138 protein-coding genes, 1 tRNA gene, 1 rRNA gene and 1 pseudogene (1 of these 141 cut by a window edge) are annotated in these 178,152 nt (G+C 49.9%); 56 read left to right on the top strand and 85 right to left on the bottom strand.

Translation table 11 applies throughout. From position 1 onward, the window contains the following. Positions 1 to 99: ribosomal RNA gene (locus tag ACYU8Y_RS06900) — 16S ribosomal RNA — on the bottom strand; the annotation flags it as partial. A 335-nt stretch (positions 100 to 434) separates the two neighbouring features. Then, positions 435 to 2,069 (bottom strand): L-glutamate gamma-semialdehyde dehydrogenase, encoded by a 1,635-nt coding sequence (gene pruA / locus ACYU8Y_RS06895; RefSeq protein ID WP_460935548.1) that lies wholly within the window; start codon positions 2,067 to 2,069, stop codon positions 435 to 437. A gap of 139 nt (positions 2,070 to 2,208) precedes the next feature. On the opposite strand from pruA, the gene thrC reads away from it, so the two are divergent. Continuing rightward, entirely contained in the window at positions 2,209 to 3,516 is a 1,308-nt protein-coding gene (gene thrC, locus ACYU8Y_RS06890) for a threonine synthase (RefSeq protein ID WP_460935546.1), read from the top strand. Positions 3,517 to 3,602: 86 nt separating this feature from the next. Here thrC and ACYU8Y_RS06885 read toward each other — a convergent pair whose 3' ends face one another. From ACYU8Y_RS06885 to ACYU8Y_RS06865, 5 genes are all read right to left on the bottom strand, one after another. After that, positions 3,603 to 5,411 carry a tetratricopeptide repeat protein gene (locus tag ACYU8Y_RS06885; protein WP_460935556.1) on the bottom strand — a complete coding sequence of 603 codons (1,809 nt, stop codon included), beginning with the start codon at positions 5,409 to 5,411 and terminating at the stop codon, positions 3,603 to 3,605. A 487-nt stretch (positions 5,412 to 5,898) separates the two neighbouring features. After that, complete coding sequence (locus ACYU8Y_RS06880; RefSeq protein ID WP_460935544.1) at positions 5,899 to 6,780, bottom strand: class I SAM-dependent methyltransferase; 882 nt, start codon at positions 6,778 to 6,780, stop codon at positions 5,899 to 5,901. Between the two features lie 76 nt (positions 6,781 to 6,856). Next, a complete protein-coding gene (mnmG, locus tag ACYU8Y_RS06875) occupies positions 6,857 to 8,719 on the bottom strand; it encodes a tRNA uridine-5-carboxymethylaminomethyl(34) synthesis enzyme MnmG (RefSeq protein WP_460935542.1) in 1,863 nt (620 codons plus the stop codon). A gap of 154 nt (positions 8,720 to 8,873) precedes the next feature. Then, positions 8,874 to 12,176, bottom strand: a complete 3,303-nt coding sequence (locus ACYU8Y_RS06870) for a DUF4175 family protein (protein WP_460935540.1) — start codon at positions 12,174 to 12,176, stop codon at positions 8,874 to 8,876. 20 nt (positions 12,177 to 12,196) lie between these two features. Next, positions 12,197 to 12,550 (bottom strand): hypothetical protein, encoded by a 354-nt coding sequence (locus ACYU8Y_RS06865; protein WP_460935538.1) that lies wholly within the window; start codon positions 12,548 to 12,550, stop codon positions 12,197 to 12,199. Between the two features lie 47 nt (positions 12,551 to 12,597). On the opposite strand from ACYU8Y_RS06865, the gene ACYU8Y_RS06860 reads away from it, so the two are divergent. Beyond that, the gene (locus ACYU8Y_RS06860) at positions 12,598 to 13,317 is read left to right on the top strand and encodes a ComF family protein (RefSeq protein WP_460935536.1); all 720 of its coding nucleotides are present in this window, start codon (positions 12,598 to 12,600) and stop codon (positions 13,315 to 13,317) included. 126 nt (positions 13,318 to 13,443) lie between these two features. On the opposite strand, the gene ACYU8Y_RS06855 is transcribed toward ACYU8Y_RS06860, so the two are convergent. The 7 genes from ACYU8Y_RS06855 to pdhA all read right to left on the bottom strand — a co-directional run bounded on the left by ACYU8Y_RS06855 (position 13,444) and on the right by pdhA (position 22,036). After that, the gene (locus ACYU8Y_RS06855; protein ID WP_460935534.1) at positions 13,444 to 14,706 is read right to left on the bottom strand and encodes an SUMF1/EgtB/PvdO family nonheme iron enzyme; all 1,263 of its coding nucleotides are present in this window, start codon (positions 14,704 to 14,706) and stop codon (positions 13,444 to 13,446) included. 39 nt (positions 14,707 to 14,745) lie between these two features. After that, complete coding sequence (mfd, locus tag ACYU8Y_RS06850) at positions 14,746 to 18,099, bottom strand: transcription-repair coupling factor (RefSeq protein ID WP_460935532.1); 3,354 nt, start codon at positions 18,097 to 18,099, stop codon at positions 14,746 to 14,748. A 102-nt stretch (positions 18,100 to 18,201) separates the two neighbouring features. After that, complete coding sequence (locus ACYU8Y_RS06845; protein WP_460935529.1) at positions 18,202 to 18,648, bottom strand: barstar family protein; 447 nt, start codon at positions 18,646 to 18,648, stop codon at positions 18,202 to 18,204. Positions 18,649 to 18,840: 192 nt separating this feature from the next. Then, positions 18,841 to 19,137 (bottom strand): muconolactone Delta-isomerase family protein, encoded by a 297-nt coding sequence (locus tag ACYU8Y_RS06840; RefSeq protein ID WP_046578409.1) that lies wholly within the window; start codon positions 19,135 to 19,137, stop codon positions 18,841 to 18,843. Positions 19,138 to 19,166: 29 nt separating this feature from the next. Next, positions 19,167 to 19,799, bottom strand: a complete 633-nt coding sequence (locus tag ACYU8Y_RS06835; protein ID WP_460935527.1) for an alpha/beta hydrolase — start codon at positions 19,797 to 19,799, stop codon at positions 19,167 to 19,169. A 90-nt stretch (positions 19,800 to 19,889) separates the two neighbouring features. After that, entirely contained in the window at positions 19,890 to 20,828 is a 939-nt protein-coding gene (locus tag ACYU8Y_RS06830) for a ring-cleaving dioxygenase (protein WP_460935525.1), read from the bottom strand. A gap of 149 nt (positions 20,829 to 20,977) precedes the next feature. Beyond that, complete coding sequence (gene pdhA, locus ACYU8Y_RS06825; protein ID WP_460935523.1) at positions 20,978 to 22,036, bottom strand: pyruvate dehydrogenase (acetyl-transferring) E1 component subunit alpha; 1,059 nt, start codon at positions 22,034 to 22,036, stop codon at positions 20,978 to 20,980. Between the two features lie 203 nt (positions 22,037 to 22,239). On the opposite strand from pdhA, the gene recF reads away from it, so the two are divergent. The 9 genes from recF to ACYU8Y_RS06780 all read left to right on the top strand — a co-directional run bounded on the left by recF (position 22,240) and on the right by ACYU8Y_RS06780 (position 34,002). Beyond that, positions 22,240 to 23,361, top strand: coding sequence for a DNA replication/repair protein RecF (recF, locus tag ACYU8Y_RS06820; protein WP_460935521.1), 1,122 nt, complete (start codon positions 22,240 to 22,242; stop codon positions 23,359 to 23,361). A 256-nt stretch (positions 23,362 to 23,617) separates the two neighbouring features. Further along, positions 23,618 to 24,244 carry a TetR/AcrR family transcriptional regulator gene (locus ACYU8Y_RS06815; RefSeq protein ID WP_460935519.1) on the top strand — a complete coding sequence of 209 codons (627 nt, stop codon included), beginning with the start codon at positions 23,618 to 23,620 and terminating at the stop codon, positions 24,242 to 24,244. Next, a complete protein-coding gene (locus tag ACYU8Y_RS06810) occupies positions 24,231 to 25,892 on the top strand; it encodes a TolC family protein (protein ID WP_460935517.1) in 1,662 nt (553 codons plus the stop codon). Before ACYU8Y_RS06815 ends, ACYU8Y_RS06810 begins: the two co-directional genes overlap by 14 nt. A gap of 18 nt (positions 25,893 to 25,910) precedes the next feature. Continuing rightward, a complete protein-coding gene (locus ACYU8Y_RS06805) occupies positions 25,911 to 27,038 on the top strand; it encodes an efflux RND transporter periplasmic adaptor subunit (RefSeq protein ID WP_460935515.1) in 1,128 nt (375 codons plus the stop codon). A 29-nt stretch (positions 27,039 to 27,067) separates the two neighbouring features. Beyond that, a complete protein-coding gene (locus ACYU8Y_RS06800) occupies positions 27,068 to 30,502 on the top strand; it encodes an efflux RND transporter permease subunit (RefSeq protein WP_460935513.1) in 3,435 nt (1,144 codons plus the stop codon). 304 nt (positions 30,503 to 30,806) lie between these two features. Then, positions 30,807 to 32,087: a metallophosphoesterase gene (locus ACYU8Y_RS06795; RefSeq protein ID WP_460935511.1), complete on the top strand. Its 1,281-nt coding sequence runs from the start codon at positions 30,807 to 30,809 to the stop codon at positions 32,085 to 32,087. A gap of 59 nt (positions 32,088 to 32,146) precedes the next feature. Beyond that, complete coding sequence (locus ACYU8Y_RS06790; RefSeq protein ID WP_460935509.1) at positions 32,147 to 33,013, top strand: dienelactone hydrolase family protein; 867 nt, start codon at positions 32,147 to 32,149, stop codon at positions 33,011 to 33,013. A 193-nt stretch (positions 33,014 to 33,206) separates the two neighbouring features. Next, the gene (locus ACYU8Y_RS06785; RefSeq protein ID WP_460935507.1) at positions 33,207 to 33,629 is read left to right on the top strand and encodes a hypothetical protein; all 423 of its coding nucleotides are present in this window, start codon (positions 33,207 to 33,209) and stop codon (positions 33,627 to 33,629) included. 58 nt (positions 33,630 to 33,687) lie between these two features. After that, a complete protein-coding gene (locus ACYU8Y_RS06780) occupies positions 33,688 to 34,002 on the top strand; it encodes a hypothetical protein (protein WP_460935505.1) in 315 nt (104 codons plus the stop codon). 77 nt (positions 34,003 to 34,079) lie between these two features. Here the strand turns inward: ACYU8Y_RS06780 and ACYU8Y_RS06775 are convergent, their stop codons facing one another. Then, the gene (locus ACYU8Y_RS06775) at positions 34,080 to 34,511 is read right to left on the bottom strand and encodes a gamma-glutamylcyclotransferase family protein (RefSeq protein WP_460935503.1); all 432 of its coding nucleotides are present in this window, start codon (positions 34,509 to 34,511) and stop codon (positions 34,080 to 34,082) included. A gap of 68 nt (positions 34,512 to 34,579) precedes the next feature. Here ACYU8Y_RS06775 and ACYU8Y_RS06770 point away from each other — a divergent pair, with 68 nt between their 5' ends. Beyond that, positions 34,580 to 34,780: a hypothetical protein gene (locus tag ACYU8Y_RS06770; protein ID WP_460935501.1), complete on the top strand. Its 201-nt coding sequence runs from the start codon at positions 34,580 to 34,582 to the stop codon at positions 34,778 to 34,780. 262 nt (positions 34,781 to 35,042) lie between these two features. Then, the gene (typA, locus tag ACYU8Y_RS06765) at positions 35,043 to 36,857 is read left to right on the top strand and encodes a translational GTPase TypA (RefSeq protein WP_460935499.1); all 1,815 of its coding nucleotides are present in this window, start codon (positions 35,043 to 35,045) and stop codon (positions 36,855 to 36,857) included. Between the two features lie 94 nt (positions 36,858 to 36,951). On the opposite strand, the gene ACYU8Y_RS06760 is transcribed toward typA, so the two are convergent. The 8 genes from ACYU8Y_RS06760 to ACYU8Y_RS06725 all read right to left on the bottom strand — a co-directional run bounded on the left by ACYU8Y_RS06760 (position 36,952) and on the right by ACYU8Y_RS06725 (position 43,712). After that, complete coding sequence (locus ACYU8Y_RS06760) at positions 36,952 to 37,149, bottom strand: hypothetical protein (protein ID WP_460935497.1); 198 nt, start codon at positions 37,147 to 37,149, stop codon at positions 36,952 to 36,954. A 69-nt stretch (positions 37,150 to 37,218) separates the two neighbouring features. Then, positions 37,219 to 37,800 (bottom strand): hypothetical protein, encoded by a 582-nt coding sequence (locus ACYU8Y_RS06755; RefSeq protein ID WP_460935495.1) that lies wholly within the window; start codon positions 37,798 to 37,800, stop codon positions 37,219 to 37,221. An 8-nt stretch (positions 37,801 to 37,808) separates the two neighbouring features. Continuing rightward, positions 37,809 to 39,098: an LVIVD repeat-containing protein gene (locus ACYU8Y_RS06750; protein ID WP_460935493.1), complete on the bottom strand. Its 1,290-nt coding sequence runs from the start codon at positions 39,096 to 39,098 to the stop codon at positions 37,809 to 37,811. Between the two features lie 190 nt (positions 39,099 to 39,288). Continuing rightward, entirely contained in the window at positions 39,289 to 39,732 is a 444-nt protein-coding gene (locus ACYU8Y_RS06745) for an META domain-containing protein (RefSeq protein WP_460935491.1), read from the bottom strand. Next, positions 39,729 to 40,988 carry a serpin family protein gene (locus tag ACYU8Y_RS06740; protein ID WP_460935490.1) on the bottom strand — a complete coding sequence of 420 codons (1,260 nt, stop codon included), beginning with the start codon at positions 40,986 to 40,988 and terminating at the stop codon, positions 39,729 to 39,731. Before ACYU8Y_RS06740 ends, ACYU8Y_RS06745 begins: the two co-directional genes overlap by 4 nt. Positions 40,989 to 41,046: 58 nt before the next feature. Next, positions 41,047 to 41,520: a hypothetical protein gene (locus tag ACYU8Y_RS06735; protein WP_460935488.1), complete on the bottom strand. Its 474-nt coding sequence runs from the start codon at positions 41,518 to 41,520 to the stop codon at positions 41,047 to 41,049. Between the two features lie 12 nt (positions 41,521 to 41,532). Next, positions 41,533 to 43,128, bottom strand: coding sequence for a hypothetical protein (locus tag ACYU8Y_RS06730; protein ID WP_460935486.1), 1,596 nt, complete (start codon positions 43,126 to 43,128; stop codon positions 41,533 to 41,535). A 14-nt stretch (positions 43,129 to 43,142) separates the two neighbouring features. Then, positions 43,143 to 43,712, bottom strand: a complete 570-nt coding sequence (locus ACYU8Y_RS06725; RefSeq protein ID WP_460935484.1) for an RNA polymerase sigma factor — start codon at positions 43,710 to 43,712, stop codon at positions 43,143 to 43,145. 228 nt (positions 43,713 to 43,940) lie between these two features. Between ACYU8Y_RS06725 and ACYU8Y_RS06720 the strand changes: the two genes are divergently transcribed. Next, positions 43,941 to 44,108, top strand: a complete 168-nt coding sequence (locus ACYU8Y_RS06720) for a hypothetical protein (protein ID WP_460935482.1) — start codon at positions 43,941 to 43,943, stop codon at positions 44,106 to 44,108. A 170-nt stretch (positions 44,109 to 44,278) separates the two neighbouring features. Then, a complete protein-coding gene (locus tag ACYU8Y_RS06715) occupies positions 44,279 to 47,356 on the top strand; it encodes a PVC-type heme-binding CxxCH protein (protein WP_460935480.1) in 3,078 nt (1,025 codons plus the stop codon). A 67-nt stretch (positions 47,357 to 47,423) separates the two neighbouring features. Here ACYU8Y_RS06715 and ACYU8Y_RS06710 read toward each other — a convergent pair whose 3' ends face one another. Further along, positions 47,424 to 48,008: a peptidylprolyl isomerase gene (locus ACYU8Y_RS06710; protein ID WP_460935478.1), complete on the bottom strand. Its 585-nt coding sequence runs from the start codon at positions 48,006 to 48,008 to the stop codon at positions 47,424 to 47,426. 176 nt (positions 48,009 to 48,184) lie between these two features. Between ACYU8Y_RS06710 and ACYU8Y_RS06705 the strand changes: the two genes are divergently transcribed. After that, complete coding sequence (locus ACYU8Y_RS06705) at positions 48,185 to 54,652, top strand: alpha-2-macroglobulin family protein (RefSeq protein WP_460935476.1); 6,468 nt, start codon at positions 48,185 to 48,187, stop codon at positions 54,650 to 54,652. A 15-nt stretch (positions 54,653 to 54,667) separates the two neighbouring features. Here the strand turns inward: ACYU8Y_RS06705 and ACYU8Y_RS06700 are convergent, their stop codons facing one another. From ACYU8Y_RS06700 to ACYU8Y_RS06615, 18 genes and pseudogenes are all read right to left on the bottom strand, one after another. Then, positions 54,668 to 55,042 carry a RidA family protein gene (locus ACYU8Y_RS06700; RefSeq protein WP_460935474.1) on the bottom strand — a complete coding sequence of 125 codons (375 nt, stop codon included), beginning with the start codon at positions 55,040 to 55,042 and terminating at the stop codon, positions 54,668 to 54,670. An 85-nt stretch (positions 55,043 to 55,127) separates the two neighbouring features. Next, complete coding sequence (locus ACYU8Y_RS06695) at positions 55,128 to 55,463, bottom strand: phage holin family protein (RefSeq protein WP_460935472.1); 336 nt, start codon at positions 55,461 to 55,463, stop codon at positions 55,128 to 55,130. Positions 55,464 to 55,559: 96 nt separating this feature from the next. Further along, positions 55,560 to 56,168, bottom strand: a complete 609-nt coding sequence (gene hisIE / locus ACYU8Y_RS06690) for a bifunctional phosphoribosyl-AMP cyclohydrolase/phosphoribosyl-ATP diphosphatase HisIE (protein WP_460935470.1) — start codon at positions 56,166 to 56,168, stop codon at positions 55,560 to 55,562. A gap of 16 nt (positions 56,169 to 56,184) precedes the next feature. Beyond that, entirely contained in the window at positions 56,185 to 57,021 is an 837-nt protein-coding gene (gene trpA, locus ACYU8Y_RS06685; RefSeq protein WP_460935468.1) for a tryptophan synthase subunit alpha, read from the bottom strand. Positions 57,022 to 57,076: 55 nt separating this feature from the next. Continuing rightward, the gene (gene trpB / locus ACYU8Y_RS06680; RefSeq protein ID WP_460935466.1) at positions 57,077 to 58,276 is read right to left on the bottom strand and encodes a tryptophan synthase subunit beta; all 1,200 of its coding nucleotides are present in this window, start codon (positions 58,274 to 58,276) and stop codon (positions 57,077 to 57,079) included. 110 nt (positions 58,277 to 58,386) lie between these two features. After that, positions 58,387 to 58,689 (bottom strand): annotated as a pseudogene (locus tag ACYU8Y_RS06675) (PIN domain-containing protein); the annotation flags it as partial. Continuing rightward, a complete protein-coding gene (locus ACYU8Y_RS06670) occupies positions 58,686 to 58,901 on the bottom strand; it encodes a hypothetical protein (protein WP_460935464.1) in 216 nt (71 codons plus the stop codon). The gene ACYU8Y_RS06670 and the pseudogene ACYU8Y_RS06675, both read right to left, overlap by 4 nt. Before the next feature lie 44 nt (positions 58,902 to 58,945). Continuing rightward, a complete protein-coding gene (locus ACYU8Y_RS06665; RefSeq protein ID WP_460935462.1) occupies positions 58,946 to 59,590 on the bottom strand; it encodes a phosphoribosylanthranilate isomerase in 645 nt (214 codons plus the stop codon). Between the two features lie 11 nt (positions 59,591 to 59,601). Further along, entirely contained in the window at positions 59,602 to 60,411 is an 810-nt protein-coding gene (trpC, locus tag ACYU8Y_RS06660) for an indole-3-glycerol phosphate synthase TrpC (protein ID WP_460935460.1), read from the bottom strand. Further along, complete coding sequence (gene trpD, locus ACYU8Y_RS06655) at positions 60,408 to 61,394, bottom strand: anthranilate phosphoribosyltransferase (RefSeq protein ID WP_460935458.1); 987 nt, start codon at positions 61,392 to 61,394, stop codon at positions 60,408 to 60,410. Before trpD ends, trpC begins: the two co-directional genes overlap by 4 nt. A 101-nt stretch (positions 61,395 to 61,495) precedes the next feature. Then, a complete protein-coding gene (locus ACYU8Y_RS06650) occupies positions 61,496 to 62,062 on the bottom strand; it encodes an anthranilate synthase component II (RefSeq protein WP_460935456.1) in 567 nt (188 codons plus the stop codon). 75 nt (positions 62,063 to 62,137) lie between these two features. Then, positions 62,138 to 63,595: an anthranilate synthase component I family protein gene (locus ACYU8Y_RS06645; RefSeq protein ID WP_460935454.1), complete on the bottom strand. Its 1,458-nt coding sequence runs from the start codon at positions 63,593 to 63,595 to the stop codon at positions 62,138 to 62,140. A gap of 184 nt (positions 63,596 to 63,779) precedes the next feature. Continuing rightward, positions 63,780 to 63,853, bottom strand: a tRNA-Pro gene (locus tag ACYU8Y_RS06640). Further along, complete coding sequence (locus tag ACYU8Y_RS06635) at positions 63,844 to 64,665, bottom strand: alpha/beta fold hydrolase (RefSeq protein ID WP_460935452.1); 822 nt, start codon at positions 64,663 to 64,665, stop codon at positions 63,844 to 63,846. The genes ACYU8Y_RS06640 and ACYU8Y_RS06635 overlap by 10 nt, the downstream gene beginning before the upstream one ends. After that, positions 64,665 to 65,996 (bottom strand): family 1 glycosylhydrolase, encoded by a 1,332-nt coding sequence (locus ACYU8Y_RS06630; protein ID WP_460935450.1) that lies wholly within the window; start codon positions 65,994 to 65,996, stop codon positions 64,665 to 64,667. The genes ACYU8Y_RS06635 and ACYU8Y_RS06630 overlap by 1 nt, the downstream gene beginning before the upstream one ends. A gap of 32 nt (positions 65,997 to 66,028) precedes the next feature. Continuing rightward, positions 66,029 to 67,615 carry a GMC family oxidoreductase gene (locus ACYU8Y_RS06625; RefSeq protein WP_460935448.1) on the bottom strand — a complete coding sequence of 529 codons (1,587 nt, stop codon included), beginning with the start codon at positions 67,613 to 67,615 and terminating at the stop codon, positions 66,029 to 66,031. Positions 67,616 to 67,690: 75 nt separating this feature from the next. Then, complete coding sequence (locus ACYU8Y_RS06620; protein WP_460935446.1) at positions 67,691 to 68,287, bottom strand: gluconate 2-dehydrogenase subunit 3 family protein; 597 nt, start codon at positions 68,285 to 68,287, stop codon at positions 67,691 to 67,693. Between the two features lie 116 nt (positions 68,288 to 68,403). Further along, a complete protein-coding gene (locus ACYU8Y_RS06615) occupies positions 68,404 to 69,270 on the bottom strand; it encodes an SDR family oxidoreductase (protein WP_460935444.1) in 867 nt (288 codons plus the stop codon). Positions 69,271 to 69,541: 271 nt separating this feature from the next. Here ACYU8Y_RS06615 and ACYU8Y_RS06610 point away from each other — a divergent pair, with 271 nt between their 5' ends. Continuing rightward, the gene (locus ACYU8Y_RS06610; RefSeq protein ID WP_460935442.1) at positions 69,542 to 70,105 is read left to right on the top strand and encodes a transposase; all 564 of its coding nucleotides are present in this window, start codon (positions 69,542 to 69,544) and stop codon (positions 70,103 to 70,105) included. A gap of 105 nt (positions 70,106 to 70,210) precedes the next feature. Here the strand turns inward: ACYU8Y_RS06610 and ACYU8Y_RS06605 are convergent, their stop codons facing one another. Beyond that, positions 70,211 to 72,139 (bottom strand): RecQ family ATP-dependent DNA helicase, encoded by a 1,929-nt coding sequence (locus ACYU8Y_RS06605; RefSeq protein WP_460935440.1) that lies wholly within the window; start codon positions 72,137 to 72,139, stop codon positions 70,211 to 70,213. A gap of 241 nt (positions 72,140 to 72,380) precedes the next feature. On the opposite strand from ACYU8Y_RS06605, the gene msrB reads away from it, so the two are divergent. Next, entirely contained in the window at positions 72,381 to 72,788 is a 408-nt protein-coding gene (gene msrB, locus ACYU8Y_RS06600) for a peptide-methionine (R)-S-oxide reductase MsrB (RefSeq protein ID WP_460935438.1), read from the top strand. Between the two features lie 165 nt (positions 72,789 to 72,953). Then, on the top strand, positions 72,954 to 75,593 hold the full coding sequence (locus ACYU8Y_RS06595) for a T9SS type A sorting domain-containing protein (protein WP_460935436.1): 2,640 nt from the start codon (positions 72,954 to 72,956) through the stop codon (positions 75,591 to 75,593). Between the two features lie 7 nt (positions 75,594 to 75,600). On the opposite strand, the gene ACYU8Y_RS06590 is transcribed toward ACYU8Y_RS06595, so the two are convergent. Together ACYU8Y_RS06590 and ACYU8Y_RS06585 are read right to left on the bottom strand one after the other, a co-directional pair. Next, positions 75,601 to 77,895, bottom strand: coding sequence for an FAD-dependent oxidoreductase (locus ACYU8Y_RS06590; protein ID WP_460935434.1), 2,295 nt, complete (start codon positions 77,893 to 77,895; stop codon positions 75,601 to 75,603). Continuing rightward, positions 77,870 to 79,897, bottom strand: a complete 2,028-nt coding sequence (locus ACYU8Y_RS06585; RefSeq protein WP_460935432.1) for a glycoside hydrolase family 2 protein — start codon at positions 79,895 to 79,897, stop codon at positions 77,870 to 77,872. The genes ACYU8Y_RS06590 and ACYU8Y_RS06585 overlap by 26 nt, the downstream gene beginning before the upstream one ends. 104 nt (positions 79,898 to 80,001) lie before the next feature. Here ACYU8Y_RS06585 and ACYU8Y_RS06580 point away from each other — a divergent pair, with 104 nt between their 5' ends. Beyond that, positions 80,002 to 80,238 carry a hypothetical protein gene (locus tag ACYU8Y_RS06580; RefSeq protein WP_460935430.1) on the top strand — a complete coding sequence of 79 codons (237 nt, stop codon included), beginning with the start codon at positions 80,002 to 80,004 and terminating at the stop codon, positions 80,236 to 80,238. A gap of 101 nt (positions 80,239 to 80,339) precedes the next feature. Then, positions 80,340 to 80,642, top strand: coding sequence for a PIN domain-containing protein (locus ACYU8Y_RS06575; protein WP_460935554.1), 303 nt, complete (start codon positions 80,340 to 80,342; stop codon positions 80,640 to 80,642). Here ACYU8Y_RS06575 and ACYU8Y_RS06570 read toward each other — a convergent pair. The 4 genes from ACYU8Y_RS06570 to ACYU8Y_RS06555 form a co-directional block, all read right to left on the bottom strand. Next, positions 80,598 to 82,325 carry a sodium:solute symporter family protein gene (locus ACYU8Y_RS06570; protein WP_460935428.1) on the bottom strand — a complete coding sequence of 576 codons (1,728 nt, stop codon included), beginning with the start codon at positions 82,323 to 82,325 and terminating at the stop codon, positions 80,598 to 80,600. The genes ACYU8Y_RS06575 and ACYU8Y_RS06570 overlap by 45 nt on opposite strands. 61 nt (positions 82,326 to 82,386) lie before the next feature. Further along, complete coding sequence (locus tag ACYU8Y_RS06565; RefSeq protein ID WP_460935426.1) at positions 82,387 to 84,960, bottom strand: glycoside hydrolase family protein; 2,574 nt, start codon at positions 84,958 to 84,960, stop codon at positions 82,387 to 82,389. A gap of 111 nt (positions 84,961 to 85,071) precedes the next feature. Then, a complete protein-coding gene (locus tag ACYU8Y_RS06560; protein WP_460935424.1) occupies positions 85,072 to 86,550 on the bottom strand; it encodes a RagB/SusD family nutrient uptake outer membrane protein in 1,479 nt (492 codons plus the stop codon). A gap of 111 nt (positions 86,551 to 86,661) precedes the next feature. Then, a complete protein-coding gene (locus tag ACYU8Y_RS06555; protein ID WP_460935422.1) occupies positions 86,662 to 89,715 on the bottom strand; it encodes a SusC/RagA family TonB-linked outer membrane protein in 3,054 nt (1,017 codons plus the stop codon). A gap of 333 nt (positions 89,716 to 90,048) precedes the next feature. Between ACYU8Y_RS06555 and ACYU8Y_RS06550 the strand changes: the two genes are divergently transcribed. The 4 genes from ACYU8Y_RS06550 to ACYU8Y_RS06535 all read left to right on the top strand — a co-directional run bounded on the left by ACYU8Y_RS06550 (position 90,049) and on the right by ACYU8Y_RS06535 (position 96,386). Then, positions 90,049 to 91,074: a LacI family DNA-binding transcriptional regulator gene (locus ACYU8Y_RS06550; protein WP_460935420.1), complete on the top strand. Its 1,026-nt coding sequence runs from the start codon at positions 90,049 to 90,051 to the stop codon at positions 91,072 to 91,074. 172 nt (positions 91,075 to 91,246) lie between these two features. Beyond that, positions 91,247 to 93,586 (top strand): DUF7133 domain-containing protein, encoded by a 2,340-nt coding sequence (locus ACYU8Y_RS06545; protein WP_460935418.1) that lies wholly within the window; start codon positions 91,247 to 91,249, stop codon positions 93,584 to 93,586. Between the two features lie 138 nt (positions 93,587 to 93,724). Next, positions 93,725 to 94,906 (top strand): alpha/beta hydrolase family protein, encoded by a 1,182-nt coding sequence (locus ACYU8Y_RS06540; RefSeq protein WP_460935416.1) that lies wholly within the window; start codon positions 93,725 to 93,727, stop codon positions 94,904 to 94,906. Positions 94,907 to 95,009: 103 nt separating this feature from the next. Next, positions 95,010 to 96,386 (top strand): Gfo/Idh/MocA family protein, encoded by a 1,377-nt coding sequence (locus ACYU8Y_RS06535; protein WP_460935414.1) that lies wholly within the window; start codon positions 95,010 to 95,012, stop codon positions 96,384 to 96,386. Between the two features lie 127 nt (positions 96,387 to 96,513). Here ACYU8Y_RS06535 and ACYU8Y_RS06530 read toward each other — a convergent pair whose 3' ends face one another. Then, positions 96,514 to 100,077 (bottom strand): SNF2-related protein, encoded by a 3,564-nt coding sequence (locus ACYU8Y_RS06530; protein ID WP_460935412.1) that lies wholly within the window; start codon positions 100,075 to 100,077, stop codon positions 96,514 to 96,516. Between the two features lie 522 nt (positions 100,078 to 100,599). Here ACYU8Y_RS06530 and ACYU8Y_RS06525 point away from each other — a divergent pair. The 3 genes from ACYU8Y_RS06525 to ACYU8Y_RS06515 all read left to right on the top strand — a co-directional run bounded on the left by ACYU8Y_RS06525 (position 100,600) and on the right by ACYU8Y_RS06515 (position 103,771). Beyond that, positions 100,600 to 101,859, top strand: a complete 1,260-nt coding sequence (locus ACYU8Y_RS06525) for an anthranilate phosphoribosyltransferase (RefSeq protein ID WP_460935410.1) — start codon at positions 100,600 to 100,602, stop codon at positions 101,857 to 101,859. A 129-nt stretch (positions 101,860 to 101,988) separates the two neighbouring features. Further along, complete coding sequence (gene lhgO, locus ACYU8Y_RS06520; protein ID WP_460935408.1) at positions 101,989 to 103,185, top strand: L-2-hydroxyglutarate oxidase; 1,197 nt, start codon at positions 101,989 to 101,991, stop codon at positions 103,183 to 103,185. 79 nt (positions 103,186 to 103,264) lie between these two features. Then, a complete protein-coding gene (locus ACYU8Y_RS06515) occupies positions 103,265 to 103,771 on the top strand; it encodes a Dps family protein (RefSeq protein ID WP_460935406.1) in 507 nt (168 codons plus the stop codon). A gap of 154 nt (positions 103,772 to 103,925) precedes the next feature. Here the strand turns inward: ACYU8Y_RS06515 and serS are convergent, their stop codons facing one another. From serS to ACYU8Y_RS06480, 7 genes are all read right to left on the bottom strand, one after another. Continuing rightward, a complete protein-coding gene (serS, locus tag ACYU8Y_RS06510) occupies positions 103,926 to 105,197 on the bottom strand; it encodes a serine--tRNA ligase (protein WP_460935404.1) in 1,272 nt (423 codons plus the stop codon). A gap of 1 nt (position 105,198) precedes the next feature. Continuing rightward, positions 105,199 to 105,588 carry a HEPN domain-containing protein gene (locus ACYU8Y_RS06505; RefSeq protein WP_460935402.1) on the bottom strand — a complete coding sequence of 130 codons (390 nt, stop codon included), beginning with the start codon at positions 105,586 to 105,588 and terminating at the stop codon, positions 105,199 to 105,201. Next, positions 105,585 to 105,893, bottom strand: coding sequence for a nucleotidyltransferase domain-containing protein (locus tag ACYU8Y_RS06500; protein WP_460935400.1), 309 nt, complete (start codon positions 105,891 to 105,893; stop codon positions 105,585 to 105,587). The genes ACYU8Y_RS06505 and ACYU8Y_RS06500 overlap by 4 nt, the downstream gene beginning before the upstream one ends. A 46-nt stretch (positions 105,894 to 105,939) precedes the next feature. Next, complete coding sequence (locus ACYU8Y_RS06495) at positions 105,940 to 107,265, bottom strand: aspartate kinase (protein ID WP_460935398.1); 1,326 nt, start codon at positions 107,263 to 107,265, stop codon at positions 105,940 to 105,942. 91 nt (positions 107,266 to 107,356) lie between these two features. Next, positions 107,357 to 107,857, bottom strand: a complete 501-nt coding sequence (gene ribH, locus ACYU8Y_RS06490; protein ID WP_460935396.1) for a 6,7-dimethyl-8-ribityllumazine synthase — start codon at positions 107,855 to 107,857, stop codon at positions 107,357 to 107,359. 148 nt (positions 107,858 to 108,005) lie between these two features. Beyond that, positions 108,006 to 108,701, bottom strand: coding sequence for a tetratricopeptide repeat protein (locus tag ACYU8Y_RS06485; protein WP_460935394.1), 696 nt, complete (start codon positions 108,699 to 108,701; stop codon positions 108,006 to 108,008). Positions 108,702 to 108,780: 79 nt separating this feature from the next. Further along, entirely contained in the window at positions 108,781 to 109,011 is a 231-nt protein-coding gene (locus ACYU8Y_RS06480) for a DUF4926 domain-containing protein (protein ID WP_460935392.1), read from the bottom strand. Between the two features lie 253 nt (positions 109,012 to 109,264). Between ACYU8Y_RS06480 and ACYU8Y_RS06475 the strand changes: the two genes are divergently transcribed. Next, complete coding sequence (locus tag ACYU8Y_RS06475; protein ID WP_460935391.1) at positions 109,265 to 111,646, top strand: TonB-dependent receptor; 2,382 nt, start codon at positions 109,265 to 109,267, stop codon at positions 111,644 to 111,646. A 39-nt stretch (positions 111,647 to 111,685) separates the two neighbouring features. On the opposite strand, the gene ACYU8Y_RS06470 is transcribed toward ACYU8Y_RS06475, so the two are convergent. Then, a complete protein-coding gene (locus ACYU8Y_RS06470) occupies positions 111,686 to 112,825 on the bottom strand; it encodes a cystathionine gamma-synthase (RefSeq protein ID WP_460935389.1) in 1,140 nt (379 codons plus the stop codon). An 86-nt stretch (positions 112,826 to 112,911) separates the two neighbouring features. Here ACYU8Y_RS06470 and ACYU8Y_RS06465 point away from each other — a divergent pair, with 86 nt between their 5' ends. After that, a complete protein-coding gene (locus tag ACYU8Y_RS06465; protein ID WP_460935387.1) occupies positions 112,912 to 113,583 on the top strand; it encodes a TVP38/TMEM64 family protein in 672 nt (223 codons plus the stop codon). 33 nt (positions 113,584 to 113,616) lie between these two features. Here ACYU8Y_RS06465 and ACYU8Y_RS06460 read toward each other — a convergent pair whose 3' ends face one another. Next, on the bottom strand, positions 113,617 to 114,417 hold the full coding sequence (locus tag ACYU8Y_RS06460; RefSeq protein WP_460935385.1) for an alpha/beta hydrolase: 801 nt from the start codon (positions 114,415 to 114,417) through the stop codon (positions 113,617 to 113,619). Positions 114,418 to 114,492: 75 nt separating this feature from the next. Here ACYU8Y_RS06460 and ACYU8Y_RS06455 point away from each other — a divergent pair, with 75 nt between their 5' ends. From ACYU8Y_RS06455 to ACYU8Y_RS06445, 3 genes are all read left to right on the top strand, one after another. Beyond that, positions 114,493 to 114,948 carry a MaoC family dehydratase gene (locus ACYU8Y_RS06455; RefSeq protein ID WP_460935552.1) on the top strand — a complete coding sequence of 152 codons (456 nt, stop codon included), beginning with the start codon at positions 114,493 to 114,495 and terminating at the stop codon, positions 114,946 to 114,948. 176 nt (positions 114,949 to 115,124) lie between these two features. After that, positions 115,125 to 116,294: an acyl-CoA dehydrogenase gene (locus ACYU8Y_RS06450; RefSeq protein ID WP_460935383.1), complete on the top strand. Its 1,170-nt coding sequence runs from the start codon at positions 115,125 to 115,127 to the stop codon at positions 116,292 to 116,294. Between the two features lie 172 nt (positions 116,295 to 116,466). After that, on the top strand, positions 116,467 to 117,393 hold the full coding sequence (locus ACYU8Y_RS06445; RefSeq protein WP_460935381.1) for an AraC family transcriptional regulator: 927 nt from the start codon (positions 116,467 to 116,469) through the stop codon (positions 117,391 to 117,393). A gap of 74 nt (positions 117,394 to 117,467) precedes the next feature. On the opposite strand, the gene ACYU8Y_RS06440 is transcribed toward ACYU8Y_RS06445, so the two are convergent. From ACYU8Y_RS06440 to ACYU8Y_RS06420, 5 genes are all read right to left on the bottom strand, one after another. Continuing rightward, positions 117,468 to 117,905, bottom strand: a complete 438-nt coding sequence (locus tag ACYU8Y_RS06440; RefSeq protein WP_460935379.1) for a hypothetical protein — start codon at positions 117,903 to 117,905, stop codon at positions 117,468 to 117,470. 2 nt (positions 117,906 to 117,907) lie between these two features. Next, a complete protein-coding gene (locus tag ACYU8Y_RS06435) occupies positions 117,908 to 118,717 on the bottom strand; it encodes a phosphoglycerol geranylgeranyltransferase (protein ID WP_460935378.1) in 810 nt (269 codons plus the stop codon). Further along, positions 118,635 to 119,165: a hypothetical protein gene (locus ACYU8Y_RS06430; protein ID WP_460935375.1), complete on the bottom strand. Its 531-nt coding sequence runs from the start codon at positions 119,163 to 119,165 to the stop codon at positions 118,635 to 118,637. The genes ACYU8Y_RS06435 and ACYU8Y_RS06430 overlap by 83 nt, the downstream gene beginning before the upstream one ends. Before the next feature lie 78 nt (positions 119,166 to 119,243). Continuing rightward, positions 119,244 to 119,666: a phage holin family protein gene (locus ACYU8Y_RS06425; RefSeq protein ID WP_460935373.1), complete on the bottom strand. Its 423-nt coding sequence runs from the start codon at positions 119,664 to 119,666 to the stop codon at positions 119,244 to 119,246. Positions 119,667 to 119,839: 173 nt separating this feature from the next. After that, the gene (locus ACYU8Y_RS06420) at positions 119,840 to 120,226 is read right to left on the bottom strand and encodes a TraR/DksA family transcriptional regulator (protein ID WP_046578528.1); all 387 of its coding nucleotides are present in this window, start codon (positions 120,224 to 120,226) and stop codon (positions 119,840 to 119,842) included. 333 nt (positions 120,227 to 120,559) lie between these two features. Here ACYU8Y_RS06420 and ACYU8Y_RS06415 point away from each other — a divergent pair, with 333 nt between their 5' ends. After that, positions 120,560 to 121,834, top strand: coding sequence for a Glu/Leu/Phe/Val family dehydrogenase (locus tag ACYU8Y_RS06415; protein ID WP_460935371.1), 1,275 nt, complete (start codon positions 120,560 to 120,562; stop codon positions 121,832 to 121,834). 115 nt (positions 121,835 to 121,949) lie between these two features. After that, positions 121,950 to 122,615 (top strand): phosphatidylserine decarboxylase family protein, encoded by a 666-nt coding sequence (locus tag ACYU8Y_RS06410; protein WP_460935369.1) that lies wholly within the window; start codon positions 121,950 to 121,952, stop codon positions 122,613 to 122,615. 170 nt (positions 122,616 to 122,785) lie between these two features. Here the strand turns inward: ACYU8Y_RS06410 and ACYU8Y_RS06405 are convergent, their stop codons facing one another. From ACYU8Y_RS06405 to ACYU8Y_RS06395, 3 genes are read right to left on the bottom strand one after another with little or no spacing between them, the layout of a single operon-like run. Beyond that, complete coding sequence (locus ACYU8Y_RS06405) at positions 122,786 to 123,886, bottom strand: alginate O-acetyltransferase AlgX-related protein (RefSeq protein WP_460935367.1); 1,101 nt, start codon at positions 123,884 to 123,886, stop codon at positions 122,786 to 122,788. Positions 123,887 to 123,900: 14 nt separating this feature from the next. After that, positions 123,901 to 125,076, bottom strand: a complete 1,176-nt coding sequence (locus tag ACYU8Y_RS06400; protein WP_460935365.1) for an alginate O-acetyltransferase AlgX-related protein — start codon at positions 125,074 to 125,076, stop codon at positions 123,901 to 123,903. Between the two features lie 42 nt (positions 125,077 to 125,118). Continuing rightward, on the bottom strand, positions 125,119 to 126,558 hold the full coding sequence (locus ACYU8Y_RS06395) for an MBOAT family O-acyltransferase (protein ID WP_460935364.1): 1,440 nt from the start codon (positions 126,556 to 126,558) through the stop codon (positions 125,119 to 125,121). 257 nt (positions 126,559 to 126,815) lie between these two features. Between ACYU8Y_RS06395 and ACYU8Y_RS06390 the strand changes: the two genes are divergently transcribed. Then, positions 126,816 to 127,913, top strand: coding sequence for an SGNH/GDSL hydrolase family protein (locus tag ACYU8Y_RS06390; protein ID WP_460935362.1), 1,098 nt, complete (start codon positions 126,816 to 126,818; stop codon positions 127,911 to 127,913). Between the two features lie 71 nt (positions 127,914 to 127,984). On the opposite strand, the gene ACYU8Y_RS06385 is transcribed toward ACYU8Y_RS06390, so the two are convergent. Both ACYU8Y_RS06385 and ACYU8Y_RS06380 read right to left on the bottom strand, forming a co-directional pair. Then, positions 127,985 to 128,620 (bottom strand): hypothetical protein, encoded by a 636-nt coding sequence (locus tag ACYU8Y_RS06385; protein WP_460935360.1) that lies wholly within the window; start codon positions 128,618 to 128,620, stop codon positions 127,985 to 127,987. A 40-nt stretch (positions 128,621 to 128,660) separates the two neighbouring features. Further along, positions 128,661 to 129,290: an MgtC/SapB family protein gene (locus tag ACYU8Y_RS06380; RefSeq protein WP_460935358.1), complete on the bottom strand. Its 630-nt coding sequence runs from the start codon at positions 129,288 to 129,290 to the stop codon at positions 128,661 to 128,663. Positions 129,291 to 129,431: 141 nt separating this feature from the next. On the opposite strand from ACYU8Y_RS06380, the gene uvrA reads away from it, so the two are divergent. The 6 genes from uvrA to ACYU8Y_RS06350 all read left to right on the top strand — a co-directional run bounded on the left by uvrA (position 129,432) and on the right by ACYU8Y_RS06350 (position 140,488). Next, positions 129,432 to 132,359, top strand: coding sequence for an excinuclease ABC subunit UvrA (uvrA, locus tag ACYU8Y_RS06375; RefSeq protein WP_460935356.1), 2,928 nt, complete (start codon positions 129,432 to 129,434; stop codon positions 132,357 to 132,359). Between the two features lie 369 nt (positions 132,360 to 132,728). After that, complete coding sequence (locus ACYU8Y_RS06370) at positions 132,729 to 135,029, top strand: DUF11 domain-containing protein (protein WP_460935354.1); 2,301 nt, start codon at positions 132,729 to 132,731, stop codon at positions 135,027 to 135,029. A 127-nt stretch (positions 135,030 to 135,156) separates the two neighbouring features. Continuing rightward, a complete protein-coding gene (locus ACYU8Y_RS06365) occupies positions 135,157 to 137,943 on the top strand; it encodes a DUF1553 domain-containing protein (protein WP_460935352.1) in 2,787 nt (928 codons plus the stop codon). Between the two features lie 110 nt (positions 137,944 to 138,053). After that, entirely contained in the window at positions 138,054 to 138,416 is a 363-nt protein-coding gene (locus ACYU8Y_RS06360) for an endonuclease domain-containing protein (RefSeq protein WP_460935350.1), read from the top strand. Between the two features lie 72 nt (positions 138,417 to 138,488). Continuing rightward, positions 138,489 to 139,994 (top strand): DUF1501 domain-containing protein, encoded by a 1,506-nt coding sequence (locus tag ACYU8Y_RS06355; protein ID WP_460935348.1) that lies wholly within the window; start codon positions 138,489 to 138,491, stop codon positions 139,992 to 139,994. A gap of 101 nt (positions 139,995 to 140,095) precedes the next feature. Further along, positions 140,096 to 140,488 carry a DMT family transporter gene (locus ACYU8Y_RS06350; RefSeq protein WP_460935346.1) on the top strand — a complete coding sequence of 131 codons (393 nt, stop codon included), beginning with the start codon at positions 140,096 to 140,098 and terminating at the stop codon, positions 140,486 to 140,488. Between the two features lie 47 nt (positions 140,489 to 140,535). Here ACYU8Y_RS06350 and gatC read toward each other — a convergent pair whose 3' ends face one another. From gatC to purH, 3 genes are read right to left on the bottom strand one after another with little or no spacing between them, the layout of a single operon-like run. Next, positions 140,536 to 140,823 carry an Asp-tRNA(Asn)/Glu-tRNA(Gln) amidotransferase subunit GatC gene (gatC, locus tag ACYU8Y_RS06345; protein WP_460935344.1) on the bottom strand — a complete coding sequence of 96 codons (288 nt, stop codon included), beginning with the start codon at positions 140,821 to 140,823 and terminating at the stop codon, positions 140,536 to 140,538. 53 nt (positions 140,824 to 140,876) lie between these two features. After that, entirely contained in the window at positions 140,877 to 141,611 is a 735-nt protein-coding gene (locus ACYU8Y_RS06340; protein WP_460935342.1) for a lysophospholipid acyltransferase family protein, read from the bottom strand. Between the two features lie 48 nt (positions 141,612 to 141,659). After that, on the bottom strand, positions 141,660 to 143,219 hold the full coding sequence (gene purH, locus ACYU8Y_RS06335; protein ID WP_460935340.1) for a bifunctional phosphoribosylaminoimidazolecarboxamide formyltransferase/IMP cyclohydrolase: 1,560 nt from the start codon (positions 143,217 to 143,219) through the stop codon (positions 141,660 to 141,662). 164 nt (positions 143,220 to 143,383) lie between these two features. Here purH and ACYU8Y_RS06330 point away from each other — a divergent pair, with 164 nt between their 5' ends. Continuing rightward, positions 143,384 to 144,943, top strand: a complete 1,560-nt coding sequence (locus ACYU8Y_RS06330) for a polysaccharide biosynthesis protein (protein ID WP_460935338.1) — start codon at positions 143,384 to 143,386, stop codon at positions 144,941 to 144,943. Between the two features lie 98 nt (positions 144,944 to 145,041). Continuing rightward, positions 145,042 to 146,307 carry a D-alanyl-D-alanine carboxypeptidase gene (locus ACYU8Y_RS06325; protein ID WP_460935336.1) on the top strand — a complete coding sequence of 422 codons (1,266 nt, stop codon included), beginning with the start codon at positions 145,042 to 145,044 and terminating at the stop codon, positions 146,305 to 146,307. A 15-nt stretch (positions 146,308 to 146,322) separates the two neighbouring features. Here the strand turns inward: ACYU8Y_RS06325 and ACYU8Y_RS06320 are convergent, their stop codons facing one another. Next, on the bottom strand, positions 146,323 to 147,624 hold the full coding sequence (locus tag ACYU8Y_RS06320) for an APC family permease (protein ID WP_460935334.1): 1,302 nt from the start codon (positions 147,622 to 147,624) through the stop codon (positions 146,323 to 146,325). Positions 147,625 to 147,704: 80 nt separating this feature from the next. Between ACYU8Y_RS06320 and crcB the strand changes: the two genes are divergently transcribed. After that, a complete protein-coding gene (gene crcB, locus ACYU8Y_RS06315; protein WP_460935332.1) occupies positions 147,705 to 148,139 on the top strand; it encodes a fluoride efflux transporter CrcB in 435 nt (144 codons plus the stop codon). Next, the gene (locus tag ACYU8Y_RS06310) at positions 148,136 to 149,581 is read left to right on the top strand and encodes a M14 family zinc carboxypeptidase (protein WP_460935330.1); all 1,446 of its coding nucleotides are present in this window, start codon (positions 148,136 to 148,138) and stop codon (positions 149,579 to 149,581) included. Before crcB ends, ACYU8Y_RS06310 begins: the two co-directional genes overlap by 4 nt. A gap of 389 nt (positions 149,582 to 149,970) precedes the next feature. On the opposite strand, the gene ACYU8Y_RS06305 is transcribed toward ACYU8Y_RS06310, so the two are convergent. Then, positions 149,971 to 153,195, bottom strand: coding sequence for a TonB-dependent receptor (locus tag ACYU8Y_RS06305; protein WP_460935328.1), 3,225 nt, complete (start codon positions 153,193 to 153,195; stop codon positions 149,971 to 149,973). Between the two features lie 454 nt (positions 153,196 to 153,649). Between ACYU8Y_RS06305 and ACYU8Y_RS06300 the strand changes: the two genes are divergently transcribed. The 3 genes from ACYU8Y_RS06300 to ACYU8Y_RS06290 all read left to right on the top strand — a co-directional run bounded on the left by ACYU8Y_RS06300 (position 153,650) and on the right by ACYU8Y_RS06290 (position 159,258). After that, on the top strand, positions 153,650 to 156,529 hold the full coding sequence (locus tag ACYU8Y_RS06300; RefSeq protein ID WP_460935326.1) for a TonB-dependent receptor: 2,880 nt from the start codon (positions 153,650 to 153,652) through the stop codon (positions 156,527 to 156,529). A 51-nt stretch (positions 156,530 to 156,580) separates the two neighbouring features. Beyond that, the gene (locus ACYU8Y_RS06295; RefSeq protein WP_460935324.1) at positions 156,581 to 158,281 is read left to right on the top strand and encodes an IPT/TIG domain-containing protein; all 1,701 of its coding nucleotides are present in this window, start codon (positions 156,581 to 156,583) and stop codon (positions 158,279 to 158,281) included. A 482-nt stretch (positions 158,282 to 158,763) separates the two neighbouring features. Further along, positions 158,764 to 159,258 carry an RrF2 family transcriptional regulator gene (locus ACYU8Y_RS06290; protein WP_460935322.1) on the top strand — a complete coding sequence of 165 codons (495 nt, stop codon included), beginning with the start codon at positions 158,764 to 158,766 and terminating at the stop codon, positions 159,256 to 159,258. Between the two features lie 88 nt (positions 159,259 to 159,346). Here ACYU8Y_RS06290 and ACYU8Y_RS06285 read toward each other — a convergent pair whose 3' ends face one another. Continuing rightward, positions 159,347 to 160,867 (bottom strand): DUF4301 family protein, encoded by a 1,521-nt coding sequence (locus ACYU8Y_RS06285; protein WP_460935320.1) that lies wholly within the window; start codon positions 160,865 to 160,867, stop codon positions 159,347 to 159,349. A gap of 153 nt (positions 160,868 to 161,020) precedes the next feature. Between ACYU8Y_RS06285 and ACYU8Y_RS06280 the strand changes: the two genes are divergently transcribed. Then, on the top strand, positions 161,021 to 161,722 hold the full coding sequence (locus ACYU8Y_RS06280) for an HAD family hydrolase (RefSeq protein WP_460935318.1): 702 nt from the start codon (positions 161,021 to 161,023) through the stop codon (positions 161,720 to 161,722). A 97-nt stretch (positions 161,723 to 161,819) separates the two neighbouring features. Here the strand turns inward: ACYU8Y_RS06280 and ACYU8Y_RS06275 are convergent, their stop codons facing one another. From ACYU8Y_RS06275 to katG, 8 genes are all read right to left on the bottom strand, one after another. Then, positions 161,820 to 162,608: an amidohydrolase gene (locus tag ACYU8Y_RS06275; protein ID WP_460935316.1), complete on the bottom strand. Its 789-nt coding sequence runs from the start codon at positions 162,606 to 162,608 to the stop codon at positions 161,820 to 161,822. A gap of 2 nt (positions 162,609 to 162,610) precedes the next feature. Further along, complete coding sequence (gene def, locus ACYU8Y_RS06270; protein WP_460935314.1) at positions 162,611 to 163,183, bottom strand: peptide deformylase; 573 nt, start codon at positions 163,181 to 163,183, stop codon at positions 162,611 to 162,613. Positions 163,184 to 163,248: 65 nt separating this feature from the next. Next, positions 163,249 to 163,665: a Holliday junction resolvase RuvX gene (ruvX, locus tag ACYU8Y_RS06265; RefSeq protein WP_460935312.1), complete on the bottom strand. Its 417-nt coding sequence runs from the start codon at positions 163,663 to 163,665 to the stop codon at positions 163,249 to 163,251. Between the two features lie 87 nt (positions 163,666 to 163,752). Then, complete coding sequence (locus ACYU8Y_RS06260) at positions 163,753 to 164,358, bottom strand: nucleotidyltransferase family protein (RefSeq protein WP_460935310.1); 606 nt, start codon at positions 164,356 to 164,358, stop codon at positions 163,753 to 163,755. Positions 164,359 to 164,360: 2 nt separating this feature from the next. Further along, the gene (locus tag ACYU8Y_RS06255; protein ID WP_460935308.1) at positions 164,361 to 165,554 is read right to left on the bottom strand and encodes an XdhC family protein; all 1,194 of its coding nucleotides are present in this window, start codon (positions 165,552 to 165,554) and stop codon (positions 164,361 to 164,363) included. Between the two features lie 16 nt (positions 165,555 to 165,570). Continuing rightward, on the bottom strand, positions 165,571 to 167,766 hold the full coding sequence (locus ACYU8Y_RS06250) for a molybdopterin cofactor-binding domain-containing protein (RefSeq protein ID WP_460935306.1): 2,196 nt from the start codon (positions 167,764 to 167,766) through the stop codon (positions 165,571 to 165,573). Next, positions 167,763 to 168,269: a (2Fe-2S)-binding protein gene (locus tag ACYU8Y_RS06245; RefSeq protein WP_460935304.1), complete on the bottom strand. Its 507-nt coding sequence runs from the start codon at positions 168,267 to 168,269 to the stop codon at positions 167,763 to 167,765. Before ACYU8Y_RS06245 ends, ACYU8Y_RS06250 begins: the two co-directional genes overlap by 4 nt. Before the next feature lie 199 nt (positions 168,270 to 168,468). Further along, on the bottom strand, positions 168,469 to 170,745 hold the full coding sequence (gene katG / locus ACYU8Y_RS06240) for a catalase/peroxidase HPI (protein ID WP_460935302.1): 2,277 nt from the start codon (positions 170,743 to 170,745) through the stop codon (positions 168,469 to 168,471). A 346-nt stretch (positions 170,746 to 171,091) separates the two neighbouring features. Between katG and ACYU8Y_RS06235 the strand changes: the two genes are divergently transcribed. The 6 genes from ACYU8Y_RS06235 (at position 171,092) to ACYU8Y_RS06210 (ending at position 177,394) form a co-directional block, all read left to right on the top strand. Continuing rightward, on the top strand, positions 171,092 to 171,856 hold the full coding sequence (locus ACYU8Y_RS06235) for an NUDIX hydrolase (protein ID WP_460935300.1): 765 nt from the start codon (positions 171,092 to 171,094) through the stop codon (positions 171,854 to 171,856). Between the two features lie 121 nt (positions 171,857 to 171,977). Then, complete coding sequence (locus ACYU8Y_RS06230) at positions 171,978 to 172,385, top strand: ketosteroid isomerase-related protein (protein WP_460935298.1); 408 nt, start codon at positions 171,978 to 171,980, stop codon at positions 172,383 to 172,385. Positions 172,386 to 172,401: 16 nt separating this feature from the next. Further along, on the top strand, positions 172,402 to 172,995 hold the full coding sequence (locus ACYU8Y_RS06225) for a GNAT family N-acetyltransferase (protein ID WP_460935296.1): 594 nt from the start codon (positions 172,402 to 172,404) through the stop codon (positions 172,993 to 172,995). Between the two features lie 89 nt (positions 172,996 to 173,084). Next, positions 173,085 to 174,254: a Gfo/Idh/MocA family protein gene (locus ACYU8Y_RS06220; RefSeq protein ID WP_460935294.1), complete on the top strand. Its 1,170-nt coding sequence runs from the start codon at positions 173,085 to 173,087 to the stop codon at positions 174,252 to 174,254. A 117-nt stretch (positions 174,255 to 174,371) separates the two neighbouring features. After that, positions 174,372 to 176,345 carry a glucosamine-6-phosphate deaminase gene (nagB, locus tag ACYU8Y_RS06215; protein ID WP_460935292.1) on the top strand — a complete coding sequence of 658 codons (1,974 nt, stop codon included), beginning with the start codon at positions 174,372 to 174,374 and terminating at the stop codon, positions 176,343 to 176,345. 275 nt (positions 176,346 to 176,620) lie between these two features. Beyond that, positions 176,621 to 177,394 carry a hypothetical protein gene (locus tag ACYU8Y_RS06210; RefSeq protein WP_460935290.1) on the top strand — a complete coding sequence of 258 codons (774 nt, stop codon included), beginning with the start codon at positions 176,621 to 176,623 and terminating at the stop codon, positions 177,392 to 177,394. A gap of 37 nt (positions 177,395 to 177,431) precedes the next feature. Here the strand turns inward: ACYU8Y_RS06210 and ACYU8Y_RS06205 are convergent, their stop codons facing one another. Together ACYU8Y_RS06205 and ACYU8Y_RS06200 are read right to left on the bottom strand one after the other, a co-directional pair. Then, positions 177,432 to 178,109, bottom strand: coding sequence for a response regulator transcription factor (locus ACYU8Y_RS06205; RefSeq protein WP_460935288.1), 678 nt, complete (start codon positions 178,107 to 178,109; stop codon positions 177,432 to 177,434). A 2-nt stretch (positions 178,110 to 178,111) separates the two neighbouring features. Then, a protein-coding gene (locus tag ACYU8Y_RS06200; RefSeq protein ID WP_460935286.1) for an ATP-binding protein crosses the window boundary here: on the bottom strand, positions 178,112 to 178,152 show its end. It continues 1,444 nt past the right edge of the window; 41 of the gene's 1,485 nt are visible here — the last part of the coding sequence; its start codon lies beyond the right edge, outside the window — the gene reads right to left on this strand; its stop codon occupies positions 178,112 to 178,114.

Raw genomic sequence — 178,152 nt, 5'->3', positions numbered from 1 at the left:
TACGCACCCGTTTGCCACTGTCCTTGCGAACCGTTCGACTTGCATGTATTAGGCCTGCCGCTAGCGTTCATCCTGAGCCAGGATCAAACTCTCCATCGTAAATATAGTTGTGATCACGCTAAATGATCACGATGTTTATAGCCTTGAATAGTGCTATCCTATGATGTCAATACGTCAAAGAACTGTCTCTCTTTCGAGATTGAGGCCAACCGTTGTTGGCCTTCCTTATATTTGGGAGTGCAAAGGTACGACACTCATCTTTTCTTGTCAAGAAAAAGTTGAAATTTATTTTTCGTAACTTTTTCAAATCCCAATTGTAACTAGTTGGTAAAAAGGAAGTTAAGCGTGTCGGCTAATTCCTTTTTCCTTATTTGGGAGTGCAAAACTAGGCGTTTAAAAACATTTACGCAAGCAATCCATCAAACTTTTTCTAATTATTTTTCAGACTGCAAAAATGGATATTCGTACGATTTAGGTGGGTTAAACGTCTCTTTGATTGTACGAGCTGATACCCAACGATATAGGTTAAGTGCTGATCCTGCTTTATCATTGGTACCCGACGCTCTGGCTCCCCCAAAAGGTTGTTGCCCAACGACAGCTCCCGTGGGCTTATCATTAATATAAAAGTTACCAGCCGCATTTTGAAGTATATTAGAGGCTTGTTCAATGATATACCTGTCTTTCGCAAAAATGGATCCCGTTAGCGCATAAGGTGACGTTGTATTCACAACTTGAAGCATGTTGTGAAACTCTGCCGGCTCATAGATATAGACAGACAACACTGGTCCGAAGATCTCTTCACACATTGTACGGTATCCTGGATCTTTTACCAACAAGACCGTGGGTTCAACGAAATAGCCTTTTGAACTGTCGCTGTTTCCGCCTGCAATTATCTCCACAACGTCGCTCCTCCTGGCTTCTTCGATATATCCCGTAATTTTCTTGAATGATCGTTCGTCGATTACGGCATTGATAAAATTGGTGAAGTCTTCCGTTACGCCCATTTTCATTTCACTCAGGCACTGCTTCACTTTTCTTTCTACAGCAGGCCATAGGGTTGTTGGTATGTAGGCTCTGGAAGCAGCTGAGCATTTTTGTCCCTGGTATTCGAATGCTCCTCTCACCAAAGCAACGGCTACTTCTTCGGCATTGGCTGACTCATGGACCATGACGAAATCCTTTCCGCCCGTTTCTCCTACAATTCGTGGATATGTTTTGTACTTATGGATGTTTGCCCCAATGGTGCCCCAGATCTGCTGAAAAACGCTCGTACTGCCTGTAAAATGTATACCAGCAAAATCAGGATGATTGAAAATAATCTCTCCCGCAATGGGACCATCTACATAAATCAGATTAATCACCCCATCGGGTAAGCCTGCTTCTCGCAAAACTTCCATAATTACTTTGGCAGACAATACCTGTGTATAGGCTGGCTTCCAAACAACGGTGTTGCCCATTAAGGCAGCGGATGTGGGTAAATTGCCCGCAATAGCCGTGAAGTTGAATGGCGTTAACGCGAAGACAAACCCTTCCAGCGGACGATATTCCAATCTATTCCATACACCCGCTGATGAAGCCGGTTGCTGTCTGTATATTTCCGTTGCGTATTGCACATTGAATCTGAGGAAATCAATTAGCTCACACGCGGAGTCGATTTCTGCCTGATACGCATTTTTTGACTGGCCCAGCATGGTGGCTGCATTAATTCGAGCTCGGTAGGGGCCAGCGATCAAATCAGCTGCTTTAAGAAAAATACTGGCTCTATGCTCCCACGAGAGGGATGCCCAAGCGGCTTTTGCGCTTAAGGATGCCTGGATGGCCATTTCGACATGAGATGCATCGCCTTCGTAGAAATAACCCAACGTGTGCTGGTGGTCATGCGGGGGTGCAACACGTAATTTCCGATCCGTACGCACTTCCATTCCGCCTATATACATTGGAATATCGGTTTCCTGAGAACGAAATTCCGCTAGTGCTTTTTTGAGAGATTCCCGTTCTGGTGAGCCGGGACGATATTCTTTCACCGGCTCGTTGACCGGTAGGGGTACGTTGAATTGGCCTAATGACATAATGAAGTGTTCATTTTTTACAAATTTACGGATTGCTATACTTATCCACTAATTCACACTAGTTTTCCACATTTTAACGCTGGCATTCCATTCATTAAGCTGATTTACCGTACTTTGTTATCTTATCTAGACTTTGCTCATGCGTTTCTACAGCACAAATAGCCCTAAGGAAACTGTTTCTTCACAGCAAGCCCTGTTTCACAGCATGCCTGCTGACAAAGGGCTTTATATGCCAACTCCTTTACCTCACCTGGGAGCTGATTTTTTTACGGCCATCGCTAAGCATCCGTTGGCCGACATTGGTTTTGCAATTAGTCAGGCTTTGTTTGGTGATGAAATCAGTAAGGCCGATCTGGAAGAATTAACTCATCAGGCTTTTCCATTTGAGACACCTGTTATAGATCTGGATTCAGGTTCGACCAGTGTCCTAGAACTGTTTCATGGGCCTTCTTTAGCGTTTAAAGATGTTGGCGCTCGCTATATGGCAGCACTAATGTCTTATTTTTCCAAGCAGACAGATAAAGAGGTCAATATCTTAGTCGCTACCTCAGGCGACACGGGTGGCGCTGTTGCAATGGGCTTTCATAATGTTCCAGGCGTTCGAGTATCCATTTTATACCCAAGTGGCCGTGTTAGTGAACTGCAGGAAAAACAACTGACAACGTTAGGGGGGAACATTCAGGCATTTGAGGTCAATGGGTCTTTCGATGATTGTCAGGCGATTGTTAAGCAAGCCTTCACCGACGCGGAATTGAATGCAAACCTATCGTTGTCTTCCGCTAATTCAATCAATATTTTTCGGCTTATTCCTCAAGGTTTTTATTATGTAAGTGCGTACGGCCAGGTTGAGAAATACGGCAAGCCAGTCGTTTTCTCAACGCCAAGTGGCAACTTCGGTAACCTGAGTGCTGGCGCCATGGTGCAGAAAATGGGATTGCCTGTTGCCCATTTTATCGCGGCTACCAATTTGAATGATGTTGTTCCACGTTATTTAAAAAACGGGAGCTACGTTCCTAAGGCTTCTATAGCCACTATATCGAACGCTATGGATGTTGGGAGCCCAAGTAACTTTATTCGTCTAACTCATCTGTATGATGATCAATATGACAACGTTAAAGCGAATATTTCAGGGTACTTTTTCGACGATGCCGCAACGAGGGCAGGTATGGAGCGCATTTATCAACAATACGACTATGTCTCCTGCCCACACACTGCCATTGGTATTATGGGTTTACAGAATTATCTTCAGGATACACCACAAGAATACATTGGTGTAGCTTTGGCAACGGCTCATCCAGCTAAATTTAAACCCTTGGTGGAGGAGGTTCTTCAAGTATCTATTGACGTTCCTGAACGATTAGCTATTCTGGCTCAGCGTACCAAGCAGAGTATCCAGATTCCGGCCGAATATGAAGCCTTTAAAGAATCATTCTTACAGACGGTTTGATAAAAGTTATCCACAAAAAAAGCCCGAATTCCTGAATTCGGGCTTTTTTTGTGGATAACTTTTATTTTCAGCGTTGGCTAGCTTGTTCAGTTTACCGTATCTCCTCTCAATGCTCTAAATCGCTTACGAGCTTCAGCTCCGTAAATGCTTCCGGGATATTGGGTTAACACTTTTTGATAAGCGTCCATAGCGGCCTGTTTATCTTTTAACCGCTCCTCATACATTTTTCCCTGTGCAAACATGGCATCGTCCCCTAATATGTCTGTAGGATACGTAGCGGTGATCTTTTTCAAATCCTCCAGGGCTTCGGCATTTTTACCTTGTTTCATGTACGTGTTGGCTCTTAGCCAAAGGATTTCATCTGCCAGGCTATGCGTGGAATACTTCGCCAGCATCTGGTTTAGAGCCATTATTGCTTCATCGTTCTTGTTTTGAAAAAGCAATAAATCAATATCGGCGTATTCGTGCATGGCCGCTTCTGTGCTATCCATACCGGTGTTATCCACAATCAGTAAGCTCAACTGCTCAGCATCGTTAGCAATTTCCCTTGATGTGGCTAATTTCAAGACGTCTAGAAGATCTTTCGACACGGCAAAGTTGCCTCTGTAATAATGAAGCTTCGCATTTTTCAGCTTCGCTTCATACCCTAATAATTCTTCTTTCTGCGATTTCTCTACCTGTGAGTATAATAATGTCGACTCCCACGGCTCGCCTTTGAGCAAGTATATGTCTCCTTTATCGAGCTTACAACGGTCAACAAAATTTTTGTCTGCTTTTCCTAGATCAATGGCTAAATCCAGGACTGTAAGTGCCGTATCTTTACTATCCAGGTAGTTTCCATACAAGTTTGCAGTGCTTCGTAATGCTTCCAGTGTTTTAACATTCGTTCCAACTTCTTGGAGCATCTTCTGATAATCACCGATCAGCTTACGTATTTCAACTTTATCAACAGGATACGTATTCTTAACCTGTTCTTCACGTGCATTGATGACCAACCGTCGGGCAAATGGATACAGTTGACCCTGTGGATAAGTTGTGGATACATACTCGAATGCTTCTGCTGCGGTCTTGTACTCTTTGTTATTCATGGCCAGCATGCCTAGGTCATACACCCGGCTCCCATTCAGTTTGACCCGTTTATCGGTTGCTTTCTCCTGCAGCAAGGCTCGGCTAAACTTTTGCTTTTGGACAAAATACCAGATTAGTAGTTCATTGTACGCCAGCTCATTCGGTTCTTGCTGAATGCGTGTATACAGGGCTTTCTCCACAAGTGGCTCATCTTTGGTATTGATAAACCCCTGCAAAGCGGCTAAAACCGGTTCTTTCTTTTCGGCTTGCTTACTGGTTGTAATAATTTCGTCTATCGCTTTTTCTGTCTGGCCCGTTGCTCGATATAAGGCCATTAAATCCGCGCTGTAAGCCATTGGCTCCTTACTGACCTCACGGGCCGTTTCCAGCGCCCGGATCGCCCAGCGGCTCTCTCCGGCTTCATTAAAGGCCGCTGCAATTTTTTCCAGCTTCGCGATTGATGATTTGCTCGATTGTATGGCCGCGCTAAACTGGCTTTTCGCCTGCGTGCTATCGCCTTGCTGCGTGGCCAACTGACCGCTCAACAATTCGTAGTAGGCCCGATTAGGCTCGTCGCTGCGCTGTTGTTTGCGTAGGTACTTAACAGCTTCCTCCGCTTTGTTACTTTTTTGCAGACTATACACATAACGAGAAAGCTTTATCCACGTTACGTCTGTTTTTAACAGCTTGGCATACTCATTCGCAGCTTTTTCAAAATCGCCGGCTTTATAATATTCCTCGGCCAGCGTCGCTCCTCCTTGTCCCCAGGCTAGTCCTACAGACAACAGCCACAGTAATGCAATAATGACTTTTGACCTTATTAACATTTTATAGAAAAGCTTTTTTAAAGAAACGTTATTAATCCTATTAGCTATGTGGAAATGTGAATAAATAAGTTGTCCACTAATCAATATACTCAATGTGGATAAGACCTACAAGATATCCACTACTATAACTTTATTTATCCACTCCTAACTATCTTATTATTAAGTAAATAACATTTTATCCACAATTTGTGCGTTCAAGATTTGTGGATTAGTGTATAAACTTCATGCACATTTTTACCTGGGGAAAATTTGTGGAACGGATTGGTATATGTAGGACTTTCTCCACAGAAACTCATTTATTAAAAACCTTTGTGGATTACTTCTCTAGTCTTCCACATACCGATCCATTCTTGTGAACAAATTATCCACCATGCTGAAGTAGTTATGCACACGGTTATTCACATTAAAGTTTCACTTTTTTAATTTAGAATAGACCTTTACCTGACTTGACAAATTTGGCCTGTATACGTGCTGATCAGGGCAAATACTATGCCTTGTTGAAGAGGTAGATCAAGCTCGATGAATTACCGGTACGTTTGGCTTCGGCATTAGATGCCAAACCTACTTGTATACTTTTACTATAATTGGTTTTACCGGATCGATACCGGGTGCTTAGCATAGCAATGTAAAACGCATCGAATACCATTGGCTTCTGGTTAACCAGCGTAAAGCCATGTTTGTTAAAAAGGAGCTTTATTGTTGAGGGAGTGAAGTGATGCAGATGTCGCGGCACATCATAAGCAGCCCAATATTGTTTGAAATACTGAGCATCGTAAGAATCGGAGTTTGGTACAGCTATCAACAGTGTACCCTTCTTCGTCAGTAACTGGTAAAGCGCCTGAATGGTGTCGTTCAGATCAGGGATGTGCTCGAGCACGTGCCACAGAGAAATAATGTCGAATGGTTGGGATCCACTCAAGGCGCTTAGACTTGGTTTTATTTCTGCTTTTAGTTTTTCTACGGCTATAGCCCTTGCATCCGGGTCTGGTTCCATACCGGTCACTTGCCATCCGCCTGTCCGGCAAGTTTCAAGGAAGGCACCCGTTCCACAGCCTACATCCAGGATCTTCCCTGGTTTCCCATTGAGTTGATTGATGAGGTTTAATTTCGACTGTAATGTGTAGTTCCTTACTAAGCGATAAGCCGTATTGATCAGTCCACCGCTATTATCATTATGAGAAACGTACTGATCGGATTTGTAATAAGAGCCTATTGACTGCGCATCGGGGCGCGGGTTCGTTAAGCGAAAGCTACATTTCTGACATTCCTGAATGGAGAACTTTTGATGGCTGACGAGGTAATCTTCGCAAATTAGGTAAGGATTGAATGTGCTGTTGCCACAAACAGGGCATTGATGTACGGTTTCCAAGGCAGGGGGCAAAAATGAGTGAATTCAAAAAAGCTCTGATTGCTTATCCTAAAATAAACGATCAGAGCTTACAAAATTAGCGGCCCATATAGACCAGAAGTATCGATACGTCGGAAGGGCTTACCCCACTGATACGAGAGGCTTGACCAATTGTTGAAGGGCGTAAGCGTTTAAGTTTTTCTTTACCTTCAAACGAAAGTGCCTTTAGACGATCATAATCAAAGTTAGAATTGATTGACAAGCTCTCCCATTTGTCTAATTTTTCGGCGTTCTGTTTCTCCCGATTCAGGTAATCTTCGTACTTAATTTCGATGACTGTTTGCTCAATAATCTCCTCCCCTACCCCATCTGGTATTTCAGGTATTGATTTTAGGAGGTCTTTTACATCGGTCTGGTCAATTTCAGGGCGCTTCAAAAGTGTGTACAAACTTCCTTTCTCGCGTAGTCGAGCGCTTCCTTTTGACTCAAGAAAATCATTAACGGACTCAGGTTTGATTTTCGCTCCACGAATGGCTTCCGTTAATTGGGTAATTCCGTCGCGTTTTATAATCATGGAATCGTACCGCTCTTGAGAAGCTAAGCCAATGGCATAGCCTTTTTCGGTAAGTCTTAAGTCAGCATTATCCTGTCTGAGCAATGTTCTATATTCAGCTCTTGACGTAAACATCCGATAGGGTTCTTCTGTGCCTTTTGTGATCAGGTCGTCGATCAAAACTCCTATGTAGCCTTCAGAACGTTTAATCGTAAATTCGGCTTCTTCGTTCGAATTTCTGTGGGCATTGATGCCTGCCATAAGTCCCTGACAGGCCGCTTCCTCGTAGCCCGTAGTACCATTTATCTGCCCGGCAAAGAAAAGGTTATCTACTAATTGCGTTTCAAGTGTAGGCTTTAACTGCGTTGGTGGAAAGAAATCATATTCAACAGCGTATCCCGGCCGAAACATGCGTACGTTTTCAAAGCCCTGAATTTTACGCAGCGCATTGTACTGTACAGTCTCAGGCAATGAAGTTGAAAAGCCATTTACATACACTTCAACCGTATCCCAACCTTCAGGTTCTACAAAAATCTGGTGACGATCCTTATCGGCAAACCGGTTGATTTTGTCTTCCACCGATGGGCAATAACGTGGGCCAAGTCCTTTGATTCGGCCCGTAAACATGGGCGATTTATCAAATCCTGTCTTTAACTCATCGTGTACTGCCTGGTTGGTGTAAGTTATCCAACAGCTTCGTTGCTCTGTTAAAGCAGGTGTGTTTAGATACGAAAACTTACCTGGTTTTTCGTCGCCCAGTTGTTCTTCCATCAACGCATAATTAAGACTTCTCCCATCCACACGTGGAGGAGTTCCGGTCTTCATGCGCCCGGATTCGAATCCAAGCTGAACAAGTTGTTCTGTCAAGCCCGTTGATGAGCGCTCTGCAGTTCGGCCGCCACCGAAGACTTTTTCGCCTATAAACATCTGGCCATTTAGGAATGTCCCATTTGTTAAGACGACGGCTTTAGCGAAAAACTCGACACCCAATGTAGTTTTTACTCCCGTTACGCGGCCATCTCTAACGACTACTTCATTGACTGAATCCTGCCAAAAATCTACATTTTTATTTTCCTCCAGTGCTTTACGCCATTCTAAGGCAAATACATTTCGATCACTTTGGCACCGTGGACTCCACATAGCCGGGCCTTTAGACCGATTCAGCATTCTAAATTGTATCATGCTTTTGTCGCTGATGATACCCGAAAGGCCACCTAGTGCATCAATTTCTCGTACAATTTGCCCTTTAGCTACTCCGCCCATGGCTGGATTACAGGACATTTGCGCAATAGTTTGCATGTTCATTGTAATCAGTAGCACCTTGGAGCCCATGGTGGCAGCTGCATTAGCGGCTTCGCACCCGGCATGACCAGCTCCAACTACAATGACATCGTATGAAGAGTACATTTCTTATGGTTTTTGAAAAATGTTTCACGTGGAAACTTTTCACAAAATTGTTGAAAGTTGTTGAAAAGATAAAACGTGAAACGAGTTGACTATCAAACCAACAAAAAACCGCTGACCTTAGTGCAAAGTCAGCGGTTTAATGCAAAAATGAAATTTATTTACTTACCTTCTGTAAATACTGGTTTGCTTCTTTCTTGTAAAATAAGTTGTAATTGGGAGTAACTGAACGTAGCACTTCAACTTGTTTCGTTTTTTGTAGCAAATTGGTTGAATCGAAGAACGCTGGCGTACTGCGTTTTGTCGATTTTGCCGCTTCAGCTTGCCGCTTGGGATCCTCTTCTTGTTGCTTCAATGCTTTTTCAGATTCTAACAAACGGGTTAGTATTTCATTCTGCCGGTTAATAGTAGTTGGATTAACGCGCTTGTTTACCAAATCAGTCTCGGTCTCATCCATCTTTTCCATCAACTCTTTTACTTGCTTTTCCTGCTGTTTTCCAACTTCAGTGCCTTTCGCATTTTCTTCTAGCTTCTTTAACATTTGGCGAATCAGAGCTTGTTCGGCAGCCATTTGAGAAAGTTCCTCTGATAGGCCTTTCCCAGTTTTGCCTCCCTTCTGCATTTGTTGCATTTTGGCATTGAGTTGTTTCTGCATTTCGCCCATGCCGCTAGGATTTTGACCTTTCTTACTTCCTTTTCCCTTGCCGGGCATTGCCATCGCATTCATCTGTTGCTGCATGTTTTTAAGTACATCACTCAGCATAAGCGCTAAATTGTTGATGGAGGTCATGGCAAATTGTTGCTTAGAAGAAGCCATGCTTAAACGACGATCCCGTAATTGCTGTACGCTTTCATCCATATAAAACTTCATGTTCGTCAACTCGCGAGTAACAAAAGACTGGATTTGAACTACTCGGCTAGCCAGTGCATTCAAGCTATCCTCAATAATTTTAGCATCATCCTGTAGTTTAAGTTGCTCTTGCGAAAGCTTTGTCACACGGGGATCTTGCAGGCTCATCCCACGGAAATCCTTCATAACACGTTCCTGACCGAAAGACAAGGTAATCAGGTTGTCAAGAATGTTACGAAGATCATCCATATTCTCCTGCATCTCTTCCATTTCTGACGACTGCATGGATTCCTTCATCGCTTTACTCATCGCTTTCATAGATTTGGCTGACTTTTTTTGCTTCGCAGAGGCTTGTTTGCCCTGATTGCTCTTCATATTTTTAGTCGCTTCTTCCATGTCCTTTTCGATCTCCTGCTGCTCCTTTTCCGAAGGTTCCGGCTTGTTTAGGTCATCCTTCTCCGCTTGCTTTTCTATTTCCTTAAGCTGCTCTTTTGTATTCTTAAAATCTTCCTGAGACTTCTCCTGCTGCTTTTGCTGTTCTTCTGATGTCTCGTTTTTCTTTTCATTCTGTTCCGCTTGCTTCTCGAGTTGTTCCGCTTGCTTCTCCAGATTCTCCGCGATATTGTTAACCTTCTGTTCCAGCTGCATCTGCTTGAAAAGCTTGAGCGCACGATCTAAATCGCGTTCCATGTTCTTCTCCTTCCGCGTCAATCGATCAAGCATATCGGACGCTTTCTCGTCCTGTTTACGCTCCAAAAGCTGCTTTAATTGCTCATACAATTGCTTGGACTCCGGATCGAGCAGGTCTTTGAACAACTTCTGCAACTGCTCCATTTTGTCCTGCATCGCCTGATTTTTTTCGGCAAAGCGCTGTTGGGTGTCATTCGTCTTTTGCATCTGCTCCTGGAGTTTCTGAACTTCTTTCATCAACTCCTCACGTTTCTGCAGAATATCCTGAAGCTGTTTTTTGTCCTGAAAATCGGATGATTTTTTTGTTCTCATCCGATCTTCCATTGTTTGAAGCTCTTTTTTGATTGCCTGTGTCTTGCTGAGCGCATTGTCAATTTGCTCTTCTGTTTTCTCAGCTGATTTATCTACCTGCTTCTGTATTTCAGCATTGGAAGGAACCGCAAAATTCAGTTGGTTGGATCGGCTTGACTTCGCTCCGCTCACACCATCGTTGTCCCATACCTGAACGTAATACTCTACTTTATCTTCCTGGCCTAACTTCAAACTATCGAGCGACCAATTGTAGACAAAATTTTGAGAAGTTGTCGATTTGTTAATGGGAATGTCCTTGCTGTATAATGGCGATAATTTACCATTTCGATTGATTTTATAATTCAGCCGTAATTTGGAAAAGCCATAATCATCTGAGATAAGACCAGACAGCGCTATGTAGTTATACGTCACCGTATCCTGAATGCGATCAACCGAAATTTGCGGATACCGGTCTGGTATGACCTGCACGTTGTATTGAATAGTGGATGGCGAAGCAACCTGCCCATTTTTCAACGACACCGTATACCCCGCATTCTGCATGAGTCTGCGATTTAAAACAAACGTATTGTCATCCACCAATCGAGCTGCGGTCGGCTTTGTATCGGTATTGAATCGGAATAAAAGCGAATCAGTATGATCAGCGGCAAACTCCCAGTTTACGACCGTTCCCTGTGGCACAAGCAAGTTTCCAACGTTGGAAAGTTGTTCTGATGGTTTGTTTAAGTAACCAGGATAATCAAGCTTCACATTGAACGAAAGAACGGACGGACGGTCTAGTAAAGAGACCTTATAGACAGGAGAATTGTATCCGGAAGCCTCTAAATGAAAGTCTAGATCACGTTGAAGGTTGTCGAAATTATACGTGAATTGATTGCCCGATTGCTCCAGTTTGAAGCGTGTTCCATTAGCCACGACATACACCGCCTGGGGTATAGCATCACCCGCTAATTTCACCGATAAAGGGAAGTCCTCATTCCTGAAAGCCTTCATCGCTTTATTCTGGATGATGAATTGGAAAGGAGCTTCCTCAACAAATTCTTTATTATAATTGACCAGGCGAGTCGATGATTTCGCAAAAAAGGATGGGTTCATCACCAGAATCAATAGAATCAACGCCAGGGGTGGGATAGCATATTTCAGAAATTGACGGTTACGACTAATCTGAATGGCGTTGGCAAAACGATTGATCAATAGCTGTTGCGATCGTTGATCCAGACTAGCCTGTAACAAATCACTCTGGTCTGTGGAGATACGCTGAAGCTGAAGTGTGTTTAACAGCTTATCCCCTACTTCGGGAAAGAAAGTACCAATTTGACGGGCTGCTTCGTCATTTGACAACGGTTTACTCAATCCATATAAGTTTAGCAGAGGTCGAATAATGAGTAAATACAGGCCCACAAAAACCGTGAGCAGGAAGCCAAAAAACAGCGCCCCGCGCCCGACGGAGTTGAACCGTCCAATAAACTCAGCCGTATTGATAAATAAATAGCCACTACCCAATAAAGCAATGAAGAATAAACTACCCTTTACCAGTTGATTCTGAAAATAACGTTTTTTATACTCGTCGATGCGTTGAAGCAGCGTGGAATAAGAAGTTGATGATTGCATAAAAAATTCAGATTGAGTAGTTAAACTAGAAGAGACTCGAAATACTGAATGACATGTTTTTTTAAAAAATTTTCCTGCGTTAATAAGTCTCCATGCGGAATGGGTTTTGCCAATATCCACTGGGGCCATCCATCCTTGTCGAGCCCATCGAACGTGTAATATCCATCCAGACTTAGTACCCGGCAGACGGCAATGTGCATTAGATCTTGTTTGGCTTCCTTTGAAAACCGTTTAGGACCCGCCCCCAACTCCTGAACACCAATCAAAAACAGAACAGCATTTAAATCCGCTGGTCGTTTTCCAACGAGGACTTGCAACTGATCGAGTAGCTCCTCCCACGCTTTATCTATATAATTTTCGTTTACTACGCTCATAGATTTATTCTTCTCTCTAAATTACAACGTTTTATCTTACGTAACGAATGCGTTTCATGATTCGGTTTATTCGTACACTTCTGGATGATTTTGCAGATCTACTCTTTCCAACCCTATGCCTTGGGTGTACAAATTCACTGGGTGCGAATGAAAAGATCTTGTGTACGAAATGTCGAATAAGCTTACCCGAAACAAATCAGCACAGGGAGCCCTATGATCTAAATCTCCTCAATAAGTTTGCCGGAAAAGTACCGGTGCAATTTTTAGCGTCTTATCTGTTTTTTAGCAAAGGAGGAATTGTCCAAAAACTCATTCATGGTATCAAGTACAAGGGACAAAAAGATGTAGCTAAAGAGGTGGCGAGTTGGTATGGTTACCAGTTGCAATCGGAAACAGCACTGATAAACGACATAGACGTAATAATAGGCGTTCCGTTGCACAAGAGCCGTTTTCGGCAACGGGGGTATAATCAGGCTGATTGTATTGCGGAAGGGCTCTCTGAAGCTCTTAACATACCAATGCGAACAGATGTTCTATATCGCACCCATTTTAAAGAATCACAGACGCGCAAAAATCGGTTAGAACGGTGGCAAAATGTTAAAACGGTATTTTCTGTTCAAAATGAACAGGAGATCGAAAATAAACACGTAGTCATTGTTGATGATGTGTTGACAACCGGCGCTACTCTGGAAACCTGCGCTATTGAGCTTTTGCGAGCGGGTTGTAAATCAGTTAGTGTCTTGACGTTAGCTACTACGAGGAGATGAGGATTGGGGGATATTTATAGTATTAATGTATTGATAATCAGTATAATGTGCTTCTGGTATTGTCATAATAAATAAAGCGGTCACTCATTTCTGAATGACCGCTTTATTTATATCAATGGGATAACTCTATTTGTTCCGACCAACACCGATCATGGCGCAACGAAAACCGATCATAGCTGTTGCTGAATCCTGATCTAGGAACCGGCGTGTACCGGGCGATAACCAGTAAGCAACATCATTCCATGAACCGCCTTTATACACCCTGAGTTTATCGTCAATTAATGACTGTCTGTTCTTCGTATCGTAATTTTTAGATTCATCCAAATATCCGTTGCGACGAATCGGGTTTAGGTCGTTAACGTCCTGATAAGACAAAGGACGATAAACGTCATACACCCACTCATTTACGTTACCCGCCATGTTGTATAAACCAAAGTCGTTGGCTGGGTACGAGTAAATTTCAGCGGTGATGATAGCTCCGTCATTCGAACGGCCGGCGATACCGGCGTAGTCACCACGACCACGTTTGAAGTTAGCTAGCATTTGACCTTGTTTGCGGCCCTTCTTGGGGTTCCGGACAGATGAACCATCCCAAGGGTAAATCCGCTGATTTATTTGATTCTCGTCCATGTATTGCGTTCCTATGAGCGCTTTAGCGGCATATTCCCACTCCGCTTCGGTTGGCAGACGATAGTCGGGCAGAATCATGCCACTTTCCAGACTTGGTTTTGCTGGCGCTGTAGACGCTGTTGCCTCGGCCAACGCAGGCTCTTCGACCGTTTTCGATTTCCGCTTGAGCGAGAATCCGCCCCCTTTCTTCTTCGGAGCGCCCCCTTTGGCTAATTCATTGTTCACCGCGTTTGACCGCCAAACAGCATAGTCGCTGGCTTGTACCCAGGATACACCCACGACTGGGTAGTACCGGAAAGCAGGATAACGAAGGTATTGGGTTACGTACGAATCGTTGAATGAAAGTGGATTCGCCCAAACTGTTGTATCTGGTAAAGCCGCTTTAACAACTTCTTCCGACGAATCGCGCGTGATTGCATTCAGATATTCCAAATAGTGAACGTTTGCCATTTCGGTCTCGTCCATGTAAAACGACTGGATCGAGACGGTACGCTCGCGGTTGTCGCGGCTGTTCATGACATCCTCTTCGAGGGCACCCATTGTAAACCGACCACCTTCAATGAAAACAAGGTTTGGACCGGCTTTCTGTCCCGCAAATTTCTTTACCTGAAAACCATCTTTCTGGTTGTAAGCAATTCCCGTAGCCGTACTTTGCTTTCCAGGCTTCACGCTGGTTGGGTGCTTTGACTTACAAGATGCAAGGGCCGCCATTGCCAACAGAACGTAGGCCGCTCGTTGCAGGTGATACTTTTGAATCATTGCTCTATTTTGTGTAAAACGTAGGTACAAAAATCGTAATTAATTTGTCAATGCGCCCAGTATTTCATCCAGTTGCTCAACAGAAAATACGTCGGCATGCGTGATGATGGGTCGCCCTTTTGATTCCTTTACTGAACTCTTGGCCGGATTACGCTTTAAATACTCAATTACCTTGCCAAATTGGTCGGATTTAAAGAAGTCATCGTTCCCGTTAGAAACGAAGTATCCTTTCATGATATTATTCTTAAGCGTCAGTTTTTCAAGGTATAACTTCTCTGCTTTCCAACGGACGTTCACCATCTTTATAAGATTTTCGACTTCTTCGGGCATCGGGCCAAATCGATCGATTACTTCCTGACGGAAAGCCTGTACTTCTTCCACGTTTTGAAGGCTGTCCAGGCGAGTGTATAACGCTAATCGTTCAGAAATATTCGACACGTAACGTTCGGGAATAACAACCTGTAAATCAGTTTCAATAACCGTGTCCGGGAGGGCTAGTTTTAAGTCGCCGGGTTTTGTTTCGAACAGATCCTTGAATTCATTTTCGCGCAGTTCCTGAACGGCCTCGTCAAGTACTTTGTGGTACATCTCAAAACCAAGATCATTAACAAAACCACTCTGTTCGGCACCCAGCAAATTACCCGCCCCCCGGATGTCAAGGTCACGCATGGCAATTTTGAACCCCTCGCCCAAATCAGAAAAATCTTCGAGGGTTTGTAGACGCTTGCGGGCATCTGCTGTCAGAACAGAGGGCGGGGGCGTTAAAAGATAACAGAACGCTTTCCGGTTCGACCGCCCTACCCTACCGCGCATCTGGTGCAGATCTGACAGGCCAAAATAATGAGCATTGTTGATCAGAATTGTATTGGCATTGGAAATATCCAGCCCAGACTCGATGATGTTGGTTGAAATCAGCACATCAAATTCACCATCTATAAAACGAGTCATTATCCGCTCAAGCCGATCACCTTCCATTTGGCCATGGGCCACGCCAATACGTGCTTCCGGCACCAGTCGCATAATCAAATTACCGATGGATTCAATATCATTGACCCGGTTATGAACAAAAAAGACTTGCCCGCCCCGACGTACCTCGTAACTGATCGCATCTCGGATAGTGGCTTCGTTGAACGGATGAACTTCCGTTGTTACGGGCTGGCGGTTGGGTGGTGGAGTAGCAATGACCGATAAGTCGCGGGCACCCATCAGCGAAAAATGTAGCGTTCGTGGAATGGGCGTAGCGGTTAAGGTAAGCACATCAACTTCGACCCGCATTTCTTTCAGCCGATCTTTTGTTTTTACGCCAAATTTCTGCTCTTCGTCAATAACCAGCAGACCCAGATCCTTAAACTTTATGTCTTTGTTAACAATTCGGTGCGTGCCAATGAGTATGCCAATCTCGCCGGAGGCTACCCCTTTTAGAATTTCCTTTACCTGACCCGCTGTTCGAAACCGGTTGATATACTCAATTTTAACCGGGAAGTCAGCCATTCGTTCGGAAAAGGTCTTGTAGTGCTGCATGGCCAGAATCGTTGTCGGGACAAGCACAGCTACCTGTTTGTTATCCGTTACGGCTTTAAAGGCAGCTCGAATAGCTATTTCTGTTTTACCAAAACCAACATCGCCACACACCAATCGATCCATTGGGTGTGGTTGTTCCATGTCATCTTTTACGTCGTTTGTAGCCTTGGCTTGGTCGGGTGTGTCTTCGTAAATAAACGACGATTCGAGCTCCGCTTGTAGAAAGCTATCCCGGCTGTATGCGTAACCCGGTGCGGTTCGCCGTTTGGCGTAGAGCGCAATTAATTCGCGGGCAATGTCTTTTACCTGTTTGCGAATGCGCGATTTTTTCTGCTCCCATTCCTGCGAGCCCAGCTTGCTCATGGTTGGCGGTCCGCCCTCCCGACCGCTGTACTTCGCAATTTTGTGCAGACTATGAATACTGACCAGCAGAATGTCGTTATCGCGGTAGATGAGCCGGATAGCTTCCTGCTCGTTTCCGGCGTGATCTACTTTTTCAAGACCCGCAAACCGGCCAATTCCGTAATCGACATGAGTGACATAATCGCCCGGTTGAAGGGTTTTTAATTCACGTAATGTTAAGGCTTTCGATTTAGAGAATTTGTCCTGTACACGATACTTGTAATAACGGTCAAAAATCTGGTGATCCGTGAAACAGGCAATTTTCAGCGCATCGTCCATGAAGCCTTCCCGAAGCCCAATGTTCATGGGCTGAAACGTGACGAAGGGGTCCAGTTCTTCGAAAATTGTTCGCAAGCGGTCCAACTGTTTGTAAGACTCACCCGCAATAATGTTGGTATATCCTTTCGCCTGGTTATCGCCCAGCGTATCAATTAAGCGTTTGAAATCCTTATTAAACGATGGCTGCGGCTTGGAACTGTATTGCTGCCTGCCGTCCGTTTTGAAGTAAAATTTGCGACCAAACTCGACGGTACGAAACCGTTTCAATTCATTCAGGAATGACCGCCGGGTTTCCCACAAGGCATTTGGGTCCGAAACGACCTGAATGCCTCCGCTCGAAGCCACTACAGAAGTAAAGCTTTGTTCGGCCTTTTCGTAACACTTCTCGATGATTTCCAGTGTAAACTCGACATCCTTTGCCCATATAGTTGTGGCATCTGGTAGAAAGTCGAAGAACGCTTCCCGGGTTTCCTGGGTGAGTTTCGTCTGGATGTTCGGGATGATATTGATAAACTCAACGGGGTCAGTAGAAAGCTGCGATTCAGGGTTGAACTTGCGAATGCTTTCAACATCGTCACCAAATAAATCGATCCGAAATGGGAACTCACTGGCGAATGAAAAAACGTCGATGATTCCTCCGCGTACCGAAAACTGGCCAGCTTCGTACACAAAATCCGTCTTCTCGAATTCGTACGTCTGTAACAATTCCGACACGAAATGGGTATCCAACTTCTCCCCTACCCGAATTGTCAGCGTATTGGCTTGTAAGGAACGTTTGTTGATTACCTTTTCCGAAAGCGCTTCCGGATACGTTACCATCAGCAGACCATCTTTCGGTGCCGGATTGAGTCTGTTCAGGACTTCGGCACGCATCAGTACGTTCGCATTCTCGACCTCCTCGTACTGGTAGGGTTTCTTGTACGACATCGGGAACAGCAGTACCTCACGACCAAGCAGATTCTGCAGATCATTAAAGAAATAGGCGGCCTCGTCCCGATCCGTAAGAACGTACAAATGATTACCCCCTACAGACTTGAAGATTGCCGATGCCAGCACGGCATCCAGGCTACCAGCCAATCCTTTTATTTGTAAACGCTGAGTCTCGTTGGCAGGCTTTCGCGTAAACGGTTCTGTCAGCAGTTTTATGAAATTATCATCGGTATACAAGCCGATCAATTCTTCAGGTTTCAAGCGAAAGTCAGGTTGTATGTCAAGCACGAAAAGCCGCTGGAAGCGTATTCCGGCGGCACGTTAGGGTAACAGCAGGTTTCGGAAATTTGTTGCGTTGACGTACTATTTCAGCGTTGACATCAAGGCATAGTCAATGCTTTCTGTATCCAGCGCTTTTCGGATGCGTTGACTATCCTCGAACACGACTACGATCTCTTTTTTGTCGACGGATTCGTCTTCTTCTACCCATTTCCAATCTTCTGCCGTTGCATCCAGAATGTTTAACACGCTGGCTAATTTTGCCGGATCGCGCTCTTTACTGATCAATTCAGTGGTGTTAGTGAAGTACAAAACAACTCGTCTATCTTCCAGCCATTGCAGGTCATTCAGCGAATCATTCAGTGCTTCGAGCGTAAATGTAAAGTTTGGAATCTCAAGCAAATCGGCCATTTCTTCATAGAATTGGCGCAGTGTGAGCGCATGTTTTCCATCTACATTTACGATGAAATCATGGGCATAATGGGCTTCTAGTTCGCGCTCCGATTGGCAGACGAGGAAGTTTGGGTTCATGGGTTTTATGTAAATGAGTAGTCCTGCTGGGTAAAAAACTATGTTTTCACGTGGAACTGAAAATCAGACAGTTATAATCGTATGTAACCAGTTTAAACCTGGTTACTTAAGCGTTTTTGGGTAAACGGCACCTGCAAAAGTACAATTTGCACGTATAAAAAAAACCCTCTACATAGAGGGTTTTTAGTAAGATCAGTTCAGCGAAAAAAGAGGAATCCGGGCCGCCACCATATTGTGGAACATGAGTTCAGTAATCATGGGTGTCATGTATTTAATGAGCGGAAACTCCGAAATAGATTCCATCACCTCCAATTCTGAATCGGCTTTAAAAATGCACCAAAGTTTGTGGCGATCGACCGAAAGCGAATACGACAACAGAAATCCCTTCTCCATCAATTCCTCCACTTTGAGCCGTTGGGCAGGTATGCGATTTTCAAACCCTTCATCCAGCACGGTCGGAAGATCAAATTCAACCATATATTGGCTCATAGGCATTATTGTTAAGTAACAACCAGGTTCTATCGGTTCCCGGCTACTAGCAAATTAACGATGTTTAACTCATCTTCGTTAATCGAATGCGGAAAATTTGGGTACAATTTCGTTGTTACATCAGCGCCCATCTGCCGAAATACGGCCTCAGATTCCAGAACACGCTTTTTTGGTACGTGTGAATCGTGATCACTGCATCCTAAAAAAATAGGCGTGTTATAAAATGACCCTTCGTAAAGGCGGGGTGTGTCATCAGGACCGATCAATCCACCACTCAGACCAAATACACCGCCATATTCAGCGGCATGACGAGCCACGAATTCAAGCATGAGACAGGCTCCCTGCGAGAAGCCCAACCAATAAATCTGTGGCAATTTGAAATTAAAATCGGACTGTAACCGGGCACGTAGACTGGACATTACTTCTAAAGCTGACGACAGGTACGGCTCGTTTTCGGTCATAGGTCGCAGGAACGATTGCGGATACCAGGTGTTGCCCTGTGCTTCAGGAGCGATAAAGGCAAAATCTTTATCCTGAATATAGTTGGATAGAGACAGTATATCCCTGGCCGAACCACCTCGGCCATGAACCATAATCATGACTTTGGTTGCTTCCTCAAGTGGCTTTCCGGCCGTGTGAATATTGTTCGGATTGTGTATCATAAGAAGGAAATGGTTAGGAGAATTAGTAGATGGTCTTCATCAATCGCAAGTGCGCTTTTCTGGAAACCATCTACCATTTACAGCAAATCGTTATCTAACAGTGATAACAGGTAATTCAGCTTCAATTATCGCCCGTCGAGGCTCATATTGCGGTGGTAGTTTCAGGGCTGTTCCAAGTTCGGCAACTGGCTCATCCACGGCAAAGCCCGGTGGGTTAGTCGCTACTTCAAACAGAATACCGCCGGGCTCCCGGAAATAAATGCTGTTAAAGTAATTGCGATCCTGTACCGGTGTTACGTGATAACCAGCTTCGGCTAACTGCTCCTGAATGATCAATTGTGTTTCATCCGAATCGGTTGAGAACGCAACGTGGTGAACTGAACCCGCACCTTGTAGCGCATGCACATCTTTGGGCGAATGCAGTACATCGACAAAATTGCCGGGGCCACCCAATCCAGCTTTAAACCGGAATCGACCTTCCTCCTCTCCTACCAGTGTGTGCTGCATCGTTTCGGTCAGTAGTTTAATCGTCCGATCAGGATTTAGCTCATTTAATGTAACTGTATGGAAACCACGAACAGCATATTCCGCCGGAATTCGTCCATTGTCCCAACCCGGCCGTTGATCCTCATCCGTGAAGACAAGCTCGATACCCATGCCATCAAAATCTTCGAAGCGCACGTAGGTTTCTGAGAACCGTTTGTATGGACCTGCATACGGAATATTACGTTCGTGAAGCCGATCCATCCAGAAGCTGAGTGATGCCGTTGGTGCCGAGAAAGCGGTGTATGTCAATTGCCCAACGCCCTTCCGGCCACGCTGTAGTTTGCCGTATGGAAAAAAAGTCAGAATCGTGCCAGGTGAACCCGTTTCGTTTCCGTAATATAAATGGTAAACATCGGGAGCATCGAAGTTTACCGTTTTTTTGACCAGCCGGAGACCCAGAATATCTGTGTAATAATCAACATTCCGCTGCGTATCGCCTGCCAGCGTGGTCACATGGTGTAATCCGTTTATGAGCGTTTCCATAGAATTTATAAGCGTTTGGTGCTTGAAAAGGTTTTAGTGTTTGTGTATTTAATGTATATACATTTAATTTTCTTAAATCGTTCAAAAAAAAACGTCCGAACAATGAAGTCCGGACGTTTCCACATTAATTTATTGTCATGATGACTGGCCTACTCCATCAGGAACGGATAGTCTGCCTGCATATAAACATCCTTGAATGCTTCTTCAGGCGATGGATAGGGTGACTCTTCAGCAAACTTGACCGATTCGTCAACAATGCCTTTTATCTTCTGGTCAATGGCCGCTAAATCGTCCTCGGTAGCAAATCCCTTTTCCAGAATAGCAACTTTCACCTGTTCGATTGGGTCGCGTAGTTTATACTTCTCAACTTCATCTTTCGAACGGTATTTCTGCGGATCGGACATGGAGTGGCCCCGATACCGGTACGTACGGAACTCCAGAAACGTTGGGCCTTCACCAGCACGGGCCCGTTCGGCAGCCCGGCTTACGGCCTCATGAACAGCTTCGACACTCATCGCATCGACAGGTTCCGAGGGCATATCGTAAGCTTCGGCTAACGTATATAAATCGGTTACGTTTGAGGTACGTTCAACGGAAGTTCCCATGGCGTATCCGTTATTTTCAACAACGAAGATGACGGGTAGTTTCCAGAGCATCGCCATATTGAAAGCTTCGTGCAGAGCACCCTGCCGCACGGCACCATCGCCCATAAAGGTGATACACAAGTTGCCCGTCTTATTGTATTTCTCCGAAAAGGCGATGCCTGCTCCCATTGGGATTTGCGCACCAACGATGCCATGCCCACCAATGAAATTGACTGACTTGTCGAAGATGTGCATCGAGCCACCTTTTCCTTTCGACGAACCCGTTTGTTTGGCGAATAACTCAGCCATAATTGCTTTCGGGTCAGAACCCAGAGCAATCGGGATACCGTGATCCCGGTAAGCCGTAATCCACTTATCGTCTTTGGTCAGGGCGGTGAACGAACCTGATGAACAGGCTTCCTGACCAATATATAAATGGCAGAATCCACGGATTTTCTGTTGACCATAAAGTTGCCCGGCTTTCTCTTCAAACTTCCGTTGCAACTGCATGGATTCGTACCAATACATATACCGCTCTTTGGGATGCTGTACTTTCGTGGCAACGGCCGACTGGGCTTCCGAAGCCTTACCATTCTGTTTGGGTTTCTCTTTGACGCTTGCCATGAGGAATGTGTTCGATAAAATGAGCTATCGCTGGCGCTCTGCCGTTACGCTGGGCAACCGGTGCGGGACAACCGGTTTAGGTCTGTTTACCTAACAAACCGACCGTATCTTTGTTGCCAAGTTTGTTGACCACTCATTTATAATAACGAAGTGGGCAATAAACTCCCGCGAAATTAAGCATTATCGCGTTATACCCGACACCTATGCACCTCGAAAAGCTTAGCCTGACCAATTTTAAGAATTATGAGGATGCCCGGTATGTGTTTGGGCAGCAGGTGAATGTAATCGTAGGACCCAACGGCAGTGGTAAAACAAACCTTTTGGATGCGGTGTATTTTCTGTCGCTGAGCAAAAGTGCTTTCCAGACGCAGGACGCGCTGAGCATTTTGCACGATGCTGACTACTTTATTATTGATGGAATTTTTGAGGAGCACGACGACCGGAATGCCCATCCAGGCCGCGTACAAATCACGATCAGTTTGCAGCGCGGCCAGCGAAAAGTCCTGATGGCTGATAAAAAACCGTATGAGCGCATTAGTGAACATATTGGCCGATTCCCGGTGGTTTTAGTCGCACCTAATGATACGGACTTGGTTCGGGAGCATAGCGAGGAGCGCCGACACTTTTTCGATGGTGTTCTTTCCCAGCTTGATCCGAACTATTTGCGCGATTACCTGACGTACCAGCAAGTGCTTAAGCAACGAAATAGCCTGCTCAAACTGTTCGCCGAACGGAATCAGGTCGATAATGATTTGCTGGATACCTATGACGAGCCCCTGCTGGCACTGAGTCAGAAGATTTACGAGCGCCGGAAGCAATTTATCGAGGAGTTTCTGCCCAGCTTTCGCGTTCATTATGCGTTTTTAAGCGAGGAGCGTGAAGAGGTAAACATTGTCTATGAGTCAGAAGTAAGCAATCCCGACTTTGCCAGCGAGTTTCGGCACTTTCGTCGGCGTGACACCGTGCTACAACGCACCACTATGGGTATTCATAAAGATGACTATTCTTTCATGATTGGTGGGAGTAATGATCAGCCGCCTGTGCCACTGAAAAAATTTGGTTCGCAGGGGCAGCAAAAGACGTTCGTGATTGCACTCAAGCTGGCCCAGTTCGATCAGTTGCAAACAGAGAAAGGAATCAAACCCATTTTGTTGCTCGACGACATTTTCGACAAGCTGGATGACCGGCGCATCGGTAAGCTGATTCAGCAAATGGACGAAGGGGTGTTTGGTCAACTCTTCATTACTGACGCTCGTCCTGAACGTACCCGCGAATTGTTAAACAGCGTGAAAGCCGACGTTCGGTTCTTCGAGGTCGGTGATTGATTGGATACCAGACAAATCTTCCTGTTTGTAGTAGAGACTGGCTATGCTGTAGCCTGAAATCAATTACGATTAAGCAACAGGCCCCGTTTAGTACATCTACGCTCTCTGTGAAGCCCGACACCCTAATGGATTCGTCGGGCTTTTGCGTTGGTTCACTCCACGTTTTCCGCCGTTCATCACTAAATTAAAAATAGGCAGGAAACTGAGAACTATATTTGAGTTTCCGAAGTTCATCAAGCAAAAGTACTATTTGTTGATGAAGGAAAGGATTCTTGAGGAGGCCGAACGGCTATTTTGGAAGTATGGTATCCGCTCGGTAACGATGGAGGACATTGCTCGTAAACTTGGCATATCCAAGAAAACCATCTATCAGCATTTTTCGGATAAAGAACAGATTCTGTATCAGGTGATTGAAGGCAAAATCGGTAGAGATCAGTCTGCTATGGAGTGTATGGCCATTGATACGACTAATCCGGTAGAAGAGCTTCTGAGCATGCTGGATATGATGCAGAAAAATGCGGATCAGGTCAGCCCAAATCTGATCATCGATATAAAACGGTATTACCCGCAGGCGTTTGCCATTTTCAGGAAGTATAAGGAGGAACAAATTATGCTGTCTATTCTTGAAAATATCCAAAAAGGTATGGCTGAAGGACTATATCGGGCAGATATAAATCCAACTATTTTAGCCCGGCTTCGGGTCGAGCAAGTTGAGCTGGCATTTGATGATGACATCTTCCCTACGGACCAATATTCGATGCATACCATTCAATCCGAATTGACGCATCACTTCATACGCGGTATGCTTACCGAAACAGGATTCACCATTTACAATCAGTCTTTGAATAAAAGAGTACAACCAATTATTTATGAAAACAAATAGTATACTTTTTGTGGCAGCATTCTGGCTGCCTGCCGTCTGGCTGGGAACAGGAGCGTTTGCTCAGGTGCCTACCCAGCCTTCGGTTGGGCAGCAACCTACCGGAGCTGCGGTAAGCGGCCAACAACCCGGAGCACAGCAGGCAGCGGGTACGGGTGCTATTGTCGCGCAGCCGGGAACCACACCTGGTACGGGCTCATCTGTCCCTTCTCAACCGGGTATCAACACAACGGGAGGAACACCATCAATCAACCCATCGGAAGGACCGGTGAACCTACAACCCAATGTTATTACGAATTTCAACTCGGGTTTAGGATTATCGCCAACGGGATTAAAACCCTCGGGTCAATCAGGAAACGGACAAGCGTTCACACTACAGGAAGCCATTGACTTTGCGTTGCAAAAAAACGTCAATGTGCGTAATGGTCAACTGGATGCCGTAAGTGCTGAAGCGCGCATCCGGGAGGTTAAAGCGTCGGCTCTGCCTCAGGTAGCCGCTAGCGCATCACTGACCGACAACCTGATTATTCAGCGGGCTTTTTTACCAGCTGTCTTTTTCGATCCGAAGGCCTCTCCAGATGCGCCAGCGGTGCCGGTCCAGTTTGGGGTCGCCTACTCAAGCAACGCGTCTGTCAACCTGAATCAGGTTATTTACAGCGCCAGCCTGAACGTTGGTTTACGAGCTGCGGCTACCTATCGGGAACTGGCGCAACGCAATTTACAAGCAACGAAAGTGACGGTAGCGGAGCAGGTTGCCAAGGCCTATTACGGCGTACTGGTGGCGGTAGAACGGGCTAAATTGCTCGATTATAACATTGGTCGGCTCGATACGCTGTTCAATGAAACGGGCGCGCTGAATCGGCAGGGATTCGTTGAGAAACTTGATGTGCAACGGCTGGAGGTACAGGCAAACAATCTGCGCGCTGAACGTCAGAATGTGCAGAACCTGATTGAGCTGAGTTACACGCTATTGAAGTTTCAGATGGGATTGGGGGTCAACGACGAAATCACGCTGTCGGAACAGCTACAGGACCGAAGTGCAGATGATCTGCGGCCATTGATTTCACCGGATCCTACGTTTCAGTATCGCAGCCGGATCGAGTATTCAACCCTGGAAACGCAGATTAAACTGGCCGAACAGGATATTGAGTTAACCCAGAAAGGCTATTTACCATCGGCATCCGGGTTTGTCAACTATGGGTACAACAGTGGCCGGAACGCATTCAGCCAGCTTATAACAGATCCCTGGTTCAATTTCGCCACGATTGGCTTAAGCTTACAAGTACCCATATTCGACGGTTTTCTGAAGCGCAATCAAATCGCCCAGAAACGGATTACGCTGCAGAAGGCACAGAACAGTGGGGAATTGCTGCGTAACTCCATCGATCTGCAAATCCGTCAGTCAAGTATTACGTTGAAGAACAGTCTGCAAACGCTCCAGACCCAGCAGCGCAACCGCGATCTGGCCCAGGAGATTGTTCGGGTAACGCAGATCAAATACAAAGAAGGTGTTGGATCCAGTATTGAAGTGCTTAACGCCGAGGCTTCGTATCGGGAAGCGCAAACCAATTACTTCTCATCCTTATATGATTTTTTAATCACGAAAGTTGATCAGGACAGAGCGCTGGGTCGGCTCTACGTGGGAAACTAAAACTTTAAAATACGTAACATGAAACCATACTACGCAATTGCCCTGGTGAGCTTATTAACGGCTTGCTCCCAGGAGAAGAAGACAGATGTACAGAGCAAACGGGAAGAACTGACTGCGCTGAAGTCACAACAGACCGAGCTTACGACGAAGATCAAAACACTGGAAGCCGATCTGGCTAAACTTGAGCCAAAGAAGCAGGAAAACGAGCGCGTGAAGGACGTGTCGGTAGCGCCCTTGTCGGCCTCCACGTTCAAACACTTTGTGGAGTTGCAGGGCACGATCGACGCAAAAAATAACGTACAGGTATCGCCAAAGTCGGGCGGTGTTGTAACGTCGGTTTATGTAAAGGAGGGCGATCAGGTGCGGGCCGGGCAGGCGATCGCTAAAGTCGACGATCAGCTTTTACGGGAGTCGATGGCAGAACTGAAAACGCAACTGTCGCTCGTCAATACGATTTACGAAAAACAGGCGGCTTTGTGGAAGCAGCAAATCGGAACGGAGATTCAGTATTTACAAGCGAAAAATAACAAAGAGTCGCTCGAACGCCGGATGTCTACGCTCAATGCTCAGTTAGGTCAGTCGACGGTAACGGCACCAATTTCTGGCGTTGTCGATCAGGTAATGGTAAAAATTGGTCAATCAGCGGCACCAGGTATGGCGCTCGTTCGAATCGTCAATCTGTCGCAGCTTAAGGTAGTTGCCAAAGTGGCCGATACCTATTCGGGTAGTGTTCGGAAAGGGGATGCCGTATTGATCGAATTTCCCGATCTGAAGAAAACGCTGAACTCGCGTATTTCTTTTGTGGCAACAACGGTCGATCCGTTAAGTCGGACATTCAGCATCGAAGCTCCTCTCCCATCCGACAATGCGCTGAAGCCAAACATGCTGGCCCGCATCAAAATCAATGACGAAACGAAAGCCAATGCGATTGTGATCAACCAGAATTTAATTCAGAGCACGGAGAATGGGCAATTGGTTTATGTCGCCGTAGACGAAGGTGGCAAAAAGGTAGCTAAAGCACGAACCGTTAAAACGGGGCAGTCGTACGGGGGGCAAATCGCCGTTACGCAGGGATTACAGGCAGGTGACAAGATTGTTACGACTGGCTATCAGGATCTGGTTGATGGACAGGCAATTAGATTTTAGTTGAACGGTTTTCTACAAACTCCTTCTTTATGAAATTTGAACAGTATAAAACCCTCGGATTCACCAACTGGTGCGTTGAGAACCGAACGGCGATTTACATCTTCACCTTCCTGATCACACTGGGTGGGCTGTTCGTGTACAACAACCTGCCTAAAGAGCAGTTTCCGGACATTAAGGTGCCTCAGGTGTATATCAACACCGTCTATGTAGGAACTGCCCCGGCCGATATCGAAAATACGATCAACAAGCAGATCGAGAAGCAGCTGAAGTCCATTTCGGGTGTGAAGCGCATCAAATCGAATGCCTTGCAGGACGTATCGGTTATTCTGGTAGAGTTCAATCCCGATGTGCAGTCGTCGGATGCGTTACAGCGCGTTCGGGACGCCATCGATAAAGCGAAGCCAGACCTGCCTCAGGAGCTTGATTCAGGCCCAACGGCCCAGGATGTAGACTTCTCGGAAATGCCGATCATGAACGTGAACATGGCCGGTAATTTCTCGCTGAAACAATTGAAAGAATACGCCGAAGATCTGCAGGACGTGATTGAAGGAATGCCCGAAATTCGTCGGGTCGACATCATCGGTGCGCTGGAACGTGAAATTCAGATAAATGTCGATCTGCCTCGTATGCAATCGGCAGGTCTGGCTTTCTCGGATATTCAACAGGCCATTCAGGGCGAAAATATCAACGTATCGGGTGGTGAGCTGCCCATCGACGGTGTTCGCCGGACGGTGCGGGTAAAGGGAGAATTCACGGACGTTGCGCAGCTTCAGAACCTTCAGATTCGGACGGCTACGGGCGCAACCGTTAAACTTGGCGATATTGCCGAAGTGCGTGACAACTTTGAAGAACAACAGGATTTCGCCCGGCTGAACAACAAATCAGTTGTGACGCTGAACGTCATCAAACGGGCGGGTGCTAACCTGATTTCTGCCGCCGATCGCATTGAAAAAACCATCGAAGAGTATAAGGAAACCCGTTTTCCCGAAGGGTTGGATGTCAAAATTACGGCCGACCAATCGGAACGGACGCGTGAAAACGTCAATGACCTGATCAATACCGTTGTGCTGGGCTTCATTTTCGTGGTACTGGTGCTCATGTTCTTTATGGGTGTTCGCGACGCTATTTTCGTTGGTTTGTCGGTGCCCTTATCGGCCTTAGTTGCTTTTGTCCTGATGCCGGTTTTAGGACCGCTGGTTGGTGCGTCGTTTACCCTGAATACCATGGTGCTTTTTGCCTTCCTGCTCGGTCTGGGACTTGTAGTGGATGATGCTATCGTGGTAATCGAAAACTCCCACCGACTCTTCAACGAGAACAAAGACTGGGATATCAAGCAAGCGGTGAAAGCAGCTGCCGGCGAGGTATTCGTACCAGTGTTATCCGGAACGCTAACGACCATCGCGCCGTTCTTTCCGCTCCTGTTTTGGCCGGGTATTGTGGGTGAATTTATGAAATTTTTGCCCCTAACCCTCATCTTAACGCTGTTCGCTTCCTTGTTCGTGGCATATGTCATTAATCCGGTTTTTGCCGTCACGTTTATGAAGCGGCATGAAGATGATCACCACGAAGACAAACAGAGCTTCCAGGAAATCAAACGGCCGCTCATGATTATGACCGTGCTGGCGGGCGTTGGCTACGTGATCGACCGGGGCATTGGTAACCTGTTCGTTCTGTTTATTATCCTGTACGTGTTCAATCATTATGTGCTGACGCCAAGACTGATTGTGCCGTTTCAGGAGAGAATGCTACCCTCGCTTAAAAACGGTTATCGTCGGTTGATTTCGTGGATATTGACCGGATGGCGGCCTGTTTTGGCTATCGTTGGCGCTTTTGGCTTATTGATCTTAACATTCATTATTACCGGGATCGCCAAACCAAAAGTCCTCTTCTTCCCGAGCGGTGAGCCGGATTACATCTACGTTTACAATGTGATGCCCATTGGGACCGACGCCCGCGTAACCGATTCAGTAACCAGAGTTATCGAAAAGCGCGTGTTCAAGGTGTTGGCCGACAACAAAGCAACGGATATCGTGAACTCGGTTATCTCCAACGTTGGTAAGAACGCCGGTGATCCCATGAATCCCGATCGCTCGGCAACTCCGCAGAAATCGAAAGTCACGATTGCGTTTAAACCAAACGAAGAGCGGCACGGCATTTCAACGGATTCATTGCTGAGCAAAGTGCGGGTGGCGGTGAGCGGTTTACCGGGTAGCGAACTTTCGGTAGAACGGGAATCCAACGGACCCCCAACTGGCAAGCCAATTGCCATTGAAATTGCGGGTGAAGAGTTCGACGAGCTTAAAAAACTGGAAAAACAGGTTCGTCAGAAAATCTCCCAGGCTGGAATTCAGGGTATCGATCAGTTGAAGTCGGATCTGATTACCAACAAACCCGAAATCGTCATTGATATTGATCGGGAGAAAGCCGAGCGGGAAGGCATTTCGTCGGGTCAGGTGGCTATGGCCATTCGGACCGCGTTGTTTGGTACGGAAGTATCGAAATTCCGGGATGCAAAAGACGAATACCCGATCATGGTTCGACTGAAACCCGATGATCGGAGCCAGATCGACCGGCTGCTGAGCCTGAATGTGGTATACCGCGACATGGTTATGGGTGGCCAACTGCGGCAGGTTCCCATTACGTCGGTAACAAACATCAGCTACTCGACGACGTTCAGTCAGATCAACCGTAAAAATCAGGAACGGCTCGTTACGTTGAGTTCAGATGTGGTGCCAGGATTCAATGCCAATGAAATAGTGGCGCAAATTCAGGATGTTATCAAGGAAATCGACGTTCCGAACGGATACACGCTCAAGATGGGTGGCGAACAGGAAGATCAGCAGGAGTCGATGAACTTCCTGGTATCGGCCTTCGGTATTGCCATGCTGTTGATTTACCTGATCATGGCTACGCAGTTCAACTCAGTCGTAAAACCACTGATCATCTTCGTAACGATCCTGTTCTCGCTGATTGGCGTGCTGCTTGGGTTCGTTATTTTCAACAAAGATTTCTCCGTAATTATGTCGGGAGTCGGAATTATTGCGCTGGCCGGTATCGTGGTGAAAAACGGGATTCTGCTCATCGAATTCATTGAAGAACTACGCGGTCGGGGCGTTCCCTTACGCGAAGCTATCATCGAAGCGGGCGGTATCCGGTTAACCCCCGTGTTATTAACGGCCTCGGCTGCCGTGCTGGGCTTGATTCCCCTGGCGCTGGGTATTACCGTAGACTTTGTCGGGTTGTTTCGTGATTTTGATCCGCACGTAATCGTCGGTGGGGATAGCTCTGTATTCTGGAATATTCTAGCCTGGACGATCATTTTTGGACTAACGTTTTCGACTGTTTTAACACTCGTTATCGTGCCTTGTATGTACTGGATCAACGAGCGCATTCGGATGAAGTGGTTTGGTAAGAAAGACCCCGCTCTCGAACGGAAAGAAGAACTGGAAGAAGAATTGGTTTAGATAACAGCGTTAACTAAATGATGCCGACAGGTCCAAAACCGTCGGCATCATTTGTTTTCAGCGCATGTCACAAAAGTCTACCCAGCGAGTGTTTAGTCTATGGCAGGAGCGGTTCATAGCTCCACTTCATAACCAACGGCAGGTTTTCTACAGGTGCTATCCGTAAGTTGGAACACGTGTTATCATTGTTGGGTTATGCTCACGATAAGGCCACCAGACCAATATAAACAGGAGCCGTATTAATAGACGCAACTACATACCAAAATACATCCCCTTACTTCCGCAGAAATACGAACAAGAATCCATGAATCGGACCACTTTATTTTTCATACTCCCCGCTATTCTGCTCCTGATCGACTGGTATGTTTTTCAGGCTGTCAAAACGCTCAGCCGGTCGGCAACTGAAGGGACACAACGCATAATCGCTATCGCTTTCTGGGGCTTTACTGCCCTTTCGTTGCTGATGTACATCATTATGCAACTGCTGCCGCCCGATTCTATCAGCCGGAACACACGCACATTTCTATGGGCGTTTATTGCAATCCCCTATTTCTCAAAAATCTTCGCCGTACTGATTATTCTGATCGATGATATCGGCCGGTTTTTCCGGTGGGTTGTTTCGCTTTTCTATAAGCCCGAAGTCCGCGAAGCTGTTGAGGATACAACCCGAAAAACGATGCCCGCTACGGACACAATTACCCGCTCCGATTTTCTGATGAAAACGGCTTTAGTGGTCGGTGCTGTACCCCTGGTTGGGTTTAGCTGGGGCATTTTGTCTGGAGCACACGACTATCGCATCCGACGTGTCAAGTTACCGCTTAAAAACCTGCCCTCCGGTTTTAACGGCATGACCATCGCGCAGATTTCGGATATTCATTCAGGTAGCTTTTTTAATAAAACAGCGGTGAAAGGGGGTGTCGAAATGCTCCTTGGGCAGAAACCCGATATGGTGTTTTTTACCGGAGATCTGGTCAACAGCCACGCTGATGAAGTCAACAGTTATATCGATGTATTCAATAAAGTAAAAGCGCCTATGGGCGTTTACTCGACTCTGGGCAACCACGACTACGGCAAATATGTACAGTGGCCGAGCGCCCAGGCCGAACGTCAGAACGTACTGAACGTGATAGCTGCTCACAAGCAGATGGGCTGGAATATTATGCTGGACGAGAACAAGATTCTGGAACAGAACGGCGATAAAATTGCGCTCATTGGGGTTCAAAACCTTGGCTTTGGCCCAGCGGCATTGCGGGCCGGTAATCTCGCGAAAGCGTATGAAGGCACGCAAGATTATCCCGTTAAACTCCTGCTGTCCCATGATCCCACACACTGGGATGCCGAAGTTCGTCCTAAATACCCGGATATCGATGTTCAGTTTAGTGGTCATACCCATGGTGCTCAGTTTGGGGTTGACCTGGGTGATGTGAAATGGAGTCCGGCTCAGTATTTCTACAAACAGTGGGCCGGGTTATACCAGGATGGTGATCAGCGCCTGTATGTAAACCGGGGATATGGTTATATCGGCTATCCGGGCCGGGTCGGTATTTTGCCGGAGATCACTATTTTTGAGCTGGTTAAGGCTTAATAGCCTAACTAATCGACTACTCATTCAGTTACCCTACTCGATAAACCATCACATACATCATGAAAATTGTATTTATTACCGGACTCTCTTTTTTTATGTCGCTGTTTTCGTATCTGAAACCAGCACAGCCTCAGGAAACGGCTATTCCACTTTGCCACACAACCGATTCGCCGGGCAATGATATGTCGGCTATGGCGGCCGATCCGGCATTCCAACGCCTTCACGAAGCTCCCCTACCCTTTATCTACACGGGAGCGGGTGAGATGATTAAATTTTCGACGCCGGATGGCCAGTCAGCAAATGGATTTCTGCTAAAAGCTAAAAAGCCATCGAACAAATGGCTCCTGGTTTATCAGGAATGGTGGGGACTGAATGACAATATCAAACAACAGTCAGAAACGTTTTACAACGATCTCAAAGATGTGAATGTGCTGGCAGTTGATATGTATGATGGAAAAGTAGCTACTGAACCTGCTGAAGCAGGCAAACTAATGCAGGGAGCCAGCAAAGACCGGCTTATGAGCATCCAGAAAGGCGCCATTGCCTATGCAGGACCTAAAGCTGAATTTGCCAGTGTCGGCTGGTGTTTTGGCGGCATGTTATCCCTTCAATCAGCCATGCTGGAAGGCAAACAGGCCAAAGGATGTGTCATGTACTACGGTCGGCCGGAGCAGGATGTTGAAAAACTGAAAACACTTAATACAGATGTATTGGGCTTCTTCGGTAGTCAGGACAAGGGCATCTCACCAGAATCCGTCAAGACTTTCGAAGAGAACATGGCGAAAGCTGGTGAAAAAGTGACGGTGAAAATGTACGATGCTGGTCATGGTTTTGCTAATCCAAGCAACCCGGTTTATAACAAAGAAGCTGCGGCCGACGCGTACAAACTTGCGCTGGCTTATCTGAAAGACAAGCTGAAAGCGTAAGAAGGGAAGGTTAACGAAAATGGTGAGTAATGAAGTGGCTGGCAAATACATACTGTAGTTGCCAGCCACTTACCGTTATAGAGATGCCAGCCAGGCCTTTAATAAAACTTTAACTACTCTCTACTCGTTTTGATTAAACGCTGAAGCCTATAAACTGTCTAACCAACAAATCGGGTGAAAACCTGCTACAGCGATGAAAACGACGAAGTTGAGTGGACTTATAACCGGGCTGTTACTGGGTGTAGCGACGGTCAGTTTTGGCCAGGTCTACGGACCGGGGTACCCGAATGGAAACGGATACAACCAGAATTACCCAAATGGGAATGGGTACGGTCAAAATTATCCCAACCAGAATTACCCAAATGGATACAATAACGGGTACAACCAGGGCTATCCAAACGGATACGGTCAAGCTTATCCAAATGGATATGGGTCTTATAACCAATATGGTCAGCCCTACCCGTACCGTCAGCAGGTTGTCATTTTGCCACCCCGTGTCGTTGTTGTACCACCACCGGTTGTTGTAAGGCCTCCGATTTATGTCAGACCCTACCCCGGTTACGGCTATGGTTTTGGCCATGGCGGACACAGAGGTGGTTACGGCCGTCGCTGGTAAGCGAAAGTACAGGTGACAAGTAATGGTTTAAGGCATCAATAGTAAAAACGGAAAAATCATGAAAACGATAAAAGTTCTGCCTTTTTTGATCGCGGGTTTATTAGTTGTTTTAATGACTAGTTGCGGTCCTTCTTATGTAAGTACGGGTGTTGGTTACGGTCCTGGTTATTATGGTGCTCGTCCTTATTACGGCTATGGATACAGGCCCTATGGGTATTACAGCCCCCCGGTTGTTGTTCGCCCACCCGTTGTGGTTAGGCCTCGGTATTACTCCCCCGCCCCCCGTTATTATGGCGGTAGCCCTCGTGGTGGCTACAATGGCGGTAGAAGTGGCGGTTACAGCGGAGGTGGTCGTTCGCGCGGACCAAGATAATCCTGGTACTTTGTACTAATAAAATGGGTGCTACAGTCTGGACTGTAGCACCCATTTTATTAACGCCGATTGATACCTCAGGCAGGCCAGACAAAAGGCTTGCCAATGTGCACAGAATAATCGCCCGATTCAATCAGGGGCTTGTCATCCGTCTGTAAATTGTAGAGGTAAATCCAGCAGTCGGTCGTACCCCCGTTGAATTGAACGGGAATGATCGCTCTAACATATTCGGTCGGTTGCTCAAACTGGTCACCAACGCCTTCGTAATAGTCGAGATAAGTAAGTATCGCTTCTTTTTGATTCTTTATTTCGAAGACCGAACCATGCACATGCGTATTGCTATTTTCCTGATAAACAGCGCCTGGGTAACTTCCCATATCGAATGACTGACCTGAAAATGAGCCTTCGCCTACGTAGCGGCCCCGTTGGCGCAGATACTGGGAAAACGTGTTATCGAAAGGTGGGCGGAGGGTGCCGTAAACGATCAGGAAGTCAGGGTTGTAGGTCATTTAATAAAAAATGGATGGCCGTGCGACGAAAATAGGGTATTTGACGTTAGATAGAAAATGCACTGGTTATGAAAAAGACAAAAATCATTCTACTGATGGCGGCATCGCTCGTGCTGATCAACGTACCGCTGGAAACGATGGCGTCTAAAAATACAACTGAACAAACGGCTATCGGGCGTAAACGAAAAGGCTATAAACCCAAGCGCGGAGGGCTGTTTAACACAGGACTTTTTCGCAAGAAAAATGGCTGTGGCTGTCCGAATCATTAAGCAATTGTTAAGAAATTGTATTTATATCATAGCCAGGCCCATCCATGGGCCTTTTTTCGTTAAATTACTTGTAAAAATCTGTGTTTCAGCGTAAAATTTCGTACCTTTGCGGCTTGAAATACCTGAACCGCACCGGTAAACCGGTAAAAATTTATTTGATTTTTCATGATTCTCATGATTGCTCATAAACGGGTTCAGACAGATACAATCAAATCATGAAAGTCAAACGAATCAGGATACACCTGGTTCAGACAACACTTGTATGCAATCAATTCGCAATATAGCAATCATCGCTCACGTTGACCACGGCAAAACGACCCTGGTCGACAAGATTATTCACGCGTCCAAGCTCTTTCGGGATAACCAGGAATTTGGGGACCTGATTCTGGATAACAACGACCTCGAACGTGAACGGGGTATTACGATCGTTTCCAAAAACGTATCGGTACGGTACAAAGATGTTAAGATTAACATCATCGATACCCCAGGCCACAGTGACTTTGGCGGTGAAGTTGAGCGTGTTCTGAAAATGGCCGATGGTGTTTGTTTGCTGGTCGATGCTTTTGAAGGAGCCATGCCACAAACTCGTTTTGTACTGGGTAAAGCCCTGCAACTGGGCCTGAAGCCAATCGTTATTGTAAACAAGGTCGACAAAGAGAACTGCCGCCCTGAGGAAGTACACGAACAGGTTTTCGATTTGATGTTCAACCTGGGCGCTACCGAAGACCAATTGGATTTTCCGACCGTTTACGGGTCGTCGAAGCAGGGCTGGATGGGGCCAGATTGGAAAACACCAACCGACAACATCACCTATTTACTCGACACGATCGTTGAGAACATTCCGCCTGCGCCGATGAACGAAGGGTTGCCTCAGATGCAGATCACATCGCTGGATTATTCGGCTTTCGTAGGTCGGATCGCTATCGGACGGGTGCATCGTGGAACCTTGAAAGAAGGTGCTAACATGGCCCTTGTAAAATCAGACGGTTCAGTTAAGAAAGTAAAAATTAAAGAGTTACAGACTTTTGAAGGACTTGGTAAACTGAAAGTAGCCGAAGTTCAATGTGGCGACATATGTGCTGTTACGGGGCTTGAAGAGTTTGAGATTGGTGATACGCTGACCGACGCCGAAAAACCCGAAGCACTCGATCGTATTTCGGTAGATGAGCCAACCATGAACATGTTGTTCACGATCAACAACTCGCCTTTCTTCGGCAAAGAAGGTAAGTTCGTTACATCGCGTCACCTGCGTGATCGGCTCTACAAAGAAATCGAAAAGAACCTGGCCTTGCGCGTAGAAACAACCGACAGTGAAGACCGATTCCTGGTCTACGGTCGGGGTATTCTTCACTTGTCCGTTCTGATCGAAACCATGCGTCGTGAAGGATACGAATTGCAGGTTGGTCAGCCTCAGGTGTTGTACAAAGAAGACGAAAACGGCCATAAACTGGAGCCAATCGAAACACTCGTGGTCGACGTTCCGGAAGAAACCGCCGGAAAAGTGATCGAATTGGCTACCCAACGTAAGGGCGAACTGCTGATCATGGAGCCGAAAGGCGATCTGCAACACCTGGAGTTCGATATTCCATCACGTGGCCTGATCGGCCTGCGGTCGAATGTTCTGACGGCAACCTTCGGGGAAGCGGTTATGAGCCACCGGTTCAAAGAATACCAGGAATACAAAGGGCCAATCCCTGAGCGGATCAACGGTTCGTTGATTTCGATGACCAGCGGTTCGGCTACCGCTTATTCGATTGATAAACTTCAGGATCGTGGATCGTTCTTTATTGAACCAGGTGACGAAATTTATACGGGTCAGGTAATTGGCGAGCACAACCGTCAGAACGACATTGTTGTTAACGTGATCACGGCCAAGCAGTTGACGAACATGCGGGCTTCGGGTTCGGATAACAACGTGAAAATTGCGCCAAAAATCTCGTTCTCCCTTGAAGAGAACATGGAGTATATTCAGAAAGACGAATACCTAGAAGTAACGCCGAAGTCGATGCGGATTCGTAAGATTTACCTCGACGAAAACGAGCGCAAACGCAATCAGAGCAAATTCGCAATGGCGTAATCAGCCGCCGAATTAGTAAGGTTTATCGCCTATAAAAAGAAGCCCCGCCTGAGCAATCAGGCGGGGCTTCTTTTTGTAATTCAGCGAGTTAATCTCAGAATGTAAAGTACTTATCTGTTCTGAATGCAAAAGCAGGTAATGTTTTGAAAGGAAATACAGTTGCTGGTTTTGCAGACGTTTCGAGTGCTGTTTGTGTCGTTTTAGTATCGACAAACGTAGAGTGCCGATGAACGTGGTAATAACCAGCTACAAACAGCGAACCGCCAATAACTGATAGGGCAATTTTTTTCATAGTGTATTGAGTAGAATTCATGAATGATGTGTCTACTGTTGCTATTAACAGAAACTAAGTGAATTTGTTTCAAAAAGAGACTCCCATCCGAAAACAAAGTCGGTTGTAAACTCGGTGCTCATCCCGTTCAATATCATTGCCAACGATTGGTTTTTGGACATCGATAACTTGCCGTTTATAGGTAATGGACAGCAAAAAGGCATTGGTCGATGGCTTACCGACTCGCAAAGCTAGGCCCGGATTGAGCATCAACCCGCCTTTTAGTTCGTAACCGGTTGAGCTTTTATTAAGCCAGGTAAATCCATACCCAGCGTCGGCAATGGCGAGCAAACGCACGTTTCGATAAGGATTCCGGGCAAAATCGAATCGTAATCCGGCACCGACTGGCATAACCAGCGCGGCTTTATACCAATCAATTCCTACCAGCCCGCCTACGGCTAGCCGTCGACTTACCTGAACACCGTTGAAAGTCTGCGCCGTGAAGCTTAGTTTGTTTTCCACTAACTGCGCCGTCGATGTGCCGGAAGCGACCCGGCCAAAGAGCCCGCCCAGCTCCGTATAGTTGACATAGATGGGCGGGTGAGAAACAGGTTGAGCCAGGGCTCGCCCACAAACCAACAGGCTTGTTATCAACACATAAAGTTGTTTCATACCCGTACTCAGTAATAGGATGGACGACGGATCGGAATATGACTCAGCGGCCGCAATTGACGTGGATTGCTGGCGTCGAACTGGTAGAAACCATCTTTGCCAATCATCAGCAGCGATTTCTCCAGCGGAATTACATCAAACGCATTTAAATCCTCGATATGCTGCAATAGCTTCACGCTCATGGCATCGGCTACGTCGAGCGATTTAAGTCCATAGGCGCCCTCACAAATGAACAGATTAGGGTACGAAACGCCCAGTCCATGTGGGTTGCGCATCGGGTAGCTTTTGAGCAGACGCGGGTTTGTTAAATCTGAGACATCAACGATGTCGAGTTGATTCGTGAAGCCACCACATTGATTGCCTGAGCGCAGCGTTACATAAGCCAGATTATCATGCACCACAACCGGATCGCACACGCGCGCGTGTTGAAAAACTGACAGGCGCTCGGGTTTCTCGGGATTTGTATTATCGTAAATGAACATGCCCGTTTGCGAGCCAATGAACAGTTTATCCTTGTAAGGGAAAATTGTTTCAATTCCCCAACCCATTTGTATGGCATTGCCAACCTTCGGCTGAGCCGGATTCTTGATATTGAACAACTGCATCGTCGACTGACTAACGGTGTAGAGGTAATCATTGTAAAGGGCAAAACGGGCCATTGACCCGGCCACACCGTTCGTCGTCGAACCTCCGGAGGATTTATCAGACCCCGCCGAGCTTGCCTGCGCATTGAAGAAAACGCCCGTTACCCATCCGCCAGTTGGGTTGACGTTCTCTTCACAGTTGGTGTCAATTGTCTCGGTTACGTAGCTGACCTTCTGGTCATACACCAGTTGGCTGGTGTTGTCAAAACTCCACCAGCCGCCTTCAAACGAGCCGTTGGGAAATACATTGGGCACCCGGTTTATGGCCTGTACCGCAGATGGATTGCTGATGTCGAACGCTACCAGATCCATGTAGCTGTCAGCATACAATATGTTGTCGCGAATGGCCATGTCGCCATTACCGGGAATTCGGACAAACGCGACTGGCGTCGGGGCAGCCGGGTTGCGGTTGTCGATAATGTGAATTCCTTCTTTCAGTTCATTAATGAACAGATACTGATCTTTGGTGTAAATTTTACCTGGATTTACCAAGGCCTGGGGAGGCACAATCTGAATACCTTGCCGGAGCTGATTAGCCGTGAACGTAACGGGTGTGTAACGCCGGTACGTTCGGGTTTCCTGGCAGTTGTCGGTACAACCCCACAACGATAAAAACGGAAATGTAAAGAGAAGCAGTAGACGGTTCGTTTTCATAGATACAGGTGTTAGGATTTATGACTACGATTCTACGAATCGTAAAAGCGTTGTAAATCAGCATAAAAAAATTGCCCGGCTGTCCTGATTACGGCCGGGCAATATTGATCTTACACAAAAAGTTAGCAAGTATTATCGTTGATGTGAATCTGTAGAAGCGGGAATAAGGCTCTTAGAGAATCACACAAATTCAATTCATTCTCTCATACACCATTACATGCGGTTGTGCCCCGCCGTGGTAAAGGCGTAGCTGGTCGTTCGTTGTTACCTCGTACCGAACGGCGGCTTTCAGGTTTGTGAAGTACGCTTGTTCAAATGCCATATCGTCGGGCGGTCCTGCCACATGGGTATTAGCCAGGTTTTCGGCCACCAACACGCCGTCCAGTGTAGCAAACAGCCGTAGCGTGTACGTATTTACTGATGCCTTCCCGTTAGCCAGAAAGGGCGTAATATCGTGGGGCGGGTTGGCGGTATCATAAGCAAATTGCAAAGTCACGGCATACGAGGAGTCGGGTTGGATAAGACGCCAGGTGCCAATCAGTTTTGCAATTTTTGGGGCTACTGTGGCTTCTTTCTGGCTACACTGGCTGGTCAATAACAGGAGTAGCAGAAAAGCAATCGTTGCGTTTTTCATGAACTGGCTTTAGTCGGGTCGGCAATTTTACCGACAAATAACACAGTTCCTGTGCTTTTTTCATGAATAACGAACACAAAGGGCCGGTCACAAAGCGTTGGCATTGGCACCGATGTCGTTGAAACGCCACCCGTTGTAACCGCAGCCGCTTCTGTACCCTGCTCATCCACAGCCACAAAGGTATTTTGCTTCACGAAACTCAACGTCAGGCCTCCCTTACTGTTAATCTTCGTGAAATCGGCGCGGTCAGTAAAGGCCGTTGGCATACCCATTGTCGTGAGCGCTTTGTTCAGATTGATTTCGTAGGTAAGCGTGAACTTGGGCAAGCCGATATCGAACATACCCAACGTCATATCGTTTTGTAACTGCGCCCACTCAACGCTGGTCATATTGCTGATGACGGCGTCGGCCGTCGTGCTTTCGGCAGGCAGCAGAACCGTCATGACATATCCGGGCCCATCCGTACGAGCAGTGCCATAGGGTAATTCAAAAGCTGTATAAGTATCCCGAAAGGCCCGGTTCAATTTGCTGTTAAGGCGCATCATACGGACGTTTGTTGTCGCATCAGTTCCCAGCTTAAAAGGCGAGTCGATGGTTTTGGCTGGATCGAACCGAGTTTGCCAGTCGCCTTTGACATACAGCGCATTCAGCAAAAACAGGACATTGTCGGGCTGTATCTGATCGATTACCTTCGGGATTTTACCATTTGTGTGCTGACTGGCCCATCTATTAATGGTACCGACTGTAGCTGGATTCGTAAAATCCTGTGCCGACACTTCAGCGTTGAACGTCTGTTTCAGCAAATCCTGAAAGGAGTTTTCAACCGAAAACGTGTTTCGGTACCAGACCGAGTTCGCCAGCGTGAGCGTAACCTTCGGGTCAGCTTTGGGCAGGTTCGTCATCAGGTTATTATACGTCGCATTCGCTTCGGCCAGCGTTTGGGCATCCAGATGAAGTGTTTTCTGAATTTCCTGGGCTGTCTGGCCATTGGCTCCGTTCATCAGCATGCCTAATGCGATATGAAGGCTTAGGGGCGAAATAAAGACATTCTTGGCCTGCCCTTCGTCGGCATTCACCTGTTTTGCCAGATCAAAAGCAAATTGATTCGTTTGATTGGCGAAGGGAGCGGATACCCGTAATTCGCTGGGTGTATTCGCGTTTGACGACGGATCGAGCGTTGCCGTATTGCAGCTAATTGCCATCAGCATCATACTGAGGGTAGCAGCGGTCGTTGCGGAAAAAAAGGTCAGTTTCATAGGGATAGTTGGATAAGCTTTTAGCTGTTTAGACAATTCCCAAAATTCTCTACTCTCTTTATGGGCACTCGTCGAACGCCTTGCGTTGACTACGTAGCGCGCTGACCAGCGATTCAAAGCCCGGAATCGTTTGGCCGTATTCAAACGTTACCCGGTGTTTCTGATCGCCAAGTTGTAACTCAATGTATTCGGCACCGCCGTCGGCACAATCGGGGCAACCTAATCGTTCGGGCTGCTTACGGAAAGCGTCCAGATCAGCCATCGCTTTTAGTGAATCCCAACTGGCCTGATCAATCGTTTTCTGGCAGCTTTTCGGCGACGTTTGCGTTCTGCTGCGGTTAATCGTGGTCAAATCGACACTGGTGCCGTTGAAAACGTAGTCTTTTACGCAATACCCAACACACATGCCAAATGAAGAGCCCGTGCGGATTGTCAGCGGATCGGTCGATGTGCGTTCTTCCGAGGAGACGGTTGTTGGATTACACCGCCCCAGAATCATCATAAACAGTAGGGTAATGCCCGTCAGTTTCATAATTACAAAGGATTAAAAATGATAATCGACACCAAAACTCATACCAGCTGAGGTAGGGCGACCCTGCACCTGAGCATCCGCTTTTGTGCTCGATTCAAGCGCTGGTTGATACATACCTGCTATGGACGCCGACCACTGGCGCGTTGGCCGATACCGTAAGCGAGCCCCCATCGTAGCCGCCAGAGACACCGGGCGGTAAACCCCATCTTTGTTTGTGACTACCAACGCATCGCCTACTGTATTTTTAACGAAAATGTTGGTTAACAGTCCCCCAATCACGGCCATGCTCAGCTTCTTGCGAGGCCGTAACTGATAACCCACCTGAACCGGAACCTGCACATATTGATAGTCATTGTTTACCGTCTGAATGGTCTGGTTCGCCGAGGGTACGTAAGATGGAGATACATACGCTATCGTGTTGTTATAACTGGCTTGTGGGGCATTATTGGCGAATTTAACGTTTTGTGAACTGTTGCGGAGCGCATCGATGTAAGCGTTGCCGCCCGTTCCAATGCGGTTTGCCAGCAAATCCATCTGACCCGTCGCCAAGGATTGTCCTGTAGTCTCGACGGTAGCATGTCCCGACAAATAACCTATTCCTGACTCAACTGACCAACGTTCGCTTAACTGGACGCCCGCTCCGGCCTGGTAAGCCATGGAGTAGTTTGCCCGGCTACTCACCGACGATTGAGAAGACACGTTGGCCGATGCAAGCGCCGTATTTGAGAAGGACGATTGCATCGATCGCACGGATACCATTGGATTGAACGATCCTGGCATCATATTCACCGACGCCCACAATTCCCGCGGCTGCCGCTTCGATTTATTGACCTCCGGCTCTGTCTCTAAGTCCATCGGCCGTATCCATACTATCCGTTGAATGGAACCTGGTCGGCGCATACGCAGCGGCTTTCCAATCAGTTTGTTGAAAACGACGGTATTTTGAACGGACGCATCGGTAGCGATGAAGGATTGGCTACCCGATGGATAGGAGGTTGTTGCCGTCAAATTCGATGAACGTCTGGACTCAGGGTGCTCCAGTGTTTGTTGCGCTGCTGAGGCAGCCATCAATACGGTTGGACCATGCTGAGAATGACCACCGCGCGCCGACTTTGGATCCGTCTGTGCAACCAATGGCTGTGCATTTTGTGCCGCTGTAGCGGCCGCCCGGCTTCTCAAACCATTGATCGGCTGTGCTGATTTAACTACTGACTTAGCCGTGGTGGAGGCAACCGCGTCGGTCTGGGCACGACGTGCATGGCTGGTTGGCGAGGCATCAGTCGCTGTTGATGGCTCACTGTGTGAATTGGCAACGTTGTTGGCCTGATCAATAGGTTGCTCCTGGGCTGCCAATTGTTTCGTTGATTGGAAATTGACAGCCCACCAGCCAACAAGGAGCAAAGCTACCGCAGCCGCCATTCCTGCACCCCAGATCAACGACCGCGACGAAGCCAGTCCCGTTCCCCAGAGCGGTAAAACCTTCGGCCCGCTGGACTCATCCAGGCGCTGCTCAATAGTACCCCAGACACGTGGCGGAGGCATTTCAGAGGCATCCTCGAATGTCTTTCGCCAAAAGTCGTCGGATAAGTTCTTATCTAATTCATCCATTTTAGTATTGTCGTTCAAAGTGGGCTACCTTGGGCGGGGTGCCCATCGGCAAACCGTTTGTCAGCTTGTATTTTTTGTTGCAATAGGCTTCTGGCCCTTGAATATTGTGATTTGGACGTTCCCTCGGCTATATCGAGCAACTCCGCAATTTCGGGGTGATTGTAACCTTCAATTGCGTACAGGTTGAAGACCGCCCGGCAACCGGGGGGTAATTCCTGAATCAGTTGCAGCAGATACTGGTAATTCAGCGCGGGCAAGCTCTCATCGGCTTGTGGTAGTATGGGTGCCAGTTCCTGCACATCGGCGGTATTTTCCCACGGCTTCTGTTTGCGTATGGCTTTTAGCGCTGTATTTATGACAATTCGTTTTAACCAGGCTTCCAGTGGGCACTCAAACCGAAAGGAGTCGATGTGTTTGTAAATCTTCACAAAGGCGTCCTGCAAAATATCTTCCGCTTCGTCAGGGTCACGTATATATCGTTTACAAACGACAAAGAGCTTCCCGGCAAACCGCTCATAGAGCCGTCGCTGCACAATTCGGTCCTGCCGTCGGCACCCTTCAACTAATTCGTATTCATCCTGCATAGCAACGTTGACCCTTCAATGACCTCATTTCCACTCAAACCGTTGTAAGGTCTATAAAATTTTTTCATAATTCCGGTTGCCTGCATTCCTTACCCCATGCCTGGTTGCGTTCTAGTTAGCATAGGTAGGGATTTTATTGACATGCAAAAGAGTGATAGTAGTTTTAAGGTAGTTAATGTTGGATATTTTGTGGATACGTATCTTTGAGAACTTTATCAATTGCTCCCTGTGACTCGTCGAGATGCCATTTGTTACTCACTCAGCGCTGGCTTGACGGCGTTGCGGTACCCGGCTTCTGTTGCAACAAAAATAGGGAAAGCCCAATGCCAGATTGGCGACTGCGATTGGTCGATTGAGCCAGCGGATGATGCACAGGCGTTTGCGATGGCTAAATAAATGGGGCTAGATGCCGGGGAGGAGTTATGGGAAACAGTAGGACTGTGCGAGGTTTGTTCAGGTAAGGATTCGATGGGGCAGTTTGGGGTTTATTATCTGTATGTCTATCCGGTCGGCCGATTTGGCCGCAGGGATGATAAAACAAGCCGTTTTTAGCTATAAATTAACAAATGAAGGTAACGTTTTCGTTTAACTCTCTTCCAGTCGTTTTGACAACGCTTGGATTCTTATATCTGGCAGGTACCACGTTTGGACCAGCCAATCAGTTTGTTCCGCTCTCGTCTGGTTATGAACCGTCTCAGCAGCAAAATAGTGTATTGCTGGCTGATTCAACTACACTCTACCTGCCCAACGACCTGGAGGCAACGCTCTGGGCAGAGTCCCCCATGGTTTACAACCCTACCAGCATGGATATCGACGCCAAAGGGCGGGTGTGGATTACGGAGGCCGTCAATTACCGAAAATTCAATAATAAAGCTGAGAGTCATCTCGATTACCCCGAAGGCGAACGCATTGTCATTCTGGAAGATACCAACGGCGATGGCAAAGCGGATGACAGTAAGGTGTTCGTAACCGATCCGGAGTTGGTGTCGCCTATGGGTATTGCCGTTATTGGCAACAAAGTTATTGTTTCCTGCGCCCCGAATCTGATCGTTTATACGGATGAAAATGGCGATGATAAGCCCGACAAGAAAGAGATTATGTTAGCCGGGTTTGGTGGCCTGGACCACGACCATGCGCTTCATGCCCTGGTCGCTGGCCCCGACGGTAAATACTATTTCAACACCGGAAACGCTGGTCCGCACATCATCACCGACAAGGACGGCTGGACGCTCCGCTCGGGGAGCCTGTATGTTGGCGGAACACCTTATAACAAACGTAACCATGGCAATCAGGTGAGTGACGATGGGCGTGTCTGGACAGGAGGAATGGCGCTGCGTATCGATCCGGACGGCTCAAACCTGAAAGTGATGGCCCATAATTTTCGTAATAATTACGAAACTACGCTGGATTCGTATGGTAACATGTGGCAGAATGATAACGATGATGAGGTGATGGCCTGCCGTACCAGCTTTCTGATGGAGGGGGCTAATGCCGGGTATTTCAGTAGCGACGGTACTCGTTCCTGGCAGGGTGATCAACGGCCGGGTCAATCGGTTCCCATCGCACACTGGCATCAGGAAGATCCCGGTGTCATGCCCGCTGGTGATATTACGGGAGCGGGCTCACCGACGGGCATGGTTGTTTACGAAGGCGATGAGCTTGGCCCACAGTACCGGGGTATGTTGCTGAGCGCCGACGCGGGCCGGAATGTAATTTTCGGCTACAAGCCAGAACCCGCGGGTGCCGGTTTTCGACTTTCCCGTACTGATTTTATCAGCACCTTTCCCGAAGTAGACGCTAACTACAAGTGGAATGCCAGGACAAATGATCCCCGGAAATGGTTTCGCCCCAGCGACGTAACCATTGGTACGGATGGGGCTATCTATATCGCGGACTGGTATGACCCCGTTGTGGGCGGTCATCAGATGCAGGATCGTAAAGGATACGGTCGTATCTATCGCATCACGCCCAAAGGTAAAAAGCTGAAAACCCCTAAAATAGATCTGCGCACGACACAAGGGCAGATTGCAGCCCTTCTGAATCCGGCTGTAAACGTTCGTATGCTTGGCTTCGAGGCCCTGGCTGAACAGGGTGAAAAGGCGGTAGAACCCGTTATGGCGTTGCTGTCTTCGTCCAATCCATACCACCGCTCGCGGGCTATTTTTCTATTGGCTCAACTGGGCGCCGAGGGCCAATTTGAGGTCGAGCGCTTACTAAAGGCCATCGATGCGCCCGTACGGGTTACCGCTTTGCAGGCCTTGCGGAGTATTACGCCGGAAAACTCCAAATCCATTCCGGCCTTGACGGCGTCTCAACGGGCTTTGCTGCCGTTAATGGGCAACCTGTCTGTAGACCGGAGCGCGGCTGTTCGGCGCGAAGTTGCTATTGCCCTGCGCGATGTTCCTTTCGACGAATGCAAATACATGCTCATCAACCTGGCGAAGGGATATGATGGGCAGGATCGGTGGTATCTGGACGCGCTCGGTAAGGCGGCCGATGGAAAAGAAGAAGCCCTATTCTTTGAGCTTCGTCAGACAATGCCCGAAGATCCTACAAAATGGGATCAAAAAACGGCTGATATTGTCTGGGAATTACATCCGCCATCGGCCGTAACGCTCCTGAAAAAGCGCGCCGATAGTCCATCACTTACGGCGGAAGCCCGTAAACAGGCTATTGTTACCCTTGGCTTCATTAAGAGTAAACCCGCTGCGTTGGCCATGATCGATTTGTCGAAATCAGCGGATAAGGACGTGGCAGATCAGGCAACCTACTGGATGGGTTTCCGCCGGGGTAACGATTGGGCCAAGTTGCTGAATTGGGAAGATATAATGCCTACCAAGGTATCTGCACATGAGCAGAAAATGCTGGCTAACCGGCAGACTTTGCTGGACGAGAACAAAACGGATGCTGACAAGCGGAAGATTGCCCTGGAAATGGCTCGTGATCCAGAAGGTGGACGGATTCTGGTTGGCTTAGCGTCCGATAAAAAGCTGTCGGACAGGCTGATAAAAGCCATAACGCCAACGATTTTAAAAAACCCGGATCAGAGTGTCCGGACGATGGCAAAAGAATACTTCTCGACGAAACAGGAGGCACCGGCCGTTACAGAAACAGCGTCGGTCAGTGCAAAACCGGTTCAACCAGCCGTTGCTGAATCGACGTCCGTCAAACGAACCGAGGCTCCTGCCAGCGTCACGACCAGTTCAGACCCGCTCATTGCGCAAATTGCTATGCTGTCGGGCGATGAAAAATCGGGCCGGACGGTATTTAAAGCCAACTGTGCGACTTGCCACCGGCATGGGCAGCAGGGCAACGATGTTGGCCCGGAGCTAACCAATATCCACCAGAAGTTTGATAAAAGCGGGTTGCTGGATGCCATCGTCCATCCGAGTGCGAGCATTGCCTTTGGGTACGAACCCTGGCTCATTACGACCCGGAAAGGCCAGACCTTTTACGGTTTCCTGGTCAGTGATGGCGAACAATCGGTTGTCGTAAAAGGCATAAAAGGACAGAAACACACCATTCCAACCGGCGAAATTTTTTCGCGTCGACAGTACAGGAGTAGCCTCATGCCCGATCCTGTTGCCCTGGGTTTGAGCAATCAGCAACTGGCTGATTTAACGGCATTTCTGATGAAGCAGTAAGCCGCTCACAAGAACACCGGGTTAATTGATTCAAACCAGGCGACCCGGTGTTCCTGTAAGCTACCTACTATTCCTTAACCACGAACCCGGCCTTTTTTAACTCAGCCGCCGTCAGGTTGATCACGTTGACATCCAGCTTAATCGGCGATAAGGGTGTATCGGTAGTGTCGGTTTTAACGGCAACGATGGCGTCGATCACGTCCATCCCCTTAAAAACCTGCCCGAATACGGTATATTTATCATCCAGCCGAGCAAGGCCTTTCTTGTTCTGAACGATATAAAACTGACAACCCGCCGAGAGCATTTGCGGATTATTATCCCGTCCGGCACCCACAGCGCCGTACACGTGCCTGATCGTCGGAACAAATTCCGGTTTCAGCAGGTAAGGTGAATCGGCAAATCCTGCCGGTGTGTCAGGACAGCCGCCCTGTGCGACAAAATTGTTGATGACCCGATTGAACGTAAGCGTATCCCAATAGCCGCTGTTGGCCAGTTTTGTAAAACTGGCTTTATGATTGGGGGTCTCATCGTAGAGCCAGAAAAGAATTTCTCCTTTGTTTGTTTTGATCTGACCTATCGGATAGGTTTTTGGTAAATGAGGTGGGGTCAGAAAAGTAGCGAGATATAGTAAGAGCAGCGGGATGGTCGGCATGATGGGAATAGTTTATGGAACTGGTACGCTTAAATATAAGAAAGGAACAGCCATCGCCGGTAAAATGTCTTGAGTATCGATTAAACCCTTCCTCCCAAATCAGAGTCATAGTGACCATTGTTGTGGAAAAATAGATATAGATTCATCTATCCCAACGACTCACCTGGCTATACACCATGAACGCTTATCTGTCTCTTTTCTTTATGCTGATGGCCATGGCTGCGTCGGCACAAAATCGCCCGCAGCCAACCTATGCCGCCGATTGGCGACGCGCCGATTCGTTGGCATCCAAGGGGTTACCAAAGTCATCGCTGCAAATCGCCAATCGAATTTATAAGGAAGCGAAAGCAACTCAAAATTACCCGCAGGTAGCGAAAGCGGCCATGGCTCGAATGATCTTTCGTAGCTATTCCGATGAAGATGCTTATGTCGAACTTGTCAAATCCCTTCAACTCGATATTACCGAGACGCCTGAACCCGCAAAGTCCGTTTTACAATCGGTTCTGGCGGATATCTACTGGCAGTATTTCCAGCAAAACCGCTATAAGTTTTACAACAGGACGACACTCAGCCAGACGACAAAGAGTCCGAGGGGAAGTGGTAAAACCAACGATACCCCTACGGGCACTACTCCGGAGAAATCGGCAGATACAACCGCCTATTTCAGAACCTGGGACGCCCCCCACCTTATAGAAGCGATAACAAACGCTTACCTGAAATCGCTGGAATCCCGTGAACTGTTGCAGAAAACACCCGTTGCCGCCTATGATGTCCTGCTCGAAAAAGGAGATGCTGATGCGCGCCCACTTCGCCCGACGCTTTATGATTTACTGGCGCACAGGGCCATTGACTTCTTTCAGAATACGGAACCTGATCTGCTGAAACCGGTTTTTAAATTCAATCTTGATCAGCCGGGCTATCTGGCTGGCCCGGATGTATTCGCCAAATTAGCCGTTCAAAGTCGGGATTCGCTATCGGGCCGTTTTCAGGCGCTGAAACTCTATCAGCAGTTGCTGACCTTCCATTTGCTGGATACAACGCCCGACGCTTTAGCGGATGTCGATGTACTTCGGCTCCAGTTTGTGCATCGGAATAGCGTCGTCCCTGGTAAGGATTCCCTCTACCGGCAGGTGCTTGACAAGCAGATCGTTCGGTTCAAGAACCAACCTGCCGAAGCTGTTTATGGCTATCAACTGGCGTTGTTTTTATCGAATCAAGGTGGTGATATTCGCGCGCTCGACAATGCTGAACCGGATCGCCCAAATCCGTTTCGCTGGAATAACAAGCAGGCCGCTGATATCTGTCAGGATTTGGTTCGCCGTTTCCCTGCCACACTGGCTGCAAGACAGGCCCGTCAATTGCTGGACCGGTTAATCAAACCGTCCTATTCACTCGAAGTGGAACATGTGAATGCGCCCAATCAACCGTTTCGGGTGTTGGTGAACTATCAGAATATTGGCAAGGTACTTTACCGGGTCATAAAGATCAGTGTTCCCGAGTTGCAGGCTTATCGGAGTAGAACTAGCGAGGAAAACCAGAAGAAGTTTTTTAGTGCGCTTCTGAAACGCCCCGTCGTTCTGGAAAAATCAGTGACGATGCCCAACGATGGCGACCTGAATCGGCATGCTGTAGAAATGCCCATAGCGGGTTTACCTATGGGGCACTATGTGTTGCTGGCTACGAATGAAGAGAGATTCCAACTGGAGTCAGAGCTAGTCCAGCATACAACGTTTACGGTGTCTAATCTTGGTTATATCGCCTTGCCTGGCAACAATACGGAATCGAGCCAACTGATTTATGTGACTAACCGACTTTCTGGTGAGCCGGTGAAGAAAGCATCGGTAACGTTGGTGAATACCCAGTCATTCGGTGCGCTCAACAACCCCAATGCCAGCCAAACCGATACCGATGGCCGCCTGAAAATTCCGGCAAGTGCTTTGCCTACCCAAGCCAATTTCCAATACCTGATCACGTCGGGTACGGATACGCTGCTTTCGGACGCCCAGTATTATTATCGGTATACTAATCGGGCGGAAATTGAACAGCCCCAGACCTACGCCAAACTGTTTACGGATCGGGCGATTTACCGACCCGGCCAGCTGATCTACGTAAAGGGCTTGCTGTACAACGGTAAAGCAAATCAGTTTGCCGTTGTTGCCAACGAGGAGGTTGCTCTTGAACTGCTCGATCAAAATGGGGAACGTGTTGCTCAACAAACGCTCAGGACCAACGAATTCGGTACGGTCTCGGCTACGTTTACCGCGCCCACGGGTCGGCTAACAGGCACAATGAGTATTCAAACCAGCCATGGCGGTGCCAGCATACGGGTCGAAGAGTATAAGCGGCCCACGTTTGAAGTTAAGGTCGATCCAATAAAACAATCCTTCAAACTAGGTAATACGGTAACGATAACGGCGCTGGCCAGGACATTTTCGGGGGCGGTTGTCGATGGGGCGGCCGTTCGCTATCGGGTAACGCGTAAAGTCCGGCAACGGTGGGATCGGTACTCTTGGAGTCGGATCGCCTACAACACAAACCAGAGCGAGATTACCAACGGAACCGCACAGACGGATGCTCAGGGGGCAATTCGTATCGCTTTCCCGGCTACGCCCGACCTGGAGAAATCACGTCAGGATAACCCCGTTTTTGAGTTCGATATAACCATCGATGTAACGGATAAGGCGGGCGAAACGCGCAGTGCGGCTCAAACGCTTGCCATAGGCTATTCGGCCTTGCAGGTAAGCTTGGCCATTCCTGAGCAGATAGAAAAGGATGAGCCGGTTTCTTTCCCGATAAAAATTACGAATCAATCGGGCGAAAAAGTTACAGCCAAAGGACAGTTGACGGTGCATCGGCTGCAACCACCCAGCCGCCCCTTACGGAATAGATTATGGGCTCGCCCCGACAGGCAATTGCTGAGTCGGGCAGAATTTGAGAAATTATTTCCCAACGATCTGTATGCCAAAGAAATGGAGCCCAGCACCTGGCCCAAAGGAGAGCTCGTTCAGCAGCAGTCGATCAACGCGCCTATCGATTCGCTGATCAAGCCGGATATAAGCCGATACGTTCCGGGAGAATACGTGGCCGAGTTAACGGTTGTCGATTCGTTGGGAGAAACCACAACCGAGCGCGCTTTTTTCGCGGTTGTAGATGACAACCAGCCGGTAGCCTCGGCCCGGTCCGATAGGTGGGTACAGGTGCGTAAGGCCACCGCCGAACCGGGCGAAGAGGCTATCTTCTGGGTAGGCACACGTCAGCCGGGCTGGGTGTTGATGACGGTTGAGGAAAATCAGAAAGTTGTACGGCAGGAATGGCTAAAGACCGAGGGACGCCCCCGGCGTGTAGCTTTGCCAGTCACGGAGAAACAACGGGGTGGCTTTGCCGTCCATTTTGCCATGATTCAGAACGGACGTCTGTATCAGGAATCGCAGACCGTTACGGTACCCTTTACCAACAAGCAGCTCACCATCGAAACAAAAACGTTTCGAAGCAAGCTTAAACCCGGCGAACGTGAAGAATGGACATTAACCATCCGTGGTCTGGACAAGAAACCCGCGGAACTGGTTGCTACGCTTTACGATGCTTCGCTGGATGCGTTTGACCGGCTCGACTGGCCCACATCGCTTTATCAATTGTATCAAACCAATTTTTATGGCTGGCAGACCAGCAGCTTCAATGCCTTAGGTAGTAGTGCGCTGTTCCATCATTATCGGCCTGAAGCACCTCTGCCTGGCCGTCGGTATGATAGGCTAGGGTGGCTAGGCTACCGGTTTTCCCCTCGTGGGAGTCGTCCATTTACGCACATACCTATTGGCCCATTTGGTGTATCGGGCGACGCTATACGGATAGCCGTCCGTCGGGTGGGGAATGTGATTAGTGGGACAATGAAACGCAAAGATGGATCGGCCGTGCCGGCCGTTAGCGTATTCATAAAAGAGACAACAACAGGGACATTGTCAGACGCAAAGGGCCAGTTTTCATTAACGGTTCAATCGCTCTCGAAAGAAGTAACATTGGTTTTTTCGACAGTTGGTTATATAACGAATGAAGGTGTTCTCAAACAAAAATCAGCCTCATTCCAGCTTATGCCTGATGCACTAGCCCTTAGCGAGGTCGTTGTGACTGGATACGGTACCGAAATGCGACGTAGTGTAACCGGGGCCGTTGCTAAAATGGCCGCACCCATGCAGGATGCCGCGGCCAATCAACAGGGGGGAGGAGAACAGCGAGAGGCTGCTGCCGCTGAGTCACAGGCTAACCCGAAATCCCAGCCAACTCAGGATCCGAACCCCCGGCGTAATTTCAACGAAACGGCTTTTTTCATCCCACAGGCTCAAACGGATAAAGAGGGGCGGGTTGTTCTGAAATTCACCATGCCGGAAGCTCTCACGCGCTGGCGGCTGCTGGCATTCGCACACACAAAAGACCTGAAAATGGGTACGCTGGAACGAGAAATTATCACGCAGAAAGAATTGATGATAACGGCCAACGCACCCCGTTTCCTGCGCGAAGGCGATACCATTCGGCTAACGGCCCGGGTGAATAATCTCAGTGAAAAAACGCTGCCTGTGCTGGCAAGCCTTTCGTTGCTCGATGCTCTAACGGGTGAGCCCATCAATCAGAAACTAACAAAAGCAACCCTGCAATCAACGGTCAACGTAGCGCCGGGGGCCGGGCAGGCTGTTGGCTGGACACTGGTTGTTCCGATGGGTCTGGAAGCCATAACCTGCCGACTGACGGCGCAGTCGGGGCTGTTTACGGATGGCGAAGAGTTCACCATTCCGATTCTGCCGAACCGAATGCTGGTTACCGATACCAAACCATTCTGGGTAAATGGGTCGGGGCCGCGTACAACGGAAACAAAGGAATTTAAATTGAAGGAACTGACGAATCTATCTCCTGAATTGCCTGTGCAACACGAACGGCTCACGGTAGAGGTAACGAGTAACCCAGGCTGGTATGCGTTGCAATCGCTGCCGTATCTGATGGAATACCGTTACGAATGCGCTGAGCAGTTATTCAGCCGATTGTATGCGAATAGCCTGGCTACGCACATCGTCACTAGCAAACCTGCTTTCAGACAGGTAATTGCTGAGTGGCAGAAAACACCACCGACAGGCCCGCTTCAGTCGAATGAGGAACTGAAAGCCGTGACTTTAGAGAACTCGCCCTGGTTGGCTGATGCTCGATCTGAGGCAGATCGGCAGGCAAAACTAGGCCAGTTGCTGGACGTGAATCGTATGGAAAGCGAACAGGTGCAGGCGTTTGAAAAATTAAAACAGCTACAAACGGAGAGCGGCACTCCAGCCGGGGGTGGTTTTCGGTGGTTTGGTGGCATGGAGCCCAACCTGTCCATAACGTTGCACATCCTGAGTGGACTGGGTCATTTGCAGAAGCTGGGGGTTCAATTCCCGGCTGAGCTACAAGCGAACTTGACCGAAATGCAAACCCACGCTATCCAATACGCCGACGCAGAAATGAAACAATGGTTCACGGAGCAGAAGAAGGTTGATGGACAAAAGAAAGGAAAAGTAGTTGGGCCGTGGTATTTTTCCGCCATACAGTATCTGTATGCCCGTAGTTTCTACCTGAATACGCCCATCGACAAAGCCGTACTAACCTATCTGAAGCAACGGGTAGCTGACGATTGGTTAAATCAAAGCCTGCAAGGACAGGCTCTGGCAGCCATGGCGCTTAATCGCTTCGGTGATACCAAAACGGCAGAGGGTATTCTGCGTTCGCTGCAGGAGCGGGCGCGGGAGTCTGAAGAGTTGGGTATGTATTGGCCCGAAAACCAGAGCGGGTTGTATTGGTACCAAACACCCATTGAAACGCAGGCATATCTGATCGAAGCGTTTGACGAAATCAAGCAGGATCGGGCTTTAGTCGATAACATGAAACGCTGGTTACTGCGGCAGAAACAAACGCAGTCATGGTCATCGACCAAAGCCACTACAGAAGCCGTTTATGCACTCTTGCTGCGGGGGAGCGATTGGCTTGGTACGGGTGTAAACACACGCGTAAGCCTGGGCGGGCAATCCATTGAAAGCCGCGTGACAAAATCAGATGCCATCACAGGTTATCAGAAAGTGACGTATGCGGCCAGTGAAATCAAGCCGGAGATGGGGACGATTCAGATCTCGAAAACGGGTGATGGGCCCGCCTGGGGTGCCCTATACTGGCAACACTTTGAACCCCTCGACCGGGTAGTGCCGGGTAGTGCAGGCTTATCCGTTCAGAAAACACTTTATGTGCAGCACGACTCGCCGGGTGGCCCGGTTATTACACCTGTATCATCGGAATCGGCAATTAAACCGGGCGATCTGATCAAAGTGCGGCTTATACTTAAAAATGACCGCGCTATGGAGTATGTTCACCTGAAAGATGGTCGGGCGTCGGGGTTTGAGCCGGTAGCAGCTCTGTCAGGTTATAAATACCAGAATGGTCTGGGGTATTATGAGTCCCCCCGTGATGCCAGTACGGACTTCTTTTTAAGCTATTTGCCTGTTGGCACACACGTGTTCGAATACGACCTGCGGGTTGCCCAAACCGGCGACTTCTCGGCGGGTGTCGCTACGGTTCAGTGTTTCTACGCACCTGAGTTCTCGGCCCATTCTGCCGGTGAGCGGGTGAACGTAAAGTAGCCCGAACGCTCCAGGTTACACTACGGCGATAGCTTCTAATTCAATCCCGAAGCCGTAGTGTAGCGGTGAGCAGGGCACAACAGAGCGGGCAGGCCGGTGGTCGCCAAAAAAACGGGCATAGACTTGATTGACCGTGGCCCAGGCAGAGATGTCTGAAATGAAAACGGTTACTTTCAGAACCTTGCCGCGCTGGCTACCGGCCGCCTGTAGAATGGCGTCGAGATTGGCCAGAATCTGTTCTGTTTGTTCTGCAATAGGAGCCGTACTTAGTTTCTCGCCGGTTGTCGTAATAGGCAAAATACCCGACAAATAAAGCTGCCCATTATGAACAACGGCCTGGGAATAATGCCCACCCGGCACAGGAGCGTTGGGCGTCTCAATGAATGTCATGGAAGTTGATTTAGGGTAAGCATTAAATGACAAGCGCCATATCCTGAGATACGGCGCTTATTAATTTTGACTATTGGCATCTACGTTACACAATGGCGTCGATCAGTGCCGTTACAATGGAAACGACAATACTGAAAAGCAACGCGGCAATAAAGCCCGTAACGTGAAAATTAGGAATCAGATAAGCCGTTAGGTAAACCATTAATACGTTAAGAACCAACAAGAACAGGCCTAGTGTAATAATGGTAATCGGAATGGTCAGCACCGTAAGAATAGGCTTGATAAAGGCGTTCAGAAAGCCCAGCACGATGGCAATGATCAGGTACGTGCCTGGACCACCCGATACAGAAACACCCGGAACAAAGTAGGCGGCTACCCAAACGGCTACGGCACTGATAAGAATACGGATAATGAGTCCCATAAATGATCGGTTTAAATGGTCAATGATGAATGCTACCTGCGGCAGAATCGCCTACGTTTAACAGGGAACACGGAATCTTGAACATGAAACCCGATTCTATTGTTTGACGTGACGTGTCTGCAACACGGCGACAATATCGTCTAAATTCATATTTTTCTGTTCCAGCAGGACCAGAAAATGAAACAATAAGTCAGCTGCTTCTCCTTTGAACAGGTCGTCGTTATCATCTTTGGCTTCAATAACCAGCTCGACGGCTTCTTCGCCAACTTTCTGGGCAATCTTGTTTACACCCCGCCCAAACAGGCTTGTCGTATACGACTTTTCGGATGGGTTTATCTTCCGGTCGTGAATGATGTTTTGCAGATAGTTAAGAAATTGACCCTTTCCCTGATTTACCTCATCGAAGCAGGTGTCCGCGCCGGTATGACAGGTTGGGCCGTCGGGAGCCGATTTAATTAACAGCGTGTCACCGTCGCAGTCGATCAGGATTTCCCGAACATGCAGGAAATTACTGGATGTTTCGCCCTTGGTCCAGAGCCGCTGCTTGCTTCGGCTAAAAAACGTGACTACCTGTTCGGCAACGGTTTTATCGTAAGCCTCACGGTTCATATAACCCAGCATCAGAACTTTGCCGGTTTCGGCATCCTGAATTACGGCCGGAATGAGACCGTCGGGGGACTTATCAAAATTAATCTCGGGATTCATGCCGCAAAGGTAGTCGTTAGGACCGAATCGTTTCTACAAACGCCCGGATGCTCTCGGCCGATGTTCCTTTCTCGGCCAAATGCCGGATAAACGCACTGCCGACAATGGCCCCGTTGGCGTACTGGCTAGCTGTATCGAAGGTTTCATGGTTGTTGATACCAAAGCCAATCAGGCGCGGATTGCGCAGGTTCATCTCCTGAATCCGTTCGAAATATGCTTTCATACTGTTACTTACGCCTTTCACAGAACCCGTTATGCTGGCTGACGAAACCATATAAATAAACCCATCCGATTCCGCATCAATGAGTCGAATACGGGCCTCGGCCGTTTGGGGCGTAATCAGATTGACATTGAGAATGCCATACTGCCGGAAGGTCGATGCGTATTCATCCAGAAACAGGTCCAGTGGCAAATCGGGCAAAATAACCCCATCAATGCCCACTTCCCGGCACTTCCGACAAAAGTTTTCAACTCCGAATTGAAGTACAGGATTGATATAGCCCATTAAGAGAATGGGCACGGTGATTGGGCTTGTGGCATCGGTCCGGCAACCGGCCAACTGAGCAAAGAGCGTTTTAAGCGACATGCCATTGTTGAGAGCCTGTTCGTTGCTTTGCTGAATGGTTTCACCATCCGCAACGGGATCGGAGTAGGGCATGCCAATTTCGACCAGATCGACGCCAGCTTCCTGCAACCCGCGCAGAATGGTCGTTGTGTCGTCTAGATTTGGGTATCCGGCGGTAAAATACACATTCAATAGCCGCTCGCTTTTTTCTGCGAAGAGGCTGGTGATCCGGTTAGCAGTAGCCCCGGCCATCTCGACCGGTTGTTGCTGGGTTAGGGATTGAATCATTGATAATGCAGGTAGAAACCCGCTTTAAAAGGCAGCCTGTGGATTTCCACCCGCTCTACAGAAACTTTGAATACGTGCTTAAATCTTTATCCCCACGGCCTGACAGGCACACCACGACTACATCGCTTGCGTTGAGATTCATCTTCTCAAGGGCGGCCAGTGCGTGCGCTGTTTCCAGGGCTGGAATGATGCCTTCGAGTTTGCTCAGTTGAAAACCGGCCTGTAACGCTTCATCATCCGTAATGGCGTAAAAGTCGCCCCGTCCCGATTCGAACAGGTGGGCGTGCAGCGGGCCAATACCCGGATAATCAAGACCCGCCGAAATAGAGTATGGCTCCGTTACCTGTCCATCATCCGTCTGCATCAAAATCGTGCGGCTTCCGTGCAGCACACCAGGCTTGCCAAGAGCGGTCGTAGCGGCAGAATGCCCCGAACTAACTCCCTGACCAGCGGCTTCGGCTGCGACCAGCCGAACGGATGGTTCGTTCAGGTAATGGTAGAACGCTCCGGCGGCATTGCTGCCTCCGCCCACACAAGCCACCATATAATCGGGATTTTCGCTGCCCGTTTTGGCGAACAATTGCTTTTTAACTTCCTCTGAGATAACCGACTGGAATCGGGCCACCATGTCTGGATAAGGGTGTGGACCCACTACCGAGCCAATGATATAGTGCGTATCGACCGGGTTGTTAATCCAATGACGCATCGCTTCGTTGGTGGCATCTTTTAGGGTTTGGCTGCCCGACGTTGCCGGAACAACCGTAGCCCCCAGCATTCGCATCCGGTCGACGTTGGGTTTCTGGCGTTCCATATCGATGCTACCCATGTAGACAATACACTCCAGGCCCATCAGCGCGCAGACCGTTGCCGTTGCTACCCCATGCTGACCAGCACCCGTTTCGGCCACAATGCGCTTCTTGCCCAATCGCTGAGCCACCAGAATCTGGCCAATGGTATTGTTTATTTTGTGCGCTCCGGTATGGCAAAGGTCTTCGCGCTTGAGGTAAACTGTGGCCCCGATGTGAGCCGACAGGCGTTTCGCCAGAAATAAAGGCGTTGGCCGACCAACATAATCGTCAAGCAATTGCCAGAACTCGGCCTGAAAGGCAGGGTCCGCAATGATATTCAGATAATTCTGCCGTAATTCTTCGACATTCGGGTAAAGCATTTCAGGAATGAACGCTCCACCGAAGTGGCCATAAAAGCCTTTATTCGATACCTCAAACGAGGTTTGTGGGTCAAGAGTGGTTTGCATGGTACTAATGCTTTATTAATCGTAAGCCTAACGCTAGAAGGTGCGGGGCCGCCCGCGCGGTCGAAGTCATTGTCGTTAGTATGTAATTCCATATCCAAGTACAGGGCGGTAGCTGCAATCCAAATATCATTTTTGCCCATGTTTCGGGCAGAAGAGTTGAGTCGCATTTCCTGTAACTTGTCTTGACTAAATGCATCGACCTGGGCATATAGTTTAGTGATCGGCAGCGTAATGTCGACAATAGGATATGCTTGGAACAGGTGTTTCATCCGGTTAACCTTCTGTACTCCCCAATCTGATTTTAGCGAGAATGCTTCTAATTCGCCAACCACGATTATAGGAATAATTAAGCGGTTGCTAACGCGTATATCTTTACGTATTGCACTAATTAACAGGTTCGTATCAAATATCATTTACGATCTTTCTCTGCTTCCAATATGTCATCCATACGTCTGTTTTCTTCCTCTGTGAACTCAATTCCGAATTGAAATGGCTCTTTTGGAGAAACAGCATCCAGGAAACGTTCAACGCCCCAGCGTTTTATATCTTCGGGTTTATATATGCTTGAGCCCTGCTCCTCGATAGTTGGAATGTGCTCTAATTCTCGTTCTCTCGTCGTTTCCATCAGCATCGTTGTTTAGTAGCGTAACAGGATAACTTGCCAGATCATTACACGGCTTCCTCTTCTTCAACGGGCCGAAGCCGGGTGATGAGTTCTTTTACCTTGGTCACGTCTTTTACACCGGGCGATAGTTCAACCTGACTGTTTACGTCTACACCGTATAACTTCATCCCTTTTAAGGCCGCTAACTGGTCGAGGTTGTCGAGGCCGATACCACCGCTGATAAAAAATGGCTTCTCGTTATCATACCGGCTCAGAATGCTCCAGTCGAAGGTATGTCCGTTACCACCGGGTTGATCCCCTTTGGCATCGAACAGAAAGAAGTCGCACTGGGCTTTGAAGTTGTTCAGCATCGAAAAGTTGAACGACTCATCGACCCGAAACGCCTTGATGATGTTAATGCCCCGGTTGCGCAGGCTCCGGCAGTATTCCGGCGTTTCATTGCCGTGCAACTGCACGTATTGGAAATCGTATTTCTTAACGGAGCGTAGAATCAAATCCGGGCTGGCGTTTACGAATACGCCCACTTTCCGAATAGAACGGGGGAGCCCTTTTACCACATCAACAGCTAACTCTTCGCCAACAAAGCGGGGTGACTGATCGTAGAAAATGAATCCAACAAAGTCAGGACCAAGGGCGGCAATCTCTTTCAGGTTGTCGGCATCACGCAGACCGCACACTTTGATTTTCATGGCTGTACAAGTTAAATTGATAGCGTATTATTGATGGAGTATTGAGTAACTAAGTTGGCCAGCGCTTTTGCCGGATCGTCCGTTTTCATAAACGCTTCGCCAATGAGAAACCCGTCAAAACCTGCCCGGAATAGCGTTAACATGGTATCGGCATTGTGCAGACCACTTTCGGTAATTTTGGCAAAGTTGTCCGGAATCTTTTCTACCAGCCGCAGCGACGTATCGATGGAAGTCGTAAAGGTTTTGAGGTCACGATTATTGACACCCACCAGATCAATATTGTACGTCAATGACCGGTCCAGCTCCTCTTCGTCGTGTACTTCAAGCAATACCTGCAGGCTCAAGTCGTGGGCCTGAAGGCTTAGTTCGGCTATCTCCTCAGGTGTCAGGCAGGAGGCAATGAGCAGAACCAGATCGGCACCCCAGGCTTTCGCTTCGATCAATTGATAACGATCGATGACAAAGTCTTTACGAAGAATGGGCGTCCCAGGATTGGCCAGTCGGGCGGCCTGTAAATCGGCGGGGGTACCCCCGAAAAACGGCTCATCGGTCAGAACGGACAGCACGGCGGCACCTGCTTTCACATAGCCCTGGGTCGTCGTGACGATGTCGGCCTGATCGTTGATAATACCTTTGGAGGGCGACTTGCGCTTGAACTCGGCAATGATGCCTGTCGAGTGTAAATCCTGCACCGCATCCCGCGATGACAGACATATCCGTTTAAAGTCGGGGAGTTGTTCCAGCACCGACACGGGCGTTTCCGCTTTACGCTGGTCTACTTCAATGCGCTTTTGGGCAATAATTTCGTCGAGAATCGTCATGCTATCAACTTCTTAAAACACGCTAACGCCCGTTTGCTTTCCAACGACTCGCGCGCCATGGCAACGGCTTCTTCACGAGTTTCGGCTTTGCCGGCAGCCAGCAGAGCCATTGCTGAGTTGGCTAAAACGGCCTGCTTTTGGGCCGGCGTGGATTCGTCATTCAACACGTTCAAAAATATCTGCGCCGACTCATCTAACGTGTGCCCGCCCGCCAGCGATTCAGGAGTTAGGATATCTAATCCTAAGTGCTCTGGCTCAAGGACTTGCTCGCTCGTGTTGCTGATAACTTTGAACGCGCCCGTCAGTGAAATCTCGTCGTACCCATCCAGGGTATGCAGAATCATAAACCGCTTATCGGTTTGCTGATAAAGGTACGCATATAATCGCGCCAATTCAAGATTAAACACGCCAACCAGCTGTTTAGCAGGCTTTGCCGGATTGATCATGGGGCCGAGAACATTGAAAAATGTTTTCACACCCAGGTCGCGCCGAATGGGGGCCACGTTTTTCATAGCCGGATGAAACAGGGGGGCATGGAGAAAACAAATGCCCGCCGTATCCATTTTGCGCTGTAACTCGCCTACATCGTTGGTAAACCGATACCCAAGTCGTTCCATAACCGTCGAGGAGCCAACCAGTGACGAGACTCCATGATTCCCATGTTTGGCAACGCGCTGACCGGCTCCCGCAACGATAAAAGACGAGAGGGTGGAAATGTTGAAGGTATCTTTACCGTCGCCCCCCGTGCCGCAGAGGTCCATCGGATCGTATGCATCCAGATCAACGGGCAGGCAGAGTTCGAGCATCGCATCCCGGAAGCCTTCGAGCTCTTCCAGGCGCAGGCTCCGCATCATGTAAACCGTTAGGAATGAAGCGATCTGGGCCGGGTTATACTCGCCCCGGCCAATACCCAGCAAGACATCCCGCGACTGATCTTTGGTGAGTGACTTGTATTCAAAAAGGTGATTTAGAATGGCTTTCATTGGATTTATTTCTATGTAGAGACGCATACTTGCGTCTTTTGACCCAGCAGTTTTGCCTGGCGCGAACCGTTGCTGACGCAAGTGAGAGACGCATAGCGTCTCTACGTGGCCAACCAATTCTGAATCATCTTGACCCCATTCTCTGTCAAAACCGACTCCGGATGGAATTGCAGGCCTTTTACGTCAAAGCGCGTGTGCGACAGGGCCATAATGCGCCCCTGCTCATCCACGGCCGTTGTGCGTAAATCGGTGGGCATCGAATCCGGAACGACCGTCCAGGAGTGATACCGACCAACAGTCAGCTCGTCGGGGATATTGGCAAAAATCGATTCTGAACGATCGACAACGGCCGCTTTGTGGGCGACACCGTGCAATACATCGCCCAGGTTTTCGAGGGTTGCGCCGTATACTTCGCCAATGCCCTGGTGCCCCAGGCAAATGCCTAGAATGCTCTTCGTGGAACCGTATTCACGCACTAAATCCTGCATGATACCCGCTTCGGAAGGGATGCCCGGCCCCGGCGAAAACATGATTTTATCATATTGGCCAACCGCATCGAGCGCGATTTTGTCGTTCCTGACGACATCGGGCCGATGCCCCAACTCCCGGAGAATATAGACGAGGTTGTATGTGAACGAATCGTAATTATCTAAGACTAGTAGTTTCATATTTTTAAGGAGTGAGGAGTGAGGAGGGCTGATGCATGTTTGTTGGTGACGCGCCAGCCTTCTTCGCTCCTGATACTAAATCGTTTTCGCTTGGTCAATAGCCGTTCGTAGCGCGGCCAGCTTGTTGTGAACTTCCTGTAATTCGCTTTCGACAACCGACTTCGCTACGACACCAGCACCCGCCTGGTAGTAGAGCGTATTGTCTTTGCTCATAAACGTGCGAATCATGATGCAATGGTTGAACTCACCATCGAAACCCATATAGCCGATGCTGCCTGCGTAGAAACTGCGGCTTATGTTTTCGTACCGGTCGATCAGTTGCATAGCGTTGTGCTTGGGGGCCCCGGACAGGGTTCCGGCCGGGAATGTTTCGGCCACGATCTGAAGTGGGTCAGCCGTTTCGGTTAAGTCACCGACCACTTTCGAGACTAGGTGAATAACGTGCGAGTAATACTGTACTTCTTTGAACGTTTCCACGTGTACTACGTCGCAATTCCGGCTCAGGTCATTACGAGCCAGGTCGACCAGCATAACGTGTTCGGCCGATTCTTTGGGGTCATCGTATAGTTTCTGGGCGAGTTCGGCGTCACGGATATCGTCGCCCGTACGCCGGAAGGTACCCGCAATGGGGTAAATGGTCGCCTGACGATTTTTAACAACGATCTGAGACTCGGGCGAAGAACCGAATAGTTTATAGTTGCCATAATCGAAGTAAAACAGGTAAGGAGAGGGGTTCAGCGAACGCAATGCCCGATACACATTGAATTCGTCACCAACGAAGGGTGTAGAAAACCGACGTGACAGAACAATCTGAAAAACATCACCTCGCTGGCAGTGGTCTTTTCCCTTTTGAATGACACCCCTGAACTCATCATCCGTGAAGTTCGATTGCTCCGGCCCCGCCGGACTGAACGAGTAGGTTGGGTAATTACGACCCGTAATCAAATCACTGATATAGTCTAACGTGCTCTCGGATTGACTTTCATCATCGTGCAGACCTGCCTGGTCGATAGGCAGGTAGCTGTGCTCAAATAAGTACAGTTCGTCTTTAAAATGGTTGATTGCCAGAACGTACCGGTAAATGGTGAAGACCGCTGCTGGAATCTGGTTTTCAACCGGGACTGGCGCGTGGAGGGAAATGTCTTCGAAACTCTGTACCGCCTGATAACCGAAGTAGCCGAAAAGGCCGTTGGTTATGAATGGGAAAGGCGCTTTCTCGTGCTTAAACCGATCTTTAAACGCTTGAAGAGCATCCAGCATAGCCTGTTGCGGTAATTCACTTGTCTGCTCGTGCTCACCCGGCATTCGAATCGTTAACAGGCCGGACTCGTAAGAGAAACTGGCAACGGGGTCGAATGCGATATAGGAGAAACTATTATCGTTGCTGTGATAATCAGAGCTTTCCAGCAGAATACTATTCAGGAAACGGTCTCGAATGCGTAAGTAAATGCTGACCGGTGTGATAATGTCGGCCAGCATTCGTTTGTGCCGGCTGACAACGCGGTAGGTGGTAGGAGTAGGGGCTGTAGTCATTTTCTGTTATCTGGAACGATGGAAAAATGGGCAAAAAAATAAGGCTCACCGGGATGCGGTGAGCCTTTGTATATTTGTTGATAAACAACAATAGCGGCAACCTCATCCCTGTTGAGAAGAGTGCCACCACCAAATCATGTTGTTAACCGAATTATTCATCTCTTTATGCATTTTTACTTTCGTGTCGGGGTGGCGGGATTCGAACCCACGACCTCTACGTCCCGAACGTAGCGCGCTACCAGGCTGCGCTACACCCCGCTCTGGGAGCACAAAGATAAAACGTTTGTTTTGTCTTGAACAAGTAGATTTAATTTTTTCTTGATAAATGCAGTCAATTGAGCCGGAACTTCCCACGGCAGCAGGTGCCCGGCTTTCTCGATCGTATCGACTGAAACGTTTTTTAGATAAGGCAAAACCATTTGATGCTGCACATTGGGCGGCAACGCCCGGTCTTCAGCCCCGACGATGATATAAACCGGGACGCTAATGGCCGACATGCGGTCTGCGATGTTTTCTTTGCTGCCTTCCAGTAGCCAGGCATCCCAGGCCGATTTGGCTGTTCGTAAGTCGTCAGCGATAATCTGCTCCCGGACAACTTTCGAAACGGGTGCTTCGGTGATGTTCTTAAGCGTATGTTCGGCCGCCGAGCGTTGGCCCTGTCCTTCTAATAGCTTTTGTCGTTCATCGTCTGGAATAGGTTCCGGTACCGGGGGCGACGGCGACACCAGCACCAGCGACAGAAGCCCGCTGGGCTGGCGGGCGGCCAACGCCAGGGCCACTTTGCCGCTCATCGAATGGCCTATCAACACGAAGTCCCGAATGCCTGACGAGTTGATCAAGCCAACAATGTCGTCGGCCATATTATCGACCGAGTAACCGGTTTCCGGAGCGTCCGAATCGCCGTGCCCGCGCAGATCAACCGCAATGCATCGGTATTGATCGGCCAACGCGCTCATGACCGATTGCCACTCTAGAGCCGAGCCACCAAAATAATGCAGGAAGAGGAGTGTTACCGGGCCTTGCCCTTTCTCCAGTATGTTGAGGTTAACGCCGTTAACGTTGTATTTCATTATACCTGGACTTTTAGGCGAGCGGGTCGGTCGGTCAATTCGAGTACTTCACCGTGCGGTACGATAGTAATCTGGCCAAACTCTTTCAGCAGACTCTTGTAGGCTTCGGCTACAGGACGGGGCTTCCGGTTCATATCATACAACCCACACTCGTTTACCCGATTGTTTAGTTCGCCCAATTGTGTATCCCAGTCTACCTGATCAATCAGGCTATACCAGGTAAAGCCCATCACAGGGACTCCGTCCCGGCGCATTTTCATGACGCCAACCCATTGTTTGTTGAGCCATATCGATGCCTGATCGGCCTCAAAGACGTTGGTTTCTGTGTGCATGACCGGCATTCGATAGCGCTCGTAATAGTCCTTGGTGATTTCGTACCAACCCAGTACATCCATCGATATTTGAATGGTGCCATCGGCCAGCCGAATACGCTCGTTCCGACCATAGTAATCGTTGCCCATGATCTGGTAGCCCGGTGGTTTACCCGCCATAAACCAGTCGTACTCTTTACGGGTCATGCCATTGTCCAGCAGGTACATACCAACCGTAGCCGATGGCGAATTGGCATACAGCAGATCCAGTGACAAGAAGCGCAGTTCATTCTCAAGGGTTATCTGTGGCGAAGGTTTTGCGTATAGCTCATGCGTGAACTCAGCGCTTTCGCTCTGCACAATCACGCAGTCGTTCCGGCGTTTGGCAATTTGCTGATTCGCCATGATGCTGGCTGCTGCACAATGCTTTATGGCCGTAACAAACCCCTTATCGGTTTTTAGTTGCTCGTTCCAGACGCCGTCTTTGGCGCTGATTCGGGCTGTCACGTAAATCTCGTTGACGGGGGTGTAAAAGCGTACCCACGGATAGCGTTCGGCGACCGCAGCGGCATAATCGGCAAAATGAATGGGTAGCTCAGGATTCTGGAAGTTCTCGATCCAGTCCGGAACGCCAAAGTGCATCAGGTCAAGAATCGGCGTGATACCCAGGCGTTTGATTTCGCCCATGACCTCATCGGCGAAACTCCAGTCGTATTTACCCGGTGCCTTATGGATACTATAGTAAGGAAGGCCATAGCGCAGGAAATTTAGCCCCATCTCTTTTACCAACCCCAAATCTTCTTTCCAACGATCATAGTGGCCGCATTCACGCAATAGATCCCGGCGAACTTTCCCCTTCTGAATGGTAGGATAAGAACACTCGATACCAGTAGCAAACATGAAATTCGAGGGATTATTTTCCGGCGTGCCGCTACCATCATGGCCACCGGCTCCACCAAACTGATCGCCGTCATAATTGCCGTCGCCGTATTTTTTTCTGATACTCGTTAAAAAACTCATGCTTAGTGAAGAAAGGTGGAGTAATCGGTAAATTAGTGACTGGCTACGGTTCGTGCTTTAGCGCCCTCGCTTGCCAAAAAACGGTCGGCTGTCCGGAGCGCCAATGCCATGATTGTCAGGGCAGGATTGACGCTTAGCGCACTCGGAAACGTTGAATTGTCACTGATGTATAAGTTCGGAATGTCGAACGACTGCCCGTCGGCATTAACAACGGCGGTCTCGGCGTTAGTACCCATCCGGCAAGTGCCAATAACGTGCGCATTACGTTGGAAAGCCCACACATTTCTGGCCCCCGCAGCAGACCAAATGTCACGCATGATCTTATCCGCGTGGGCAACCATTCGTTTTTCGTTGTCGCCATTGGAAAAGTAAATACGAGGTTTTGGCATACCCCGGGTGTCTTTCTCCTCCGACAATTCCATGTAGTTGTGTTCATGGGGTAAGCAGTCGCCCAGGATATTGATACCCGCGACGTGATTATAGGCCAGAGCCGCCTGTTTTAGCTCATTTCCCCATAGTCCACGCCCCCGTGCCATTTGGGTCATGTACGTAACCGGCATAACACCAATCGATTGGAGCAGATAGCCACCCACAAAGTCGACCGGTCCGCCGTTGTGGTTTTTGGGGCGGTGGGTATCTTCTGAAATCAATGCACCGGGAATGCCCTTGTACGGGCGAATGTCTTCGTCGAACTCACCCCAAATTTGCAATCCGGGGTGAGCCATCACATTCCGGCCAACTTGTCCACTGCTGTTAGCGAGATCATTGAGAAGTAAGAGCCGCGCGGTCTCTATAGTGCCCGCGCAGAGAAAGACATACCGACAACGCTGGCGTTCTTCCTGCCCATTGCGGATGTACACGACTTCGATCAGTTTGCCAGATGCGTCTTTGGGTAACTGCGTTACAAAGCATTCCGGCCGTATTTCGGCTCCATACTGGATCGCCAGCGGAATGTAAGTAACATCCATACTGGCTTTGGCCCCAATGTTACAACCCGCCTGACAGAAACCCCGGTTGGTGCAGGCCGGGCGATACCCCACCCCTGCCTGATAATAAGGGGCCGATAGGGCGGCATTCGCGGCTGGGGACGTTTTGATGCCTAGTTCTTTACAACCTCTCTCCATTAATTGGCCCGCTCCGTTGATGGGGAGCGGCCCCAGGGCATACGCCTTCTTTCGGGCGGGTCCCCACGGATAAGTCGCTGGTCCTGAAACACCCAAAAACTGCTCGACCTCTTCATAATAGGGCTCAATCTGATCAAACCCGATGGGCCAGTCGTATCCCACACCAAAATCGGTATGAATCTGAAAGTCATCGGGCTGAGCCCGGGGCGTGTAAGCGGTGTAGTGGAGCGTAGAGCCGCCGACACCCGTACCGGAGTTGTTACTTCCGAATGGTAGAGGGTCGTTGCCTGCGCTTAGCCGCTCATCGTTCCAGAAGAGCTTTTCCTGGGCTTTTTCGTCGGTAGCAAAATCACGTGCCGGGTTCCAGTGAGTACCGGCTTCGAGGGCAACAACGCGCAGGCCAGCCCTGGCTAATCGGGCTAGCAGGGGAGCGCCACCCGCACCTGTACCAATAATGACCGCGTCAACGGTTTCTGTAGTTGAGTAAGTTTGCATAGTGATTGGTCAAAGAACACAGAGCAGGGTGTTTCCAGAGTATGCAGTAACTTGTAGACTGCTTCCCTGAGCCCTTTACCCAATGCGTTTCGGTTCGCGATCTTCCAACTGATTCAGGCCAAGGCGGTTCCAGGCTGGAACATCGGCCATGCCGACGTAGCCAATCTCTTCCTGCGCCAATGGGTGACTGTAATAGTTTTCGGTCGCTTCGGTCAACAGTTCTTCGAAAAACCGGTCGGCAGGAAGCTTCTTCCAAGTGTCACCAGGCGCTTCCATTTTCTGAACGGCTTTCAGAATAAAGTCCTGTTGTTCAGCCGAAATGTTTCGAAAGTTTTGTTGAAAGGTCAATTGAGCGCTTTCATCAATACCCCGAAGGCCGAGTTTATACGCATCTTCGTCGGATGGCATCGCATCATAGCGCCAGCCATCACCTTTTTGCTCGCTCAATCGCTTATCGATATGACTCGCCATATCGATCCAGCCAGAAGGGTTATCCTGCGGAATCAGGCGGTTGCAAACCGCTTGTAGTAAGGCAAACTCACTGGTGGAAAAGAAGGTGGGCTGATGAGGGGGCTGCTGAAGCCGTTCGGTAAGCGCCTGTCGGGTTGCATCGGTTACCTGATCGGTATCCAGCAACGCACGAACCGTGTTAGGCGGATAGTGGGGGTGCATGGTGGCGTGTAGTTGGTAGGGTATGTTGTGTAGGATGGTCAGTGTATAACGTTGGCTATAAGGTGTATTCCGTATATACAGCCATACACCCAGTCGCCTACCTCATACATTAATCATCATCCCAGCTTGCCGCCGGTTACTTCAATAATGCTGCCTGTCATAAAGCTACCTTCATTGGAGGCCAGCAAGACATAGGCCGGCGCTAGTTCTTCGGGCTGTCCAGGACGGGCAAGCGCTACTTCATGGCCAAAGTTTTTGACTTCGTCTTCGGGCATTGTCGCCGGAATGTTGGGTGTCCAGACGGGTCCCGGCGCGACGCAGTTAACCCGGATATTCCGTTTCCCCAACTGAATGGCCAGCGATTTGGTAAACGCATGAATCGCCCCTTTGGTCGCGGTGTAATCAACCAGAATTGGGTTGCCAACAATACCGACTATACTGCCCGTGTTAACGATGGCATCGCCATCGTGCAGATAAGGCAAAGCGGCCTGAGCCATAAAGAAATAAGCCAGAATATTGGTATCGAAGGTGCGCCGGAGTTGCTCTTCGGTTATGTCTTCCAGTTTCTCCTGTGCCATTTGAAAGGCGGCATTATTGACCAGAATATTCAACTTACCATAATGATCAACCGTTCGCTGAACGGCGTCTTTACAGGCCGCCGAGCTCCGAACGTCAGCCTGAATAACCAGGCAGGATCGACCCTTGCTCTCAACAAGTCGTTTGGTGTATCTAGCGTCGTCGGTATTTTCATTATACACGATGGCTACATCGGCTCCTTCCATGGCAAACGCGATGGCTACTGCTCGACCAATGCCAGAATCGGCACCGGTTACGATGGCTATTTTGTCGGTGAGCTTACCCGCTGGTTTGTAGTTAGATAGGTCACTATCGGGGGCCGGGTTCATGTCCGACTGCCGGGCTGGGTAGGGGAGCTGTTGACCAGGGATTTCCTCCGATTTTGGGCGAAATTCAGTTGTTTCCATATTGTCGTTGAGCAAAGGCCTATCAATCAAGTCAATTCACTGACCGGATTAGGCATGTAGACAAAAACAGCTGTTCAACGCTTTTGTTATAGCCATGAAAAAGAAGTCACTTCATTGTCGGAAACCTAGGTATTCTGTGCGGTCAGGTTATTTCCATGGTCCGTGTCCTCACGGACCACTCACGCGTTAGCAATTTTCACCGTAATGATTTATGTTACTTCTCTTGCCATGATTTGTCTTATGGACGTTTTGTGCACCAACTCGTCATTCCATGCTTCCGTCTTCCCTTAATGGCTTTCGTAACTCACATATGGATTTCGGCCAAGTCTATTTTTGGACCAATACCATTCGTAACTGGAAGCGACTACTAGGCCCTGACAAATACAAGCAAATCATCATTGACTGCTGGTGCGAATTAGCCAGACGAGATACTATCGTCGTATATGCATTTGTCATCATGCCCAATCACATTCATGCCGTTTGGGAAATGCGGGACGTAAATGGAAAGGAAACGCCACTGGCTAGTTTTAACAAATTCACTAGCCATCAATTTTTAGCTGATTTAAAAGCCTACCATCCACAGGTACTAGCTTTTTTTCGGGTGAATGAAGGAAAACGTCAACATCAGTTTTGGCAACGTGATCCGCTCGCGGTACTGATGGACTCCTCCCAGAAAGTCTTGCAAAAGATTGATTATATCCATAATAATCCATTGCAAGAACACTGGAACCTGGCCATTCGACCTGAGGAGTACTATTGGTCATCGGCTCAGTTTTATAAGACTGGCGATAGGACATTCAGCTTTTTAACCCATTATAAAGAGCGGTTTGAATAGTGTTATACATTCCGTGGTTCGTGTCCTCACGGACCATTTGACCGGATGGTTTTGCTGACGCGTGTGTGGTCCGTGAGGACACGGACCAAGGGAAGGGGAAATAGATTATTTCAGCGTCAGATTCCCGCTTTTGTTGTACTGAATTTCCTCTTCGGCCAGCATTTGTTTCAGCGTTTGGGCCAGGGTATCCGCATCGGTTTGGGCAAAATGATACGAGAGCTGCTTGGGCGATACGCCGGGGCCGTTAGCCAGGGCAACGTAGTCGCGGACCTGTTCCCGGACTGCTGACGAGGCAGCCTCTGCTTTCTTTTTCTTCTTTATACAGTTGTCGCAAATCCCACAAGTCCGGTCCGGCGATGCGCCATCAACGCCCGGTTTTTCGCCAAAGTACGCCTGTAAAAGCCGGGTTCGGCACTGGGTCGGGTGTTCGGTATAGAGGATAGCGGCCTGCACCTTTCGCATGGCCAGTTCTTTTCGGCGGTTCAGCTCCTGCACATTGACCGGAAGCGAGGGTGCATCGAGTCGGGGTGTCAGAAACGTAAGCTGGGGTTTATCTTTCTGTTTTTCGTAGATGACCACGTTGCGCTGATGCAGTTGTTCAAGCAGCTCCTCAATTTCGGGTTGATTCAGCATAAAAGCCCGCGCCAGTGTCGATTCCGAAATGGTGATGAAGTCAGTGAATAACTCGCCCCCGTATAGCCGTAACAGTAATTTGAGGAACGAGTCGAAACGCGGATTCAGGACCTGAAACTCGTACAACTGGCGATTATCCAGCACAATGGCCAGTCGGGAAGGGTGGTAATAATTCTCGTTGAGCTGAATGAAGCCTTCCAACTGAAGCTGCTTGAGCGCGTAATGGGTTTCCTGAGGTGGCAGGTTAAAGGTATTGGTAAACGCGCTCAGGTCGAAATCGTAACTGGTAAACTCGCCCCCGCCAACGGGTACCGCCGTATAATTGGCAATGGCCTGATACACCCGGCGGAGCATCTCAATGGGTTGGTACAACTGCTCTGTTCGGAACCGCAAATTCTCCAGATCATTGTTGGTGTAAAGCATGACAGCATAGGCCTTCTGTCCATCACGCCCGGCACGACCCGCTTCCTGATAATAGGCTTCAAGCGAATCGGGTACGTCCAGGTGCACCACGACCCGAACGTCGGGTTTGTCGATGCCCATACCGAAGGCATTTGTGGCGACCATTACCCGCGTTCTGTCCTGAATCCAGGCATCCTGTTTTTCCGTGCGTTGCTGGGTTGTCAAGCCTGCATGATAGAAATCGGCCGAAATGCCCTGTCGCACGAGCCACTGCGCTACCTGTTGGGTCTGCTTACGACTACGAACGTATACGATGGCACAACCCGGCACATTCTGGAGGACACGAAGTAAGCGGGCGTCTTTGTTTTCTTCGAGAACCGCTGAGTAAGACAGATTTGCCCGCGCAAAGGATTGCCGAAAAATCTGTGGTTCTCGCAGGGCCAGTTTTTCGACAATATCCGCCTGAACATCGGGCGTGGCCGAAGCCGTTAGCGCAATAATGGGGGTATCGGGAATAAGCTCGCGAAACTCGGCGATTTGCAGATAGGGCGGTCGGAAATCGTACCCCCAGGCCGAAATACAGTGGGCTTCATCAACGGCCAACAGGCAGACAACCATCTGCTTCACCCGTTCGATGACGATTTCCGTACGGAGTCGTTCGGGCGAAACGTACAGGAACTTGGTATTTCCGTAGATGCAGTTGTCGAGAATGGTATCAATTTCGCGGTAATGCATTCCCGAGTAAATGGCCGCTGCCGGAATTCCCCGTTTGCGCAATTGCTCGACCTGGTCTTTCATGAGGGCGATGAGCGGGGTTACCACAATGCAAACCCCCTTCATGGCCAGGGTGGGTACCTGAAAACAGATGGATTTTCCGCCCCCGGTTGGCATCAGAACAAGGGAATCCTGCCGGGCTAACACCGTATTGACCACATCGTCCTGCATGGGCCGGAAGGTGGAGTAACCCCAAAATTGCTGTAAAATCTGCCGGGTGGTCAATGTTCTTTTGGTTTACGGTTTCCTGCCTGTAGCGGTCCGTGGCTACACGGCCTGGTGCACCTATCGCTCGTAAACCGAGCTGGGTGCAAATTTACGGCCTTAAAAAGACAAATTGATAGACCAGCGTGTTTACGTTCATACGGTTTGCACAGGAATTGAGTAAGCCAGCGCGGTTATCTGTCAAAACAAAGTAACACCGGTTGGTTCCCAAAATGACAAACGCTAAAACGACAAACGGGTTATGATCCAAAAAGTGATAAAAACGGACGAAGAATGGCGCCGGCAACTGACGCCGGAACAGTACCGGGTAGCGCGCGGAAAAGGCACCGAACGGGCTTTCTCGGGAGAGTACTGCGAAGCGCACGACCCCGGTCTTTACGCTTGTGTGTGCTGTGGTACGGAGTTATTTGAATCAAAAACAAAGTTTGAGTCGGGGACGGGCTGGCCGAGTTTCACCGAACCCATTGAGCAGGAGCGTATCCGGTTGGAAAAAGACAACAGCTACGGCATGTCTCGGGTCGAGGTTTTGTGCAACATCTGTGATGCGCACCTTGGGCACGTCTTCAATGATGGCCCTCCTCCCGGCGGCCTCCGGTATTGCCTGAACTCGGTATCGCTTGTGCTGAAGCGAACCGCCGATTCGGTATAAGGCATAGGCCTGTTTCGTTAAGTTATCGGTTCGGTCAATTCATTTCCTATACGGGGTCGTTTATTTCTAAACGGCCCCGTAGTATATTGTCCGTTGCCAATTAGTAGTGAACTTTGCCCAATCAGGTAACACGACAGCTACTGAGCCGAAACGCTATACGTTTATATGAATTATGGGTATGTGTTCCGACTGATTTTCATCATCGGACTACTGAGTGCGACGCGTGTATCAGCGCAGAAAGGAAATGGAGTCGGGTCAGGTGAAGGGCTGGCAAAGCCCGTTAGCCTGTCGTTGGCAGGTACTAAATGTACTTATTATTCAACGGGATACGATGCCGTGTCGCGCATACCGGCACCGGCTGGTTTCCTGAATCGAATAAGCCCCAATGGCCGCCCAATGGCCCCTACAGCGCAGTTTATCGTTACCTATACCAACTTTACGGCTGATGCCAAACGGGCCTTTCAATACGCCGTTGACATTTGGTCGACGCTGATCGTTTCGCCGGTACCCATTCGAATACAGGCCAACTGGGTATCTCAGGAGCCCAACGTGCTTGGGTCGGCGGGACCGGCTTCGTACCGTTACAGTTTCGATGGGGCACAAAAAGCCCGGGCTTTTTATCCGATTGCCCTGGCTGAAAAAATTGCCCGTCGCGAACTGAACAGCCCTACCGACGCCGATATCGTAGCTGACTTCAATCGAAACAACGATTGGTATTACGGTACGGACGGAAAAACGCCCAGCGGCCAGGCCGATCTAGTCACGGCAGCTTTGCATGAGTTAGCGCATGGGCTGGGGTTCATCGGCTTCTTTAATGTCGAAAGTGGCAAAGGTGATCAGGGTAATGGCCAGTATCTGGCCGGTTTGCCTTCTGTTTACGACCACTTCATCGAAAATGGCCAGCGAAAGCGGTTAGTAACCTCCCAAACCGACTACCCGAACAACTCGATTCTCCTGAACCGGCAGCTCACGGGCAACGACCTCTTTCTGAATGGCACAATTCTAAAACAGACGTCTTTGCAGAAACTGCGGCTGCAGGCCAAAGCGACCTTCGATCGGGCATCGAGCATTTACCATCTGGACGATGAGACGTATCCAAAAGGGGATATTAACTCATTGATGAGCGCCTTTCTGGGCCGGGCTGAGTCCATTCACTCGCCGGGCTATATGGTCCTTGCGCTCTTTGCGGATATGGAGTGGAAAACGACTTCGGTTCTCCACGAGCCGGTATTAAATTCGGAAGACGTAAACGACTTTTTGTTCAGTGTTCGGGTCGTCAGCGATACAAATCTGGTGGCTAACTCCGTTCGGTTATTTTACCGGAAAACGGCTCCCACGGCTAGTGATTCGGCGTCGACGACCGTATCGCCGACACGAGTAGGAACGACGGATGCGTATCGGTATACTCTTCCGGCCGCGCAGGCACAGGGAGACATCTGGTATTATTTTCAGGCGCAGGATGCCACCGGGCGGACGTTTTCAAATCCCGGCAAACTCTCGGGCGGGGCACAAACCTGGCATCACGTTCGCCTTGGCCCCGACAATGCCCCGCCGATTATCCAGTACAGCCCGGCAAAGAACATTAGTTTCGCTACAGCCGTCGCGGATAGTCTACCCATCTACGCCCGTGTTGCCGATGATCGAACGGGTATCAGTGCGGCCTATGTCGAGTACCAGATTAATGGCAATGCGCAAACGAACCTTCCGTTGCGGTATACTCGCCAAACCATCAACAACGTTACGTACGACAGCGTCTACACAAACCGAATTAATTTTCCCGCTAATTCGCTGAAAGCGGGCGATAAGGTTACCTACCGCATCATCGCCAGAGACTCGGCAAGAGCCAGAAATCAGGCCGTTAGCCCTACCACAGGGTTTTATGAACTTCGGGTGGTGTCTAAACAGGGGGTTCGTGATCAATACATCAATACCTTCACCGATGCGGCAACAGCCAGCGACTTTGTGGGCAGCGGCTTCAGCCTGACAACCCCGGCCGGGTTCGGAAATCCGGCGATTCATTCGGAGCATCCGTACCGTAACGGCACCGATTTCCAAAGCCAAAGTAGTTTTGAATACATACTCCTGTCGCCCATTCGAATTAAAGCCAACCCGGATAGCGCCGTTATTCGATTCGATGAGGTTGTGCTGGTAGAACCGGGTGGTGTAGGAAGTCGTCTGGGGGATAAAAATTTCTATGACTATGTCGTTGTGGAAGGGTCAAGCGACAATGGCTCGACCTGGCGGCCGCTCCTGGACGCGTATAGCTCGGCCGACAACCCCGATTGGCTAAGGGCGTATACAAGTAGTCTGGTGATGAGTCCAATAGGGGAGCAAAACTCGACAATGATCGGTGTTCCGGCCCTATACCGACACCGCGACATAGCCCTTCTGAATCAGAAAAGTCAGTTTCAGGCGGGCGACCAGATTTTGGTTCGCTTCCGGTTGCTGGCCGATCAACTGTCGCACGGCTGGGGCTGGGCAATCGATAACCTGCGCATTCAGGCACCGCCCACACCACTCGTTCTGGCGAATGAACCAAGTGTGAGCGGGACATTCCAGATTTATCCGAACCCGGTGACCAGTGGGGTTGTACAGCTACAGGCGAACCTAACAACATCCGTTACCAGTGTTCAACTGAGTATTGCCGGGTCTGGTGGCCAGTTACTGCGCCAATTGATCGTGCCCGTTAAGAACAAAATCATAAACCAGCCCCTCGATCTCAGTCAGTTGCCATCGGGCTTGTATTTCCTTCATCTGGCCGTTGGTGACTCCATTCTAACGAAGAAAATTGTCCTCTCAAAGTAAAGCCACGCTACTCGTAGCATCTGATTTCCATAAGGGAAGCCGGTACAGAACGACTCTCTCCCAAGCCGCTGTTTTTCTTTACGTGAATAGTTAGGCTGTTCGTTTCGACGGGTTGCTCAAACTGAATGGTGCGGTTGCTCTGGTGGTTATTGGTCTGGTGAAAAATGCGTTCCTGGCGGTCATTACATAGCTCATATTCGTCCACACAGAATGGCGAAACGGTTTCCGGATGAATCATGATAACGGTTTCGAGCGGGTGGTCGAAATCGGTGTCGAAGCGGAGTTCAACCCGGCCGATTCGTTGTTTGGTCGGCCAGGAAAGAGTGAGCGTCGGATTCGGATCGTTGGCGGCTGCTACCCAGGCGTTGGGCTGGCTGGTTGGCCGTTGAAAGCCGTTTCGAGTGTTTTCGGCACCAAATAGTTGAATGCCATCGTGGATGGTCAGCGCAATGTTTTGCCCCGCGGGCCGACGTTCGGGACACCAGAACTCAAATGTATCGACGCCAATATCCTCCGTTGGTTCCTGCTTCCCGTAGTTCGAAACGGCCGGGTTGATTTTGTTAAACACTGACAAAACGCCCGTTACGCGCAACTGACTGTATTGCAGGTGCACGTGTTCGTTTTTCATAAACATAACAAACACGTATCCCGGCTCGTCCATCCGGCTGGTAAAGGGCAGTTCTATGGTCTGCTTTCCCGTCAATAGCGGAATGGTCAGCGTCTCCAGCGTCACATCGGGCGTATGGTTCAATGGCTTGCTGCTACGCCGTAAGACGACGGTTAATGTTGTCGCCTGATCGGCGGTAACGAAGGCTGTCATTCGAGGTATCATGCCCGCTGGCAACGGAAGCATCTGAGCCGCCGAATGGGTCAGCGGTTGTACCGGTCCATCTGCAGGAAGCTGATTCAGGACAAATTCGCTGGATGCCGACAAGCTCGCTCGGTGAGCGAGGTCTTCCTGATCGTGGAGAGACAGGTCGGGAATGTGCTGACCGGTTTTGAGTAGTTGCTGCTGTAGTTGCTGAATTTGTACGGGTCCGGTCAGGTCGCGGGGCCTTAATCCATGCCGGGTGCATAGGGCTGCCGCCATACCCACGGCCTGCCCTACGTGAGCACCCGTAGCCATTACCCGCGAGGACCCAAATGCGACATGGGAGGCACTAATGATGCGTCCGGCAAGAAACAGGTTTGTAATGTTTCGGCTGTACAGACAGCGGTACGGAATCTGGTACATGCCCTTGCTGTGCCACTGGTTACAGCCTGGTTTCTCCGAAAAAATACCGTCGGCGGGGTGCAGGTCGATCGACCAGCCGCCAAAGGCAACGGCGTCGGGATGGGTTCGCTGCTCAACTATGTCCTGCTGGGTGAGCATATAGTCGCCCTCAAATCGCCGGCTTTCGCGTTTGCCGGGAATTTGTCCAACCCATTCCAGGGTCATCGTTTCAGCTTCAGGAAACTGACCGGAGTTTTTGATATAATTCCAAACGCCGTACACCACTTTCCAGAGTTCCCACTTAATGGCTTCGGTATCGTGAACCGTATCGAGCCGACCGCCGTACTCGATCCACCACAACTGACAGCCGTATTCCTGTGCGTTGAAGCGTTTGTAGCGCGGAATTTTGGTAATATCGTCGAGGGCATAAGCGGGCGGCACAAAGCGCACCGGCCGACCGGTGTCTTTGGTGTAGAAGTAGAGCGAATGCCCCAGCAATTCGCCGTATTCGGCGGTTGGTGCAAACTTTTCGCCGAACTCTTCCCGGCTTTCGGCCCCCATCCGGAAGGCCGCACCGGCCTGAAAGCCAATGATTCCATCGCCCGAAGCATCGCAGAAAAGCGGAGCTGCCAGTTCATACTGGGTACTGTTCTGGCTGCAAAAGGCTTTCAGTTCGCTAATCGTATCGGCGTCAGATTTTTCAACTTCGTATACCGCCGTGTTAAGTAAAAGCTTGATATTGGGTTCCAGAACCACTTTTTCCAGCAAAATGGTATCAAAAATCAGGGGGTTGCCTTCCGGATTTCGGTAGAGGTTTTCGAGCAGTAACTCATCGATAACGCCCCCTTCCCGCGCCCAGCGGTTGTTGTTGCCCATATGCGAGGTAGCGCCCAGTACCCACAGCCGCACTTCGGACGACGAGTTGCCACCCAGTACCGGACGGTCCTGCACCAGCAAAACCTGTATGCCTGCCCGAGCCGCCGTAATGGCGCAGCAAACCCCCGACAACCCGCCCCCAACCACAATTAGATCGGCTTCGTGTCGAACGGTTTTCAATGTTCGTTTATCGGTTGCTTGTTCGCGTATCATTCGTTGAGTCAATGGTTTGGGTAAAAATGGAAAAGCCGGTTGGTTTGATGACCTCTACGGTGATCGATTTGTCGAAACCACGCACCGGGAAAATAATGTCAGCGCTTTGGCCTGGCTGCAAATCAGGAATAGGCCGCGTTAAGCTATCTATCTTTAATTGATACTTTTTGATGGCATAGGCCGGGAAGTCGTTCCGGGCCGTCACCCGTAGGGTTACGTTATGAACACCCGCCTTCCCCGGTAGCCAGCTTACTTTTTCGACCGTGACGGGAGCCATGCCCGTTTGGTGAGCTTTGTACAGGGGGCGTTTCGAACGATCTCCACGAACCAGTCCCCACGGGCGGGTGCCGTCCGGATTCGTGCCGTCGTGCCGACTTAAGTAGTCATTGAACGACCACCAGGAAGCGCCCACCACGTAGGGCAACTGCCGAATGTCCGTCAGAAACTTTTCGATATGCGTAACCTGTCCGGCTTCGCTATCCTTGCCATCGGCCCGTGTGCCGTATTCGCTGATAAAGATTGGCTTATCCGGATAGAGCGAATGGATGTGTTTCAACACATTCGTGTGGTTACCGTAGGTGTTGGTCGAAACGAAATCGCAGTACTGGCTTGCTTCATCTTCCGGTCTCTTTGGTAATATATTCAGGCGCATGGATGCGAACGTATAGAGCCGGGTTGGGTCGAGTTCGCGGGCGTAGGCAATCATATCTTTGGTCCACCGCTGCCCCGCCGGTTGTTCGGACAGGTACTCATTACCAACGCTGTACGCAATCACACAGGGGTGATTCCAGTCGCGTTCGGCCATCTCGCGGAACTGCTGCCGAAACTTGGTACGCATGGTGTCGTTGTCCATTTGCCGGGGTGTGAGCTGCCAGTTACCCGCTTCGCTGATGATAAGCATGCCGTTGCGATCGGCCCAGTCGTAGATGGTTTCGGATGGGGTATAGTGCGTGAGCCGCTGCAATTCCATATCCGCTTCTTTCATCAACCGCATATCTTTTTCGACCAGCCAATCGGGTTCCAGGGAGCCTAAGCCCGTGTAATCAACCACCCGATTGCCACCCGCCACTTTGATCGGTTGCCCATTTAAGAGCAATTGCGCGTTCCGAACCTCTACTTTTCGAATACCGAAGTGAGACTGAACGGTGTCGGTAGCGGCAATCACTTGCAGGTCGTATAAGGTTGGCTGATCGATGCTCCACAGCTTAACATCGGCGGCTTTCAACACCGTTTCGGCTTCCAGCACCGTTGTCTGGTTAGCGGCAATGGTGCCCACCGGTTGTTTCCAGGTCAGGTTTAGGGGTTTGCCGTTCTGCTCTACCCGAAACGAGAGCTTGGGGGTAACGGTCTGCTGGCCCGCATTCCGAACGCGTGTTTTTATTTTTAATAGCGAGGTGCCCTTCACCAAGTCCGGGACAGCTTCTGTCTTGATGTTTTCTACATACACTGCTGGCTCGACGGTCAGGTAAACAGGTCTGATCAGGCCACCGTAGTTTACCCAGCCCGGAAACGATTCGGGCTGGTTATTATCTTTCGCACCCGGTATGGTCGTCGTTTTCCAGGTGTTGTTGTTCACCGAGATCGCGATGGTATTCACCGCGCCGTTGGCCGGGTTCGTTTTTAAGTAATCGGTAATATCGAAGTGAAACGGCGTGTAGCCGCCTTCGTGTGTGCCAACTTTCTGATTGTTGACCCAGACCGATGTTTCGTAATAAGCCGCATCGAAATGGAGAATAACGCGTTTTCCGGGAGTTACTTGAAAGGGAAATGTCCGGCGATACCAGGCCGTACCGGTGTAAAACTGGTAGCGTGGGTCGACGGAGAAACAATGCGGCACCGTCACTTTGTCCCAGCGATTCAGGGAGGCATCTTCCTGAAACCATTTGCCCCGCTCACCTGCGTCTACAGGGTCGAGAGCAAACCGCCATTCGCCATGCAGCGGAATCGCATCGGGATCCCGGATCGTGTATTGAGCGAAACTTACTGAGCTGATCCACAGCATGAATACTACTGATAAAGCCTTTCGTAAATATGTCATGTACTAGATAGGTGCGACTAATGAATTAGAGCGCTTAATGGTTAAATTTGTAAAAAACAATTAGTGGTATGGCTACCTCTCAAACGATACCGACCAAGTTGAGTAATTTGCAAATGGAGTTACTGAAACTGTATCCTTATACCGTTTCTGAAGCGGAACTGAAGGATATTCAGCGCTTACTGGCTGACTATTTTGCTCAAAAAATTGATGCTGAAATGAATCAGATGTGGCAGGAAAAAGGCTGGAATGAGCAGACCATTGAGCAATGGAAAGCGGAGCATTTACGTAGCCGCACTGTTCAATGAGAATTATACTCGACATTAATGTATTGCTTATTTCTCTGCCAGTGGCGTCTCCATACCGCTCTATCTTCGATGCGTTAAAAGCGGGTAAGTTTGACTGAGTTCTGAGCAATGACATTTTGATGGAATACCACGAAAAGTTAGCCGAGAAGACGTCACCGTCGGTTGCTGATAACGTGGTTAAGCTCCTGTTATCGCTGGACAACTGCATACTACAGTCCGTGCATTTTGAATGGGGTCTCATGTACAATGATCCCGATGACAATAAATATGTGGATTGTGCTTTAGTGGCCAATGCTGACCATTTGGTTTCAGAAGACCGGCATTTTTCTATTCTTCGTGACATAGAATTTCCTCATTTATCAGTCATTCGTATTGATGAATTCCTCAATTTGTTGTGGGCCTGATCGTAGCTGAACACGCTGAGCGGCCTGCCAGGGAATCAGCGCCAGCGCCAAAACCACGGCCGAAATCGTCGCCGTTATGCCAGCGCCCTGTGTCGTCAGGAAGCTCAGACCTGCCAGCATCAGTGCCGTAAAGACCAGGGAGCCCGCAATGACCCGCAGGCCGAAACGGTTCTGCTTTCGTACCGCCAGCGCTTCTTCGGGCGATTCGGCCTGGGCATCGTCTCGTTTTTGCTGACGGGCAATCAGGTATTGGTAATACTCCTGAGCGACGCTTCCCTTTGATCTTGCCCACAGCTCGTAGCCGAGCAACATCAGGAATGGAAAGCCGATCCCGATCATCGTTTCTTCGGCCCGCGTCAGCTTGACATTGAGCAGCAGCGGAGCCAGAATTTTAAAGAATAGATTCGCACTCAAACTGATGCCGGTGATCCAGAGCGTGGCCCGGCTGGTCAGGCGCTTGGAGAACAGCGCCCAAAGGGGAGGGGCCAGCAGCGGCCCACCCGAAATCGAGGAAATGCTTAAGACGACTTCCACAATGCCGCCCGCTGCCGGAACCATCAGCGCAATGCCGATCATACCCAACCCGAATAGCCAGGACGAACTCCGCGCCACCCGGATCAACTGAGTGTCGGAAGCCGTTGGATTAATTAATCCTTTGTAGATATCATTAGTAAAAACGGCCGAAACTACGTTTAAGGCGGTGTTGGCACTCGCCGACGTAGAAAAATACATACCCGTCAGCATAAGCCCTAGCAAACCCGGTGGCAAAACGAGTTTGCAGATCATCAGGTACGCATTCTCGGTATCCAGGCCGCTTAACGATGGATTGATGACTTTGTAAATCATGGGCGGAAGCATCCAGATAACCGGACTGATCAGATAGAGCCCCGCAAACAGGAAGGCTACCTTTTTAGCTGACTTTGGACTGTCAACGCTGGTGTATCGCTGCACGAATGTCCAGTTACCGCCAATGTAGCAGATGTGGTAGATCACGAAGGCGGCTACGAACCCAAAGGTGTACTCGCCGTTCAGGAGGTTGAAAAAATCATCCGGTACAGCGTTTACGAATCCATCGAAACCACCTACCCGATCCAGCGACAAAGGCAGAAGGATAAACACCGCGGCCGATAAAACGACGAACTGTAATATATCAGTAACCATCACCGCCCAAAGTCCACCAACCGCGGTGTAAGCGATCATGAAGAAGCCCAGCCCTATCGTACACGGAACCAGCGGTAGGTTAAGCGAAACGCTTACCAACTTAGCCACCGGATACAAAACGGACCCTTTTATGAACAGCGACACCAGTGTAAAAATGAAGATGTACACTTTTTGCACCGTTGCCCCCAATCGTTCGCGAATGAACTCGGCGGCTGTGAGAGCGCCCGTCTGTTTCCAGCGCGGAGCCAGGTACAAACCCGTTACCAGGGCACCGATGCACATGGTCCACTGGATGGTGATGGCTACCCAGCCGTGTTTGTAGGCAATGGACCCCCAGGCTACGAACGTCCCCGCCGAGAAGAAACTCATAAAAAGCGACAGCCCGCCAATAAACCAGGGCACTGCTTCGCCCCCCGCAAAAAAGGATTTCAGGTTCCGGCCCGTTCGGGCGAAGAGCATGCCAATCGCCAGTACAAAAGCCGAGAAAATGACAATGACGGCTGTATCGATGGTTGTATTCATGGTTTGTTCGTTAGGCGTAAGTAACAACTACACCCAACCAGTCATGTCAAGTTAGGTACACTCACTTCAAATCCACTTCCAGAACTTTCTGCCCGAAGCCCGGCAAATCCAGTGCGATGTCGTTCGCCGAAATAGCCTGATTGTTGGGTAGCCAACGGGCGGCCGTACTCGTTTTCTGGATGGCCGATAGAGTCAATTTGACGGTTGTTTGGGTGGCCTGCGCCCGGTTGTTGAGCAGGACGATGTAAAGCTTTTTCTGATCGGTAGAGCGGGCCAGTATGTAGTCGATGACCGGACTCCCCGGCTGTACCAGACCTTCCTGAATGAGCAGGCTGGCGGGTTGACCGTATACCATTCCGGCGCTGAAGCCATAAGTTTGGTGCGGACCGACTTTGGGCGTTACAAAGCCCCGCGGAAAAACTATTTTACCCTCGGAGCGTAGTTCCGCTTCGGCCATCAGGTAGTCCGTTAACCAGCCAATCTGCCACCAGGCGTGGTGCGGATACGGCCCTGACCCCTTATTCATGGCTTGCCAGTAGTAGGAGGCCACACTGGTTTTCGGTTCCACGAAGGCATCCCGGCCAATAGCTCCGGATCGGGCCATATCTGCAAAAATTGGCTCTTTCGTTAACTGGTACATCCGGATAAACAGACCGGCATGGCTGCACAACTGAATGGGGCCGAGCCGGGTAGCCGAGCCAAAAATGCCGCCATGCTCAAAGCTGAGGCCCGTTTGACTAATTTCCCAATCTTCGCGGCCTATGCCGTTGACTGTCTTCGGCTTGAGGCTGGCAATCGGATGCGTGTAAATGGACGTCGTGTATAGTTTGGCTGCGGTGATGGCTGCGCTTCTGTATCGGATGTCGTGTGTCAGGTCATATAAATCCAGAAGCGCCTGTGCCGACTGGCCAGTGGCGAAGTCCGGCGCATAACGAGCATCGCCACATACGCCCAGGAAGCTGCCCGTTTCGATGGCGTTTTTGAGGAACCAGTCAGCGCCTTTGCGGGCGGCCGTCAGGTATTTAGGGTCTTTCAGAATCCGATAGGCCACAATCAGTCCGTAAAACGTGGGGCGCAGGTCCTGAATGTCGTTGAAAATCTCCTGTTCCGTATGGCGGTCGTAAGCCACGGCCCAATGGCCATCGGGTTTTTGCCAGGTCAGCAAGCGGTCGGCACCCAGGCGCAGTCGTTCCTTCAGTTCGGTATTGGCCGGCTCAAACAAGAGCATGTTGCCAATGTCGAGCATGGTATAATAGGTCAGGCCGATGGGTTCGACAACTTCGCCCCATTCCTCCACAAACTTCTTCGATTTGGCCAGGTAGTACTGGCCTTCGGGCGCTCCTTTAAAAAAACTGTTACCGGTTTCCTGCTGAGCGAGTTTGAAGTTTTCGGCGTAGGGCAGCACGTTGTCGGTCAGGAGCGGGTCGTGGGTGGCATTGGCCAGCATCCACATGGCCCCATAGTCCGAGTTTTTCATGGCGTCTTTATTCGATCCCACCACGCCCCCCAGGTAGGACTGCGCTCCGATTTTTTTACCCTCGAATTCTTCGATGTTCCATAAAGACGTTTTGGGGTCTGTCAGGTAGTGGTGCATCTTCTCGATGCGGTCCGTCAACGACTGTCTGGATTGCCGCAGGGCCAGTGTTTCCTTAAACTGGTAAATATCATAGACGGCGTGATTCAGGGCGCTGAACCAGTCGCCGTCAGTCAGGCTGTACCGAAAGGTGTAGCTCATTGGCTCACCGATTTTGAGGCTGGATTTGGGTTCGCCCAGCACCGGGTAGTAGAGCGTAGGCGAAAGCTGTGCTTTCCGGTTCATGTGCGACAGGCCAATGTTCCAGTCCGTCTGCGTGATTTTATCGTTTGCCCACGGATCGCGACTAAGGCCGGGTTCGGGAACGACGGAAAGGGTAATGCCATGTTTGGTGCTTATCATCGGGCAAAGCGTACTGGCGCACCGTTCGCGGTACACAACGGGTAAGGACGGAATCCCATGACCATAGGCATACGCCAAGGCAAAGTTTGGCTGAAGTTTAGTTCCCTGGAAGTAGCCCGGCACGGTGGCCCAGGCCAGATTCTTTTCTGCCGTGCTGGCCACTGTCGGGCTGGCCAGCGAAAAATACCCGTCCTTTTTGGGCGTAAGCGTTTGCTTAACAATGATATCCGACGGGAACTTCGGATCGAAAGTCCATTCGCTGCTAATGGTAGCTACGTCGGTCTCCTGCCGGAACGTGAGCGAGTTGCTGCCGGTTTGCTTCGCTTCTTTGGGGAAGAAATGAATCACCTGTCCGGCCGTATTGAGCGAAATGGGGTTTGTGCTTTCGGCCCACTGTACTTGCTGGTAGTGGTATTTTGGACCGGGAAACTCGTCGCCCGTGATGGACTTGAACGTTGTCTCGGGTTTCCCGGAAGGCTTTTCGGCCGCATAGAGCAGGGTATTTTCGCCCGAAGGGGTTGCCAGGTTTACCCATTGACTGCCCTTATGGACGGCTACCTGCCCAATGGCCCAGCCGTTCGGCGTGTTTTTCCAGATGACCTTGACGCGCTCATTCGCCAGCGAGACCCTCTGGTTCGACTGGGCCTGCGTGGTAAAGCAGCAAATAGAGAAAAAGGCAATTTTCCAGATAGATCGCATGGAAAGCGGAGGATTGACGTTGGAATTAAGCTTTATAAGAGTGCCGGAGTTTGGGTCAAGTTTGTGCTTCCACGGGCTGTGTCCTCACGGACCGTGGAAACACAAACGGGCTTACTTCCAATCTGCGTTCTGCTCCAACTTCAGGTTGGCGTTGATTTCGTCCAGCGGAATGGGGAAATATTTGTTTTTAGCCTGAACGGGCCGGGATGGATAGACATTATTCACCGCTTTTGGAATAACCGTTAAAAACGTATTGGTTCGGGTGAGGTCATACCACCGGTCACCTTCGCCGAAAAATTCCCACGACCGTTCCTGAAGCACCGCGTCGATGAAGGCGTCTTTGCCCAGGCCGGGCGTTAGGTCGGCAAGGCCCGCCCGTTTCCGAACAACGTTGATGAACCCATAAGCTGTAGAGGTCGCTCCATTTACCCGTGCTTCGGCTTCGGCCGCAATCAGGTACATATCTGGTAAGCGCAATATGGGAATATTGGGGGTGTTCCCAATCGTCGAAACGGGGTCCTGGTACTTTTTGATCAGTACACCCTGCGTTGTAATAGGGGTAATGTTTCGCTGGGCAACCGTTTTATTGCTCTTGTCAACATACGTAGTATCGAGCAATAACCGGCGTTTATCGGCCGGGTTGAACGAGTTGTAAAACGACTGGTAAGCGAACATCGATCCGAACGTAGTCTTGCCATAGTCTGGGCCGCTACTGGCGGGTGGTCCTAAAAGACCCGTTAACTGGTGCCCGCGACTGGGACTAAACCCGCCCTCCGACTCATACGCCCACATGTTTTCCACTCGGGCAAGGTCTTCTTTGTCGTACCGGTACACATCCCGCACATCGGCCATTAGTGAATACTTACCGGAGGTGATGACTTCCTGCGCTTTCTTCGATGCGGTTGCCCAATCTTCGTTGTATAGCGCTACTTTGGCGTAGAGGGCTGTAACGACTTCTTTGGATGGACGCCCTTTCTCAATGCCGGGGCCAGACACCAGTCCGGCGTTACTGGCCTGATCCAGGTCGCTGTAAATTTGCTTGTATACGTCTGCTTTAGGACTCTTACCAATCGTGGCTTCGGCTTGCGTCACGCTGGCTTTTATCTTTATAGGCACGTCACCGAAGTTTTTCGTGAGCAGCCAGTGGTAAAAGGCTCTCAGAAAATAGGCCTCACCGACAATTTGCTTCTGGCGGGTCGCATCCATACTGGCCGAAGGTACCTTTTCAATAATCCAGTTCGCTTTTTCGATGCCATCGTAACAGGAGGTCCAGATTTGCTGGGGCGACTCATTAATCCGCCCGGCACTTTTCTGGGTTGTGTAGTTCGGGTCATACGTAAACAGGGTAAGGGTATTACGACCCACAACCGCCCGAGGGTACGACTGATCGGCGCTCAAATCAGAAACAATGGTCAGCACCGGGCCAGAGGCCATATCGGCAATGGGGTCATACACCGCAATAAGCCCCTTTTCGGCATCAGCCGCCGTTTTATAAAAGGCCTCGGTATAAATGGACGAGTAAATGGTCTCTTCCAACTGGCACGAAGCCAGGCAGAAGGTAGTGAGTATAGGAATAAGTATCTTTTTCATGGTTCAATGAGTGATTGTGTGAATGATAGAATGCCTGAATGACTAGTCAGCAGGATGAATAATTTCAAATCGATACACTATTCAGGCATTCTATCATTCCCGCATTCATAATTAAAACGTGACCTGTAAACCACCCAGAAATGACCGGGCGGGTGGATACACCAAGTTGTCGACACCAATGACCGTGTTGCTGCCCGCATACGTATTCACTTCCGGATCGAAACCGGTGTACTTGGTCAGGGTAAACAGGTTATTGCCGCTGGCATAGATCCGGATGCGCTGAATGCCGTTGATTTTGGGCAGCGTGTACCCGAGCGTTACGTTCTTGCAGCGCAGATACGAGCCATCTTCTACGTAGCGGCTACTCACGGGTAAACGGCTGCTGAGGGCCGCACTGGCATACTCCTGGCTGGGGTTGGTTGGCGACCATCGGTTGGCGACGCCTGCCAGCAAATTGCGCTGGCCCAGTGGCGTTTCGAAGGCAAATCGCGCCTGGTTATAAATATCATTGCCCTGGCTACCCGAGAAAAACGCGCTCAAGTCAATGTTTTTGTAGGCAAGGTTAGTCGAGAATCCGAAAATGAGTTTGGGGTTTGGGTTGCCGGTAATTGTCTGGTCGCTGGCATCGATCTTCCCATCGCCGTTGAGGTCTTTCAGCTTATGGCCACCCAGACGGCCGTCATAACCCGGCAGAATGGTTTCGCCCGTCTGGTTAATGCCGTCGAATACGTAGGTTTTGAAAAGGGCCAGGGGTTGCCCAACGCTCAGAATACTGTAGGTCGTAACAAACCGCTCCTGCGTGGTGCCGCCGTCCAGATCAAGTACCTTGTTGCGGTTCATCGTCGCATTGGCCGATACATCCCAGCGCAGTGCGCCCTGTAAAATCCGGGCGTTAGCGGCCAGTTCAACGCCTTTGTTTTCCAGCGAGGCAAAGTTGCCCGTAATGCTGCCGTAGCCCGACGAAAGCGGTAAGGTTTTGATATAGAGCAGATCGCGGGTTTTTTTGTTGTAAACGTCGACGACGAAACTCAGCCGATTGTTGAGCAGACTAATATCCAGACCAATGTTTGCCTGGGTCGATTTTTCCCAGCGCAGATCGGGGTTGGCAATGCCCAGCGGATTGATTCCTGTCAGGTACGTGTGATTAAACTGATAATCAGAGGGGTTTGGGTTTGGCGATCCGACTATAGCCAGCGATTGGTAAGGGGAAATGCCGCCCGCATTACCCGTCAGGCCGTAGCTGCCACGGAGCTTGAGGTCCGATAGCCAGCCGACGTTTTTCAGAAATGGTTCTTCGATCAGACGCCAGGCCGCCGACACCGCCGGGAAAAAGCCGTATTTGTGGTTGGCTCCAAACTTACTCGACCCATCGGCACGAGCGGTCAGATCCAGGAAGTACTTGTCTTTATAGCCGTAATTGATCCGACCCAGATACGAATCTAGGCGTTCTTTGGTCCGGTTGCTGGTTGCCGTTCGGGTTAGCGCTAACTGCAAAGCTTCATTGCCCGTGGCATCATTCGGAAAGCCGGTGGCATTGATGCTGTTGCTGTTGGCCAGATTACTCTGGCTGGCAAATACCCCTGTAAGCTTGAGCGTATGGTGTTGTGCAATGGTACGTGTATACGTCAGAATGCTTTCGTGAAGCAGCACAAGGTTGTTCGCGTTCGCTTTCGAGCCCGAGCCCGAGTTGTCGTTCAGGTCGGCTGGATTCACAATGGAACGGGGCGAATAGGTATTCCGCAGGCTGTTCTGTAAATCGACGTTGAATGACGCCCGGTAAGTCAGTCCGGTGAACAGGTTGACTTCTCCGTATATATTGGCCAGCGTACGCTGAATACCGATTTGATTTTGGATAGCCGCCAGTCCCAGCGGATTCGTCACTTCACGGTATTGTCCGGATGCCTGCTCGCCAAAAGGAGACAAGGTGCCATCGGCCCGGTAAGGCTGGAGCGTAGGGGGAGCCCCTATGGCTGATCCCAGAATGCTGCTGGTAACGAAGTCGCCATCGCCGAGGCTGGTGGTCCCGTAAGGAACCCCTTTATTGATGGAATAGCTACCCAGAATGCTCGTTCCAACTTTAATTCGGTCACTAATGCGGTGATCTACGTTGAGCCGTAGCGAGTACCGCTGAAAGCCCGAATTGATGATGACTCCCTGCTGGTTGAAATAGTTGAGCGATAGGGCCAGCTGTGTTTTCTCGGATCCGCCGTTAATGGTCAGCTGATGATTCTGGATCGGAGCCGTCCGAAAAATCAGCTTTTGCCAATTGATGCCTTCCCCCAGACTGGCCGGATCGGGGTAGTAATTGTTCTTGAATGCTTCATTTTCCAATTGGGCGAACTGTGCCGCAGTCAGTACCGGCAATGTTTTCGATACTTTCTGAACGCCGTAGTAGCTTTCGTAGCTTACACTGGTCTTCCCGGCTTTTCCTCGCTTGGTGGTGATCAGCACCACGCCATTGGCCGCCCGTGAACCGTAAATGGCGGTCGCCGAGGCATCTTTCAAGACTTCTACCGATTCAATATCGTTGGGGTTGATGGTCGAAAGTGGACTGATGTCTGTGAGGCCCCCCCCGTTTGAAATCTGAATGCCATCCACAATATAAAGCGGTTCCGATGTGCCATTAATGGAGTTGGTACCCCGAATCCGGACACTGACGTTGCCGCCCGGCGCCCCCGAGTTTTGGACGATCTGTACCCCCGCCACCCGCGCCTGAATGCCCTGGGCTACGTTGACGACGGGCGTTTGTACCAGATCAGACGCTTTAATCGATGCAATGGAGCCGGTTGTCTCAATCTTTCGTTGCGTACCATAACCAACGACAACGACTTCGTTCAGTGACCGGTCGTCGGGTTTCAGTGCTACGTCGATGGTGCTTTTGTTGGAAGCGGGCACTTCCTGCGACACATACCCAATCGACGAGAACGTTAGAATTACATTGCCATCCGGGATCGTTACTGTATACTGGCCGTTGGCGTTTGTTGTAGTTCCCTGCTGGGCGCCTTTCACGACCACGTTTGCACCTGGTAGGCCTTCCTGGGTGCCCGAGTCGGTAACCCGCCCCGTAATGGTTGTTGTTCGGGGTGCCTGTGCCTGCCCTGTCAGTGTGGCCAGCAGTAGGATTAACAAGCCGACCCCAGTTCGTAATGATAAAATAGATTGCATAGGTCAAGCAGCGGTAGCTGCCTTTTTAGTGTTTAGGAATGTCGAAAAATTAAAAAAGTACAAAATCTGTAGACTTTCTAAATAACGTAGGTGAATGGACGATTAAAAACGAATTGGTATCGTATGGCTCTTCGCAATAGCCTAAATCGGTCATTTACCTTATTATTACCTGATATTACAGCCATATAGTAATTCTGCAAAGAATTTTTTGACTTATTTTATTGGGAATGTTCCCAAAATTTTGGGAACATTCCCAATAAAATGGCTATTGTGGACTGTAGCTACCAACCAGGCTTGATGGTATTAATAGGGAAAAATTAGATTAGTTATATTTTGGCGACTCATCAGACAACCATTGTCGACATTGCCCGCGCGCTGGGCATATCCAAGTCGACGGTATCACGGGCTTTGACGGGCCATGCAAACGTCAATGAAAATACCCGGCAGCGCATCCTCGACATGGCTGCTCAGGTCGATTACCAGCGGAATCAACTCGCCATTTCCTTATTGACGAACCGAACCGGAACGGTCGGTATCATGGTGCCGGAGTTCATCAGTTTCTTTTTCCCGAAAGTCATTATCGGCGCCCAGGAAGAGATGGCCAAATCGGGTTATAATGTCGTCATCTGCCACTCGAATGAATCGTATGAAACAGAAGTGTCCAACGCGAAAGCTTTGCTGGCAAGCCGGGTGGATGGCTTAATTGTATCGCATACGAAAGAAACCCGCAATTTCGAGCACTTCAAGGTATTCCAGCGAAAAGGAATTCCGGTCGTATTTTTCAACCGGGTTTGTGAGGATATGAGCGTATCAAACGTAACAGTAGACGATTATAACGGTGCGTTTCGGGCAGTCGAACACCTAATTCAAACGGGCCGACGCCGGATTGCTCATCTGGCCGGACCTGATACGCTTGCCAACAGCCGCAATCGGCTCAATGGGTATCGGGATGCCCTGCGGCACTATGGACTACCCATCGACCCGGAACTGGTGATCGCCTACGATCTGAATCTTGACAAGGCAAATATTTACGTAAACCACCTGCTGAACTTGCCGAATCCGCCCGATGCCCTGTTCGCCATGAACGACCCCACAGCGCTCGAAGCCCTGAATGTGGCTAAACGTCGGGGCATATCGGTTCCCGACGAGCTGGCCATTGTGGGCTTCAGCGACGATCCAATGTCGGCCCTGATTGAACCAGGCTTAACGACGGTAGCCCAGCCCGTCGACGAAATTGGGCAGCAGACAGCGAATCTATTACTTCGGCAGTTGCAGGCAAAAGATGATGAATCCGAACCGGAGCGAATTATATTACCGACGAGCCTGATTGTTCGGGGCTCAACGGTGAAGGCGGGATGAGAGCACCTTTCGGCAGTTCAGCGGTTAGAAATGACCGTTTTTACTTGCTGTTCTTTACCAGGCTAACAGAAGTCATTTTCTTTCAAAGCGTAAAAAATACGTTATAAGCCTACACAGAATGCAGTAAGAGTTTAGTACAACTATCTTTTGGTTTTGTTCTAAACGTACGCTCATGAAAAATAAGCTCTGGTTACCAGGCTTGCTTTCGTTCTCGATGCTGGTGGTTACCTGTAAGGTTGCGCAGCAAGCCCCGCAGGATAGCGCCAACAACATGGCGGCAGTGGATACTGTTCCGGCCTTTGTCGCCAATCCTTCGCCTGTGCAACTGACGCCCGAGCAGAGCCTGAAGGCTTTTCGGGTGCCCAAAGGCTACCATATGGAACTGGTCGCCAGCGATCCGATGATCCGCGAACCCGTGGCGATTGCCTGGGATGGGAACGCCAAGATGTACGTAGCCGAAATGGATACCTATATGCAGGATGCGGATGGCTCCGGTGAACATGACCCCGTTAGTCGGGTTATGCTGCTCGAAGACACGAATAATGACGGTAAGATGGACAAAAGCTCTGTGTTTATCGACAAGCTTTTGTTGCCCCGCATGATTTTGTGCGTAGATCATGAACTGCTGGTCAACGAAACCGATACCTACGACATTCATAGCTACAAAGACACCAATGGCGATGGGGTGGCCGACCAGAAAAGAACAGTCTACCAAGTTGGTAAAAAATCACCCGGCAACCTGGAGCACCAGCGTAGTGGCCTGGACTGGAATCTGGATAACTGGATCTATGTAACGGTTGACCCGGTGCGGTTTCGTTACACCAAAAACGGTTTGAAAGCAGACTCGCTGCCCAGCGGCTCGAATGGACAATGGGGCCTTACCCACGATAACTACGGCCGGTTATTTTTCTCGCGTGCGGGTGGCGAAATTCCGGCATCAGGCTTTCAGATCAATCCCGTTTACGGCGGTCTGGAGTTTCCGGATCAATACAGTGAGGAATTCAATGCGGTTTGGCCCATCATGTCCACGCCCGATGTGCAGGGAGGGTTGAACCGGCTCCGGTTACCCGATAGTACGCTGAACCACTTCACGGCCAGCAACGGACAATCTATTTTCCGGGGTAATAAACTCCCGGCTGATCTGGTAGGCGACTACCTGATTGGCGAGCCCGTTGCCCGAATTATCCGTCGGGCCAAAGTGATCAATACAAATGGGAAACTGAGGCTGGAAAATGCGTACAAGCAGCAGGAGTTCATTGCGTCCACCGACATGAATTTCCGGCCTGTCAATACGTATACCGGCCCGGATGGCTGCCTGTACATTGTGGATATGAACCGGGGTATCATCCAGGAGTCGCAGTGGACACCGAAAGGAAGTTACCTGCGGCCCCAGATAGAACGGTTAGGGCTGGATAAAAACATCCAGCATGGCCGCATTTTCCGACTGGTGCACGACGGTATGAAACCGGGCCCAAAGCCGCACATGCTCGATGAAGCCAGCGCCAAACTCGTTACCTACCTCGATCACCCCAATGGCTGGTGGCGCGATAATGCGCAGAAGCAACTCGTTGTTTTGGGCGATAAATCGGTAGTTCCTGCCTTGAAGCAGATGGCTATGAGCCAGCCCGGTTCGCCCGTGAAGCAGCCATCGGCTCTGGGCCGGCTGCATGCCTTATGGACACTGGAAGGGCTAGACGCCATCGATAAAGACATCGTTTCTACGGCGATGAAAGACACTGATCCGCAGGTTCGGCGGGCGGCTGTCCTGATTAGTGAACGGTATATAAAGCAGGATGACGCTGAGGCTATCGCCAGCTTGCAAACCCTCAAAAACGATCCAAGCTACGACGTCAGGACGCAGTTGGTCCTGTCGCTGCACGCCAGTAAATCCCCTAAAGCCAATACACTCGCGAGCGAAATTATTGAACAGAGCGCCAACAACGAGATGCTGGTCAGCGCTCAGAAAAGTTTGTTGAAAAATGACGCGGTTAAAACCTACGGCCTGCGCCTGGGTCGGCTTGAGCCCGAAGATCGAAAAATGGTTATGGCCGGGGCCAACACCTTCAAAACGCTTTGCGCCAGTTGTCACGGCCCCGATGGAAAGGGCCTGGCCGTTGGTGGAAGCAGCATGGTCGCTCCGCCGTTGTTTGCTTCAAAACGAGTGGTGGGTGATAAGGATGTATTGATCAAAATCCTGCTCAATGGCTTGTCCGGCCCCGTCGATGAGAAAACCTATCCCGATGTGATGCCGTCTATGGCGGCTAACGACGATGAATGGATTGCGTCTGTCCTAAGCTATATCCGTTATGAATTTGGCTATACGGGTAATTTCCCGCCATACACGCCACCGCCTGGCCCTCGGCCCTCCGGCGGTGGACCACCGCCGGAAATTCTGAAGCGCCGTGGCTATAAACCCTTCGTGAAGGCAGAGGATGTGAAGCGCATACGCGAACAAACAATGGGACGTAACAAAGCCTGGACATTGGCCGATCTGGAAAAAGTAGGTGAGTAATTGGAGTTACAATTTTTTGTCATCCCGACGAAGGAGGGATCTTAAAGTATTCTCCTACCGAAGATCCCTCCTTCGTCGGGATGACAAAAAGCTCATAGAATAGTGTAGTTGCTGATAATAAAGGTTTTAAAAGAAAATATGGCCTTCCAATCTTTCATTCTCTGTTCCCTCGTTAGCATAGTTAGCGTTGTAGCCCAACCGAACCCGGCGCGGCCTGACTTGTGCCAGGGAGCCTACTTCACGGAAGCAGAAGGGGCGGCTGCCTTGCAGAAATTTGCCCAGACGTATCATGACCGCACCAGTTGGGAAGCGCGGGCGAAACTGATTCGGCAGGGGCTTCGGGATGGAATGCAGTTGCCTGAAAAACCGAAATTCGCCCCACTTCAGCCCATTCGGCACAGCCTGAAAAAGTTGAACGGCTACACGGTAGAGAACGTAGCCTTTGAGAGTATACCGGGCTTTTTCGTGACAGGTAATCTGTACAAGCCACTCAACACCAGCGGAAAAATACCGGCCATTCTTTGTCCACATGGGCACACCCCTAAAGAGGATGCCCGCTTTGTGGAGCAGACCCAGCAGCGATGCGCCACAATGGCCCGCCTGGGAGCCGTTGTGTTCGTCTACGACATGATTGGGTATGGCGATTCAAAGCAGACATCGCATAAATTACCCGAAGCGCTGACATTGCAAACCCTGAACGGCATGCGTTCGCTCGATTTCCTGCTGAGCTTGCCCGAGGTCGATAAAAACCGGATTGCCATGTCGGGAGAGTCGGGTGGGGGAACCCAGACGTTTCTGCTCACGGCGCTCGACCAGCGAATTAAGGTGTCGGTACCCGTAGTCATGGTGTCGGCGCACTTTTTTGGCGGCTGCACCTGCGAGAGCGGGATGCCTATTCACAAGCGGCCTTCGCACCAGACCAGCAATGTCGAATTAGCCGCTTTGGCCGCTCCACGACCGATGTTGCTTGTTTCCGATGGTAAAGACTGGACAAAGAATACGCCAGACGTTGAATTCCCGTACATCCAAACCATTTACGGGTATTATGGTGCAAAAGAGCAGGTCGAAAATGTGCATTTGCCCAGTGAAGGCCATGACTACGGCCCCAACAAACGGGCTGCAGCCTATCGGTTTCTGGCTAAGGAGCTGAGGCTGGATTTGAGTCGGATACTCAAAAATGAAGCCATCGACGAAGGCCCTAACACGGTGCTGGAGCCGGCCGCTTTGATGGTTTTCGATGCGGATCATCCGCGCCCAGCCCGTGCCGTTGTGGGTGATAATGCGGTAATTGGTTTGTTAAAGAAAGATGCCGGAAAGTGATCTTTCAGCCTGATTCTGTTTGTGTCAGGCGGTGCTAAAGTCTGTAAAACGTAAAAAAATCGTACCCTAAACCCGGCTTTTTTGGCCGAAATTTTTAACTCGCATGGATATTTTCAATATCAATCGTCGCCGTTTTATTCAGGGCACTACTGCCTCACTTGCTCTTTCGGCCTTTGGGGCGAGGGGGATGGACCTAATGAACCCGCCCAAAGCCTACCGGGTTGGCCTGATCGGTACGGGCTGGTACGGTAAAAGCGATTTGTTCCGTCTCATTCAGGTGGCTCCCGTAGAAGTCGTTGCGCTTTGTGATGTCGACAAAAACATGCTGGCTGGTGCTGCGAAACTGGTGAGTCAGCGACAGAAATCCGGGAAAACACCCAAGCTCTATGGTGATTACAAAAAAATGCTGGCCGAGAATCAGATGGATATCGTGCTTATCGGCACGCCTGATCATTGGCACGCCCTGCAAATGATCGATTGCGTGAAAGCGGGGGCCCATGTCTACGTGCAAAAGCCCATTAGCGTTGATGTCATGGAAGGAGAAGCCATGATAGCCGCAGCCCGGAAATACAACAAGGTGGTACAGGTTGGCACGCAGCGTAAGAGTACACCCCACCTGATTGAAGCCAAGAAACGGATTGTCGATGCCGGATTACTCGGCAAAATATCGCACGTGGAAATGTCCTGCGATCTGCACATGCGTAACAATGGTAATCCACCATTACAGGCTGTTCCCGATTTTCTGGATTACGAGATGTGGACGGGGCCAGCTCCGCTCCGTCCCTACGACGGGTTGCCGCACGTGCGCTGGTGGCGAACATTCATGGAGTATGGTAACGGTATTACGGGCGATATGTGCGTGCATATGTTCGACACCGTTCGCTGGATGATGAATCTTGGCTGGCCCAAGCGGATCAGTTCGCATGGTGGTATTTATGTTCAGAAAGAAGGGAAATCGAATATTTCGGACACCCAATCGGCTCTATTTGAGTATGATGACCTGAATTGTGTATGGCACCACAAAACGTGGGGAACGGCCAACAATCCGGATTACCCCTGGTCATTCACGCTTTATGGCGAAAAAGGAACGCTGTGGGGCAGCACAATGCAGTGCGACTTTATTCCGGATGGCAAAGGCGAAAAAATTCACCTGGACGTTGTCTACGAAAAAGAAAAATATCCCGAAGATGTTACGGAAGATACGAATCCGAAAATTGAGCTGAATGCGGCTCCGGCAACGCGCCTGCACATGCTCAATTTCCTGGATGCTATTGACAAAAACAGCCGCCCCGTCGCCGACATTGAACAAGGGCATATCTCGACGGCGAGTTGTATTCTGGCCAATATGGCCATGAAAACCGGCCGCCCCATGGTCTACGACCCTGTAAAGCGGGAAGTAGTCGGCGACAAAGAAGCCACCAAAATGCTGGCCAGAGACTACCGCTCGCCGTACACACATCCCGATCCGAAGAAAGTGTAGTGGTATCGGTTCCGTGGAGTCGGCTATTCATAACCGACACTGCGAGGTTTCTCAAAACCTAGTGAAGAGAAGTACACCAGGTTTTGAGAAACCTCGCTTGGCCGATTTGAGAATCGACCATCACAGCCTACCCCAAACTTACCAACTCTTTCAGTTCATCATCATTCAGGTCGCCGAGCCAGGTTTCGCCGGTTTTCACGCTGAGATCGGCCAGTTCGCGTTTAGAGCGGATCATTGCGTCGATCTTTTCTTCCAGCGTTCCCTGATTCATAAGCCGATACACTAGTACGTTTTTGGTTTGACCGATGCGGAATGCCCGGTCGGTAGCTTGTGATTCGACCGCCGGATTCCACCATAAATCGTAGTGAATGACGTGGTTCGCCTGGGTCAGGTTCAGTCCCGTTCCGCCCGCTTTGAGCGATAGAATAAACGTGTGATCGCTGCGGTTCCGTTGAAATTGCTCGACCATTTCGTCGCGTTCGGATCGGGAGGTACCGCCGTGTAAAAACAACGGTTGCTTGCCAAACGCCTGCTCGATAAATTGAGTCAGCAGTTCACCCATTTCTTTGTACTGGGTGAAAATCAGGACTTTCTCGTGGTTGGCGTAAATCGTTTCGAGCAGATTGAGCAATAGTACCGCCTTCCCCGACAAAGCCGGAAGATCTGAGCCGCGTTTGAGGTACTGCCGTGGGTGATTACCAATCTGCTTGAGGGCCGTCATGAGCTTTAGCACCAGACCCCGGCGGGCAATACCATCTTTCTCTTCAATAGCCCGCAAGCTCTCCTGCACCACGCTCTGGTACAGCGCTGCCTGTTCGGGCGTGAGTGTACAAAACTGATTATTCTCAATTTTATCGGGCAGATCCGTAATAATGCTGCGATCCGTTTTGATACGACGCAGCAGGAACGGACTCGTTATGCGCCGGAATTGATCCAGTTTCTGGCGGTCGCGCTCCTGCTGAATCGGTTTGCCAAACTCTTCGTTGAACTTGGTTAAACCGCCCAGGTAGCCCTTGTTCACGAAATCCATGATACTCCAGAACTCCGATAACCTGTTCTCGACGGGTGTACCGCTTAAGGCAATTCGGATGGGTGATTTGAGGGATTTAACCGCCTTTGTCTGTTCGGTATCGGCATTCTTGATGTTCTGCGCTTCGTCAATTACGACAACGGCCCAGGTCATTTTCTTGAACGTTTCGAGATCACTCCGGATAATACCGTAGGTAGTCAGCAACAGGTCATAATCGTCGGATCGTTCGGCAGGCAGCTTCCGATTCGAACCGTGGTAAATTCGGGCTTGCAGTTCGGGTGCAAAACGGGCTATTTCTTTCTGCCAGTTTGTTAATAACGTTGTGGGCAGAACAACCAGTCCTTTCTGTTTTTTGAACCGGCCTTCCTGCCGGAATTTGAGCAATAGTGCAATGACCTGTAAGGTTTTACCCAACCCCATATCGTCGGCCAGCAGACTGCCCATACCCAGGGCCGTGTTTTTGATAAGCCAGTCGTATCCCCGTTGCTGGTACGGACGGAGGGTCGCATGCAGCGATTCGGGTAGGGGTTGAGACGCACTTTCGGTGAACTGCCTGACCAACTCCCGCACTTCGGCCGATAAGCCCAACCGGTTGCCTCTAAACTCTTCGGCCAGCGCAGCTCGTAATAGCTCGGTTCCGGTCAGCTCGGGTGGACTTTCGAGTTGTTTGTAAAGCTTGGTCAGATCGTTTGGGTCGACCAGCACGTACTGGTCTTTAATTTTGACCAGACCCGTTGTACGCCCTACCAGTTTCTGAAATTCCCGTACACTCACCATTTCGCTGCCAAGGGCCACTTGCCAGTCGAAGGTTAGCATCTCGTCCAGCCGCATAAAGGCATTACTGGCCGTCACTTTGGCCTTGAGTCGTCCACCCGCCTGCGGCCGCACCCAATGCCGGAGCGACTTCGGTAACCACAGGGCAATGCCAAGCAGTTGCATCCGGGGCAGCGTATCGAGCAGAATCTTCACAAACTGTTCCGGCGAATAGGTCAGGTAAGGTGGTCCACCCGTCTTGGTCAGCTTGGCCAGATCGGGGAAGTGCCGCGCCAGAATCAACAGGTCCTGTAAAACATCCAGTCGGATGCGCTCGTATGGATCGAGCCCCCGCGTTTTCTTGTCCAAAAGGTCAGGCAACGGAATGGGTGCTGTTGGCGTACCGTTGACCAAAGGCCCTTCCCGGTCGCGGATGAGCAAACTCAACCGAAACTCATCGCCCAACTCACTATCTTCGACGGCCAAAATGGGAACAAACCGTTTGTGAGTCAAAAAGAAATCGTTGACCCAAAGCTGCATGGCCAGTGGCATTTCCTTCCGACCAAAGCCCTCGAACCGGATTGTCTCCACGCCAAAAAATAGCCGGTCGGCATCTTCAAGGGGCCAGCGTTCCCACAGTTCAACGGTGGTGGGTTTGATAACACGACGCAGAAACAGCGAGCATAACGTTAAAACCTGTTGCTCATCCGGCAGGGCCAACCATTCTTTTTGCCAGCGGACCGTGAGCAGCGTGGGTGGAAGCTGGGTGGCGAGTTGATCGGTCAGGCGTTTGACGGTCTCATTCAATGTTGCCGGGAGCCACCGTACCCGATATTGTTCTTCGGTAGGGCCAACCCGCAGCAGTTGGGGCACTACCGCGCCCCGGCGCAGCAAGGCCGCCGAGAATTGCTGCGTCAGGTAGAGCGCCCGTACCGAATCACTCATTTCGGCCCAGTCGGCTTCCGTGAGGGTATCGAGCCAGTTGATTAGATCGCTCATGTCGAACCCAGTGATGGACCGGGGTTCGCCATGCTCGCTGAACATACTTATTTTCTTGACCGCCATCAGCTCATCGAGTTGCAACTCAATGCTATCGCTGAAGGCAGGACCGTTGGTGCGAAGGGTTTCGTCGGCAGCCAACTCCTTCTCAATTGGCTTGCTGAATAATTTGTACGCTCTGCTCAACGATTTGTGGAAATCGCCCTTGGTAAAGGTAACGTCGGGAGAAAGCAGCCCTAAAAGCTGGTCGGCCAGAGGAGGTATCGTGGCAAAGTCCAGATTGGCCCGAACGGTTTCATCTGGACGCCAGTCTTCATCTTCGTCGGGTAGTTCGTCCGTACCAATGTCTCTGAATGACAAGACGGTATCCAGTGCGCTGGCTATCCCATCAACCTGATTTTTTTGGATTTCAGCTAGTATATCCAGTCCTTTCAGTTGGAAGACTAAAAATGGATTTCGATCGATTTCATTCGCGATCGTATAAATAACAGCCGCCAGGTGCTTACACGGAATGGCTTCGTCGGGACAGGAGCAACCCATCGTCAAATCCCGGAAGGAATGGGGGAATAACTGAATGCTGCGTTTTTCGGCAAACTCAGTCAATTCTGGCGGCAACTGACGGTTAAGAAGTTGGGCCAGCGTAGCCGGATTCTCATTTATTTCGGTGAGCAGCGCCGTCTTTTCCTTCTCTGTAAATAAAGGCACCGATAACTTAGACTTATAAGGACGCGGAGCGGTTCCTTTGATCGATGCACTAATCTGATTTTGAGAAATAGACAACCCTTGTACGGCTCCTTTATTCGCGTAAGTCTTCCCACGCGGCAATCGGTTGGCCATGTCAATGCTCGTTAACGCATTGAGCCACTGTTGTCCCCACCATGTTTTGCCATAGGTGATTCGTTCCGCCATGATACCCAATTGATAATTTCGCCGTAAAATAGTTGATTAACCCGTTAGCCGGGGATACGGGTTCCGTTAGGAAACCTGCCGACTATCCCGACATTAACTGTCTTCCATTAGTAATTGAACGAACGCCAGGCGATTCGCCACAAAAAAAGAAAAGCATTACCCTTTTTTGCTGTCTAGGAGGACCTATTGAGTAAAACGTTGGACGTCGTTCGGGTTGCCACCACCTTACCTCACAGAGAAGCAACAAGAAAGGCTCAGTATAGTTCTGTCACTAAACAGGATCCAGAAGCAGAAGACACCCTTTATTCTTTGTGGTTCGCAAGCTCACCGCTGGGGGGTAGAGAAGAGCGTTACGACCTCTGAAATAGAATTGGACAACACCAGTACGAGAAGAGATTAAACCTATAAATGAGTTGAATAAAAGTCTAATGCCATGATTTAAGCGGAATTAGCCCTTAGGAAGTGGGGCTTTTTTACTTACTTTACCTATCTTCCTATTCATCAGTTAAACCAGTTAGTCTTATGGTTCTGGACGTACCTGCCGCTAGTACCGCGCTCGGCCGTGGTATCAAACACATTGGTATCGGTAAGTATGGCAGCAAGCCGCTTACGCCCGAACTGCTGGCTGAGTGCCGTGTTGCGCTGGCTGATCCAAATGCCCATCCGCTGCAGCGGGGGGCTTTTCTGGGCGCACTGCTGGCTAAAGGACCCACGCCGGAAGAACGAACGCTGGAAGAGATAATCGGAAAAGGAGCTTTCTCACACCCCACTTTTCTGATCAATAAAATCTGCCCTGATTTGCCCGAAGGAATGCTTCATATCGCGACGAAATTAGTGCGTGGCGCTAATTTACAGGTGGCCGAAGCAGAGCAGTTGGGCGATTATCTTTTTGGCGATGGTATCTGCGAGACGTTTCGGGGACTAGCGGCCAGCATCATGCGGGTGCGGCACGAAACAAATGAAGAATACCAGGGACTCATGCGGGCTGCCGAACGGACATTCTCGCCTGGTTTCGGTCCTATGAGTTGTGCTGACCGGCCGTTGGTGCAAATTGCCGAACCCTTCGATGGTGTTGAACACAGTTACCTGATCACGCCCCTGCTGGCGCAGTTTTTCCAGAAACGAGGTTATGGCGCTATTTCCATGGTTGGTCGGTCCGGCGGCCCTAAATTCACACTCAACGCCCTCGATTTATACATGAATCTTGGTTGTCGCTTTCTACAAAGTAACCACGAGTTCGATACGCCCCTGGCCTCGTATGGTTGGGTACTCGACCAGAAAGCACTCTCTCCGGCGCTCAATCGCTGGGTAGAACGGCGCCATGTGATCATAAAACGACCGTTCCTGGCTACGCTCGAGAAAGTTTTGAATCCCTGCCACGCCCAGATTCTGGTAACGTCGGTGTTTCACATTACCTATCAGATGAAAATGGCCGAGCTGGCGATGCTGGCCGGGTACGACGCCGTTATTGTGCTGAAACGTGGTTTGGAAGGAACGCTGGCTCCATCCACAAGCCGGGCAACGGGTATCTTGTGCGCCGTCCGGACGGCGCAAGGGCATTTGTTTTTTCAGCATTTTGAGGGTGATGCGCCTGCCTTCGCGACTTATCGGACAGAAACAGAGCCTGAGTATGAGCAACCTCAGGCGCTCGACAATGCCCGTCTTGTTCGGCAATTCATGACCGAGGGCCAAACGGCGAATAGCGACTTCGATAACCGGGTTCATTTTGCCCATGCACTTTATGGTAGGGGGCTGGATTGGATTGAAGGCCAGTTGCGGTAATGACTGATTAGCGCGAAAACTGTACCTTTGCTCTTCAACTAGTTGGCAGCAAATGTATTCGACAGCATCTTGCTATCGGGGCTGCCGAACGTAGGTACCATCGACAGTAAGATGCTGTCGAATACATGTATGACAGACGTAGTAATCATTGGCGGAGGAATCGTAGGGTTAGCCACCGCGCTTCAGTTAAAGCAGCAACGACCCGCTCTGAAGGTTATTCTGATTGAAAAAGAGGCTTCCGTCGCCCGTCACCAAACGGGACACAACAGCGGGGTCATTCACTCGGGCCTGTATTATAAACCCGGTAGTCTCAAAGCCACAAACTGTATACGGGGCTACCACATGCTCATCGACTTCTGCAAGGCGGAAGGTATCCCGTACGATCTTTGCGGGAAAATTGTCGTAGCAACCAAACCCGAAGAACTTCCTCAATTGGACATCCTGTATGAACGGGGCCAGCTTAACGGGCTTGGCGGATTGAAGAAACTTACGCTGGCTCAACTGCGCGAAATCGAGCCGCATGTGACAGGCGTTGCGGGTATGTTCGTGCCACAGACAGGAATTGTAGATTATAAAGAAGTATCCGATAAATACGCCCAGAAGTTTCTATCCATTGGGGGCGAAATACGGCTTAGTGAACGGGTTGAGCAGGTAACGCCGGGAACGAGTCTGAGTATTGTGGTCACCAACAAAGACCGCTACGAAGCTAAACTGGTCGTTAACTGTGCAGGTTTGTATTCCGATAAAATTGCTCAGCTAACCCAGCGTGAAGCCGTCGATGTTCGGATTGTACCGTTCCGGGGTGAATATTTTAAAATTAAAGCGGAGAAGGAGTACCTCGTTAAAAACCTCATTTATCCGGTTCCAGACCCGAACTTTCCATTTCTGGGGGTTCACTTCACCCGCATGATTCATGGGGGCGTAGAGGCTGGCCCTAATGCCGTGCTGGCCTTTCAACGCGAAGGGTACACGAAGTCGGATATTAATTTGAAAGAAATGTATGAAACGCTCTCGTGGCCTGGGTTTCAGAAGGTAGCTGCTAAGTACTGGCAAACGGGGTTAGGTGAAATGTACCGTTCGTTCTCAAAGGCGGCTTTTACCAAAGCGTTACAGGCGCTGATTCCCGAAGTACAGGAGTCTGATCTGGAGCCGGGGGGCGCGGGCGTACGGGCGCAGGCCTGCGATCGAACGGGTGGCTTGCTGGATGACTTCGCTATTCTGGAGACCGATAAAGCGATCAACGTTGTCAATGCCCCGTCGCCGGCCGCCACGTCTTCATTGTCGATTGGTAAAACCGTTTCGGAGAAAGTACTCGCCCGATTTTAAGCCATATTTAACAAACAAAATCAGAGACATAGGGTTTTTTAAGGGAATGAGCTTTTACACGTTCTAACTGATCAACCCTATGAAAGCCGACAATCAAATTGACGTATTAGATACTCCCTCTGATCTTAAAGATAAAGGTATACAGAAGGTGGCTGAGGCTGTTAATGGCCTCGTAGCTGATGCCTTTGCGCTGTACATCAAAACGAAAAATTACCACTGGCATATGTCCGGTCGCCATTTCCGCGACTATCATTTGCTTCTGGATGAGCAGGCCGACCAGATTTTTGCAACCATTGATCCACTCGCCGAACGTGTCCGTAAACTGGGCGAAAACACGATCCGATCTGTAGCACACATTGCGCAACTGCAGCGGGTGAAGGACAATGACGAAGATTTCGTTGCACCAAAAGACATGCTGGTGGATTTGATGAACGAGAATAAGAAGATGGCGAAAAGCATGCGCGATGCTCACAAGATAGCCGATGATGCCGAAGACGTAGCGACCGCCAGTTTGCTCGAAGTGTATATTGACGAAACCGAACGACGCACTTGGTTCCTGTTCGAAACGACAAGAGACTTGAATTGATAATCATTGTTGTTTACAACAAAGGGGCTGAATTCTCTGGAGAATTCAGCCCCTTTGTGTTTGGTCATCCTGGCGGAAGAAGGATGTTGCATCCCATAGCGCTCCAGACGGCTGGCCTAAGATCCTTTCTGAGACAGGATCACAAGATCAATACTTAATTAATCGTATCGAATCCACAGTAAGGAATCAGCACTTTGGGGATCCGGATGCCTTCCGGCGTCTGATTATTTTCCAGAATAGAGGCCAAAATACGCGGCAGCGCGAGTGCTGAACCGTTTAGCGTATGTAAGAGGCTCATTTTACCCTCTAGCTTACTCCGCAGCTTAAGCCGATTTGCCTGGTAGGTCTCAAAATTAGAAACGGAGCTAACTTCGAGCCAGCGCTCCTGAGCCGCTGACCACACTTCCATGTCATATGTTAGGGCTGAGGTAAAGCCCATGTCGCCCCCGCAAAGCCGCAGAACCCGGTAAGGGAGTTCCAGCTTTTGCAACAGCGATTGCACATGCAGGCTCATTTCCTCCAAAGCTGCATAGGAGTTTTCTGGTTTTTCGATTCGAACGATTTCAACCTTATCGAACTGGTGCAATCGATTTAGTCCCCGAACGTGCGCACCCCACGAACCGGCTTCCCGCCGAAAACAGGGCGTGTAGCCTACATTCTTAACGGGTAACTGATTTTCGGGCAGAATCACATCGCGGTAGATGTTCGTAATGGGTACTTCGGCCGTTGGGATCAGATACAGTTTGTCTTCGGTAGCAAAGTACATTTGGCCTTCCTTATCCGGAAGTTGCCCCGTCCCAAAGCCCGAATCCTCGTTGACCAGAACAGGTGGCTGTATTTCAAAATAACCCGCGTTGAGCGCTTCGTCAAGGAAAAAGTTGATCAACGCCCGCTGAATACGAGCTCCTTTTCCCCGGTACACCGGAAAGCCAGCCCCCGCAATTTTAACGCCCAATTCGAAGTCGATAATCTCGTACTTCTTAATCAACTCCCAATGGGGTTGAGCGGCCTTGTGGAGGGTAGGCTTCTCGCCGTGTTCCAGCACAACTTCATTATCCTCGGCACTGCGTCCGGCTGGAACGCTGCTGTGGGGAATATTGGGAATTGTAACAAGAATCGCCTGCAAATCAGCTTCTACCTGACGGAGAGCATCGGCGAGATCTTTCGAACGGGCTTTTAACTCAGCCGTTTCGGCCTTAGCCGTCTCAGCTGCTGTCTTATCCCCGGCTTTCATCAGGGCCCCGATCTGACTTGCTTTCGTGTTGGATTGCGCCAGCACGTCGTCAAGTTCACGTTGGGTATCGCGCCGTTTCTGGTCGAGCGCCAGCACGTCATTGACTAGCGTTTCAGCATTGGCCACGTTTCGTTTTCCAAGGCCCGCTAGCACGGTGTCTTTATTCTCACGGATAAAATTGAGTTGCAGCATACTAGTGGTTAATCAGACGTTTAATGACGTCAATAAATTCTTCGGTTTGAGGTAGTAAAGGGAGAATATCATCTTCTTCGAACGTGGAGAATGCCGCATAGTCACTTTCATGTCGAGCATCAGACAAACGTGTATATAATTTTCCCCAGGTTGGTTCGACTTTACCAGCCTTGATAAAATGTAATTCGAACATCGCTTTAGCGCCCGAATGAGACTTGATTCGAATGTCTGTCTGAGTCATTAAGGCTGATACGGCCTGATAGACGGCATAGTAAAGCCGGTTAGCTGCCCCGAACCAATCTTTATCTTCAATTAGCCTTCGGGCTGTTTCAAGCGTCATATCGGCACGTTCAAGGCGATATGCAACCAAGTCAGCTTTTGTACCACTCATAGTCGAATGCCCTCATCCATTACGTTTGCGTACAGATCGGTAACCTCAAAACGACTTCGTTCCCGTTTCGGCCAGACAATGGTGCTAATCATGCGACCTGTCTGGAGTTCAATATCAAATAAATGGTCAGAAAACTGCCACCTCCTCCCACCCGACAGGTCGTTAGTTGTCAGGACCAGAAAATCCCAGTCAGAGTCGTCACGAGCATCGCCCCGTGCCCTTGATCCGAACAGCCACACTTCTGCTTGAGGATCAATTTCATATACGTGCCGCTTCACTTCTTGTAGAAATTGTTCGTCGGTCATAGTTGAACGCAGATATAGACCTGTAACGCATATAAATTTTACGAAGCTACGCCGAAAACAGACCGTCGTTCAGGGCGTTCAGCGCTTCGGCTTTGTAACGGCCATGAACGAGTAAGGATAGATTGCTTTCGGTTCCACCGTAGGAGATCATCCGAATGGGGATGTTTTTCATTGCGTTGAATACCCGAACGGCTACTCCTTCATTGTCAGCACTAAAGTTGCCGACAATACAGATAATTGTTTGATCGTGATCCGGTTCTTCGAGCGTGCAGAACGTATTTAACTCATCTGTAATCTCCTGAAGGTGCTCTGTGTTATCAATCGTCACCGATACCGATACCTCGGAAGTCGCCAGCATATCGACCGGCGTTTTATATTTCTCGAAGATTTCAAATATACGGCGTAAAAATCCATAAGCATTCAGCATACGGGTCGAGTGGATGTAGAGCGCTGTGATACCGTCTTTGGCCGCTATCGCCTTGAATACTTCGCTTGAGGTACGGTCGGCAATGAGCGTGCCGGGGGCGACCGGGTCCATTGTGTTTTTCAACCGCACAGGAACACCAAACATGCGGGCAGGCGTAATCGTCGACGGATGCAGAATTTTTGCGCCAAAATAAGCCAGTTCAGCGGCCTCATCGAATGTCAGCTCACGAACGGGAAACGTATTTTTAACAATACGAGGGTCGTTGTTGTGCATTCCGTCGATGTCCGTCCAAATCTGAATTTCTTCCGCCCGAATGGCCCCGCCAATCAGGGAAGCTGTATAGTCTGAACCGCCCCGTTTGAGGTTATCGACCTCGCCCCGTGGGTTTCGGCAAATGAAACCCTGCGTAACAATAATCTGCTTATCAGTGTGAAGGGGCAGTATGTCAGCCAGTTTCTGCTCGGTATACTGGATTTCTGGTTCATTGTCCGCGTCGATCCGCATGAACTCCAGAGCAGGCAACAGCGCCGAACGAACCCCTTCTTCGGTCAGATACGCCTGAAAAATCTGGGTACTCAGCAGTTCGCCTTCGGCGACCAGTTCTTTTTCCTGTTTGAGCGTAAATGGCTTAATGCCCGTCAGCGACCGGATAAACGAAAACTCACTATCCACAATTTGCTGGCCTGCTGATTTTCCGTCGGCTGTTTTATAAAGTTCGTCGAGAAATTCGTCGTAATGGGCCTTCAGCGTATCAATTTTTGCGTTGGCATCAGCGTCATCATTTGCCTTTAGCGATTCGCCAATGGCTAACAAAGCGTTGGTGGTGCCAGACAAGGCCGATAGAACGACGATTTTGCGGGTATCGTCACTAGTAATCAGGGTACGGATGGAGTGCATACGCTCGGGCTTCCCGACCGATGTGCCACCAAATTTCCAGACGTGCATGGTGAATTTTGAATGGTTGAATGAGTGAGTGAATGATTGATTGAAGGGCACGAGGAATTATTCAATCAATCATTCACTCACTCATTCAAAATTAGAATTTACTATATACCTGTTGCTGTAAGCCGAGCATTTTGATGGCTGTAATAGCCGCTTCGTCACCTTTGTTGCCATGTTTGCCGCCCGCCCGATCAAGAGCCTGCTGCTGATCATTGGGCGTCAGAACGCCGAAAATGACAGGTTTACTGGTCTTCAAGCTGACATTGGTTAGCCCCTGGGCAACGGCATGATTGATGTAATCATTGTGTTTGGTTTCCCCTTGAATGACGCAGCCAAGCGCAATGATAGCATCGATGTCATCTCGTTGGGCAAACCATTGAGAAGCCAGACTCAATTCGTAACTACCCGGCACATTGCCCCGAATAATGTTCTCGGCCTTCGCGCCGTAGTGAAGCAGCGTTTTGTAGGCTCCTTCAAAGAGGGCTTCGGTCACTTCGGTGTTCCATTCCGAAACCAATATGCCAAACCGTCGATCGCTTATGTCAGGTAATTCGTCTGTCGAAAAGACGCTGAGGTTTTTTAAGTCTGATGCCATTAGCGTTACACCGGCAACCCGGCAGAGTTTGGTTAATTTGACTAATTCTCTTGATTGTGATACCCAACGCAGAGCGCTTCGGGTTAACAAAAAAAGGACAAAACCGGGTCGGCTCTGTCCTTTGCTGTATTGATTTGTTCAAGTACGCTTACGACTCACCGACCATTGCTTCAAGTACGGATTTGTACTTCTTCGCATTGCCTACTTCGGCGGATTGACTGTACTTTTCAATAATTTCGTTATAAGCCTCGATGGCTTTATCATTCTGTTTCGCTTGCTCGTAAGCAACGGCTAACTTCATCAGATAACCGGGCGTAAAGAACTTATTCGACTTATAATCAGCCGCTTTACGGTAGTAATCAGCTGCTTCGTCGAAGCTTTTCTTTTCCATGTAAGCATCGCCAATAAGTACATAGGCGCGGCCCTGAACCAATAGGTCCGATGAACTGAAGCTTTTCAGGTGATCGATCGCTTCGTCATATTTGCCCTCTTTCAGCAAACCAACGCCAGCATAAAACTCAGCCAGATTACCGCTTGGCGTAGCACCATAATTGTCGGCAATTGACAACAGACCAGGGCTTTTACCGTCACCATTCAGCGCTTTCTTCAGCGAATCAGCTTCCAGTTGGTAAACAGACGGGAACATTTCTACCTGTGCCGTTTCATCCTGTGTGCTTACATAATACCGATAGCCGAAAAAACCGACAACCAGCAGGACGATACCACCAAGAATGCCCAGAACAATATTTTTGTTCTGTTGGAAATAATCACCAACGTCTTCTAACCTTCCTTCTAATGCGTCCGGGTCTTCTAAAAAGTCCAGGCCTGGATTCTTCTTGCTCATGCTTTTGCAATTTGGAGTGCAAAATTAGGAATATTTACAATCACGGAAAAGGGTATGCCTCAAAAGTTTACGATTCATTTTATTCCTGAAGTGTCATATCCCGTACTGCCAGCACTTCCGACGACCGAACAGGCCTGATTTGATGCGCTAAAAGTGTCTCGATGGCGATAGCTTCGCCGGTCAATGTTACGAATTCTACTTCGAAGGCTTGTCCATCGTTATATACGGTTAAAATTGTGCCAACATCACCAATTTTTAAGCGGCCCCCGGCTATATCTTCCTGTAATACAACTAAATCAAACTCATTCATACAACAATACACTGGTTCAAAAACAAAAACGACTGATGGCGAAATCTTGTTTTGTTAAAATTGAGTTAACTTCGCCCCGCTAATCTTCTAAGGGGTGCCCCAACCTAACGGGCTGAGATTATACCCATTGAACCTGCGCGGATAATGCCGCGAAGGGAAATGAATTCACAGATCGTTTCTGTGAATGTTTACAAAAATCATACCTAACAAAAGGTAGGTTTGGCCCCTTGCCTATCGTCAAGCTTTTTTCGTTATGAAAAAAACGACGGTCTACTACTCTTTTTTCGTAGCCTTACTGTGGCTATCAGCACGGCCCGCCTGGGCGCAACATACTATTTCGGGTACAGTCAGCGATGCTGACGGCGGTCCATTACCCGGTGCTGCCATAGTGGTAGAAGGTACGTACAAAGGCACTTTCACCGATGCCAGGGGTGCTTTTCAGCTCACTAGCCTCAAGCCTGCGTCTACATCTTTACAGATTTCTATGCTGGGCTACGAGACTCAACGACAGGTGGTTGATCCCTCTCAAAACGATGTACTTACGATAAAATTATCAAAAACAGCCGTAGCCGTCGATGAAGTAGTTGTAAGTGCAACCCGAGCCAACCAGAAATCGGCCATTGCGTATACGGATGTCACGCGCCGGGAGTTGAACAAACTCAACCTGGGTCAGGACATTCCGCAACTGCTAAATTTCACGCCCTCGATCGTTACCACCTCCGATGCCGGAGCGGGGGTTGGCTACACCGGAATTCGTATTCGCGGGTCTGATGCCACACGGGTCAATGTGACGCTCAACGGTATTCCATACAATGATGCCGAGTCACAGGGAACGTTTTTCGTCAACATGCCGGATTTTGCTTCTTCCGTTAGTTCCATTCAGATTCAGCGGGGAGTGGGTACATCGACTAACGGGGCCGGGGCATTTGGCGCATCGGTTAATATTCAAACTAACAAACTGGAAGAAAAACCCTACGCTGAAGTAAACCTGTCGGGTGGCTCATTCGGAACGCGTAAAGTAAATGTATTGGCCGGAACGGGTCTGCTGAATAACCACTTTGTGCTGGACGCCCGCCTGTCGAAAATTTATTCCGATGGCTACATTGATCGGGCGTTCTCCGATCTGAAGTCATTTTACCTCTCCGGAGGCTATTACACCAAAAAGAGTTTCTTTCGATTTAATGTGTTTTCGGGCCAGGAAAAAACGTATCAGGCCTGGAACGGGGTGCCGGAGAACTTGCTGAAAACGAATCGAACGTACAACTCATTTACCTACGATAACCAGACCGATAATTACCAGCAGGATAATTATCAATTGATTAGCTCCCATGAACTGAGCAAAAACTGGCGGGCCAACTTGTCCTTCTTTTACACAAAAGGGAAAGGCTATTACGAAGAATTTAGAACGGCTGATAAATTCAGTAACTACGGCCTGCCTGACGTTGTCATCGGTGATTCGACAATTCGCCAGACGGATTTGATTCGGCGACTTTGGCTGGACAACGATTTTTATGGTGGCGTTTTTTCGTTCGATTACAACAGCTTTGGGAAACTGACGGCTAACATTGGTGGTGGCTGGAATCAGTATAAGGGCATCCATTACGGCGAAATTATCTGGTCGCGGGTAGCAGGGAATACAAATATTCGTGACCGATATTATCAGGACGATGCGACCAAACGTGATTTGAACTTGTACGCCAAAGCGTTCTACCAGTTTACGCCACAACTCAATGCGTTTGTCGATGCGCAGATTCGCACCATCGACTATTCGTTTCTGGGATTCAATAGTCAGCTACAGAACGTCCAGCAGGACGCTAAATTAACGTTCTTCAATCCGAAGGCTGGGTTTACCTACACCATCAACGACCACAGCACCGTTTATGCATCCGTGGGGGTAGGCCAGCGCGAACCCAACCGAAATGATTATACGCAATCGACGCCCGAGAGTAGGCCGAAGTCGGAGAAGTTAATCGACTACGAAGCGGGTTATAAAGTACAGGCTGAGAACCTGGCATTTACCGCCAATGCCTACTTCATGAACTACACAAATCAGCTGGTCTTATCGGGGCAGTTGAATGATGTGGGCGCCTACAATCGGGTAAATATTCCGTCGAGTTACCGGGCTGGTATCGAACTCGAAGCCGGAGCACGGTTGGCTAAACAACTTCGCTGGAATGTCAACGCGACGCTCAGCCGGAACCGGGTCAAAAACTTCACGGAGTATTTAGACAATTTCGACAATGGCCAGCAGGAAAGTAGGCAATACGGCCAGACCGACATTTCGTTTTCGCCGAATGTGATTGCCGGGTCTCAGCTATTGTTTACGCCCGCTAAAGGGCTGGAACTGGGGCTTTTGTCGAAGTATGTGGGTAAGCAATACCTGGATAACACATCGCACGAAAACCGTAGATTGAATTCGTATTTCACAAACGACATTCGGGTTATTTACACCGTAAAGCCCAAGTTCGCACAGGAAATTGCGTTTACGTTACTGTTCAACAACGTGCTCAATGAATTGTATGAGTCCAACGGCTATACGTATGCTTACATTACGGAAGGCAAAGTGGCGGCCGATAACGGCTATTATCCGCAAGCGGGTCGGAATTTTCTGGCGGGTGTGCGGATTCGTTTTTGATGTTTTGATGGCGCAAGGTCAGAACCTTGCGCCATCTTTCTAACCAATTGCCTGCTCTAGATCCTGAATCAAATCCTCTACATCCTCAATGCCGACACTGAGCCGAATGAGCGTGTCCTTGAGGCCATTCTTGATCCGCTCTTCTTTGGGAATACTGGCATGTGTCATGCTGGCCGGGTGCGTACAGAGCGATTCGACGCCCCCCAGCGATTCGCCCAGCGAAAACACCTCGAAACTCTCCATAACCCGAACGGCTTCGGGCATCGAATCACCTTTCAGCTCGAATGAGAGCATGCCACCAAAGCCGCGCATTTGCTGTTTGGCTAACGCATGACCAGCGTGCGACTCCAAACCTGGATAATGAACCTGACTTACTTTAGGGTGTTGTTGCAGGTACTCCGCTACTTTCTGGGCGTTTTCGCAGTGCCGCTGCATCCGGATGTGCAGGGTTTTAATGCCACGTAACACCAGAAAGCAATCCTGTGGACCAGGTACGGCTCCGCAGGCGTTTTGAATGAAGGCCAAACGCTGGGCTGTTTCATCGTCATTCAGGACAATAGCGCCCATGACGGTATCGGAGTGACCGCCGAGGTATTTGGTAACGGAGTGCATGACCATGTCGGCCCCTAAATCGAGCGGATTTTGCAAATAGGGCGAGGCAAAGGTGTTATCAACAACGAGTTGAAGATTATGCTGTTTGGTAATGGCCGAAATGGCGGCAATATCAACCAGACGCAACAAGGGATTCGTGGGCGTCTCAATCCAGACCATCTTTGTGGCAGGCGTAATGGCTGCTTTCAGTTTCGTCGCATCAGATAAATCGACAAAGTTGAACTTCAGCCCGAAATTCTGATAAACCCGCACCATGATCCGGTAAGTGCCACCATACAGGTCATTACTGGCAATAATCTCGTCGCCGGGTTTAAACAGTTTCAGGATCGCATCTGTTGCGCCCAGTCCCGACGAGTAACAAATACCGTGCTTGCCGTTTTCGAGGGCAGCAAGGTTATTTTGCAGCACTGTTCGGGTGGGATTCTGGGTTCGGGCATACTCGTACCCTTTATGCTTACCGGGCGACTCCTGAACGTAGGTCGATGTTTGATAAATAGGCGTCATAATGGCGCCCGTTGTGGGGTCCGGCTCAACACCGGCATGGATGGCTTTGGTTCCGAATTTCATACTCAAATGTAACGAAGATTATAACGTTGCGTAGTACGCTGTAAGACTAGTCAAACCACAAGCGCCTTTTACCTGTTTGATAGAGTGTGAAGTTCGCCATTCCTAAATCGCTTACCGGACCGGCCCTTGCAGGCCTTGCGCTGTCGGTAACACCCATCGTTTTTACCTCCCTGCTGACCTACTACGCGGTAGTTCATGAGGCTACTATTGCCAGCTTTACGGCCTGGCAGTGGGCGATTATTACGATCGTTTGTTCCATCACCTCCGCTGGCCTTACTCCGCCCACAATGCTGGCTCTGATTTTTGGCTACTTTCTGGGCTGGAATGCGGTTCTACCCCTTTTTGTGATCAACTTTGGCGGTATTCTTTTTATCAATCTACTTGTTCGCTGGCTCGACCACGACCGGTTTCTGGCTTTTCTAAGCCGAAACCCCAAGGCACAATCCGTGCTGGACCGTATTTTAAACAATGAGCTGGAGGTTATCTTCTTCGCCAAATTATCGCCCATTCTCCCCTTTGGCCTAACCAATTTGCTCTTCGCGTTGTCAGGAGCAAAGCTGAAAAATATTATACTGGGTGGTTTTCTGGGAATGACGCCCCGCACTCTGATCGCAATCTGGTCTGGCCATGAGGCCCGTGAAATTAAAGCGCTGCTGGAAAATCCGAATCAAAGTAGCTGGACGCAAATCGTTATTATTGGCTTAATCGTCGTCTCCATTGCCGGACTCTGGCAAGTTATTCAACGATCTCTCAAATAATGCAGGCCGGTTCTGGATTGGGTCGGTTGCCGATCAGAGCTGTTCTGCCATCAACTCGATCAACCGATTGTGCCCCGTTTTTAACACCGTTAACTCATAGTGTCGCAGTTGTTTTGTAAGCGGTAAGATAGACGATCCGGGTACAATTCGGTCGAAGGCTCCGGTAAAGAAACGAATTCGCATGCGTCTGTTATTCAAAAGATTAGCCAGCGTTCGTTTGTCTGAACGAATTTGGCGGAATTGAGTCCAGCTTTTATAAACCAGCGTACGTTGTTCGGGCGTGGCCAGGGCAATCTCAGCAAACCGCATGACCGTCCGGTTGAGTAAACCTAACGTAGTAAGTGTATGGCCCAGGCTGGTGAGTAGCGATAAATGACGCAATGTATACCGAAAGAGCCAGCGCCCGAGCCGGGATGCGGTTGCCAGCCAATACCAGCGGTTGAACGTGATGCCATCAGGAGCGATCAACAGGAGTTGGTCCAGTCGATCCGGGAAGGCCTCCGCGGTTGCCAGCGCAAATCGCCCGCCCAGACTAAACCCCACTAGTGAAAACCGGTCAATGTCCTGCGCCCGTAAAAAGTGATCGATTAATTGGTACCAGTCGGGTTTGGTTAATGGGCTTGTTCCGGTGTATCGGCTGTTGCCATGAAAAAATAGATCGATCGAATACAACGTGAATCGGTTGCCTATGGCTGTTTCGAGAGAACTAAAGGCCGTATGGTCCTGCCCAAAGCCGTGAAACGCCAGCAATACGGCTGGTCCGTCACCAGACTTTCGGTACGTAATTTGGCTATCTTCAAACGAAAATTCGTTGATGCTGTCGGCTTTTTGCATACATAACTTATTAAGAATAAGGGCTACTGCGCCATTTCAGCCGATTGTTCTTATTTAGTATAAAATACCCTTATGATAAATACCTTCACTGATCTAGCGCATTTTTCAGCCCATGTCGGGCAGTCGCTTGGTGAGACAGATTACCTGACCATAACGCAGGAAATGGTCGGTCTTTTTGCTGAAGCCACCGGCGATCATCAGTGGATTCATACCGATGCGGATCGGGCTACGCGTGAATCGCCGTATAAATCGACCATCGCACATGGGTTCCTAACACTTTCGCTGGCCCCTAAATTACTGGCTGAACTCTACCGAATTGAGTCAGTGAAGATGGGCATTAATTACGGAGCTAACAAAATTCGGTTCACAAATGCCGTTCCGGTGGGCAGTCGTTTACGAATGAAAGCTCATTTACAGGAGGTCGAATCTCAACTTAACGGTGTCAGGGTTACCATTGGGTGTATATTTAGTTTGGAAGGTGTCGATAAACCAGCCTGCATTGCCGAACTAGTCATTCTTTTAGTTGAGTAAGCCGGTGGTATGCCTGCATACCAGTATCTTTTTTTACATTTACGTAAGTTGATAGAGCACAGGGCATAGATAGTACAACGGTGGGTAATACCTATCGGGTCTTTACTGTAGCCTGGAAAATATCAACGATTGTGTTCTACTTACTTCTCAACAAACGATAATCAAACACAATTCAGATGGCGACAGCAACGCTGGACTTACAGGGGTTGAATTTTAATTTGTCGGAGGAGCACCTAGCTGTTCAGGAAGCTGCCCGCGACTTTGCCCAGAATGAGTTACTGCCTGGTATTATCGAGCGCGACAACGAAGCTCGGTTTCCGGCTCAACAAGTCAAACGAATGGGCGAACTCGGCTTCTTAGGCATGATGGTCTCACCCGAGTATGGTGGGGGCGGTATGGACGCCGTTTCGTATGTCTTGGCGATGGAAGAGATTTCTAAAATTGATGCATCGGCTTCCGTTATCATGTCGGTTAACAACTCGCTGGTCTGCTTCGGTCTGGAAGCGTACGGGACCGAAGAGCAAAAGCAGAAATACCTGACGCGGCTGGCCACGGGCGAAACGCTGGGGGCCTTTTGCCTGTCGGAGCCCGAAGCGGGTTCTGATGCCACCTCCCAAGCGACAACTGCCGAAGATAAAGGGGACTACTACTTGGTCAACGGCACCAAAAACTGGATTACGAATGGTGGCTCGTCAGGCATTTGTCTGGTCATTGCCCAGACAGACCGCGAAAAAAAACACCGCGGAATCAACTGCCTGATCATTGAAAAAGGAACGCCTGGTTTCGTTGTCGGTAAGAAAGAGGATAAAATGGGTATACGGGCATCAGATACGCATTCACTTCTGTTTACAGATGTACAGGTGCCCAAAGAAAACCGCATTGGTGACGATGGTTTCGGCTTCAAGTTTGCTATGTCGACTCTCAATGGCGGGCGTATTGGCATTGCTGCTCAGGCGTTGGGTATTGCCGCCGGGGCGTACGAACTGGCACTGAAATACAGTCAGGAACGAAAAGCATTTGGTAAGCAAATCTTTGATCATCAGGCTATTCAGTTCAAACTAGCCGAAATGGCTACTAAAATTGAAGCCGCTCGCCTGCTGGTTTACAAAGCGGCCCGCCTGAAAGATGAGCGCAAAGACTATGTTCAGGCGGCTGCTATGGCTAAGCTGTTTGCCTCGGATGTAGCCATGTGGGCAACAACCGAAGCTGTACAGATTCACGGGGGCTACGGGTACGTGAAAGAATTTCACGTAGAACGGTTGATGCGGGATGCAAAAATTACTCAGATTTATGAAGGTACATCTGAAATACAAAAATTAGTTATAGCCCGCGAGCTCATCCGCTGAGTCTTTTCTTGGTAAAATAGAATTTTTCTAAAGGTGTAGTGCGTGTTCGATGCGAATACGCACTATTTTTTTATTATTTGGAAACTTTTATACTTGTATTAGTTTTGTACAAATTATTAGTTTTGTGCAACTTTACGCACGAACACAATCTAAGGATACGCACCTTTCGGCTATGGAAGACTATAATAAAATTATCGAATCGCTGGGCGTGAAGTTTATTAAGGCCCGCAACATTCGGATTTTGCAACCAATCACCATCAAAAATTTCTATGATGTTGAAAACACGCTGCTTATTTTATTCAACGGTGATGTCTCCATTGGCGATGAAAAAATAAAGGTAGAGGTGGGTGATATGCTGTTCATTCCGGGTGGCAAGCACGTTACGGTTACCTATGGCGACCCGACGAACCCTAAAATTGTCTCGAATGAAGAATTCATGACGCATCGGGAGTCTTACTGGGAAGGCAACCATGATCCTAAGTTGATTGGCCATCTGCCAAACTCCTTCGGGTATGTGTCCTTCGAAGCAAAAGTGTTCGACTCGGTCAACTTCTTCAACTCACTCGATGTACCGCCGTTTATCATTAAGCGAGAAGAACATCTGGCGACGACCATCGACCAGATTCTAGCCGAAGAAATGACGGATCTGGCCGGTAAAGGCCGGATTATCAAGATTAAAACGGAAGAGATCGTTATTGAGGTAGTTCGGTATATTCTGAAAAACCACCTGTTCGTTGAGCAACTCGTTACCAACAGCACCTACTTTAAAGACCCACGTCTGATCGACATCTTTGCCTACATCAAAGAAAACCTCGGTGGCGACCTGTCAAATAAAGTGCTGGCTAACGTAGCCAACGTATCGGAGGATTATGTCGGGCAGTATTTCAAAATGCTGACCGGCATCAACCCACAGGATTACATTGAATACCAACGGATGGAAGCGGCCGTTGGGTTACTACGGACAAGCAAAAAGAGCATTCGGGCCATTGGGGCCGAGGTTGGCTACAAGGATACGGCTTACTTCTGCCGCCGATTCAAAATGATGTTCGGTATTCCGGCCGGGAAAATGCGCCGTCGGGAGTCACTTATGAACGTCTAATCAGGCAGTAAACACGAAGTGGCTGACGTAGGCAAATTAACTTGCTTATTCGTCAGCCACTTCGTGTTTACTTGTTATTGCAGACTTATTTCAATAGGAAGTGTATAGAACACCGCTACGTGTTTGCCTCCCACTTCGCCGGGTTCCCAGCGGGGCATTTTTTCAATGGCTGAAATAATATTGGTCATGAAACCTTCCAGGCTTTTCAGGGTTTTCTTGTCCTGTGGCTTCATCGTGATTCGAATGTCATGCACGTAGCCGAGTTCGTCGATAATGAATTTTGCTGATATCGGCCCTGTATCATAACTCTTCTTTGCCACCGAGTTTGGTACGCGAATCGTTTCGGCCAGATAAGTGCTCAAGGCAGCTTTACCACCCGGAAATTCGGGCTGACGCTCAGGAACGGTATAAACTTTTTCGTTTCTGGTTTGAGCAAAAGCACAAGTGCTCACGAAAATAGGAGTGAGCGCTATGGTAACCAGTAGCAGTAGCGTTAAGACAGACTGTTTCATAATTAAGCTTGTACAACTGACTGGTTAAACTCCCGGACTACCGTTGATAGTTGAGGTAATAAATCCGGATCCTGCTCAATTCCGTTGCCCACAACGATCAAATCGGCACCGGCTTTCATAGCCTGGTAAGCTTTCTCCCCGGAATTGATTCCGCCACCAACAATGATTGGTACATCAACAACGCTACGAACGGCCGCAATCATATCGGCCGAAACGGGCTTGCGAGCTCCGCTGCCTGCATCCAGATACATCAGTTGCAAGCCTAGCATTTCACCAGCCATGGCCGTACAGGCTGCTACACCAGGCTTATCGTGCGGAAGTGGCATGGTGCCACTGATGTAAGAAACAGTCGTTTGGGTGCCACTATCGACGACCATATAGCCAGTTGGCAGGATTTCCAGCCCACTTCTTTTGAGAAGGGGGGCAGCAATGACATGCTGACCAATCAAGAAATCCGGATTGCGTCCCGAAATAAGGGATAGAAAAAAAATAGCATCCGCGGACGATTCAATGTGTAACGGATTGCCGGGGAACAGGATGATGGGCGTCGTCGATTGTCGACGAATGGCCGTGATGACTTCTTTGTGCGAATAATCCGTCACCAGACTACCGCCAACCAGAAAGAAATCGATGGGATAGGTTGCCGTGCGGGCAAGTAATTCAGAAAGCGAGTTCTGCTCGATCTTATCCGGATCGAGCAGAACAGCGAATGCTTTTTGGCCAGATAGCCTATACTCCCGTAGTGTAGTTAACAGGCTCTGTGGGTGCCTGTTCGTGGTATTGGGTTGGCTCTGCGGTTGGATTGATGGCATTATTAGTACGTATGCGGGCTAAAAATCCGGTTAGCTGCTCGCGAGCGATATTGGTAAGTACCGATGTAATCAGACCACCAATCAGTCCGCTTGCGGCTGCTGATTTCTGCACTTTTTCTGCCTTCTGCCTGATCGCCTTTTGAGTTGACGGTTGAGGATGATAAACGTCGTCCTCATCGCTTTCATCATAATCATAATCCTCGTCGTCTGGTTCGCCATATTTTTCGGCATACCGGTACTCGTCAGATTTGGGCAAAATGGCATTGACAACCAAATATACGGCTAAAGCAGCACCCGCTACAAACGCGGCCGTTTTACCAACCTCAGTTGCATCGCCTTTTATGGCATCAACATTGTCAGAAATAGAGCTTTTAAAGCGCTCCGTAGCGGCCATTAGCTGAGCCCGCCGAGCCGTTGTATCGGCAAAGGGTACTTTTGGGTCTTCCATTGTCGTTTGTCCTTGATTCGTAGAAATGAACCGATTTGTTTGGGGTTTACTACTGTTTATCAGAGAGTTTACTTTGCATTAACGAGCTGTTCCACTGTCACTCATCGACGAGCGCGTTTGGGCCATCAGCTCTTCAACAGCTTCTGATTTTTCTTCCAGTTTTTTCTCCTGACTTTTTTTCAGGGCACTATAAGCGGCTACCCTAATTTTTGACTTAAAGAAATCTTTTGCCGCCAGCCAAATAACCGTCAATAGCAGGAAAAAACCTGCGACAATCAAAAAGCCAAGGTACTTGCTATTTGTTACTTCGTTCAGGTAAGCCGCTAACAGGCTGAATAAGAAGATAAGGGTCATGGTTCCCAGAAGGGCCAGCACGATACTATGAACGGCTACGACCACACCTTCTTCAAGTTTGCCCCGGCTCTCCAGTGTAAATAGCTCGATGCGGGCTTCCAAATAACGGAATATATTTTCCCGAATTTCTTCCAGGCGTTCGAACATGATTTCGGATAATTAAATTTCTTTATGCCGTATTTACCAAAATACGCTCATTTTGTTTTAAAAATTGAGGAAAATAAAACGGCTCCGGCACATACTATGTGCCGGAGCCGTTTTTAAAAGAGCATAAAGAGAACACGAAATCAATTACGACTAGCCATCAAACGCAGTAAACGTTATTTGGACTGCCGCAATTTGGCTTCAATTGTCTGTTGCGTATGCGGAACAGCCCGAAGTCGCTCTTTGGGGATCAGTTTGCCCGTGTCCTTGCAGACGCCGTACGTTCCATTTTTGATACGTACCATGGCTGCATCCAACTGCTGAATGAATTTTTGAAGCCGGGCAGCTAGCTGACTCAAGTTTTCGCGCTCACTGGTATCAGCACCATCTTCCAGCAATTTCGAATTACCTGATGTATTATCGGTGCCGCTATCGTTGCGTTTGCTAAGCGATTCTTTTATGTAGTTCAGCTCACTACGCGTATCATCGAGTTTCTGACCAATCAGCTTTTCGAACTCCTTCAGATCCTCTTCTGAATAACGTTTTTTCTCTTCCTGAAGCATATCAAGTACTACATTAAATGGTGTGTACCTTATCTGGGCACAAAATTAATGCTTTGTCCTCATTATTTCAATGAACAATTTCTTTTGAGACTGTTTTTTTTGAAATTTCACTAAATTGACATTTTTCAGTTTAGCGAATTAATCTACGGTTTATAGTGCATCGAATGCGAAACTGTATGGTAAGAAAAATAATTTATGAATGATTATATGGTTTGTTAACATTACATTAATCTTAGAAAAAATAGGCCTTTCACAATATGGCTTTTCATTTGTTAAGTTTGCAAGACACTTCACGACCAAATTTGTTTTCAAGAAAGAAGTAAAAGTAAAGACATGGGATATATTGAACCAGCTCCAATAAAAGACAAAGAGAATCCACTTGAGTCAATGATGTCACGTTTCGATGCCGCAGCCAAACTGCTGGGTATTTCGGATGAAATGTATGACATCCTAAAAGTGCCGGCTCGGCAGGTCATCGTCGGGCTACCTGTTACAATGGACAGTGGAGCCATTAAAGTTTTTGAAGGCTACCGCGTAATTCACTCTAACATCCTGGGCCCCGCTAAGGGTGGTATTCGGCTTGACCCTGCCGTGCACCTCGACGAAGTTCGCGCGTTAGCCGCCTGGATGACCTGGAAGTGTGCAGTGGTCGATATTCCGTATGGTGGTGCGAAAGGAGGAATCGCCTGTAACCCACGGGAGATGTCGGCCGGTGAGATCGAACGACTTATTCGCCAATATACAGTAGCAATGCTCGATGTGATCGGGCCCGACCGCGACATTCCGGCACCCGATATGGGAACAGGGCCGCGCGAAATGGCCTGGATCGTTGATGAGTACTCGAAAGCCAAGGGTATGACGGTCAACAACGTTGTAACGGGTAAGCCGTTGGTGTTGGGCGGATCGCTCGGGCGAACGGAAGCCACTGGTCGGGGCGTTACCGTAGCGGCTCTGGCTGCGATGGACAAACTGCGGATGAATCCGTACCGGACAACGGCGGCTGTGCAGGGATTTGGTAACGTCGGTTCATTTGCTGCGGAACTACTTCACGAACGGGGTGTCACTGTAGTGGCGGTGAGTGATATTTCGGGCGGCTATTACAACCAGAATGGTATTGACATCACCGCTGCGGTCACTTATCGGAACGCAAACAAAGGCACACTGGAAGGATTTGCAGGAGCGGAAAAGATTTCGAATGAAGAACTGCTTTCTCTGGCTGTCGATGTGCTCGTGCCGGCCGCAAAAGAAGATGTCATTACGGAAGATAATGCGGCCTCAATCCAGGCTAAAATGATTGTGGAAGGCGCTAATGGCCCAACCTCTGCCAGCGCTGATGAGATCATCAACAGCAAAGGTATTCTGGTCGTGCCCGATATTCTGGCCAACGCCGGTGGCGTTACGGTATCGTACTTTGAGTGGGTACAAAACCGTATCGGTTATAAATGGACGCTCGATCGGGTAAATCGGCGGGCCGACCGAGTCATGAAAGATGCTTTCGATCGTGTATTCGATACGTCGCAACGGTATAAAGTGCCCATGCGCTTGGCGGCTTATATTGTTGCCATTGACAAAGTCGCCAGCACGTACAAATACCGGGGCGGTTACTGATTTACATAAAATGTATGATGTGTACGGTATGATGGCTAATTTTGCCCGTACGTGATGCATTGCTAATACATCATATCGCACGGGCGATCCCGAGTATATACCACATAACTTAATTATGCGCTTACACCGCGAAGGTTTCACCATTATGCTGACAACGGGGCTAGTCTTGCTGGCTCTTAATCTGTTCGCGTATTTTTATTTGTTTTCCGATAACTCAACAGCGATTCTCTTATTAGCGATAATAAGTCTGATTCTGTTTGTTCTGATCGTACAGTTCTTTCGTATTCCCAACCGATTACTGACTACCGGCGACACGCAGGTGGTAGCTCCGGCCGATGGCAAAGTTGTCGTTATCGAGGAAACTACTGAAGGTGAGTACTTTAAGGATCGCCGGCGGCAGGTGTCTATTTTCATGTCACCGCTTAACGTACACGTCAATCGCAACCCGATCACAGGTACGGTCCGGTATTTCAAGTATTTTCCGGGCAAGTACCTGGTAGCCTGGCATCCTAAATCGAGTACCGAAAACGAGCGAACAACGGTTGTTGTTGAGGCTGCCAATGGGACTAGTATATTGTTTCGGCAAATTGCCGGGGCGGTGGCTCGTCGCATCATCTGGTATGTAAAAGAGGGACAGCCGGTAAAGCAGGGAGAAGAATTCGGATTTATAAAATTTGGCTCACGGGTAGATGTGTTCCTGCCGCTGGACGCTGAGATCAAGGTGAATATTGGTGATGTCACGAAAGGGGGCGTTACCGTTATCGCCGAGCTACCAAGTTAAGCGAGCGCCAAAAACTGCAAACGTCAACGAGTCGTCTAGTAACTGATAGGAAAATACCTGTTGTCAGTTACTAGACGACTCGTTGACGTTTGTCCTGTATGGTTTCAGAAACGATTTACTGAAAATCAATTCTGAAGAGGATGCGGAAAGGGAAACGTTGGCTTGAGTAATCAAAAAGTAGCTAATTGGTAAATATTCCGTTCAACTACTTCAATAACAACGATAGTCGGTCGCTCGGCCTTTACCAGAGCGGGGTCTAACTTGCTGCCTCGCATAAAATACGACTCCCGAAAATAGCCGGGTAAGTAGTTCATCATGCCATGGCTGAATGAATCACCAACGAAGAACAGCCGGCCCGAGCCAGACCCGGTAAATCGCGTAGACGGGTACCCAATAGCCTCGTTAGGAATAAGCGCCGTTTGATGACCAAGGCGCTCGGGCGCTGGTTTGATGTAGTAATAGATCGGATCTTTCTGCTCGTTCTGTAGTGTCAGCATCGTTGTTAGGTCGCCCGCGCCCCCCTTCTGACGCTCAATGTGATAATCGGCCAGACGGATGGGGGGAATGGCTGGCTGATCGTGCCGGATATGATTCAGCAGGCTGGCACAGCCAATGAGCGTACCATATTCATTCCAGTGTGTATCGGTCTGATAATAAACAACGTGGTCACGTTTGGCGGCCCGGAGCGTGTCTCTGATGTCGACGAAGTGAAGGTTCGTTTGAGCAATCGCCTGTTTGAGTACATCCAGACGGGAAGGTTTGTCGCTTGGTTGCAGATGGTCGGGCAGGAATTCGGGGTAGATCGTGTGCGAATCCGGGGCCACAAAAATATACAGCCTGATGCCTTGCTGAGCTAATTCCTGTTGTCGCTGGATCAGGTGACTCGCAATTCGTCGTGCTGAATCAGCCGAGAGCGGTTGCAGCCCCCTATGCTGGTCGATAACTTTATTATAGCTATTTCCCAGATACAACCAGCCTTCTTTGCCAACCACTACCTTTTCGGGCAGGGGTGATTCTTTCAGAATGTTGAATTTCCAGCGGCTATAGACATAAAATAAGGCATTTCGCCAGCCAAAGTTTTCTTTATAATAGCGGTCGAATTGTTTGACGAAGCTGCGGACATGCGGAAAATTTAACGGAGGCATACCCTTCAGTTGCCGATTTTCGGTGCTGCTGAATCGCGATGACAGCCCCAATACCTGATCAAGGGTTGGCAGGAAAAGGACAAGGGCAAAAAGAATAGCGACTATGCGAGCGCGGCTAGTATTCATGTTGTTTTTAAGGCCTACAAATGGCCTAGAAAACCAATGTTTCGCTCTACAATCTCGAAGATGACAATGTCAGGATGCTCTTTTTTTACCAGTTTCATGTCGCACGTATGATCGCGGACCAGATACGACTCCCGAAAATAGCCCGGTAGCGACTGATTCATTGAAAAGCTAAAGGAGTCGCCAATGAGCAACAACTTGGGCAACTGGCTTGAGGTAGTAACAAATCGTTGAGACGGCAATCCTTTTTCAAGGTTGTCAATTACTTCAGTATTTTGAGCAAGCAGAAACTTGGCTGGTTTAATTTTATATGCTATTGAGTCAACAAGTTCACGGTTCAGAGCCAGCATCGTCACCAGATCGCCCCCAACTCCCGGTACCGTAGAGATGGTATAGTCTGCTAACCGAGCTACGGGTAATTTTGGAAAATCTTTCCGCAATTGGTTTACCATAGTTAACGTGGCAATCAGCGAACCGTATTCATTCCAGTGTGTATCCGTCTGACAGTAAGTAACCCGGTCAGCTTTGGCCGCGATTAATGCCTGACGCACGTCGACTACCGGAATGGTCGTGTGTTGACGCATGTAGTCTTTGAACCGGTCAAAATTAGATACATGTGTGTTGATCGGCAAGTAATTGGATAAGTTCTCGGGATAAATCGAATACGAGTCCGGGGCAATCAATAAGTATAACATGGCTCCCTGTGCGCTAAACTGACGCTGGAAGTTACTCAAATGGCGCGCTATGGAAGCTAACGTATCTGGGTGTAACTCGTACAGACCCCGGTGCTGGTCAGCAACATGGCCCATACTATTGCCCGGATAAAACCAATGGTTATTGCCGGTCACTACCTTGTCGGGTAGGGGAGACGATTTCAGAACCTTGTATTTCCACTGGCTATATTGATAAAACAAGGCGTTCCGCCAGCCAAAGTTTTCTTTATAATAGGTATTAAATTGTTTGACAAAGGTGAGAACATGGGGAAATCTGGCTTCTGGAAAGGTAGACAGGATCCGCTTCTCCGGACTCTTAAAATTTACAGATAAGCCTAGCCACTGATCCAGCGTTGGCAAAATTAACAACAATACGAAGCCAAAGCCCAGCAGAGTATCTTTAAAGGGCGGTCGTTTCGTAGGGCGCGTCCAGGAAGGAAGCGATCGAATAGTATCCCGTACGGGCGGTTGCGTTACCATTACGTTCTGGATAAAAGTCTCTTATAGCGAAAAGTTTTGTGCCTAAAATCGAAAATAGATAAACGGATTGTAGGTGTCGGCCGCTAAATACATAACTGCTAACACAAACAGGCTGAACAGACCAACAACGTATACCGAGTTGAGAAGAAGACGGACGGGAACCAGACGAGCCAGCGTACGGTCCCAAATCCGTTGAAAAGAAGGGTAGATTGGGGTGGCCAGCATAAACCCCAGCAGGAGAGACACAACGAGTTCAGCGGTCAGGAAATAGGCGGGTGGGTAGGCCACTGCCGATACCGGCTGAGCACCCAGCCCAACCATTTTCTGGAGAAAATGAATCGCTTCGGGGAGGGTTTCGATGCGGAAGAAGACCCAGCCAATCAGGACAACGATCAGCGTATAAGCGTGTGCAATGGGGGCCCAGATGCGCTCCAGGCGTTTGCTCAGTCCGGCTCTTTCCAGGAGCAGGAACAACCCATGATAAAGCCCCCAGATAATGAAGTTCCAGCTCGCTCCGTGCCATAATCCTGTGACAAAAAAGACAATCAGCAGGTTTCGATACGTCCGTAATTTGCTGCCCCGATTTCCGCCCAACGGTATATAAACATAATCGCGGAACCAACTGGACAGCGAAATATGCCACCGGCGCCAGAAGTCCTGAATGGAGCGGGCGATGTAGGGATAATTGAAATTTTCTTTAAAATCGAATCCAACCATTTTACCTAACCCGATGGCCATGTCCGAATAGCCCGAAAAGTCGAAGTAAATCTGCAGCGAGTAGGCTACAATACCCAGCCAGGCCGTTGCGGTGGGGTAAGAATCAATTGGAGCGTTGAAGATTGTATCGGCCAAACTGGCAAAGGTATTAGCCAGAAGAACTTTCTTGGCTAGACCCAGAATGAACCGCTCGGCACCGCTGCCAAATTTTTCGATGGTCGTTGTTCGTTCGGCCAGCTCGGGAGCGATATCGGCGTAGCGGACAATAGGGCCTGCTATCTGGTGCGGGAACATGGCCACATAAGTGCCATAATCCAGAAAGCTGCGATTGGCCCGAATACGGCCCCAGTAAATATCCAGGGTGTAGGAAATACCCTGAAAGGTGTAAAAACTAATGCCGATAGGCAAGGCTATATGGGTCAGTGCCAGACTATCCGGCACCGGAAAGGAAAAGGCACCGGCAAGACTGCGGACTGAATCGACAAAAAAGTTGGCGTATTTGTAATAGAAAAGAAGCGATAAACTACCCGCTAACGAAAGCCACAGGCCTGCCCGACGACGTCCTTGTTCGATCAGCCGTCCCGCCATGTAATTGATCAGGGCTGATAAAAGTAGGACCAGTACTACGGGGCCTTCACCCCAGGCATAAAACCACAGGCTGGCAGCAAACAGAAAGGCATTGTGCCAGCGTTTCGGCAATAAGTAGTAACTGAATAGAAAAAAAGGTAAAAATAGAAAGAGAAAGATTGCTGAGCTAAACAGCATAATGGTTCATTTTATAGGCGTGGGTACAAAAATATGTATTTTACTTTACACAAAGTAGGTGTTAACATACTAATAGGCTATATGTATTAACCTGGCTGGGTAACAACCTGACTAATGTGCTTACTATACTTATGACTGCTTTAGGGAGTTTTGGGCCACATTGCTCTATTGAATTAGTGGTGAAAAATTAATTGTGGTGGCGGAAGTGAGTTTTTTTCATACTTTACCGGCTACGCTAAATACAGGCAATTAGATAGATGGGTAGTTCGCGCTGGTTTTTGGTTAAACAGGGTGTAGACAGGGTAAAGGAACTTGGCTACACGTTTGCCATTTTGCTCCTTGTAATCGGATGTACGAAGGATTATCCGGCAGTAGTAGGGAATAAGGAGGTTCCTCCTACAACTTCTAGCGGGTCATCGACAACGGCCTGTTCCTGTACTACATCGCCAGGCAGTAGCACTACGACGACAACACCTGTTTCGTCTACTACCAGCCTGCCAGCGTCCACTCCTCAGATCGATACTCTGAAGGTACCCGCTCCACTTTTCGTGCCAGATGGCGGAACGTTCCATATCAATACCCCGGTTCGACTAACGGCGGATACATTGCCCCCAGGGGCCGTTATTGAATACTCGTTAGACAAGGGCACAAGCTGGGAAACGGGTAAACAATTTACATTGAATACGGGCGGGACGGTGTTGAGCCGAATTCGCTCCGGAAGTAAGGTGTCGCTTATCCGGTCGTCGGCCGTGTATAACCTTTATTTTGAACGGATGCTGGTGATTGGGAACAGCATCATGAGCCACGCACCAGCACCCGATCTGGGCTGGTTTAATAACAATGGGATGGCCGCTTCGGCACCCGAAAAGGATTTTGTCCATTTGCTGACAAGCCGTTTGCGGACATTCTATCCCGCTATGACCGTTACCCTGCAATCAGGGGGGAACTTCGAACGCGAGTTTGGAACGGCGTCGTACCGTTTCGATGAGTTTAACGAATCCTTGCAACAGGTTCAGCCCGATTTGATTGTTATACGGCTCGGTGAGAATATTGATGATTCGCAAGTGCTGAAACGAGGGTTTGAGACGCAGTTACGCCAACTGCTGGACGGTTTGAGCAACTACGGTCGGCCGGTAAGAGTTGTCTGCACGACCAGCGTTTGGGAGAAACCACAAGCCGATGCGATTATCCGAAAGGTAACGACTGAAAAGGGCCATGCGTTGGTTGACCTATCCTGCCTGGTTGGCCAGAGTCAGTATTTTGCCGGCCAGTACAGCAATCCAGGTGTAGCCACCCACCCAAATGATGCCGGTATGCAGCGAATCGCCGATCTGATCTGGGATAAAGTAAAATAAGCCACTACTCGTCAAACAAAAAGGCGTTTCCAGATCGGAAACGCCTTTTTGTTTGACGAGTCACATCAACCTTAAAAGAAAGAAAGCCGAAGCACGAACGGACTACCGTAGATAGTGCGAGCCAGCCCCGAATTGTCGTTATAATTCAGGTTATACAAAGCCGTCAGGTTGACCCCGAACCGCCGGGAAATGGGTTGTGAATAGGTTACGCCAACCAGAGGAGACGTCAGGCTGGCGCTCGCTGTTTGACCGGTCTGGTCATATTTAACGGCAATTGTACTATTTTCCAGCTCACCATGTAAATATAGATTTGGCAAAATGGATGGAATGAATTCGTACATCACAAAGCCGCGCCCACCATATTGATTATACGTCTGAACAGGTACGGTAGTGCCCGTATTCGTATAGCCTTTGTAACGCGTATAGGTGTAAGTGCCGCCAATCCCGATAATCATTCGCTCAGTGGCCTGGTAGGCAATAACTGGCGAAACACCTAAACTGAACGGATTGCCGAACCGGAAACCATTGATGCCACCACCAAACCGAAGCCGCTGGCCAAAAGGCAACGGTCGCCCTTCCGGCGTTTGCGTACGCAGGGGGTCCTTGCCCTGATCCTTTCGGTCATCCGGGTCTTCGGTAAGTTGACCGAAAGCAAGGCTACTACTTAATAAAAGTGTGATAAACAGTAATTTCTGGAGATAATTCATGGTATTTTATTCAGGAAATAACGCTTATACAGTAACGAAATCAGAAGGTGAATTCTTTTACCTCGGGGTCTGTCAGCAACCGTTTAATGCACTTTTCATGGTTTTGCTCGGACCCACTAACCCGCCAATTGCCTATGATCTCCGTGCCGATACGCTGTTGCTGATTCCGGGTCGATTTTAAGCCAAATTCCTCGAAAAGCTCTTCGTACTGTTTCAACGTCTTGTTATGAAATGCTGTTACAATCTTGTAATCACGGGTTTGGTTCAATTTATGAATTCCGTTCGCCAGGTTGACCAGCAAAAGTAATGATCCGAGAATAAAGACGAAACCAACCAGGGCAATATCGTAATGGCCTGCTCCAACACACATGCCCAACGCCGAGACGGCCCATACGGTAGCGGCTGTCGTTAAGCCCTTTACCCGGTTATTTTCGCGAAAGATAATGCCGGCCCCCAGGAAACCGATGCCATTTACAATATTGGCCGCAATCCGGTCGCCGGTGCCGCCGACACGGCCCGATATCATGGTAAACAGAGCCGACCCAACGCAAATCATGATCATGGTTCGTAACCCGGCCGATTTGCCATGATATTCGCGTTCGGCCCCGATCAGTCCGCCAATAACCAGCGAAACGCCTAACCGGATAAGGTCTTCCTGCGCAAAATTCATCTCGTATGTTAGCTAATACGGGTATTTAGCTGATCCCGTTGCAAAACCCCGTTAGTTTCAAAAACCAATAAGGTTTAAGAGAAACCATATCCCGAAATAAACCGTTAAAATCTAGATAGAGTTTACCCTCATTAACTAAGAATGACTCAAACCACGGAGACCGAACGCCGGACCGCCGGATCACAGCGTTCCGTTGATTACCTCGACCCCAAACAGTTCATTATTATCAAAGGGGCGAAAGTACACAATCTGAAAGGAATTGACGTTGCCATACCCCGTAACAAGTTAGTTGTCCTGACCGGCCTGTCGGGTTCTGGCAAATCGTCGCTGGCTTTTGATACCTTGTTTGCTGAGGGCCAGCGCATGTATGTAGAAAGCCTGAGCAGCTATGCCCGCCAGTTTTTAGGGCGCATGGAAAAGCCTGAGGTCGAGTACATTAAGGGTGTGTCGCCCGCTATTGCTATTGAGCAGAAAGTATCGACCCGCAACCCCCGCTCAACGGTTGGTACATCGACCGAAATCTACGATTACCTGAAACTGCTTTTCGGCCGGGCGGGTATAACGTATTCCCCAATCTCGGGCTACGAGGTACGGAAAGACACGGTGACGGATGTCGTGAATTTTATGTACCAATTCGAAGCCGGGCCGGATGGCACTCCACAGCGCGTAATGGTGATGGCTCCCCTTCGTGTCCGGGACGATAAAACGCTGGCCTACGAGCTAAACATCCTGCTTCAAAAGGGCTATACGCGTATTGTGGCCGATGGCGGTCCGACGGGTCGGCAGATACTACAGATTGAAGACGTATTGACCGGCGACGAAGCGAGCCTGCCGGAACCCTATACTGCACTCGAAATTTTAGTAGACCGGGGCACGGTGCTCTACGATGACAACGGTAACCCCGACGAAGATAATCAGTATCGTTTCTCCGACTCAGTGCAAACGGCCTTCAGTGAGGGTGACGGTACCTGTCGGGTCGATGTCGTTGGCAAAGAATCACGGATTTTCTCCGACAAATTCGAGCTGGATGGCATTGTGTTCGAGGAGCCGAGCGTAAACCTGTTTACGTTTAATAACCCATATGGTGCCTGTCGCCGGTGTGATGGATTCGGGAAAGTACTGGGTATCGACCCCGACCTAGTCATTCCCGACAAAAATCTGTCTGTATTTGAAGGAGCCATTGCGCCCTGGCGTAGTGAAAAAATGAGCGAAGAGTTTCTGAAACCGCTGCTCAAAAATGGCATTCGATTCGACTTCCCGATTCATCGGCCTTATAAAGATCTGAGCCCTGCCGAGCAGGAGCTGCTTTGGACGGGTAACAAATATTTCGAAGGGATCAATGCCTTCTTCGACTTTGTGGAGAGCCAGACCTTCAAGGTCCAGTACCGCGTCATGTTGTCCCGGTATCGGGGCAAAACGACCTGCCCTGAATGCCGGGGCTCGCGTCTGCGTAAAGATGCCGGCTACGTAAAGGTTGCGGGTAAATCCATCACCGACCTGGTGCTGATGCCACTCACGCAGGTGACGGCCTTCTTTCGTGAGCTGGAATTACCTGAACATCAGCAGAAGGTTGCCAACCGAATTCTGATCGAGATTCGTAACCGACTGGATTATATGGAGCGGGTAGGACTGGGCTATCTGACGCTCAATCGCCTGACCAATACCTTGTCGGGGGGCGAGTATCAGCGCATTAAGCTGGCTACCTCACTGGGCTCGGCGCTGGTCGGCTCCATGTATATTCTGGACGAGCCAAGTATTGGTCTGCACCCGCGCGACACACAGCGCCTGGTGAGTGTACTCGAATCGCTACGCGATATGGGCAACACCGTCATTGTGGTCGAACACGAAGAAGAGGTGATGCGGGCCGCCGATCAGCTCATCGACATCGGCCCCGATGCTGGTTCGCTGGGCGGCCATCTGGTGTTTCAGGGGACTTGGAGTGAAATTGAGGAGTTGGGCACGGGGAGTGAGGACCAGAAAGTTGCTCCTCGCTCCTCCCATACGATCGACTTTCTGACGGGACGCGAAACCGTTCCGGTACCTTCGTTTCGGCGCAAAGCGACCAACTTCATCGAACTAAAAGGGGCTCGTGAAAACAATCTAAAAGGTGTGGATGCGCGGTTTCCGCTCAATACGCTGACGGTTGTAACCGGTGTATCGGGTTCGGGCAAGAGTACACTGATCCGAAAAGTACTGTACCCGGCGCTCATGCGGCAACGGGGCGAGGGCACCGAAGAAGCGGGTAAATTCGATGGGTTGAGTGGTTCGCTCGACCGCATTTCGGCCGTGGAGATGATCGATCAGAATCCAATTGGTAAATCGAGCCGCTCCAACCCCGTTACGTACATCAAAGCGTATGATTACCTGCGGCAGGTAATGGCCGACCAGCCAGTATCCAAATCGCGGGGATATAAACCAAGCCATTTTTCGTTCAATGTGGATGGCGGCCGCTGCGAAGTATGCCAGGGTGAGGGCGAGGTGAAAATCGAGATGCAGTTTATGGCCGACATCTACCTCAAATGCGAGGGGTGTGGCGGCAAACGATTCAAACAGGAAGTTCTGGAAGTAACGTTGCAGGACAAAAACATATCCGATATTCTGGATATGACAGTCGATGAAGCGATTGCCTTCTTTCGGAAAGTAGATAATAAAATGGCTGATAAACTACAGCCCTTACAGGATGTGGGCTTAGGGTATATCGGACTGGGTCAATCGGCGAATACCCTGTCGGGGGGCGAAGCACAGCGCGTAAAGCTGGCATCGTTTCTGGGTAAGGGCAACCCAAACAAAGGCAGTACCTTATTTATTTTCGACGAACCGACCACTGGCCTGCATTTTCATGACATTCGTAAGTTGCTCTCCGCCATCAACGCCCTCGTCGATCAGGGAGATTCGGTTATTATCATCGAACACAACATGGAGGTCATTAAAAACGCCGACCACATTATCGATCTTGGTCCTGAAGGGGGCGAAACGGGAGGCTATATTACGTTTACCGGTACACCCGAGGAGATGATAAAACTGACGGATGGCAACTTTACGGCCCAGTATTTAGTCGGTAAAGTCTGACAAATTAGTTAATATGTATCGCAAAGGCGGGTGGTAACATCCGCCTTTTTACATGTGTAGTGCCTATGGGATGACGTGCAGTTACCGGCAATGTTTGGAGGAACATCTCCCGGCTGGTTTTCAAACCAGCCATTACGAAAAGCACAAAAAACAAATCAGACAGCACAAAACGTAGCTATTTTGTTAAAAAGAATAACGTTTAATATATAAAAAAGGCTGTCAGGCCACTGGTCAAACAAGGGTAACTAACTTTCCTGTATTTTCGCGGTGTTATTATCGCCACCGTTCATGGTAAGAGTTGTTACGTGTGCCTTTCTTTTTCTTTTCTGGCCGGTTTTTGCGTTTGCACAGCTTCAGATCTCTCATCCAATGGCGCGTCTTGTGGTGCAGCGCGGGGTCGATGGAAATGGACGACTTTATTTGTCAGGGCGTTTCACGGGCTCTGTCGATCGGGTGGAGGCTCAACTAACCCCCGCAGTGGCTGGTCAGGGTGTTGCTACTGGCTGGCAAACGGTACAGTCAAACCCGGTCAATAATCTTTTTCTGGGCTACATTACGGGTGCTGGTGGCTGGTATGTTCTCAACGTGCGCACCATTGTCGGCAATGTCGTGCAGGAGCAGGTGAGCGTTCAGCCGGTTGGCATTGGCGAAGTGTTCGTTACGGCTGGTCAATCGAACTCGCGCGGGTTGGGAATTGGTGATAACGATCTGGGAACCAACACCGACCGCGTCAACGCCATTGATTCCATCAATCATTACTACCCACAACCTCCGGCAGCACCAGCGTTGCTTTCTTCCGGCGATCCTTCACCGGTTGCCCGATTTAAGGCATTGACCGCTACCCGACGCGTATTCCCGATGGCCGAAAGTTCGTGGGCATGGGGCGAACTGGGTGACTACATTGTGAACCGGTACAACGTACCGGTGGCTTTTTTTGTAGCCGGTTGGGACGGGTCAACCATCGATAACTGGCAGAAAACGGCCAATGGCATCCCGACCTGTAACGCCTATTACTGTACGGCAGGAAACTGGGAAAATCTGCAACCCTACACCAACCTGAAAAACGTACTGCGGTATTACGGTTCGGTATCCGGTGTACGAGCCATCCTCTGGCAGCAGGGCGAAGCAGAAGCGGATGTGGCCAGTGGCGATATTCCGACATACGCCGACCGGCTCCGAGATGTAATACAAAAGACCCGTCAGGACTTTGGTGGGCAAAATGTGCCCTGGATGGTCGCTCGGGCGTCATTTAATGGAACAAAGACAACACCAGCGGTAGTTGCCCAACAGGAAAATGTCATTGCTACGTCAGGGTTCAATGTGTTTCAGGGGCCGTATAATGACACCATTCAGAACCGGAACGCCGGAAATGTCGACGTTCACTTTCGCAATGTATCGCGCCCATCGCCCCACCCTCAATATTACCTCAATAACCAGCCCATTCCGGTGGATATGGGCCTATCGCGGTATGCCCGTAACTGGAATAATAGCCTGAACAATGCTTTTTTTCAGAATGCCCAGCCCATCACACCGACGCAGTTTGCCGTAACGGGTAACCTGGCTGCGTATGTCTTGCCGGGTTCGACCCTGGCCATAACCTTTAGTACGGTGGGCACATTCAACGCGGGTAACCAATGGCAGGTGCAACTTTTGGATTCGCTGGGCCAGTATAAAAGCGTTTTGGGTAGTGGGTCGGCTAGTCCCATTCAGGTAACGCTCCCCAGTGATCTTCAACGGGGCCGTTTTCAAATTCGGGTAGTGTCTACATCGCCTGCCGTGCCTGCCGTACCGTCCAACCTGTTTCAAATCACCAGCCAGGCCGATGTGAGTCTGGCGATGGATATTAATCAGCGAACCCCTGACGTCAATACACCGGTCACCATCAGTCTGTACGTCCAGAATGCCGGACCGGGGCCCGCCAAAGGGATAGTTGTTCGCAATCGTTTACCCGCCAATCTGGCCTTTGTTTCCTCCTCCGATCTGTCGGTATCGGGAACGGTGCTAACCAGTGCTGCTCTCGATATTGCCTCAGGGGCTACGCAAAAGCTTAGTTTTATAGCCATACCGACCCAGTTGGGTATTTATCAGAACGCAGCTGAAGTGGCGCAGGCAATCACCATTGATCCCGACAGTCAGCCAAATTCCGGAACTGGTGACGGGCAGGACGATGCCGTTCAACTGGATCTGCGAACGCGTCAGAATGGTACGGCTGTGTTTACATCGCCAAATCCGAATCAGGTACCCTTGCCAACCGTTAGTAGCAATCAGCCCACTCCCGATCCGGCAAAGGCCGATGTCAGCCTAAGAATGGCAGTAAGCAATCGTACGCCCAGTGTGGGTGATGTGCTTACGTATACGGTTACGCTGACCAATATGGGTGGCTTATCGGCAACGAGCTTGAGTGTAGCGGCATATATGCCCACTGGTCAGACGTTTGTGGGTGGTGATGATTTTAGTTTATCGGGCGGAGCACTGGTTGCTGGTGTTAACAGTTTAGCCGCCGGAAGTAGTATTTCGCTACGTTTTCGGACTACGGCCACCGCTAGTGGTCGGGGCGTTTTCACGGCTCAGGTGGTGGCAGCCGGTGTGCCCGACCCCGACTCTGCGCCTGGAAACGGCGTTACAAATGGCGAAGATGATACTGCCCTGGTAGATGTCCGGGTTAAGTAGTTAGCGCTTCATTACGAAGCGCTTATGCCTGATTTTCCTCAAAATTCCCACAAGCCGTTTTTTTAATAGTACAAAAACCCGCCTTGCTGCTTTTAGACGTAGCGAGTAGCTGCGGATCTGTATTTTTATGAAAACCAGGTGGGTACTTTTGGGTGCAGTTGGCTTTGGAATAGCCTTCCTGCTTTCATCCTTTCTCGGCTTCTTCGAGAAGCGGGTGGATTATAACACTCAGGTAAAACCCCTGCTGAACAAAAACTGCATTGCCTGCCACGGTGGCGTAAAGAAAGCCGCAGGATTTTCCCTGCTCTTCAAACACGAAGCGCTGGCGCCCGCCAAATCAGGCAAGCTGGCAATTATTCCCGGCGATGCGGATGGAAGCGAACTGATTCGGCGGTTAACGCTGACGGACCCCGACGAGCGAATGCCGCTCGACCATCCGGCCTTGAAGCCCGACGAAATAGACCTTCTCCGTAACTGGATTGATCAGGGAGCTAAATGGGGTGACCATTGGGCGTACCAGACCGTTCAACGGCCCGATGTACCGAAGATCGGTACGTTCTGGAGCCGCTTAGGCCTGGTCGGTAATGACGAAATCAGTTGGGCCAGAAATGACATCGACCATTTCGTTCTGGATAAATTACATGAAACGCAAGGGGCAGGCTCTTTACGACCCTCACCCGAAGCCGACCGGGCTACGTTGATTCGGCGGGTATCGCTCGATTTGACGGGTTTACCCCCAACCGAAAAGGAGGTGGCGACTTTTATGGCCGACCAATCATCGAATGCTTATGAAAACGTGGTTGACCGACTGCTCAAATCGCCCGCATACGGCGAACGATGGACGGGAATGTGGCTCGACCTGGCCCGCTATGCCGATACCAAAGGGTATGAACGTGATCCCGGCCGGAAAATCTGGCGCTACCGTGACTGGCTAATTAAGGCCTTCAATACCGATAAGCCATTTGATCAATTTACGGTGGAGCAACTGGCGGGCGATTTGTTGCCGGGTCCTGCCGGTGGATTGCCCTCTGACGAGCAACTCATCGCAACGGGTTTTCACCGGAACACGATGACGAACGATGAGGGCGGGACGCAGGACGAAGAATTCAGAGTGGCGGCTGTGCTTGACCGGGTCAATACTACCTGGGATGTGTTTCAGGGCACAACCTTTGCCTGTATTCAGTGCCACAGTCATCCCTACGATCCCTTTACGCACGAAGAATATTACAAATACCTCGCTTTCTTCAACAACACGCGCGATGAAGATGTAACGAGCGATACCCCAACCCTTCGGTTCTACAAGCATGACGACTCGCTTAAGGTCCTTGCTCTACAACAGTACATTGCCAGTGCGGCAACTAATCCGAAACAGGCTCAAAACAGCATTCGCCAGGTTACACACCTGCTTCGTACGATTGAACCTAAACTGAACTCACACGACTTCGATCAGTACATCAATGCGTCTTTGCTGGATGCCAAATATTTTGGGTTTCAGGATAAAGGCTCGTGCCGGATCAAAGATATAACCCTGACGGGCCGATCGCGTTTATTAATCAGGTGGGGCACGAAAGCCACTCATGCCACGGTCACGCTGCGTCAGGACAGACCAGATGGTACTATCCTGGCGCAGATTCCTACGCCCAGGCCCAGAAAAGATACCATTCAGATGATTCCGTTGCCGCCCGTTCAGGGACGGCATAGCCTTTATCTATCCTTAAACAGCCCGGAGAAACCGAAAGAATGGGTACAGATAAAGTGGGTTGCTTTTACGCCAGCGCTGCCGGGCCAACCGCTCGATTATCCCGGCGAGCAGGACAAACGACTACTCGCTCTGCTCAACGCCGACGTTGACCAAACGCCGATCATGCTCGACGGGTCGGGTGATTTAGCCCGGGAGACGTATGTTTTTGAACGGGGCAACTGGATGGTAAAAAGGAAAAAGGTGAGTCCTGATGTTCCTAAATCGTTTCCGGCGATGGATCCTGAACTACCAAAGAATCGGCTGGGGCTGGCTCAATGGATGGTTAGCCGGGAAAATCCGCTGACGGCTCGCGTGGCCGTAAATCGCTTCTGGGAGCAGTTGTTCGGTACCGGTATCGTCGAAACGGTAGAGGATATGGGTACTCAAGGTAGTCCGCCAACGCACCGCGAACTGCTGGATTATTTGGCGGTCGAATTTATGGAAACCGACCACTGGCGCGTTAAGAAGCTGCTGAAACGGATGGTAATGTCGGCCACTTATCGGCAACGATCGAATGCCACGCCGGAGCTTCTCGCCAAAGACCCATTCAATAAATTACTGGCCAGAGGGCCACGTGTCCGATTATCGGCCGAAGCAGTTCATGACCAGGCGCTGGCCGTAAGTGGCCTGCTAAGCCATAAACTGTATGGGCCGAGTGTTATGCCTGTTCAGCCTGAAGGCATCTGGCAGTCGCCCTACGATGGCGAATCATGGCAACAAAGTACGGGTGAAGACCTGCACCGGCGTGCTCTGTACACCTACTGGAAACGGACGGCCCCTTATCCGTCGATGGTCACGTTTGATAGCCCGAGCCGCGAGTTTTGTCAATTACGTCGGCTGCGGACCAATACCCCGTTACAGGCGTTGGTCACATTAAATGATCCCGTCTACGTAGAAGCCGCCCAGCATCTGGCCAACTACATGCTGAAGCAGGGAAAGTCGCCCGAAAGGCAGATACAGGCGGGCTTTCGGCAAATTATGTTGCACGACCTGCCGCCGAAAAAGTTAGCTATTTTGACCCGGCTTTATCGAAATACGGAGCGGTATTATCGCCAGAAACCAGACGAGGCCGAGAAGCTATTGGACTGTATGGCTGTTACGCCCCAACGGGCCGCTCTGACCGTAACGGCCAACACGATGCTGAATCTGGACGAGGTGATCACGAAAGAGTGAGCGGGTATTTATATTTACCCCACCCCAACCCCTCCCCTTGAACTAAGGGGAGGGGCTATAAAAGTGACAGCTAACTTTTCTTTGGTTGTAAAGATTCAAATGGCAGGAAGATGGGACAGTTGATACATAATCGTAAGATAATGGAAGTATTGCGTCGAGAACTGCGAAAGACACAAACAAGTACTGAATCAATGCTTTGGGAGCGGTTACGAAGTGGGCAGTTAGAGGGGCGAAAATTCCGGAGACAACACAGTGTAGGCGTGTACGTACTTGACTTCTATTGCCCAGCCGAACGGTTATGTATTGAGATTGATGGGACTTCTCATCAGACAAGTGAAGCTGTTGTCCACGATGAAATCCGTGACACGACACTAGCTCAATTGCAAATAAAAACCTTACGTATTAGTAATGAAGAAGTTGAAACAGATATGGAATCTGTAATTAGTAAAATCAAGGTATATTTTACGACTTAAAGATCGATTCTTCACCCCTCCCCTTATTTCAAGGGGAGGGGCCGGGGGTGGGGTATTTACGAAGGCAACACGATGAAAAAACTTCTTAACGAACTCCAGCAGGCGGCCGCCGAGCGCGAAACCCGGCGTCATTTCCTGCACACTTGCTCAACGGGCCTGGGCGCTATGGCGTTGAGCTCGGTTCTGGAAAGCTGTGGATTTCTGGGTAAACGTGAGCCCCAGGCTAATGTTGTCGGCTCTTCTCAATCGATGGATGGGTCAGCCACGGCGCCCCACCCGTCGCAATATATACCCAAAGCCAAACGAATTATTTATATTCATATGGCCGGGTCGCCAAGCCAGCTGGAGTTATTCGACTACAAACCGGAATTGGTAAAATATAACGGTAAAGACTGCCCACAGGCGTTATTGGAGGGAAAAAAATTTGCCTTTATCCGGGGAGTTCCGAAAATGCTGGGACCACAGGGAAAGTTCGCCCAGCATGGACAGTCCGGGGCATGGGTGTCTGACTATTTGCCTCATTTACAGGGCGTCGTGGATGATATCTCGTTCCTGAAAGCAATGCATACCGATCAGTTCAACCATGCGCCCGCGCAGTTGCTCATGCATACGGGTAGCGCCCGGCTAGGTCGGCCGAGTATGGGCTCGTGGGTGACCTATGGCCTTGGAACGGAAAATGACAATCTGCCCGGCTATATCGTGCTGGCATCGGGGGGGAAACAGCCCGACGCGGGCAAATCCGTTTGGGGGAGTGGGTTTCTACCCACGGTGTATCAGGGGGTTCAGTGCCGCACAGATGGCGACCCGGTGCTGTATGCTTCGGACCCGGCAGGCATGAGCCGGGATGTGCGTAAGCAAACCATCGACGCCATCAGCCAGATCAATCAGCAGCAGTACGACGATGTAAAAGACCCCGAGATCCTGACCCGTATTGCGCAGTACGAACTGGCGTTCCGGATGCAGATGTCCGTACCCGACGCTATGGACATCAAGAGCGAACCGCAATACATTCTCGATAGCTACGGCGTCGATCCGAATAAGGGTTCTTTTTCCAGAAACTGCCTGCTGGCCCGTCGGCTGGTTGAGCGGGGTGTCCGGTTTGTGCAGCTATTCGATTGGGGATGGGATACACACGGGACCAGTGCCGATGGAGCCATTGAGATCGGGCTGAAAAATAAATGTAATGAGTCAGATCAGGCCGTGGCGGCCTTGCTGAAGGATTTGAAACAACGCGGATTATTGGATGACACGCTCGTTGTGTGGGGTGGGGAGTTTGGCCGGACGCCGATGCAGGAAAACCGCGACGGGCAGGTACTTCCCTTCATGGGGCGCGACCATCACCTCGAAGCGTTTACGGTTTGGATGGCGGGCGGTGGCGTTAAGAAAGGGTTTTCGTTCGGCGAAACCGACGATATCGGGTATTATGGGGTGAAAGATAAGGTGCATATTCACGACCTCCAGGCCACTATTCTTCATCTGCTCGGCTTTGACCACACCAAGCTGACCTACCAGTTTCAGGGGCGTCCTTTCCGACTGACCGATGTTTCCGGAAAGATTATTACCCCCGTGGTAGCCTAGCAAATAGCAACAATTTCTTAATCGTATTCCTGGCTGGGCAACTTGTCTATCGTAGCTGCGGCCTGTTCCTTTGCGTGTATCGTTGATCGCTGATTGATGCCATGATAACTCAAACTGCGCTTTCCTGGATCTATCTGATAGGAGCAGCCGCTTGTGAAACGGCCTGGATGTATTCGCTCAAGTACCTGCGGTGGGATGCCCTGAAATCCCTTCGCTGGGATACTTTTTACCGCCCAGACGTGGGGTGGCCCGTCCTGTTGCCCTGGATTGCCTATGTCTTTTTCGGTATTGTAAATACCATTCTGCTGGCTATTGCCATGCGTACCATACCAACCACAACCGCTTTTGCGGTCTGGATGGCACTATCGCTGGTATTTCTCAAAGCTACCGATGTCTTTTGGCTTAAGCTTAGCTGGTCGTGGAGTGAATTGCTGTTCATTTTCCTGATTACCATCGGCATTATCGGACTTAAGTTTGTTGGACCGACGGAGTAAGTTTATTGGATAGTCCGTGGTGTCAGTTTCTTAAACCTTGTTGTAGCCTACTCCAGCACTTTCGGTACCTCAAAAAACTGGTCGTCGTGCTGTGGCGCATTCGAGAGGGCCTGCTCACGGGCGAGGTGATTAGTCACGGCGTCCTCGCGTAGCACATTCGTTTCAGCCGACATGTGCGTCAGGGGCTCGACGCCCGTTGTGTCGACCTCGTTTAATTGCTCCATCCAGGTCAGTACGCCGTTCAGGCTGTTCAGCAGGGCCGCTTCTTCTTCTGGCTTAACCTCCAGTCGGGACAGATGGGCAATTTTATGCAATGTTTCCTGATCTACTTTCATACTCAATGAGTGAATGAACGAGTGAGTGAATGAGCGAATGGTCTGATAATGAATTAGGAGGCCATTACGTTCTTCCCACGCATCAATTCCGTGTTTATAATGCTGAATGTCTCCTCTCTTAGTCGCGCGACGTCGTCCTGCGTCATGCCTTTTGTGTCGATGGGCGGATGAATGACTGCCCGCAAAGGATGCCAGTGAAACCGAATGGGGCTTTTATCCGGCAAAATCTGGTAGTTATTCAGGAGCGTAACGGGCACAAGAGGCACTTGCTGCTGAATGGCCATGGTAAAGGCGCCGTCTTTAAAGGGTACCATCTGGGGCGGTTCGGGAGCGCGAATGCCGCCTTCCGGAAAAATCATGATGCTCCGTCCGGAGGCCAGCGTCCTGATGGATTTCGCCAGTGAATACGCCCGGCTGTTCGGTTGGTCCCGATCGACCTGTACGTGCAGTTTGGCAAACATATACCCCAGCAATGGAATAGTTTTTACGTCACTTTTACCAACGAAGGCATAATAGTTTTTTACGATGACACCCATGGCCGCGATGTCCAGGTACGAAAAGTGATTGGCGCAAAAAACATATACCCCTTTCGGCTCCGGCTTAAATCGATACTCGACCCGAACAGGTATGCCCGCCCCAATAAAAAAGAGGGTTCCCCAGATGTAGTTGATCTTATGGGCCAGTGGTTTCCAGGCGTCACGTTGCAAAAACACAAACTGGATCGGGAACAGAAACAGATACAACACCACAAAGTAAGTCGCGCACCAGATTGTGTACAGTAGTCGCATAGGGCCGGTTTCATCCTGTCGGACTGGCTCGCCCGACAGGATGAAAAATTAATGTTTAAAGTGCCGCACGCCTGTCGTAACCATAGCCAGACCGTGTTGATTACAATAATCAATGGAGTCCTGATCACGAATGGAGCCGCCCGGTTGAACAACGGCGGTAATGCCTGCGTCCCCTGCTATTTCGACGCAGTCGGGGAAGGGGAAAAACGCATCCGAAGCCATAACCGAACCGGCCAGGTCGAAACCGAAGGAGCGCGCCTTTTCGATGGCCTGACGCAGGGCATCAACGCGCGACGTTTGCCCGACGCCACTGGCCAAAAGCTGGCTGTATGAAGGGCCAGCTTCTCTTGCCAGAACAATCGTGTTCGACTTGGTGTGTTTGCACACCTTCAGGGCAAATTCGAGCGCCCGGTTTTCGCTGTCGGTCGGCGCTTTTTCCGTAACGACTTTAAACTGATCGGTTGCTTCGGTTTGGTTATCTTTATCCTGCTCCAACACCCCGTTCAGAATGGTTTTGAACATAACGGTCGGCAGGTTTATCGCATTGCGCTTTAGCAGAATCCGGTTTTTCTTCGACTTCAACAGCGTCAACGCTTCGGGCGCAAAGTCGGGCGCAATCAGAATTTCCATAAAGAGCTTGTTCAGCTCCTCCGCCGTTTCCAGATCAACGGGGCCGTTGGTGATCACCACGCCACCAAAAGCCGACACCGGATCGCAGGCGAGTGCGTTCAAATACGCTTCTTTGGGGGTTGGCGCGGTGGCAATACCGCAGGCATTCGTGTGTTTGATAATGGCAAAAGCGCTGGCGTCTGTATCCGCAAACTCGTCGATCAGGCTTACACAGGCGTCAACGTCGACCAGGTTATTGTAAGAAAGCTCTTTGCCGTGCAGTTTTTCGAACATGGCTTCCAGGTCGCCGTAGAACGTCGCTTGCTGGTGCGGGTTCTCGCCGTACCGAAGGTGGTTGGCCGGTAGGGCCTTGAAGTCATAAAGAGGGCCGGTCGCTTCCGACGATGGGGTATTTCCCCCAAAGTAAGCCTGGATAGCCGTGTCGTACTGCGACGTGACGGCAAACGCTTTTCCGGCATACTGCCGACGGTCGTTCAGTTCGGTCGATCCATTTTGCTGACTCAGCAACGCCACCACGTCGGTGTACTGGCTGCGTGAAGAAACGATCAGCACATCGTTGTAATTTTTGGCAGCCGCCCGAATCAGCGAAATGCCGCCAATATCGATCTTTTCGATAATATCATCGTCCGACGCACCCGACGCCACCGTTTCTTCAAACGGGTACAAATCGACCACTACCAGATCGATGGGCGGAATTTGGTGCCGCTCGGCCTGAGCGAGGTCTTCGGGTACATCCCGCCGGTACAAAATACCGCCCATAACGGCTGGGTGCAGGGTTTTCACCCGTCCGCCAAAGATAGATGGGTAGCCGGTAAGGTCTTCGACGGCGGTTACGGGAATGCCGAGTTGCTCGATAAACGTCTGGGTGCCGCCCGTCGAATATAATTTGACGTTCTGTTCATTCAACAGCCGGACTAAAGGTTCGAGACCGTCTTTGTAAAAAACGGAAATCAGCGCGGAGGAGATTTTGAGAGACATGAGGTCGATTGGAACAGCGTTGCGGCTGTTGACTATTGGGTTGCCCAGTTAGGCGAAACAGTAACGTAACTGCGTCAACTGGAAGTGCAAAGATAGCCAAAGGTCTTAACTTTGTCAGCCCGGAGCACAAAAGCCAAATCGGCGGGTAAGTATTTCTTCTCTACATGAGTACGTTTAAAAAATTAGCGAGCGACACGGCCCTTTACGGAATCAGTACGATTCTGGCACGCTTGCTCAATTACGCGCTGGTTCCCATTCAGACGTATGCTTTTCAAAAGCCATCGGCCATGGCCTCGAACGTAGAGCTGTACGGCTATATCGGCGTGCTGCTCGTTGTCTATACACTCGGGCTGGAAACGGCCTTTTTTCGATTTATGGCGCGGTCTAAAGACCAGCCTGCTGCCGAAAAGAACCGCATCTTCAATCAGTCGCTGAGCATCGTTGTCCTGATCAGCGTAACGTCCTCTATTGTCCTGTATAGTCTGGCTACTCCCATAACGAATTGGCTTCATTACCCTGGCCAGGAGCGATTCGTGCAGTGGTCGGCCCTGTTGGTAGCCATCGATGCCATCGTCGCCATTCCGTTTGCCCGGCTGCGGGTCGAAAATCGGGTTCGGGAGTTTGTGAGCGCCCGGATTATAAACATCGTTATTGTGGTGGCCCTCAATATATTCTTCCTGATTATTGCGAAAGATGTTTATGAGGGCAAATACTTAACGGCTCTGCAGCCCGTAGCCGATTTTATTTATGACCCCAAAATTGGACCGGGCTACACGTTTCTATCGAATCTGCTGGGCAACGCCCTTTATTTTATCATCATCCGAAAAGCATTCTCTGGCTTTCGCTTTCAGCTCAACGGGGAACAAAGCCGGGTTCTGATTGCCTATGCGTTTCCCATTATGCTGACCAATCTGGCCAGTGTTCTAAATCTGTTAACCGACCGGCTGTTTCTACGGCATTTGCTGCCACCCAACTTTTATCCGGGCTTATCGGCTGAAGCGGTGCTGGGCATTTATGGAAACTGTTTGAAACTATCGGTTTTTATGGCCCTGGCCATTCAGTCGTTTAAATTTGCCGCCGACCCGTTCTTTTTCTCTCAGGCAGAAGATAAGAATGCCCCAACGCTGCTGGCCAATGTCACAAAGTGGTTTATCATCGTTTGTGTCCTGATCTGGCTGGCTGTCAGCCTGAACCTCGATCTGTTGGGTCAGGTATTTTTACGGTCGAAAGCCTACCGGGTCGGGCTGAATGTTGTCCCGCTGCTGTTGCTTGGGAATCTATTGCTAGGCGTATATTACAACATTTCGTTCTGGTTTAAATTAACGGACAAAACCCGCTACGGCACACTGATCACCGTTATCGGAACCAGCGTAACCATCGGCCTTAACCTGCTGCTGATTCCACGAATTGGCTATATGGGTTGTGCGGTTGCCTTTTCGGTATCCAGCCTGGTCATGATGGTTTTGTGTTACGTGCTGGGCGAAAAATACTACCCCGTTCCTTACCATATCCGTTCGGCAGTCGGCTACCTGCTCAGTGCGGGACTGCTGATTTATGTCTCCTGGCAGTTTCCCATTGCCAACCTGTGGGTAGCGGTGCCCGTGCATATGGCTTTGTTTGGGCTGTATCTGGTCATCATGAGTTTTGTTGAGCGTGATACCATGCAGCCAGCCCTGGCCCGCCTGCGAAACAGGAACAAAAAATCGGTCAATATCGGGCAATGATTCTGACCGCGCGGTCAAACGCGTACAACAACTCGTAACGAAATAAGTCGTATGGTCACGCTGGAACCGGTTGCCATACTACCCTGGCCCAGAAAATTATGAAAGCAGCGTTGCCTTTTCTACTCGTACTCATTGTGGCCGGGTGTTCGCCCGCGCGTCGTATTGCTCGTGAGCTGCGCACAGAAACAGCTTATACCGATCACTTTACGGGCGTTGCGCTGTATGATCCTGCGCAACGGCGGACCCTGATTCAGCACAATGCCGATAAGCCGTTTACGCCTGCGTCGAATACAAAGCTGTTTAGTTTTTATGCCGGGCTATTGTCGCTGACTGATTCGCTGCCTGTACTGCGCTACGCCGTTCGAAACGATTCCCTGATATTCTGGGGTACGGGAAATCCGTTGCTCCTGCATCCTGACCTGCCCGACACCACCGCGCTGGCTTTTCTGCGAAATCGCCCCGAGCGGCTGTTTTATTCACCCGGCAATTATATGGGGCCGCGTTTCGGAGCGGGCTGGGCCTGGGACGATTATAATGATGATTACTCGCCAGAGTTAGCTCCCCTGCCCATTTACGGCAACGTTGTCCGGTTCATGAACGGAATAGCCCGACCACGTCGGTTTGCCGATAGTACGCAGATCGCATCGACCGTTACGAGAGGTGTACACCGGGCTGAATTTACCAACCACTTTTTGCGCCCGGTAGACGGAAAACCCAGCCGGCAGGATGTGCCATTTAAATGGTCGGCAGCATTGGCTGCTCAACTACTGACCGATACCCTTCACCGGCCCGTTGGTGTTGTAAACCTACCGGTTGCCCCGAATGCCCAGCTTATATACGGTTCATCCACGGATTCGCTGTATAAACGGATGCTACAGGTAAGCGACAATCAGTTTGCCGAACAGGTTTTGTTTATGGTTTCGGCGGAACAGCAGTCGGCGCAGCTTAAGCCTATGGTCGAATTGCGCCGAGTTGCCGACAGTCTGCGGGGTTCTGCTACGGGGCGAAGCCCGATTAATTGGGTCGATGGCTCTGGCTTGTCCCGCTACAACCTGTTCACCCCCAATGCGCTAATTGACTTGCTTGGCCGTATTTACGCTAAAGTGCCGCAGAAACGGCTATTTACGTTATTGCCAGCCGCTGGCCAATCGGGAACATTGCGAAGTCTGGCAGTAAACGGCACACCCTATATATTCGCTAAATCCGGCTCCATGACGGGCGTGTATAACTTAAGCGGATACCTGTTGACGAAGCGAAACAAGCTTCTTTATTTCAGCATTATGCACAACAACTTCACCCAGCCCGTCAGTGAAATGCGCCGACGGACAGCGGAGCTGCTGACGGAAATTCACGAACGGATGTAATTGTTAAAGAGCGTTTTATCTGGTCTTTATCAACAAATAAACCGGATAGCTGACGGCTACGAAACCCAGCGCATACAAACTGCTCGAAAAGTCGCCGATGACCACGCCCAGTAGAAAGGCCAGTGATGCGACAAGCAAGGTCCAGGTTGAAAAAGGATACCCCCAGGCCCGAACCGGGCGCTCCAGGTTCGGTTCCGTTTGCCGGAGCCGGATCAGCGCGGCAAAACACGATGCGTAACAAAGCACGAAGAAAAACGTAGCAATGTCGGACAGCTTACCATAGGTATTGGTCAGGATCATCAGAATAGACGCTGAGGCCGTCAGAATCGTCGCGTAGGTGGGCGTACCACCCGCGTTGACGTGCGTAACAAATCGGAAAAACAAACCGTCCCGACCCATCGCGAAGATCACGCGCGGATTAAACATAATCTGAGCGTTGATGATCCCCATAATCGAAATCATCAGTAGGAAGGTAACGACCTTGGCGCTTCCCGGCCCGAACAAAAGTTGAACGGCGTCGGCGGCCGGTAACTTCGATCCAGCGAGGGCCGACATAGGCAGTACGTACAGCAATGCCAGATTGACCAGTATATAAATACCAATAATCAGCAATACACCCCGGATCATGGAGCGGGGTAAGTTTCGGCTGGGGTCAACGTCTTCTTCTGTGAAGTAAGCCGCTGTATGCCAGCCATCGTACGTATAAAAGACCGCTTGCAGCGCGGCCAGAATACCTACCCACAGGCCCCCTTCTGCCAGCGGCCGGACGGTGCTGACAGGTACGGGCTGATCAGGCGTAACGACGAAGCAGATGATCACAAAAGCCAGTAAACCAACCGCTTTCAACACGCTCATCACTTCCTGCGCCCGGCTGGCCAACTGCACGCCCAGCGAGTGAAACGCAACGAAAGCAACCAAAATGCCAATGGCCATGATTTGCTGATAAGCCACCAGTGAAGGCGACAGCAACCCAAGATATTCACTCATAACAGCCGCGCCAAACGCCATGGCCGAGACGCTGCCTAGCCAACTGCTGATCCCGATAATGAAGCCGGCATAGTTGCCGAAAGCCCGTCGGGCATATACGTACCAGCCCCCCGCTTTAGGAAGCATGGTGCCCAGCTCCATAACGGAAAGCGACCCCGCCAGCGCATAGAGACCAACTGCCAGCCAGACGCCAATGATCAGCGTTGGGTTACCAATGTCCTGCGCAATGGGGCCGGGCTTTCGCAGAATACCGGTACCCACGGTGCCACCAATCGTAACGGCCACGCCAAAGCCGACGCCTAGTAGTTTCTTAAGTTGGTTTTGAGCCATAGCAGGCAAGAGAAAGGAGGGTATAGAACGGGCTATTTTACAATGATAGCGAAAAAAATGGCCCATCTGTGATTCTAAGGATGGTTCTGCTGATCAACGTCCCGGTTTTTCGTAAGTTTGCCAGCATGAGAGCCTTGTTGATGAATCCCAATGTGCTGGTTTTTTTCGGTGGTGGTCTTGGGAGCGTACTGCGCTATGCCCTTGGCCGACTGATACCCGCCACGTTGACGAGTTCACCGTTTCCGGCAGCTATTCTGTTGGTGAACGTAGTGGCCAGTTTCATTCTGGGAACTATCGTTAGCTGGGTAATCGGCCGATCGGCGGGTGAAGAAGCTCGTTTGCTGGTTGGGGTGGGCTTTTGTGGTGGACTCAGCACCTTCTCAAGCTTCAGCAATGATACCGTTACACTTATACAGAATGGCCGTTTCGGGGCTGCCTTACTCAATATTGGTCTGAACGTGGTCTTATGCCTGGCCGCTTCTGCCGGAGGCCTTTGGCTAGGACAAAAATTATGAGGAAGCTTTTCCTGTCTCTATCTTTATTTCTGATGATTTCGACCCATTCGCAGGCGCAGGAAATAGCTCGTCAGCTATACGACGCGCACGATACGTACAAAGAAAAAAGCCTTACCCACCGGCGTTTCAAACATGCCGACATTGTGCCTTTGCTACAGGCCGTATCCCAACCCCTGTCGGTGAGTCAGGTCGGTGAGTCGCTGGAGAAACGGGCTATCTACCAGGTGAAAGCGGGAACGGGTACAACCAATGTGCTGCTCTGGAGCCAGATGCACGGCGATGAGGCCACCGCCACGATGGCGTTGTTCGATATCTTTAACTTTCTGAGCGCTCAGGGCGATGGTTTCGATGCATTCCGGCAGACGATCTTGTCAAAGACGACACTTTATTTTTTGCCGATGCTCAATCCGGATGGGGCCGAACGGTTTCAGCGCCGGACGGCTACGGACATCGACATGAACCGGGACGCCCTTCGTCTGCAAACGCCGGAGGGAGCCTTGCTCAAGCATATGCAACAAACGTTGCAACCGCTGGTGGGCTTTAATCTGCATGACCAGAATCCGCGCTACAGCGTCGGGAAAACGGGGAAACAGGCGGTCATGTCGTTTCTGGCGACGGCTTATGACGAGAAGCGAAACATCAATGACGTTCGGCAGCGGTCTATGCAACTCATTGCGGGGATAAACCGCGTATTGCAGCCGCTCATCCCCGGCCAGATTGCTCGCTATGACGACGAATTCGAGCCACGTGCCTTTGGCGACAACATTCAGAAGTGGGGGACAACGTTGGTACTGATCGAGTCGGGAGGTTACAAAGATGACCCTGAAAAAATGGCGATTCGACGGCTGAATTTCGTAGCGATCCTGTCGGCGCTGAACGCGATTGCCGATGGCTCCTATAAGCAGGAATCGAATGCCGATTATCTGGCTATTCCGGAAAATGGCCGGGCCTTGTTCGATGTCCTGATTCGCAACGCAACGGTTGTACGCAAAGGAAAACCGGTAAGGGTCGATGTGGGTATCAACTACAATGAGCTTAACGACAAATCCAGCCGACAATTTCAGTACAAGAGCAGCATTGAGGACATTGGTGATTTATCAACGTTTTACGGAATCGACGAAATCGACGCGACAGGTCTGACGCTGGTGCCCGCTCGTGTCCATACCGATATATTAGAATCACCCGCCGATCTGGATAAACTCGATTTGCCCGCTCTCCACCGGGACGGGGTTGTTGTCTTTAAGGTACGGAAAGCGAGTAAAGCGAACTTTACCAATCAGGCTGCGCATTTACTGCTTGACGGCGAGTTGCCTGCTCGGCCGCTTCAACTGGAGCAAATCCCGACTTTTCTGTTGATGAAAGGAAAGGAAATAAAATACACGTTTGTCAATGGATTTTGGAAAGACAACACGGGACGTTTGCGCAATGGGATACTGGATTAACTAGTCGTTCTAAACGTAATCTGCCCATAATACTGCCGTAACGTTTGCGTAATAGCTGATCGGTAACTTTGTTGTACCGTTTGTTTCTGCAACAAACTATCCGTTATAATCATATTGGTGTCGTTCGAAAGGCCAGCGTATTGCGCTGGCTTTTTTCTTTTGAGATGAATGTGAATGATAGAAAGTCAGTATTTGGCGGGCTTTTTACCCCTAAATCCCCTAAAGGGGACTTTACTCACGAGTAGATAAAGCCCCCTTTAGGGGATTTAGGGGTTTTGAGGGGCGGTAGTAAGCGAATTGAGCAGTCTGGCCTTTATCGTTTTCCTCCCCAACGCAAAATGCCCGGCTAGGTTAGCCGGGCATTCTGCGCAGAAAAGTAAGAGTAGGAATTAGAACGTATACCGGGCACCTACCTGCATCTGCCAGCGCGAACCCAGCGGATCAATCGAGTAGGGGGCAGATGGGGCACTCCAGGTAAACGTGGGATCACCCGAGGTTGGGTTCGTCGCCCGTGTCAGACCAATAGATCCCGTCGAGTTGAAGGTGTTCGCAGCGAAGTACGAATAACCCAGCTTTTTATCCAGCAAATTCAGGAAGTTGATAATGTCGTAGCTAATCTGAATCGACTGACGACCTTTCAATTTGAACTCGTGCAGGAAACGCAGATCCATGGTGTTGTTCCAGGGTGTACGGCCGGCATTCCGCTCGGTAAATGTGCCTTTCCGCGTTTTCAGGTATGAATCTGACTCAACGAACGCCATGAAGTCAGCGGCCTGGGTACCGGTTGGCAACAGCTTTTGGGCTTCGGTCAGGTCACGGGGAATATAGGCTAAACTATTGGCCTGGCCTGTTCCGTCGATGGTTGAGTTAACATAGCCCCAGGAGAACGGCGTTCCCGATTGCAGCGAGTAAAACAGTGTAACGGTAGTTGCGTTGCGTGGATTCCAGACCTGGCGGTAATTCACCGTACCCACGATCCGATGGCGAATATCGAAGTTCGAGTAGCCCAGTTGCGGATTGTTGGGCGTTAGCGACTGGTTCAACTGCCAGTTTGATTCCATCGAGTTCCGAATACCGTTTGTGATGTCGAATGATTTGCCGTACGTATAAGCCGTTGAGAACCCGAAGCCAAACGGGAAGTTGCGTTGGATTTGCCCGGTCAGGCTGTACCGATACCCTTTGTTCGTATTCGACAGCATGTAGGCGTTCGCGAAATTGTTGTCGATTCGCTGCGCTCCGGCCGATCCATTGGCGGCCACGTAAATAGGCTGTTGGTGCTGGGTATCGTAGCTGTAATACCGAACGACATCTTTCGTGTTGACCTGCTGGAACTTCAAGTCCTGAATAACTTTCGTATACAATCCCTCGACGGTGAATTTATAACCACCTACCACATAATCGACGGCCAGGTTATTCCGGAACATCTGCGGCATCTTGAAATTGTTGTCGATCAGGTCGACCTGTGTACGGGTCACACCGCCGTTGGCCGAGTTGTTGTTGATCAGCAAACCACCGTTGGGTACTAATGGGTCGCCCACTAGTTTGGTTGTAGCCGTGGCGTTGTTGTTGAAGTCATACGCGCCGTATCCTACGCCGTTGTTGTAGAAGGCATAGCCCAGCCAGGCAAATGGAATCCGGCCCGTAAACAAGCCCGTTCCTCCCCGGATAACCAGACTTTTGTCGCCATTGGCATCGAACGTAAAGCCTAAACGGGGCGAAATCTGAACGTTGTTCAGGAAGTTGTTCGTGATCTGGTTCAGGGGGGTAAAGCTGTAGGTGTTGCCCATGTTGGTCGGGTCACCGGCTGAGCCCGTTACCTGCGGGCTGAGCGTTGGTTTCTTCGGCAGTCCTGAATAATCGAAGCGAACCCCTGGGGAAATTTTCAACTTGTCACTCAGTTGAATGTCATCCTGCAAGTAAGCGCTCATCAGGTTGACATTGAAATGGGCATACGGGTTGTTGAACTGGTTATCCAGGTTATTGGTGGCGTCAGAAAACGGATAGGAGCCACGTACCCGGTTGGGCAGTTTCGCCAGGAACTCAGCCGGGCTGCGGTACGATATCCGGCCGTTCGGCGAGTTGACGAACCCGTAATCAATGGTATAAAATTCGTTGTGCGTGCCCAGTGTGAACGTGTTTTTACCCAGATAGAAGGTAAAATTGTCGGTCAGCTCAAATGTCTTCTGACGCATGTTGAAGACCGATGCTTCCCGGTCGTTACCCAGGAAAATCGTTCCGCCGTTGTACCCAATCTCTACCTGTGGAAAGCTGCGAACATTAGACAGCGTATTGCGGTAATCGTGCACACTCGAATACCCAACGATCAGGCTGTTGGATGCCCGGCCGCTGAACTGGCTTTTCAATTCGGCTACCGTGCTGCTCTGGTTGTTGGTTTGCTTGTAGTCGATGCTGCCAAACCGGAAGTTTTGCGCATCGCGTTCCAGATTCGTCGCTTCCGAGAACACGGTGTTATTCCGAATCGTCAGCTGGTTTTTATCGTTGATGTTCCAGTCGATGCGGTTGAAGAACTTGGTACTGTTGGAGTAGATGGCGTAATCACCGGCTGAACCCGCATCGAGACCGTAGTTGGTTTTTACGAAATCGCTGAGCTGCTGGGCTAGGGCTACATCTTTAATGAGCGAACTGGGCGAACCCGCCTGAAACTGGACCGGATCCTGCCGACGCGTAATTTCTTCATTCGTAAAGAAGAACAGTTTGTTCTTGATCAACGGAAGACCCACCCGAACGCCTGTCTGGTATTCATGAAAGGTGCTGGGGAGTTTCTCTTTGGCGTTCGACGCGCCGTTCCAGGCACCGGTCAGGGCGGCATTCCGACCGAATCCGTATATAGAGCCCGTTACTTCATTCGTACCACTGCGGGTTACGGCATTGACCGACCCACCCAGAAAGTTACCCAGCCGGACATCGAACGGAGCCACAGCTACCTGAATGTCCTGTATGGCGTCGAGACTGACGGGGTTTGTGCGGGTACTCGAACCGGGTTGCCCCGATGTGCCGGTAGAGCCCCCCAGCGAAGGACTAAATCCAATAGCGTCGTTATTGATGGCGCCATCGATGGTCACGTTATTGTACCGGAAGTTGGTCCCCGCAAAGGAGTTCTGGTTATTTACCTGTGGCGACAGACGCGTCATGTCGGTCAGGCTGCGGGAAATGGTGGGCAGCCGGCGGATGGTTTCGCTGTTTACGCTAATACCTGCCCCCTGCTTATCGCCTTCACGATTGCCTTTCACCACCACTTCGGATAATTGCGTGCTGGCATCCTGAAGCGTGATGTTCAGGTTGGTGGTTTCGCCCAGTTGTAAAGTAACGCCAGATTGTGTCTCGGTTTTGTAACTTACGTACGTCACAACGATTTCGTAAGGGCCACCGGCATTCATGTTATTGATCCGAAAGCGCCCTTCAACGTCCGTCACGGCTGCGTACTTCGTGCCGGTTGGTGTGTAGGTAGCCTGTACGGTTGCGCCCACTAACGCTTCTTTCTTGGTATCAATGATCCGACCGCTAAGACCGCTGGTGGTTACCTGCGCCCAGGTTGCTGAAAAAGCGATAACTAGAAATAGTACAAGTAGTGATGTAGAACGAAAAAATTTCATCTGTAAGTAGATTGGTGATTTTCAGTGCAAAATTCACGCTAATCCAGATGAAGGCTGTTACGCCAATGTTACGATATACAGCACCGAGGTTAAAATGTAATTAAAGCCTTTTTTTGCCTTGAAAATCCTGTTTTTACGCTGAAAAGGCCTCTTTATGAACTACATTAGGTTTACTGTAGAGTAAGTATTTTATGGACTGTTAGTGCAGAGGTACTATCCGCCGAGTGCTGCTTTCTACCAAATTTTATTTCGTATTGGTCTTCTTTTTGTAAAAAAATCACCATTAAAAACGGGCAGGATGACTTTAATGTGAAAGAGCTAATCTGATAATACAATTTTGATTGTCAGGGCTTTGTATTATTAAAACCGGATTAAAAGTTAACATTCGTGTAATATTGGCGTAACATTGGGCGGATAGTTTTGCAGCGCTTTAAGCGATACCAAAACTAAAAAAATGAACCGTCACGTTTTACTTGTCCTTTTTTCGTTACTGTCTACGGCCTTATGGGCACAGACCGGCACCGTCCGGGGAACCGTTAAAGACGGAAAAACAAAAGAATCTCTCATTGGCTGTACCGTGCGTGTTGATGGTACACAACTAGGTAGTACGACCGACATCGAAGGGAACTTTAACCTTGCCAACGTACCAGCCGGTACACACAAAATCGTTGTCTCGTACGTCTCGTATAAAACGAGGGAGATTCCAAACGTTCGGGTCGAATCAGGCAACACAACAGCTATAGATACCGAACTGGACGAAGAAGGAACGGCCCTTCAGGAAGTAGTGGTTCGGGCCAACAAGGCGACCAATACGGAAATCGCTGTTATTACTGAAATCAAGCAACTCAAGCCCATTGCCGTTGGTATTTCGGCGATGCAGATTCAGAAATCGCAGGACCGCGATGCGGCAGCAGCCATTCGCCGGGTGCCGGGCGTAAGTCTTGTCGATAACCGGTTTGTGCTGATTCGGGGTCTGGGCACCCGATATAATAACGTACTGATCAACGATGTCATCGCGCCTTCGACCGAGGTAGAATCCCGCTCCTTTTCCTTCGATATCGTGCCCAGCAACATTCTGGACCGGATGATCGTCTACAAATCTGGTTCAGCGGAGTTACCTGGCGATTTTGCCGGTGGGGTTATTAAAGTTTATACGAAGCGCCGTCCGGAGCAAAACTTTACCGACGTGGGAGTCACCGTAGGGTACCGGGCCAACACCACCTTTCAAAACGTGCAGTCCCATAAGCGGGGTGGCCTGAATTTATTGGGACTGTGGGATTCAAAACAGCAGATTCCAACGAGCTTTCCTCAAAAGGCGGGTGAGTTCAATAGCCTAAGCTCTATTCGGCGGGCTACCTACGCCCGGCTGTTGCCCAACAATTGGGGGCTAACCAACGTGAATGTGGCACCCGACGTGCGGATTGCGTTCAATACCGGTCGCCGGTTTGACCTGGGAAATGTACGGGTGAGCAACCTGACCAGCATCAACTATGCCCTGACCAATCAATTTACGGACGTTAACCTCAAGCTGTATGAAAACACGACAGCCAATGACGTTCAGCAGGAGTACAACGATGCTACGTACGCGCGTTCTACCCGGCTAGGCGTTTTACACAACTGGACGTTTCGCTTTTCGCCCAACTTTACGCTGGAATGGAAAACGCTCTTTAACCAGTTAGGATCGACTGAAACGGTTGTTCGTAACGGAAGTTTCGTGATTGATGGGGTTGATGTACAAAGCTACTCGGAGCGTTTTGAAAACCGGAGTATTCTAAACTCGCAGGTATCGGGGGAGCATTCGCTAAGCCAGCTAACAAAAGTGAACTGGATTGCCAGTTATGGGTATTCCGGGCGTTGGGAGCCCGACTGGAAACGCGCTCAGTATACACGCCCGCAGGGTGCTCTGGGTGCTGACGGGCAGCCTGAACCGTTCCGGCTCAATGTGCCGGTGCAGCCTAACCCACTCAACGTTGGTCGTTTCTACTCCAAATTGAATGAGCAGGTCGTATCCCTGATTGGTAATTACGAACATACGTTCGGCAATCCAACCGACCGGGAGCCAAATCGTATCCGGGCTGGGGTATATGGCGAGCGCCGTAACCGTGACTTTGCCGCCCGTTTCTATGGCTACGAGCGCGTAGGGTTGATCAACAACATCAGCGGCTTGGGCGTTGGTCAGGCGTTTGCGCCCGAAAACGTAACGGGTCGGGAAGGAAGCTTCAGCCTTCAGGATGGTACCGTCGACAACGACTCCTACAATGGCAAGACAAGCTATGCCGCGGGTTATGTATCGGGCGACATCAATTTCGGGTCGCGGGCCAACCTCACGCTTGGTTTCCGGGGCGAGTTTTACAACCAGACCCTCCGACTGGCCAACGCCCCTACCGGCAAACCACTGGTAGACAATAACATCTTCAGTCCATTGCCTTCGGTCAACTTTACCTATAAACTCACTGACCAGCAGAACCTTCGGCTGGCGTACTCATCAACGGTCAACCGGCCTGAGCTACGTGAATTAGCGCCATTCCGGTATTACGATTTCGCCCGGCAGATTGAAGTGCAGGGAAACACTGGCCTCAAAACGGCCACTATTCAGAACTTCGATGTAAAGTATGAGTTCTACCCGACGCCTAATGAATTGATTTCGATAACCGGGTTTTACAAAGGCTTTACCAACCCCATCGAATCGTTCCTGATTCCTATTCCGGGAGCCTTCACGTTTACGTTCACCAATGCAATCTCGGCTCGTAATTACGGCCTGGAGCTGGAGTTCCGGAAAGGATTTAGTAACTCCAGCAGCACCTTTTTACAAAACCTCCAGGTGGTGGGTAACGCTTCTTACATAAATAGCCGGGTAACGACAGGCGATGTCATTGAAGCGCCGGGACCCAGCGGCATCATCGAGCGATTTGGTAACAGTACCGACCGGAACCGGTCGCTGGCTAATCAGTCCCCTTACCTGGTCAACTTGGGACTGTACTACGCTAACCCCACCTCTGGCTGGCAGTACAATGTATTGTACAACGTAGCAGGTCCGCGCATCTTCCTGGTGGGTAATATCGAAGACCCGACCACCTACGAAATGCCGCGCCACGTGGTGGATATCAACATCAGCAAATCGTTCAACAAGCAGCTTGAACTGCGCCTGGGTATTCAGGACATCTTCAATGCACCTTTCCGTTTCTCTCAGGATTTCAACGGAGATCGCAAAATTGGTAAGGATGTTACGTCACGCAGCGCCAATGCCGACCAGGATTACTTAAAGTACCGCCGTGGTCAGTATGTGACACTAACCGGTGTGTACACGCTGGGTCGTCGAATTGTTGTGCCCTAATAACCCGATTGATACTCAACTACTACCATATAATTTAACCAAATCCGTTTTATGCAATTTATCAAGCGTTATCAGTCACTGCTGCTTCTGGCGATTGGCCTGACCGTCACTATTTCGGCCTGTAAGAACGACGATGAGCCAACTATCGACCCGCTTTCCATTACGAGCATTAACCCAACGCAGGCTCCGGTGGGCTCGTCAATCGTTATTACCGGAACCAGTTTCAATGCTTCACCGGCCAGCAACACGGTTGTATTCAGTGGGAATGCAACCGCGCAGGTTACCGCAGCTACCACTACATCGTTGACGGTAATTGTACCCGCAACGGCGCAAAACGGACCGATTTCGATTACATCGGGTGGCGCAACGGTTCAAAGCCCATCGACGGTAAGCTTTACACTGGCCAACCGGCCTATCGAAACGCTGCCTAACTCGATTACAGCCAGCAGAACGCTCTCGGCCAATACCATTTATGCGCTGAAGGGCTATGTGTATGTGACGAACAACGCGGTGCTGACAATCGAAGCGGGTACCATCATCCGCGGTTATGGAGCCAGCCAGGACCCGGAAGCACAGAACCACTCAGGAACGCTGATCATTGACCGGGGTTCACGGATAGAGGCCAAAGGAACGGCTACCCAGCCCATTATATTTACATCGTCTCAGCCCGCCGGTTCACGGAAATATGGCGACTGGGGTGGCGTTGTGCTGATTGGTCGGGCACCGTCTAACCAGGGTACGTCGCGCGCATTCGAAGGCGGTATTCGCGGCACATTCGACGCAACGCTGAACGTATCGAATGATAATTCAGGTACGATGCAGTATGTGCGGATTGAGTTTCCGGGTGTTGCGTTGTCATCGACACCAAATAGTGAAATCAACGGGTTAACGCTGTATCAGGTCGGTTCGGGTACAACCCTCGATCACATCCAGGTTTCCTACAGTGGTGACGATGCGTTTGAGTGGTTCGGTGGTACGGCTAACGCTAAATACCTGGTTGCTCTCCGCACGTTCGATGATGACTTCGATACTGATTATGGCTATAGTGGCAAGGTTCAGTTTGGTGTAGCCCTGCGCGACCCTAACGTGGCCGACCAGTCGGGTTCCGAAGCTTTCGAGTCAGACAATTTCGATCCGGGTGTACCGGTTACGGCTGGTTTGCCCATAACGTCTCCCATCTTCGCGAACATGAGTGCGTTTGCCTTCAACCCAGGGGTTCCCAGCAATGCCAACACATCGGGTGGTTCAGGTGCCTACCGGGCGGCCATGCACCTTCGCCGGAACACAAGAATCAGTATCTACAACTCGGTATTAACTGGATTTCCGGAAGGTTTGCGTCTGGAAGGAACAACTGCCGGTACATTGGCTAATATAAACGATGGTAGCCTGGAATTACAGGGAATTGTACTTGGCAACTCTGAAGTTCCCAACTCAACTACGGTTGTTCGTGGTATTGGCGACATAACGACAGAAACGGCTCAGGCTTACTTTAATCTGGCCTCCCGCAAGAATCAGATTGTCGGAACGGACATCACCTCGTTGATGCTTAATGCGCAGAACTTTAATCTGACGTCGCCCAACTTCCTGCCACAGGCGGGTTCTCCACTGCTGGTTGCCGGCAACGCGGTAACGGGCGGAAAACTGGCCGATTCGTTCTTCACCGCGGCTCCTTATCGGGGTGCTTTCAATACAGAAAACTGGCTCGCTGGCTGGACAAACTTCGATCCGCAGAACGCTAATTACGACAAATAAAAAAAATAGTAAATTTTATATTGGTGTCGCAGAAAAGGGCCGGGGCTTTGCTCCGGCTCTTTTTATTGCCAGAAAAGTTACGTTTACCAAACAAGAAGCCGTGAATGCAATTCAGTAGCTACTCTACTTACTTTTCGTACATGTAACTGGCACCGGTATGATTCCTGAAATAACACCATTTACAGAACTATGGACCTGATTAAGCGAAATTAGTAGATGTGATTGTTACTTATATTTTAACTTAGCGTCTAATACCCAAGTAAGTCCATGAACTTTTAGGTTAACTGTGTATGTTTGGCAATAAATTTGTGTTGATTAACAGAACCGACCGCCAAGTGTATATTGTCTAAATTTCTTTATAGAAAAGAGACGACTTTTTGGCTGATAATTAGGGACTTATTAATTTGCCACATAATAGGTGCCTACGACTTCTCAGGAACAAGCTCATTATTTCACCATATCACTTTTAGTCACCGTAACAAATGATCTCTAAGAAAGCTAAATACGCCATCAAAGCCCTAAAGGTTTTGACTGAAGAATACGGCAAGGGCCCCGTATTGATTTCCTATATTTCGGCGAAAGAAAACATCCCGAAAAAATTCTTAGAGGCCATTCTCCTGGAACTGCGTAATCATGGAATTCTGCAAAGCCAGAAAGGAAAAGGTGGCGGCTATTTGTTGCGGGTTGATCCGGGCCGGGTTAATCTGGCACAGGTACTACGGGTAATCGATGGACCTATTGCACCAACTCCCTGCGTGTCGTTTAATTTCTACGTCAAATGCGACGACTGCAACGACGAAGTAACCTGTATGTTGCGGCCAATCATGGAGCGCGTTCGGGATGCAAACTTAGGCGTTTATGAAAATACAACGCTGCTCACGTTCCAGAATCTGGGCTCACTCGAAACAAAAGAGGTGGCTATCGGAACGAACGCAGCCGACCTGATCGACACCCCGTCAAATCGGATGTCAGCTTAATAAACGTATTGCTTAAAAGCCCTAAGTGGCTGACACGTAGCGTATATTGCTTTTGTGTCAGCCACTTAGGGCTTTTAAGTAGTTGAGGCTACGCGGGTTGGTGTTCTTTCCGCAAGAGATCGTTCACCGTTTTGACCGGATTGAACGTAATAAGCGGCACTTCAACGAAAATTGTATTCCAATCGGCCATCGCCCCGTTCCAAAGACCGGGTAACTCCTGCGCCTTCAGGTCTCTTCCATCTTTCGATTTTGCCGTAATGAATCCGGTAAGTGGGTCCCGGTAAGCGGGCAAGTCATATTTACGGCCATTATGATCCTTAAGACCGCACACCAGATCGACGGGATTGAAATGCGTCGCTTCGTCAAAAATGGCTTTTTGGGCTGGGTCAGTCAAATCAATCTGTGCGGATTCGACAACCTGTAAAGACACGGATCCGTCCTGATTTCTGGCCCAGAACGGTCCGCCACCTGGTTCGCCAACGTTTTTTACCATCCCGCAAACGCGCACGGGCCGGTCCAATTTCCGACGGAGGTAGTCCAGCTTCTCCGCTTGGGATAGCTCATCGAAACCATCAGGCGGTAACGTATAGAGTGTCCGTCGCAGCAGGTCGTCCGCTTCGGCCAGATAGCCATCGCTAATTTCGCCCGATTGCTCTTCCAGCAGGGCTTGCAGGCGGGCAATCTGCTGCTGGGCATCGAGCAATACGGATGCCAGCACTTTCTTGTACGTTATGGTTGGTTCTTTGATCTGGTCAGGAACGACATTGTCAATATTCTTAATGAAGACAATATCGGCATGAATATCGTTGAGGTTTTCGATCAGGGCACCATGACCTGCCGGACGGAACAGCAACGATCCCGATTCGCCGTTGCGGAAGGGCGAATTATCCATGTTTACCGAGATCGTATCGGTGGATTTCTTTTGTTCGGAGAACGTTACGTCGAACGTCACACCGAGCCAGGCTTCATAGTCCGCTTTTTGCTCGTCGATTAATTGTTCAAAACGGCTGCGGTGCTCGGGCGAGACCGTAAAGTGAACTTTAACTAACCCGTCAGAATTGGCATAAGCAGCCCCTTCTACCAAATGCTCCTCTACCGGTGTGCGGGGACCATCGGGATACTGGTGAAACTTCAGCAAGCCTTTCGGCAGGCTGCCATAATCCAGGCCTGCTTCGGTCAATAAATAGTTCAGAACCGTTACCCGGTCATTTTCGGCAACGGCTTTGTCCAAATCGTGGCCATCATCAGCCATCGCGGCTTTCAGGTCGTCGTAAAAAGCGAAGTCGGTCAGACGGGCAAACACTTCGTCAACTGATTTATCAAATTTGCCATCCAATGCCGAAAATAACGATTTGAACATGCGGGTAGCGGCTCCCGAAGCCGGAACGAACTTTACCAGGTCACGTTCGTGAGCAGCCTCGTCGAACCGATGAATATGCGCTGCCAGCTGATCTTCGGCGATACGAATGATGCCATCGCCAATCGTAGCGGCTTTAATGACATTCAGGTAAGGAAAGCCGTCGACAAAGTGTTTTATCTGCTGATCAATCTGGTCGAGTGAAACGCCCTGTAACAGAATCTGGTCCTGATCTTGCTCTGTGAATTGCATAGGGTTAACGAAAATAATGACATTAGGAACGGGGGGCAAATTGCGGATTTCGGGAATGGTACGCAAATCAAATCAGGACAAAAGAGCGGCAACAAAATAAGATTCTGCTTGCCTGCTTATCTTTGCTATACCAACCATCTTGCCACCAGGCTCATGAAATTGATTGCGTTTGACGCCGACGATACCCTTTGGGCCAACGAACCAAACTACATTGATGTGAAGCTGAAGCTTTGCCAACTGTTATCCCACTACGTTTCAGAAGAAATTCTGTCGCAGCAGTTTTATGACTGCCAGATTCGGAACCTTGCTGTTTTTGGCTACGGAGCGAAGAGTTTTATGCTTTCTATGATCGAAACGGCAATTGAATTAACCAACGGGGCCATTACCGGAGCAGAAATTCAGCAGATTATCGATGTCGGGCGGAAATTGCTGGACTTCCCAATTAATACACTCGACGGGGTAGTCGAGGTGCTGGAAACGCTCTCGAAACGGTTCGAACTGATGGTGATAACCAAAGGTGACCTGTTTGATCAGGAAAGCAAAATTGCCCGGTCAGGGTTGGGCCACTACTTTACCCATGTTGAAATTGTCAGCGAAAAGAATGAACCGGCGTATCAGCGTATTTTACAGAAATACCAGATCTTACCGGCTGATTTTCTGATGATTGGTAATTCGCTGAAGTCGGATGTATTGCCGGTAGTGCATATTGGCGGTCGGGCGATACACATCCCTTTTGAAACGACCTGGGCCCATGAAATGGTTACTGAAGAGCAATTGAGTGGAAAGCTATTCACGACGCTAAGCAGCATCCGGGAGCTGCTGGAATTACTCGAAGCCGCTGAGGAGCAGGTATAATTGACTAGTATTCCATGGTCCGTGTCCTCACGGACCACTTGACCGGATGGTTTTGCTGACGCGAATGTGGCCCGTGAGAACACGGACGACGGAAATATCACAGAGATAATGTAAACGAATCGGCGTCCAGGTTGGCGGGAAATTTTGCCCGAAACGCCCGCAGTTCATCCAGGGATAACGTATGCTGGTGGGCTAGCTCAACATCGGACTGTCGGAACAGCACATCGCCCTTGAAGTCGATAACGGCCGAATCACCGGAGTAGAGGTGATGATTGCCATCTTCTCCAACGCGGTTGACTCCCACAACATAACTCAGGTTCTCGATAGCGCGGGCCTGTAGTAAGGCATTCCAGGCATTACGCCGGGCAGATGGCCAGTTCGCAACGTATAGTAAAAGATCGTAATCGAAATTTTTCGAATCGTCCGCGGCTGCATGGCGGCTCCAGACCGGAAACCGGAGATCGTAACAAACCAGCGGACATATACGCCAGCCTTTCCATTCTTTAACGATCCGGCGGGTGCCGGCGGTGTAAATCGTGTCTTCTCCCGCCATGCGAAACAAATGGCGTTTATCGTAGGTGTCGAATTGTCCATCCGGCTGCATCCACACGAGCCGATTGAAGAAGCGGCCATTTTCCTTCACCACATAGCTACCCGTAACCACAGCCCCCGTTTGAGCCGCCATCTGTTTCATCCAGCGAAACGTGGTTAGGTTCATGGGTTCTGCAACGGCCTGGGCATCCATGGTGAAGCCCGTTGTGAACATTTCGGGCAAGACAATCAGGTCCGTGGGTTCGGCCAGCGTGAAGATTCGCTCCTCCAGCATCGCCATATTGGCCACCGGGTCGTGCCAGTAGAGGGTAGTCTGGAGAAAGGTTACGTTCATCGTTATTTTGGGAACTTCATTTTATATTCGGCATCCGTCTTCCCTTTCGAAATATCGGCCAGTTTTTTCTTGATGAGCGTCCGGCGGAGGGAAGGCAGATAATCGGTGAAGAGCTTCCCGTCGAGGTGGTCGTATTCGTGTTGTATAATCCGGGCGGCCATTCCTTCGTATTCCTCTTCGTGCTCATTCCAGTCCGTATCGAAATAACGGATCACAATAATTTCAGGTCGAAACACTTCGCCCCGAATGCCCGGAATGCTTAGGCATCCTTCTTCGAATCCCCAGTCGTCGCCCGCTTCTTCGATGATTTCAGGATTAACGAATACTTTTTTAAAGCCAACCAGACTTTGATCGACGTCTTCTTCGGGTTCGTCTTCGTTCAGCGGCTCGCCGTCTACCACAAACATGCGAATGCTCTGCCCGATCTGTGGCGCTGCCAGGCCAACGCCTGATGCCGCATACATCGTCTCGAACATGTTGTCGCTCAGCGTTTTAACGTCGAGGCTGCCGGGTTCAATATCTTTAGCCCGTTTTCGTAAAACCGGGTCACCGTAAGCAATAATTGGGAGAATCATATTTTTAATGAAGCGTGACGAACGAAAAGTAAGAGCGGCTAATAACCCTCTTCATCCTGCATTCGTCACGATCGTTTGCTTTCCATGTATGACTGAAGAATAATAGCCGCGCTGATTTTGTCGATGTTGCCCTTTACCCGACGATCTTTTTTCGTGCTGCCGTTGGCAATCATTGCCTGAAGGGCCATAACCGACGTGAATCGTTCATCATGCCAGTAAACGGGAATATCAGGTAATGCGTTCTGCAAATGGGTTACGAACTTCCTGACTCTGGGCGTATTATCCGTATCGGTACCATCCAGACCCTTCGGCAGTCCCACCACAAAAGCGTCGACTGGCTCTCGTGCTGTGTAGGCTTTCAAAAATTTCAGCACTTCGTGAGACGGTACCGTTTCCAGCGCCGACGCAATGAGTTGCAAGGGGTCCGTTACGGCAATGCCGGTGCGTTTCATACCATAGTCAATTGCCAGGAGTCGTGCCATTTCAGGGCAAAGGTACGAAGGGAGGGGGCAAGGGGCAAGACGTGCGTCGACAGGAGCGAAATAAGCTCTTCGGGAATGGGCACAGGTTCATTCTGGCTTATCTTCCCTTTTTCGCCAGGCGTCTATGTCCTGCCAGGTGTCAAGGTCGATGGCTGCCTGTGGAAACAGGACTTCGCTACAATCGTTTGCATACTGCTGAATAAGTTTACGGGCGCCCGTATCGCCGGCCAACTGCATAAACTCGGATCGGTAACGGATGTCGAACAACGCCGGAACGCCCAGATGGCCCAGCACACCATAACGGCAGGCAACAATGCCTCTACCCGTATGGTGCTGTGTGGTAATCAGTTGGCGCAGAAGGGCCGCCGTAACATAGGGCTGATCGGTCAGAACCACCAAAAAGGCTTCGACGGGTTCATCGCTCAACTGATTCAGCCCCATCTGTATAGATGATGCCAGGCCTTGTTGCCAGTTGGTGTTGACGGGTGTATTGACCGATAAATCCCTAAGTTCATCTCGAATTCGTTCTTCATTTCCCCCCAGAACAACGACCACAGGACCTGCTTCTAGCGATAAGGCAGCCTCGGTAATCTGCCTGACAAGCGTTTTCCCATGTTGAATAAGCAATTGCTTGGGTTCGCCCCCCAGCCGGGTTGATCCGCCAGCTGCGAGGATGATTGTTGCAATCGTCATGCTTAAACGATGTCTGCGCTAATGGCATCGTAGCCGCTGGAGCCCAGGCCGATGGGGTCAGCCTGCCGACGGTGACCTACCGAATTGCCGGAAAGTCGCTCGTGAATCGGACCTGGTTTATCTTTCAGGAAACCACCAGCTCCCTTGGTGAAGAAGGCTTTAATTTCGGCCATGATCGACAGCGCAATTTCGTCCGGCGTTTCAGCACCCACATCCAGGCCAATAGGTGCATGAACCCGGCCGAGTGAGGCCGCGCTGAACTGCAGACCGTCTTTTCGAAATTCATCCTGCATCTTATCGAATCGTTTGCGGGGCCCCAGCATGCCAATATACGGTATGTCCGTTGTAAGTAACTTCTCCAGTACGGCCCGGTCGTAGTTGAAATTATGCGACATCAGCACGGCCGCCGTTCGGTTGGTAATGGTTAGTTTGTCGATAACCGCTTCCCGGTCGGCGTACAGCACACAAGTGGCGACTGGGAACCGTTTGGGGGATAAATGGGCAATGCAATCGTCGGTAACAGTTACCTGCCAGCCGAGTTCACGCGCCATCTTCGCGACGGGAATAACGTCATAACCCGCCCCGAAAATAACCAGCTCAATACCGGGGTCGATCCGCTCGATGAATACCTCCGCACTTCCCGACGACACGGCATAGGTACGCGTCAGCGGTTTGCCCGTACTGAATACGTCATGCATATCCTTGTGCAACCATTCGGGAACTGACGCGCCGGGTTGTTCGGTAAGCAAAAACCGGTTGCCGGGTAGCAGCTCACTCGATTCGTCGCTCTTCAATACGGTTGCCAACGCACGTACATCTCGTTTGCTTGTAAATTCCTTTAATAATGCAACCGGGTTTTGGGGGCTATCGGGCGCAATGGGTTCAATTAATACGTCGATAATCCCGTTACAACCCAGCCCGACGCCAAAGCTGTTCGCGCCATCGTCCATCGTGTCGTAGGTAACTACAATTGGCTGGCCGTCAAGCATGACCTGCCGAGCTTTCCGGAGAGCATCGCCTTCCAGACATCCCCCGCTGATGGCCCCTTCCCAGCGTCCATCGTCTGTGATAAGCATTCGAGCGCCGGGCCGCCGATACGACGACCCTTCGACCCAAACAACCGTTGCCAGAGCTGCTTTGCGTTGTGAGAAGTCGATCTGCTCAAAAACTTCGACAATACGGGTGATTTCTTTCATGATTATCCGAGTACCGTTACACCTTTTCTAAATCAAATGGTAGGCGCCGGATGCGTTTTCCGGTGGCCGCAAAAACGGCGTTTGCTAAAGCAGGAGCCAATGGTGGCAGGCCCGGCTCGCCAACACCTTTAATGGTTGGCCCGCCTTCTGCCAGAATGTGGACATCAACCGATGGCATTTCATGGATACGAAGCATTCGGTTGGCATCGAAATTTGCCTGAACGGCCTGGCCTTTCTCGAAGGTGATGCCATCTTTGGTTGCGGCTGTCAGCGCCATCGCAATGGCGCCCTCAACCTGGGCCTTTACGGTATCGGGATTAACCACCGTACCGAGGTCGATGACGCAATACACCTTATCAACCGTAATACCGCCCGTCTTGTTCTTGGAAACTTCAACCACCTGACCCGCCAAGCCGGCGAAGAATTCCCATTGGGCAATGCCCCGGCCTTTCCCCGCTGGCAGCGGTTTATCCCAACCCGAAACCTCTTTCAGTTTGAGCAGTACCCGTTTGGTATCACTTTCTTTAGTCAACATCGCCAGCCGGAAAGCAAGCGGATCCTGACCGGCTTTATGGGCCAGTTCATCGATGAAGCACTCGTGCGAGAACGCCAGCGTCGAACTGGTTACCGACCGCCAGTAGGTGAGCGGAATGTGAATGTCGGCGTGAACGTAGCGCGTGTTGAGGTTCGGAATTTCGTATTTCTGCTCGTTGGTGGCTTCGAGCATGGTCCCGTCGGGCTTTGTCTTATCGTAGGTTGGGTTCATCGTCGCGTCAATCGACGGCGAGATAACTTTATGCTGAAGCGCAACGGCTTTCCCATCCGCAGACAACGCTCCGCGCATGGCCGAGAAGGTCATGGGTCGGAAAGGGCCAAGCAGGGTATCATCTTCCCGCGTCCAGATAACCTTGACGGGCTTGCCAACCGTTTTGGATAGCGCTACGGCTTCGGTTGCAAAATCCTGCGTCAACCGTCGGCCAAAACCGCCCCCGTTGAACAACACATGAACGGTTATGTTATCGGCCGGCAGTTTAAAGACTTTGGCCACTTCGTCCTTAACCAAATCGCCCCCCTGCGAAGAAACCCAGAGCTCCACTTTATCACCTGCCTGATAATGGGCCAGCGCATTCATGGGTTCCATGGTTGAGTGGCTCACGATAGGGGTTTCGTAGAGTGCTTCCAGCTTATTCGGGGCATCGGCAAATGAAGTATCGAAATTGCCCACGTTATGGCCCTGTACACCATCCGTTTTCGCCAATTCCCGAAGCTGTTTCTCGAAGTCGGTGGTATTAAATGCCTCATGCTTACCATGATCCCAGGTTACCTTGAGGGCTTTGCGACCCTGTAGGGCAGCCCAGTAGTTGTCCGCAATAATGGCTACGCCTTCGTACTGATTCTTACCGACGACCCGCTCTACTTTTACCGCTTTCTGGACGCCTTTTACTTTCAGCGACTGGGTTGCATCGAAACGGACCAGCTTACTGCCTAGAACCGGGCACCGTTCGACCGACGCGTACACCATACCCGGCACCTTGGCATCCATCCCGAACATCGCTTTCCCGGCTACTTTAAGAGGAACGTCGGGCCGGGGCATTGATTTGCCCAGCATCGTAAACTGTTTCGGGTCTTTCAGGGTCGGCTCCTTCGGAACCGGAAGTTTAGCCGCTGCGTCGGCTAGCTGGCCGTAGGTTAGTTTTTTGCCGGTAGGTTTATGGACGATGGTTGCATTTTCGGCGACGCACTCATCTACCGAGACGTTCCACTGCTGGCTGGCGGCCTGACGAAGCATCTCCCGGGCCGATGCGCCCACTTTGCGCATCTGGGTGTAGCCACCCCGAATAGAGCCACTGCCACCCACTGCCTGCGACCACATGCCGCCGTATTTACTTTCGCCCCCGGTTTGCTGAATCGTAACGTTGTCCAGCGAAACTTCCAGCTCTTCGGCAATGAGCGCCGGAACAGACTGGTACGTTCCCTGCCCAATTTCGGGGCGGGGGTTCATGATCGTGATGCGCCCCGATTTCTCGATAAGGACATAAGGCGTCAACTCAACAGAATCGGGTAGTGAACTAAGATTTAAAACCGGACTGGCGAGGACATGGGTAGCCGGTAATCCCAACGCAAAGGCGGCTCCGGTCAGGCCCGCAGCTTTCAGAAAATTCCGGCGGCTTGTGCCGTTTTCCGTTCCGGTAGACGTAGGTGTATGGCTCATCGCTTGCCAATTTTAGGCGTTGACTTAGGCATTTTTGGACTTGATGCCATATCGGCCGAGGCCGAATGAATGGCTTTACGAATACGCTCATAGGTACCACAGCGGCAGATATTGCCCTGCATGGCCGTGTCTATATCCGCGTCTGTAGGCTTTGGGATTTGTTTCAGTAAGGCCGCTGCCGACATAATTTGTCCGGATTGGCAATAGCCGCATTGTGGTACCTGGTGCTCGATCCAGGCTTTTTGCACCGGATGGTCAGCGTTTTTCGATAGTCCCTCAATGGTAGTAATCTTATGACCCGCAGCCGCTGAGGCCGGGTAGCTGCATGAACGGATAGGTGCCCCATCGAGGTGAACCGTGCAGGCACCGCATTGGGCAATGCCACACCCGAACTTGGTGCCAGTCAGGCCGACCATATCGCGAATGGCCCATAGCAAGGGCATATCCGGGTCTACATCAACCGTATGTAATTGGTTATTGATGGTCAATTTTACTAAAGCCATAGCCTGAAATGGATAAGGAATGAGCAGGTGTACAAGCAAACTGAAAGTTTCACTAAAATTAAGCTTTTTGGCCGATAAATCAGAAGCCTTCGGCTGGTTAATCACGAGCCTGGCTACCCTGCACAGATTGACGGCGAAAATCACAAAAAAGGTGACCCGTTTCCAGGTCACCTTTCAGTTGTAATAAACCGTATTTCGACTAGGCTGCCAGATCGAAGCGGCCAAGATTCATCACTTTAGTCCAGGCAGCAATAAAGTCCCGCACAAATTTCTCCTGCGAGTCGCCACAGCCGTATACTTCAGCAATAGCCCGGAGCTCCGAATTCGAGCCGAAGATCAGATCGACGCGTGTGCCGGTCCATTTGATTTCGCCCGTTTTACGATCGCTACCCGCAAATATGTTTTGTGCGTCGGACGTTGCTCGCCAGGTAGTGCTCATGTCGAGCAGATTCACAAAGTAATCCGTCGTGAGCGTTTCCGGACGATCCGTAAAGACACCATGCTTCGAGTGATCGAAGTTTGTGTTTAGCACGCGCATACCACCGATCAGTACCGTCAACTGCGGGATGGTCAGCGTCAAAAGTTGCGCTTTGTCGATCAGCATATCCTCAGCTGCCGATTTGTGTCTGGCGTTCAGGTAGTTGCGGAATCCGTCGGCCCCTGGCTCCAGAGCATCGAATGATTGCACATCCGTTTGCTCCTGCGATGCATCGGTACGTCCCGGGGTGAAAGGCACCGTTACTTCATAACCCGCGTTCTTAGCCGCCTGCTCAACACCTACGCAGCCACCCAGCACGATCAGGTCGGCGATCGAAATTCGGGTATCGCCAGCCTGAATACCGTTAAACTCTTCCTGAATACTCGTAAGCGTACTCAACACGGTAGCCAACTGGGCTGGATCGTTAACCTCCCAGTCTTTCTGAGGTGCCAGACGAACACGGCCACCATTGGTACCACCGCGTTTGTCGGAGTTACGGTATGTGGAGGCCGAGGCCCAGGCGGTGGATACCAGTTGAGACACGGACAGGCCGGAAGCCAGAATGTTAGCCTTCAGGGCCGCGATATCCTGATCATTAACCAGCGTATGGGTAACCGCGGGGGTAGGATCCTGCCAGATCAACTCTTCGGTTGGTACTTCCGGCCCGAGGTAGCGCTCGATCGGTCCCATATCGCGGTGCGTCAGCTTGAACCACGCGCGGGCGAAGGCGTCGGCAAACTCATCCGGATTCTCGTAGAAACGTCTTGAAATTTTTTCGTAAGCGGGATCGGCTCGCAACGCCAGGTCAGTCGTCAGCATCATGGGAGCATGACGCTTCAGCGGATCGTGCGCGTCGGGCACAGTTCCGGCTCCGGCTCCATCCTTCGGGCGCCACTGGTGCGCTCCACCCGGACTCTTCGTTAGCTCCCAGTTATAGTTGAACAAGTGCTCAAAATAGTCGTTGCTCCACTGGGTTGGGGTCGTGGTCCAGGTAACCTCCAGACCACTGGTTATAGTGTCCGCACCATGTCCACTACCAAACGAGTTTTTCCAGCCAAGGCTTTGCTCCTCGATGGTTGCCCCGGCGGGCTCAGAACTAACGTACTGGCTTGGATCGGCAGCACCGTGGGTTTTGCCGAACGTATGCCCACCGGCAATGAGGGCGACGGTTTCCTCGTCGTTCATGGCCATACGGCCGAAGGTTTCACGAATGTCATGCGCGGAGGCAACCGGATCCGGATTTCCTGCCGGACCCTCCGGGTTTACATAGATCAGCCCCATGTTAGCCGCACCAAGGGGTTGCTCCAGTGTACGCTCATGCGGATTGGCATACCGCACATCATCTCCCAGCCACTTGGTCTCGGAGCCCCAGTATATGTCTTCTTCCGGTTCCCAGACGTCTTCACGACCGCCACCGAAGCCAAACGTCTTAAAGCCCATCGACTCCAGAGCGCAGTTGCCGGTTAGAACCAGGAGGTCAGCCCACGAAAGTTTCCGGCCGTATTTCTGTTTGACGGGCCATAGCAGCAGACGGGCCTTGTCAAGGTTAGTATTGTCGGGCCAGCTGTTGAGAGGGGCGAAACGCTGCGCGCCGGAGCTCGCGCCACCACGACCATCGCCAATGCGGTACGTACCCGCGCTGTGCCAGGCCATCCGAATAAAGAAGGGTCCATAGTGACCGTAATCGGCTGGCCACCAGTCCTGAGAGGTGGTCATCAGGTCAACAATGTCTTTCTTCACAGCTGCTAGATCGAGCGTCTTGAACTCTTCGGCGTAGTTAAATTTCTCGCCCATCGGATCGGACAGCGAAGAATGTTGCCGCAGAATATCCAACCGTAGCTGATTTGGCCACCAATCGCGGTTTCTCGTACCACCGCCAGCGCTTTTGTTAAGTTCCCCGTTTAGAAAAGGGCACTTACCAACGGTGTTGACGTGGCTGTCATCATTGACGTCCCATACTGATGGGTCCTGTGTATCCTGTCTTTCGATGTTTTCCATCTTTGGTGGAGTTTTATTGTTTGACCTGTCAAACTTACATTAACCTGTAGTATAATTTTTATTAATTGTTTTTATCTAATCATAGATAATATCTATAAGAGCAATTTTTGTCTGGTAGACAGCGCATCGGTCTGGAGAAGCAAGGCGTTAAACGATTATTTTAGTAAGCGCTAACGATGCTATAAAGCGGCATCGAAAAGTGGTCATAACCAATGATCGATGGTATAGCCCAGGCAAAAGATGACAGGCAGATTCGCCAGCGATTGATTAAATCAAAAAAATACCTGTAATTATACACGATTTCCTTTATTATGTTATAATAACAGAAATAAAATCAAGGCCGGGCATGACACATACCGAACATTTAATTGCTTATTACCAACGAGTAGCGAACGACTGCATCTCAGGATTATCACTTGACTGTGTTATTTTCGGATTTCATGATACAAGGCTTAAAGTACTTCTACTACGCTGGAAAGACACAGAAGAATGGTGTTTACCAGGTGGTTTTATTTATAAAGCGGAGTCTGTAGATGCCGCAGCCGAGCGAGTGCTACACGAGCGAACAGGATTGAACCAGTTGTTTCTGCAACAATTTCATCTTTTTGGCGACGCTATTCGGTACGATCAGGATGATACGTTACGGCGACAGAAAATGCCCGACCTGATGTTTGGTATTTGCCCCGATCGCACCATTACAATGGGCTACTACGCCCTGGTCGACTACACGAAAGTGACGCCCACCGCCGATTTCCTGTCCGATGAATGCGTCTGGTGCGATGTGTCGAGTCTGCCGTCTTTGCTATATGACCACCGCCAGATTATTGATGTAGCCCTGCAAACCCTTCGGCTCCAGTTGAACTGGCAACCCATTGGCCTGAATCTGATGCCCGAAAAGTTTACGATCCCGGAGTTACAACGGCTGTATGAAACCGTGCTTGGGCGGCCTCTGGATGCCCGTAATTTTCACAAGAAAATTACGGGGCTGAGTATTCTGATCCGCTTGAACGAACGGCGAACGGGGGGCGCACACAAGTCGCCTTATCTTTATCAGTTCGATCAGGATAACTACCAGAAAGCACTCATTAACGGAAACCTGATTTTTGTCTAAGCCCGCTTATCGGGTAAGCTCGGAATTCGTATAGCCTGCGAGTCTTTCCAGCCTCTGTGCTTACTAATTCTGGCTAACCGGTTATCTTTGACCATCAATTTCTGGTTAGAAAAGCCCCTTTATGACTGCTCTCGACACTGTTTCAACTTATTACAACGCGTTTAACCGCAAAGATTGGGAAACGATGCTCCGTCTGCTCCATCCCGATGTGCGCCACGATAGTAACCAGGGAGCTACACGCACTGGCAAAGAGGTGTTTCGACAGTTTCTCCAACATATGGATGAGTGTTACGACGAAACGCTGACCGATATAATTATCATGACCGAGCCAACAGGTAGCCGGGTAGCCTGCGAATTCGTCGTAAACGGCGTGTACAAAAAAACGGATGGTGATTTGCCCGCGGCTACCGGACAGACGTATGTATTGCCGGCTGGTTCGTTTCTTGAGGTTGTCGATGGGTTGATCACCCGCGTGACCACGTACTATAACTTGCCGCTTTGGGAGTCGCTGGTTTTAGGTAATCAATAGTACATTGGCTAACAATTTGTCTCTCACCTTTCGCCGGCTGACAGGATCGGCGTTTCGAACGGTTTTCGACGATCTGGCGGCTCTGCGCATCGCCGTCTTCTACGACTTTCCGTACTTGTATGAGGGGTCTGTCGACTACGAAAAAAGCTATCTGGAAACCTATGCCCGCGCTGAGCGCTCGTTTCTGTTGGCCGTGTACGATGGAGAGCAATTGGTGGGCGCAACAACGGCTCTACCGCTACGCGACGAAACCGCCGAGGTACAGGCTCCTTTCCTGACGGCGGGCTATGAGCTGGACACGATTTTTTATTTTGGTGAAAGTATCCTGTTACCCGCCTACCGTGGTCTTGGACTAGGCAATCAATTTTTCGATGAGCGGGAAGCCCACGCCCGTCAGTTTGGGCACTATAAAATGACCTGTTTCTGCGCTGTGCAGCGTCCCGTCGATCATCCGCTTCGTCCCCTTGATTACAAGCCGCTCGATGGATTTTGGGTAAAGCGAGGGTATCGGCGTGATGATACGCTGCAAAGCGCCTTCGTCTGGCCCGATCGGAACGAGGTGGTCGAAACCGCTAAATCAATGATTTACTGGACAAAAGTGCTCGATTGAGGTAGTGCCTAATCAGGTTCCGGAGGCATTCTTTCCTAACATAAAGCCATCTCCTGCGGTTGTCTTTAGCGTATACAACACGCAAGGGTATGGAAACAAACGCGAAAACCGAACGCGAAATCGGAATTGGAGTTATCGGTATGGGCGGCTTTGGCCTGTTTGCCGTGCAGCAGTTTTTACAGGTCGGATCGCCGAACCTTCCTCAGGCTAAGCTGGTGGCCATTGCCGGATCGAAGCGGGAAGAAGCCATCCGAACCGCCAAACGATTTGGTGCCGAGCAGTTGGGGAGTCTCGAAGAACTGGTCAATCATCCCGATATAGATGTCATTTATATTGCCACCCCGCCCTTTTTACACTACGAACAGGCAATGCTGGCACTCAATGCCGGTAAACACGTCATTTGCGAAAAGCCCCTGGCCATGAATCCCGAGCAGGGCCGTGAAATGCTGGCGCTGGCTAAAGAAAAAGGGCTGCTCATGGTAACGAACCTGATGCAGCGCTACAATCCCATGTTTGCCCGGATTAAACACCTGATCGACAAGAATCTTCTCGGCGATTTTCTGCACGGATATTTTGAGAACTACGCCGGGGATGAGGGTCTTTCGCCCGAGCACTGGTTCTGGGATCGGACCAAGAGTGGCGGCATTTTTATTGAGCACGGTGTTCACTTTTTCGACATGTTTGCGGGCTGGCTGGGCGAAGGAACGGTGAAAGCGGCACAGATTGTCAAGCGGCCGAATAGCCAGGATATCGAAGACCAAGTTCAGGCAACTGTCGAATACGGCGATGATGTAACCGGTCGGAAACTGGTCAATTTCTACCACGGATTTACGCAAACCGGGCGGATGGATCGGCAGGAAATGCGGCTGGTGTTTGAGCGGGGCGATGTTACGCTCTTTGAGTGGGTACCCACCCGCATGATCCTGCGTTGCGTTGCCGATGAAGAAACGACGCGGGCGCTTATGGATTTGTTTCCGGGCGCGCAACTCAATGTAACGGCTAATATTGGTGGTAAAGACTTGCCCTTACGCGGTCGGCATAAAGAGTTTGATGCATACCAGCAAATCGAACTGCGCTTCGGGTTTGGTGAGGAAAAACAACATCTGTACGGTGAATTACTCCGGCTGATGTTCCGTGATCAGATTAATGGCATTCATTATCCGGGTACGCACCGGCTCATTACGGAGCAGAATGGCTTAAGCTCACTGGAAACCGCTACCCTAGCGGACAGAATGGCCCGGCAACAAGACGAGAATTGAGAGACGACAGTTAATAAAAAAAATTAGTAATATTGGTTTCCTGTCGAACTTTAACTAAAAACTACCTGAATTTTTTCGACCTTTGTGCTGTCTCATCTTTTCTCCGCATAGCGCATCATGATTACGGAGTCTCCAACACTCGATAACTCGGACGGTCAAATTCCGGGTGCATCACTCACCGGTGGCCCCATTCAGTCGGCCATTACGTACGAAAAAATTCCTACCCACATATACGCGGATGCCAAAGATGCATCACGGGCTGTGGCACAGGAAATTGCTGATCTGATCCGTCAGAAACAAAGCGAGGGCAAGCCCTGTGTATTGGGCCTGGCAACTGGCTCATCGCCCAAAACGGTTTATGCCGAATTAGTTCGGATGCACCGACAAGAAGGCTTGAGCTTCCGCAACGTTATTTCGTTCAACCTGGACGAATATTACCCAATGGAGCCTGACTCTCTCCAAAGTTACTGGCGCTTTATGCGTGAGCAGCTATTCGACCATGTCGATATCCCGGCCGGGAACTACCACGTACCCGATGGCACGCTGCGAACGGATAAAGTAGGTGAGTTTACCAAGCAATACGAAGCGGCCATCGAAGCCGCCGGTGGTCTGGATTTTCAACTGCTCGGGATCGGTGGTAATGGCCACATTGGCTTCAACGAACCGGGTTCGCTGATCAATTCGCACACCCGGCTGATGATGCTCGACAACTCGACACGGGCCGCAGCATCGGTTGATTTTGGTGGCTTGCCCAAAACGCCCCGCAAGGCAATCACGATGGGTGTATCCAGCATTTTGGGGGCTCGTCGTGTGGTATTGCTGGCCTGGGGTGAGCGGAAAGCACCCGTTATTCGGGGAGCGGTTGAAGGGTTGGTGACGGAACTGAATCCGGCATCGTACCTGCAAACGCATCCGAATGCCTTATTCGTCATTGACGAAGCGGCTGCCTCGGAGCTGACCCGCATGAAAACACCCTGGCTGGTGGATTCTGTGGAGTGGGATAACAAGATGAAGAAAAAAGCCGTCACGTATTTATCTTCATCGCTTGGTAAGCCCATCCTTAAGCTGACCGACCGTGATTACAACGATAACGGGATGAGCGATTTGCTGGCTCAGTACGGGCAGGCGTATGATATTAACATCGACGTTTTCAATCAACTTCAGCATACCATTACGGGCTGGCCGGGTGGTAAACCTAATGCCGACGATACCAATCGGCCGGAACGGGCTTTGCCTGCTCACAAGCGTTGCCTGATTTTCAGCCCACACCCCGACGATGATATCATCTCGATGGGCGGAACCTTCCAACGACTACGGGACCAGGGTCATGAAGTCCACGTTGGGTACCAGACGTCGGGTAACATTGCAGTTGCCGACGATGAAGCCCTGCGCTTTGCGGATTACGTTGTCGATTTCAACACCAAATTTGGCATCAAAAGCCCGGAGGCTACCCGGATATTTCAGGATGCGGCTGCTTCATTGCGGGAGAAAAAAGATTCCGAAATGGACACCCCCGAAGTACGCTATGTAAAGGGCCTGATTCGGATGGGCGAAGCAAAATCGACCTGTCGATTTGTGGGTATTCCTGTCGAGAACGCGCACTTTATGAATATGCCGTTCTACGAAACCGGAACCGTCGCTAAAAAGCCGCTGAGCGAAGAGGATATTAAAATTACGATGGCGCTGATCGAAGAGGTCAAGCCTCATCAAATTTATGCGGCTGGCGACCTGGCCGATCCACACGGAACGCACAAAGTGTGTCTGGATGCTATCCTTGAGTCGGTTCGTCGCCTGAAGCATAAGAACTTCATGAAAGATTGCTGGGTATGGCTTTACCGCGGTGCCTGGGCCGAGTGGGATATTCACGAAATTGAAATGGCCGTTCCTATGTCGCCGGATCAGGTGATGAAAAAGCGATTGGGCATTTTTAAACACCAGTCTCAAAAAGATGGTGTGGTGTACCAAGGCACCGATTCGCGCGAATTCTGGCAACGGGCCGAAGAACGCAACCGTACCACAGCCGGTATGTACAACAAGCTTGGACTGGCCGAATACGAAGCCATGGAAGCGTTTGTGCGCTGGCGGTTTTAGAATAGATTCTAGTCATCAAAAAAGCCCTGTATACACGTCTGTGTCATACAGGGCTTTTTTTATTGTCATTCCGACGAAGCGGGCCGCCCCGCTTCGTCGGAATGACAAAATCTATTGCATTTTCGTCTGCAGTCCTTTTCTAAAAATTATCAATTGGTTCAGTCACTAAGGGATAATCAGTAAAATGTTAAATACTTGTTTATTGTAATATAGATTTTAGATATAATTGCATGAATATATAATAGTTGTATTATAATTTAGCTGTTGTCAACGGTATGATAAGACAAAATAAACAAAGAACGCTCCGGCTTTTTGCGCTACACGAATTTATTCAGGACCACTTCACCAAGTCGGACTGGATAAAGGTGGCGTATCTGACCGACAGCCTTGAGTTAATAGAAGACCATCCCAGATTACTCCGGAGCCTGGACTTTAAAGATGAGGATTATGAGGGGAATAGCTTGCAGGTGCTGTCGAAGTTAATCAGCGAGAGCAGCAGCAACTTATACGAAATAGAGCACTTTGTCGAAGCCAAAAAAGCAACGATGAGTCGCCCTGTTCGGGAGGTGCCGGATTTCATTTCGACCGTTCAGAACGTTGTACCGGAACGGGTAATTACGTTTGCTCCCGATGTATTCCGAATGCCGGCCAAGCCTGTTGAGGCCAATATGCTGTCGGTAATGATGCCGTTTGAGAGTAAATTTTCGGGAACATACACGGCCATTCGGAATGTATGTGCCCGGCTTGGCATCGACTGCAGACGGGCCGACGATATCTGGGATAACAGTATCCTGATTCAGGATGTATTCGAACTGATTTTTACGTCCAGAGCCGTAATCACCGATTTCACGGACCGAAACCCCAATGTGTTTTACGAAACGGGCGTTGCGCATACGCTGGGTAAACTGGTCATTCCCATTACACAGTCTGTGGGCGACATCCCATTCGATTTGCGCCACCACCGGGCCCTGACTTATCTTTCCAACACGGAGGGATTGCTGGCATTGGAAAAGAACCTTGAAAAGAAACTGGCGAAGGTATTTAGTTAACCGTAAGACTCAGTTTATATTGCTAAGCATGCGTTATTTAACTCCTGTTCTTCTCTTCCAGAGCCAATCGAATAAGGTCGACGGTATTCTTAACCCCCGCTTTCCGGATGATGCTGGCTCGTTGATTGGCTACCGTATTCGGACTTATGCCAAAGTGGTCGGCAATAGCCGGGCTGCTCATGCCGTCGATCAGACACGTTAAAACCTGAGCTTCCCGTGAGGTTATTCGGTTCCAGATTGACAGAGTCGTTTTGGAACCGGACGGGGTAGATTCATTGCGAGGAGTTGTGCCCGGTAAAATCAACGTTCGGATGATGACCGATGAGGCATTGGGCGGATAATATAAGTCGCCATTAACAACGGTTCGGACCGCCCGGAGCATCTCTTCGAGTCCTGTATCCTTTAGTAAGTAACCGGCGGCTCCGTGCTGAACAGCTTTCAGAATATAATCCGGATTGTTGTGCATGCTGAACATCAGGGTTCGCACGGAAGGGTATTGGAGCGAAATTACTTTCAGAGCGTCGAGGCCCGACATACGGGGCATGGTGATGTCCAGTAACAAAACATCCGTATCGATGCTGGCAAGTAGGTCGATGGCTTCGTCGCCATCGGATGCTTCGCCCACGATCTGTACATCGGCCTCATCTTCCAGGAGCATCCGAATCCCTTTTCGAACCACGGAATGGTCATCGGCAATCAGAATTCGTATCGACATGACTAGTTAAGGTTATTGGATAAATCAACGCTCACCCGGACTT

The sequence above is a fragment of the Spirosoma humi genome, assembly GCF_054776575.1.
The sequence above is the reverse complement of the archived record's forward strand: the minus strand, read 5'-3'. Positions and strand labels throughout refer to the sequence as shown.

What these genes read in the sequence shown, in the direction of transcription:
- pruA (WP_460935548.1), bottom strand. Translation starts at nt 2,069, where the DNA reads ATGTCATTAGGCCAATTCAACGTACCCCTACCGGTCAACGAGCCGGTG.
- thrC (WP_460935546.1), top strand. Translation starts at nt 2,209, where the DNA reads ATGCGTTTCTACAGCACAAATAGCCCTAAGGAAACTGTTTCTTCACAG.
- ACYU8Y_RS06885 (WP_460935556.1), bottom strand. Translation starts at nt 5,411, where the DNA reads ATGTTAATAAGGTCAAAAGTCATTATTGCATTACTGTGGCTGTTGTCT.
- mnmG (WP_460935542.1), bottom strand. Translation starts at nt 8,719, where the DNA reads ATGTACTCTTCATACGATGTCATTGTAGTTGGAGCTGGTCATGCCGGG.
- ACYU8Y_RS06870 (WP_460935540.1), bottom strand. Translation starts at nt 12,176, where the DNA reads ATGCAATCATCAACTTCTTATTCCACGCTGCTTCAACGCATCGACGAG.
- ACYU8Y_RS06865 (WP_460935538.1), bottom strand. Translation starts at nt 12,550, where the DNA reads ATGAGCGTAGTAAACGAAAATTATATAGATAAAGCGTGGGAGGAGCTA.
- ACYU8Y_RS06860 (WP_460935536.1), top strand. Translation starts at nt 12,598, where the DNA reads ATGCGTTTCATGATTCGGTTTATTCGTACACTTCTGGATGATTTTGCA.
- ACYU8Y_RS06855 (WP_460935534.1), bottom strand. Translation starts at nt 14,706, where the DNA reads ATGATTCAAAAGTATCACCTGCAACGAGCGGCCTACGTTCTGTTGGCA.
- ACYU8Y_RS06845 (WP_460935529.1), bottom strand. Translation starts at nt 18,648, where the DNA reads ATGAACCCAAACTTCCTCGTCTGCCAATCGGAGCGCGAACTAGAAGCC.
- ACYU8Y_RS06840 (WP_046578409.1), bottom strand. Translation starts at nt 19,137, where the DNA reads ATGAGCCAATATATGGTTGAATTTGATCTTCCGACCGTGCTGGATGAA.
- ACYU8Y_RS06835 (WP_460935527.1), bottom strand. Translation starts at nt 19,799, where the DNA reads ATGATACACAATCCGAACAATATTCACACGGCCGGAAAGCCACTTGAG.
- ACYU8Y_RS06830 (WP_460935525.1), bottom strand. Translation starts at nt 20,828, where the DNA reads ATGGAAACGCTCATAAACGGATTACACCATGTGACCACGCTGGCAGGC.
- pdhA (WP_460935523.1), bottom strand. Translation starts at nt 22,036, where the DNA reads ATGGCAAGCGTCAAAGAGAAACCCAAACAGAATGGTAAGGCTTCGGAA.
- recF (WP_460935521.1), top strand. Translation starts at nt 22,240, where the DNA reads ATGCACCTCGAAAAGCTTAGCCTGACCAATTTTAAGAATTATGAGGAT.
- ACYU8Y_RS06815 (WP_460935519.1), top strand. Translation starts at nt 23,618, where the DNA reads ATGAAGGAAAGGATTCTTGAGGAGGCCGAACGGCTATTTTGGAAGTAT.
- ACYU8Y_RS06810 (WP_460935517.1), top strand. Translation starts at nt 24,231, where the DNA reads ATGAAAACAAATAGTATACTTTTTGTGGCAGCATTCTGGCTGCCTGCC.
- ACYU8Y_RS06805 (WP_460935515.1), top strand. Translation starts at nt 25,911, where the DNA reads ATGAAACCATACTACGCAATTGCCCTGGTGAGCTTATTAACGGCTTGC.
- ACYU8Y_RS06800 (WP_460935513.1), top strand. Translation starts at nt 27,068, where the DNA reads ATGAAATTTGAACAGTATAAAACCCTCGGATTCACCAACTGGTGCGTT.
- ACYU8Y_RS06795 (WP_460935511.1), top strand. Translation starts at nt 30,807, where the DNA reads ATGAATCGGACCACTTTATTTTTCATACTCCCCGCTATTCTGCTCCTG.
- ACYU8Y_RS06790 (WP_460935509.1), top strand. Translation starts at nt 32,147, where the DNA reads ATGAAAATTGTATTTATTACCGGACTCTCTTTTTTTATGTCGCTGTTT.
- ACYU8Y_RS06785 (WP_460935507.1), top strand. Translation starts at nt 33,207, where the DNA reads ATGAAAACGACGAAGTTGAGTGGACTTATAACCGGGCTGTTACTGGGT.
- ACYU8Y_RS06780 (WP_460935505.1), top strand. Translation starts at nt 33,688, where the DNA reads ATGAAAACGATAAAAGTTCTGCCTTTTTTGATCGCGGGTTTATTAGTT.
- ACYU8Y_RS06775 (WP_460935503.1), bottom strand. Translation starts at nt 34,511, where the DNA reads ATGACCTACAACCCTGACTTCCTGATCGTTTACGGCACCCTCCGCCCA.
- ACYU8Y_RS06770 (WP_460935501.1), top strand. Translation starts at nt 34,580, where the DNA reads ATGAAAAAGACAAAAATCATTCTACTGATGGCGGCATCGCTCGTGCTG.
- typA (WP_460935499.1), top strand. Translation starts at nt 35,043, where the DNA reads ATGCAATCAATTCGCAATATAGCAATCATCGCTCACGTTGACCACGGC.
- ACYU8Y_RS06760 (WP_460935497.1), bottom strand. Translation starts at nt 37,149, where the DNA reads ATGAAAAAAATTGCCCTATCAGTTATTGGCGGTTCGCTGTTTGTAGCT.
- ACYU8Y_RS06755 (WP_460935495.1), bottom strand. Translation starts at nt 37,800, where the DNA reads ATGAAACAACTTTATGTGTTGATAACAAGCCTGTTGGTTTGTGGGCGA.
- ACYU8Y_RS06750 (WP_460935493.1), bottom strand. Translation starts at nt 39,098, where the DNA reads ATGAAAACGAACCGTCTACTGCTTCTCTTTACATTTCCGTTTTTATCG.
- ACYU8Y_RS06745 (WP_460935491.1), bottom strand. Translation starts at nt 39,732, where the DNA reads ATGAAAAACGCAACGATTGCTTTTCTGCTACTCCTGTTATTGACCAGC.
- ACYU8Y_RS06740 (WP_460935490.1), bottom strand. Translation starts at nt 40,988, where the DNA reads ATGAAACTGACCTTTTTTTCCGCAACGACCGCTGCTACCCTCAGTATG.
- ACYU8Y_RS06735 (WP_460935488.1), bottom strand. Translation starts at nt 41,520, where the DNA reads ATGAAACTGACGGGCATTACCCTACTGTTTATGATGATTCTGGGGCGG.
- ACYU8Y_RS06730 (WP_460935486.1), bottom strand. Translation starts at nt 43,128, where the DNA reads ATGGATGAATTAGATAAGAACTTATCCGACGACTTTTGGCGAAAGACA.
- ACYU8Y_RS06725 (WP_460935484.1), bottom strand. Translation starts at nt 43,712, where the DNA reads ATGCAGGATGAATACGAATTAGTTGAAGGGTGCCGACGGCAGGACCGA.
- ACYU8Y_RS06715 (WP_460935480.1), top strand. Translation starts at nt 44,279, where the DNA reads ATGAAGGTAACGTTTTCGTTTAACTCTCTTCCAGTCGTTTTGACAACG.
- ACYU8Y_RS06710 (WP_460935478.1), bottom strand. Translation starts at nt 48,008, where the DNA reads ATGCCGACCATCCCGCTGCTCTTACTATATCTCGCTACTTTTCTGACC.
- ACYU8Y_RS06705 (WP_460935476.1), top strand. Translation starts at nt 48,185, where the DNA reads ATGAACGCTTATCTGTCTCTTTTCTTTATGCTGATGGCCATGGCTGCG.
- ACYU8Y_RS06700 (WP_460935474.1), bottom strand. Translation starts at nt 55,042, where the DNA reads ATGACATTCATTGAGACGCCCAACGCTCCTGTGCCGGGTGGGCATTAT.
- ACYU8Y_RS06695 (WP_460935472.1), bottom strand. Translation starts at nt 55,463, where the DNA reads ATGGGACTCATTATCCGTATTCTTATCAGTGCCGTAGCCGTTTGGGTA.
- hisIE (WP_460935470.1), bottom strand. Translation starts at nt 56,168, where the DNA reads ATGAATCCCGAGATTAATTTTGATAAGTCCCCCGACGGTCTCATTCCG.
- trpA (WP_460935468.1), bottom strand. Translation starts at nt 57,021, where the DNA reads ATGATTCAATCCCTAACCCAGCAACAACCGGTCGAGATGGCCGGGGCT.
- trpB (WP_460935466.1), bottom strand. Translation starts at nt 58,276, where the DNA reads ATGCAAACCACTCTTGACCCACAAACCTCGTTTGAGGTATCGAATAAA.
- ACYU8Y_RS06670 (WP_460935464.1), bottom strand. Translation starts at nt 58,901, where the DNA reads ATGGAAACGACGAGAGAACGAGAATTAGAGCACATTCCAACTATCGAG.
- ACYU8Y_RS06665 (WP_460935462.1), bottom strand. Translation starts at nt 59,590, where the DNA reads ATGAAAATCAAAGTGTGCGGTCTGCGTGATGCCGACAACCTGAAAGAG.
- trpC (WP_460935460.1), bottom strand. Translation starts at nt 60,411, where the DNA reads ATGACGATTCTCGACGAAATTATTGCCCAAAAGCGCATTGAAGTAGAC.
- trpD (WP_460935458.1), bottom strand. Translation starts at nt 61,394, where the DNA reads ATGAAAGCCATTCTAAATCACCTTTTTGAATACAAGTCACTCACCAAA.
- ACYU8Y_RS06650 (WP_460935456.1), bottom strand. Translation starts at nt 62,062, where the DNA reads ATGAAACTACTAGTCTTAGATAATTACGATTCGTTCACATACAACCTC.
- ACYU8Y_RS06645 (WP_460935454.1), bottom strand. Translation starts at nt 63,595, where the DNA reads ATGACTACAGCCCCTACTCCTACCACCTACCGCGTTGTCAGCCGGCAC.
- ACYU8Y_RS06635 (WP_460935452.1), bottom strand. Translation starts at nt 64,665, where the DNA reads ATGAAATACAACGTTAACGGCGTTAACCTCAACATACTGGAGAAAGGG.
- ACYU8Y_RS06630 (WP_460935450.1), bottom strand. Translation starts at nt 65,996, where the DNA reads ATGAGTTTTTTAACGAGTATCAGAAAAAAATACGGCGACGGCAATTAT.
- ACYU8Y_RS06625 (WP_460935448.1), bottom strand. Translation starts at nt 67,615, where the DNA reads ATGCAAACTTACTCAACTACAGAAACCGTTGACGCGGTCATTATTGGT.
- ACYU8Y_RS06620 (WP_460935446.1), bottom strand. Translation starts at nt 68,287, where the DNA reads ATGCACCCCCACTATCCGCCTAACACGGTTCGTGCGTTGCTGGATACC.
- ACYU8Y_RS06615 (WP_460935444.1), bottom strand. Translation starts at nt 69,270, where the DNA reads ATGGAAACAACTGAATTTCGCCCAAAATCGGAGGAAATCCCTGGTCAA.
- ACYU8Y_RS06610 (WP_460935442.1), top strand. Translation starts at nt 69,542, where the DNA reads ATGCTTCCGTCTTCCCTTAATGGCTTTCGTAACTCACATATGGATTTC.
- msrB (WP_460935438.1), top strand. Translation starts at nt 72,381, where the DNA reads ATGATCCAAAAAGTGATAAAAACGGACGAAGAATGGCGCCGGCAACTG.
- ACYU8Y_RS06595 (WP_460935436.1), top strand. Translation starts at nt 72,954, where the DNA reads ATGAATTATGGGTATGTGTTCCGACTGATTTTCATCATCGGACTACTG.
- ACYU8Y_RS06590 (WP_460935434.1), bottom strand. Translation starts at nt 77,895, where the DNA reads ATGATACGCGAACAAGCAACCGATAAACGAACATTGAAAACCGTTCGA.
- ACYU8Y_RS06585 (WP_460935432.1), bottom strand. Translation starts at nt 79,897, where the DNA reads ATGCTGTGGATCAGCTCAGTAAGTTTCGCTCAATACACGATCCGGGAT.
- ACYU8Y_RS06580 (WP_460935430.1), top strand. Translation starts at nt 80,002, where the DNA reads ATGGCTACCTCTCAAACGATACCGACCAAGTTGAGTAATTTGCAAATG.
- ACYU8Y_RS06570 (WP_460935428.1), bottom strand. Translation starts at nt 82,325, where the DNA reads ATGAATACAACCATCGATACAGCCGTCATTGTCATTTTCTCGGCTTTT.
- ACYU8Y_RS06565 (WP_460935426.1), bottom strand. Translation starts at nt 84,960, where the DNA reads ATGCGATCTATCTGGAAAATTGCCTTTTTCTCTATTTGCTGCTTTACC.
- ACYU8Y_RS06560 (WP_460935424.1), bottom strand. Translation starts at nt 86,550, where the DNA reads ATGAAAAAGATACTTATTCCTATACTCACTACCTTCTGCCTGGCTTCG.
- ACYU8Y_RS06555 (WP_460935422.1), bottom strand. Translation starts at nt 89,715, where the DNA reads ATGCAATCTATTTTATCATTACGAACTGGGGTCGGCTTGTTAATCCTA.
- ACYU8Y_RS06545 (WP_460935418.1), top strand. Translation starts at nt 91,247, where the DNA reads ATGAAAAATAAGCTCTGGTTACCAGGCTTGCTTTCGTTCTCGATGCTG.
- ACYU8Y_RS06540 (WP_460935416.1), top strand. Translation starts at nt 93,725, where the DNA reads ATGGCCTTCCAATCTTTCATTCTCTGTTCCCTCGTTAGCATAGTTAGC.
- ACYU8Y_RS06535 (WP_460935414.1), top strand. Translation starts at nt 95,010, where the DNA reads ATGGATATTTTCAATATCAATCGTCGCCGTTTTATTCAGGGCACTACT.
- ACYU8Y_RS06530 (WP_460935412.1), bottom strand. Translation starts at nt 100,077, where the DNA reads ATGGCGGAACGAATCACCTATGGCAAAACATGGTGGGGACAACAGTGG.
- ACYU8Y_RS06525 (WP_460935410.1), top strand. Translation starts at nt 100,600, where the DNA reads ATGGTTCTGGACGTACCTGCCGCTAGTACCGCGCTCGGCCGTGGTATC.
- lhgO (WP_460935408.1), top strand. Translation starts at nt 101,989, where the DNA reads ATGACAGACGTAGTAATCATTGGCGGAGGAATCGTAGGGTTAGCCACC.
- ACYU8Y_RS06515 (WP_460935406.1), top strand. Translation starts at nt 103,265, where the DNA reads ATGAAAGCCGACAATCAAATTGACGTATTAGATACTCCCTCTGATCTT.
- serS (WP_460935404.1), bottom strand. Translation starts at nt 105,197, where the DNA reads ATGCTGCAACTCAATTTTATCCGTGAGAATAAAGACACCGTGCTAGCG.
- ACYU8Y_RS06505 (WP_460935402.1), bottom strand. Translation starts at nt 105,588, where the DNA reads ATGAGTGGTACAAAAGCTGACTTGGTTGCATATCGCCTTGAACGTGCC.
- ACYU8Y_RS06500 (WP_460935400.1), bottom strand. Translation starts at nt 105,893, where the DNA reads ATGACCGACGAACAATTTCTACAAGAAGTGAAGCGGCACGTATATGAA.
- ACYU8Y_RS06495 (WP_460935398.1), bottom strand. Translation starts at nt 107,265, where the DNA reads ATGCACGTCTGGAAATTTGGTGGCACATCGGTCGGGAAGCCCGAGCGT.
- ribH (WP_460935396.1), bottom strand. Translation starts at nt 107,857, where the DNA reads ATGGCATCAGACTTAAAAAACCTCAGCGTCTTTTCGACAGACGAATTA.
- ACYU8Y_RS06485 (WP_460935394.1), bottom strand. Translation starts at nt 108,701, where the DNA reads ATGAGCAAGAAGAATCCAGGCCTGGACTTTTTAGAAGACCCGGACGCA.
- ACYU8Y_RS06480 (WP_460935392.1), bottom strand. Translation starts at nt 109,011, where the DNA reads ATGAATGAGTTTGATTTAGTTGTATTACAGGAAGATATAGCCGGGGGC.
- ACYU8Y_RS06475 (WP_460935391.1), top strand. Translation starts at nt 109,265, where the DNA reads ATGAAAAAAACGACGGTCTACTACTCTTTTTTCGTAGCCTTACTGTGG.
- ACYU8Y_RS06470 (WP_460935389.1), bottom strand. Translation starts at nt 112,825, where the DNA reads ATGAAATTCGGAACCAAAGCCATCCATGCCGGTGTTGAGCCGGACCCC.
- ACYU8Y_RS06460 (WP_460935385.1), bottom strand. Translation starts at nt 114,417, where the DNA reads ATGCAAAAAGCCGACAGCATCAACGAATTTTCGTTTGAAGATAGCCAA.
- ACYU8Y_RS06450 (WP_460935383.1), top strand. Translation starts at nt 115,125, where the DNA reads ATGGCGACAGCAACGCTGGACTTACAGGGGTTGAATTTTAATTTGTCG.
- ACYU8Y_RS06445 (WP_460935381.1), top strand. Translation starts at nt 116,467, where the DNA reads ATGGAAGACTATAATAAAATTATCGAATCGCTGGGCGTGAAGTTTATT.
- ACYU8Y_RS06440 (WP_460935379.1), bottom strand. Translation starts at nt 117,905, where the DNA reads ATGAAACAGTCTGTCTTAACGCTACTGCTACTGGTTACCATAGCGCTC.
- ACYU8Y_RS06435 (WP_460935378.1), bottom strand. Translation starts at nt 118,717, where the DNA reads ATGCCATCAATCCAACCGCAGAGCCAACCCAATACCACGAACAGGCAC.
- ACYU8Y_RS06430 (WP_460935375.1), bottom strand. Translation starts at nt 119,165, where the DNA reads ATGGAAGACCCAAAAGTACCCTTTGCCGATACAACGGCTCGGCGGGCT.
- ACYU8Y_RS06425 (WP_460935373.1), bottom strand. Translation starts at nt 119,666, where the DNA reads ATGTTCGAACGCCTGGAAGAAATTCGGGAAAATATATTCCGTTATTTG.
- ACYU8Y_RS06420 (WP_046578528.1), bottom strand. Translation starts at nt 120,226, where the DNA reads ATGCTTCAGGAAGAGAAAAAACGTTATTCAGAAGAGGATCTGAAGGAG.
- ACYU8Y_RS06415 (WP_460935371.1), top strand. Translation starts at nt 120,560, where the DNA reads ATGGGATATATTGAACCAGCTCCAATAAAAGACAAAGAGAATCCACTT.
- ACYU8Y_RS06410 (WP_460935369.1), top strand. Translation starts at nt 121,950, where the DNA reads ATGCGCTTACACCGCGAAGGTTTCACCATTATGCTGACAACGGGGCTA.
- ACYU8Y_RS06405 (WP_460935367.1), bottom strand. Translation starts at nt 123,886, where the DNA reads ATGAATACTAGCCGCGCTCGCATAGTCGCTATTCTTTTTGCCCTTGTC.
- ACYU8Y_RS06400 (WP_460935365.1), bottom strand. Translation starts at nt 125,076, where the DNA reads ATGGTAACGCAACCGCCCGTACGGGATACTATTCGATCGCTTCCTTCC.
- ACYU8Y_RS06395 (WP_460935364.1), bottom strand. Translation starts at nt 126,558, where the DNA reads ATGCTGTTTAGCTCAGCAATCTTTCTCTTTCTATTTTTACCTTTTTTT.
- ACYU8Y_RS06390 (WP_460935362.1), top strand. Translation starts at nt 126,816, where the DNA reads ATGGGTAGTTCGCGCTGGTTTTTGGTTAAACAGGGTGTAGACAGGGTA.
- ACYU8Y_RS06385 (WP_460935360.1), bottom strand. Translation starts at nt 128,620, where the DNA reads ATGAATTATCTCCAGAAATTACTGTTTATCACACTTTTATTAAGTAGT.
- ACYU8Y_RS06380 (WP_460935358.1), bottom strand. Translation starts at nt 129,290, where the DNA reads ATGAATTTTGCGCAGGAAGACCTTATCCGGTTAGGCGTTTCGCTGGTT.
- uvrA (WP_460935356.1), top strand. Translation starts at nt 129,432, where the DNA reads ATGACTCAAACCACGGAGACCGAACGCCGGACCGCCGGATCACAGCGT.
- ACYU8Y_RS06370 (WP_460935354.1), top strand. Translation starts at nt 132,729, where the DNA reads ATGGCGCGTCTTGTGGTGCAGCGCGGGGTCGATGGAAATGGACGACTT.
- ACYU8Y_RS06365 (WP_460935352.1), top strand. Translation starts at nt 135,157, where the DNA reads ATGAAAACCAGGTGGGTACTTTTGGGTGCAGTTGGCTTTGGAATAGCC.
- ACYU8Y_RS06360 (WP_460935350.1), top strand. Translation starts at nt 138,054, where the DNA reads ATGGGACAGTTGATACATAATCGTAAGATAATGGAAGTATTGCGTCGA.
- ACYU8Y_RS06355 (WP_460935348.1), top strand. Translation starts at nt 138,489, where the DNA reads ATGAAAAAACTTCTTAACGAACTCCAGCAGGCGGCCGCCGAGCGCGAA.
- ACYU8Y_RS06350 (WP_460935346.1), top strand. Translation starts at nt 140,096, where the DNA reads ATGATAACTCAAACTGCGCTTTCCTGGATCTATCTGATAGGAGCAGCC.
- gatC (WP_460935344.1), bottom strand. Translation starts at nt 140,823, where the DNA reads ATGAAAGTAGATCAGGAAACATTGCATAAAATTGCCCATCTGTCCCGA.
- ACYU8Y_RS06340 (WP_460935342.1), bottom strand. Translation starts at nt 141,611, where the DNA reads ATGCGACTACTGTACACAATCTGGTGCGCGACTTACTTTGTGGTGTTG.
- purH (WP_460935340.1), bottom strand. Translation starts at nt 143,219, where the DNA reads ATGTCTCTCAAAATCTCCTCCGCGCTGATTTCCGTTTTTTACAAAGAC.
- ACYU8Y_RS06330 (WP_460935338.1), top strand. Translation starts at nt 143,384, where the DNA reads ATGAGTACGTTTAAAAAATTAGCGAGCGACACGGCCCTTTACGGAATC.
- ACYU8Y_RS06325 (WP_460935336.1), top strand. Translation starts at nt 145,042, where the DNA reads ATGAAAGCAGCGTTGCCTTTTCTACTCGTACTCATTGTGGCCGGGTGT.
- ACYU8Y_RS06320 (WP_460935334.1), bottom strand. Translation starts at nt 147,624, where the DNA reads ATGGCTCAAAACCAACTTAAGAAACTACTAGGCGTCGGCTTTGGCGTG.
- crcB (WP_460935332.1), top strand. Translation starts at nt 147,705, where the DNA reads ATGGTTCTGCTGATCAACGTCCCGGTTTTTCGTAAGTTTGCCAGCATG.
- ACYU8Y_RS06310 (WP_460935330.1), top strand. Translation starts at nt 148,136, where the DNA reads ATGAGGAAGCTTTTCCTGTCTCTATCTTTATTTCTGATGATTTCGACC.
- ACYU8Y_RS06305 (WP_460935328.1), bottom strand. Translation starts at nt 153,195, where the DNA reads ATGAAATTTTTTCGTTCTACATCACTACTTGTACTATTTCTAGTTATC.
- ACYU8Y_RS06300 (WP_460935326.1), top strand. Translation starts at nt 153,650, where the DNA reads ATGAACCGTCACGTTTTACTTGTCCTTTTTTCGTTACTGTCTACGGCC.
- ACYU8Y_RS06295 (WP_460935324.1), top strand. Translation starts at nt 156,581, where the DNA reads ATGCAATTTATCAAGCGTTATCAGTCACTGCTGCTTCTGGCGATTGGC.
- ACYU8Y_RS06290 (WP_460935322.1), top strand. Translation starts at nt 158,764, where the DNA reads ATGATCTCTAAGAAAGCTAAATACGCCATCAAAGCCCTAAAGGTTTTG.
- ACYU8Y_RS06285 (WP_460935320.1), bottom strand. Translation starts at nt 160,867, where the DNA reads ATGCAATTCACAGAGCAAGATCAGGACCAGATTCTGTTACAGGGCGTT.
- ACYU8Y_RS06280 (WP_460935318.1), top strand. Translation starts at nt 161,021, where the DNA reads ATGAAATTGATTGCGTTTGACGCCGACGATACCCTTTGGGCCAACGAA.
- ACYU8Y_RS06275 (WP_460935316.1), bottom strand. Translation starts at nt 162,608, where the DNA reads ATGAACGTAACCTTTCTCCAGACTACCCTCTACTGGCACGACCCGGTG.
- def (WP_460935314.1), bottom strand. Translation starts at nt 163,183, where the DNA reads ATGATTCTCCCAATTATTGCTTACGGTGACCCGGTTTTACGAAAACGG.
- ruvX (WP_460935312.1), bottom strand. Translation starts at nt 163,665, where the DNA reads ATGGCACGACTCCTGGCAATTGACTATGGTATGAAACGCACCGGCATT.
- ACYU8Y_RS06260 (WP_460935310.1), bottom strand. Translation starts at nt 164,358, where the DNA reads ATGACGATTGCAACAATCATCCTCGCAGCTGGCGGATCAACCCGGCTG.
- ACYU8Y_RS06255 (WP_460935308.1), bottom strand. Translation starts at nt 165,554, where the DNA reads ATGAAAGAAATCACCCGTATTGTCGAAGTTTTTGAGCAGATCGACTTC.
- ACYU8Y_RS06250 (WP_460935306.1), bottom strand. Translation starts at nt 167,766, where the DNA reads ATGAGCCATACACCTACGTCTACCGGAACGGAAAACGGCACAAGCCGC.
- ACYU8Y_RS06245 (WP_460935304.1), bottom strand. Translation starts at nt 168,269, where the DNA reads ATGGCTTTAGTAAAATTGACCATCAATAACCAATTACATACGGTTGAT.
- katG (WP_460935302.1), bottom strand. Translation starts at nt 170,745, where the DNA reads ATGGAAAACATCGAAAGACAGGATACACAGGACCCATCAGTATGGGAC.
- ACYU8Y_RS06235 (WP_460935300.1), top strand. Translation starts at nt 171,092, where the DNA reads ATGACACATACCGAACATTTAATTGCTTATTACCAACGAGTAGCGAAC.
- ACYU8Y_RS06230 (WP_460935298.1), top strand. Translation starts at nt 171,978, where the DNA reads ATGACTGCTCTCGACACTGTTTCAACTTATTACAACGCGTTTAACCGC.
- ACYU8Y_RS06220 (WP_460935294.1), top strand. Translation starts at nt 173,085, where the DNA reads ATGGAAACAAACGCGAAAACCGAACGCGAAATCGGAATTGGAGTTATC.
- nagB (WP_460935292.1), top strand. Translation starts at nt 174,372, where the DNA reads ATGATTACGGAGTCTCCAACACTCGATAACTCGGACGGTCAAATTCCG.
- ACYU8Y_RS06210 (WP_460935290.1), top strand. Translation starts at nt 176,621, where the DNA reads ATGATAAGACAAAATAAACAAAGAACGCTCCGGCTTTTTGCGCTACAC.
- ACYU8Y_RS06205 (WP_460935288.1), bottom strand. Translation starts at nt 178,109, where the DNA reads ATGTCGATACGAATTCTGATTGCCGATGACCATTCCGTGGTTCGAAAA.